General features: G+C 64.5%; 189 protein-coding genes, 1 tRNA gene, 4 pseudogenes and 1 riboswitch (1 of these 195 running past the window's edge). Of the genes and pseudogenes, 113 read left to right on the top strand and 81 right to left on the bottom strand.

Features of this window, described 5'->3' with window-relative positions; all coding sequences use genetic code 11:
• The first annotated feature begins 157 nt into the window (after window positions 1–157).
• Genes AC1ME3_RS16540 through AC1ME3_RS16515 form a run of 6 tightly spaced genes read left to right on the top strand, consistent with a single transcriptional unit; the run spans window position 158 to window position 6,016 of the window.
• Entirely contained in the window at window positions 158–2,671 is a 2,514-nt protein-coding gene (locus tag AC1ME3_RS16540) for a TonB-dependent receptor (RefSeq protein ID WP_480954046.1), read from the top strand.
• Entirely contained in the window at window positions 2,671–3,120 is a 450-nt protein-coding gene (locus AC1ME3_RS16535; RefSeq protein ID WP_353454101.1) for a MaoC family dehydratase, read from the top strand. The genes AC1ME3_RS16540 and AC1ME3_RS16535 overlap by 1 nt, the downstream gene beginning before the upstream one ends.
• Window positions 3,117–3,638 carry a MaoC family dehydratase gene (locus AC1ME3_RS16530; RefSeq protein WP_480954045.1) on the top strand — a complete coding sequence of 174 codons (522 nt, stop codon included), beginning with the start codon at window positions 3,117–3,119 and terminating at the stop codon, window positions 3,636–3,638. Before AC1ME3_RS16535 ends, AC1ME3_RS16530 begins: the two co-directional genes overlap by 4 nt.
• A 5-nt stretch (window positions 3,639–3,643) precedes the next feature.
• Window positions 3,644–4,054: a Zn-ribbon domain-containing OB-fold protein gene (locus AC1ME3_RS16525; RefSeq protein WP_480955861.1), complete on the top strand. Its 411-nt coding sequence runs from the start codon at window positions 3,644–3,646 to the stop codon at window positions 4,052–4,054.
• Window positions 4,051–5,244, top strand: coding sequence for a lipid-transfer protein (locus AC1ME3_RS16520; RefSeq protein WP_480954044.1), 1,194 nt, complete (start codon window positions 4,051–4,053; stop codon window positions 5,242–5,244). Before AC1ME3_RS16525 ends, AC1ME3_RS16520 begins: the two co-directional genes overlap by 4 nt.
• Window positions 5,245–5,254: 10 nt before the next feature.
• The gene (locus tag AC1ME3_RS16515) at window positions 5,255–6,016 is read left to right on the top strand and encodes an SDR family NAD(P)-dependent oxidoreductase (protein ID WP_333929769.1); all 762 of its coding nucleotides are present in this window, start codon (window positions 5,255–5,257) and stop codon (window positions 6,014–6,016) included.
• A 16-nt stretch (window positions 6,017–6,032) separates the two neighbouring features.
• Here AC1ME3_RS16515 and AC1ME3_RS16510 read toward each other — a convergent pair whose 3' ends face one another.
• Together AC1ME3_RS16510 and AC1ME3_RS16505 are read right to left on the bottom strand one after the other, a co-directional pair.
• A complete protein-coding gene (locus tag AC1ME3_RS16510) occupies window positions 6,033–6,962 on the bottom strand; it encodes an alpha/beta hydrolase (protein ID WP_353444269.1) in 930 nt (309 codons plus the stop codon).
• Window positions 6,955–8,571, bottom strand: coding sequence for a flavin-containing monooxygenase (locus tag AC1ME3_RS16505; RefSeq protein WP_480954043.1), 1,617 nt, complete (start codon window positions 8,569–8,571; stop codon window positions 6,955–6,957). The genes AC1ME3_RS16510 and AC1ME3_RS16505 overlap by 8 nt, the downstream gene beginning before the upstream one ends.
• A gap of 182 nt (window positions 8,572–8,753) precedes the next feature.
• On the opposite strand from AC1ME3_RS16505, the gene AC1ME3_RS16500 reads away from it, so the two are divergent.
• The 4 genes from AC1ME3_RS16500 to AC1ME3_RS16485 all read left to right on the top strand — a co-directional run bounded on the left by AC1ME3_RS16500 (window position 8,754) and on the right by AC1ME3_RS16485 (window position 13,381).
• Entirely contained in the window at window positions 8,754–10,511 is a 1,758-nt protein-coding gene (locus tag AC1ME3_RS16500) for a class I adenylate-forming enzyme family protein (RefSeq protein WP_480954042.1), read from the top strand.
• Complete coding sequence (locus AC1ME3_RS16495) at window positions 10,508–11,281, top strand: SDR family oxidoreductase (protein WP_480954041.1); 774 nt, start codon at window positions 10,508–10,510, stop codon at window positions 11,279–11,281. The genes AC1ME3_RS16500 and AC1ME3_RS16495 overlap by 4 nt, the downstream gene beginning before the upstream one ends.
• Window positions 11,282–11,348: 67 nt before the next feature.
• Window positions 11,349–12,002 carry a TetR/AcrR family transcriptional regulator gene (locus AC1ME3_RS16490; protein WP_353444265.1) on the top strand — a complete coding sequence of 218 codons (654 nt, stop codon included), beginning with the start codon at window positions 11,349–11,351 and terminating at the stop codon, window positions 12,000–12,002.
• A 311-nt stretch (window positions 12,003–12,313) separates the two neighbouring features.
• Window positions 12,314–13,381, top strand: a complete 1,068-nt coding sequence (locus AC1ME3_RS16485; RefSeq protein WP_480954040.1) for a serine hydrolase domain-containing protein — start codon at window positions 12,314–12,316, stop codon at window positions 13,379–13,381.
• A gap of 133 nt (window positions 13,382–13,514) precedes the next feature.
• Here AC1ME3_RS16485 and AC1ME3_RS16480 read toward each other — a convergent pair whose 3' ends face one another.
• A complete protein-coding gene (locus tag AC1ME3_RS16480) occupies window positions 13,515–14,672 on the bottom strand; it encodes a S41 family peptidase (RefSeq protein ID WP_480954039.1) in 1,158 nt (385 codons plus the stop codon).
• A gap of 208 nt (window positions 14,673–14,880) precedes the next feature.
• Between AC1ME3_RS16480 and tnpA the strand changes: the two genes are divergently transcribed.
• The 3 genes from tnpA to tnpC all read left to right on the top strand — a co-directional run bounded on the left by tnpA (window position 14,881) and on the right by tnpC (window position 17,238).
• Window positions 14,881–15,279 (top strand): IS66-like element accessory protein TnpA, encoded by a 399-nt coding sequence (gene tnpA / locus AC1ME3_RS16475; RefSeq protein WP_480954038.1) that lies wholly within the window; start codon window positions 14,881–14,883, stop codon window positions 15,277–15,279.
• Window positions 15,276–15,623 carry an IS66 family insertion sequence element accessory protein TnpB gene (gene tnpB / locus AC1ME3_RS16470; protein WP_031439429.1) on the top strand — a complete coding sequence of 116 codons (348 nt, stop codon included), beginning with the start codon at window positions 15,276–15,278 and terminating at the stop codon, window positions 15,621–15,623. The genes tnpA and tnpB overlap by 4 nt, the downstream gene beginning before the upstream one ends.
• Window positions 15,624–15,684: 61 nt before the next feature.
• A complete protein-coding gene (gene tnpC / locus AC1ME3_RS16465) occupies window positions 15,685–17,238 on the top strand; it encodes an IS66 family transposase (protein ID WP_480954037.1) in 1,554 nt (517 codons plus the stop codon).
• A gap of 130 nt (window positions 17,239–17,368) precedes the next feature.
• Here tnpC and AC1ME3_RS16460 read toward each other — a convergent pair whose 3' ends face one another.
• The 5 genes from AC1ME3_RS16460 to AC1ME3_RS16440 all read right to left on the bottom strand — a co-directional run bounded on the left by AC1ME3_RS16460 (window position 17,369) and on the right by AC1ME3_RS16440 (window position 22,294).
• Window positions 17,369–18,178 (bottom strand): AraC family transcriptional regulator, encoded by an 810-nt coding sequence (locus AC1ME3_RS16460; protein WP_480954036.1) that lies wholly within the window; start codon window positions 18,176–18,178, stop codon window positions 17,369–17,371.
• Window positions 18,179–18,230: 52 nt separating this feature from the next.
• Window positions 18,231–19,055 carry a retropepsin-like aspartic protease gene (locus AC1ME3_RS16455; protein ID WP_480955860.1) on the bottom strand — a complete coding sequence of 275 codons (825 nt, stop codon included), beginning with the start codon at window positions 19,053–19,055 and terminating at the stop codon, window positions 18,231–18,233.
• A gap of 16 nt (window positions 19,056–19,071) precedes the next feature.
• Complete coding sequence (locus AC1ME3_RS16450; protein WP_480954035.1) at window positions 19,072–19,857, bottom strand: pepsin/retropepsin-like aspartic protease family protein; 786 nt, start codon at window positions 19,855–19,857, stop codon at window positions 19,072–19,074.
• Between the two features lie 158 nt (window positions 19,858–20,015).
• A complete protein-coding gene (locus AC1ME3_RS16445) occupies window positions 20,016–21,461 on the bottom strand; it encodes a hypothetical protein (protein ID WP_480954034.1) in 1,446 nt (481 codons plus the stop codon).
• Window positions 21,458–22,294, bottom strand: a complete 837-nt coding sequence (locus AC1ME3_RS16440) for a DUF5694 domain-containing protein (RefSeq protein ID WP_480954033.1) — start codon at window positions 22,292–22,294, stop codon at window positions 21,458–21,460. The genes AC1ME3_RS16445 and AC1ME3_RS16440 overlap by 4 nt, the downstream gene beginning before the upstream one ends.
• A 207-nt stretch (window positions 22,295–22,501) precedes the next feature.
• Here AC1ME3_RS16440 and AC1ME3_RS16435 point away from each other — a divergent pair, with 207 nt between their 5' ends.
• Window positions 22,502–23,566, top strand: a complete 1,065-nt coding sequence (locus tag AC1ME3_RS16435) for a serine hydrolase domain-containing protein (RefSeq protein WP_480954032.1) — start codon at window positions 22,502–22,504, stop codon at window positions 23,564–23,566.
• Window positions 23,567–23,747: 181 nt separating this feature from the next.
• Here the strand turns inward: AC1ME3_RS16435 and AC1ME3_RS16430 are convergent, their stop codons facing one another.
• Together AC1ME3_RS16430 and AC1ME3_RS16425 are read right to left on the bottom strand one after the other, a co-directional pair.
• On the bottom strand, window positions 23,748–26,720 hold the full coding sequence (locus tag AC1ME3_RS16430; protein ID WP_480954031.1) for a VIT domain-containing protein: 2,973 nt from the start codon (window positions 26,718–26,720) through the stop codon (window positions 23,748–23,750).
• 202 nt (window positions 26,721–26,922) lie between these two features.
• Window positions 26,923–29,256, bottom strand: coding sequence for a TonB-dependent receptor (locus tag AC1ME3_RS16425; RefSeq protein WP_480954030.1), 2,334 nt, complete (start codon window positions 29,254–29,256; stop codon window positions 26,923–26,925).
• Between the two features lie 270 nt (window positions 29,257–29,526).
• Between AC1ME3_RS16425 and def the strand changes: the two genes are divergently transcribed.
• From def to AC1ME3_RS16410, 3 genes are read left to right on the top strand one after another with little or no spacing between them, the layout of a single operon-like run.
• Window positions 29,527–30,069, top strand: coding sequence for a peptide deformylase (def, locus tag AC1ME3_RS16420; RefSeq protein WP_480954029.1), 543 nt, complete (start codon window positions 29,527–29,529; stop codon window positions 30,067–30,069).
• The gene (locus AC1ME3_RS16415; RefSeq protein ID WP_480954028.1) at window positions 30,069–31,361 is read left to right on the top strand and encodes an APC family permease; all 1,293 of its coding nucleotides are present in this window, start codon (window positions 30,069–30,071) and stop codon (window positions 31,359–31,361) included. The genes def and AC1ME3_RS16415 overlap by 1 nt, the downstream gene beginning before the upstream one ends.
• Window positions 31,358–32,212, top strand: coding sequence for a TauD/TfdA dioxygenase family protein (locus tag AC1ME3_RS16410; RefSeq protein ID WP_480954027.1), 855 nt, complete (start codon window positions 31,358–31,360; stop codon window positions 32,210–32,212). Before AC1ME3_RS16415 ends, AC1ME3_RS16410 begins: the two co-directional genes overlap by 4 nt.
• A 105-nt stretch (window positions 32,213–32,317) precedes the next feature.
• On the opposite strand, the gene AC1ME3_RS16405 is transcribed toward AC1ME3_RS16410, so the two are convergent.
• From AC1ME3_RS16405 to AC1ME3_RS16395, 3 genes are all read right to left on the bottom strand, one after another.
• Complete coding sequence (locus tag AC1ME3_RS16405) at window positions 32,318–33,136, bottom strand: phosphate/phosphite/phosphonate ABC transporter substrate-binding protein (RefSeq protein ID WP_480954026.1); 819 nt, start codon at window positions 33,134–33,136, stop codon at window positions 32,318–32,320.
• Window positions 33,133–34,023 carry a fatty acid desaturase gene (locus AC1ME3_RS16400; RefSeq protein WP_480954025.1) on the bottom strand — a complete coding sequence of 297 codons (891 nt, stop codon included), beginning with the start codon at window positions 34,021–34,023 and terminating at the stop codon, window positions 33,133–33,135. The genes AC1ME3_RS16405 and AC1ME3_RS16400 overlap by 4 nt, the downstream gene beginning before the upstream one ends.
• 194 nt (window positions 34,024–34,217) lie before the next feature.
• The gene (locus AC1ME3_RS16395; protein ID WP_480955859.1) at window positions 34,218–34,670 is read right to left on the bottom strand and encodes an alpha/beta hydrolase; all 453 of its coding nucleotides are present in this window, start codon (window positions 34,668–34,670) and stop codon (window positions 34,218–34,220) included.
• Window positions 34,671–34,760: 90 nt separating this feature from the next.
• On the opposite strand from AC1ME3_RS16395, the gene AC1ME3_RS16390 reads away from it, so the two are divergent.
• The 4 genes from AC1ME3_RS16390 to AC1ME3_RS16375 are packed head-to-tail and all read left to right on the top strand — an operon-like array spanning window position 34,761 to window position 40,268.
• Entirely contained in the window at window positions 34,761–36,002 is a 1,242-nt protein-coding gene (locus tag AC1ME3_RS16390; protein ID WP_480955894.1) for a flavin-containing monooxygenase, read from the top strand.
• A gap of 29 nt (window positions 36,003–36,031) precedes the next feature.
• Window positions 36,032–38,188, top strand: coding sequence for a PQQ-dependent dehydrogenase, methanol/ethanol family (locus tag AC1ME3_RS16385; RefSeq protein WP_480954024.1), 2,157 nt, complete (start codon window positions 36,032–36,034; stop codon window positions 38,186–38,188).
• Complete coding sequence (locus AC1ME3_RS16380; RefSeq protein ID WP_480954023.1) at window positions 38,185–39,312, top strand: CaiB/BaiF CoA transferase family protein; 1,128 nt, start codon at window positions 38,185–38,187, stop codon at window positions 39,310–39,312. The genes AC1ME3_RS16385 and AC1ME3_RS16380 overlap by 4 nt, the downstream gene beginning before the upstream one ends.
• Window positions 39,313–39,350: 38 nt before the next feature.
• Window positions 39,351–40,268 carry an alpha/beta hydrolase gene (locus AC1ME3_RS16375; RefSeq protein ID WP_480954022.1) on the top strand — a complete coding sequence of 306 codons (918 nt, stop codon included), beginning with the start codon at window positions 39,351–39,353 and terminating at the stop codon, window positions 40,266–40,268.
• A gap of 357 nt (window positions 40,269–40,625) precedes the next feature.
• Here AC1ME3_RS16375 and AC1ME3_RS16370 read toward each other — a convergent pair whose 3' ends face one another.
• Window positions 40,626–41,315 carry a DUF4238 domain-containing protein gene (locus AC1ME3_RS16370; RefSeq protein WP_480954021.1) on the bottom strand — a complete coding sequence of 230 codons (690 nt, stop codon included), beginning with the start codon at window positions 41,313–41,315 and terminating at the stop codon, window positions 40,626–40,628.
• A 147-nt stretch (window positions 41,316–41,462) separates the two neighbouring features.
• Here AC1ME3_RS16370 and AC1ME3_RS16365 point away from each other — a divergent pair, with 147 nt between their 5' ends.
• The 5 genes from AC1ME3_RS16365 to AC1ME3_RS16345 all read left to right on the top strand — a co-directional run bounded on the left by AC1ME3_RS16365 (window position 41,463) and on the right by AC1ME3_RS16345 (window position 46,596).
• Window positions 41,463–41,693 carry a hypothetical protein gene (locus tag AC1ME3_RS16365; RefSeq protein ID WP_480954020.1) on the top strand — a complete coding sequence of 77 codons (231 nt, stop codon included), beginning with the start codon at window positions 41,463–41,465 and terminating at the stop codon, window positions 41,691–41,693.
• Between the two features lie 10 nt (window positions 41,694–41,703).
• Window positions 41,704–42,477 carry a protein kinase domain-containing protein gene (locus tag AC1ME3_RS16360; RefSeq protein ID WP_480954019.1) on the top strand — a complete coding sequence of 258 codons (774 nt, stop codon included), beginning with the start codon at window positions 41,704–41,706 and terminating at the stop codon, window positions 42,475–42,477.
• Window positions 42,474–43,091 (top strand): hypothetical protein, encoded by a 618-nt coding sequence (locus AC1ME3_RS16355; RefSeq protein WP_480954018.1) that lies wholly within the window; start codon window positions 42,474–42,476, stop codon window positions 43,089–43,091. Before AC1ME3_RS16360 ends, AC1ME3_RS16355 begins: the two co-directional genes overlap by 4 nt.
• 1,228 nt (window positions 43,092–44,319) lie before the next feature.
• Entirely contained in the window at window positions 44,320–45,321 is a 1,002-nt protein-coding gene (locus tag AC1ME3_RS16350; RefSeq protein WP_480954017.1) for a M48 family metalloprotease, read from the top strand.
• Between the two features lie 132 nt (window positions 45,322–45,453).
• Window positions 45,454–46,596, top strand: a complete 1,143-nt coding sequence (locus AC1ME3_RS16345; protein WP_480954016.1) for a hypothetical protein — start codon at window positions 45,454–45,456, stop codon at window positions 46,594–46,596.
• Between the two features lie 462 nt (window positions 46,597–47,058).
• On the opposite strand, the gene AC1ME3_RS16340 is transcribed toward AC1ME3_RS16345, so the two are convergent.
• Both AC1ME3_RS16340 and AC1ME3_RS16335 read right to left on the bottom strand, forming a co-directional pair.
• The gene (locus AC1ME3_RS16340) at window positions 47,059–47,676 is read right to left on the bottom strand and encodes an NAD(P)H-dependent oxidoreductase (RefSeq protein ID WP_480954015.1); all 618 of its coding nucleotides are present in this window, start codon (window positions 47,674–47,676) and stop codon (window positions 47,059–47,061) included.
• A complete protein-coding gene (locus AC1ME3_RS16335) occupies window positions 47,673–48,680 on the bottom strand; it encodes an NAD(P)-dependent oxidoreductase (RefSeq protein WP_480954014.1) in 1,008 nt (335 codons plus the stop codon). The genes AC1ME3_RS16340 and AC1ME3_RS16335 overlap by 4 nt, the downstream gene beginning before the upstream one ends.
• A gap of 85 nt (window positions 48,681–48,765) precedes the next feature.
• On the opposite strand from AC1ME3_RS16335, the gene AC1ME3_RS16330 reads away from it, so the two are divergent.
• Window positions 48,766–49,371 carry a TetR/AcrR family transcriptional regulator gene (locus tag AC1ME3_RS16330; RefSeq protein WP_480954013.1) on the top strand — a complete coding sequence of 202 codons (606 nt, stop codon included), beginning with the start codon at window positions 48,766–48,768 and terminating at the stop codon, window positions 49,369–49,371.
• A gap of 701 nt (window positions 49,372–50,072) precedes the next feature.
• Window positions 50,073–50,564: a hypothetical protein gene (locus AC1ME3_RS16325; protein WP_480954012.1), complete on the top strand. Its 492-nt coding sequence runs from the start codon at window positions 50,073–50,075 to the stop codon at window positions 50,562–50,564.
• Between the two features lie 139 nt (window positions 50,565–50,703).
• Here the strand turns inward: AC1ME3_RS16325 and AC1ME3_RS16320 are convergent, their stop codons facing one another.
• Window positions 50,704–51,615: an alpha/beta fold hydrolase gene (locus AC1ME3_RS16320; RefSeq protein ID WP_480954011.1), complete on the bottom strand. Its 912-nt coding sequence runs from the start codon at window positions 51,613–51,615 to the stop codon at window positions 50,704–50,706.
• A 195-nt stretch (window positions 51,616–51,810) separates the two neighbouring features.
• On the opposite strand from AC1ME3_RS16320, the gene AC1ME3_RS16315 reads away from it, so the two are divergent.
• On the top strand, window positions 51,811–52,722 hold the full coding sequence (locus AC1ME3_RS16315; RefSeq protein WP_480954010.1) for a LysR family transcriptional regulator: 912 nt from the start codon (window positions 51,811–51,813) through the stop codon (window positions 52,720–52,722).
• Window positions 52,723–53,168: 446 nt separating this feature from the next.
• Here AC1ME3_RS16315 and AC1ME3_RS16310 read toward each other — a convergent pair whose 3' ends face one another.
• Window positions 53,169–53,474: a hypothetical protein gene (locus AC1ME3_RS16310; protein ID WP_480954009.1), complete on the bottom strand. Its 306-nt coding sequence runs from the start codon at window positions 53,472–53,474 to the stop codon at window positions 53,169–53,171.
• A gap of 120 nt (window positions 53,475–53,594) precedes the next feature.
• On the opposite strand from AC1ME3_RS16310, the gene AC1ME3_RS16305 reads away from it, so the two are divergent.
• On the top strand, window positions 53,595–54,407 hold the full coding sequence (locus AC1ME3_RS16305; RefSeq protein WP_480954008.1) for an SDR family NAD(P)-dependent oxidoreductase: 813 nt from the start codon (window positions 53,595–53,597) through the stop codon (window positions 54,405–54,407).
• A gap of 73 nt (window positions 54,408–54,480) precedes the next feature.
• Here the strand turns inward: AC1ME3_RS16305 and AC1ME3_RS16300 are convergent, their stop codons facing one another.
• Window positions 54,481–56,571: an epoxide hydrolase family protein gene (locus AC1ME3_RS16300; protein ID WP_480954007.1), complete on the bottom strand. Its 2,091-nt coding sequence runs from the start codon at window positions 56,569–56,571 to the stop codon at window positions 54,481–54,483.
• 316 nt (window positions 56,572–56,887) lie between these two features.
• On the opposite strand from AC1ME3_RS16300, the gene AC1ME3_RS16295 reads away from it, so the two are divergent.
• The gene (locus AC1ME3_RS16295) at window positions 56,888–57,658 is read left to right on the top strand and encodes an alpha/beta fold hydrolase (RefSeq protein WP_480954006.1); all 771 of its coding nucleotides are present in this window, start codon (window positions 56,888–56,890) and stop codon (window positions 57,656–57,658) included.
• Between the two features lie 179 nt (window positions 57,659–57,837).
• Here AC1ME3_RS16295 and AC1ME3_RS16290 read toward each other — a convergent pair.
• Window positions 57,838–59,069: pseudogene (locus AC1ME3_RS16290) on the bottom strand (IS3 family transposase).
• 167 nt (window positions 59,070–59,236) lie between these two features.
• Between AC1ME3_RS16290 and AC1ME3_RS16285 the strand changes: the two are divergent.
• Window positions 59,237–60,043, top strand: coding sequence for a hypothetical protein (locus AC1ME3_RS16285; protein WP_480954005.1), 807 nt, complete (start codon window positions 59,237–59,239; stop codon window positions 60,041–60,043).
• Between the two features lie 299 nt (window positions 60,044–60,342).
• Window positions 60,343–60,555, top strand: coding sequence for a hypothetical protein (locus AC1ME3_RS16280; RefSeq protein ID WP_480954004.1), 213 nt, complete (start codon window positions 60,343–60,345; stop codon window positions 60,553–60,555).
• A gap of 58 nt (window positions 60,556–60,613) precedes the next feature.
• Here AC1ME3_RS16280 and AC1ME3_RS16275 read toward each other — a convergent pair whose 3' ends face one another.
• The 4 genes from AC1ME3_RS16275 to AC1ME3_RS16260 all read right to left on the bottom strand — a co-directional run bounded on the left by AC1ME3_RS16275 (window position 60,614) and on the right by AC1ME3_RS16260 (window position 63,079).
• On the bottom strand, window positions 60,614–61,447 hold the full coding sequence (locus AC1ME3_RS16275) for an SDR family NAD(P)-dependent oxidoreductase (RefSeq protein ID WP_480954003.1): 834 nt from the start codon (window positions 61,445–61,447) through the stop codon (window positions 60,614–60,616).
• Window positions 61,444–62,430, bottom strand: a complete 987-nt coding sequence (locus AC1ME3_RS16270) for an aldo/keto reductase (RefSeq protein ID WP_480954002.1) — start codon at window positions 62,428–62,430, stop codon at window positions 61,444–61,446. Before AC1ME3_RS16270 ends, AC1ME3_RS16275 begins: the two co-directional genes overlap by 4 nt.
• Before the next feature lie 70 nt (window positions 62,431–62,500).
• Complete coding sequence (locus tag AC1ME3_RS16265; protein WP_480954001.1) at window positions 62,501–62,791, bottom strand: DUF1488 family protein; 291 nt, start codon at window positions 62,789–62,791, stop codon at window positions 62,501–62,503.
• 3 nt (window positions 62,792–62,794) lie between these two features.
• Window positions 62,795–63,079 (bottom strand): hypothetical protein, encoded by a 285-nt coding sequence (locus AC1ME3_RS16260; protein WP_480954000.1) that lies wholly within the window; start codon window positions 63,077–63,079, stop codon window positions 62,795–62,797.
• 348 nt (window positions 63,080–63,427) lie between these two features.
• Here AC1ME3_RS16260 and yghU point away from each other — a divergent pair, with 348 nt between their 5' ends.
• A complete protein-coding gene (gene yghU, locus AC1ME3_RS16255; RefSeq protein ID WP_480953999.1) occupies window positions 63,428–64,321 on the top strand; it encodes a glutathione-dependent disulfide-bond oxidoreductase in 894 nt (297 codons plus the stop codon).
• A gap of 140 nt (window positions 64,322–64,461) precedes the next feature.
• Window positions 64,462–64,629 carry a hypothetical protein gene (locus tag AC1ME3_RS16250; protein WP_480953998.1) on the top strand — a complete coding sequence of 56 codons (168 nt, stop codon included), beginning with the start codon at window positions 64,462–64,464 and terminating at the stop codon, window positions 64,627–64,629.
• Here the strand turns inward: AC1ME3_RS16250 and AC1ME3_RS16245 are convergent.
• The 9 genes and pseudogenes from AC1ME3_RS16245 to AC1ME3_RS16205 all read right to left on the bottom strand — a co-directional run bounded on the left by AC1ME3_RS16245 (window position 64,626) and on the right by AC1ME3_RS16205 (window position 74,661).
• A complete protein-coding gene (locus AC1ME3_RS16245; RefSeq protein ID WP_480953997.1) occupies window positions 64,626–65,000 on the bottom strand; it encodes a hypothetical protein in 375 nt (124 codons plus the stop codon). The genes AC1ME3_RS16250 and AC1ME3_RS16245 overlap by 4 nt on opposite strands.
• Window positions 65,001–65,057: 57 nt before the next feature.
• Window positions 65,058–65,239, bottom strand: a pseudogene (locus AC1ME3_RS16240) (hypothetical protein); the annotation flags it as partial.
• 82 nt (window positions 65,240–65,321) lie between these two features.
• Window positions 65,322–66,488: an acyl-CoA dehydrogenase family protein gene (locus tag AC1ME3_RS16235; protein WP_480953996.1), complete on the bottom strand. Its 1,167-nt coding sequence runs from the start codon at window positions 66,486–66,488 to the stop codon at window positions 65,322–65,324.
• Window positions 66,485–67,246, bottom strand: a complete 762-nt coding sequence (locus AC1ME3_RS16230) for an SDR family NAD(P)-dependent oxidoreductase (protein WP_480953995.1) — start codon at window positions 67,244–67,246, stop codon at window positions 66,485–66,487. The genes AC1ME3_RS16235 and AC1ME3_RS16230 overlap by 4 nt, the downstream gene beginning before the upstream one ends.
• Window positions 67,243–67,710 carry an SDR family oxidoreductase gene (locus tag AC1ME3_RS16225; RefSeq protein WP_480953994.1) on the bottom strand — a complete coding sequence of 156 codons (468 nt, stop codon included), beginning with the start codon at window positions 67,708–67,710 and terminating at the stop codon, window positions 67,243–67,245. Before AC1ME3_RS16225 ends, AC1ME3_RS16230 begins: the two co-directional genes overlap by 4 nt.
• Window positions 67,711–68,290: 580 nt before the next feature.
• On the bottom strand, window positions 68,291–69,715 hold the full coding sequence (locus tag AC1ME3_RS16220) for an esterase-like activity of phytase family protein (RefSeq protein WP_480953993.1): 1,425 nt from the start codon (window positions 69,713–69,715) through the stop codon (window positions 68,291–68,293).
• A 25-nt stretch (window positions 69,716–69,740) separates the two neighbouring features.
• The gene (locus AC1ME3_RS16215) at window positions 69,741–72,122 is read right to left on the bottom strand and encodes a TonB-dependent receptor (RefSeq protein ID WP_480953992.1); all 2,382 of its coding nucleotides are present in this window, start codon (window positions 72,120–72,122) and stop codon (window positions 69,741–69,743) included.
• A gap of 464 nt (window positions 72,123–72,586) precedes the next feature.
• Window positions 72,587–73,918 (bottom strand): sensor histidine kinase, encoded by a 1,332-nt coding sequence (locus AC1ME3_RS16210; RefSeq protein ID WP_480953991.1) that lies wholly within the window; start codon window positions 73,916–73,918, stop codon window positions 72,587–72,589.
• Between the two features lie 20 nt (window positions 73,919–73,938).
• Window positions 73,939–74,661: a response regulator gene (locus tag AC1ME3_RS16205; protein ID WP_480953990.1), complete on the bottom strand. Its 723-nt coding sequence runs from the start codon at window positions 74,659–74,661 to the stop codon at window positions 73,939–73,941.
• 119 nt (window positions 74,662–74,780) lie between these two features.
• Between AC1ME3_RS16205 and AC1ME3_RS16200 the strand changes: the two genes are divergently transcribed.
• Window positions 74,781–77,216 (top strand): TonB-dependent receptor, encoded by a 2,436-nt coding sequence (locus AC1ME3_RS16200; protein WP_480953989.1) that lies wholly within the window; start codon window positions 74,781–74,783, stop codon window positions 77,214–77,216.
• Window positions 77,217–77,330: 114 nt separating this feature from the next.
• Here the strand turns inward: AC1ME3_RS16200 and AC1ME3_RS16195 are convergent, their stop codons facing one another.
• Window positions 77,331–78,365 (bottom strand): LacI family DNA-binding transcriptional regulator, encoded by a 1,035-nt coding sequence (locus AC1ME3_RS16195; protein WP_480953988.1) that lies wholly within the window; start codon window positions 78,363–78,365, stop codon window positions 77,331–77,333.
• A 4-nt stretch (window positions 78,366–78,369) separates the two neighbouring features.
• Window positions 78,370–79,611 carry an MFS transporter gene (locus tag AC1ME3_RS16190; RefSeq protein ID WP_480953987.1) on the bottom strand — a complete coding sequence of 414 codons (1,242 nt, stop codon included), beginning with the start codon at window positions 79,609–79,611 and terminating at the stop codon, window positions 78,370–78,372.
• Window positions 79,612–79,744: 133 nt separating this feature from the next.
• On the opposite strand from AC1ME3_RS16190, the gene AC1ME3_RS16185 reads away from it, so the two are divergent.
• From AC1ME3_RS16185 to AC1ME3_RS16165, 5 genes are all read left to right on the top strand, one after another.
• Window positions 79,745–82,066 carry a beta-glucosidase family protein gene (locus tag AC1ME3_RS16185; RefSeq protein WP_480953986.1) on the top strand — a complete coding sequence of 774 codons (2,322 nt, stop codon included), beginning with the start codon at window positions 79,745–79,747 and terminating at the stop codon, window positions 82,064–82,066.
• 138 nt (window positions 82,067–82,204) lie between these two features.
• Window positions 82,205–85,477 (top strand): TonB-dependent receptor, encoded by a 3,273-nt coding sequence (locus tag AC1ME3_RS16180; protein WP_480953985.1) that lies wholly within the window; start codon window positions 82,205–82,207, stop codon window positions 85,475–85,477.
• Between the two features lie 55 nt (window positions 85,478–85,532).
• Window positions 85,533–86,237: a SapC family protein gene (locus tag AC1ME3_RS16175; RefSeq protein ID WP_480953984.1), complete on the top strand. Its 705-nt coding sequence runs from the start codon at window positions 85,533–85,535 to the stop codon at window positions 86,235–86,237.
• A complete protein-coding gene (locus AC1ME3_RS16170; RefSeq protein ID WP_480953983.1) occupies window positions 86,230–87,264 on the top strand; it encodes a cupin-like domain-containing protein in 1,035 nt (344 codons plus the stop codon). The genes AC1ME3_RS16175 and AC1ME3_RS16170 overlap by 8 nt, the downstream gene beginning before the upstream one ends.
• Window positions 87,261–88,754, top strand: coding sequence for a tryptophan halogenase family protein (locus AC1ME3_RS16165; RefSeq protein WP_480953982.1), 1,494 nt, complete (start codon window positions 87,261–87,263; stop codon window positions 88,752–88,754). The genes AC1ME3_RS16170 and AC1ME3_RS16165 overlap by 4 nt, the downstream gene beginning before the upstream one ends.
• 345 nt (window positions 88,755–89,099) lie before the next feature.
• Here the strand turns inward: AC1ME3_RS16165 and AC1ME3_RS16160 are convergent, their stop codons facing one another.
• From AC1ME3_RS16160 to AC1ME3_RS16150, 3 genes are all read right to left on the bottom strand, one after another.
• On the bottom strand, window positions 89,100–90,344 hold the full coding sequence (locus AC1ME3_RS16160; protein WP_480953981.1) for a DUF2254 domain-containing protein: 1,245 nt from the start codon (window positions 90,342–90,344) through the stop codon (window positions 89,100–89,102).
• 34 nt (window positions 90,345–90,378) lie between these two features.
• Window positions 90,379–90,534 (bottom strand): hypothetical protein, encoded by a 156-nt coding sequence (locus AC1ME3_RS16155; RefSeq protein WP_480953980.1) that lies wholly within the window; start codon window positions 90,532–90,534, stop codon window positions 90,379–90,381.
• A gap of 175 nt (window positions 90,535–90,709) precedes the next feature.
• Complete coding sequence (locus AC1ME3_RS16150) at window positions 90,710–91,513, bottom strand: AraC family transcriptional regulator (protein ID WP_480953979.1); 804 nt, start codon at window positions 91,511–91,513, stop codon at window positions 90,710–90,712.
• Window positions 91,514–91,659: 146 nt separating this feature from the next.
• Here AC1ME3_RS16150 and AC1ME3_RS16145 point away from each other — a divergent pair, with 146 nt between their 5' ends.
• Both AC1ME3_RS16145 and AC1ME3_RS16140 read left to right on the top strand, forming a co-directional pair.
• Window positions 91,660–92,352 carry an O-methyltransferase gene (locus AC1ME3_RS16145; protein ID WP_480953978.1) on the top strand — a complete coding sequence of 231 codons (693 nt, stop codon included), beginning with the start codon at window positions 91,660–91,662 and terminating at the stop codon, window positions 92,350–92,352.
• Complete coding sequence (locus AC1ME3_RS16140) at window positions 92,352–93,089, top strand: siderophore-interacting protein (RefSeq protein ID WP_480953977.1); 738 nt, start codon at window positions 92,352–92,354, stop codon at window positions 93,087–93,089. The genes AC1ME3_RS16145 and AC1ME3_RS16140 overlap by 1 nt, the downstream gene beginning before the upstream one ends.
• Window positions 93,090–93,300: 211 nt before the next feature.
• On the opposite strand, the gene AC1ME3_RS16135 is transcribed toward AC1ME3_RS16140, so the two are convergent.
• Window positions 93,301–94,035 carry an SDR family oxidoreductase gene (locus AC1ME3_RS16135; RefSeq protein WP_480953976.1) on the bottom strand — a complete coding sequence of 245 codons (735 nt, stop codon included), beginning with the start codon at window positions 94,033–94,035 and terminating at the stop codon, window positions 93,301–93,303.
• A 149-nt stretch (window positions 94,036–94,184) separates the two neighbouring features.
• Between AC1ME3_RS16135 and AC1ME3_RS16130 the strand changes: the two genes are divergently transcribed.
• On the top strand, window positions 94,185–94,496 hold the full coding sequence (locus tag AC1ME3_RS16130) for an ArsR/SmtB family transcription factor (RefSeq protein WP_480953975.1): 312 nt from the start codon (window positions 94,185–94,187) through the stop codon (window positions 94,494–94,496).
• Window positions 94,497–95,128: 632 nt separating this feature from the next.
• Here AC1ME3_RS16130 and AC1ME3_RS16125 read toward each other — a convergent pair.
• Window positions 95,129–96,472, bottom strand: coding sequence for a sensor histidine kinase (locus AC1ME3_RS16125; RefSeq protein ID WP_480953974.1), 1,344 nt, complete (start codon window positions 96,470–96,472; stop codon window positions 95,129–95,131).
• A complete protein-coding gene (locus AC1ME3_RS16120; RefSeq protein WP_480953973.1) occupies window positions 96,462–97,820 on the bottom strand; it encodes a sigma-54-dependent transcriptional regulator in 1,359 nt (452 codons plus the stop codon). The genes AC1ME3_RS16125 and AC1ME3_RS16120 overlap by 11 nt, the downstream gene beginning before the upstream one ends.
• Before the next feature lie 209 nt (window positions 97,821–98,029).
• Here AC1ME3_RS16120 and AC1ME3_RS16115 point away from each other — a divergent pair, with 209 nt between their 5' ends.
• Window positions 98,030–98,347, top strand: a complete 318-nt coding sequence (locus AC1ME3_RS16115) for a UrcA family protein (protein ID WP_480953972.1) — start codon at window positions 98,030–98,032, stop codon at window positions 98,345–98,347.
• A gap of 176 nt (window positions 98,348–98,523) precedes the next feature.
• Window positions 98,524–98,769, top strand: a pseudogene (locus tag AC1ME3_RS16110) (type I secretion protein TolC); the annotation flags it as partial.
• A 354-nt stretch (window positions 98,770–99,123) separates the two neighbouring features.
• Here the strand turns inward: AC1ME3_RS16110 and AC1ME3_RS16105 are convergent.
• Window positions 99,124–100,449, bottom strand: coding sequence for a sensor histidine kinase (locus AC1ME3_RS16105; protein WP_480953971.1), 1,326 nt, complete (start codon window positions 100,447–100,449; stop codon window positions 99,124–99,126).
• A complete protein-coding gene (locus tag AC1ME3_RS16100; protein WP_480953970.1) occupies window positions 100,437–101,111 on the bottom strand; it encodes a response regulator in 675 nt (224 codons plus the stop codon). Before AC1ME3_RS16100 ends, AC1ME3_RS16105 begins: the two co-directional genes overlap by 13 nt.
• A 95-nt stretch (window positions 101,112–101,206) precedes the next feature.
• Between AC1ME3_RS16100 and AC1ME3_RS16095 the strand changes: the two genes are divergently transcribed.
• From AC1ME3_RS16095 to AC1ME3_RS16080, 4 genes are read left to right on the top strand one after another with little or no spacing between them, the layout of a single operon-like run.
• The gene (locus AC1ME3_RS16095; RefSeq protein WP_480953969.1) at window positions 101,207–102,469 is read left to right on the top strand and encodes an efflux RND transporter periplasmic adaptor subunit; all 1,263 of its coding nucleotides are present in this window, start codon (window positions 101,207–101,209) and stop codon (window positions 102,467–102,469) included.
• Complete coding sequence (locus tag AC1ME3_RS16090) at window positions 102,466–105,654, top strand: efflux RND transporter permease subunit (protein WP_480953968.1); 3,189 nt, start codon at window positions 102,466–102,468, stop codon at window positions 105,652–105,654. Before AC1ME3_RS16095 ends, AC1ME3_RS16090 begins: the two co-directional genes overlap by 4 nt.
• Window positions 105,651–107,072, top strand: coding sequence for an efflux transporter outer membrane subunit (locus tag AC1ME3_RS16085; protein ID WP_480953967.1), 1,422 nt, complete (start codon window positions 105,651–105,653; stop codon window positions 107,070–107,072). Before AC1ME3_RS16090 ends, AC1ME3_RS16085 begins: the two co-directional genes overlap by 4 nt.
• Entirely contained in the window at window positions 107,072–107,704 is a 633-nt protein-coding gene (locus AC1ME3_RS16080) for a hypothetical protein (protein WP_480953966.1), read from the top strand. Before AC1ME3_RS16085 ends, AC1ME3_RS16080 begins: the two co-directional genes overlap by 1 nt.
• A gap of 251 nt (window positions 107,705–107,955) precedes the next feature.
• Here AC1ME3_RS16080 and AC1ME3_RS16075 read toward each other — a convergent pair whose 3' ends face one another.
• Window positions 107,956–108,618: a substrate-binding domain-containing protein gene (locus AC1ME3_RS16075; protein WP_480955858.1), complete on the bottom strand. Its 663-nt coding sequence runs from the start codon at window positions 108,616–108,618 to the stop codon at window positions 107,956–107,958.
• Between AC1ME3_RS16075 and AC1ME3_RS16070 the strand changes: the two genes are divergently transcribed.
• Both AC1ME3_RS16070 and AC1ME3_RS16065 read left to right on the top strand, forming a co-directional pair.
• Entirely contained in the window at window positions 108,586–108,975 is a 390-nt protein-coding gene (locus AC1ME3_RS16070) for a hypothetical protein (RefSeq protein ID WP_480955893.1), read from the top strand. The two genes, AC1ME3_RS16075 and AC1ME3_RS16070, sit on opposite strands and share 33 nt — an antisense overlap.
• A 29-nt stretch (window positions 108,976–109,004) precedes the next feature.
• A complete protein-coding gene (locus AC1ME3_RS16065; protein WP_480953965.1) occupies window positions 109,005–109,343 on the top strand; it encodes a carbohydrate porin in 339 nt (112 codons plus the stop codon).
• Window positions 109,344–109,526: 183 nt separating this feature from the next.
• Here AC1ME3_RS16065 and AC1ME3_RS16060 read toward each other — a convergent pair whose 3' ends face one another.
• Window positions 109,527–110,090: a DNA-3-methyladenine glycosylase I gene (locus AC1ME3_RS16060; protein ID WP_480955857.1), complete on the bottom strand. Its 564-nt coding sequence runs from the start codon at window positions 110,088–110,090 to the stop codon at window positions 109,527–109,529.
• 220 nt (window positions 110,091–110,310) lie between these two features.
• On the bottom strand, window positions 110,311–111,240 hold the full coding sequence (locus tag AC1ME3_RS16055) for a LysR family transcriptional regulator (protein ID WP_480953964.1): 930 nt from the start codon (window positions 111,238–111,240) through the stop codon (window positions 110,311–110,313).
• Window positions 111,241–111,334: 94 nt separating this feature from the next.
• On the opposite strand from AC1ME3_RS16055, the gene paoA reads away from it, so the two are divergent.
• The 5 genes from paoA (at window position 111,335) to AC1ME3_RS16030 (ending at window position 116,432) form a co-directional block, all read left to right on the top strand.
• Window positions 111,335–111,967 carry an aldehyde dehydrogenase iron-sulfur subunit PaoA gene (gene paoA / locus AC1ME3_RS16050; RefSeq protein WP_480955856.1) on the top strand — a complete coding sequence of 211 codons (633 nt, stop codon included), beginning with the start codon at window positions 111,335–111,337 and terminating at the stop codon, window positions 111,965–111,967.
• Window positions 111,964–112,914 carry an FAD binding domain-containing protein gene (locus tag AC1ME3_RS16045; protein ID WP_480953963.1) on the top strand — a complete coding sequence of 317 codons (951 nt, stop codon included), beginning with the start codon at window positions 111,964–111,966 and terminating at the stop codon, window positions 112,912–112,914. Before paoA ends, AC1ME3_RS16045 begins: the two co-directional genes overlap by 4 nt.
• The gene (gene paoC, locus AC1ME3_RS16040) at window positions 112,911–115,121 is read left to right on the top strand and encodes an aldehyde oxidoreductase molybdenum-binding subunit PaoC (protein WP_480953962.1); all 2,211 of its coding nucleotides are present in this window, start codon (window positions 112,911–112,913) and stop codon (window positions 115,119–115,121) included. Before AC1ME3_RS16045 ends, paoC begins: the two co-directional genes overlap by 4 nt.
• Before the next feature lie 104 nt (window positions 115,122–115,225).
• Window positions 115,226–115,636 carry a (R)-mandelonitrile lyase gene (locus tag AC1ME3_RS16035; RefSeq protein ID WP_480953961.1) on the top strand — a complete coding sequence of 137 codons (411 nt, stop codon included), beginning with the start codon at window positions 115,226–115,228 and terminating at the stop codon, window positions 115,634–115,636.
• 40 nt (window positions 115,637–115,676) lie between these two features.
• Window positions 115,677–116,432, top strand: coding sequence for an SDR family NAD(P)-dependent oxidoreductase (locus AC1ME3_RS16030; protein WP_480953960.1), 756 nt, complete (start codon window positions 115,677–115,679; stop codon window positions 116,430–116,432).
• 574 nt (window positions 116,433–117,006) lie between these two features.
• On the opposite strand, the gene AC1ME3_RS16025 is transcribed toward AC1ME3_RS16030, so the two are convergent.
• A complete protein-coding gene (locus tag AC1ME3_RS16025) occupies window positions 117,007–119,454 on the bottom strand; it encodes a S9 family peptidase (protein ID WP_480953959.1) in 2,448 nt (815 codons plus the stop codon).
• A gap of 304 nt (window positions 119,455–119,758) precedes the next feature.
• Between AC1ME3_RS16025 and AC1ME3_RS16020 the strand changes: the two genes are divergently transcribed.
• Complete coding sequence (locus AC1ME3_RS16020) at window positions 119,759–120,094, top strand: DMT family transporter (protein WP_480953958.1); 336 nt, start codon at window positions 119,759–119,761, stop codon at window positions 120,092–120,094.
• A 152-nt stretch (window positions 120,095–120,246) separates the two neighbouring features.
• Here AC1ME3_RS16020 and AC1ME3_RS16015 read toward each other — a convergent pair whose 3' ends face one another.
• From AC1ME3_RS16015 to AC1ME3_RS16000, 4 genes are all read right to left on the bottom strand, one after another.
• On the bottom strand, window positions 120,247–121,707 hold the full coding sequence (locus AC1ME3_RS16015) for an aminotransferase class I/II-fold pyridoxal phosphate-dependent enzyme (protein ID WP_480953957.1): 1,461 nt from the start codon (window positions 121,705–121,707) through the stop codon (window positions 120,247–120,249).
• A 142-nt stretch (window positions 121,708–121,849) separates the two neighbouring features.
• Window positions 121,850–124,099, bottom strand: a complete 2,250-nt coding sequence (locus AC1ME3_RS16010; protein WP_480953956.1) for a TonB-dependent siderophore receptor — start codon at window positions 124,097–124,099, stop codon at window positions 121,850–121,852.
• Between the two features lie 180 nt (window positions 124,100–124,279).
• Window positions 124,280–125,467 (bottom strand): MFS transporter, encoded by a 1,188-nt coding sequence (locus AC1ME3_RS16005; RefSeq protein WP_480953955.1) that lies wholly within the window; start codon window positions 125,465–125,467, stop codon window positions 124,280–124,282.
• An 11-nt stretch (window positions 125,468–125,478) separates the two neighbouring features.
• Window positions 125,479–126,513, bottom strand: a complete 1,035-nt coding sequence (locus tag AC1ME3_RS16000; protein ID WP_480953954.1) for an aldo/keto reductase — start codon at window positions 126,511–126,513, stop codon at window positions 125,479–125,481.
• Between the two features lie 87 nt (window positions 126,514–126,600).
• Here AC1ME3_RS16000 and AC1ME3_RS15995 point away from each other — a divergent pair, with 87 nt between their 5' ends.
• Window positions 126,601–127,509: a LysR family transcriptional regulator gene (locus AC1ME3_RS15995; protein ID WP_480953953.1), complete on the top strand. Its 909-nt coding sequence runs from the start codon at window positions 126,601–126,603 to the stop codon at window positions 127,507–127,509.
• A gap of 137 nt (window positions 127,510–127,646) precedes the next feature.
• Here AC1ME3_RS15995 and AC1ME3_RS15990 read toward each other — a convergent pair whose 3' ends face one another.
• Entirely contained in the window at window positions 127,647–128,570 is a 924-nt protein-coding gene (locus AC1ME3_RS15990; RefSeq protein WP_480953952.1) for a hypothetical protein, read from the bottom strand.
• Between AC1ME3_RS15990 and AC1ME3_RS15985 the strand changes: the two genes are divergently transcribed.
• On the top strand, window positions 128,538–129,554 hold the full coding sequence (locus tag AC1ME3_RS15985; RefSeq protein WP_480953951.1) for an LLM class flavin-dependent oxidoreductase: 1,017 nt from the start codon (window positions 128,538–128,540) through the stop codon (window positions 129,552–129,554). The two genes, AC1ME3_RS15990 and AC1ME3_RS15985, sit on opposite strands and share 33 nt — an antisense overlap.
• 363 nt (window positions 129,555–129,917) lie before the next feature.
• Window positions 129,918–131,744 carry a BCCT family transporter gene (locus tag AC1ME3_RS15980; protein WP_480953950.1) on the top strand — a complete coding sequence of 609 codons (1,827 nt, stop codon included), beginning with the start codon at window positions 129,918–129,920 and terminating at the stop codon, window positions 131,742–131,744.
• A 779-nt stretch (window positions 131,745–132,523) separates the two neighbouring features.
• Here the strand turns inward: AC1ME3_RS15980 and AC1ME3_RS15975 are convergent.
• The 4 genes from AC1ME3_RS15975 to AC1ME3_RS15960 form a co-directional block, all read right to left on the bottom strand.
• Window positions 132,524–132,850, bottom strand: coding sequence for a hypothetical protein (locus AC1ME3_RS15975; protein WP_133031297.1), 327 nt, complete (start codon window positions 132,848–132,850; stop codon window positions 132,524–132,526).
• Window positions 132,851–132,939: 89 nt separating this feature from the next.
• The gene (locus tag AC1ME3_RS15970) at window positions 132,940–134,118 is read right to left on the bottom strand and encodes a vWA domain-containing protein (RefSeq protein WP_480953949.1); all 1,179 of its coding nucleotides are present in this window, start codon (window positions 134,116–134,118) and stop codon (window positions 132,940–132,942) included.
• A gap of 12 nt (window positions 134,119–134,130) precedes the next feature.
• The gene (locus AC1ME3_RS15965) at window positions 134,131–136,044 is read right to left on the bottom strand and encodes a CocE/NonD family hydrolase (protein WP_480953948.1); all 1,914 of its coding nucleotides are present in this window, start codon (window positions 136,042–136,044) and stop codon (window positions 134,131–134,133) included.
• A 186-nt stretch (window positions 136,045–136,230) separates the two neighbouring features.
• Window positions 136,231–136,797: a CHAP domain-containing protein gene (locus tag AC1ME3_RS15960; protein ID WP_056482168.1), complete on the bottom strand. Its 567-nt coding sequence runs from the start codon at window positions 136,795–136,797 to the stop codon at window positions 136,231–136,233.
• A gap of 377 nt (window positions 136,798–137,174) precedes the next feature.
• Here AC1ME3_RS15960 and AC1ME3_RS15955 point away from each other — a divergent pair, with 377 nt between their 5' ends.
• The gene (locus AC1ME3_RS15955; RefSeq protein WP_480953947.1) at window positions 137,175–137,603 is read left to right on the top strand and encodes a hypothetical protein; all 429 of its coding nucleotides are present in this window, start codon (window positions 137,175–137,177) and stop codon (window positions 137,601–137,603) included.
• A gap of 54 nt (window positions 137,604–137,657) precedes the next feature.
• Here AC1ME3_RS15955 and AC1ME3_RS15950 read toward each other — a convergent pair whose 3' ends face one another.
• Both AC1ME3_RS15950 and AC1ME3_RS15945 read right to left on the bottom strand, forming a co-directional pair.
• The gene (locus AC1ME3_RS15950; protein WP_060525606.1) at window positions 137,658–138,512 is read right to left on the bottom strand and encodes an AAA family ATPase; all 855 of its coding nucleotides are present in this window, start codon (window positions 138,510–138,512) and stop codon (window positions 137,658–137,660) included.
• A 66-nt stretch (window positions 138,513–138,578) separates the two neighbouring features.
• Window positions 138,579–139,313 (bottom strand): DUF6975 family protein, encoded by a 735-nt coding sequence (locus tag AC1ME3_RS15945; RefSeq protein WP_480953946.1) that lies wholly within the window; start codon window positions 139,311–139,313, stop codon window positions 138,579–138,581.
• A gap of 208 nt (window positions 139,314–139,521) precedes the next feature.
• On the opposite strand from AC1ME3_RS15945, the gene AC1ME3_RS15940 reads away from it, so the two are divergent.
• The 5 genes from AC1ME3_RS15940 to AC1ME3_RS15920 all read left to right on the top strand — a co-directional run bounded on the left by AC1ME3_RS15940 (window position 139,522) and on the right by AC1ME3_RS15920 (window position 150,049).
• On the top strand, window positions 139,522–141,834 hold the full coding sequence (locus tag AC1ME3_RS15940) for a S9 family peptidase (protein WP_480953945.1): 2,313 nt from the start codon (window positions 139,522–139,524) through the stop codon (window positions 141,832–141,834).
• 6 nt (window positions 141,835–141,840) lie between these two features.
• A complete protein-coding gene (locus tag AC1ME3_RS15935; protein ID WP_136190373.1) occupies window positions 141,841–142,557 on the top strand; it encodes an MgtC/SapB family protein in 717 nt (238 codons plus the stop codon).
• Window positions 142,558–142,927: 370 nt separating this feature from the next.
• On the top strand, window positions 142,928–143,953 hold the full coding sequence (locus AC1ME3_RS15930; RefSeq protein ID WP_480953944.1) for an aspartate-semialdehyde dehydrogenase: 1,026 nt from the start codon (window positions 142,928–142,930) through the stop codon (window positions 143,951–143,953).
• A gap of 456 nt (window positions 143,954–144,409) precedes the next feature.
• Window positions 144,410–149,119: a YadA-like family protein gene (locus tag AC1ME3_RS15925; protein ID WP_480953943.1), complete on the top strand. Its 4,710-nt coding sequence runs from the start codon at window positions 144,410–144,412 to the stop codon at window positions 149,117–149,119.
• 141 nt (window positions 149,120–149,260) lie between these two features.
• Window positions 149,261–150,049: an alpha/beta fold hydrolase gene (locus tag AC1ME3_RS15920; RefSeq protein WP_480953942.1), complete on the top strand. Its 789-nt coding sequence runs from the start codon at window positions 149,261–149,263 to the stop codon at window positions 150,047–150,049.
• A 166-nt stretch (window positions 150,050–150,215) separates the two neighbouring features.
• Here AC1ME3_RS15920 and AC1ME3_RS15915 read toward each other — a convergent pair whose 3' ends face one another.
• From AC1ME3_RS15915 to AC1ME3_RS15905, 3 genes are all read right to left on the bottom strand, one after another.
• Entirely contained in the window at window positions 150,216–150,701 is a 486-nt protein-coding gene (locus AC1ME3_RS15915; protein ID WP_480953941.1) for a hypothetical protein, read from the bottom strand.
• A 64-nt stretch (window positions 150,702–150,765) separates the two neighbouring features.
• Complete coding sequence (locus AC1ME3_RS15910) at window positions 150,766–152,217, bottom strand: AMP nucleosidase (RefSeq protein WP_480953940.1); 1,452 nt, start codon at window positions 152,215–152,217, stop codon at window positions 150,766–150,768.
• 187 nt (window positions 152,218–152,404) lie between these two features.
• Window positions 152,405–152,884 carry a peroxiredoxin gene (locus AC1ME3_RS15905; RefSeq protein WP_398456802.1) on the bottom strand — a complete coding sequence of 160 codons (480 nt, stop codon included), beginning with the start codon at window positions 152,882–152,884 and terminating at the stop codon, window positions 152,405–152,407.
• Between the two features lie 109 nt (window positions 152,885–152,993).
• Between AC1ME3_RS15905 and AC1ME3_RS15900 the strand changes: the two genes are divergently transcribed.
• The 11 genes from AC1ME3_RS15900 (at window position 152,994) to AC1ME3_RS15850 (ending at window position 170,550) form a co-directional block, all read left to right on the top strand.
• Window positions 152,994–153,554, top strand: a complete 561-nt coding sequence (locus tag AC1ME3_RS15900) for a YqgE/AlgH family protein (RefSeq protein ID WP_480953939.1) — start codon at window positions 152,994–152,996, stop codon at window positions 153,552–153,554.
• A 278-nt stretch (window positions 153,555–153,832) separates the two neighbouring features.
• On the top strand, window positions 153,833–155,266 hold the full coding sequence (gene ahcY, locus AC1ME3_RS15895; protein ID WP_107954828.1) for an adenosylhomocysteinase: 1,434 nt from the start codon (window positions 153,833–153,835) through the stop codon (window positions 155,264–155,266).
• Window positions 155,267–155,450: 184 nt separating this feature from the next.
• Window positions 155,451–158,546 (top strand): TonB-dependent receptor domain-containing protein, encoded by a 3,096-nt coding sequence (locus tag AC1ME3_RS15890; protein WP_480953938.1) that lies wholly within the window; start codon window positions 155,451–155,453, stop codon window positions 158,544–158,546.
• 123 nt (window positions 158,547–158,669) lie between these two features.
• Window positions 158,670–161,045 (top strand): sensor histidine kinase, encoded by a 2,376-nt coding sequence (locus AC1ME3_RS15885; RefSeq protein WP_480953937.1) that lies wholly within the window; start codon window positions 158,670–158,672, stop codon window positions 161,043–161,045.
• Between the two features lie 127 nt (window positions 161,046–161,172).
• The gene (gene tsaE / locus AC1ME3_RS15880) at window positions 161,173–161,613 is read left to right on the top strand and encodes a tRNA (adenosine(37)-N6)-threonylcarbamoyltransferase complex ATPase subunit type 1 TsaE (protein ID WP_480955855.1); all 441 of its coding nucleotides are present in this window, start codon (window positions 161,173–161,175) and stop codon (window positions 161,611–161,613) included.
• Window positions 161,610–162,578, top strand: coding sequence for an aminoglycoside phosphotransferase family protein (locus tag AC1ME3_RS15875; RefSeq protein WP_480955854.1), 969 nt, complete (start codon window positions 161,610–161,612; stop codon window positions 162,576–162,578). Before tsaE ends, AC1ME3_RS15875 begins: the two co-directional genes overlap by 4 nt.
• Before the next feature lie 53 nt (window positions 162,579–162,631).
• Window positions 162,632–163,330, top strand: a complete 699-nt coding sequence (locus tag AC1ME3_RS15870) for a nucleotidyltransferase family protein (RefSeq protein ID WP_480955853.1) — start codon at window positions 162,632–162,634, stop codon at window positions 163,328–163,330.
• Entirely contained in the window at window positions 163,323–166,283 is a 2,961-nt protein-coding gene (gene addB / locus AC1ME3_RS15865) for a double-strand break repair protein AddB (protein WP_480953936.1), read from the top strand. The genes AC1ME3_RS15870 and addB overlap by 8 nt, the downstream gene beginning before the upstream one ends.
• A complete protein-coding gene (addA, locus tag AC1ME3_RS15860; RefSeq protein ID WP_480953935.1) occupies window positions 166,267–169,698 on the top strand; it encodes a double-strand break repair helicase AddA in 3,432 nt (1,143 codons plus the stop codon). The genes addB and addA overlap by 17 nt, the downstream gene beginning before the upstream one ends.
• A gap of 64 nt (window positions 169,699–169,762) precedes the next feature.
• Window positions 169,763–170,086, top strand: a complete 324-nt coding sequence (gene trxA / locus AC1ME3_RS15855; RefSeq protein WP_480953934.1) for a thioredoxin TrxA — start codon at window positions 169,763–169,765, stop codon at window positions 170,084–170,086.
• A complete protein-coding gene (locus AC1ME3_RS15850; protein WP_480953933.1) occupies window positions 170,086–170,550 on the top strand; it encodes a hypothetical protein in 465 nt (154 codons plus the stop codon). The genes trxA and AC1ME3_RS15850 overlap by 1 nt, the downstream gene beginning before the upstream one ends.
• Window positions 170,551–170,563: 13 nt before the next feature.
• Here the strand turns inward: AC1ME3_RS15850 and argJ are convergent, their stop codons facing one another.
• Window positions 170,564–171,784, bottom strand: coding sequence for a bifunctional glutamate N-acetyltransferase/amino-acid acetyltransferase ArgJ (gene argJ, locus AC1ME3_RS15845; protein ID WP_480953932.1), 1,221 nt, complete (start codon window positions 171,782–171,784; stop codon window positions 170,564–170,566).
• Window positions 171,785–171,870: 86 nt separating this feature from the next.
• Here argJ and AC1ME3_RS15840 point away from each other — a divergent pair.
• The 5 genes and pseudogenes from AC1ME3_RS15840 to AC1ME3_RS15820 form a co-directional block, all read left to right on the top strand.
• Window positions 171,871–172,089, top strand: a pseudogene (locus AC1ME3_RS15840) (TonB family protein); the annotation flags it as partial.
• 47 nt (window positions 172,090–172,136) lie between these two features.
• The gene (locus tag AC1ME3_RS15835) at window positions 172,137–172,388 is read left to right on the top strand and encodes a hypothetical protein (protein ID WP_480953931.1); all 252 of its coding nucleotides are present in this window, start codon (window positions 172,137–172,139) and stop codon (window positions 172,386–172,388) included.
• Window positions 172,389–172,487: 99 nt separating this feature from the next.
• Window positions 172,488–175,226 (top strand): preprotein translocase subunit SecA, encoded by a 2,739-nt coding sequence (gene secA, locus AC1ME3_RS15830; RefSeq protein ID WP_480953930.1) that lies wholly within the window; start codon window positions 172,488–172,490, stop codon window positions 175,224–175,226.
• Between the two features lie 318 nt (window positions 175,227–175,544).
• Entirely contained in the window at window positions 175,545–175,961 is a 417-nt protein-coding gene (locus AC1ME3_RS15825) for a secondary thiamine-phosphate synthase enzyme YjbQ (RefSeq protein WP_480953929.1), read from the top strand.
• Between the two features lie 127 nt (window positions 175,962–176,088).
• Window positions 176,089–176,709, top strand: a complete 621-nt coding sequence (locus AC1ME3_RS15820; protein WP_056059563.1) for a CC0125/CC1285 family lipoprotein — start codon at window positions 176,089–176,091, stop codon at window positions 176,707–176,709.
• 168 nt (window positions 176,710–176,877) lie between these two features.
• On the opposite strand, the gene mfd is transcribed toward AC1ME3_RS15820, so the two are convergent.
• Together mfd and AC1ME3_RS15810 are read right to left on the bottom strand one after the other, a co-directional pair.
• On the bottom strand, window positions 176,878–180,348 hold the full coding sequence (gene mfd, locus AC1ME3_RS15815) for a transcription-repair coupling factor (protein WP_480953928.1): 3,471 nt from the start codon (window positions 180,346–180,348) through the stop codon (window positions 176,878–176,880).
• A gap of 117 nt (window positions 180,349–180,465) precedes the next feature.
• Complete coding sequence (locus AC1ME3_RS15810; protein ID WP_056048683.1) at window positions 180,466–180,732, bottom strand: FAD assembly factor SdhE; 267 nt, start codon at window positions 180,730–180,732, stop codon at window positions 180,466–180,468.
• Between the two features lie 72 nt (window positions 180,733–180,804).
• Here AC1ME3_RS15810 and recG point away from each other — a divergent pair, with 72 nt between their 5' ends.
• The gene (recG, locus tag AC1ME3_RS15805; RefSeq protein ID WP_480953927.1) at window positions 180,805–182,856 is read left to right on the top strand and encodes an ATP-dependent DNA helicase RecG; all 2,052 of its coding nucleotides are present in this window, start codon (window positions 180,805–180,807) and stop codon (window positions 182,854–182,856) included.
• Window positions 182,857–182,860: 4 nt separating this feature from the next.
• Here the strand turns inward: recG and AC1ME3_RS15800 are convergent, their stop codons facing one another.
• The 5 genes from AC1ME3_RS15800 to serS form a co-directional block, all read right to left on the bottom strand.
• Window positions 182,861–183,178: a PilZ domain-containing protein gene (locus tag AC1ME3_RS15800; protein WP_056058490.1), complete on the bottom strand. Its 318-nt coding sequence runs from the start codon at window positions 183,176–183,178 to the stop codon at window positions 182,861–182,863.
• Window positions 183,179–183,285: 107 nt separating this feature from the next.
• The gene (gene tyrS / locus AC1ME3_RS15795) at window positions 183,286–184,524 is read right to left on the bottom strand and encodes a tyrosine--tRNA ligase (RefSeq protein ID WP_480953926.1); all 1,239 of its coding nucleotides are present in this window, start codon (window positions 184,522–184,524) and stop codon (window positions 183,286–183,288) included.
• Between the two features lie 99 nt (window positions 184,525–184,623).
• A complete protein-coding gene (locus tag AC1ME3_RS15790; protein ID WP_480953925.1) occupies window positions 184,624–185,772 on the bottom strand; it encodes a peptidoglycan DD-metalloendopeptidase family protein in 1,149 nt (382 codons plus the stop codon).
• Entirely contained in the window at window positions 185,772–186,536 is a 765-nt protein-coding gene (gene surE, locus AC1ME3_RS15785) for a 5'/3'-nucleotidase SurE (RefSeq protein ID WP_480953924.1), read from the bottom strand. Before surE ends, AC1ME3_RS15790 begins: the two co-directional genes overlap by 1 nt.
• Window positions 186,536–187,813: a serine--tRNA ligase gene (gene serS, locus AC1ME3_RS15780; protein ID WP_480953923.1), complete on the bottom strand. Its 1,278-nt coding sequence runs from the start codon at window positions 187,811–187,813 to the stop codon at window positions 186,536–186,538. Before serS ends, surE begins: the two co-directional genes overlap by 1 nt.
• 103 nt (window positions 187,814–187,916) lie before the next feature.
• Between serS and AC1ME3_RS15775 the strand changes: the two genes are divergently transcribed.
• The 5 genes from AC1ME3_RS15775 (at window position 187,917) to AC1ME3_RS15755 (ending at window position 190,806) form a co-directional block, all read left to right on the top strand.
• On the top strand, window positions 187,917–188,357 hold the full coding sequence (locus tag AC1ME3_RS15775; RefSeq protein WP_480953922.1) for a host attachment family protein: 441 nt from the start codon (window positions 187,917–187,919) through the stop codon (window positions 188,355–188,357).
• A 103-nt stretch (window positions 188,358–188,460) separates the two neighbouring features.
• Entirely contained in the window at window positions 188,461–188,736 is a 276-nt protein-coding gene (locus tag AC1ME3_RS15770) for a hypothetical protein (RefSeq protein WP_480953921.1), read from the top strand.
• Between the two features lie 147 nt (window positions 188,737–188,883).
• Window positions 188,884–189,213, top strand: coding sequence for a hypothetical protein (locus AC1ME3_RS15765; RefSeq protein ID WP_480953920.1), 330 nt, complete (start codon window positions 188,884–188,886; stop codon window positions 189,211–189,213).
• 673 nt (window positions 189,214–189,886) lie between these two features.
• Window positions 189,887–190,357 (top strand): RNA polymerase-binding protein DksA, encoded by a 471-nt coding sequence (dksA, locus tag AC1ME3_RS15760; RefSeq protein WP_480953919.1) that lies wholly within the window; start codon window positions 189,887–189,889, stop codon window positions 190,355–190,357.
• A gap of 59 nt (window positions 190,358–190,416) precedes the next feature.
• On the top strand, window positions 190,417–190,806 hold the full coding sequence (locus AC1ME3_RS15755; RefSeq protein ID WP_480953918.1) for a PilZ domain-containing protein: 390 nt from the start codon (window positions 190,417–190,419) through the stop codon (window positions 190,804–190,806).
• A gap of 50 nt (window positions 190,807–190,856) precedes the next feature.
• On the opposite strand, the gene AC1ME3_RS15750 is transcribed toward AC1ME3_RS15755, so the two are convergent.
• Window positions 190,857–191,012: a YdcH family protein gene (locus AC1ME3_RS15750; RefSeq protein WP_082441033.1), complete on the bottom strand. Its 156-nt coding sequence runs from the start codon at window positions 191,010–191,012 to the stop codon at window positions 190,857–190,859.
• A 252-nt stretch (window positions 191,013–191,264) separates the two neighbouring features.
• Between AC1ME3_RS15750 and AC1ME3_RS15745 the strand changes: the two genes are divergently transcribed.
• Both AC1ME3_RS15745 and AC1ME3_RS15740 read left to right on the top strand, forming a co-directional pair.
• A complete protein-coding gene (locus tag AC1ME3_RS15745) occupies window positions 191,265–191,462 on the top strand; it encodes a DUF465 domain-containing protein (protein WP_056058507.1) in 198 nt (65 codons plus the stop codon).
• 115 nt (window positions 191,463–191,577) lie between these two features.
• Window positions 191,578–192,039, top strand: coding sequence for a DUF1465 family protein (locus AC1ME3_RS15740; protein WP_480953917.1), 462 nt, complete (start codon window positions 191,578–191,580; stop codon window positions 192,037–192,039).
• A 110-nt stretch (window positions 192,040–192,149) separates the two neighbouring features.
• On the opposite strand, the gene AC1ME3_RS15735 is transcribed toward AC1ME3_RS15740, so the two are convergent.
• Window positions 192,150–192,226 (bottom strand) — tRNA-Pro (locus tag AC1ME3_RS15735).
• Window positions 192,227–192,334: 108 nt separating this feature from the next.
• On the opposite strand from AC1ME3_RS15735, the gene lepA reads away from it, so the two are divergent.
• A complete protein-coding gene (gene lepA / locus AC1ME3_RS15730) occupies window positions 192,335–194,155 on the top strand; it encodes a translation elongation factor 4 (RefSeq protein WP_056049136.1) in 1,821 nt (606 codons plus the stop codon).
• 318 nt (window positions 194,156–194,473) lie between these two features.
• On the opposite strand, the gene AC1ME3_RS15725 is transcribed toward lepA, so the two are convergent.
• Window positions 194,474–194,692, bottom strand: coding sequence for a hypothetical protein (locus AC1ME3_RS15725; protein ID WP_480953916.1), 219 nt, complete (start codon window positions 194,690–194,692; stop codon window positions 194,474–194,476).
• Window positions 194,693–194,998: 306 nt separating this feature from the next.
• Here AC1ME3_RS15725 and AC1ME3_RS15720 point away from each other — a divergent pair, with 306 nt between their 5' ends.
• The 5 genes from AC1ME3_RS15720 (at window position 194,999) to AC1ME3_RS15700 (ending at window position 203,132) form a co-directional block, all read left to right on the top strand.
• Entirely contained in the window at window positions 194,999–197,332 is a 2,334-nt protein-coding gene (locus tag AC1ME3_RS15720) for a TonB-dependent receptor (RefSeq protein WP_480955852.1), read from the top strand.
• 303 nt (window positions 197,333–197,635) lie between these two features.
• The gene (locus AC1ME3_RS15715) at window positions 197,636–201,004 is read left to right on the top strand and encodes a polysaccharide deacetylase family protein (protein ID WP_480953915.1); all 3,369 of its coding nucleotides are present in this window, start codon (window positions 197,636–197,638) and stop codon (window positions 201,002–201,004) included.
• A gap of 79 nt (window positions 201,005–201,083) precedes the next feature.
• Complete coding sequence (gene modA, locus AC1ME3_RS15710; RefSeq protein ID WP_480953914.1) at window positions 201,084–201,842, top strand: molybdate ABC transporter substrate-binding protein; 759 nt, start codon at window positions 201,084–201,086, stop codon at window positions 201,840–201,842.
• The gene (gene modB / locus AC1ME3_RS15705; protein ID WP_480953913.1) at window positions 201,842–202,531 is read left to right on the top strand and encodes a molybdate ABC transporter permease subunit; all 690 of its coding nucleotides are present in this window, start codon (window positions 201,842–201,844) and stop codon (window positions 202,529–202,531) included. The genes modA and modB overlap by 1 nt, the downstream gene beginning before the upstream one ends.
• Entirely contained in the window at window positions 202,521–203,132 is a 612-nt protein-coding gene (locus AC1ME3_RS15700) for an ATP-binding cassette domain-containing protein (protein WP_480953912.1), read from the top strand. Before modB ends, AC1ME3_RS15700 begins: the two co-directional genes overlap by 11 nt.
• Window positions 203,133–203,176: 44 nt before the next feature.
• Here the strand turns inward: AC1ME3_RS15700 and htpG are convergent, their stop codons facing one another.
• Window positions 203,177–205,081, bottom strand: a complete 1,905-nt coding sequence (gene htpG, locus AC1ME3_RS15695; RefSeq protein ID WP_480953911.1) for a molecular chaperone HtpG — start codon at window positions 205,079–205,081, stop codon at window positions 203,177–203,179.
• Window positions 205,082–205,627: 546 nt separating this feature from the next.
• Here htpG and AC1ME3_RS15690 point away from each other — a divergent pair.
• From AC1ME3_RS15690 to AC1ME3_RS15670, 5 genes are all read left to right on the top strand, one after another.
• On the top strand, window positions 205,628–206,107 hold the full coding sequence (locus AC1ME3_RS15690) for a DUF4126 domain-containing protein (RefSeq protein WP_480953910.1): 480 nt from the start codon (window positions 205,628–205,630) through the stop codon (window positions 206,105–206,107).
• The gene (locus AC1ME3_RS15685) at window positions 206,104–207,486 is read left to right on the top strand and encodes an FAD-containing oxidoreductase (protein ID WP_480955851.1); all 1,383 of its coding nucleotides are present in this window, start codon (window positions 206,104–206,106) and stop codon (window positions 207,484–207,486) included. Before AC1ME3_RS15690 ends, AC1ME3_RS15685 begins: the two co-directional genes overlap by 4 nt.
• Complete coding sequence (locus AC1ME3_RS15680; RefSeq protein ID WP_480953909.1) at window positions 207,483–209,141, top strand: FAD-dependent oxidoreductase; 1,659 nt, start codon at window positions 207,483–207,485, stop codon at window positions 209,139–209,141. The genes AC1ME3_RS15685 and AC1ME3_RS15680 overlap by 4 nt, the downstream gene beginning before the upstream one ends.
• Window positions 209,138–209,443: a UBP-type zinc finger domain-containing protein gene (locus AC1ME3_RS15675; RefSeq protein ID WP_480953908.1), complete on the top strand. Its 306-nt coding sequence runs from the start codon at window positions 209,138–209,140 to the stop codon at window positions 209,441–209,443. Before AC1ME3_RS15680 ends, AC1ME3_RS15675 begins: the two co-directional genes overlap by 4 nt.
• Before the next feature lie 374 nt (window positions 209,444–209,817).
• Window positions 209,818–210,507, top strand: a complete 690-nt coding sequence (locus AC1ME3_RS15670) for a peptidylprolyl isomerase (RefSeq protein ID WP_480953907.1) — start codon at window positions 209,818–209,820, stop codon at window positions 210,505–210,507.
• Window positions 210,508–210,860: 353 nt separating this feature from the next.
• Here AC1ME3_RS15670 and AC1ME3_RS15665 read toward each other — a convergent pair whose 3' ends face one another.
• On the bottom strand, window positions 210,861–212,477 hold the full coding sequence (locus AC1ME3_RS15665; protein ID WP_480953906.1) for an NAD(P)/FAD-dependent oxidoreductase: 1,617 nt from the start codon (window positions 212,475–212,477) through the stop codon (window positions 210,861–210,863).
• 54 nt (window positions 212,478–212,531) lie between these two features.
• On the opposite strand from AC1ME3_RS15665, the gene cobO reads away from it, so the two are divergent.
• The 5 genes from cobO (at window position 212,532) to cobS (ending at window position 216,379) form a co-directional block, all read left to right on the top strand.
• Window positions 212,532–213,137, top strand: a complete 606-nt coding sequence (gene cobO, locus AC1ME3_RS15660; RefSeq protein WP_480953905.1) for a cob(I)yrinic acid a,c-diamide adenosyltransferase — start codon at window positions 212,532–212,534, stop codon at window positions 213,135–213,137.
• A 161-nt stretch (window positions 213,138–213,298) separates the two neighbouring features.
• Window positions 213,299–213,492: riboswitch (cobalamin riboswitch) on the top strand.
• Between the two features lie 172 nt (window positions 213,493–213,664).
• Window positions 213,665–214,072, top strand: a complete 408-nt coding sequence (locus AC1ME3_RS15655) for a DUF1636 domain-containing protein (RefSeq protein ID WP_480953904.1) — start codon at window positions 213,665–213,667, stop codon at window positions 214,070–214,072.
• On the top strand, window positions 214,069–215,082 hold the full coding sequence (cobT, locus tag AC1ME3_RS15650; protein WP_480953903.1) for a nicotinate-nucleotide--dimethylbenzimidazole phosphoribosyltransferase: 1,014 nt from the start codon (window positions 214,069–214,071) through the stop codon (window positions 215,080–215,082). The genes AC1ME3_RS15655 and cobT overlap by 4 nt, the downstream gene beginning before the upstream one ends.
• 11 nt (window positions 215,083–215,093) lie before the next feature.
• Window positions 215,094–215,651, top strand: coding sequence for a histidine phosphatase family protein (locus tag AC1ME3_RS15645; protein WP_480955850.1), 558 nt, complete (start codon window positions 215,094–215,096; stop codon window positions 215,649–215,651).
• Window positions 215,648–216,379, top strand: coding sequence for an adenosylcobinamide-GDP ribazoletransferase (gene cobS / locus AC1ME3_RS15640; protein WP_480953902.1), 732 nt, complete (start codon window positions 215,648–215,650; stop codon window positions 216,377–216,379). Before AC1ME3_RS15645 ends, cobS begins: the two co-directional genes overlap by 4 nt.
• Here cobS and AC1ME3_RS15635 read toward each other — a convergent pair.
• The 3 genes from AC1ME3_RS15635 to AC1ME3_RS15625 are packed head-to-tail and all read right to left on the bottom strand — an operon-like array spanning window position 216,359 to window position 219,706.
• The gene (locus AC1ME3_RS15635; protein ID WP_480953901.1) at window positions 216,359–217,813 is read right to left on the bottom strand and encodes a cobyric acid synthase; all 1,455 of its coding nucleotides are present in this window, start codon (window positions 217,811–217,813) and stop codon (window positions 216,359–216,361) included. The two genes, cobS and AC1ME3_RS15635, sit on opposite strands and share 21 nt — an antisense overlap.
• A complete protein-coding gene (gene cbiB, locus AC1ME3_RS15630) occupies window positions 217,801–218,739 on the bottom strand; it encodes an adenosylcobinamide-phosphate synthase CbiB (RefSeq protein ID WP_480953900.1) in 939 nt (312 codons plus the stop codon). The genes AC1ME3_RS15635 and cbiB overlap by 13 nt, the downstream gene beginning before the upstream one ends.
• The gene (locus AC1ME3_RS15625) at window positions 218,732–219,706 is read right to left on the bottom strand and encodes a threonine-phosphate decarboxylase (RefSeq protein WP_480953899.1); all 975 of its coding nucleotides are present in this window, start codon (window positions 219,704–219,706) and stop codon (window positions 218,732–218,734) included. The genes cbiB and AC1ME3_RS15625 overlap by 8 nt, the downstream gene beginning before the upstream one ends.
• 94 nt (window positions 219,707–219,800) lie before the next feature.
• Here AC1ME3_RS15625 and cobU point away from each other — a divergent pair, with 94 nt between their 5' ends.
• Window positions 219,801–220,376: a bifunctional adenosylcobinamide kinase/adenosylcobinamide-phosphate guanylyltransferase gene (cobU, locus tag AC1ME3_RS15620; RefSeq protein WP_480953898.1), complete on the top strand. Its 576-nt coding sequence runs from the start codon at window positions 219,801–219,803 to the stop codon at window positions 220,374–220,376.
• Window positions 220,377–220,682: 306 nt separating this feature from the next.
• Window positions 220,683–221,420 carry a Crp/Fnr family transcriptional regulator gene (locus tag AC1ME3_RS15615; protein ID WP_480953897.1) on the top strand — a complete coding sequence of 246 codons (738 nt, stop codon included), beginning with the start codon at window positions 220,683–220,685 and terminating at the stop codon, window positions 221,418–221,420.
• Here AC1ME3_RS15615 and AC1ME3_RS15610 read toward each other — a convergent pair.
• Entirely contained in the window at window positions 221,417–221,644 is a 228-nt protein-coding gene (locus AC1ME3_RS15610; RefSeq protein ID WP_480953896.1) for a hypothetical protein, read from the bottom strand. The genes AC1ME3_RS15615 and AC1ME3_RS15610 overlap by 4 nt on opposite strands.
• A gap of 351 nt (window positions 221,645–221,995) precedes the next feature.
• Between AC1ME3_RS15610 and AC1ME3_RS15605 the strand changes: the two genes are divergently transcribed.
• A complete protein-coding gene (locus tag AC1ME3_RS15605) occupies window positions 221,996–223,126 on the top strand; it encodes an ABC transporter ATP-binding protein (RefSeq protein ID WP_480953895.1) in 1,131 nt (376 codons plus the stop codon).
• Here AC1ME3_RS15605 and AC1ME3_RS15600 read toward each other — a convergent pair.
• The 3 genes from AC1ME3_RS15600 to AC1ME3_RS15590 are packed head-to-tail and all read right to left on the bottom strand — an operon-like array spanning window position 223,087 to window position 226,084.
• On the bottom strand, window positions 223,087–223,938 hold the full coding sequence (locus AC1ME3_RS15600; RefSeq protein WP_480953894.1) for a carbohydrate ABC transporter permease: 852 nt from the start codon (window positions 223,936–223,938) through the stop codon (window positions 223,087–223,089). The two genes, AC1ME3_RS15605 and AC1ME3_RS15600, sit on opposite strands and share 40 nt — an antisense overlap.
• Entirely contained in the window at window positions 223,929–224,810 is an 882-nt protein-coding gene (locus AC1ME3_RS15595; RefSeq protein WP_480953893.1) for a carbohydrate ABC transporter permease, read from the bottom strand. Before AC1ME3_RS15595 ends, AC1ME3_RS15600 begins: the two co-directional genes overlap by 10 nt.
• Window positions 224,807–226,084 (bottom strand): extracellular solute-binding protein, encoded by a 1,278-nt coding sequence (locus AC1ME3_RS15590; protein WP_480953892.1) that lies wholly within the window; start codon window positions 226,082–226,084, stop codon window positions 224,807–224,809. Before AC1ME3_RS15590 ends, AC1ME3_RS15595 begins: the two co-directional genes overlap by 4 nt.
• A gap of 175 nt (window positions 226,085–226,259) precedes the next feature.
• On the opposite strand from AC1ME3_RS15590, the gene AC1ME3_RS15585 reads away from it, so the two are divergent.
• The 3 genes from AC1ME3_RS15585 to AC1ME3_RS15575 all read left to right on the top strand — a co-directional run.
• On the top strand, window positions 226,260–229,142 hold the full coding sequence (locus AC1ME3_RS15585) for a TonB-dependent receptor plug domain-containing protein (protein WP_480953891.1): 2,883 nt from the start codon (window positions 226,260–226,262) through the stop codon (window positions 229,140–229,142).
• 130 nt (window positions 229,143–229,272) lie between these two features.
• Window positions 229,273–229,707, top strand: a complete 435-nt coding sequence (locus AC1ME3_RS15580; RefSeq protein WP_480953890.1) for an acyltransferase — start codon at window positions 229,273–229,275, stop codon at window positions 229,705–229,707.
• 160 nt (window positions 229,708–229,867) lie between these two features.
• Window positions 229,868–230,686: the beginning of a TonB-dependent receptor gene (locus AC1ME3_RS15575; protein ID WP_480953889.1), read on the top strand. Its footprint extends 2,190 nt past the window's final position; the window shows 819 of its 3,009 coding nt (coding positions 1–819); its start codon is at window positions 229,868–229,870; its stop codon lies beyond the right edge, outside the window.

Genomic DNA, 230,686 nt, shown 5'->3' with positions numbered 1-230,686 from the left:
ACACTTGCGGTCGGAATGATCCCCTGCATCGCACGATGACCGGACTTGTGCAATTCGTCAACGCATGCATTGACAACCGTCAAGGCCTGCGTCAGTTTTACCGTAGCGACTGCCCCAGCGAGGGCGGCGTGGCGAGGATGCAAACAGGAGGCTGACGATGCGCGGCACGATGAAGCGGGCCCCGATGAGCAGGGCGAAGCTGGCGGGTGGGATCTCGGTACTGGCGCTGCTCGCGCTGCCTGCGACGGCACAGACGGCGCCGGATACGCCCGCGGGGCCGGAAGCGACGGCTGCGCAGACCGAAGCGCGGACCGAACCAGCTTCGACAGGCGATATCGTCGTTACGGCCAGGCGGCGCAGCGAGACGCTGAACACCGTTCCCGTGGTCGTCTCGGTCATCGGCCAGGCGCAGATCGCCAACAACAACGCGACCGACCTCAGCAAGATCGGCGAACTGACGCCGACCGTCATCATCGGCGCGTACAAGTCGAACGGTGGTGGATCGATCGCGATCCGTGGGATCAGCTCGCCCGCCAACCAGGCCGGGTTCGAGCAGGCGGTGTCGGTCGCGATCGACGGCGTGCAGACCAGCGACGGCCGCATCGCACAGCTCGGCATCTTCGACGTCCAACAGGTCGAAGTGCTGAAGGGGCCGCAGGCGTTGCTGTTCGGCAAGAACAACACGGCCGGCGTTATCTCGATCGCGACCGCCGATCCGACGGACCGGTTGGAGATCAGCGGGCGCACGGCGTATGAATTCGTCGGCGACGAGAGCACGACGGATGTCGCGATCTCCGGGCCGCTTTCCGAGACGTTCGGGGCGCGTCTGGCAGTGCGCTATCGCAATCTCGACGGCTGGCTGCGCAATACCGCACAGCCGATCGCGAACCCCTTCTACCGCGCCGCCACCGGCGCCCCGGCGGGGGCGGCACAATTGCCCGGCACCACGGACACGCGGCCGGGCGACAAGGAAATCCTGGCGCGCCTGACGCTGAAAGGCGAGCCTTCGGACAATTTCACGTTCCGGGCCAAATCCTTCTTTGCACGAAACAAGGATGCCGGCCCTGGCACCGCAACGCAGAATATCGGCCCCTGCACGGGCGCGACGCCGCGCATGTACGGTATCGCCGATCCGGCGGCCGACTGCGTGGTCGACAACCGGACGACGATCGGAAACTTGCCCGCCGCGATCTCCACGACGATGCGTGGAGGCAGTGCGGATGGTTCGCCCTACGGCAAACTCACCGTGCTGACGCAAGCGATCGATCTGGGCTGGAAGCTAGGGGCCGTGTCGATCGATACCACGACCGGGTACAACTACACGAAATACCGGTTTTTCTCCGGGCTGGACCAGACGAGCTATTCTCAGCTGGCGTTTTTCAACGAACAGCGTGCCGAGCAATTCTCGCAGGAGCTTCGCGTCACCAGCGACCTGCAAGGCCCTTTTAATTTCATGGCCGGCGGATTTTACCAGACGTCGCGATTGCACGACAACAACGACACCAAGCTGAACGACGGCAACTACAACGCCGCCGCCAACCGCTTCTCGACGTACGAGGATTTCAGCCTCCAGACCGGGAATACGCTGTCGGGGTTCGCGCAGGTTCTGGTTAAGCCGATCCAGACGATCGAGATCGCCGGCGGCGCGCGCTACACGCGGGAGCGCAAGCGGTTCAGCAAGCAGAACCTGTATGGCATCGGCACGTTCAACACGCTGAACACCGTCTATCCAGGATCGAGCCGGGTCGGCTATCTGGAGGGGAGGTTCGAGGACAGCAACGTTTCGCCCGAAGCGACTGTCACATGGCGGCCCGACAGCAGCAAGACGCTATTTATCGCCTACAAGACCGGGTTCAAATCGGGTGGGTTCGGCCTGACCAGTCCGCTCCAGACGGGGACGCGGATCGGCGATACCGACTTCGATTCCGAAAAGGCGCGCGGGTTCGAGGCTGGCGCGAAGGGGCTGTTCCTCAACGGGCGACTGCGCGTCAACGTCGCGGCATTCGCGTACAAGTTCACCGATCTGCAGGTGAACACCTACGACCCCGCCCGCGTCGCCTACACGATCAACAATGCCGGCGAAGTGCGTCAGCGCGGCGGTGAGGCGGAGGTGAACTACTCGCCGTTCCAGGCGCTCACGCTGCACGGTGCGATCGCCTACACGCACAACCGGTTCCGCAATTTCGTCGGGCAATGCTATGGCTACGCCTTCCCGACGGGTACGGTACGCGCGACCGCCACGGCCCCGGCGAACTGTTCGTTCGTCAACGCGACCGCGCTGACCCTGCAGCAGGATTTCAATGGCCGCGCCCCCGCCCGGTCGCCTGATTGGGCCGGAAATGGCGGTGCGGAAGTCACGATTCCGCTCGGCGCCTACAAGCTGGCCGTGACGGGCGACGCTTTCTACAGCGGCAGCTACTTCGCGGCCGAAACGATGGCTCCGTCGACGCTGCAGCGCTCGCTCTGGCGCTTCAACGCGAGCGCGCGCGTCGCCGAGATCGACGATCGCTGGTCGGTGTCGGTGATCGGCCGCAACCTGACCAACAAATATTATTTGCTCTACGCAGCGGACCGCACCGGGGGCGCGAGCGTTCCGGGAGCGATCAGCGAACAGCGTGGTGTCATCGCGCGCGGACGGGAAGTCGCGTTGCAGCTTTCGGGGAAATTCTGATGGATGTGAAGGATCTGCTGATCACGCGCGACACCCCGGTCGGGTACGAACTGCAACCGCTCAAGAAGAAGGCGGCGATCCAGCTGATGGGATCGCGGCTATGGGGACGGTTCAATCCGAACCACTGGGACCCGGTCTATGCCGGCGCAACCGGGCTGAAGGCACCGATCCAGACCGGTGAAATGTCGTCCGCCTATATCGCGGAGATGTGCGTCAACCACTTCGGCGCAGCGATGTTCACCGGTGCGCGCGTCGTGTGCAAATACATCGCCTCGACGCTCGCGAACGAGGTCATCACGACGCACGGCGTGGTCCGCGAAAAGATCGCCAAGGGCGATGGCTTCCGGTTCGTCGTCGATGTCTGGGCGGACAACGAGGAGGGTGAGAAGAAGACGGTCGGCTTCGTCGAAGTCGATGTCGATGTCGACGTGAAGGGAGATCGCGCATGAGCACCGACCAGTTGCGGCCGATGTCCCCGGTCCAGATCGCGCAAACGCGGGACTTTATCGACGGGCTCGAGGCTGGTGCAGCGACCTATTGGGACATGGTCGAGGTCGGCGACGAACTGTCGCGTGAACTGACGATCAGCCCCGAACTCGTGATCCTGTATGCGGACGGCGTGGAGGATTTCAATCCGTGGTACGAAGGCTGGCGGATGAACAGCTGGACGATACCCGGCGAATCTCCGTTCGGCGGTGCGATCGTGCCGCCGTTGCTGGTCTCGCATTTCGTGCTGTCGGTGCAGTTCGATCACACCAGGCCGTTTGCGATCGGATCGATCCACACCAATCACGATTCCGAGATCGTGGCGCCGATCCCGGTCGGCGCGACGGTACGGATCACGACGCGCGCCACCGAAAAATACGTGAAGCGGGAGCGGCGGTATGTACGGCATTCGGTGACGGTCGAGGACGTCGCGAACGGCACGCTCTATTTCCGCGAGACGCGGGATATCCTGTCGCTGTGAGCGCGATGGTCGCAGACGGGCTGTTCGAGCTTCACGGCGACGAACCGCGGTTGATCGGTACGCGGTGTGCTGCGTGCGGCACGGTGTATTTCCCGCAGGCGCCGAGTTGTCGAAACCCCGACTGCCGGGAAAAGACCGTCGAGCGCGCGGTCCTGCCGACCCGCGGTGTCCTTGTGAGCTACACCGTGCAGCGTTACCAGCCGCCGGCGCTGTTCCGGATCGACGATTGGCAGCCTTACGCGATCGGGCTGGTTGACCTCGGCGACGGGCTGGAGGTGATGGGCATGCTTTCGGGATTTGCGCTCGACGGGATCGCGATCGGAACGCGTGTGCGGCTGGTCGCCGAGTCGCTATATGCAGATGCGGAGCGGGGCCCCATGCTGACCTACAAGTTCGCGCGGGAGATCGACGCATGACCCAGTCCGTCTACGTGCTGGGTGCCGGCGCGCATCCGTGGGGCAAATGGCCGGACAAGCCGCAATTGCAGCTAGCGCTGGAGGCGATCGATCTCGCGCTGGCCGATGCGGGGCTAGGTTGGCCCGACGTGCAGGGTCTCGTCGCAGCGAGTTCGCGGTTCGAGGGCGGCATGGGGTGGGGGCTGCATGCCAACGAGATCGTCCAGGCGGTGGCCGAACAGGGCATCCCGTCCGTCAACGTCGGAGGCGCCTGCGCGGCCGGGGCGATCGCGTTCCACACCGCGCACGCGATGATCGCCAGCGGCGAGCATGAAGTCGTGTGCGTGATCGGTGCCGAGCGGATGCCAAAGGGTTTCATCCCGCGCCCGCCCGGCAGCCAGGACGATATCACGGACAGCGACTACCTGCGCTGGGTGGCAATGGGCGCGACCAATCCCGCGTATTGGGCGATCGAGGCACGGCGGCGGATGCATGAGCTCGGCACCAGTGAAGAGACTCTTGCGCGTGCCGCGGTGCTGATGCGGCGGAATGCTACGGGGAATCGCTTAGCTCGGTTCCGCAAGGAAACGACTGTCGACGAAGTTCTCGCATCTCCGATGGTCGCCGATCCGCTTCATCTGCTTCAGATATGCCCGGTCAGCGACGGTGCAGCGGCCATCATCCTTGGCAGCGAGGCGTGGATGAAGCGGACCGGACGCCTTGCCGTAAAGGTCGCGGGGTGCGCGATCGCAACGGGCAGTTTCGGCGATCCCGGCCGTCGCATTCCAACGATCGCCTCGAGCGTGCGTGCGGGCGTCACGCATACCAGCGAAGTCGGCAACGCGGTCGCGCGGGCCTGTGCGATGGCGGGGATCGGGCCCGAAGACGTCGACATGCTCGAAATGGCCGACAACACCGCATGGCACATCCTCGCCTGGCCAGAGCAATTCGGATTCTATGAGGCGGGCAAGGGCGACTGGATGCTCGAGAACGGTGAACTCGACATCGGCGGGACATTGCCGATCAACCCGAGTGGCGGGTTCCTGTCGTTCGGCGAGGCGACCACCGCGCAGGCCGTGCTGCAGATCTGCGAACTGACATGGCAGTTGCGAGGCCAAGCCGAAGGGCATCAGGTTCCCGGTGCGCGCATCGGCATGTCCGCGGTACTGGGGCTCGGCGCGAACGGCGGCTCGGTCATCCTGAAGGCGTGAGGACAAGACTATGCGAATGACGGACATTGCCGCGATCGTGACGGGTGGCGCGTCGGGACTCGGCGAGGCGACGGCGGCCATGCTGGCAACAGCGGGCGCGCGCGTGACAATCTTCGATCTGAACGCCGAGATCGTTGAGGCGACCGCCACGAGGATCGGCGGACGGTTCGCGCGTGTCGACGTCACCGACGATCAGGGCGTGGCGGATGCGCTGGCCGAGGCGGAACAGGCGCACGGCGTCGCGCGCGTTCTGATCAATTGCGCAGGCATCGCGCCGGCGGTGAAGACGGTCGGCAAGGACGGGACGCCGCATCCGCTCGACCTGTTCCGCAAGACGGTCGAGATCAATCTCGTCGGCAGCTTCAACATGATCTCGAAATTCGCCGCGCGTCTGGCGGCGGCCGAACCGATCGGCGAGGAGCGCGGGGTGATCGTCAACACCGCATCGGTCGCGGCGTACGACGGGCAGGTCGGGCAGGTGGCCTATGCTGCATCGAAGGGTGGCATCGTCGGGCTGACATTGCCCGTGGCGCGCGACCTAGCGCAGCACCGGATTCGCGTGATGACGATCGCGCCGGGCATCTTCCTAACGCCGATGCTGATGGGATTGCCGCAAGCCGCGCAGGATTCGCTCGGGACTCAAGTGCCGCATCCGTCGCGGCTCGGGCGTCCGGAGGAATATGCGCAGCTGGTGGCGTCGATCATCGCCAATCCGATGCTTAACGGCGACGTTATCCGCCTCGACGGTGCGATCCGGATGGCCCCACGCTGATCTAGGAGGCGCTGATCTAGGGGCCGCCGATCTGGGACGCGGCGATCCGTGCGGCAGCAAACGCGATCGCTTCGTTGGCAACGGGTGTCAGTTGCGGCAGACCGGCAAAACCATGGATCATACCCGGATACCTACGCAGCGCGACGTCGACCTCCGCGTCACCCAATCGCCGAGCGAGCGCTTCGCCCTCGTCGCGTAGCGGGTCGAACTGTGCGGTGACGATCGTTGTCGCCGGCAGCCGCTGCAAATCGGCGCGCGTCAGATCGAATGACGGATCCGCCCCGCCGTCGCCGCGATACGCGTCCCACGCCCATTCGAGGAACGAGGCCGTCAGCATATAGCCTTGCGCGAACTGCACCGCCGAAGCGCTGTCGCTCGCAGGATCGAGCAACGGGTAGATCAGGCCGATATGGTCGAGCGGGACACCCTCATCGCGGCAGCGCAGCGCGAGGCCGAGTGCGATATGGCCGCCCGCACTGTCGCCAGCAACGGCGATGCGATCGGAATAGAGGTCGAGCAGCCGAGCCTCTGCTCGAAGCCATTCGAGTGCTGCCTGCGCGTCGTCGAGTGCAGCGGGGAAGTGGTGTTCGGGGGCCAGCCGATAATCGACCGCGACGACCGTCCGGCCGCTCGCATAGGCGAGTGTCCGGCACATTGCATCGTGCGTGTCGAGGTTGCCAAGGATGAAGCCGCCGCCGTGGCAGAACAGGATTGCTGCGGTTCGATCGAGCGTCGGGCGATAGACCCGCACCGGGATCGGTCCACCCGGCCCGGGGACGACGTGATCAACCGTCGACGCTATGAAGGGCTTCGGAGCGCGCGCCTGGAACGCGTTCGCGGCCCGGCGTAGATCGGTGAGGGACACATGCGGCGGTGGCCGGCGCAACGCCATTCGCGGGTCCGCGAGTAGTGTGTCGAATGCCGGATCGGGGGCGTCGTCAGGCATCGGCGTGCTGGCCGACCGTGCGCAGCGTCAGCCCTTCATACCCCTTGGCCGCGGTCTTCTCCAGGATGCGGCGATACCCGCGGACGCCCCCGGAATACGGCATGAAGACGCGCGGCTTCCCCGGCATTTCGGCGCCCAGATAATAGGACGGCGTCTTCGGGTAGAGGGTTTCCTGCGCCCGCTTGTTCACATGCGCGACCCAGTCGCGTTCGGCCTGCTCGGTCGCCTCGATCTCGTTTATTCCGTCACGCCGGCAATGGTCGAACAACGCGACTAGCCAGTCGACCTGCTCCTCGGTCGACAGCAATACGTTGCTCAGCAATGACGGGCTGCCCGGTCCGACGATCACGAACATGTTGGGGAAGCCGTGCACCCCGATCCCGAGAAAGCTGACCGGCCCCGCCGACCATTTCTCACGCAACGTGCACCCGCCGCGACCGACGATCTCCGGCTTCAGCAGCGATCCGGTAAATGCGTCGAACCCGGTCGCGTAGATGACGATGTCGAACGGATATTCGGCATCTCTGGTCCGGATGCCGTGCTCGGTAAAGCGCTCGATCGGGGTTTCGCTGATGTCGACGAGCGAAACATTGGGCCGGTTGAACGCCGTGAAATATCCGCTGTCGACCGAAGGGCGGCGCGTTCCGAACGGGAAGTCGCCTGGCGTGAGCTTTGCGCGCAAGTCTGGATCATGGACCTGTTCGGCGATCTTGCCGCGGATGAACGCCGACGCGGTATCGTTCGATTGCTGGTCGAGCAGGATATCCTTGAACGTCAGTGCAAAGCCGAAGCCTAGCCGGTTCCACGCGGTCTCGAACGCGGCGTTACGCTCCGCTTCCGGCACGTCGATCGCCGCGCGGTTGTCGGGCACGAAGCCGAGACCGCTCGGCGAATTGCGCGCCGCCTCGCGTCGTGCGGGATAGCCAGCCTTCACCGCCTGGTCCTCGGCATCGGTGACCGGTGCATTGGCGGCGGGGATCGAGTAATTCGCAGTGCGCTGGAAGACGGTGAGATGTGCTGCGTCGCTGGCGATCACCGGCGTCATCTGAACGCCCGATGATCCCGTGCCGATGATCGCGACGCGCTTGCCGGCGAAATCGACCTTGTCCTTCGGCCAGCGCGCGCTGGAGATGACGCGCCCGGTAAAGTCGTCCTGACCAGGATATCGCGTATCCTTGGGCGTCGACAATTGTCCCACCGCGAGGATCAGCTTTTCGGCATTCCAGCGTCGCCCGTCGCTCGCCTCGACGATCCAGCGTGCGGTCGCTTCGTCGAACGTTGCGCGTTCCATTCTGGTGCGGAGTTCGATATCGCGACGCAGGTCGAAGCGATCGGCGACGTGGTTGATGTATCGCAGGATCTCGGGCTGCGTCGCGTAGCGTTCGCTCCAGCGCCATTCCTGTTCGAGTTCGGGCGAAAAGCGGTAGGAGTAATCGTAGCTTTCGACGTCGCAGCGCGCGCCGGGATATTGATTGAACTGCCAGACTCCGCCGATATCGTCGCCCGCTTCGAGGACGGCGACCGAGAACCCCTGGGAGCGCAGCGTATGCAACGTGCGCAATCCGCCGAACCCGGCACCGACCACCAATGCGTCAACGAACGTCGTCATGGACCTCTCCTGTGCGCCGGTAATCCCTCATTTCTGCATGCTCGTCAACGGTTGTGTGGAATATTATAGCCATTTGGTTCCATCGCATTCGTCCCGCGAACCTGAGCGATTTTCCACGACTACATTGACGATCGCGTTTGCGCGGGATTAGATTGTGGTCGTCGGCTCGGGTCGACCAAGGATTGACCTCCGGCCGGTATGGCGTCGCGCCGTATCCGGACCGGCAATGGCGAGGTACGCAGGAGATGATGGGTTCGGTCGCCGATCGGCAGCGGGCGTTGCGGGCCGCGATGCCCGTCTGGAAGCCCCGGACGCTGCACGCGGTGCTCGACGATGCGGTTCGCGCGACGCCGGATCGCCCGTTCGTGATCACCGACGACCAAAGCTGGACCTATGCCGAGATGGCCGCTTGGTCGAAGCGGCTCGCGGCCGGGCTGGTCGCGCTCGGCGTTACGCCCGGCGAGAAGGTCGCGCTGGTACTCGCCAATTATCCCGAGTTCGTCGCGATCAGATATGCGGTGTCGCGGATCGGCGCGGTCTGCGTGCCGATCAACATCCTCAATCGCCGCGACGAACTCCGCTATCTGCTCGATCAATCGAATGCGGTGCTGCTCGTCACGATGGACCAGTTTCGCGGCGTCGATTACCTCGACATGCTCGACCAGATCGCGCCGGGATGGGAGAACGCGGGCGGAGGCGATGGTTTGCCGAACCTACGCCACGTCGTGGTGCTGCCGACCGGGGAGGCGCCGGATCGTAAATCCGCACGGACGTTCTCGTCGCTTGAGACCAACGACGCCTGGGCGGATATACCGGTCGATCCGCTCGCCGTTTGCGACATCATCTACACCTCGGGCACGACCGGACCGCCAAAGGGCGTGCTGCTGACACACGACATGCTGATGCGTACCGCGTATGGCAGCGCCTATGCGCGTGCGTTCGAGGATGACCGCCGCATCCTGTTCTCGCTGCCGATGTATCATGTGTTCGGCTACGTCGAAGGACTGCTCGCCGTGCCGTTCGTCGGTGGCGCGATCGTGCCGCAGTTGCGCTTCGACGCCGCGGCGACGCTGGAGGCGATCGCCCGGCATCATGCCAGCGATGCCTTGTTGATCCCGGCAATGTCGCTCGCGGTGCTCGATGCGGCGGGGGCAGGGACGTACGACCTGTCGCGATGGCATTCGGTGCTGGCATCGGGCGGACGCGCACCCGAACGCGTCTGGCAGGGGATCCGCGAGGTGCTGGGGGTGGACGAGATCACCACCGGCTACGGCATGACCGAGACGACCGCGTCGACCACGGTCACCCGTCCCGACGATCCGGTCGAGCGGTTGCTGACCACCAACGGCCGCCAGCGTGACGTCGGCGTCGCCGGCGATCCGAAGGACGGCGGGCGGCTCGTCACCTACCGCGTCGTCGATCCCGGCACGGGTACGTTCCTGGACAATGGCGAGACCGGCGAACTCGTCGCCAAGGGCTACGGCGTGACGCCCGGCTATTACAACAATTCCAAGGCGACGGCGGCGGCCTTCGATGCCGAGGGCTGGTTGCGCACCGGCGATCTGGGCCGGATCGACGACGACGGCTACATCACGCTGCTGGGCCGCACCAAAGAGTCCTACCGCTGCGGCGGCGAACAGGTGCTGCCGACCGAGATCGAGGATCTGCTGACGACGCATGTCGACGTGGCGCAGGCGCATGTCGTGCCGATCCCTGACGAACGGATGGGCGAAGTCGGCGTGGCGTTCGTCGTCGCGCGGCCGGGCGCGACGCTCGATCGATCCGAGTTGCAGCGCCTGATCGCCGACCGTCTCGCGCGCTACAAGGTACCGCGACACATCCTGCTCGTCGATGCGGCAGCCATACCGATCACTGCGTCCGGCCGGGCGCGCAAATTCCTGCTGACCGAACAGGCCCTGCATATCCTGGAGCTGCCATGACGACGATCTTCACTGCCCCCGACCGTAAGATCGCGATCGTCACCGGCGGCGCGCGGGGCATCGGGGCGGCGATTGCCACGCGGCTTGCGGCAGAGGGCCACGACGTTGCGGTGTTCGATCTGGACGCCGACGCCTGCGCCGAGACGGTCGGCCGGATCGAGGCGACCGGACACCGCGCGCTGGCGGTCGCCGTCGACGTATCGAACGAGGATGCGGTCGTCGCTGGAGTTGCGCGCGTCGTCGAGAAACTCGGTGCGCCCACAATCCTCGTCAACAATGCCGGCATCCTCCGCGATCGGACGCTGGCGAAGATGACGCTGGACGATTGGGAGGTCGTGATGGCGGTAAACCTCCGCTCGGTCTTCTTGATGTGCCGCGCGGTGCAGCCGCATATGCGCGCCGCGCGCTGGGGTCGGATCGTCAATCTGTCGAGCATCGCCGCGCTCGGCGTGGTCGGCGAGGCGAACTATGCGGCCGCAAAGGCCGGGGTTCAGGGCATCACGCGGACATTGGCGATCGAACTCGGCCGTCACGGCATCACCGCCAACGCGGTCGCCCCCGGTTTCGTCGTTACCGACATGACGCGTGCGGTTGCCGCACGCATGAACATGCCGTTCGAGGATATGGTGACCGAGATGATGACCGGGATCCATGTCGGGCGCCCCGGCGTGCCCGACGACATCGCGCAGGCGGTCGCGTTCTTCGTCGACGAACGGTCCGGCTTCGTGACGGGGCAGGTGCTCTACGTCGCCGGCGCGCCAAGGGGGTGACGCCGCCCGCCCTCGCCAAGCGCGACGCGAGCCCTTAGTCCGGCATCTCGTATCAAAAGGCATCAGAGTGGCAAAGCAACCATCGTTGATCGGCAAGCGACGGTCCGCCGCGGGTAAGGAGCCGCGCGAGTCCTATCAAAACCGCCGCCAGGAAATCTCCGAGGCGGCGATCCGCGTCTTCCACCGGCTCGGCTACAGCGCCGCGAGCGTCAGCGCGGTCGCGGCCGAACTCGGCGTCGATCGCGCAACGCTGTATTATTATTTCTCGTCCAAGGAGCAGATGTTCGACGAGATCGTCCGCACGGTCCTGGAAAGCAACGACGAACTGGCGCGCCGCATCGCCGACAGTCCGATCAGTCCGGCGCGCAAGCTGCGCGAGCTGATCACCGCGTTGATGAACTCCTACGGCTCCAATTATCCGCTTCTGTATATTTATATCCGCGAGGACCTGACGCATGTCAGCGACACCCGATCGAGCTGGTCCGAACACATGCGGCAGCTCAATCGCAACATCGAGCAGTCGGTGATCGACATCGTCGAGCAGGGCTATGCCGACAAGAGCTTTCGCCGGGTCGGGGTGCCGCGGATCGTCGCGTACGGGATCCTCGGCATGCTCAACTGGTCGCACCGCTGGTACAAGCCGGATCGTGGCGCATCCGCGGACGAGATCGGCAAGGTGTTTGCCGAGATGATCCTGAGCGGGCTCGAATCGCCCTATTGACTGCGCCACGCCAGGCGGAGTCGTGAAAATCGTACATCTATGATGAAATTAACATACTCAACGTGCGTTGTTTGAAAGAACGAATGGACGAATGACCGAACTTGGCAAGCGATATACGCGTGGCGAATGTCCGGGTGTGGGTCGTCGCTGACGCGGATCGATCGACGATTTCCCGCGGCGGTGGTCTCAGCTAGCCTAGTCGCGCCGAACCTGTATGCCAGTAAGTAGGTCGCTGACGGGAGTTGATAATGAATTTGGTGTCCAGGCGGACGATGCTCGCTGCCCCGTGCTTCGGGACGCTCGCCCTAGCCATGGCGGCAGATGCAAAAACCGCGACGACACCCGGCATGCTTGCCAACATGTCCACCTGGATGGGCCTGGCGTCCGTACCGGGCGCGAGCTGGGCAATGCTGGACCGCTCCGGCGCCATCTCGTCTGGTGCGGTCGGCTACGCAAAGGCTAATGCGGTGCCCGCGACACCTGATACATTGTTCGAAGCAGCATCGCTGTCGAAGGTGGTTCTGGCGGTCGCGGTTCATGACATGGTGCGGGAGGGCTTGATCGACCTCGACCGTCCGGTGGCGGAGCATGTCGCGTTCACGGATGATGCTGCAACGCGATCGATTACGCCTCGCCACCTGCTCTCCCACTCTAGTGGCTTGCCTAATTGGCGTGACGAAGCGGGCGAGCCGTTAACAGCCGCGTTCCCTTCCGGCACGCGATTTCGCTACTCTGGCGAGGGCTTCGTCCTGCTTGGCCGGTTGGTCGAGGCAGTTACAGGACAGACCGCCGCGCAGGTGGTTAAAACGCGGGTCCTGCGACCGGCGGGAATGAGCCGAAGCACCTATGGATGGGCAAGGGGCACCGAGCCGGCAGTCGCGTGGGCGCACGACGGAGGTGGAGGTGTACTCATCGACAAAGGCCCGGCAGGCTATGCGATGCGTCGCGATGCTGGCCCGCCGAAACCAGTCGACCGGTGGACGCTAGGCGAACGGGAGAAAGCGGCCGTCGCACTTGGCAAACCGGCAATGCCAATATTCATGATGCCCAACATGGCGGCCGGATTGTGGACCACCGCCAGCGACTACGCGCGGTTCCTGGCTTTCGCACAGCGCTATCCGGGGCTCTCGACGAAGACCACTCGAGTGAAGGGAACACTCGACTGGGGGCTAGGCTGGGGAATGGAGAGTGACGGTGGGCGGCGTTTCGCTTGGCACTGGGGCACCAACGACGGCGTCGCGAACCTATTCGTGGTGGACCTCGTGTCGGGCCTGGCGATCGTGGTCCTTACCAATGGCGATGCTGGGCGTAAGGTATACGAGCGTGCTGCCCGCACTGTCTTCGCACGCGAGTTCGATGCGTTCGCCTGGCTGAAGTGACCTCTGCCGGCCCATTCGGCTCTACTTGCGGTATGGAGAGGGCCAGCCGCTTTAAAGTCGCAACCCTGTCGCCACGCGCATCTTAGTCGGCTTCTGGAGTATGAAAGAGACGCTCTCAATGGCCGGGGATGGGTCACGCTGATCGCAGATAGCGTATTGCAGCCTCCAAAATGTCGTCGCCCATGAGGACAGGTACATCGGGTTCCAGTTCCCATCTGGGTTTATCCTGGACGTCGTAAACTGGCTCTGCTGAGTATTGCAGCGCCAGACCAGTGCGGTCGAGCCGTAACGGAAAGACCGCGGCACCTACCCGCATCATTGGCGTTCCTACGATAGCCGCACGCCCGAGACCACGCATGCCCATGGGAAAGCCTTCCGCCATGCTGGCGCTCCACCGCGTTGTGAGGACAGCGACCCTACCGGTGTAGGTAAAGGGGCCCTGCGGCTCGACGGTCTCTGTCCAGGCAGCACTCAGTCGGTTGCCGTCGCGCCTGCGCATGCGGGCATAGGGCATCGTCTCGGTGATAAATCGCCCCATGATCGGGCGGGCGACCGCGGTGTCGCCGCCGCCATTCTGACGAACATCGATGATGAGTCCGGGGGCATTCCGGAAACTTGCCAGCGCCGCGTCGAAGGCCTTCACAACCGCATCGTCAGCAAAGCTGCGAACGACGATGCAACCAATGCCATGAGCTAACATCCGGCTCTCGACATTGGGGAGCGTAACAGGTTGCTTCACGCGAACGGGAACGACGTGTTCCGAACCTGGGGTCGACCGCACCGTTAACGTCCTTGGCATGCCGCGCCGCCCCGATACCGCCACGTTAAGCGCAAACGCCGTTGCCGCTGGATCTGGACGGCTAAGACACCGCGGTATTATGTCCGAGGCGATCTGCCCAATCGGCCGGCCGTCGATCGCCAATACGCTGTGCCCTGGCGTAATGCCCGCATCCGCTGCGGGCGATCCATCGCGAACGCTTGTGACAAACGCCGTACCATCGCGGTTGGGTTCGACCCACAGATCAAAATATGGCCCGCGCGCCGCATCCGGTGCCGGATCATTCAAGTGGGTGTGCGCGTCGTACAGTTCGCCGATCACCCGGCCAACAACGCCGGCGAACGCTTCGGACGATTGGGCGGCAGCGGCGAGCGGGCGATACATTCGCCTTACTGCTCTCCAGTCGGTGCGTTTCTCCCCGAAATAGCAGTAGCGCTCGTCCAGTGTCCGCCAGAGCTCGTCGAAGTCCTCGACATAGGTCACGTCATGAGCCGGCTCTCCCGCCTGGGCCATACCCGGCGGGAATGCCGCAGCCGTACCCAGGGCGATACCAGCCTGAAGCAGCGAGCGACGGGTCATGGGGTGGGTAAGCGCGGTCTGAGGGCCGCCTTGTAGGCGGAGCGTTCAACGGGTTGATGGCAGCTCTTTGAACGGGGCCGTGATGTCGGACGAGACTATCGAACCAGCTGCAGATGTAGCGAGTAGTCATACGACCGGTCGTATGAGTGGTCGTATCGAGATTGTCGGGCGGGTGTCGGGCCGGCGCCGCTGGACGGTCGAGGAGAAGCTGGCGATCCTGCGCGATGCGTTTGGGCCGGATGGGTCGGTCCGGGCGGCGGTCGAGCGTCACGAGGTCGGCAGCGGCGCGATCTACACCTGGCGGCGCCAGGCGATGTCGGGTGCACTGAGCGGAGTGCCGGTCCGGCCTCAGACCGCATTTGCCGAAGTCCAAATCAGCGAGCCGCCCATGATGCTGCCGGCGCCGCCCGTCGAGGCGCCAGCGGACGCCCGGACCGCGGGACAGATCGGCATAGAGCTGCCTTCGGGTGTGCGACTGACCGTCGACGGCACGGTCGACGCCGAGGCGCTGTCGCGCGTGATCGGCGTGCTGACCCGATGATCCCGCAGCCGACATCGACGCGGATATTCCTGGCGTGCGGCGTCACCGACATGCGCAAGGGCTTCGATGGCCTGGCGGTATTGGTGCAGCAGGTGCTCCGGGAGAAACCACATTCCGGTGCGCTGTTCGCGTTCCGTGGCAAGCGCGGCGACCTGATCAAATTGCTGTGGTTCGACGGTCAGGGACTCTGCTTGTTTTCGAAGCGGATGGACCGGGGGCGTTTCGTCTGGCCGGTGACCGCGACAGGCACAGTGGCGCTGACATCGGCGCAGGTGTCGATGCTTCTGGAGGGCATCGACTGGCGCCGCCCAGAGCGGACATGGGCACCAACATTGGCCGGCTGAAAACATAGCTTTTCCGCCATTTTTGCTCGTGTGAGAGTGCGCGAACTGCTATGAAAATGAGGTGTCGCAAGCATCTCTTGCCCCATCTGATGCCGAGGCGCGGATCGCCGTGCTGGAGGCCTCGCTCGCCCGAGCCAATGCAGCACTTGCCGCCCGCGACCTGCTCATCGAGACACTGCGTGGACAGATCGCTCGGCTGCGGCGGATGCAGTTTGGCGCATCCTCCGAGAAGTTGACGCGCGAGATCGCCCAGCTCGAACTCGCACTTGAGGAACTGGAAACCGAGAGCGCAGTCCCGGAGACCGGCGCGGTCTTGTCAGACACGCCCGTGCGGCCGGCACCAGTCCGTGCGTTGCCCGACCACCTGCCACGCGCGGAGGTCGTCCACGAACCCGCCTCCGGCGCCTGCACATGCCCGGACTGTGGCGGTGCGCTACGCCGTCTCGGGCAGGACGCCCATGAGATGCTCGATGTCCTGCCGGTGCACTGGCGCGTGGTGCGGAACGTCCGACCGAAATACAGCTGCCGGACGTGTGAGAAGATCGTCCAGGCGGCTGCCCCGGTGAAGGCAGTCGCACGCGGAAAGGCGACATTCGCAACGCTGGCCCATGTCGTCGTCTCGAAGTTCGAACATCACCTGCCGCTTTATCGGCAGTCCGAGATGATGGCGGCCCAAGGCTTGGACATCGACCGCTCGACGCTGGCGGGCTGGGTCGGTCATGCAGCCGCGCTGCTTGACCCCATCGTCAGTCGCATCCGCGAGGAAGTGCTGAAAGGCGACAAGATCCACGCGGACGACACGCCAGTCCCGGTGCTCGACCCAGGCCGCGGACGCACCGCGACCGGGCAACTATGGGTCTATGCAGTCGATGACCGCGCCTCCGGTAACACGGCTCCGCCAGCGACATGGTATCGCTTCACGACCGACCGTACCGGTGCACATCCGCAAGCCCATCTCGCCGGATTTCGAGGCTTCCTCCAGGCCGACGCCTATGCCGGTTACGACGGGCTCTATCGAAACGGCGCCACCGAAGTCGCATGCTGGGCCCATTTCAGGCGCAAGGTGTTCGATCTGCACGAGCGGGTTGCCACGCCGCTGACCACCGACATTCTTGAACGCATTGGTACCTTGTACGGCATAGAAGCCGAGGTCCGCGGCAGGCCGCCTGACGTGCGGCTGGCGGCGCGGCAGAACCGGACGAAGCCGCTAGTCGATGCGCTGCGCGAGGCACTGGACGCAGCACTGCGCCGCCTGTCGTCAAAGTCCGACATGGCCAAGGCTATCGCCTATGGCACGAAGCGATGGCTCGCACTGTGTCGCTTCCTCGATGACGGGCGCCTGGAGATCGACAACAACATCGCCGAACGCGCGTTGCGCGGCGTTGCCGTCGGACGGCGAAACTGGCTGTTCGCTGGTTCGAAAACGGGCGGCGAGCGCGCCGCGGCGATCTACACCGTCATCCAGACCTGCAAGGCCAACGGCGTCGACCCGCAGGCCTACATCGCCGACGTCACTGGGAAGATCGCAGCGGATTGGCCGGCCGCGCGATGGGACGAACTTATGCCCTGGAACTGGTCCGCGCAAACCGCAGAGCGAGTGGCGCAAGCCGCGTAATCTGCGGCCTGCCGGCCACGCTTACTGGGGTGGTGCATGTGATAGGCTTTCGCTGGTGGTCTTCCATGCGGTTAGCTGAAGGAAATCTCGCCGCCTTGAACGATATTGCTGTCGCGCGAACGGTGCGAGCTTACCTGTTTGCGTAGCGTGCCGGCGATACACCGACGATACGCTGGAATTGCCGTGTGAGATGGCTTTGATCGGCAAAGCCGACATTAAGCGCAACCTCCGCGATTGGCTGACCTGCCAACAGCAGGCGTCGTGCTGCGACGATGCGGCACTGATTGCGGTACGCAAGGGGGGTGATCCCGACTGCCTTGCGGAAACTACGCGCAAGATGGAAGACGCTGATCCCGGATACGGTCGAGAGCGTGCCCAGCCCAAAGCCGTCGGCGAAGTGGGCGTCGATGTAGCTTCGAGCGCGCGCAACGGCATCGCTGGATACGCGGGTGTCATCCGACGATTGTTTCACCTGGTCGGCGAACAGGACCCCAGCCAAATCGGCGAGCGCGCTTTCCTGTTCCAATCGCCCCGCGTCGTCGCGACACAATAAAGTGTGCGCATCAGCAACGATGGAGTGAGACCGATCGCCAGCCAACACGGGGGAGTCAAACCGCGGCGCGTTCAGGCGCGCGGCGATGTAGGGACGTATCGCTTCGTCGGGGATGTACGCGACGCGATAGCGTAAGGTCTCACCTCCCGTCGTTCGGTTGGCATGCGGCTGGTCGGGATGAAGACGCAGTACCTGACCTGCCTCGACGTTGTAGGTTCTGCCGCCAACAGCGAGGGCCTCACAGCCTGCCATGACCGCGCCGACTACCCATTCCGCATGGCTGTGCTCGGGAAACGCTCGCTCGTTATACTCGACGGATACGAGTTCGACGCCTGGTAGGTAGGAGGGGCGGGAGAAGTGGGCATCATTTCTTACTGGCTCACTCATGTTAACGCGCCGCCTACCCAGAGCCGAACGCCGACCAGTCCAAGCAAGTATGTCATTGCGCCTTACCGATCCACCCGCGGCCAGATCCCAAATCGAGCGTCAGGTCGCGCCTGCCCATCAGTTGCATGCCGATATTGCCGTCCATGATCATATTCGGAAATACGCGTGCTTGCCCGGTAAATACTACGTCGCGCGTGATCGTCGCGCTAACCGGCTGAGCCGTCCGAATGTCCGTGCGTAAGCCCAGGAGCGGCGCGATCTGCGGCGACACGAAAGTGGTTGGCCCTGCGTTGGCAGAGTCCAGTTCCATCCAGGCACGACCCCGGGGAGTGTTCACCCCGATGTTGACGTCGAGGGCGGCACCTTCTGCTCCCCGCACCAGCCGAACCGGCACTTCGAGACCGGACTTCATACGCGCCGCGAGGGAGCCCGGTGTTTCGATCACGATCTGGCGACGAGCGAAGCGAATAGTGATGATACGGCCAGCGAAGAGGTCTAGTCCGATCGAGCCGTCCAGCCTGGCAGTGTCGGCATCGAGCTTGCCGAGATCGTAGACGATCGTTGTCGGTGCTGTGTAGGCATGGTTGCCCATTTTAAAAGCAACGTCATCGCAGCGTGGTAGGTCCAGTCGCTCTCCTGTCATACGAAACGCCGTGACGTTGCCCCAAGGTTCGCAGCCAAGATCGCGGGCCAGGGCTGGCGTAATCATTGTCACCCCCTCGCCGGTGTCAAACAAGAAGGTCCGCTCGCGGCCGCCAACCGATGCCTGAACAGTGAACTGCTTACCTTGAAAAAGCTCGAGGCTTATCGTTTGTGGGCCGCGGTCTTGCGATGGTCCGGCGGGAAGGGCGGCGAGCAACGCGCCCATCATCAACATTTTCACTAGCATCCCCTTACCCCGCAGGCTTCACTGGCGGCGGGGTCCCCATGCCGGCGGGTGCTGCAACGGCACTGCGCTTGAGCCAAACCCGTCCTTGAGCGAGATCCATGGTGACCACCCAATCTTTAAGAAACGGCATGCCAAGGTTTCCATCGATCACGATGTCGGGGCTGAAGATCATCCCGGACGCTTCGACACTGGGAGCGATCTGAAAGCGGCCTTGTTGCGGCCCCTCGCCGGTAACCTTCTTCAAGCCAAGTAGAGGAAGAAGTTTTGGTGCAACTAGGATCGTGCCGCCATTGCCACTGTCCAGCTCAAGGCGCGCCGGTCCACGTTCGGTGGGGACGTCAACGAACACAGAAAGCGCCAGGCCGCCAATCTCACGAGCCAAATGAGCAGGAAGCTCTACCGCGTTCGCTTTGCGCCCAGCCTCGCTTTCACGTGTTTCCAACGTGAGCTCGCGACCTGCGAAATCGATGGTTACAGTGCGTCCGGCGAATGCGTCGAGGGCAAGCAGACCATCGATCGGTGTGTCGGGAGACCCCACGTCCATGACGATTGCAACAGGGCTCAGTAGGGTTTGGTTCTTCCAATGGATTGCAACATTGTCGCATCGTGGGGCGGTGATCTTCGTGCCGGTCATGTGAAACCCGGTGATTGATCCCCAAGGTTGGCAGTCTATCTCCTTTGCCAGCGCTGGTGAGATCACCGTCAGTCCGCCTGCAGTGTCGAGTTGAAAAAGTCGCTCCCGTCCGGCCACCTTCACTCGTGCCGCTACGCCTTTGCGGTAGCTTTCCAACGGTAGCCGAACCGGACTCGTTGGGGCAGCATTCGCTCCAGACGCCACACTAATGAGCAACGCAGCCGATAATAGCGTTTTCAAAAGAATGCCCCTTTTACCGTGGGATGCCCGACCATCGAAGTAATCGAATAGACGATGCATTTTACTATTTAAGGCTAAAGAGCGGTGATCCAGCGCTCGAGCTGATCGGTATTGCGCATGTCGCCGGTGTAAGCATGTACCGGCCTGGCCGGGACGTTCGAACCGCGTTTTCTGCCGCGATACACCTTCATCGGAATGACGGCCCGGGCAAACCCGCTAGGTAAAGCGACTTGCCGTACGTCCATATAGAGCGAGTCGGCGCTCGTCTCCTGCCCGACATGAACGCCACCTAACGCGGTCCATAGGTCGACCGCATCAAGGCATGCCGAGCCGCATCCCCAGTCCGTCAGCACGAACACACGCGCTTTCAGCACGGGAGCAGCGCCGGTCGCCGCTGCTTTTGCTTCGTCGGCATCGATTTCACGCCAGAGCGCCTGCCCGAGCGCGCGGGCAGATGTCATGCCCTTTGTTGTACGAGCGGCCCAGTCTTTCGCCGCCTGCGAGACATCCGTGGAATTCTGCCAGGCGGTACGATAGCCTTCGAGCGTGGCGATGTTTCCAGCCGAAGCGCGCCAGTCAACGCCTTCCGATCCTGATGGAAGCGCATTCACCGCAGCCTGGCCCCAGAGGATAGCTGCAATCTGATACGACCAGTCGGACGATCCACCGCCATTGCCTCGAAGGTCGAGCACGATGCGCGGTGCCGCTGCGACCGCGAGGGCGTCCTTCCTCATCGATTTGATGATTGGCGTTAGGGACTTGGTATCAGCGCTGTCGGGGTCTCCGTTGAAGCCGGGGAGCGAGAACCAGCGCGTGCCGTCAGCAAACGTTCGAGCCGCGAACTCCGGACGCGCCCGCGGTGCAGTAGCGGCAAAACGTGCGTCGAAGTCTGCATCAGGCAGATCGCGCCAACTGAGCGTCACGTCCTTTAGTTTGCCATCAACCTTGAAGCGGCAGCGGACTGGACGCTTGATGTAAGGGTTGGCGGCGTCAAGGAACAACCGACCACCATTGGTCGCTCGTTGGCTGATCAGTTCCCACCTGCCTCTAAAGGCGCCGACGTTGCGGGCAGCCAAGTGTTCGGCATCAATGCCATCGCAGCTTACGAGTACTGCTCCGAGCGGTAGGGGAGCGTCATTCGCTCGGGTCATCACGACCTGACGTCCGGTGCCTTCAAAGCCGGTCAGGAAGCCGGGCCAGCGGATCGGCAGGGCGGCTGGCTGGTCAAGGTCTAGGGCGACATGTCCATCGTTGAAGCTCGCCACGTAACCGCGCATCGCCCACAGATATCCCGGGTAGTCTCCAACGGTTGCAGCCCGACGCAGGGCCAACGCCAGACTGGCATCATTGCGACGCGCAAAGCCGGGGTCGAGTTTGTTGTAGGGACCAGGGTGATTGTCGGCGATCTGGTCGTGATAAGCCTGGGCGTCTGCCCGCAAGGTCGCTGCCCAGTCGCGGGGCACGTTGGTCGCACCGATCAGCAGAACCGCCGCTGGTATGGCAAGGAGCGACAGGTTCATCTCGGCGCGGCCAGTTTGCTCGCTGCCTTCTCAAGATAGGGCCTGACATCAACCGAACTGCAGCCCGGCGTTGTTGAGGCGAAGTGTCGCAGCCAGTACCCGTGACCAGACCCATACACGACGAGGATGCGATCGCCTGGTTTGGCCACGTTGATAAGCTTTGCGAAGATCTTCGCATTGCGCAGATACCACATGGCATTCAGATCTGCGCCAGGTTGCTCGTTACCGTCGCCAAGGCGGAGCAGGGAGTAGTATAAATCCTGTCCACCCATTGGCGTAGAGGGGTCGTTATAGCGGATCAGCATCCGCGGTATGCTGGTGGTTGCCTGCTCAGCCTCAAACTTCTTGGCAGACGCCTGGACCGTCGCAAAGGCGGCGTCGAGATAGACCTGCTGCCCGTGAGCTTTTGCATAAGCTTCGACCCGGCCGATCGGGAAATAGTCCGGTTCACCCTTGTCGGGTTGCTCGTCGATACCTTGAACGGACCGAAGGCCGGCGCGAGCAGCGATGCGGTAGCCGATCTGGGTTGTCTCGTCCCGGTCGGTCTTGAGCATTTTTGGGGAAAACGTTGCGAAGTCCGTCACATCGTAGGTCGGGCCCGGGCGTTGCGCCTCGACCATGACCCGCGTCGGTTCAAACTCAGCGATGGCATCAGCCAGTGCTTCCAGTTCGCGCTGGCGCTGCGGCGTGGTGACATCGTCGACATGGGCATTCACCTTGTCACGACCAGGGTTGCCGAAATGATAGCTACCCAGCACCATCACTTGGACAGGTTGCTGTTGTGCAGCGGTCACAGCAGGCGTTGCTGCCGCAGCGAGTATGGGTAGCAGCATGCAGGAGGCCTCCTTGGTGTGGTGCTCAAACAATACACGTCGAACGGCAGCTGTCTATCTGGATTTGCTGCATTGGACGCTACTGTAGATGAGGTTGGTCCGACAGCTGGCAACGACACCAGTCCCGGAGTCGTTACGTTTGTGAGCAGGCCGAGTTAATTATATCCCCTGTTGATCTCATGCCCTAACAATCCGCCAAGTCAGATTATGATGGGGCGAGGGCAGTTGAGAAGACGTAGCTTCCTCATGGGTGCAGCGGGGGCCGCTTTATCAGGCGCTGTGCGTGGAGCGAACGTCATACCCAATGGAGCGGTGGGCCTCACATGTTCGAAGGCGGGCGTATCGGGAATCATCTCGCAGGGCGAAGATGGCGCAATTCTCGATCCGTCGTTCCGTTGGCACATCGGTTCCAATACCAAGGCGATGACAGCCGCCCTATACGCTCGCTTGGTCGATCGCGGACGGTGCCGATGGGGCGCAAGCGTACCTAGTCTCTTCCCCGCAATCGCATCGCATCCTGCTTGGGTCGACATACGTGTCGAGGAACTATTAAGTCATTCAGCAGGCCTAACCGATACCTTCGTTGACCCTCGGTGGTTGGACGCGAGGCGCGCCGATCCAAAATCTGCCAATGAACAACGGCGCGATCTGGTTGAGCGCGTTCTTAGCAGTGCTCCGCCGGAAAGGCGGGGTGTCTATCGCTACGGCAATCTGAACTACGTGATGGTGGGCGCAGCTATTGAAGAGGCGGTCAACGTTACGTGGGAGGAGGCGCTGCGGGGCGAAGTTTTCAGAGCTTTGCATATTGCCGAAGCGGGGTTTGGGGCACCTCCCCGAACGGGGCCGTGGGGGCGGGAAGCTAATGGTGGCATATTGAAACCCATTGACCCGGCCCTTGGTGAGGCTGACAATCCGGCGGTACTATGGCCATCCGGCGGCGTACACATCAGCGCCTCGGGTTACGCGCAATTCCTGGCCAGTTATTTGGGCGGCGGGCCACCTTTTCTTCGTACAACGACGCTAAAGCACTTGCTTACCCCAGCCCAGCCGGATTTGGGCTATGCCGGGGGCTGGAGCCTTGACGGACCATCCGACTCTCCGGCCAGCAGACTAACGCACGATGGGTCGAACACCCTATGGTTTGCGAGTGCGATTATCGACCGCAAGTCCGGTCATGGGTACGGGGCGCTTACCAACTGCGGCGGCGAACGTGGGGTCGCAATTACATCGCAGATCCTCGAACGCATCTCCCTCAGATCACCAAGCACCTAGCCAGATCAAAGGGCGGGCCGATGAATGAGTGTCCGAAGATGGGAACCGTCTTAGTACCGTTGAATGGCGGCTTGTGAGTCAATGCGCCGACATTCGTCAGGCCTTCGCGAATCCCTCCTCGGCCACATGCGATCTACAGGTCGTTTTGCCCGCGCTGGAGAGCTCGTCTCGCCAACGCGGGTTATCTTCCGACCCGCAGGGTCGCCACTGGCTTCGTGTCATCTTCGTTGTCCCGATCCCGCCCGTTCTGGAACGATAGGTCGAGATCGACCAGTTCCTGCGCCTCGCTAGCGCGCGCGAAGTTGCGTTGCAGGCGGATCAGCACGTGACCGGGGCCGTTCGGATTGAGCCGGTCGGCGTCGTAGCCATTGATGCGCACCCGGTACGGACCGGCCGGGGCGCGGCGGATGGCGTATTCCTCCGGCCCATAGCCGTCGGTCATGTCGTTGGATATCTGCCCGCCGGCGCTGCTTCGCTTGTTCGAATACATGACGCGCTCGCCATTGGGCTCGTCGATCCAAAGGTCGATGTCGGCGTCGTCGGCGGTCCATTCGATCACGATGCGCGCATCGGTGTCGGTCAGGCCGACGAGGCGCTTATCGAGCGTCCAGCGCCCGCCTGCTGCCTTGATCGGCACGACAAGCGCGTTCGCCTCCATCAAAGCGATCACCTCTATTCCGTCGAAGTCGCCCGACGCGGGGTTCAGGGCGGTGTCGACCAAAAGCTGGAATGCGCGCTCCAGGTCGCCTCGTCCCGCTCGGCCGGCAGCCCTGCCACGGGCCGCGAGCGCCAGCGCGAGGTCGCGGTCCGGCTGGGGCCGGAACTCCGCATTGGCTGCGGCGAGCTGCTCCGTGAGCTCGACGGCGCGATCGAAGGCACGGTCGCGCTCGAGGCGGAAGGCAACGATCTGACGCGTCTCGTCGTCGCTGCTTGGCAGTTCCAGGGCGGACAGCAGCAGCAACGCGGCGGTGGCCGCATCGCCCTTCAGCCGGAACCACTCTGCCGTATCGAGGTAGAAAGTCGGCACGGAACCGTACTGACGTTCCTGCTCGAGGAGCACGGCAAATCGCTCGGCGGGGGCGCCATTGTCGAGCGCAGCGATATAGGGGCGCCTAGCAATCAGGTCCGCCATGTCGAGCTTTATCGCAACGGGAGGCGGCTCCTGCGCGGTCGAAAGCAGATCCTGGCGGACGGCGCTGGTGACGACGATGTCGCCTGATCCGCTCTTCTCGGCGACAGGCGGGGCGGGTGCCGCGATCATGCGCGGCGGCGTCATGACAGCCGGCTGGCCCGGTTCGGACGTGGGCGAAGGAGGCGACGGTGCCGGCGGCGGAGGCGGAGGGGGCGGAGGAGGGGCCATATCGCCTACCTCGTCGCGGCGCATGCGTTTCGCCTGATCGCGGGAGGCCGGCACGAAGCGTGTGTTCCACCATGCGCGTCGGTCGCGCCACTGGCTGAGTACGAAGTCGAGCCGCGCTTGCCGGGCATCGCGACGCGCGTTGTCCCGACCCCGCTTGGCCTCACCATATTGCGCCAGCCATTCCTTGCTGAAGCCGTCCGGCGGGGTCAGGTCGGCGCGCAGATACTGGTCGGGGCGCTCCAGCACCAGAAACGACATGCCGGGGCCGGCGACCTGATAACGGCGTGCAGTGTTCGCCATTGCGGCGTGTTGTGCAGGGTCGTCCGCGAGCTCTGCGACACGCGCCGCGGCCCAGAGCGCCGCGGGTCCCTCGGCGGCGATCGATGCAGCCCCGACACTGTAACGCCGCTCGCCACCGCCGCTGAGCCGCACCACCACGTCCCCCGCAGCCGGCATTGGCCCCACGAGAAGCCATTGGCCCGGACTGGTCGGCATGGCGCGTGCGTCGATCCGCCGTCCAGCCGCGTCGCGGACAGAGACGGGAGTCGCTTCGCCCGCGCTGAGGCTGGCCAGGGCCTTGTCCTCGCCGCCGGCTGCCAGGCGGACGACGGCGCCGCCCGTGCGCTGTGTTAGCCGCCCGAGCCGTGCGCCGTTTGCGCTTGGTGCGGCGGTAAGGGCTGCGAGCCGACAATCGGGCACAAAGGTGGCGCCGCGATCGATCGTGACCTCTCCGTCGGACACCAGCACGCATTGCGTTGCCGCGGGCAGCGCCAGCGCATCGAGCCCGGCGAGCGAGGTGCCACCGCGATAGGTGACGTGGCCAAGCGCCGTCCGCAGTGCAGCAGCGTTCGCGACCGTCGCGACCTGTGGCCGGTCGCTCGCGAAAGTGATGAGGTCGATGGCAGCGGGCGCGGTCCGTTCGGCAAGGCGCACCAGCACGTCTACCTCCAGATCGGTCCGGGCCGCGCGGTGGGAGAGCGAGCGGTCCCAATAGACGCGCAGCCGTCCGCCACGCGCCGACGGCTTAGGCTCGCCCGTTGCGCGGTCGGCGATCGCGAAAAAAGCCTGCCCGCCCGGATGGTGCGTGACAACCATCGGTGCGGTAACCGCGCCGCCGGTAATCGTCAGCCCCTCACGCACCACCGCACGGCCGAGCATAGCTTCCCCCCGCCAGCTCTCACCGCTCCGCGTCAGGCCGAGTGGCTGGCCGGCGAAGCGGACGGAGGGCGCAGTGGCATAACGGTCGGCATTGACCGCCACCGTTACCCGCCCGATCGCCGTGTCGCGCGCGAACGGCAACACCAGCCCCACGGCCGGGTCGAACGCCGCGACGAAGGTCAGTCGGAAGCGGCGGGAATGCGCAGCGTCCACGGGAAAGATGCGCGTGGTGAATCGGTTGCCGACGACCTCCGCCAGCCCGGGATCAATGCCCGCACGCACCTCGTCCTCATAGACGTTGCGTGCCTTCGGCGCCTCGAGCAACTGGCCGGGGATCATCCTGCCGCCGACGTCGAGCGCATAGCCGGTAACGACAGCATCGGCGGGAAGCGTCAGTGCGAGGTTCGCCTCATGCCCGTCCGCGTCGTCCGAGCCGATTAGCATCTCGACCGAAACGTCGGCGATGCGGCCGACGAGGTGCGTGCGCACGTCGAGTGCGTCAATGCGCAGGTGGACCGCCGGTCCATCGTCGCGCCGGATACCGCGCTCCGCCTCGCTCAGCGTCGGATTGCTCTGTGCCCAGGATGCGGAGGACAGGGTGGCGATGCCGAACGCCAGCATCATGAAACGAGACACGGTGCTGCTCTCCCTCAACCTAACAGCGAGACTGGCAAGCTTTGCACCTAGGAGCAACCAGGTGAGCAGTTAAACTGAACGGCTGGACATGAACGAGTGTCTGAAGCTGGGAACGCTGCAGCCGTTGCCGAACGACCGCTTCTGGGTCATGGAACATCGCGGTTACTTGGCGAGCTCGGTCCGGGCTCGTCGATATCCCCCCTTAAAACCGCAACGAACTTTCGACACCGAACTCCTGCGGCCGACCGGGTGTGTAGCGATCGATGCCAAAGCCGCCGAAATACCCCGTACGGGCCTGCTGCGTCACCTTGTCCAAGACGTTGGTCCCGTAAACGCCGATCCGCCAGCGCCCGTCAGCGTCAGGCGAATAGTCGAGCCGGAATCCAACCAAGGCATAAGCCGGCAAGCGGCAAACATAGTCGGCCCCTGACTGGCACGCGGGCTTCTTGCCAATACCGCGGACGTCGACACTGGGTGTCACAAGCCCACCTCCAACATGCAGATCATAGGCTACGGCCGCGCTGTAGGTGTATTTCGGTGCGGAATTGACCGGCGTATCGAGCGTTAGCGTTACGGCGTTCGGGCGAATGCTGTCATAGCCCTGCGTCAGATACGAGACGTTGCCCCGTACCGTCAGATCCCGCACCGGCCGCAGCACGAATTCGCCTTCGAACCCTGCCTCGTGAGCAGACGCCGCGCTCTGAACCTGGCGCGTAGAGACGTTGCCGACCAAGACGTTCACGCTCGCCTGGATGTCGGTGTATTTCTGATAAAAGCCGGAGAGGTTGATCACCGCCCGCCGGTCGAGAAGGTCGAGCTTCACGCCGGCTTCGTACGACCACAGCTTTTCGGGGTCGTAGGAAGACGGGAAGCGTCCATCGGCTGAAGGGCCGCCCAATTGCTGGTTGAAGCCGCCGGAATTGTAGCCGTGTGCGGCAGTTAGATAGGTGAAGACCGTGTCGGACCAGCGATAGGAAAGCTGAAGCTTCGGATCGAAGCCGTCCCAGTGATCGGTATCGCGCGCTGTGAATGGGGTACCACCGCAGTTGGCGATCCCTCCGAGAAAGTCCCCGTTGAAATAGCCGCACTGCGTCGGCACGCCGTTGTAGAGGAACGTGTTCTCCCGGCCGGCGAAGAAGACGTAGCTCGAGCCCGTCTTGCGATCATAGGTGTAACGCCCGCCGAGAGTCGCCTCCAGTTTCGGCGTGATCTTGTACGACGCCTGCGCGAAGACTGCGTAGCTGCGATACTTGAGCGAGGCGTCGTAGACGTAGCCAAGCGGATCGATCCAGTCGGGTCCGGTATCCTGTAGGAAGTCCGTCTTCTGCTGGAAATAGAAGGCGCCTGCGAGAAACGTCAGGCGGTCGTCCAGAATGGTGCCCCCGATCGTAAGCTCCTGCGTGAACTGCGTGCTGCGAGTGTCGTCATACTCTGCGTAGATGTCATTCGGAGCGTCGTTCACTGGCGTGTAGAACTGGGCGTGCGAGCGGCGATACGCGGTAATCGAATGCAGGGCGATGCCGCCGCCCAGATCATAGCCAAGACGGCCGTTTAGTGTCGTTGCGTCGGTGTCGTTGAAGGGGCCACGGCCCGCATAACGAGAGATACCGCCTGCATCGCCACCGCGCGCGATGTCTGTCGCGGCCGCGCTCGTAGGCGCAAGGAGAGTAGCGCCGCCATAGACGGTGTAGTCCTTCCCCAACACGGGATAGGCCGTGCAATAGGGGACGGCGTGCAGGGCATCGTAGTTTTGGATGTATCCCGCCGTGGAAAGGCAGCCGACGGGTATGGTCACGCCGCCATCGGTCTTCGACCGGTTATACTCACCGAGCAGATCGATCGTGAGGGGCCCGCCCTTGTCAACACGCAGCTGAAGGCGGCCCGACTGACTGTTGACGTTCCCGCTGCGGTCGTCGTCCAGAACGTGCTTGATATAGCCGCGTACGCTCTGCGTGCGAAAGCTCGCCCGGGCATAGACGCCATCGGTCAGCGGCACGTTGACCGCACCCTCGGTATCGATCCTCCTGAAGCTGCCAGCGCGGACCTGCGCATAGCCTTCGAACCGATCGGTCGGACGCTGCGTCGTGAGCAACACCGCGCCTGCCGTCGTGTTCTTGCCAAACAGCGTTCCCTGCGGGCCCTTCAGAACCTGCAGCGACGCGACGTCGTAGAAGTAGAGATCGTTGCCTTCCTGCCGGCTGACGTACATCTCGTCGACGTAAAAGCCGGCCTTTGTGTCCGAATTCACCTGATTGAAGGTCTGCCCGATTCCCCGAATGGTAAAGCTGGTGCCGCCCGACAGCAGGGGTACCAGTTCGAGATTGGATACGGCGCCGCGCAGATCCTGGAAGTTGCGAATGTTCTGCTGGATCAAGTTCCTGCCTGATAGGACCGTCGCGGAAACCGGCGTGGTCAACAGACTCTCTTCCCGGCGGCGTGCGGTGACCGTGATCTCGCCGACGTCGTCCGTAGGGGCGGCTTTAGCCGCGTTAGGCGACTGCGCGATCGACTGCGCGGTAACTGGCGAAGCTGCCATGCCTGCAATCAATGCAAGCGCCGAGAGCGCGCGCGTCGTCGATGACGGATGTGCTGCCATGATACCCCTTTATGTCAGCGTTTGCCGCTGCTTGCCCTGTATGACGATATCCCTATGCTGACAGTGGGGATTGTGGACAGAGCTTTTGTTTTGCGCTGCATCGCTCGGCTTTCGGTGCCTTGCATGGCATGATTTTCACCCTGCAGATCAGGTTGCAGGCAATCGAGTGGGTGAGGGCTGAGAGATGGTCACCAAGCTGGTGGTGTTGCTGTGATCAGGCCGATCTTGAAGATGGGGGATCCGCTCCTTCTCCGCATTGCGCGGCCGGTGGTCGACCTCGCCGACCCGAAGTTAAGAAAGCTTATTGCTGACATGCACGATACGATGGCTGCGGCAAACGGCGTCGGCCTGGCAGCGCCGCAGATCGGGGTTGAGCTGCGCGTCATGGTCTTCGGCTTCGACGACAACCCGCGCTATCCAAACGAACCGCCGGTGCCCATGACCACGCTGATCAACCCGCAGGTCGACACCCTGACCGACGAGACCGAAGACGGGTGGGAAGGATGCCTGTCGATCCCGGGTCTGCGAGGTTCGGTGCCCCGCTCGACGCACATTCGTTACCGTGGCATCGGCGAGGACGGTCGCGAGCTCGTACGAGAGGCCCGGGGTTTTCACGCACGGGTCGTCCAGCACGAGCTCGATCACCTGAACGGCGTGCTGTATCCGCAGCGGATTGCCGACATGACGAAATTCGGGTTCACCGACGCTTTGTTCCCCGACAGCGGCCTGGCCGCGCTCGAGACGGATCGGTGATGAGATCGGGTTCGAAAGACGCGAATGAGGTCGTCAGTCCAGACCGGGTCAGTCTTGTTCGCTCGCTCGGGCGGTGGGGGCTGACGGCACTTACAATTAATTGCGTCGTCGGCGCAGGGATCCTCGGACTGCCAGGCAAGGTCTATGCGCTCGCCGGCGCCTCCACCGGTTGGGTCGTAGCCGGTGCCGCCATCCTCGCCTTAGCCGCAGCGCTATGCCTTGCGGAGCTTGGCAGCCGCATGGACGGAAGCGGGGGCCCTGTCGAATATTGCACGGCGGCCTTCGGTCCGGTTGCGGGGTTCGCGGCGGGCTGGCTATTGTGGGCGGCGACCGTCTTGGCTGCAGCGTCTTTGCTCAACCTCTTCGCAACGATGGTGGCACCTGACGCACACACCATGATAGTGGTCGGTACGGGACTGGGACTGACCATCCTGACCTGTGCAGGCATGGGGCGCTCGGCAATCGCGAGCGGTGCGTTGACCGTCCTCAAGCTCGGTTTGCTGGCGGGGGTGGCCATCGCTGGCCTTACCGCGTCGGCGGCTCCCGCTACCTTACCTACTACAGCTGCACAGCCCGTAACGGCGCTGATCCTGATGTTCTTCGCATTCGTCGGGTTCGAACGGCCAACCGCGGTCGCGGGTGAGGTGGTAGACGCGCGCCGCGCAGTTCCGTTCGCGCTGCTTGCCGGTATGGCGGTGGTCACCGCGCTGTATGCAGGCGTGATCGCCGCATGCTGGCGCGGCGTGCCGAGCCTCGCGCTGAGCGAGCGTCCCGTCGGAGATCTGCTCGCCCGCTTGTTCGGGAACGAGGTTGCGCGTGGCGCCGAGCTCGCCGCAGCGGTGATCGTGCTCGGTACGCTCGTCAGCCAATGGATCACGGCGCCGCGCCTTATGCTTGCGCTGTCAGAAAGCCGCCAATTGCCGGCGATATTCGGCCGCATCGCGTCAGGCAGGGGGACGCCGGACGTGGCTATCGTAACGACCGGCATCGTCGCCGTTTTTCTGGCGCTCGGAGGCGATTTCGTCACGGGCATCGCTGCGTCAAGCGCATCGCGGTTGCTGATCTTCATGGGGTGCGCTGCGGCGCTGCTCCGTCTTCGTCGCCAGCGCGGCATTCCGGAAGCGCGCTTTCACTTGCCGCTTGGAGCGGCAGTCGCCACCTGCGTGATCCTGGTGTGTGGGGTGCTGCTCGTTGTGGCATCGGCCGAGCTTGCGCGGCTGGGTGTTCTGATCGTCGTTGGAGGATTGCTTTGGCTGATATCGAACGGGAAACGCCGGTTCCAGCGGGTGTGACCGACACTACGGGCCTATCGGTTGCGCCATCCGGTCCGGTCCTGGGTGCGGAGATCTCCGGCTTGGGCATCGACGGATCGATCGATGCCCAAGTGGCGGCGACTCTTCGTAATCTGCTGCTGCACTACAAAGTCCTGTTCTTTCGAGATCTCGATCTCACCCACGAGCAGCATCTAACGCTGGCCAGGGTGTGGGGTGACCTCGAAGGGCATCCGGTCATCAAGCATGTGCCGGGATATCCCGAGATCCTCGACATTCGCGGTTCGGAGGGACGCGTCGAGGACAACGCCGGCAACCAACGCTTCCAGACGCTCGACAAGTGGCATGCCGACGTAACCTTCCGCGCCGCACCCTCGATGGGGGCGGTGCTGCGGGCACGCGAAATCCCTAAGATCGGTGGGGACACGTTATGGGCCGATGCCGCCGCGGTTTATGCGGGGCTTCCCGACGAGGTGAAAGCGCGGATCGCAGGGCGGACCGCGACGCATGACCTGCTCTTCGATTTCGGCGATCGGATCGCGCTCGAGCGACGGGCGGCGTTCGCTCAAGAGTTTCCGCCACAGCACCATCCGATCGTCCGCGTGCACCCTGAGACGGGGGAGAAGGTCCTGTTCGTCAACGCGAGCTTCACCAGTCAGATCGACGGGATGGATGAGGCCGAGAGTGGAGAGTTGCTCGGGTATCTGCTCGATCGGTTCAAGGTGCCCGAATATCAGGTTCGCTTCAGATGGTCGCCGAACGCGGTCGTCATCTGGGACAATCGAGCGACGCAGCATTATCCCGTCGCAGACTATTGGCCTGCGCGCCGCAAGATGGAACGCGTAACGATACGCGGTGACATTCCGGTCTAAACGCTTCTTCGCTTCCAGCATCGATGTGCTGCAAAGCAGGGCGGGCGCCGCACAGGCTCACAATGACGCAACCGAGATTAGCCGCCTGATGATCGGGCGGGGTGGTCATCGTAGGTTCGGGTAGCCGAAGCGGATCGCCGTTTGTTGCAGCGCGTGGATCGGGGCCAGCGCATCGAGGTTCGCGATGACGATCCCCGCCAGCCCGATGCTGGCACGAGCCTCCGGCAGGCATGGGTCCGTCAAGATTTCTTGCAAGGCTAGTCGCAGCGCTGCGATGGTCTCGACGCTCGTCGTAGCGGATGTTACGAACGGCAGCGTCGGAGAGGCCGGGCTACGGGCGACGATCTTGAGGGGGGCGGTCAGATCTGGTTCGTGACGCACCAGCGTCGCATAGGTGACGGTGTCGATCGCCACGATATCCGCGTTCCCTGCGACGATCGCCGCAACGCTGCCGCGATGCGATCCGGTCTGCACAACGCGAGCGAAGAAGGCACTAGTCTCGGCTATCGGCGCTAACGTCGCGCGGAACAGGTTCATTCCTGTGTTCGACTGCGGATCGTTGATTGCGGCGCGGGTGTCGCGGTAGTCGACCAGCGACCTCCGTCCATCGTTCGCGCGCGCCACCAGTACGCTGGCATGTGTCGCGTCGCTACTTGTGAACCCCGGCATATCGTAGATCGGTAAGGCGATCACTTGAAGAGCAAGGCTATCGTCGGCGATCAGCGGGTAGCCGCACGCTTGCCCGAACAGCAGGTTCGGGTCCCGCCAGAGATCATGGACGTGGCGCGCCCGGTCGAGGACGTCGGGCACACCGTCGACCCCCCGTTTGCGCAGGATGCGGACGATCGCGGACCAGATCCGGTCGTTGGCGGACTGCTGCGCCGGATGATCGTACATTCCAAGCGATGCGACCAGGCGGCTCATGCGGTATGTTGCCGGGCACCAGGATGGAGCATGTCGTCATGCGATCGAAACGCGAAACGCCGGACGATCTCACCATAGCCGCGATATACCGGCGCGCCTTGCGCCACGAACCGGTCACGGTGGCTGCTGTGATAGGACGGGAGGCGATACCAGGGGAGCCCCGGACGTTCGTGATGCGCGGCATGGAGATTGTTGTTGAGGTACAGCAGCGCGAACAGGCCGCCGCGCTCGACGATGGCGGCGCGTCCGGGACTCGTGAGGTCGGCGCGATGCTCGGCATAGGAGCGCAGCATCGTCAGCGCGGTGCCCGGATAGACGAATGCCAGCACATACTTGGCGAGGCTCAGTCCGACATGATCCAGCCACCACAAGATCGCAGCTACGCCGAACAGATGCGGCACCCAGTCCCGCGCGACAGCAACGGGGTTGCGAACGGCGCGGCGCGCCTCGCTGAATAGGAAACGTCCGATCGACAATGCCGGGTCGAAGATCATCTGGCCAACCAAGGTCGATTGTAGCGAGGCGATCAGGGCGTCGTGTCGGGATAGGTGGTAGCGCGATTCAGGATCGTGTCGGGGATCGGTGATCACCTCGGCACCGTGATGCGCAATATGGCTTCGGCGATACAGCCGATACGGCAGCCAGAGCGACAAGGGGGCAAATCCGATCGCGCTGTCGATCCGGCCAATCCCGGTCGGATGGCCATGGATCGTCTCGTGCTGCAGCGATCCCTGCCAGGCGACCAGCCATCCGCCAAGGACGATCAGTACGGGCAGCGGAACTTGCGTATGAACCGCGGTAAGCGCGATCCAGCCGGCGTAGATCAGCACCGCGACCGTGAGCGTGGGCCACTCGATGACGGGCATCCTCGCGAAGAGATTACGCATATCCAACTCCTTGGCTGATGCTAACATCCCCCAGACCGATGGGAATTGACAGCAAGCAAAGGTGCGCAGCTGAGATAGGTTTGCTTCGTCACGAAGATACGCGAGCGCGCCGACCCCAAACACGAAGTATGATCTCCGCAGGGCGCTCACATTGTCCGACGTTCGGCCGATCTCGCTTACCGGCCGGCGTCCAGCTAGGCGTCCCCGATCGCTTGGATAATGCGATAGGCGGCAACAACGTCACGCTCGACGACAGCCAAGGTGAAGCGTTCGATGATGGCGCGCAGGCGATTGGTCGGCGCCGTCGCAGCATTCAGGAGCGGGCCATCGATTAGGCGACTGCCCCATTCCACACCCAGGCGCTGCGCTTCGTCATCGGCGCCGACGACGATCGATGGGAAGGGCAAGCCGATTTTTGGCGCCGCGAAGTTACGGTGGTCCAAGCTCGTGCCTTCAGGGGCGACCAACAAGGCGCCGGCAACGTTCGCGGTATAGGCTTTCGGTGACAGTCGCGCCCACCATGCGGCGGCCGCGCAGGCGCTGCCCTGCGCCAGGAGCATGACGGCACGATCAGACGCCGATACGGCGGCATCGATCCGCGCCGCCAGCGCCGTTCGCTCAGAAGCGGTACGGCTGCGAACAGCGATATGCTGCGGATCGCCAAACCGGGGAAACTCCTGAAAACGCCCGAATATAGGGTCGGCCTTTTCGGGAACGAGCGCGATGAGCGTCAGCCGATGGCTATCAGCGCGGGCGAATGGTCCGCGCGGTACCTGATCCTCGCGACGGGCAGCCTGTCGGCCGCGAAGGCGCCGGATATCGCCGGGCTCGGCGATTTTGCGGGCCAGACGGTCTCGACCGCCAACTGGCCCGAGGACGGCGTCGATTTCGCGAACAAGCGGGTCGGCGTGATCGGCACCGGATCGTCGGGCATCCAGGCGATCCCCCTGATCGCGGCGCAGGCGGAGCATCTCACGGTCTTTCAGCGCACGCCTTCGTTCACCGTACCCGCGCGCAATGCACCGCTTGCGCCAGACCAGATCGCGACGCGCAAGGCGGCGTACCGCGATCACCGCGCGACCGTCAGGCAGACTGCGCCGGGCGTGATATTCCGCATGACCGGAAAGTCCGCGCACGAGCTCGCGGACGCCGATCGCACGGCCGCCTATGAAGACGCGTGGACGCACGGCGGCGCAGGCTTCGCGCAGGTGTTCAGCGATCTGATCCTCGACCAGACAGCCAACGCGACCGCGGCAAACTTCGTGCGCGCAAAAATCCGGGACACGGTTGCCGATCCCGAAACCGCCGCGAGCCTGACGCCGGGCGACTATCCGATCGGGTCGAAACGGATCGCGGTCGATACCGATTATTATGCGACGTTTAACCGACCCAACGTCACGCTGAAAGACCTGCGCAAGGATCCGCTTCGGCGTATCGTCGCACAGGGCGTGGAAACGGCCGAGGGTACGACGCCGCTCGACGTTCTCGTGCTAGCGACCGGCTTCGATGCGATGACCGGCTCGTTCCTGCGGATAGCGATCACCGGCACCGACGACACGCTGGCGGAGAAATGGAGCGCGGGCCCGCGGACGTATCTGGGGCTGATGTCGGCGGGGTTCCCGAATCTGTTCCTGATCGCCGGGCCGGGCAGTCCGTCGGTGCTGACCAACATGGTCTTGTCGATCGAGCAACACGTCGAATGGGTGCGCGATTGCCTCATAGCTTTGCGCGACCGCGGTGAAACCCGGATCGAGCCGACGCGCGAGGCCGAGGACCAGTGGGTCGACCGCGGCAATGCGATGGCCGCCCGGACGCTCTTCATGTCCGGCAACTCCTGGTATCTCGGCGCGAACGTGCCCGGCAAACCGCGCGTGTTCATGCCGTTCATCGGCGGTGTCGCGGTGTACCGGGGGATCTGCGAAAAGGTGGTCGCGAACGGCTATGCCGGGTTCGAACGGCGTGCCACAATCGAGGCCTGATCCGCATAAGCGGACGGAGAGGAGACGGGATGCGGATTCGGTGGGAAGCGCTCGGGCTGGTGTTGCTGGCCGGCTGTACGGTATCGCAGGACAAGGCAACGACCCCGGCGGCAAGCGGGGTCGGCAAGATCGACGGGGCGTTCCTGACGACCGGCGGCAATGGCAGCGACTGGGCGGCGACCGGGTATAACTACCAGGAGCAGCGCTTCAGCCCGCTGACGCAGATCAACGCATCGAACGTCGGCAAACTCGGTCTCGCCTGGTCCGCCGACCTACCCGATGCGCGCGGGCAGGAGGCCACGCCGATCGTCATCGACGGCAAGCTGTTCGTGACCGGGCCGTGGTCGAAGGTGTTCGCCTATGACGCGGTGACCGGCAAGGCGCTGTGGACCTACGATCCCGGCGTGGACAAGGCGAAGGCCGTCGACGCGTGCTGCGACGTCGTCAATCGCGGCGTCGCGGCGTGGAAGGGCAAGCTGTATTTGGGCACGCTCGACGGCCGGCTGATCGCGCTCGACGCCGATACCGGAAAACCGGCCTGGTCCGTCCAGACCACCGATAACGCGAAGCCGTACACGATCACCGGCGCGCCGCGCGTCGTGAAGGACATGGTGCTGATCGGCAACGGCGGCGCGGAGTTCGGCGTGCGCGGCTACGTGACCGCCTACGACGCAGCGACCGGCGCGAAGAAATGGCGGTTCTACACCGTCCCGAACGCAACCGGCGCAGCGGACGGCGAGGCGTCCGACGCGGTGCTGAAGGCGAAGGCGGGACCGACCTGGTCGGCGGGCGGGCAGTGGAAGCAGTCGGGCGGCGGCGGCACGGTGTGGGACGCGATCGTCTACGATGCCGAACTCGACCAACTCTATATCGGCGTCGGCAATGGCAACCCGTGGAACCACGGTTTGCGCAGCGAGGGCAAGGGCGACAATCTGTTCCTGTCCTCGGTTGTCGCACTGAAGCCGGAGACCGGCGCGTATCTGTGGCATTATCAGGAGACGCCGGCGGAAAGCTGGGACTTCACCGCGACGCAGCCGATCATCCTCGCGACGATCCCGATCGGCGGGGTTCAGCGGAAAGTGCTGATGCAGGCACCCAAGAACGGCTTCTTCTTCGTCGTCGACCGGACCAACGGCAAGCCGATCGCCGCGAACAAATTCATCAAGTCGGTGAACTGGGCGGACCGCTATGGTCCCGATGGACGGCCGGTCGAGACGGCGGCCGCGCGCTATTACCGCACGCAGAAGCCCTTCATCGGCGTGCCGTCGGCGCTTGCCGCGCATAATTGGCAGCCGATGAGCTTCAGTCCGAAGACCGGGCTCGTCTATATCCCCGCGCAGGAGGTCGGGCTGGCGTATATTCCGCCGCTGACGCCGCAGGATGCCGCGCGCCAGCCGCTCGGGTTCAACGTCGGGCTGAATTTTTCCGAAGGCATGTTGCCGCATGATCCAAAGGTGATTGCGGGGGCGACCAAGGCGACGGTCGGCGCGCTGGTGGCGTTCGATCCGGTCGCGGGGAAGGAACGCTGGCGGGTCGATTACCCGGTGCCGTGGAACGGCGGCACGATGTCGACCGCGGGCAATCTGGTGTTCCAGGGCACTGCGCTGGGCGAGTTCCGCGCCTATGCCGCCGACACCGGCAAGCAGGTGTTCGCCTATCCGGTGCAGTCGGGGATCATGGCGGGCGCGAGCAGCTTTGCGGTCAACGGCGTGCAATATGTCGCGGTGACCACGGGGCGGGGCGGGTCGTTCCCGCTGGCCGCGGGCTATGCGGCCGGTGCCGCGCGAACCATCCCGAACATCCCGCGCGTGCTGGTGTTCAAGCTCGGCGGCACGGCCAGGCTGCCGGCGCTACCCGCGACCACGCCCGGCGATTTCTCACCGCCACCGCCTGCCGGAACACCGCAGCAGATCGCCGAGGGCAAGGCGCTGTTCGGTCGCAATTGCCAGGTCTGTCACGGCGGCAACGCCGCGGGGGGCGGCGTGACGCCCGACCTGCAACGCTCGGTGGCGCTGGCGAATGCAGAGGCGTGGAAATCAGTGCTGATCGACGGCGTGCTGAAGGACCAGGGCATGGTCAGCTTCGCGCGCGTGATGACGCCGGAACAGGCGCAGTCGGTCCGCTACTACGTCATCGGCGAGGCGAACTGGGCTAAGGCCAATCTTCCTGCTGAGGCAAAGAAGTGACCGGCGGGCCGCTTGCAGGCGTCCGGGTCGTGGAGTTCGACGCGATCGGCCCGGTACCGCTGGCGGCGATGATCCTCGCGGATTTCGGCTGCGAGATCGTCCGGATCGGGCGGGCAGGGCGGCCGCCCAGTCCGAGTGCGGACGGTCCGATCCTGGGACGCGGCCGTCGTTGCATCGCCCTCGACCTGAAGAATGCAGCGGATCGCGACACCGCGCTGGCGATCGTCGCGTGCGCCGACGTGGTGATCGAGGGCAACCGGCCGGGGGTGATGGAGCGGCTCGGGCTCGGTCCCGATGCGTGTCTCGCCGCCAATCCGAAGCTCGTCTACGGCCGGATGACGGGGTGGGGCCAGACCGGGCCACTCGCGCAGACCGCCGGACATGACATCAACTACATCGCACTCACCGGCGCGCTGCACGCGATCGGCGGCGCCGACCGTCCCGTGCCGCCGCTGAACCTCGTGGGCGACTATGGCGGCGGGTCGATGCTGCTCGCGCTCGGCGTGACCGCAGCGCTGGTTTCGGCGCGGACGACGGGGACGGGGCAGGTGGTCGACGCGGCGATGACCGATGGCAGCGCCCTGCTGATGACCATGTTCTACGCGATGCACGCTGCCGGCTATTGGCGCGATGCACGCGAAGCGAACCTGCTCGACGGCGGCGCGCCCTTCTATCGGACCTACGCCTGTGCCGATGGCGGGCACGTCGCGGTCGGTGCGATCGAGCCGGCATTCTTCGCCGCGCTGCTGGCTGGTTTGGAGTTGGATGCCACCGGGATCGATCAGGGCGACCGAGCGGCATGGCCGGTCCTCGCGAGCCGCTTCGCCGCGCGCTTTGCGGAACGACCGCGCGACGACTGGGCGGAGGTCTTTGCGGGTACGGACGCTTGCGTGACGCCGGTCCTGTCGTTGGCCGAGGCGCCACACCATCCCCACAACCACGCCCGCGCCACCTTCGCCGCGCCATCCGGCCCGATGCAGCCGATGCCCGCACCGCGTTTCTCCGCGACTCCGGCGACGACCGCGCCAACCGAAAACACCGACAGCGCTGCGATCTTGAAGGTGTGGTCAGCCGCATCCAGCGCCGATCGCGTGCGCTTTGTGACGTTGAAAGGGTGCCAATGACTCCGTCAGCGCATCTCGTCGATCCCGAGCTTCGGCCTTTGCTTGGCCTGCTTCCGGTAATTCCCCACGATGCGGCATCGCTGGCCCTTGCCCGTGCCCAGTCCTATCTGATGCCGCCGCCGGGCGATGACGGGGTCGTACTTGAGCGGCGCTGGATACCGGGTCCAGCAGGCGCACCCGACATCCTGGTCCACATCTATCGCCCGGCGCGCATCGACGGCGCGATCGGCTGCATTCTCCATATGCACGGCGGCGGCTTCGTGATGGGCAAGGCGGCGAACCAGGAATTCGTCCATCGCCGCTTCGTCGCGGACCTCGGTTGCGCGCTCGTGTCGGTCGACTATCGACTCGCACCCGAGACGGTGTTTCCCGGCGCGATCGAGGATTGCTACGCGGCGCTCGGCTGGGCGTTCAATAACTGCGATGCACTGACCATCGACCCAACGCGGATCGGGGTGATGGGGGAGAGCGCGGGCGGCGGCCTGGCGGCGGCACTCGCGCTGCTGGCACGCGACCGCGGCGAATTTTCGTTGGCGTTTCAGCACCTGATGTATCCGATGCTCGACGATCGGACATGTGTGCGGGACAATCCATCGCCCTATGCCGGCGAGTTCGTCTGGACGCCTCAGAACAACCTGTTCGGCTGGACGTCGCTCTTGGGCAGCGCACCGGGTGGCGCTGGCATATCCTGCTACGCGGCACCGGCGCGCGCCGAAAATCTTGAAGGCCTGCCCCCGACATTTATTGCCACCGGCGCCTTGGATCTGTTCGTCGAAGAGGAATTCGACTACGCACGCCGCCTGCTGCGGGCCGGCATCCCCGTCGAGTTGCACGTCTATCCCGGCGCGTTCCACGCCTTCGACCTGCTGCCACGCGGCTGGTTGACGGAAACCACATATCTTGACCGGATACGGTCCTTGCATCGTAGCATGGCGCCGACCTGTTCTCGGGTTTGATTGACTGCGACGTTACCGAGTGAGTCACGCCAGTTAATCTTGGTGGAAGCACGAACCCGCTGCGCGGGAGGGTCGTGCGGGGCGCGGTTGAATTGATATCGCGGGTGTAGCGCATCGATTGAGCGCTACGGGAAGCAGGCAGAGCCTCGGGGTTCCACGAAAGGAGCCCTGCCATGACTATCCTCATACCCGTTGTTGCCGTCAGCCCGTTACGCCAACGTCTCATCCACATGGGCATACGCCGCTTCGGTCCTGAGACGCGTCGGAACTACATTCGCGACGTCGGGCGGTTCGCGACGTTCCTCGGGCGCTCGGCGGCGATGAGAGCCAGCAGGTCGACGCGCGTGGTCCGCGCCGTCAGGCCCTCGCCGGCCTCGCCGGCCTCGTCGATCTCGGCGATGGGCAGGAAGACCATGATGCCGTGCGATTCGAGACCGCGGTCGCCGTATGGGAAGGCATTGCGGATGGTGACGGGGTCGTCGGAGATGATGAAGCGCTGGCCGGCACCGGCCTCGAAGAGCGCAGGGACAAGCCGGACCATCGTTTTGCCACCCTGTCGCGCTTCAAGAAGGACTTGACCGCCCCAATCCTGATCGCCGCCTCCGTCGGCGTGGCCAGGTTCAGGTCGGCGTCGGGATCGACGCCGATGTCGCGCATCATCTCCCACATCTGCAGCGCCATGCTGTGCGGCGTCGACCTGGCGAGCTTGGTGCGCAGCATCTGGGTCGCGAACAGGTCGACCATCGCGGCTTGATCCTCCGGCTTGATCCAGGCCAGCGCGCGCCGAGACACGATCTCGCTGACGAGCCTGGCCGATCGGCCGTCGACATCCTGGAACAGGTCCTCGAAGTTCCACTTGCCCGCGGTCAGCTCGACGGTGTTGAAGTCGTTCGCCGAGCCGGCGTTGAGCAGCGAGCTGATCCAGGACCTGTCCAGGCCCTTGTCGTATACCCAGATCGACCGGCGGTCAGCGTCCGACGCGAAGTGGCGCAGCTGCGCCTGCGGCTTGTAGTGGTGCTTCCTGGACGGCTTGGCCTGCTTAGACATTCCCTGGATATAGGTGGTGAACGGTCCTGACCCAAGGCGACGCCGGGCCGTGTATCCGGCGCGGCGATGCGCTACTCGGGTCGGATGTCAGACGAGAACGCATAGACCTGGATCGACGCGGCGCGGTGGCGCGACCGCTGGTCGGTCGTGGAGAACCTCGTCGGCGGCGGCCAGGACGACGCCTTCCGCGCCAGGCGCACCGCCGACGGCTGGGACGGCTTTCTGAAGGTCCTCAAGGCGAGGACGGTGCCGGAGCGCCGGTCGCGCTTCTTCCGCGAGGCGAGCGCCTACGACAGCTTCGCGGTCGACGGCATCCCGCGCCTGATCGAGAGCAACGCGCACCGGCACGGCGACCTGGCCTTCGCCCCTACATCGTGACCGAGTTCGTGTGGGCCCCACGCTGACGGCCTGGCGGGCGTCGGCCGCACCTTCGCTGGAGGACGCCGTCGCGGTCACCTGCCGCATCCTGGGGATCCTGCGCGACTGCCACGGCCAGGGGTACGTGCACCGCGACGTCAAGCCGGACAACGTCATCCTGCAGGACGGGGATCCGGCACGAGCCTGCCTGCTCGATTTCGGCCTGAGCTACCACGAGGCCGCGGATCCCGATTTCCGGACTGAGGACGGACAGGAGGTCGGCAACCGCTTCCTGCGGCTGCCCGAGCTCTCGGCGGGAAGCGTGCTCAAGCAGGATCCTCGTTCCGACCTCTCGTTCGCCAGCGGCATCCTGTTCTTCCTGATCGTGGGGAGCCACCCCGACGTCCTGCAGGACGCCGAGGGGCGGCTGCCGCACCAGCGCGGCCCGGCCCTGGCCGCGCTCCAGACCGCGGCGGGACCGAGGCTCGCGCGGCTCGTCGCGTTCTTCGACAACGCGTTCGAGCCCGTGCTCGCGGCGAGGTTCTCGAACGCCGGGGCGATGCTCAACGCGCTCGACCGGCTGATGGAAGGCGCCGAATGCCATCGGGTCGCCCGACGAAGACCTCGCCGCGATCCGCGGCGTGATCGACACCGCGGCCGAACGCCCGCACATAGCCTCGATCAAGACCTTCGGCGACGCCATCGGGCACTTCGGCCCGGTCAGCCAGGCGATACGCGACGAGCTGGGTGCTGGATCTCTCGCTGGGCCAGACCGCGCAGCGCATCGACGCCGGCGTCGGCATGATCACCTACATCTGGAGCCGCACCGGTTCCGACCCGTTCCTGTCGACGAACTGCGAGGCTACGCAGGCCGGCGACGAGGTCGTCGTGCGCCTGTCCGGCGAGGCCGTCCACCGCACTCCCATCGCCTTCTCCGACTTCGGTGGCCAGATGGCCTCGACGATCAGGGCGTGGGTGCTGGCGAGGATCAGGCGCGCGCTGGTCGATCCCGGCCACCTGCCCGTCGAGGCGGAGTTCTTCCGCGAGACCGCGCCGCACGGGCGGTTGGCGGCAGCGGCACATGCGGCGCGTTCGGCCGGCCGGCGGGTGCTCGCGTTCGTCTACGACCCGTCGCAGTCGGACCGCGGGCAGCTCGCCCACGGCCTCCGCTACTTCCTGGAGAACCGGCGCACGCGCGACACGATGAACGCGGCGTTCGTCACGGCGCTGGTCCCGCTGGCCCAGATCGCCGAGGTCTCCGACGTGCTCGACGGCCAGTCGATGGAGCGGTCGCGGTGGGTCGTCCTAGACGCCGACCTGCATCCGCTCGAGCAGCAGGTCATCCACGCGAACGGCGAAGGGGGCGAGAGCACGATACTCGCGCTGGCCGACCGCTACCCGCCGGGAACGGCGTCCTAGCCGCGGCGGCGGGCGGACATCCGACGCGGCTGCGCCCGGCGTCAGCGCGGCAGCGTGTTCGCCTCCGCCAGCGGGTCGAAGAACGCGCCTTTTGCGTGAGGCGGCTCGCAACGACGCCTTCAGCGCCGCATCCGGTCTGAAGGACCGTAGAGGTGGGATGAACGAGCGGCGGAAAGTGGGAAGCGGCCCTTTGCCCACTGAACGACCGTTCCTGGGTCTGGCGGAAGCCGTAAGTAGGGCGTGTTCGTCCAAACCTGGACGTTCATGCTGGCGATCCGGGCTCTCGATACAGCCATTCGTTCATTTGGATCGGTAAATGGGTCAAACCTTATCCATCGGTACGATCCTCGAGGGAAGGTTTCAGCAATCACTATGAGGTAGGTGGCGTTCATGAACGCCGAAAACCGTGCCGTAACGCTCAAGGCAAGCAGGCTGAAGCTTCTGCCGCAAGCTATTGTGCTCAGCATTTCTGCTTCCCTTTGCGCTCCTGGCTATAAGTTATGGCTATGCGCTGGTCAGAAAAGATCGCGTAGAACTAGCCGATCTTGCTATTCTCGCAATTTTTACACCTATCGCACTTCTCTTCGTATGGCTCCAAGTGCGCACGCTTCGTCGTTTAGCCCGTCCTGATTTGCTAAGTGTGACCACTGGTGGCGTAGAACTGACTTTCCAGGGCACGAGGCTTTACCATTCTTGGTCGGCTTTGGGGGAGCCCGTATTGGCGTTTAAATGGTAAAAGCGCTGCGCGTTCGATAGTCATGTCCCAACGCAGCGGCGGCAAGCTAGTCATAGCGGCCGAGGACTATGCGCATGAGCCCGATGATATATTGGTAATTCTCAAACAGGCTAAGGCCGGTTTTGTAACAGAACCGGCCCAAAAGCCCTCGAACGCACTATATGCGTTTCTGGCAATTCCGGCTTCGTGCATCACGCTTGGCATTTCAATTATCGGCCTAGTGTGGATTGTTTTTAGATAACCGATCAACCCGGATCTAGTTGTCCAATCCATGGTGCCGGAAGCCCCCGGTCCGCTTTTCACCCATTCGGGTCTCTGACCGTCGGTCTTCCTCCCCCGCAACTTCGGGCCCTCGTCCAGAAACCACAGCGATACTCCCCCGCTTAGCAGCAACTGGCGGGACGATCGGTAGATCAGTGCAGAGCGGTATCGATGCTAATCCGGAACAACGGTGTATGGGTCGCTTTATACCGTCGTAACCGGGAGAGCTTCATGATCCGCCGTCACATTGCCGTACTGCTAGCCAGCGCATTCGTGCTTGCGCCCGTTGCCCCTCTCACTGCCCAGAACACGGTCCGCTCAATTTCGCCGACTGACAAGGCGCAGGGCACTCAGGCTCATCCACAACTGCTCGAGCAGTTCGGCGGTGCGTACAAGGGGCCGCAGACGACATTCGTCGAACGCGTCGGCAAGCATGTCGCGGTCCAGTCTGGCCTGTCGAATGCGGGCAGTGACTTTACCGTTACCCTGCTCGACTCCCCGGTCGAGAACGCCTTCGCCATCCCGGGCGGGTACATCTACGTCACCCGTCAGCTGCTCGCACTGATGACCTCGGAGGCAGAACTCGCCTCCGTGATGGGCCATGAGGTAGGCCATGTCGCCGCTCGCCACGCCGCCTCGCGCAATACGCGTGCGACGATCGGTGGCCTGCTTGCTCGTGGCGTCAGCCTGGCTACGAAAAGCGATCTCGCGACCCGGATCGCCGGCACGGGCGCGCAGCTGTACACGCTGAAATACGGACGCGATCAGGAATATCAGGCCGATGCGCTCGGCGTCCGCTACATTACTGCTGCAGGCTACTCGCCCTATGCCTCGGCCGACATCCTGGCGGCCCTCGATGAATCGACCGGGCTGACGGCGCAGGCCAGCGGCACCGCACGTTCTGCGCCGACATGGGCATCGACGCATCCGAATGGAGCCGATCGTGTGCAGCGCGCAGAGGCACTGGCGAAGGCCACCGGCAAGCCGGAGCTTGCGACCACCCAGGATACGGCGTTCCTCCGCATGCTCGATGGCCTGCCATATGGCGACGGCAAGGAGGGTCGCAAGGTCATCCGGATCGTCACCGTTGGCGCAAGGGACACGATTGATACGTTGAGCCAGCGCATGGCGGTCGCCGACGGCAAGCGCGAACGCTTCATCGTCATCAACGGCGTTCCGGCTGACGAGCCGCTGAAGCCCGGGACGCTCGTCAAGCTGGTGGTCGCCGCATAACCGCGGATATGAGGATCGGCGAAGCTGCGATCGTGGATGACGTGCGACCTATGGGCCTGTCAGGGACGCCGGTCTTCGGATCGTCACCAATGAAAAGGGTCATGTCGTGACGGTGATCCCGGGGCGACAGCGATGAGCGTTGCGGGCGCTGCAATCCTGTCGGAAATGGAGTCCGCCCTACGCCGTTTCACCCCCGATGAGGCAGCCGTCACGACCGAACTGCTGCTCCGCCTGAGGGACGCCCTGGAGCCGGGCGACGAGCAATGGTTCGATCAATTCGACAGCCATGTCATGACGCTCGACGGCGCCAGTACCTATCAGCCGCAAGGCAACACGGAGCGACTTGCTTTTGACCACGCCCTACAAGCTGCGTTGCTCGCGCTGCACGAGCTTGTTCGCCGACGGCGCGAGGGTCAGGTGACGAAGCCGCCTTCGAATACCGACGAAGGCAATTGTACCGACGTTGCCGGGCGGGGGCCGTCCGAACGTGACCGGCTCCTCCACGCTGTGCAGGACACCCTGTTCATACTTACCCGGACGGCTCGCGCACCCGCCCGTTTACTCAACGACGTCGAGGATCGTTCGGACTGGAAAAATTTGGTTCTATGGTTCGTCGAGGCGCTTATCGGGGAAGGTCTCGCGACGATCGTGGGTGGAGATCGTACGTCGACATCCCACCTCAAGCATCTTCGCGACCCTCTATACGATAGGGGGGGCGATGATCAGGCGTGGGAAACGCTGCTCGTGTCGCTCACCGGACTCGGTGTCCTGTTTACCGCCGAGATGGGGATCGTCACTCTGGGCCAGCCGCTCAGTACCTCATTTACCGCGAAAGCGGAGGGGTGGGGTATCGGTGAGTCGACGGCGCCGGCGCACCATGTCGATGCCGCGCCGTCCCACGGCACGTCGTCGGACGTTGCGGCTGCGATCGCGGATGGGCGGTGGACCATCAACGCCCGAGTACTTCTCGATGACGGTGGACAGTTGGTAGTCTTTCTGTCGGACAATGCGAACGACCCGACGGTATCGGCGATTGTCGGACGCGAGGTATTCCGCTGCGACGTACGTGGCGCGCCCATGTGGCAGATCGCAGCTGAGGCCGGGACGACCGATTCCAGAACGCATCCTTTCGATCACGCGACCGTGACCAGCGAGCCTTTCGTCAGCGTGTTCGAGGCGGACGGGAACTATTACGCCAGCCGCTGGAACGGCGACACATTCGTGATTGATATGTCTAGCGGAAAGGCATCGTACTCGGGTTGGGCTCGGACGTGATGACGGTCGCGGTAGATCTGGTGTGACTTTATAGTCCGGCTTCTTGGCGCGCTGATCGCGGCCGCGTCTCAAGAATACCTAAGCGACGTTGCCGCAACTGACGATTGTCGGCCCTTGGTCGCGACAGATGCGCTAAATTGGACGTTAACACGCTAAATTTCGGCGCGAACCAGAAAGCGCATGCCATCTTTTTGATGATACGGAACAGACCACGCCGCCTTGATTTGAAGTCTGGTTGCGCGTTGCGACATTCCCTGATCGGACTCCCCGTTTTCTCACCCGAATCCGCCAAAAAGATTGTCCAGCGTACTGAGTGCGGCCGTACGAACGAAATGACCGAATGGCCGAAGTTGGAAACATGAAAAGTGGTCGCTAATGGCCGAAACTGGGTCATTAGCGACTTGAGCTCAGTGGCACATAGCACTTGGCTGGCCGCTTTCAGCCTCCATTTGGCTAACGTCCCTAATCGGTTGATTCATAGTGTCCGATCAAGGTGCTTGCGATTTCTCGTGCCGCGGACGGATGCGCCAACCGCTCTGGTGTTATCAATATCGAGCCGACGACAGGCGCGCCACAGAAGTCGAAGATGCCATCCTCAATCTGCGCTTTCATCGCCCTACGATAGCCACGCTTGACGTAGGTCGCCTCGCTGGCAGCGGCCATCGCAACCAAACTGACCTTCAGTCGGCCTAGCCGCTTCGTGATGCGCCCCTTGGCGTCCTCATCAAAAGCCCAGCCTGCTACGAATACGCGGTCGATCCAGCCCTTCAGCAAGGCCGGCATCGCCCACCAGTAAACCGGGTAGACCAAGATTAGGTGATCCGCGCGATCGATGCGCTTTTGCTCCGCGCGCACATCGCCGGGCAGGGGGCCTTTGCCGTTGAAGGCCGCGTGGTCCGCCAGCCCAAATACGGGATCGAACCCCTCAGCCGCCAGGTCGACCGTCTCGGCACCATGACCACGAGCCTGTGACGCCGCGACGATCGCCGTCGCGACCGCGCGGGTAAGCGAAGACCCCGCAGGATGTGCCATGACCACCAGTGCCTTCCGAGTCTCGGCTTCCGGAGACATCCGTGTCATGCGAGTGGGAGCGACATCATTCGGCCGCCGTCCTGCGTCAGACGTGCCAGATACTCGTTGTGGTCGAGGATCTGGAAGGGGAAGAACAATCCGGCCGCCGCTGCCGGCCTGCCGTCCAGCCCGACAAGGCGTTCCAGCAGCATGCTGATACCCAGCCCGGTCAGCGGAGCGGCCCCGGCGGGATGGAAAACGGCGTGGCGGCTGCGTAGCGGTGCGCCTGCTTCGTCGGCACCGGACAACTCAATGATGATCTCCGTCGACTTCGCGCCTCCTGCACGTCTGCTCGAACTGACGCCCGTGCCAATGCCGAACTCGATGTTCCTCGCACCCGTCACCGCTGCAAGGCCAGTAATGTCGATCGACGAGAAGCCGGAAGCCGTTAGCTCCGTGCCGTCGATCGCCCGGAATGCAAAGCTGGCGTCATTGCCCTTCCGCCAGACGAAAGCGCCGTTCTGTCGTGCCAGAACGAAGGAGATGACGGAGGCAAAGCGCTCGAAATCCTCGGTGACGGCTGGGCCTCCCCAGTCTTCCTCATCGACCAGCGCGCCGATCCTGATCCCGTCGACCCGCGCATAGCCCCTGGCTGCGGTGAGCGTTGCGATCGTGGTGGCCCCGACCAGCCACTCATAGCCAAGGACTATGGCCGCTGCATCGGGTCGCTGCATGTGGATCGCGATCTCGGGTGCGATTTCATAAAGCCCGGTCGAAATACCTAAATGTGGAATACCGCGGGCATGAGCGTAGCGCAGGCTCGCCTGCCGTTCGTCGGTATAGAGGACGGCAACCGCTGCGATCGAGCGTTCGCCGAGGCCAAGATCGTCCGCGTGGGGATCGATCACGACCCCTTCGACGTGGGCCAGTGCACTTTCTACCTGCTCGGCCTTCTGACGGTTTCTGGTGCCGATGAGCAAAGGGAAATCCGGATGCCGCTTGCGCAGAGCCTGAACGGTGAAATGGCCGATCTGGCCAGTGCCGCCCAAAAGCAGAATGGGTGAGTTGGACATTGCAGCCTTTCTGTGGAAGGAGTGAAGCTACGATCTGTAGGTTTCGTATAAGCTACCATTAGTAGATTAGACAAGCGGATTTATCATGACGGTAGATACGAGCGTGGCGACCCCGCAGCGAGGGCGCCGTCTTTCCAAGGCTGATCGGCGCCAGCAGCTTCTCGCGACAGCGCTCGGCGTGATCCGTGAGGAGGGTGCCGACAGCCTGACCCTTGGTCATTTGGCGGCGCGGGCGGGCGTGTCCAAGCCGATCGTGTATGACCATTTCGGCACGCGATCCGGCTTGCTGATCGAGCTTTATCGCTGGATCGACACCGAGCGCGTCGAGGCGTTCCGCCAGGCGATGGCGGCTGCCCAAAACGATCGCGACGAGACGATCGCATCGCTCGCCGACGCCTACATCCGCTGTGCGGCAGACCTCACCGGCGAGTTCTACGTCGTCGGCGCCGCGCTTGCTGGAAGCGCAGAGAAGGCAGAAGTCTATGCGGAGCTTCTCGACCAATCCGTCGCGATGTTCGTGTCCGTCCTTCGCCCGTTCAGTCGACTGAACGGACCAGCGGCAACCCGGTTGTGCGTTGGCCTGGTTGGAGCGGGAGAGGGCCTGTCGGCCGCGATCGTTCGCGGCAAGCTCACCGAGGCTGATGCCATAGCGACGTTCAATGAGATCATCAGCGCCGCTGTGCCTGATTAGCTAGCACGCTACCTACCAAAAGAGCCGAGAATGCATCAGATCATGATGTGCCTCGTTCACCGCCGCTCATCGGCATTGAGCAGACACATGAACGGATGTCGGAAGTTGGGAAGCGCGTAACGACGACTGAATGTCGTCTTGTGGGTCTACCAGGAAGCCGTAGGGCAAGGCGCGTTCGCCCAATAGCAGACCTGCGCTTATTGAGTTACCTATCGCCTACGAGGCGCTTTATTCTTCCTGTTTTTATTGGCCTGCCGATCATAATTGCGGCGCAATCGAGCGAGGATTGGTCGCGAAAAATGCCCTCGCGACCGACAGCCTTGGCGGAACGCAAGCGGGCCCTGACAATAACAGCGTCCACAGAGGCACTGTTTAAAGCGTTGGAAAATCTCTCATCTCGCCCTCACTCGTGGAAGATTATTCCGATCAGACGGGACGACGCGACTGCAAGCGTCCGCCTCCGCTGGCCACAACAGCCCAGCTATCGAGACCTCGGCGCGATTTTATACGTGGCGCAGCAAAACGGCTTACGCATTTCTGATGCTGGAGCGCAGCGAGTCCACTCTAAATGACGGGTTCTGGGTCGTCCGGCGGCCAGTTGCCTGTGCAATTAGGGCAGCACGGCTGGTTTGGCGGGGCCTCCGTATCGACGGAGCAAATGGCTGGCGCGAGCAGCTGATCTATCGCATTGCTCGGTTGATATGACAGGTTACGCTACATCGGGCATCGCGCCACTGCTCGCGTTGGCGACAGCGGCGCTGGCTGCGCCGCCCGCGGTCCATACGCCTGCTCCCGGAAGCCCGGAACGCATCGCGATCGTCAAAACGCTCCACGCGGGCGACGATAGCGCGCAATCGCGTTTCACCTTCCGCGCGTTTCGCGTCTTTTCGGCGGGCACGGGTGCGATTGCCTATGTCCGCGGTGCAGGGCCGGTCGGCACCTTCCAGGCCATCCTAAAGCGCGACGGCCAGGCTGCATGGCGCAAAATATGGGGCGATGGCGATGGCGGCAGCAACAGCTGCGAAGTCGGCGCGCGCCATTATGCCTGGGCGTTGCAACTTCTCCGCACCTATACGGCCAACCCCGATACGATCTTTCCGGGCATCGTCGCGCGGACCGGGGACCTGCGACGCATGGCGAAAGCGCAGCCCGACGTGCAATGCGTTGGTGATTTGGACGGCGGCCCCAGTTGATCGCGGGCCATTGGCGCCCACTTGGCGTTATCGATCGGGCGCCGCGCTCGATGTCGCCTCCAGCCGCCCAAGCTGCATGCGCTCATCGATCATATGCGGGAGTGGCGCCATCGTTGACTGACATTGCCATTCCCGAACCTCAGGCTGAAATGTGTCGTCCTAGAAAGTCGCGCATCAGCGTCGCGATCTCAGCGTGGTGCGTCTCTAGCGCAAAGTGCCCAGCGTCGAGCAGGTGGACTTCGGCATTGGGGAGATCGCTCTGATAGGCCATCGCGCCCGCAGGTACGAACGCTGGATCGTGGCGCCCCCAAACGGCAAGCAGCGGCGGGCGATGTTCGCGGAAATAAGCTTGGAAGGCCGGGTAGAGCCCAACGTTACTGCGATAGTCGAAGATTAAATCGAGCTGGATGTCCTCAGCGCCGGGCCGTGCCATATAGGCGATGTCGAGTTCGTAGCCGTCGGGCGACAGGAGGCTCGGGTCCGCGCCGGTGCCATATTGCCAATTCTTGATCGTGTCAGGCGCAAGCGAAGGACGGCAGGCGTCGCGGTTTTTGGCGCTCGCCTCACGCCAGTAGGCTTCCCACGGACCCCATTGGTCGCTGAAGCCTTCGACATAAGCGTTGCCGTTCTGTGACACGATCGCGGATACGCGCTGGGGGTGGCGCATCGCCAGGCGCAGGCCGACCGGCGCACCATAATCGAAGATGTAGAGCGCATAACGGTTCAGGCCGAGCGCCTCGACAAAACCACCGATGACCTCGGCGAGCGCATCGAAGGTGTAATCGAAGTGGCCGCGCGGCGGCGCCTTCGTCTGGCCGAAACCAGGCAAGTCGGGCGCGATAACGCGGTAGCTGTTTGCCAGTTCGGGGAGCAGATCGCGAAACATGTGGCTCGACGTCGGGAAGCCGTGGAGCAGCAGCAGGACCGGCGCGTCAACTGGCCCGGCCTCGCGGTAGAAGATGTCTACCTCGCCTACGCGTTGCGAGCAGTATCGAACGGTTGTCATTTCCTTGTCCTTCAGCGGAGTTTGCGTGCGGCGCGCCTTGGCCATGCCCGGCATAGCTAAGGCGGCGGATCCAGCTGCCAGGCCGGTTAGAACGCCGCGGCGCGATGAAAGGGATAATCCGGAGTGCATGATGTCTTCCTTCTCGGAAGCCGGGAGATAAGCCTTGCCAATACCGGGTAGAATAGTCGCATTCTGGTAGGCTGGATTGCAGAAAGGGAAACGATGGATCGGCTGGAGGCGATGGCGCTGTTCGTAACGGCAGTAGACGAAGGATCGCTTGCAGCGGCGGCCCGGCATCATGGTCGATCTCCCGCGACCCTCACGCGCGCCGTGACGCTGCTGGAAAACAATGCCGGCGAAACGCTGTTGCTGCGATCGACGCGCCGATTGAGCCTGACGCCGGCCGGGGAACGGCACATGGCGACCTGGCGCGACGTGATGACCCAACTTGGCGCAATCGCGCCCTCAGGGGCGGCCGGCCAGCTTCGCGGCAGCATCGCCCTGACGGCACCCGAACTCTTCGGCCGGCTGAAGCTGATGCCCGTCCTTGAACCCTTCCTCCGCGCACATCCGTTGGTGTCGGCCCGCGTGCTGCTGGTCAACCGACTCGTTGATATGATCGGCGAGGGTGTGGACGTGGCCGTTCGGCTGGCACCGCTGCCGGATTCTATGCTGACGGCGATCCGGCTGGGAGAGGTACGGGTACTCGTCTGCGCTTCGCCCGATTATCTTGCGCGCGTCAGGGCGCCGAGCGATCCGCAGGACCTCGGACGTCACGACTGTATCGGGCTGAACGCAGAGGGGGACGGTGAGCTCTGGCGGTTCGGCGCGAAAGAAACGGGTGCGCGAGTGCGATCGGTGCGCGTTCCGACGCGGCTTAGCCTCAACGACGTGGGCGCCGCGATCGATGCTGCCCGGCGAGGGTACGGACTCGTGCGGACGCGCGCGTATCAAGTGGCCGACGACCTAGCAGCTGGTCGCCTCGTACAGGTTCTGGCATCGTTCGAACCGCCGCCGGCGCCGGCGCATCTCGTCTTTCATCCCGACCGCGGGATGCGCGCGCCGGTTCGCTCGTTTATCGATCATGTCGTGCCCGCATTGCGGGGGGAACTGCGCCGTATCACGTCGCTGCTGGAGGAATCAGTCGAATAGTGTGCCGCCGATCCCACGCGATGCCGTTTTTGCAGATATGCCTACGTGAACAAATGGCCGAAGTTGGGATGCATGTGGAGCGGTTCGAACGTCCAATTGCGGGTCGAATCGCCTCATCCATATACTGAGAGATGGGGTACTAACTAAATTAGCTACGTATCATGTTCACGGGCGCAATCGACTTTCTAATCGATCAGCTACTGAGCACCTGACAGCTTCTCCAGATGTTATCTTCCGGAATGTATTATAGCTAATACCGAAACTCGACATTAGGACCGCGTCCGTTTGACCGGGCAGGTTTTCGAGCATTTTGCGAACTGTGTCAGGCGCAACCTGACGTAGGGCTATTGCGCGTGGCTGCTGAACATAACCGTCGTTGATCATGTGTATGAACCTTCCGTTTGTCATACTCCGCAGATTGCGTTGTCGAGCGCCGCATGTCGTTTCTATCTGGCGGTGCTCGCTATCGTCACGTCCGACTTAGCCTGCCGTCCAACGTACAAGATCGCCAACGCACTTAGGACGGTGAGTCCAGCCAACGGCATCAGTGCCAGGACGTAGCTGTGCGTGGCGTCATGGATCTGGCCATAGACGTTGACCATCAGGCCTCCGCCGATGAGATTCGATATGGCGTTGATCCCCGCGATCCAAGCCGCGGCGTTGCCAGCTGATAGCCAGCCCGATGCCATGCTCCAGAACGGTCCCTTGAAGCAGTAGGCACCAATCAGCACGAGGCTGAGCAGGAACACCATCGGGACAGTCCACTGACGATGAACGTGCCGACCGCGCCGACGGCGATTAGGAGCAGCGGCAATGCAGTGTGCCAGCGGCGCTCGTTGGTCGCGTCCGAATGACGGCCCCAAAGGATCATCATGCAGGCGGCGATGCCGTACGGGATGGCGTTGACCAGTCCGGTCTGGAAGTTCGTCAGTCCGAACGACTTCAACAGCTGCGGCTGCCACACCCCCAGGACGCTTCCGGCCGACGACGCGCCCGAGCACGTCACCGGTGCCTCGCAAGGTTTGGGTGAGGGGATTGCAGACGCGTATCACGCGCGCGGCTGGCGTGTCGTTGCCGTGTCGCGATCGATCGCACCTTCGCAGGCTGACGATTGGATCAACGTTGCGGGCGACGTCGTCAATCCCGAAACCGCGAGGCGCGCCGTGATGGCCGCGCGCGACCGGTTCGGGCGTGTCGATACGCTCGTCAACAATGCCGGCGTCTTCATCGGTGAGCGTTTCACCGACTATACGGCGGAGCAGTATCGCCAGATCACGCAGACGAACCTCGATGGCTTCTTCCACATGACGCAGGCGGCGCTGCCGCTAATGGTCGAGCAAGGCAGTGGCCATATCCTGCAGATCGTCACGACGTTGGCGGAGCACGCCAATGTCGAATTCCCGTCGGTGCTCGCGTCCCTGACGAAGGGCGGGCTCGCCGCGGCGACGCGCAGCCTGGCGATCGAATACGCCGACCGCGGCGTCCGCGCTAACGCGGTGTCACCCGGCATCACCGAAACGCCGATGCATCCCCCCGAGACACGCGCCGGCCTCGGAGCGTTTCACCCGCTCGGCCGGATGGGCACGGTCGCGGACGTGGTCGGCGCGGTGCTGTACCTTGAGGATGCCAATTTCGTGACCGGCGAGATACTCCACGTCGACGGTGGGCAGGTCGCCGGTCACTGACGGATAAGGCAGGTACGCGCCATTATATCTCTGAGTGGGTCAGCGGGCGGCGAGCTCCCTGACCCCTTTGGCACTATCGCAAGACGTGTTCGGCGCATCGGCGGACGAACGCGGCGCTTGCCTGCGGATGCGCGACCGGGAGCATATGGCCTCCGTCGGTCATGTCCAGCGTCGCGCCTGGAATTGCCGCTACTGCCCGGTCGCCATCGATCAAGGGGGCGATCACCTGGTCGTCACGACCGTATAGCAGCGTCACCGGTATCGTCAGTTCAGGATAGCGGCTGACAATTGCGGCAAGGTCGACATCGGCGCTGGCCAGTTCGACCAGCGCAGCATTTACCGAAACCGGGCGATCGCCAAGCGCGCCGCCGCCGCGCGTGGCGAAATCGGCCGGGACCGGATCGGGCGCGAAGATCTTGCCCCAGCGCAAGCCATACGCCGCACGGCTGATCGGCGTGCCCAGCAGGTTGGCAAAGAGCGCCCGCCCGCCGGGGTTGCCCTCGATCGCGTTCGCTACCGAGGCGGGCATCGATCTAGGCGGTTGCGTCATCGGCGCCAGCAGCGCGAGTCCCGCAACCGAACCGGGATGGTGCGTCGCCACGCCGAGCGCGACCGCACCGCCTAGCGAATGACCGACGAGCAGCGGCGGACGATCGAGCGCGAGCTTGTCGATGAGGCTTGCGATGATCGCCGACTGGCCCAGGATACCGCGCTGTTCGCCGGTCGGCACCGAATAGCCCGAGCCGGGCCGGTCGACCAGGATGACACGGTACCCGTCGTCCAGCGCATCGGCGACGCCGTAGGAGAAGTTGCGCAGTTGCGCGCCCAGCCCGTGGATCAGGACGATCGGCGGTCCCGCACCGCGATCGACATAGTGGATCCGTGCACCCGCAACGGTGACGAAACGGCCGTCCGCGGGCACGTCCTGCTCGATCCGCTTGGTCGCCACGCGAGTGTAGACCGCGGCCGCTGCCAGCGTCGCAGCGACGATCCCAGCCGAGCGAAGTGCAATCGAGCGCCTCAGGGCGTCATCGGAAACCGATCTGGACGCAAAAAAGCGACGCATGTCGGCGAGCAGCAACTCGGGTTGCTCCAGCGCGGCGAAGTGGCCGCCCGCGGGCATCTCGGTCCACTGGACGATGTCGTAGGTCTTTTGCGCCTGCGAGCGCGGCGGCGGCGGGAAGACCGGGTCTGGAAACACTGCGACACCGGTGGGTACGGTGATCCGCGCTCCCGCAGGAAAAGTGCCCGAATCCTCCAGGACACGGCCGCGGTACATCCAGGTCGACGTCACGAACGACCCCTCGACCAGATACAGCATGATGTTGGTGAGGAGCAGGTCCTCGTCGAACGCCTGCCACAGATCGGGGCGGCCGAGCGCGTCGCGCGGCACGTCGGCCCATCCGCCGAACTTCTCGAGGATCCACGCAACAACGCCGACCGGGCTATCCGACATCGCCACGCCGAGCGTCTGTGGGCGCGTGCCCTGCTCCTGCGAATAGCCGGTTTCTTCCTTGGCGAGCTCGGCGCGCTTCGCGGCCCAGGCGACCTCGTCGGGCTTTTTCGGCACCGCATCCTTGGCCTGGAGCAGCACCATGTTCAGATGGAGTCCGGCGATCGCATCGGGATGCGCGTGCGCCATCCAGCCACCGATCGCAGAACCCCAGTCGCCACCCTGCACGAGATAGCGTTGCGTGCCGAACAGCTCGACCATCAGGCCGTGCATGAGTTCTGCGGTCTGCTTCGGTCCGATCGGAGACACGGGGCGGCCCGAAAACGCGTAGCCGGGGAGCGAGGGAACAACGACGTCGTGACCATCGGCGACGAGCGGCGCGATCAGCGCCTCGAATTCGAGGAACGACCCCGGCCAGCCGTGTAGCAGGAGCAGCGGGGGACTTGAGCCATCGCCGCGCGCATGAATGAAATGGAGGCTCTGCCCCTGAACGTCTGCCGTAAACTGCGGCAGCATATTGAGCCGCCGCTCCTGCGCGCGCCAGTCGTAGTCCGCCAGCCAATAGTCGACGAGCCGCTTGAGATCGGCGAGGCCGACGCCTGACTGCCAGCCCCCCGCGTCCGGCATGATGCTCCAGTCGAACGCCTCGACCTTGGCGCGAATGGCGGCGAGCCGGTCGTCGGGTACCGCTATGATGAAGGGTTCTGCCATGTGTCGATCCTGCCGAAGGGGGTAAATCCTGCTTCCCCGATTGAAAGCCTAACGTCGAACGCGCGAAAGCCGCCGAAAGTCGCCGAAAGGCGCTTCGAAGCGGGATGAACGGACGGCTGCTTTTGGGAAGCGGGTACGGCGGTTTGGACGTCTGGAATTGGGTCGATCTACAACAGGACGCTCACATGCCCGACGCACGGTTGGTCTTACGTAACGGCGGTCATGCACCTAGGCGTCTCCGATCGCCTGGGATGCCGCCCCCGGTACCGAATTCCCAACTAAGTTCACAAAGTCCTCATTTAAGGATCAGCATTCCATGAATCGCAGATTGTTCGGGCGGACAGTGCTTGCCAGCATGGGCGCCGCAGCATTCGCGCCTCGGGTGTTTGCCCAGGCCCGCTCCAATGTACCCAGAGCTAAGAATATTGTGCTAGTCCATGGCTTGTTCGCGGATGGGTCAAGCTGGTCAGAGGTGATCGCCTTTTTGCAGGCTAGATGCCTCAATGTCACCTCCGTTCAGAACCCGCTCACCACGCTGGATGAAGCGGTCGCCTCGACGCGGCGGGTGCTCGACCAGCAAGACGGCCCCACCGTTCTTGCGGGGCACTCCTTTTCAGGCATGATCGTAACGGAAGCCGGCCTTCATCCAAAAGTGTCGGCACTTGCTTATGTCGCCGCCCGCGCGCCAGATGCGGGCGAGGATTATGCCGCCCTAGCCAAGCGTTTTCCAACGTCACCTGCGTCGGCCGGGATAGTTTTTGACGGAGACGAAGGGCGATTGTCTGAGCAGGCGTTCCTCCACGATTTCGCCGGTGACGTGCCTGCTGCCAAGGCGCGGGTGCTCTACGCCGTGCAGCAACCTTTCCATAGAGCTCTGCTGACGGGGCGCACGACGATCGCTGCATGGCGGTCCAAACCGAGTTTTTACGCCATTTCAACCGAGGACCGGACGATCGATCCCAACCTGCAGCATTTCATGGCCACGCGTATGAAAGCCAAAATGATCGAACTGCGATCAAGTCACGTTTCGCTGATCTCACACCCGCGAGAAGTTGCGGGGTTGATCTTGGAAGCCAGCGGTCGATAGAACTAGCTTGTTTGTAAATTGATCGCAAAGTCTGTCTGGGGGGCGCAGACAATACGCTGCTGATCGATCTCGCGCGGTCTGTGACCGGTTAGCCAGAGGTTACAACGTCAACGTCGGCTCTACGGATGTCGCGCGTTCGCCTAGACGAACCTGATGTTAGAGTAGGCGCATTGTCTGGATCAAAGCTCCGATCGGTCTGTTGTTACCCCCCTCAAGGCTGACAGAGCCTCGCAGGTTTGCGCGATGAACTCGCGGGGTAATCGATAGCGCAAAGCGCGGTGCGGATGCAGGTCGTTATAATGGGCGACCCAGCCAGGCAGTTGGTCGATGACACTCTGCGCATCTGGCCTGGGGTTCACACGGACATAATCGCGCTTGAGGGTGCGAACGAACGCCTCCGCCATGCCGTCTGATTGAGGACTGCTGACTAAGGTCTGGCGCGGGATCAGCCCGATGCCCCGGGCAAACGCCCGTGTGTTGCCAGCGGTGTAGCAGCTGCCGTTATCGGTCAGCCACTCGATCGGCTCGGGCACGCGGTTCACCTGTCCGTAGCGATGCTCGACCGTGGCAACCATCACGTCCTGGACGTCCTCGGCGGTGATGCCGCCCGTCGTTGCCACATGTCCCATCGCCTCGCGGTCGCAGCAGGCGAGCGCGAAGGCGACACGCACCTTCTCGCCATTGTGGCCAAGTGATCTCCAACCCGTCGGAACACCAGCGGGTGTTGCGGAGGTCGACGGCGACCTGGCCGTCGTGACGCCGTTCCTCGCGGCGTTCGCCGCCTCGCTGTAGCAGCAGCCCGTGCACCTTCATGACGCGGTAGACGCGTTTCGATTGGGCGCGTCGCGCCCGGTCTTCTCGGCTTCCCGGCGCAGCAGAGCATGAACGCGGCGATAGCCATAGAGCCTGCCCCGGCGAAGGCCGGGGTTGGTAGATCGGCGACGAGCGCGCGGATGTCGTGGACCAGCTCAGCATCCGGCAGTGGTGGTCGTCCGCGTGGTCGGGACGCTGGGCGATGGCGCATGGCGGACAGGTGTGGGCGAGTGATGCCGATCGCCTCTGCGACCGCGCTCACCGTCCATCCCGCGGCAACGAGGTCGAGCGCAACAGCAGTTTTTTTTGGGCCTGCGGCCGGGGACACGGTCTCGCGGAGCAGCTCGTTCTCCATGGCCTTCTTGCCGAGCAGCCGGTGTAGTTCGCGCACCTGCGCCTCGAGCGCACGGTACTCGGACGCCGGCACCACTTTCTCGCCCGCTGTCGCGGCGGTCAGCGCACCCTGCGCCTCCAGGCGCCGCCAGGTGAAGATCTGATTGCCACCGATGCCGTGCCGGCGGGCGACGAGCGACACGCTCATCCCCGGTAGATACGTCTCCTCGACAAGGCAGCCGCCCCGTTTATGGGTTACGGGCAGGTTGGCGAACGACCTTTTGCGTGCAACATCCTTCGTCGCAAATTGCCTACCGATGTAACCAAAAGCTAGAGTGGCCCGCACGTCTCGCGTGATATCGTGCCAATATGACATGGTCCAGCAAATCTACGGAAGGCGACACCCGTCGGACTTCGCCTCCCCGCGTCGGGATGAACCTGACGGCACCGATCTGGCAACCGACGGAAACGACCGCCGACCCTGCCTTTCAGTCACGACAAGTCCGTAGCAAGGTCGTTCTCAGCTTTGCTATGAAGGGAGGCGGCGACATGTTCGTTCGCTGGCTTCACAACAAATTGATGGAGCGTTGCGCGCTCTCCAAGAAGTCCGTTTACGCAGACCACATACTCGCGCCGTATCTCGCCCTGGAGGATGTACCGTTCGCGGAACGAGAGGTCGTTGGGCCGCTTCAACGCGCTATCGAGGCAGATTTATATCCCGGACTACCCTCCGGAATTTACGGCCAGACAATCAAATCCCTACCAGTACGGAAACCCAAGAAATCCGAAGTGCCTGACTTGCGCGCTGCGATGATGCGACCGGATGGCAGTTTTCCCCCTTCTGGGATCAGACGGGAAGATTGGGAGGTGTTGTTTCAGTCTGCCGTCCGTTCGTCCCAAGTGGCGGTGCTTGTTCTGAATGATCAATATACGAATAGCGACTACTGCCAAGCTGAAGTGCGCATGATTCGAGATGAGAACGAGTTGCGTGTTCAAGAAGACAGATCTCCGCTGAGGGTCGTCGCGTTGCGCGTGAACAAAGGCGTGAGCAACGATGCGACAAATATGAACGTGATCGATCAGATGATCCGCAGTGCAATGGATAATCCGACGGTTTTATCCGTCACGCCGGAGATGCCCTCAGCGGATACGCCAAATGCCCGACAGATCAATTGGACCATATCGGATGGCGATCTAGACCGAATTGTTCAAGCGATAGGTAATCTTTCGGCTACATGAACTAATATGAATTTTCAGATTATGTTAATGCAATAGCATAGCCGTTGTCGATAAAGTCAGAGCTAGTTCTGACTTTATGAAGTTTGGCAGTTTTTACGTCATGCCTTTCTCACTTTTGACTAACGGCTCGGATGTTTCGTCTGAACCGTTATTAGAATCTTTAAATATAACAGCCAACCTTAAACCCTCCTCCAACATGAATAACGGCAATGCGGGACGATCCGCGTCGCGATCAAGTAGAGCATGAACCTGCCGATCGATACGGTCGGCGGGGTCGGTCTCTCAAAGGTGTCCCGTTCGTGCGAGGCACCCCTTCGCTACCGCAGCAGTTACGTGCGGCAGCGAAGGCGGCGGGGATCGCGGGGCACATAGGCTTCACCTTGAACGCCGCGCGACAGGGGCAGGGGCAAGGGCAGGGGTGCGCCTTGTACCCGCAAGGCTCGACCTCGATCTCCACGGCGATCGATCCTGCCCCACAGAAGCGCGTCGCGACGCTGATGATAGGCGAATAGTATGCCGAGACAGCCGTGCGTTAGATCGGCGACGGCGTGATCACGAACTCCAGGGCGATCAGTTTTGCATGAAACGAGCGAAGGCGTCGTGCCATTCGGGGTGCCAGCGTGATAATGCCGGCCGGTTTTCGATCAGGTCTTCCGCTGCCCACGCCATGCGCTTTGCATCCTGTTTGGACGTAGTCTCGTTATCCGGACATAGGATGTAGAAGTCGCCTTCGGCCACCCGGTTCATCATTAGCGCGACGACCTGTTCAGGAGTCCACGCGCCGGGCGGTTTCTCGGTCAGTCCGCCAGCCGTCATCCCGGTCCAGGTGAAGCCAGGCACCAGCAGATGGGCGCTGACACGACTTCCTGTTCGTTCCCGCAAGCTATGGGCTAAGCCTTCGCTCAGCGCCTTCACCCCCGCCTTGCTGACGTTGTACGCGGTGTTGCCAGGCGGTTGCGTGATGCCCTGTTTGGAGCCGGTATTGATGACGAGGGCAGGGGCTTCGCCTTCGACCATAGCCGGGACGAAGGCCTGAACGCCGTGGATCACGCCCATCAGGTTGACGCCGAGCACCTCGTCCCACTTCGCGGGGTCGGCAAAGACGTCACCGCCCCCGCCGATGCCGGCGTTGTTCATCAGTACCGATACAGGACCGTGACGGACGACCACCTCCTTCGCCAGCGCGGCCATCGCGGCGCGATCCGCAACGTCGGCGGACAGCGCAATTGCGCCGTCCATCGACGCCGCGGCCTGCTCAAGCGCTTCACCGGGACGGTCGACCAGAACCACCCGCATGCCCGCGTCGGCAAAGGCGCGAGCAGCGGCCAGTCCAATGCCGCCAGCCGCGCCCGTGACGACTGCTAGCTTGCCCGGCGCGATAGCCGCAAAAGACGGGACGCTCACGCGTCGATGCTCGCCATCGAGGCGTCTGGATAGCGTGTCCCCTGCGCCGCGCCGGGCGGAAGAATGTCATCGATACGGGCGAGATCGGCATCGCTCAGCTCCACGTCGAGCGCACCCAGATTGTCCTCGAGATACTTGCGGCGCTTGGTACCCGGGATCGGCACGATATCCTCGCCTTGGCGCAGTACCCAGGCGAGCGCCAGTTGGGCCGTTGTGCAGCCCATGTCTGCCGCCATCGTGCCAATCGCGGTTACGAGGTCGAGGTTCTTCTGAAATGCCTCGCCTTGGAAGCGGGGATGGTTGCGGCGCGTGTCGCCTGCGTCGAGATCGTCGGGTTGCTTGAACTGGCCCGTGAGAAAACCGCGGCCAAGCGGGCTGTACGGCACGAAGCCGATTCCCAGTTCGCGTACCGTCGGAAGGATCTGGTCCTCGACGTCACGGCTCCATAGCGAATATTCGGTCTGCAACGCGGTAATCGGATGCACGGCATGCGCTCGGCGGATCGTCGCGGGGGCGGCCTCGGACAGGCCCAGATACTTGACCTTACCCGCGCGGACGAGATCTGCCATCGCGCCGACGGTTTCCTCGATCGGCACGTCGGGGTCGACGCGGTGCTGGTAGTAGAGATCGATAAAATCGAGCCCGGTCCGCTTCAAGCTCGCGTCGCAAGCCGACCGTACATAGTCGGGGCGACCGTTGATGCCCTTGAAGCTGCCATCCGACCCGCGGACGTTGCCGAACTTGGTCGCGACCACGATCCACTCCCGTCGCTCGCGTACGACGCGGCCGACTAGTTCTTCGTTGGCACCCACGCCGTACATGTCGGCGGTGTCGAGGAACGTCACGCCGAGGTCGAGAGCACGGTTGATCGTGGCAACCGACTCCGTTTCGTCGCGACCACCGTAGAAGTCGGACATGCCCATACAGCCTAGGCCCAGCGCGGAGACTTCGAGGCCTTGCTGGCCCAGTTTGCGAGTTTCCATCAGATAAGTCCTTGTTGGCTGCCAATATGATTGGCGCTTGTGACGTTACCCGCTGCGGGATCGCGAAGGTTCATGCCCAAACGTCGGCGGCCGTGAGCAGGACAGGGGGCTCCCCGCCCAGCCGGCTGACGAACTCTCGTCTCGCGATGCGGTGTATGTCGGGCTCGAAGTCTTCATACGTCTCGATCGCGGTATCGCTGTCGATACCGTCGAGGTCCGGGTCGATGAACTCTGCCAGCGCCTCGCTCGTAATCAGGAACTCGACCATGCCGAGGTCCGTGTGGCCGAGAAACAGGACGCCGTTCCGCTCGGCCAGCCATTCATACTCGCCCTGTTCGAAGCGAACGCTTGCAGACGCCATGCCTCAGCCCTCGTCATTCGCGCTGGGCAGCCGCTCGGCCAACGCGGCGATACCGCCACCGACCAGCGTCGCGTGGGCCTCACCATCGATTTGCAAGGAACGCTCCGGGGTCAGCACGGCAGCATCGCGGTGCTCGTGGTCCAGCATCATCCACGCACGGACCGCGTTCTCCAAGCTCGTTACCTCGGCGAGGTCTTCGTCCCCACGCGGCACGTTCTCCAGAGCCGCACTCATCCGCCAGTCTATGTCCGGCGTCATTGCATCGTCGCCCCAAGTTGCTTCTGTCATGCTCAACCTCAAAAATGGCCGGACGTGCCGGCTCCTGACGGGTAAAGCGCTCGCCCTCGAAGGCTGGTTCCGTTTGATTGCTCGTGGTGGCAGGACGGAGGTGAGCGAAGGCCTAAATAGGGAGGCGGGGGGAGGGCGCGGGAATGACCCTGTGTGGACGCCCCGCTAGATACAAAGGACGGCCCGAACGGACGCGACCGGGTCGTCATGTCAGCCCCGATAAGGCGGAATACAAACTGTCACGAAGGCGCGATTATCCCACCCGGCCTTACCAGACCTATTCGGCGCTTGCGTCAGATGCTGGAAAGTCTCAATTCGTCGGCAAGCAATATCTTAGCGGAGCCCCAAATGACCGAGACCGCCGAATACACGCCGCCTAAGGTCTGGACTTGGAACAAGGAGAGCGGGGGCCGGTTCGCGAGCATCAACCGCCCGATCGCTGGCGCCACGCACGACAAGGAACTGCCGGTCGGTCAGCACCCCCTCCAGCTGTATTCGCTGGCGACGCCCAACGGGGTGAAGGTGACGGTGATGCTCGAAGAGCTGCTAGCTGCTGGGTACACCGGTGCCGAATACGATGCCTGGCTGATTAAGATCATGGACGGCGACCAGTTTGGCAGCGGCTTCGTCGAAGCCAATCCAAACTCCAAAATCCCGGCGCTGGTCGATCACAGCGGCGCAAGTCCGATCCGGGTGTTCGAGTCCGGCTCGATCCTGGTCTATCTCGCCGAGAAGTTCGGCGCATTCCTACCGACCGATGCTGCCAAGCGCGCCGAGGTGCTGTCGTGGCTGTTTTGGCAGATGGGGGCGGGGCCAATACTCGGCGGCGGCTTCGGGCATTTCTACGCCTATGCGCCGGTAAAGATTGAATATGCGATCGACCGCTTCGCGATGGAGGTGAAGCGGCAACTCGATGTTCTCGACCGGCGCTTGGGTCAAAGCGAGTATCTCGGCGGCGACGAGTATTCGATCGCCGACATGGCTGTGTGGCCCTGGTACGGTGCCCTAGTACAGGGCTTGGTATATGATGCCGCCGAGTTCCTTCAGGTCCAGGACTACAAGAACGTCCAGCGCTGGATAGACATGATCGCCGCACGCCCTGCGGTGGCGCGTGGGCGTATGGTCAATCGCGTGATGGGCGATCCTTCCAGTCAGCTCCCCGAACGCCACGACGCCGGCGACTTCGACACGCGGACGCAAGACAAGCTCGACGCTGCAGCGTCCGACGCCGCAACGGGGTGACGCTTTACCAGAGGCATTGAGCGTTCGTTTCACGGTCAGCGAGTGGGGGGGGCGTTGGATCGGGTCGATACCTGCCCTGGCACTGGGTTCGATAGTTTCGATCGCTCTACTTAGCCATCTCCCATCGCCTGGATAATGCGATGCGCGGTACCGACGTCGCGCTCGACCACGGCAGCGGTGAAACGTTCAATGATGGTACGCAGACGACCGGTCGGTGCGGTTGCAGCGGTAAGAAGCGGACCATCGACCAGTCGGCTTCCCCATTCCACGCCGAGCCGCTGCGTTTCGTCATTCGCGCCGACGACTAACGAAGGGAAGGGTAAACCATCTTCGGAGACATGAAGCCACGATGATGGAGCCCCGCCTCTTCGGGCGCTACCAACAAGGCGCCTAAGACGTTTGCCGTGTATGATTTTGGCGACAATCTCGCCCACCATGCAGCCGCCGAGCACGCGTTTCCCTGCGCCAAGAGCATGACTGCACGACCGGAAACCGAAACCGCCTCATCGATACGCGCTGCCAATGCGGTTCGCTCCGCGGTGGTGCGGCCTCGAACCGCAATCTCTTGGGTTTCACCAAACCACGGAAATTCGCGGAACCGGTCGAATATGGATACGGCATTTGCAGGGACGAGCGCGACGAGCTTCAGCGGTTGGCGATCCAAAACAGCAACAGGCATAATTCGATCTCCCGTTCTCAAGCGCGTATGCTGCCTATTTTAGGCCACCTGCGCAATGCCGTCGCAGCGGATGACCATCGCTGTGATGCTTTCGTCGGCCACGCCTTTCTTGATCGCGGCTTCGAGTCCCGCCGGACCGCGGCGCCGAGCGCGGTGACCGGCGGGTTGTTCGAGATGATGACGAGCACGTCGTCATGGCGTTCGGTGCGGATCGGGCCGGTGTTCGTCGACGGGGTCATACAGTTTCCGTAATTCCCTTCGTCCGATGCGCTGTCGGCAGGACAAAAAGAGGGCGTCCAACGCGCGCGAACGACAGGCCTGTCATGGTTGAACCGGACCTTGGGCATCGCGCCAGTCACGCTTGATCTTCTTGGCGAGGCTCCACTTGTGAACCTCGGTGGGACCGTCGTAGATCCGAAAGGCGCGTACCTCGCGAAACACTTGGGCGACGATCGTGTCGTCGGTCACGCCGGTGCCGCCCATGACCTGCACGCAGCGATCGGCGATCCGCATCAACGCCTCGCTGACCGCTACCTTTGCCATCGAGCTTTCCACGGTACCAAGCGCGCCCGTATCGAGCACGTCGGCGCACCAATCGATCATCAGTTCGGCCTGTTTCAGATCGATCATATTCTCGGCCAGCATGAAGCCGACCCCTTCGTGATCGACCAGCGGCTTGCCGAACGCGTGGCGGCGGCAGGCATAGTCGGTCGCGATCTCGTTCGCACGATCGCAGGCACCCAGCCACCGCATGCAATGGGTAAGCCGCGCGGGCGCCAGCCGAACTTGCGCAAGCTTGAAGCCATCGCCCGGATTGCCAAGCATCTGGTCGGCCGGAATGCGCAGGTTGGTGATAGCGACGACCGAATGACCGCCCGGCATGGAACTGTCGATCGTATCGAGCACGCGTTCGATCGTGATCGCAGGATCGGGCAGGTCGACCAGGAACATCGTCGCACCTTCGTCGGCTTTCGCCATCACGATGCCGACCTTGGCACCGTCGGCGCCTGTGATGAACGCCTTGCGACCATTGACGACCCAGTGGTTTCCGTCGCGAGCGGCGGTCGTGAGCATCATCGACGGATCCGAGCCAGCGCCACCATCGGCCGCTGGCTCCGTCATGAAGAAGGCGGATCGCGCCGCGCCGTCCACCAGCGGCGAGAGGAAACGCGCCTTCTGCTCGATGCTGGCGACCTTGCCGAGCAGATACATGTTGCCCTCGTCGGGTGCCATGACGTTGACCGCCAATGGCCCGAGTGGCGACAACCCGGCAGCGCGCAGCACCTTGGCCGTATCTCTGTGCGACAGGTGGCTACCGTCGGAAAGGATATGCGGGGTCAGGACACCGGCCGCGCGCGCCAGATCGCGCAACTCCTGGACGAGTTCGTCCGAAGGACCGTGCGCGCTACGCCGGGGATCGTGTTCGTACGGCACCACCTGGTCGCGAACGAAGCCTGCCACGGCTGCAGCAATGGTGGCGCCGCTCATCGGGGTGCCATCCGGATCGCACCATCAAGGCGGATCACGTCGCCGTTGAGCATGGGATTGGTCAGGATCGCTTCGACCAGCGCGGCATATTCGTCTGGTTTCCCGAGCCTGCTAGGGTGTGGCACCTGCGTTCCCAGCGAATCCTGCGCCGCTTGTGGCAGGCCCATGAGCATCGGCGTCAGGAAGATCCCGGGGGCGATCGTCATCACCCGGATGCGATGCTGCGAAAGGTCGCGAGCGATGGGGAGCGTCATGCCGACGACGCCGCCTTTCGAGGCGGCATAGGCTGCCTGGCCTACCTGCCCGTCATAGGCGGCCACTGAGGCGGTGTTGACGATCACGCCGCGTTCCTCTCCGATCGGCTCGGCCGCGACCAGTCTCGCCGAGAAGCGGGCAATCATCGCGAAGGTGCCTATCAGGTTGATCTCGACGGCGCGGCGGAAGGCATCGAGCGGATGCGGAACGTTTTCCTTGCCGACGGTCTTGATCGCGGGCGCTACGCCGGCACAATTGATCAATATTCGGGCGACGCCGTGGGCCTGTTCCGCCTCCGCGAGTGCAGCTTCGATGGCGGCATCGTCCGTGACGTCGACGATCGCGGCGCGCCCGCCGATCGCAGTGGCGTGAGCCTCTGCGGCCTCACGATCCCGATCTACGATCGTCACCCTGGCCCCTCTGGCCGCGAGCATCGCAGCGGTGGCCCCGCCCAGTTTGGATGCGCCACCCGTGACGATGGCGGCTATGTCGTTGATCTTCAAGACTGTCTCCTATTATGCGGTGGTCCACCATCGACGACCAGTTCGGCGCCCGTCATGTAGCGCGATCCGTCTCCAGCCAAGAAAACAATGGCATCGGCTATCCCGTCCGGCGAGGCCTTGTGCCCGATCTGCGTGTCCGCCAGCAGCGCTAGCTGTCCTTCCTCCGACGCGTGCGCTCCCGCTGTCAGGGGCGTGGCGACGTGTCCGGGGTGGATGGAGTTGGCGCGTACCCCGTTGCCCAAGGCCGCGCATTCGAGTGCAGTAGCCTTGGTGAACATGCGAAAGCCGCCCTTTGCTGCGAACCATCTGGCAGCAGCGGTCAATTGCCAAGAATAGTTCTCGAGGACCACTTTCCGCCCAGGAATTTTACAACTACTGTTCGCCCACCAGCGCTGCGACGGCCAGACCAGCGCTGGCACGTCCGATGCGGTGCGCAAAACCGCGCCGCTGACACTGCTGTCCATACCGCAGGCATTCCCAAGGTCGATGCCACCGGGGATATCATCGCTACCGGTTCCGACGTGCGAAGCTTCGCCGCGGCGACCGTGATCAAGCGGCAGGCAGAGTGCGGCGTAAACGCGATAGATGCGACCGACATCGGCGAGTTTCCGGCGCAGAACGTGGCGGAAGTACCCCAGCTCATTCTACGCGCACAATCACGCGCTCCCGCGGCGAGGGGCTGTACGTCAGCGTCCGTGGTATCGGGCCGCAGTTCCGGAGCACGTTGCTCGACGGACGCCCGGTCGCGATCAACGATCTGCCGTTGCGGGGCGTGACAATGGCTCCTGGTCCCGCTCCCATGGGACTCCGGGATTTGTCTGAAATCGCGGACCTTTCAGCCGGAGAACCGCGTGCCGAGGACATCGAGATGATCAGCCCCGTGAGACAATGTCGTGATGACTTTCGTCAGCTGTCAAAGCGGAGAATCGCGTGAGTCGTTGCGCCGATAGAGAAAATCGTCGGAGTCGGAACATGCGCCATCAAAACCCGCTACAGTCGCGCTAATCGATGTTCCTGGCACGGCCGCCGAGCGCCGCTCCGTGGTCACATTATAGTTGGCAGCGCCACGCGGTAGACTAGTATTCGGTTATCATTGTCGAGCTTGGAATCGCAGGATAGGCCTGACATCTTGCAATGCTGTGCAATGAAGTCGTTGTCGTTGCCGACAAGCAGGAAATAGTCGTGCGGATGGTCCTGTTCCAGCACGGGCACGAGGTCCATCGCCTCCCATTTTTCAGACAGGTCCGCGACGGTCAGTCCGACGCGTGCCAACTGGACCGGGTTGAGCATGTTGATGAACTCCACCCGATCGGCCGGGACGATACCGGTTTTCAACATCGTGCCGGCCGGGCTCCGCAACACCGACGCTGTGCCGGTCTCGTATGGCGTACCTGCAAGATTGGTCGCGCCGGTGGTGTCGACGAGTAGAATGCTTTTGTAGACGATGGGCGTCGTCTTTTCCGCGCCGCGACCGGCAGCATCGCGTGCGAGCATCAGGAACCTATGATCGTCGAGCGCGAAGATCTCGCTTTGCGCCGCGGTGCGATTGGGCGAGCTGCCATCACCGTGGTCGGAATAGGCGGGCAATTGCACCACGTGATGCGCGATCGGGTGCGCCGGCGTAGGCGTGCGGCTGAGGTCATACACAAGGACCCGCGTGTTGATCCGGCCGGCAGCGTTGCCGTTGGCGCTGTCTTGGATCAGCGCGCTTTGCAACGCCACGAACAGCGTGCGACCATCGGGCGACAGTGACATGCCTTCCGGCCCCTGGTTGTTGCGCCGACCGGTGTCGGGTGCTTCCAACGATCCGAAATAGCTTCGTCCGGCGCGTTGTGGCGCGATCGCGGTGGGGGGACGGATCACGCCGCGCAAGCTACCTTGTCGGTCGAAATAATAGACATTCGCGGTGTATTCGTCGCCGATGTAGAAGCCGCCGTCGCGCGTGAATTGCAGCGACTCCGCGTCGAACGACACCTTGCCGGCGCCTGCGCCATTGGCCGGTGCGGGAAGAACGATGCCGCGCTCGATAAGTGTGCCCGGCCCCGGATCGGCGCCGGTGAAGGGTTGGCCGCGAAAGTCCCGCAGTTCCAGGCCGCCATCGGGTATGAGATCGAGCGTGCCGCTGGCCGGCGTGAAGCGGACGCGGAAGCGGTTCAGCCGTGCGGGATAATCGAAGAAGAGCTTGGCGGCGGGATCGTTCCGACCCCGATCTGGCAAGGTCCAGAGCACGCCTTCATAGTGATCGCCGACCCGCTTCCAGCTATCGCGCGCGATCTTCAGCGAGGAGAAGGAACCGAGCGTATCGCCGAGAAAATCGACCGTTTCCGCCGACAGCATTCCAGCCCCGACCAAGCCCTGGTTGACATAGGTCCGGCCGTGGAGCGAGACGCTGCGTGCGCCGGCGGTCCGATTGAGATGGGGTCGGGTGATGGCCTCCTCGCCGCCAGTGAAGGCGGTGAGGAGACCCATCAGGATCAGCAGGGCAGGCAGGCCTCTAGAACGCAACGCCGAGGGTTCCGAAGACCTGCCGTGGTGCCGACGAGTGGAATACCAGGATCGATCCCGTGGGGTCGCTCGGCGCGAATACGCTGCTGTCGAAATTGGAGGCATAGCGCTTGTCCGTCAGGTTGGTCACGTTGAACGACAGCTTCGTGTTCTTCAACGGGCCGAAGTCGTCGAAGCTGTAGCTGAGACCGAGATCGACCGTAGCATACCCGCCGAACCCCTGATCGTTGGTATAGGTATAATAACGTTTGCCCGTATACTTACCCAGCACCGACGCGGAGAAGCCGCCCTGCGTCAGCGTGAGCATGCTCGAGAATAGCTGCTTCGGGGTATCTACTTGCTGCTTGCCTTCGGTGGCATAGAGCACGCAGGTGGTGGTGCAGAAGTTCAGATCCTGATCATAGGTCGTCTTGTTCAGTGACGCCGCATTATACCACGTAATCCACGGTGCGGGCTTCAGCAGCACGCCCAGCTCGACTCCGCGCGCGGTGACGCTGCCGGCATTGTGGAAGGAGTTGCCGCAGCCCGGGTTCTGCTGCTGGTTCGTCGGGCACGGATTGTACTGCAGCAAGCGGTCGTCGAACTTCACCCAATAGCCGGTCAGTGAGACTTGCAGCATCCGGCTGACATACCGATAGCCGCCCTCGACGCTGCGCGACGTTTCCGGCTTCAGCGTCGATCCCTGCACGTTCCAGATGGCCTGCGTCACCGATTGCGGCCCAAGCTTGAAGCCGCCCTGGTACATCGCGATGTTCTCGGCATAGCTCGCGAACAGTTCGTGCCCGTGCGCGACTTCCCAGCGCACGCCTGCCTCTGGAAGGAAGTAATCCTTCGCCACCAGCGTCCCCGTTGCGAACTGTGTGGATGCGGGCGGCGCGGCCTTGGCGACCCCAGGCACAGCGCGCGCGTCGGAGCGCGAATAGGTGCCCTTGAACCCAAAATCGAAACTCAGCGCATCGTCGAGCAGCGAGACCGTATCCTGCAGATAGAATTGCCGCGTCGTCCAGTCGGTCTCCTGGACCCATTGCGCCGTCGCCGGCTGGCCACCGAGGAACTGTCCCAGGTCGAACGGCCCCTTCACATCGTTGCGGATATAGCGCGCCGCGCTGCTGGTGTTGCCCTCCGTCCAGACGCCCGCTTCGAAATGGTTGAAGCCGATCCGCCAGCTCAGGCTGCCGAGGATGCCGTCGCGGTCGATGGTGTAGCGCGTGTCGCGGATCTGCACCGGCAGGTCGTCCGCGATGGTTGCCGTGCCCTGCGTCGAAAGCCCTGATATGAAGTTGTTGCCGGCACCCTTGTCGGTGTGGCGATAGCCCTGGACACGCGCGCTCAGGCCCTTGGCGATCTCGATGTCCGCCGCAAGATAGAAGAGTTCGTCGTTCCGCAGGATCTGGCCATTGGTGTAGGTGACGTCGCCGCTCTTCTCCGGCAGCACCGAGGGCGCACACTTGATCGGCGTCGTCGTCACGGCACAGGCGTTGCGGCTGAGATAGGTCTGCCAGTCGGGTGCGTAACCGCCGAGATCCCAGCCGCGGCGTCCCAGCGTCTCCTTGGACAGATAGGCATCGTCGGCCTGGTTGGTGCGCGAGATGTCCGCAAAGGCGGTAAGGCGGAAGCCGTCGGTCTTGTACATGATCTTGGCGTTGATCTGCTTGCTGGTCGATCGGGTATACGCATCTTGATCGACGAACAGGTCCTGCCGGGCATATTGGCCCGAGACATAGGCCGACAGGCCTTCATACTCGCCGGTGTCAAGGCGAACGAAGGTGCGCAGGGCCTTCTCGCTGCCGACGGTCTGGCTGATCTTGAGACCGAGATCCTTGCTCGGGTTGCTGCTGGTATACATCACCGCGCCGCCGAGGTTGCTGGTCGAGGCGATACCGAGACCGGCGATCCCCGTTGCGAGATCGGCACGACCCAAATTCTCCGAAATCAACGCGCGGCTTATCGTGAGCCCGTTGTAGTTGTTATAGGCGCCGTCGCCGAGCGGCATCCCGTCGAGCGTGTAGCCGAGATGCGTCGTGCTGAAACCGCGAACCTGCAGCGACATCGACTGTTCGTTGAGGCCCAGGGCATCGATCGACTGCGCGCTGACACCGGGCAGCATGTTCAGCGCCTTTTGAATGCTGGTGCCGGGCGGCAGCGCGTCGAGGTTCGCTGGCAACAATGTCGATACCGAGCGGGTCTCTCCAGCGCCGACCACGACAATGTCGGCTGCGGTGTCGGCATCTGCGGTAGTCTCGGCAGTCTGGAACTGGGGGACGGCGGACTGGGCATGCGCGCCGGGTGCGAAAGCAATCAGTGCAGCGGACGCCATCAGAACGGCGTAGCCGTGACCGTTCCGCAGTCCGCGGCGCGAAAAATATGTCATCGTGATTCCCTGTCGCAGCAGCCGAACAGCCGCCCCCGTCTTCGCGGCTAGACGTGGAGTGGGTCATTTCGGTTACGAAACGGCGTCTTCTAGGTGACACCTCGGGTCGTCGTCTCAAGCTCACGATGGTGCCGCCGAGCAATTGAAATCGAGTTCTACAGCGGCCCAATCTCGTCCCCGCAACCAACTTCCTGCGACAAGCGCCACCCGTACGGGCGACGTCGGGGTTTTTCGCCCAAACGCGACGAGGGCGGCACCTCGCCGCGTAGGCCCGGATCGTCTGGTCGTCGAGCGACGTACGGAGCGCGATGACCTTGGGTTCGGAGACGCTCCATTCAACTCGGAGGAGCGCCGCTCTCCCAATTAAGGGAGTCGGCGCAGGTGATTGACGATCCATCGCTTGGCGGGCGATCGTCGCCATCATTCGGGTCCTCGATCGAGAAGCTTGCTTCTTCAAGGCGGAGCTATGCGGTGGGCAAATCGAGAACGGCCAGAGTACCGCCCCCCGGGGCGTCATTCAGCGTAAATTGACCTTGGTGGCGCGCAGCGAAGTCGCGGACGATGCTCAGGCCCAGGCCCGCGCCTCCCGTATTGCGATTGCGCGAGGCTTCGCCCCGCTCGAAGGGGCGGAGCAACCGCTCCCGATCGGCGGCCGGGATACCCGGACCTGAATCGGAGATGCTGATACGCACCGAGGTCGCGACGCGCTCGACGGATACTGTGCCGCCACCTGCATACTCCACCGCATTCTGAAGCAGATTCTCGATGGCGCGGTGAAAGGCGGGGGCAGGGGCCAAAACCTGCGCGTCGTCGCCGTCCAACAGAAACAGCGCAGACCCGTGTCCACTCATCTCATGGACGATCTCGGCCATGAGAAGTCGTACATCAATGAGGTCGGTCGGCATTGCGGCGTCTCTCGCGAAAGTCAGCACCTCACCGATCATCGCCTGCATGCGTTCGACATCGGCGACCATGCGGCTGCGCTGAGGTTCGGGCGCAGCCTCGATGCGCAACCGGAGCCCGGTCAGCGGCGTCCGCAGGTCGTGCGCGATCGCCGTCAGCATGCGAGCACGTTCCCCTGCCTCGCTCGCAAGCCGGTTACGCATCGCATCGATCGCGGCGGCCGCCTCCCGAAGTTCCCTCGGCCCTTCTTGCCGGAGGGCCTGGCCACGTTCGCCAAGAGCGCCGGCGAGCACGCGAAAAGGCTGGGTTAGACGGCGTGCGAAGATCCAGGCCAGCGGCAAGAGCATCAGCAGCGTAAGACCAAGCGAAATCAGAATGTTGCGCTGCCAAACGCCGAGCAAAGGTCGTTGGGGTGCAGCGGTCAGCCATTGGCCATCGTCCTGCCTGACGCTGAGCGCGAAGGCAGGGCGGGCGAGTTCGATCAACCTCTTTTTAGAGCCGGAACCGGTGTCGGAGCTAACCTTCTCGAAAAGATTTGGTCCCCGCTGTTCGAAGACGATTGCCTCGCCAGCGAATAACGCCGGGCCCGGGTGTTTTCCCTTGAAGGTATCTGCGGCGGATGCGTCTACGTCTTCCGACCAGGTAACTCTAACGGACGCCGGCACGCTGTGTAGTTCCGAGGCGATGAGTGCCTCCAGGCTGGGGATACGCATGCCCGTTGGGGGACCGGCCATGACACTGCGGTCAAACCCCGGCACGGGATCGCGCAGCGCCGTGATCGCGTCGGCTGCACTCATGCGAACTGCTGGTGGTGACGGCGACAGGATGACGATCGTCGCGGTTGTGGCGACGCTGAGCATGGCGACGGCCACGCCGAAGCCGCCGATCAACATCAGGGCGCTCGGCGCACGTCTCATGCCGGGCGAACCGTCGGGATGAAGCGATAGCCGACACCGCGTACCGTCTCGAACAGCGGGGCGGGGTCGGCCTCGGCAAGTTTCCGGCGTAGTCGGCTGATCGCAATGTCGATCGCCCGATCATAGGCTGCCGCGTCCATCCCCCGCGCCAGGTCGAGCAGCGCGTCGCGCGTCAGGATCCGTCCAGGTCGACGGACAAAGGCCGCAAGCAGTGCGTGCTCACCCTCGCTGAGTGGGATCAGGCGTCCGGCCGGATCGCGCAAACGACGCTCTTCGACGTTCAGCCGCCACCCGGCGAACGTCACTTCGCCGCTCGCTTGACCGTTGTTCGACCTGTCTGCCGCGGGTCGGCGCAGCAGCGCGCGAATCCGCGCCAACAGTTCGCGCGGCTCGAACGGCTTGGTCAGATAGTCCCAGGCGCCGACTTCCAGCCCGACGATTCGATCGGTGACATCGTCCAGCGCACTCAGCATCAGGATGGGAATGCCGGCCGGGGCAAGCCGGCGGCAGAGCGACACACCGTCTTCGCCGGGCATCATCACGTCGAGCACGATCAAATCGGCCGGCGTGTGTGCCAGCTCGCGCTCGCAGGCTGCCGCATCGCTGGCAGTGCGGACAGCGAAGCCGTGGCTGCCGAGAAACTCCGCGATCGCATCACGGATGCTGACGTCGTCGTCAACGACGAGGATTGTGCTGCCGACGATGACTCGCTGTTCCATGGCCAGGGCTTACCAACCTTATGTAGCATTTGCGTATCGCCGATCGCTACCATCCGGCCATCAGGACGTTACCGGACTCCGCTTGAAGATGCCCGAGACATTGGTTTCGGGAATGCAACATGACGATGAAGGCGGAATGGATCGCAGGGCTGTTGGCGGCAACGTGCGGCACTGCGCTAGAGGCACGGCAAGTGACGGCGCCAACCGGGCCGCGACCGGTGTCGATACCGCGCGCTGAAGGAGCCACCGTGCGTGCCGACGTCCGCTCTCCAGCGGGCAAGCCTCCCCGCCGTACCGAAGGCGCGTCGTCGGCGAAGGCAGACGGGGACGACATCGTCGTGGCGGGCAGGCGGCCGCGTGGATCGGTGGTCGGCGACATCCGGCCTGAACGGACGTTCTCGCCAAACGACATACGGGCGGTCGGCGCGGACAACATCGAAGATCTCTTGGGCGCCGTCGGGCCACAGGTCGCTAGCGCGCGCGGGCAGGGCGATGGAGCGCCCGTGACTCTGTTGAACGGTCGGCGTGTCTCGAGCTTCTCCGAAATCGCGCGTATCCCGACCGAGGCCATCGAGCGCATGGAGATCCTGCCCGAAGAGGTGGCACTCAAATATGGCTACCGCGCGGACCAGAAGGTCGTGAACGTCGTGACCTTTCAACGCTATCGGTCCGGCATCGGTCAGATCGGCGTCGCCGGACCAACCGACGGAGGAAGGACGACGGGTAATACCGACGCCGATTTCCTGCTGATCCGCAACAACACGCGCTACGGGTTAGGCGCTACCTACGCCCGTTCCACGGACGTGCTGGAGAGCGATCGTGACGTCCGACAAATCGCAGGCGCGCCGACGGCGGGACGCGCCCGGACACTTCTCCCGTCGACCGAGCAGCTTACCCTGAACGGCGTGATCAGCGGGCCGGTGCTAGGCGATGCGACCGGGACGCTGAACGGACGGTTCGAGGAGAACCGAAGCGAGAGCCTGCTGGGCCTTGGCGCGACAGGACCATTGCGGCGCAACAGCGACGGCGATGTCGCCCATCTAGGAGCAACGCTGGGGGGGCGGATCGGCCAGTGGCAATGGACGGCGCTTGGCAATTACGACCGCGCCACCTCCAGGACGTTAACCGACCTGAGCGATCCGACCGCGCCGCGCGACGATGCGCGTTCGATCAGCTCGATTGGCAATACCGACCTCGTGCTGTCGGGCCCGGTCGCTCAGCTACCCGCTGGGCCGCTATCGGCAACCGTGCGGGGCGGCGTTGAGGTTCGCGACCTCGACAGCCGATCGAGCCGTGGCACGTCGTCGCAGCGATCGAACCTTGGGCGCGATACAGCCGGATTTCAACTCAACCTCGACTTGCCACTGCTGGGATCAGTTGATGGAGGCGCGTCGAGGCTCGGCCGGCTTTCCGCCAACGGCAACATCGCGTTGGCAAGCTTGTCCGAGGCCGGACGCCTGCGCACGTTCGGCTATGGCTTGAACTGGGCTCCGGCCAAGACGATCAGCCTTATAGTGTCGGGCTCCAGCGAGCAGGAGGCACCGACACTCGACCAACTGGGCGGGCCCTTGCTCGTCACGCCCAACGTCCGCACCTTCGACCTTGCCCGAGGCGAGGTGGTCGACATCACGCAAGTTTCCGGGGGGAACCCGCGTCTGCGCAACGACGATCGGCACGCGTTCCGGCTCGGGCTCAACATCCGTCCGCTCGCTCGCACCGATCTGACGTTCAATCTCAGCTATGTCGCGACCAGCGTCGATGATTCCATCATCGCATTCCCTATCGTAACGCCGGCGCTCGAAGCGGCGTTTCCCGACCGTTTCGTCCGCGACCAGGAAGGCCGGCTGCGTCAGATCGACACGAGGCCTGTCAACGTCGCCGAGACGCGGCAAAAGCAGTTGCGATGGGGCTTCAACCTTACCAAGCCGCTCGGACCGGTACCAGCGGATATGCAAGACGGCATCATTCGAATACCGGACAGCATGGTTTCGCAGATGAAGCCAGGTCCGGACGGAAGCTTCACCTTCACGCCCGAGCCCGGCAGCGCCTTCGCGCGCAATATAGCCAACGCCGCAAGCCGATTATATGTAAGCGTGTATCATAGCTGGTATTTCGAGGACTCGCTGCGGCTGCGCGGTGGACTGCCCTCGCTCGATCTGCTCGATGGCGGGGCGATCGACTCCCTTGGCGGTCGTCGTCGCCACAAGGTCGACCTCGTGGCCGGGGCCGCGAAGCGCGGTCTGGGGGGACGGCTCTCCGCGACCTGGCGCAGCGGGACCGACATTGGCGGGGCGGACGGCGCAAGCGATCGGCTGCATTTCGGGAGCCTCGCTACCGTCGACTTCAACCTCTTCGTCAATCTTGGGGAGCGCGTTCGAGGCGGTCCAGCATCCGCCTGGTTGAAGGGGACGCGACTAACGCTCGGCGTCACGAACATTTTCAATGCCCGCCCGAACGTGCGCGACCGACTGGGCGAGACACCGTTGAGTTATCAACCCGCCTATCTCGACCCGTCGGGCCGCGCCATGAGCCTGCGGTTGCGGAAGGTGTTCTAGCCTTGGTGCGAACGGGGTTGACCGATACGCCGGCCGAATTCGGCAACGGGGACGCCGCCTCCGATCGGCCGATCCTGCGACGCTGGAGATCACGGTCAGATCGAGCGCATTCGTTTAGCCTGTTTGTACGTCAAGCGGTCCCGAACTTGAACGGCCGATAAAGGTATACGGTACCTGAACTGATCGCGCGGGCCGGTCGCCCGCCTGTTGGTACGAGTGATCGGCCAGGATATCGATGGCAACGCTTGCGAGAACGGCATTGGGTTGGCGAATGGTCGTCAGTTGCGGCCACGCCATGCGAGAAACGGGCGCATCGTCGAAGCCGACGACGGACAGGGCCGCGGGTACGGCAATGTTCCTGCGCGCGGCGCTGACCAGAACCCCTAAAGCCATCTCGTCATTGGCGGCGAACACAGCGCTCGGTCGGTCATCGGTCGACAGAATCGCGTCGCCGGCCGCCATGCCGGATCGGAAGCTGAAATCACCGGACTGAACCCAGGCATCTCTAATGCCAATCCCTGCGCAGCGCATCGCATCGCTAAATCCCGCCAGTCTTTTGCCGGCCGCATCGTGTGAAACTATCCCCTGAACGAAGGCAATGTCGCGGTGCCCCAAGGCGATGAGGTGATCGGTCATATCGCGCGCGGCTTGATAGTCGTCGATATGGATCACCGCGGCCGATGAACCCGTTCGTGATGAATTTAGTTTCACGAACGGGATGCCGCGGTCATCGAGCAAGTCGGTGAGATCGGACCAGTCGCAGATCGGAGGGGTGAGTATGACCCCGGCGAGCTGCAAGGCCTGCAACGTTCTCGATACCTCGTCGAGCGCCCCAGGCCCGCCGCGGTCGATCCGTTCGACGACGAGATGATAGCCGTGATGGCGGCAGCGGGCCATCGCACCGACTTGGACCTCTGCGGCGTAGCCCGATGCCGGATCGTCAAAGAACAATGCAATAAGGTAGGATCGCGAACTCGACAGGCTGCGGGCGTGAGCGTTCGGGCGATAGTCCAGTTCCGCGACGACGCGCAGGACATGATCCCGCACCGCTGGCCGAACATGCGCCTCCGCATTCATCACCCGCGAAACGGTCTTGGGTGACACGCCTGCAGCGCGCGCGACATCCTTGATGGTGACCGGCGGCATCATCGTGTTATAGTGTCCATGTTCGATGCCGCCACCACGCGAACGCCGCGATGACGATATAGCAGGCGCCTGGGAGCGTGAATGACAGCGTTAAGCCTACCACGTCCGCGACAACGCCGGTCAGCAACGGGATGATGGCACCGCCGACGACGACCATGCACAACAGCATTGAGGCGTACGTCGCGGTGGAATGATCGTCGGGTAGCGAAAGCGCGAAGATCGTCGGATACATGATAGCGTTGCACAGCCCGACGGCGAGCAGTGCCGCGGCGGCAACCGGCCCTTGCAAGCCCATCGCCAGCGCCACGAGCGCGGCGGCGGCGATCGCGCAGCCGAACAGCATCGTCGGCGCACCATAGCGGGTGAGGTAGCGGGCGCCTACCAGTCGGCCGACCAGCGCACCGGTCCAGTACAGACCTACGAGTTGCCCCGCCGCGACCGGCGAGACGTCCAGAATGTCGGGCATCGCCAGATATTCTACGAGCAGCGTCCCGATCGTGACCTCGGCACCGACATAGGCGAACATCGCGCCGCCACCCGCCAGCAAGCGCCGGTTCGACAGCACGCCGACGATGCCGGAGAGCGGCACGCGACGCGGCGTCGAGGACGCGCGCAGCAGGTCGCGTCGGCAGATGAAGGCTGCAGCCAGCGCAAGCGCGACCAGCCCCACTGCTAGGAACGGCAGAACGACTCGTAAGTGGTCTGCCAGGTCGCCGGATCGTTGCCGGCCAGTCCCCAGCAGCAGCGTGGACCCTGCCAGCGACGCGAGCACGGTACCGAGCGAGTTGAAGCCTTGCAGCAAGGTCAGTCGCGAGACGGCGCGGCGTGCCGGTTCGACCACCGGAACGACTATGTTGGCGGCGATCTGCAGGAAGGTGACGCCCCCAGCTACCGCGAGAAGCGCGAGTAGAACCGTTATGTATCCAAGCGACCCAAGCGATGCAGCCAGCAGGCCGCAACCGAGCGCAATGACGACCAGCCCCGCCGCGATGCTTCGCATGTAGCCGAACTTCACCACCAGCACGGTGATCGGCACAGCGAAGAGGAGATAGCTCGAATGGAACGCGAACTGCACCAGCAGCGAGCGGGTGTGGTTGAGTCCTTCGATCATCCGCAACCGGGGCACCAGCAATCCGACCAGCGAGTTGAGGAATCCGCCAAGAAAATAGACGCCGACACAAAGCTGGAACAGCAGTGTCGCGCGCTGTTCGCCGGTAGCGGGCGCAAGGGGTATGCTGCTTGTGTTCACCCCTCATCCTAGCAAGGCGGGGCTGCTGCGCAATCTATGACGACGGCATCGTGCTTCGCATTGACATCGATGTCGGAGTTGGCGATCACGCTGCCAAGCCGCTCGGAAAATGCGGCATGGGAGGATATTTACGATGAGCACGGGATTTCCGCGCATCGCCTGCGCGCTGCTGAGCGTCGCGCCGATGGCGCTGTCGGCGCAGACTCTGCCGGGTACGCCGCCTTCACAGACGTCGGCGTCGAAGGCGACTAGCGGAACGGGCGCACGCACGTCCGAGATCTGGCGCGATACGACGAGAACCGCAGCGGATCGGGCGGACGCTCTTGTAAAAGCGATGACCAAGGCCGAAAAGCTGCGCTACGTTCACGGCATATTTCCGCCGATGGCAAAGCCGGTAACGTCCGACATGATACCGTCTGCCGGTTACGTGCCCGGTGTCCCACGTCTGGGCATACCGACGTTGCGCGAAAGCGATGCGTCGCTGGGCGTTGCCAACCAGGTCGAGCAGCGCAAGGGCGATGTGGCCACTGCGCTTCCCGCAAGCCTTGCCACTGCCGCGAGTTTCGATCCCGCGATCGCTTATGCCGGGGGCGCGATGATCGGCAGCGAAGCGCGGGCGAAGACCTTCAACGTATTGCTTGCGGGCGGCGTGAACCTGACGCGTGATGCCTGGAACGGGCGGAACTTCGAGTATCTCGGCGAAGATCCGCTGCTGACAGGCGTCATGGGCGCGGCGTCGATCCGGGGCGTCCAGTCGAACCATATCGTTTCGACGATCAAGCATTTCGTCCTGAACAGCCAAGAGACCGGACGAGCCGTTCTCGACGCGCGGATCGATCCGGCGGCATTACGGGAAAGCGACCTGCTGGCGTTCGAGATCGCGATTGCGGATGGGAAGCCGGGTTCGGTGATGTGCGCGTATAATCGCATCGACGGTGACTATGCTTGCGAGAACAAGTTCCTGTTGACCGACGTCCTGCGCAGGGACTGGAAATATCCCGGGTTCGTCATGTCCGACTGGGGTGCCGTACACTCTACTGAGAAGGCAGCCAACGCAGGGCTCGATCAGGAGTCAGGTCAGGAATTGGATGCCAAGGTCTACTTCGGCACGCTGCTCGCGGACGCCGTCGCTGCCGGGCGCGTCTCGTCGGCACGGCTCGACGACATGGTACGCCGGATCCTGACCGGGGTCATCGCCAGCGGTCTTTACGACAATCCCACGCCTAAATCCGCACAGCCGATCGACTATGTTGCGCACGCCGACATCGCGCAGCGTACCGCCGAGGCCGGAATTGTTCTGCTCAGGAATGAGAATGGGCTTTTGCCGCTTGCCAAGACGGTGCGGTCGATCGTGGTCATCGGCGGGCATGCCGACGTCGGCGTGCTGTCCGGGGGCGGTTCGTCCCAGGTTCGCTCCGTCGGCGGCGTACCGATCGAAATTCCACTCAAGACTGGCGCGGCGGCGTCGTTCGCCCGGGTCACCTATCATTCGTCATCCCCGCTGCGCGCGATCAAGGCACTGGCGCCGAACGCGCAGGTGACGTTCGTCGACGGCACCGAACCGGTCGCTGCCGGCAAGGCGGCCCGTGCCGCCGACCTCGCCATCGTGTTTGCAACGCATTGGCAGACCGAAGCGCAAGACGCGCCATCGCTTTCGCTCCCCGATGATCAGGATGCGGTGATCGACGCGGTCGCCGCCGCCAACAGACGCACCATCGTCGTGCTGGAGACCGGCGGACCTGTACTGATGCCGTGGGCCACGCGGGTGCCGGCGATCGTCGAAGCCTGGTATCCGGGCCAGCGCGGCGGTGAAGCGATCGCGCGCGTGTTGTTCGGCGAGGTCGATGCATCGGGCCGTCTGCCGATCAGCTTCCCCCGGACGATCGAGCAACTTCCTCGTCCTCGGCCGGTCACATCGCCGACTGGCGCGACCAGCAACGATGCCTCCGCCAATGCCGGCGCCGGAGATGCCAGCCTGCTTCCGGCCTATCCCGTCACCTATCAGGAGGGGGCGAACGTCGGCTACCGATGGTATGCTGCACGCAAGGACACACCGCTGTTCCCGTTCGGCTTCGGACTGAGCTATGCCAGCACGAAGATCAGCAACCCGCGGTTTTCGGGCGGGACCAATGCCAGCGTGACGTTCACCGTCACCAATCAGACTGCACGTACGGGCACCGCCGTACCTCAACTATACGCAACGTCGCCGGGCGGCGGAGCGCCTCGGTTGGTTGGCTGGTCACGTCAGACGCTGGCGGCTGGCGAAACCAGAACCGTGACGATCACTGCCGATCCCCGCGCGTTGGCGCAGTGGGAGACCGCGGGTTGGCGCGTCAAGGGCGGTACCTATGCACTGAAAATCGCAACGGACGCGCAGACCACGGTCGCGGCAGGCACGGTCAGGCTGACTGACCGACGTCTGAAGTCGGCCCGTGCTGCTTTTGACACACCTTGAAACAAATCGGCGCATGATGGACATCGATGTCACGCGCTGATTGACATCGATGTCGGACGGCAGCACGGTTGAGCGACGCGGGGCTACACCGCCAGGATCATATACCGGTAGGGACATGCCGGTAAGGGGAGGATGAATATGAGGGGATCTATTCCGTCGGCGTTCGCGCGGACGACATCGGTATTCGCGTTGGTGGCGGGGCTGACAATACCCGCCTTGGCGAATGCGCAGGCCGCGCCAGTTCCCACACCGTCGGAACAGGCCCAACAAGGAACCCCGCAGGCCGATACGTCGCCAGGCGCTCCGCAGGTCGAGACCGGCGCGACCGCGACCAACGCGATGCCCGACCAGGCCCCAAGCGACGAGATCGTCGTAACTGGCGTTCGTGCCTCGCTCGAACGATCGATCGCGATCAAGCGCGATTCGTTCGGCGTGGTCGATGCGATCAGCGCGGAAGACATCGGCAAGTTCGCCAACACCAATCTCGCTGAATCGCTGCAGCGCATTACCGGCGTGTCGATCGATCGCCGCAACGGCGAAGGCTCTACCGTCACGGTTCGCGGCTTCGGCGCGCAGTACAATCTCGTTACGCTCAACGGCCGTCAGCTCGCGACATCGAACATCGTCGCAGTGGGCGGCGATCAGGGCGGTGACGGTGCCGGTGGCTTCGGTCGTTCGTTCGACTTCTCCAACCTCGCTTCCGAAGGCGTAAAGACGTTGGAGGTCTACAAGACCGGCCGGGCGGCGATCCCCTCGGGTGGCATCGGCGCGGCTGTGAACGTCGTCAGCCGTCGTCCGCTCGACTCCAAGGACACGGGTCTGCTGGGCTCGCTCGGCGTCAAGGGTAGCTATGACAATAGCTCGTCAGACTGTTTCGACTGCGGCGCGCGCGTAACGCCCGAAGTGTCGGGTACCGCCAGCTGGAGCGATCCCAACCAGCGCTTTGGCGTGTCGTTGTTCGGTAGCTACCAAAAGCGCAACTTCAGCTTTTCGAGCGTCGCCCCCGACAACTGGAACATCCGGTCGCTGACCGATTTCCTCAATCCCGGCAACGGCTTCGTCAACGGCCAGACGGTGATCAACAACCGTCCAAGCAACGGCAATGTCCTGGTCTCCGTACCGAACGACTCGCGCTATCACTTTTCCGAGGCGAGCCGCGAGCGCATCAACGGGTCGGGCGTCATTCAATTCCGTCCGACCGATACGCTGACCTTCACTGCAGACGGTCTCTACGCCCAGCTGCGCCAGTCCGAACGTCGCTCGACCCAGTCCAACTGGTTCAACCGCCCGTTCGGCGTGGTCACGTTCGACGACGCCAGCAACGGCATCGCGACGACGAGCTTCCTGTCCGAAACGATCAACGGCGTGAAGGATGAAGCCTTCGAGCAGGCTTATCGTGCGCAGAAGAACAAGCTTTACGATTTCGGCGGCAACATCGAATGGAAGCCTACCGAGCGCTTCTCACTGGCGATCGACGGCCACATCGGTCGGGCCGACAGTTCGCCTGACAATCCCAATGGTCAGACTTCGACAACCGTCGCCTTCAACGCACCGGTCGTCGCCGCGCATTCCCTTACGCTGGGCAAGGATGGCTTCCCGCAACAGACGATCGCGATTAACGATGGTTCGGCCAGCACGACTCCCAACGGCCAGTCCTTCATCAAGGGCAACGGCAACGGCGTGATCGATCTCGGTGATCTGTCGAGCGCCGTGCAGCGTCAGTTCGCGTCCAACCAGACGCAGCGGGTGAAGGAACTGCGCGCCGACGCGGGATGGGCATTGAACGATCAGCTCCGCCTCGACGCTGGTGCTGACTACCGCACCACGAATACGCGTCAGACGCAGTACAACACGCGTCAGGTCCTGGGTGACTGGGGCAATTCGCTGCCGCCCGACATCGCGCGTCTCGCGCCCGGTCAGGTCTTCCAGTTCTGCAACGTGTGCAAGTTCGAGCACAACGATGGGAATCCGGACGCCAACACCCTGGTGGCATTCCGCACGCAGGACGCGACGAAGCTCTACAACACGCTACACGACTATTATCTCGGCGTGACGAACGACGGCGTGAACCACGCGGACAACATCGACGCGAACGATGACAACCGCGTCCGCGAGAACATCTGGTCGGGCTACGCCCAGGCATCCTGGAACGGCAAACTGTTCGACCACAACGCGCAGCTGGTTGCCGGCGTTCGGTATGAGAACACCAAGGTGCGGGCGGTTTCGCTCCAGCCGGTGCCGACCGCCGTCGTCTGGACTGCCGACAATGACTTCTTCGTGGCGAACACCGCGGATCGGCAGACGCTGTCGTCGCGTGGCGGTTACAGCAACTGGCTGCCGTCGGTGGATGCCAAGTTCGAGGTCGTCGATAACCTCTTCGCCCGCGCATCGTACAGCAAGACGATCTCGCGTGCTGGTTACGGCGATCTGTTCGCCTCGACCAACGTCGCCGGTCCAGGCCGCCCGACGGCGATCGGTGGCATTGCCACCGGCACTGCGCACAATACCGATCTCGATCCGCTGTCGTCGGACAACATCGACGTCTCGCTCGAATGGTATCCGCGCAAGGACGTGTTTTTGTCGGCGGGTTTCTTCAACAAGAAGGTCCATAACTTCATCGGTCAGACCGTGGTCAACCGCAACCTGTTCGGTTTGCGCGATCCGACTTCGGGCACCGCCGGGACGCGCTCGGGCACCGCTCGCCAGCAGCTCGCCGGTACGTTCAACGCCGACATCACCGACGTGAACCTGTTCACCTACACGGCACTGTTGCAGCAGAATGCGGGCAATGTCGCGACGACGAACGCCCAGTTCGCGGCCAACTACAACACGCAGAGCCGCGCGTTGAACCAGGGGTTCGTCGATCAGATACTCGGCCAGTACGATATCACCGCCAATGGCCAGGATCCGCTGTTCAACTTCGCGGTGAATACGCCGATCAACAACCAGGATGCTCACATCTACGGCGTCGAACTCGCCGGGCAGTATTTCCTCGGGGATACGGGCTTCGGCCTGGCAGCCAGCTACACGCTGGTCCGCGGGAACATCGGCATCGACATCGCGGCCGATCCGAGCGTCAACACGTTCGCGCTGGTCGGTCTTTCGGATACCGCCAACGCCACGCTGATCTACGACAAGAGCGGAATCTCGGCGCGCCTGTCGTACAACTGGCGCGATAAGTTCCTCAGCGGCATCAACCGCGGCGGTGATCGCAATCCGGTGTTCACCGCGCCCTACGGCCAGCTCGACCTTTCGGTGAATTTCGACCTGACCCCGCGGTTTTCGCTCGGGTTCGAAGCCATCAACATCACCGAGGAGGGCGTGCGCTCCTATGGCCGCGACAAGAGCAACATCTGGTATCTTGCGGAAGGGTCTGCGCGGTATCTGGTCGGAGCGCGATACCGCTTCTGACCAAGCGGCAAGAAGGCCGCTGACGACAGCGGCCTTCTTCGTCTAGGATCATCTCATGGCGTCCCCGATACTTCTCAACAATGTCGACCACCGCGACCTGCGTGTCGCGGTCGGTCATCACGCACGCTACGGCGATGCGATCAACCAGACGCGCGTCTTCCCGGCCGAGTTCGAGGAACTGCAGCGCGACTATGCGATCCTGCTGCGGCGCGACGAGCACGGCGTTCTTTTCGCCACGGTTCTGCTGGGGCTCGATCCGGACGAAAACCTGTTTCTCGACGGCGAGCGATGGGACGCGCGGTACGTGCCGGCGGCACGGGCGCGCGGTCCCTTCTCGATCGGTGTGGATGCCAATGGCGAGCCGATGATCCACGTCGACCCGGACCATCCGCGCATCGTCGACAAAGGCGAGCCGGTGTTCCGTGACCTCGGTGGTAACGCGCCGTTGCTCGATCACGTCTCTGCGATGCTGCAACGGATTTATGTCGGTCTGGAGACCGAAAAGGCGATGTTCGAGGCATTTGAGGCGGCAGGCCTGCTCGAACCCGCGACGCTGCAACTCGATCTCGCCGATGGGCGGCGGTACGATATTCCTGACCGGCTTACCATTGATGCGGAGCGGCTCGCAGCGCTCGATGGCGATACCCTAGCACGGCTCCACCGCGACGACTTCTTGCGTCCGGCGTTGTGGATCGCCTCGTCGCTCGGTAACCTTCGGCACCTGATCGATCGGAAGCTGCGGAACGAGTTTCATGGCTGAGGCCTTGCGCGTATCGCGAAAGGTGCGCGAGATCGATCACTCCGGTGTCCTCGATCTGGAGGCGTTGATAGCAATCGACGAGCCGGTAATCCTGCGCGGGCTCGCCGCCGACTGGCCGTTGGTCCAGGCCGGACGCAGCTCGCCGCAAGAGGCTGCCGCATATCTGCGCCGGTTCGACGCAGGCCGTCCTGTCACCGGCTATGTCGGCGATCCCGCGATCAGGGGACGCTTCCATTATGACGAGACCGCCACCGCGATGAACTTCACCGCCAAGCGGATCGCGCTGGGCGAATTCCTCGATTCCGTGCTCGGTCATCTCGGCGACGCCGACGCACCCGCTTATTATATCGGCTCCACCGATCTCGACACCTATCTCCCTGGCTTTCGCGCCGAGAACGATCTGGTGCCGCACGGCGACGTGTTCGATCGCCATCCGCCGCTCGCCAGCATCTGGATCGGCAACCGCACGGTCGCGTCCGCGCACCACGACATGTCGAACAACGCGGCGGTCTGCGCGGTCGGGCGGCGACGCTTCACGCTGTTCCCACCGGACCAGGTCGCCAACCTCTATCCCGGTCCGCTCTCGCCGACTCCCGGAGGGCAGGTGGTGAGCATGGTGGATTTCGCCGCGCCCGATCGCGATGCCTTTCCACGCTTCGCCGCCGCTGTCGGCGCCGGATCGGTGGCCGACCTGGAGGCTGGCGACGTCCTCGTCTACCCGGCCTTGTGGTGGCACCATGTCGAGGCGCTCGACGACTTCAACGTGCTCGTGAACTATTGGTGGAATGCGGCACCCGCCTTCATGGATACGCCGATGGACACGATGCTGCATGCGCTGCTGAGCCTACGCGACCGGCCCGCGCAGGAGAAGCGCGCGTGGCGCGCGATGTTCGATCATTACGTGTTCGGCGATGCGGAGGCAGTCGCGGCGCATCTGCCGCCACCCGCACGCGGACCGCTCGCGCCGCTGGACGAGACCGGCGCACGTCAGTTGCGCGCCTATCTGTTGCACCGGCTCAACCGATGACCGATACGTCTGAACCTCCACGGACCCGCGTCGTCGTCGCGGGTGGTGGCACCGCGGGCTGGATCGCCGCTGCGGCGATTGTCCGGCAACTGGGGTCGCTCGTCGATGTGACGCTGGTCGAATCGGACGAGATCGGCACCGTCGGCGTGGGTGAGTCCACCATTCCGACCGCGCGCGGTTTCCACGCCTTTCTCGGCATCGACGAAGCTTCGTTCATGCGTGCCACCCAGGCGACGTTCAAGCTCGGCATCGCATTCGAGAACTGGCGCCAGGTCGGCGACCGCTATTTCCATCCGTTCGGCAGCGTCGGCAGGTCGGTGGCGATCGCCGACTTCCAGCATTTCTGGCTGGAGGCACGCGCACGCGGGTTCGGTGGCGCGTACGGCGACTATTCGCTCGAACAGCAGGCAGCCGGCGCCGGCCTGTTCGGTCACGACGAGCAGCATTCTCTGGCCTACGCCTATCACCTCGACGCGACCGCCTATGCGCGCTTCCTGCGCACGCTCGCCGAACCCTGGGGCGTCCGCCGCGTCGAGGGACGCATCGAGCAAGTCGAACGCGACGGCGAGGGGGGCGATATCACAGCGCTCGTCATGGCATCGGGCGAGCGGATCGCGGGCGACCTGTTCATCGATTGCACCGGCTTCCGCGCGATCCTGACCGAAGCAACGCTCGGGACCGGCTTTGAGGACTGGTCGGAATGGCTCTCGACCGACCGGGCGCTTGCCGTGCAGACCGAGACGGTCGCCCCGCCCGTGCCGTACACGCGTGCAATCGCGCACGGTGCCGGCTGGCGCTGGCAAATTCCGCTTCAGACGCGGACCGGCAACGGTCTCGTCTATTCCAGCGCGCACATGAGTGACGACGAGGCGCACGCCACGTTGATCGGTGCTCTGGATGGCCGCCCGCTGTTCGAGCCGCGACCGCTGCGTTTCCGCTCCGGGATGCGACGCCAGGCCTGGAACCGAAACTGTATTGCGCTGGGTCTGGCGGCGGGATTCATCGAGCCCCTCGAGTCGACCAGCATCCATCTGATCATGAATGCGGTGATCCGCCTGATCCAGCTGTTCCCATTCCGCGGCGACGATCACGTCGCCCTCGCGGCGCGCTTCAACGCGCAGTCCCGGCACGAGTGGGAGCATGTGCGCGACTTCATCATCCTCCATTACCACGTCACCCAACGTGACGATTCTCCGTTCTGGCGCGACTGCGCTCGTATGACGATTCCTGATAGCCTCGCTGAGCGGATCGCGCTCTTCACGAACACCGCAGGCGCCTGGCAGGGACAGGACGACCTTTTCAGGATAGATTCCTGGGTTTCGGTTATGTTGGGACAAGGCGTCGTGCCGCGCGCGCATCATCGTATCGCAAGCATTATCAAAGCGCAGGAGCTGCAAACCTCCTTCGAAGACCTGTCCAGAGGAATAGCGGGCACGGTCCGGACGCTCCCGCGACATCATGATTTCCTCGCGCAATATTGCCCTGCTTAAGGCGGCGTGTAATTCGGCACTCTGCGTCATGATCGACGTCTTCTGGTCGGACGACAGCACTTCTCGTTCTGCCCCCACTTGTCGGGTTTTCGGTTGGGTTCCTGATGCTGCACGCAGTGCCACAGGCGAAAGAGCGTCGTGTCGGTTGCGGTGCCTCACTACCGCCGCGTACCTCGTGCCACCGCGCCAATCCTCGTTGCGGCCGCAATACTGGTGAGAATCGCGGGCGGCCTGCTGCTGCGGTGGGACCCCTCTGGCGTGTGGTCGCTATTTGCCGGTATCGCCGCTGCTGGTGGCGCCGTTTTTCAACGGGTTTGTGCGGCAAACTGGAGCCATGCCCCAGCCTCAAGCACGCCAAAGCTTTCTGTAGGCCGTGTCGAATACCCTCAGGTCGTCAGGATCCGGCATCGTCGATGCCACCCGCCTTGCGTGGCGGTGCGCCCAGCTTTCGATCGCAGCCTGGGAATGAGGCAGGTTCGCGTGCAGCGCCGCCAGCGTTGCGGTCAGCCGCAGCGATACTTCGATCTCCTGAAGGCCTTCGCGCAGGATCGGACCGAACGCGTCGGCCAGCATATCGTCCATCGTCGGTCTGCCGATATGCACCGGATAGGTCTTGACCTTGTCATCGCGGCGCGATGCGCCCGGCCGTAGCGTCAGGAACACGCGAAGCAAGGCGTTGAGGACCTCGATCCCCGTGCCCGGATCGTTGGTTGCAGGGGCCAGCGCACGGCTCGCGATCTCGGACAATGCGATCAGGCCCAGCCGCGGGTCCTGGTCGAACGAGCGATGTCGCTCAATCGTGAAGGTCTTGACCAGTGTCGACCGGACGGCGTCGTTTGCCTCCCCCTCGACCTGCAGGAGCGTACGCGCGGGGTGCATCATCGCGCCGGGCAAGATAGCGACATACACCGTCAGGCTGTGACGGTCGGCGATGGTGCCGAGCGCGGCAACGTCGATATGCGTGATGTAGCCGGTCTGCGGCGCGCTAAGCGCCACGGCATCGGCGGGGATGGCGACGGGAGCCCGCCCACCGAGATACGGATGCGCGGCAAAATCCTGCATCGCCTTGGTCGCGGCCTCCTCGACACGGTCGATCACGTCGGCCATCCGTCCGAAAGCCGTGATATGGCCGATCCACCGCAGCAACGTGCCGACCACCAGCAGGATGATCAGCACCGTTGCCGCGAATAGGATGATCCGGCCGTCATGGCCGTAGGCGCTGGTGTTCAGCCCGACGATACCCACCATCGAAAAGACGAAGGCGCCGAGGAAGGTCGACAGCGCGTTCTGCGAAGTCGGATCGCTCACCATAAGCTGCGTCGCCCGCGGTGTCGCGAGCTGCGTCGCCGAGGAATAGGCGCTGACCATCGCAGTCAGGGAAAAGGTCGTGACCGCCAGCATGCTGGAGGCCATGATCTGAAGGATCGTGCCCACCGATCGCTGCCCGATATCCGCATCGAACGTGTAGGGCAGATATGGCGTGACGAGCCCGGCGACGATCGCCAGTGCGACGCTGAGCAGGCTGATGATCGCCGCGCGGAACCAGATTTGCCGGATGATCCGCTTCAGGATCCATGACCATTGCCTCATGCAGCGTCCCTCAAGCAGTCGTTGTCCACGATCACTATGACGACAACAGCGTGGCAATCCAGCGGCTGCGATCGATCTGGCCGCAAACCATCACGATCGCGGCGAGCATCGGCAACGGCACCTGCCACCAGCCGAACTGGATTAACGCGAGCCACGTCTCGCCGAAACTACGATCGTCGACAGCATCCACCGACGCAGAAGCCGCGATAGGATGCATCGGTCACGGTCAGGTCCACATTGCCCCGGCATGCCGTGCGCGATCGAGACGGAGTTCTGCGCAATCGTCCTCAAGGTCGACCACCTAAACGCTATGTAGGCGATCGGACGTTTCAGATCTCGCTGTCTCCCGGAGCGTGGTTCAATCGTCAGCCCGAGTAGCGTTCCGCCATGTATCGCCCGGGCGAGGTGCCAAGCGCTTTACGGAACATCGTCACGAAGCTGGGGACGCTTTCATATCCTAGGTCGCTCGTCACCTGCTGGATCGAGGCGCCGCCGGCCAGCCACTTCACCGCGAGCACTACCCCGAGTTGTTGGCGCCATCGACCAAAGCTCATTCCCGTCTCCCGCTTGATTAGCCGCAGCAGCGTGCGCTCGCTCAAACCGGCGCGTCGGGCCCAGATTGCTAACGTCCCTCGGTTCGCCGGGAACGCCATTAACTCGTCGACGATGCGACGTAGCCGCGGATCGGTCGGCATAGGCAGATGCAGATCTTCAACCTGCGCTGCGGCGAGTTCATCGAGCAGCACCGCCACCAGCCGCGTGTTCGCGCTGCCTTCCTCATAGTAATATGGGAGATGCGCGGCGCGTGTCAGCAGTTCGCGCAGCAAAGGAGTCACCGACACCGCACAGCAGGTCTTTGGCAAATGCGTGTCCACCGCGGCATCGACGAACGCGTTATACCCTTCGAGCGCACCGGTCGCCTTGATGGCATGCACCGCACCGCCGGGAATCCAGATGGCACTGCGCGGGGGTACGACCCACAACCCGCCCTCTACCTCACAACTCAGCGCGCCGCGCTGGACCAGCAGCAACTGACCCTTGGCGTGACTATGAGGTTCCAGTTCGAACCCCCCGACATCGGACATCTGGGCGCCGAAGGCGACGATTGGGCGCGGCACGATATCCGGATCGACCCATTCGAAATCCTGCAACGCGTTCAGGATCGGCATGGGCAGCAGTCCCAAAAAGGGGAGGTGGTGGCGAAATCGAATAACATTATGTCCGTCCTTCGTAACGACGCCAAGGCCGCGCCCGGCTATCTGATTGCTATCGCCCCGTCGAGCCATCCCGGCTTCGGGCATCCGCAGGGATCGTCATGAACACGCTGAACAGCCCCCGCCTAGCCGACCTTCTGGAAAGGTTGCACCTTGACGCCGAGACGGCGGACCACGACCACGTCGAAGCGATGCAGGCGAAGATCGCGGCACCAGGTGCCTCAATCGAAGCACTGGTGACGAGCCTGCTGGCCGATGAGCGCGCGGACTTTCGCGCGACCTACCGCGAGCGTGCCGACAATTTTCTTGCGGTCTCGTCGGAGTATGGCCGGTTCCTCTACGCGATCGCGCGCGCCTGCAAAGCGACCCGGATCGTCGAGTTCGGGACCTCGATGGGGATCTCGACGATCTACCTTGCCGCGGCGCTGCGCGACAATGGCGGCGGCCATCTGATCGGCAGCGAGATGGAGGTCGGCAAGGTCGCGCGAGCTCGTGCCAATCTGCAGGCGGCGGGTCTCGCTGACCTCGTCGATATCCGCACCGGCGATGCATTGGAGACGCTCAAGGATGTCGGAGGCGCCGTCGACCTGGTGTTGGTGGACGGCGCGTTCTCGCTGTATCTGCCGGTGCTCAAGCTGATCGAGCCGTGGCTGAAGACCGGTGCCGTGATCCTCGGGGAAAATGCGTTCGAGCCGGGATATCAGGCGTATGTCCGCGATCCTGCCAACGGTTACATGTCGCTGGCCTTGCCGGACGAAGGTCGCGGCAACGAATTTTCGGTAAAGCTGTCGTAATGGATGCGCTGGCGATATCGACCGCAAAAGGGCCAGGCCGGCTAAGCAGGGCGGTGTCGCGATTGTGGATGAAGCCCGCGACCGTTGCCGCCAATGAACGATTGGCGGATCGCTTCCATCTGATCACTCTGGAGGGCGATGCGCTCACGAACGTGACGTGGCGACCGGGACAGAAGGTACAGATCGCCATGGGCTCGGCGTTCGTAACCCGGACTTATACACCGATCGGTTGGAACGTGTCAGCCGGGCGGATGAGCATTCTGGGATATTCCCATGGCGCCGGACCGGGGAGCGCTTGGGTCCGCACGGTGGTGCCGGGTGACCCATGCGACGTCTTTGGTCCCCGCGCGTCGCTGGACATCGGTGGACTGCCTGGGACGCTCGTCATCGTTGGCGACGAGACCTCGATCGGCCTTGCTTATGCGGCGATCCATCAGGATCCAACGCGGCTAGTCACGTCCTGTCTCGAGATCGAAGACGTTGTCGGCGCTCGGCAAGTGGTGGCCAACCTGGATATCCATAGCGCCACGCTGATCGCACGGCGCACCGATGGCGCGCATATCGCGGCGCTGGAAGCATCTCTCTCTAACGCAGTTGCGATCGAAGCTTCCTTCGTGCTCACTGGAAAGGCCGCGACGATCCAAACGCTTCGACGGAGCCTGCGACAGAGGTCGGTTCCGACGACGCGGCTTATTACCAAGGCCTATTGGGCCCCCGGTAAGACCGGCTTAGACTAAGCTTAGCGCGCAATAGGAGCGAAACCTCTTGCGTCGTTCGAAGCCACCCAGTCGTTCGCGAGATATCCGATGGCCGCGAAAGTCGAAGCTGGACGAGCGGCTGGTTCCAGTGGGGGCCGAGAGCTCCCTGACGACCACTTCGGGTCTGCGCCTCGATGCACTGTCGTGCAAGCAGCCCCTCCAATCTAGCGGAGGGGCCAATCGCTAGCTTTTACGCAGCCGCGCCCCCGTCAATATTGAGTGTGGTCCCCGTGATGTAACTGGCATCTGGCCCGGCAAGGAACGCGACCGCGCCCGCAATCTCCTCGACCTTGCCGTAGCGGCCGAGCGGAATGAAACCGACCATCTGCTGCGCGAACTCCCCGTCAGCTGGGTTCATGTCGGTGTCGATCGGGCCCGGCTGTACCGTGTTGACAAGGATATTGCGGGACGCGAGGTCTTTGGCCCAGCCACGCGCCAACGCCGCTACCGCGGCCTTGGTCGCACTGTATACCGCGGTCGCCGGAAAGGCGAGTTCGCCCGAGACGCTGCCTATCAGGATGATCCGCCCGCCATCGTTCAGGTGCGACAGCGCTGCGCGGGTACCGACGTGGAGGCCCTTTACGTTGACGCCGAACTGACGATCGAAGGTCTCATCTGTATCGTCGGCGACGGCGGAGAACTCGGCCACCCCGGCATTGTGGACCAGGATATCAATCGCGCCCAGCGCTGCTGCAGCCTGCTCCACGCCAGCGCGCTGCGACGCTGGGTTGGCCGCGTCGGCCTGGAACGCAAAGGCGGTCCCGCCAGCGCGCTCGATTGCCGCCACTGTGGCGTCTGCGGCAGCCTTGTTACCGGCATAGGTGATCGCGACGGCCGCACCGTCGGCCGCTAGCCGCTTGGCGATTGCCGCGCCGATGCCGCGCGATCCACCGGTGACGAGCGCCGTCTTGCCCTGAAGTGACATGTCAATTCTCCGAAATGTGGCCCGCGATCACGCCGTCGTGCGCTGTCGGCAAAACAGAAGATAAGTCGACGATTCCACAGTTCAACATATCCGAACTATTAAATCCGTGCCGCTTTGCTTCCAGTCGGGTGCGCTCTTATATGAGGCTGATGCCCCGTTTCACGCATCCCAGGCTAGAGGACGTTCCACTCGATCTCGCGCTGCACGCGCTGGCCGATCCTAATCGATTGGCTATGGTGGCGCGACTGGCCGCGACCGAGCGGTTAAGCTGCACCGACGCCGCACCGTGCGAGTCGATCCCCAAAAGCACGCTGTCCAATCACCTGAAGCTGCTTCGCGCCGCGGGGTTGATCGAGACGACCCAAGCTGGACGCGAGATGATCAACACGCTGCGACGCGTGGATTTTGACCGGCGCTTTCCCGGCCTTCTCGATGTGGTGCTCGCGAACAGGGTTGCCTGAGCCACGCGGCACCGTACTTCGATCCGTCAGGCCGCTCCGCCTGGCTCGATCTGCGCAAGCTGTTCGCAGACGTGCGGCTCGCGGATTGCTGCAAATGGTGAGTGTTTGACGCGGCTCTAGGTTGCCGGATCGGTTCCTCCGACATTAGGGGACTGCATATTGCGGCGACGGTCCTCCCGATTGTTGGTTCTTGATCCAGACGATCACGATTTGCTGTTTCGCTTTGAGCACAAGAAGGGCGCTCTCATGGGGCAAACCTTCTAGGCGACGCGCGGAGGCGGTCTTGCCGAAGAAGAGGGCTTTGACGAGGCGGCTATCCGTGAGCGGTGTCGAACGTCAACTCGACCAAGATGGAGCATACTGTGATGGCCGTCCATCGTTGGTGGAGCCAAGCCGAACTTGAGATAACCAACGAACAGGTCTGGCCAGAAAATTTCGGCCACACGCTCGCTGAAACTAGGGAATGGACCGCGTCCCCGCGCTCGTCCGCTGGCTACGCTATCGCAGAAAGACCGGTTGCTTCGGGCCGGAGCAGACATGATCATATGACAGCAGCGGAAAATGCGAAATCTACAGCCGAACACCAGCTTCTGCGTCGCCTAAGCGACTGTGCTTGCCAGTAAATGCGATGTTTAGTCGACTACCGTTGGGAGGTCCATTTCGATCCGGCTTGGCAAGCCGCTACCGGCCTCGATCCGCCCACCGTGGAGAAGGACGATCTGCCGCGCGAAACTGAGACCTATACCACTGCCGCGCGGCTTGGTCGTGAAAAACGGCAGGAACACTTCGCGCGACAGGTGGGTTGGAATGCCTGGACCGTTATCTGTTACCGCGATCCTGATGCGACTTTGCGGCTTGAGTTCGGCGGTCAGGATAATAGTCGGTCGTGGAGTATCAGCGACCGCCTCGCCGGCGTTCTTCAGCAGGTTGAGTAGGACCTGTGTCAGCAGCGCTACGTCCCCGTCGAGCGGCGGCAAGCCGGGCATGATCTCCAGCGTCGCGGCCGCACTGACGTTTGGCGTTGCGGCGTGGATCGCTGCGGTCCGGGTCAACCAGTCGCCGATGTCGATGGGTTCGCGGCGCAGTACCGGAGCCTCGCTGAAGCCCTTGTAGGTCTCGACAAAATGTTCGAGTTCGCCAGCGCGTCGCGCCAGTGCAGCAACAGCGAGTTGCGCGTCGCCGATAGCCGGATTGTTGGTTGCGTCCAGCGCGTCGAGAAGCTGCTCTGCGGTTGCTGCGAGCGAGGTCACCGGCGTCAACGAGTTCATGATCTCGTGCGTCAGGACGCGGACGAGGTCGATCTGCGCGGCGAGTTCCGCACTGTCGAGTTCGGCCTGGATGATCTTTACCGCGACGATCCGCCGTGCGTCGCCGCTCAGTTCGATCAGCGTGGTATCGATGACGACGCGCTGCGACAGGCCGTGCACGACGATCCGGCCAAGCCGGCTTGGTCCAGGCGTTGCGCTGCGGAGCAGGTCGACGAAAGCGTCGCCGTAAATTTCCAGCGCGGCGACGTTCGTCGGCGTTCCGCGGCCGAACTGTTGTCTCGCTGCCTTGTTTCCCAGGGTTAGAGCGTTGCCAGGGCCGAGAACAAGCAACGGTATGGGGGCGCCGTCAGCGAGCGCGCTAGCAAAGGTAGCCGCGGTGGCGCCTCCAGTTCGTTCCTCGCGTAGCCGACCGATGGCGCGTTCGTACGCTGCTCCCAACCGGTCGAAGCCCGCGCCCCGGCCGCTCCAGGTGAACGACTGGCTCAGGTCGCCGCGATCGAGCGCGGCGACGAACCGAGCGAGATCGGCATTGCTCTCAGATACGAGGCGCCAGAGACCAATCGTGATGAAAAGCGCAAGGCCGACAGCAAGAAGCATTGCCGTCGGTGCGCGCTGGTAGGCGGCGAGGAGGCTTGCAACACTCAACGCGACCAGCAAAAGCAAGACGCGAGCTGCGAGGCGCACCACGAAACTGCGTTTAAAGGCCATGCTTTTCCATCCGCCGATACAGCGTGCCGCGCGACAGTCCCAGTTCCGTGGCAGCAGTCGAAATATTGAAGGCGTGTTTCTTCAAGGCCTGCTCGATCGCCTGCCGCTCGACACGGTCGAGGTTGAGGTCGTCGACGGGAGTCGCCTCGGCTACCGGTGCCGATCGGCCAAGTGGAAAATCGGTCAGTGCATAGGTGCCGCCCTCGGCGAGAATGACCGCGCGCTCAGCGGCGTGGCGCAGCGCGCGGACGTTGCCGGGCCAGTCATATGCAACAAGGGCTGCGAGGACATCGGCCGGTAATTTTCGATCGGGCTTGTCGTATCGCATGCGGAACTCGTCGAGGAACGTGTTCAGCAGCAGCGCAATGTCCTCGCGACGCTCGCGTAATGGCGGCAATTCAATCTCGACGGTGTTGAGCCGGAACAGCAGATCCTGCCGAAACAGCCGCTCGTCGCTGAGGCTCGTCACGGCCATGTTCGTTGCGGACACCACGCGGATGTCGATCGCTACCGGTCTGTTCGTACCGACCGGCGTGACGCGGCGTTGCTCCAGCGCAGTCAGCAATTTGGGCTGGAGGTGAAGCGGAAGATTGCCGATCTCGTCGAGGAACAGCGTACCGCCATCGGCCGACTGAAGCCGTCCTACACGATCCGTACGCGCGTCCGTGAACGCGCCCTTGGCATGGCCGAACAGCTCGGAATCGAACAAGGTCTCTGAAATCGCACCGAGATCGACCGTCACCAGATCACCCGCGGCCCGTCGCGACAGGCGGTGCAGTTCACGCGCGACCAGTTCCTTGCCGGTACCGTTCTCCCCCAGGATCAAGACGTTCGCATCGGTCGGCGCGGCCTTCTCAATCAGTGACTGGACGCGCGCCATTGCCGGCGACGTGCCAAGCAACGGCGAGCCGATCGCTTTGGTTGTCGTGGGACCGGTATCTGTTCGACGCATCCGGCCAAGCGAAGCAGCGTTGCGCACTGTCCCCAGCAGCCGATCGTTCTTCCAAGGCTTCGAGACGAAATCGGTCGCACCCTGCTTCATCGCGGCCACCGCCACCGTGACGCTGCCATGCGCAGTGATCATGACGATTGCGGCGGCTGGATCGGCCGCCTGCATGAGCCCGAGCCAGCGGAACCCTTCCGAGCCGTCGGTCGCACCCCGCGCAAAGTTCGCGTCGAGCAGCACTGCATCGAAATGCCCGCGTTTCATCGCTGCCACCGCTTCGTCCGGGGAGGTGGTCGTGATGACTTCGCAGAACATCGGCGCGAGCAGTAGGCGCGCGGCGAGCAGGATGTCCCCGTCATCGTCGACGACGAGGCAGCGATCGAAGGAGGGCGTGAGAGACATCGGCACAGCTTTGGTCATACCTGCCCCACAATCAAGATACGTGCCAGTGTCCAGCCGTGGACACCGAGTGTCCGATCATGACCACGAACGACATGGCTGAGATCAGCTGTGCTGAAAGCATGGTAGCTAAAATAGATACTTAGCCAGTTTGGCACGGCTCATGCTGAGGACGGTGGATCGGCAACACCGCCGATCGAAAGGATCTTGCCATGACTATGACCCAACAAATCGTCTGCTCCATCGTCAGCCTTGCCGGTAGTGCGAGCCTCGTCGCCGTCTCCAACCCTGCCAGCGCAAGCACGGTCGGGATCGACGCTCGCCGGCAAACCACGGTAAAGTATCACGATCTTGATCTGAGCAACGCCGCTGGTCGGGCCGTTTTCGACCGTCGCGTCGCTGGCGCGGCGAACCTGGTTTGCGCGCAGGATGACCGGCTGCGGTCCGCAATGGAGCAGTCCTGCCGTCGCGACGTCGTCGAACAGGCGCACCGTACCGCCGGGCTCGACGGCCATTCCGTGCGTGGTTGAGCAGCCGGGGCTGTGACTGTCCGCAGCTGGACAGTCACCGTCCGAATCTGGACACTCGCGCATGGATGACTAATCGTGACATCTGACTTTCCAGAAAGCATAGCCGGGATCAGTGGAGCCAGCATGGATCGCCGCATCGAGACGCCGCGACCCCCGCGTCGGATACTGCTTGGGCAAACGTGGTCGCTGCCAGAACGCTAGTAGATGCCAACACGCAAGCGGTCATCGCTGCCGATCGCGCGCTCGCTGGCATAAAGGCCAAATATGCGGTGGGCTTGCCCTCCACGCTCGATATCCTGATCGCCGACGAGCGTCTGCGCGGCGCGCAATTGGCGCTTGCAAGTAGCCGAAGCGACCTGCTCACCAGCGAAACAGCACTGCTTCGGGCGACGGGTACGCTGAACGTAGCAGCGTTCTACTGAAGGACAGCAGGGTGCCCAGCCGAGGACAATGATGTTCAACGCGGCACGGCCGGCACCAACGCATGTCCTCGATACGTACTGGCAAAGACAAGCGCCGTGAAACGCGCTGATCCATTCGGATCGGGCCGCAATAGCCTTCTTCGCTCGACAGCCGGGGCATCGAGGACGGACCTGATCCGCGGCGCATGACCCGTGAAACGCGACGCGGCTGGCAACGATGATCGTCAGCGCGGTCTCGCTGCCCTCGACGCGGGAGTCGATCCGCCTGTAGCATGGCGGCTCGCAGAGACTAAACGGCGGCGATCGATGCGACGTTGCTGTATCCGGCGCCCCTAGTCGAACTGCTGAGGTTTGCTACCGGTCTCTTCGTTGTATCGATCCGAATGCAATCTCGAAACACAGTCCCTTGTCACCTGGCCCGGGCGCAATGTCGAGCAGGCCATGATGCGCGCGTGCCACGCGGTCGACGATCGACAGGCCGATCCCCGAGCCTTCCGACCGTGATCCGTCGCCGCGCCAAAAACGATGCTTGAGCCGGGCGAGATGCTCGGGTGCCACCCCGACGCCGTCGTCAATCACACTGATACGGGCACCGGGGCCGACGCGCACGACGATCGCGGTGCCGGGGGCGGTATGGCGCACGGCGTTGTCGACGAGATTCTCGAGCGCGAGGAGTATGGCGCCGGGATAGCCGATGCTCCCGGTATCGGCTGACAGGTCTTCCAGCGCGATCGTTCGGCCGGCTGCAAGGATGCTGGGTGCACGACTGGCGACGACCGCTTCCGCCAAGGCAGCAAGGTCGAGTGGTTCGCCGGCATCTTCGACCGGGCGTTCGAGATCGGCGAGCGCGAGCATTTGCGCGACGACGCGGGCGGCGCGGTCCACCGATGCGAGCAGCGCGTCCTTCACGGCCGCGTCGTCGACCGCGTCGGCGCGAAGGCGGATCACCGCGAGTGGCGTGCGCAGTTCGTGCGCGATATCGGCGGCGAATGCAGCCTGCGTCCGGAACCCGTCCTCGAGCCGGTCGAGTGCTTCGTTGGTTGCAGCGGCGAGCGGCTCGACTTCGGAGGGCAACGTGCCGCGCGGCAGGCGCGTGTCGAGCGTGCGCGGGCCGATCGCGGCGGCGGTCGCCGACACCGCCTGCATCCGTCGCGTCAGCCGTCGAGTCAGTAAAGCTCCGATCAAGGGCACCAGCCCGGCGATCGGCAGGACGAGCAGCGCGAACCGCTTGAGGAAGGCGCTAACGATGTCGTCGGTGATGACTTCGGGGGCGGCGCTGTCCTGCGACGCGACGATCCAGCGACCGCCGGCTACCGGTACGCTGTACGCCTCGATCACGCCACGGCGGAAGAAATGTGCGCCGTGGTCCATCGGTATGGCGGCGACGATCCGGGGGCGAGCGGGGCCTTTCGCCATCAGGACGGCGCGGCTGCGGTCGACGATCGCGACCGCCATGCCGTCGGTCAGGACGTCGCCGGGCAGCGCGGCCAACGGGAGGGCGCTTGCGACGATGGCCGCCTGCTGCTGGAGCAACCGGCGCTGGTAATGGTCCGCTGTACTGTGGAGCAGCATTGCTACGCCAAGTGACAGCGCGAGCGTCGCGATTAGCGCGGTGACGACATGGAGTGCTACGAACTGACCCAGTAAGGATTTGGGCAGGCGCAGTCTCACGGCTTGCACACGATGATGTAGCCGACCCCGCGGACCGTCTCGATCCGCGCGCCGCTGGCGGCCTCGTCGAGTTTCTTTCGGAGGCGGTGGACGTAAACCTCGACCGCGTTCGAGCCGAGCTCCCCGCCGAGCCCGAACAGGTGATCCTCCGCGATCCGCTTGGGCACCACGTTGCCGGCTCGGCGCAGCAGCAGTTCGAGGAGCTCCGTCTCGCGTACCGACAACGCGACCGTCGCGCCGTCGACGTGCGCGACGCGGATCTCGACGTCGAACGTAAGCTGTCCGCACGTCAGCGACCTGCCAAGATATCCACCTTGGCGTCGCAGGACAGCGAGCAGTCGGGCGTGAAGTTCGTCGACGTCGAACGGCTTCACGAGATAATCGTCGGCGCCTTCGTTCAAGCCGCGGATGCGTGCGTCGATCGTGCCGCGCGCGGTGAGAATGAGGACGGGGCGGGTGTCGCCGCGTGTGCGCATCCGGTGGAGCAGCGCGAGCCCATCCTCGTCGGGCAGACCAAGATCGAGCAGGACCGCCGCGTAATCGCCGTCCTTCAGATACGCCTCGGCCTCGTAGCCGCTGCGCGCGAGATCGACCGCGAAACCACGTGGCGCCAGCGCCGCGGTTAGCGCCTGCGCCAGATCGCGGTCGTCCTCGATCAACAGCACCCGCATCCGACTTCGTCCCTAATTGCCGCGGCGCAGCATCCGTAAGCGCGCTGTAAGCCAGCGACGCTACCGGCTCCAGTCTATTCCCCAAGGGGCTGATTATGCACGCATCGACGACACCTGAAACGCTCCCTCCCGCCACCAAGCTATCGCGATCCGCGCAGATACGTTGGCTCGGGATCGCCGCCGGCGTGATCGTCGGGCTGGTGCTGATCGTCGTGCTGATCGGCAAGCTCACGCACCACGAGCCTGTCCCGGCGCCCGTCACGCCGGCGGGGACGTTCCGGCCGACCAGGGACCAGATGGCCGGGCTGACGACGATGCGCGTCGGCTATGGTGCGTCCGATGCGCGGACGCTGGCGAGCGGCGCGATCACCGTCGATGGCGATCGCAGCACGCCGGTGCTGATGCCCTATTCGGGGCAGGTTGTGCGCGTGCTCGCGGATGCGGGGCAGCGCGTGACGCAAGGCCAGCCGCTGATGCTGGTGAAGACGAGCGATTTCGTCGATGCACGCAGCGGGCTGTTCGCAGCGCGCGCCGCTGCGCAGAACGCGCAGGCGCAACTTGCCACCGCGGAGCGTACCGCGGACCGCCAGCGGCAGATCTACGAGACAGCGGGCGGCGCACTCAAGGATTATCAGCAGGCCAAGACCGATCTCGCCGCCGCGCAGGCGACCGCACGCACCGCCGCGGCCTCGCTCGGTGCCGCTCGCGACAAGCTGGCGATCCTCGGCAAGTCGCAGGGCGAGATCTCGCGCCTGGAGACTGTCGGCGAAGTCTCGGGCATCCATGACGTGACCACGCTGCATGCGCCGATCTCCGGTCTGATCGCGTCGCGCGACGTATCGGCGGGGCAATATCTGTCGCAGGGCGGCGACAAGCCGGTGATGACGATCACCGATCCGTCGCGCGTCTGGCTGATCGCGCAGCTTGCCGAGAACGATGCGACTGCGGTGCATGTCGGCGACGCGGTGACCGTGACGACGCCCGCGCTGCCGGGCCGCAGCTTCCATGCGACGATCGACCTGGTCGGCGCCGCGCTCGATCCGCAGAGCCGCCGCCTGCCGGTACGCGCGACGATCGCCAATCCCGATGGCGCGCTGAAGCCGCAGATGTTCGCGAGCTTCTCGATCCAGCGTCCGCACAGCGGCGACGCACTACGCGTGCCGGCCGCCGCCGTCATCCACGAGGGGGATGACGCGCGGGTGTGGGTCGTGCGGCCCGACGGCCTGCTGGTCGCGCGGAAAGTTACCGCGGGCGAGGAGCAGGACGGCAAGGTCACGATCACCGCGGGCCTCAAGTCCGGTGAGCGGATCGTCACCGCGGGCGCGCTCTTCGTCAACGAAGCCGGTCTCGGCGAATGAACCGGATCGTCGAATTCGCGCTGCGCCAGCGGCTGCTGATCGTCGGCATCTTCGTCGCCATGCTGGTGGCGGGGGGCGTCGGCTTCTACAATCTCAACATCGAGGCGTATCCCGACCCGGTCCCGCCGATGGTCGAGATCATCACCCAGACCCAAGGCCTGTCGGCTGAGGAGATGGAGCGCAACGTCACCATCCCGATCGAGGTCGGCATGGCGGGCATCCCGCATCTGACCGCGATCCGCGCGATTTCGCTGTTCGGGCTGTCGGACATCAAGATCCAGTTCAGCTACGACCTGACCAACGATCAGGCCAAGCAGCAGGTCATCAACCGCCTGTCGCAGCTCCCGCCGCTCCAGGGTGGCGCACAGCCGACGCTGTCCCCGACCAGCCCGGTCGGCGAGATCTTCCGCTACAAGATCACCGCGCCGAAGGGCTATTCGGTGATGGACCTCAAGACGTTGCAGGACTGGGTCCTCCAGCGCCGGTTCAAGCGAATTCCGGGCGTGATCGACGTCACCGGCTGGGGCGGCAAGCTGCGCACATACGACGTGGTGATCGACAATGATCGTCTCGCTGCGCACAACGTCACGGTGTCGCAGGTGCTGGCCGCGCTCGCCAAGAGCGACGGCAATGTCGGCGGCCAGACGATCAACTTCGGGGCGCAGGCGGCCATCGTCCGCGGCATCGGCCTGATCCAGTCGGTCGGCGGCATAGAGAACGTGCTGGTCGGGACCGGCGGCGGCCAGCCGGTATTGCTGAAGGACGTCGCGCACGTCCGGATCGGCAACGCACCGCGGCTCGGTATCGCCGGCTACAATGACCAGGACGATATCGTCCAGGGCATCGTCCTGATGCAGCGCGGCGCGCAGTCGATGCCGACGATCCTCGCCGTGCAGAAGGAAGTGTCCGACATCAACGCGTCGGGCATCCTGCCGCCGGGCGTGCATCTCGACCGGATCTACGATCGCTCCGACCTGATTCACCTGACGATCCACACCGTGCTGGAGAACATGGTGGTCGGCATCCTGCTGATCTTCGCGCTCCAGTGGATATTCCTCGGCAACCTGCGCAGCGCGATCATCGTCTCGGCGACGATTCCGTTCGCGCTCGCCTTCGCGATCCTGATCCTCGTGTTGCAGGGGGAAAGCGCAAACCTGCTCTCGGTCGGCGCGCTCGATTTCGGGCTCGTGGTCGATGCCTGCGTGATCATGGTCGAGAATATCTTCCGCCATATGGTCGAGCGATCCGGACATGTCGAAAGCGGGAAGGGGCATTACACGCTCGCCAACCGCTTCTCGGCGGTGCTCGGCGCGAGTTCGGAGGTCAGCCGCGGCATCTTCTTCGCCGCCGCGATCATCATCGCGAGCTTCCTGCCGCTGTTCACGCTCACCGGCGTCGAGGGTCATATCTTCGGGCCGATGGCGAAGACCTATGCCTATGCGATCACCGGCGGGCTGATCGCGACCTTCACGGTCGCGCCGGTGCTGGCGACGATGCTGCTGCCCGACAAATTGTCGGAGGTCGAGACGTGGATCGTCGGCAAGCTGCGCCGCGTCTACGAACCGGCCGCGGCATTCGCGCTCGGCAACCGGGTCGTCGCGATCGGCGGCGCGCTGCTGCTGATGGCGGTCGCTCTGGTCGGCGTGCGCTCGCTCGGAATCGAGTTCCTGCCGCATCTCGAAGAGGGCAACATGTACATCCGTGCGACGCTGCCCGCGTCGGTCAGCCTCGAGGCGGGGCAGCCGGTGGTCAACGGCGTCCGCCGCATCCTGACGCAATATCCCGAGGTGCAGGCAGTCCTGTCCGCGCATGGTCGCCCCGACGACGGGACCGACTCCACCGGGTTCTTCAACGCCGAGTTCTTCGTGCCACTGAAGCCGTTCGACACCTGGCCGAGCGGCGTCACCAAGGAAACGCTGACCGAGGAACTGTCGAAGCGGCTTAGCGCCAAATATCCGGGCGTCGACTTCTCGTTCTCGCAGATCATCGAGGATAACGTCGAGGAGGCGGCGTCGGGCGTGAAGGGCGCGAACTCGATCAAGCTGTTCGGCCCCGACCTGACCACGCTCGAGAAATATGCCAACCAGATCAAGGCGCAGATGGGCAAGGTCCGCGGGATCGAGGACCTTGGCGTATTCCAGTCGCTCGGCCAACCGACCGTGCGGATCGACGTCGATCGCGCGCGTGCCTCGCGCTACGGGCTGACCCCCGACGACATCAACGCGACCGTCGCCGCGGCGATCGGTGGGCAGTCGAACGTCGACCTGTACGAGAAGGGCACCGATCGCCACTTCCCGATCGTGGTGCGCCTGAAACCTGAACAGCGCGACACGATCGATGCGATCCGCCGGATCACGATCGGTGCACCGTCGCCCGATGGCGCGGGCACGATCCAGGTGCCGCTGTCCGAGGTCGCCGACGTCAAGCTGACGACGGGTGCTTCGTTCATCTACCGCGAGCATCAGGAGCGCTACATCCCGATCAAGTTCTCGGTCCGCGGCCGCGATCTCGGCGGGGCGGTCGACGAGGCTCATGCGCGGATCAGCCAGACCGTGCACCTGCCGTCGGGCTATCATCTCGAATGGGCGGGCGAGCTCGACAACCTCAACAACGCGGTCGCGCGATTGGAAGTGGTGGTGCCGATCAGCCTGCTGGTGATCCTGCTGCTGCTCTATGCGAACTTCGGCTCGATCCGCGACAGCCTGCTGGCGTTCTCGGCGATCCCGATGGCGATCATCGGCGGCGTGCTCGCGCTGGCGCTGACCGGGACCGCGTTCAGCATCTCGTCGGCGATCGGCTTCGTCGCGCTGTTCGGGATCGCGGTGATGGACGGGATCCTGGTGGTCACGACTTACAACCACGCGGTCGACGAGGGGTTCGCGCGCGAGAATGCGCTCGCAACCACGGTGCGCCACAGCCTGCGTCCGGTGGTGATGACGTGCCTGGTGGCAGCGATCGGCCTGCTCCCCGCCGCGCTGTCGAGCGGGATCGGCAGCCAGGTGCAGAAGCCGCTCGCGCTGGTCGTCGTCGGGGGCATGACGCTCGCGCCGATCCTGATCCTGCTGGTGCTGCCGGTGCTGATCGCCCGCTTCTCGAAGCGCGTGCCGCCGGAGGATCGCGGCGCGCACGGGCGCGACGTCGGGCACCATCCCAATACTGACGGCCATACGGAGGCCACGGCATGAAGCGTCTCGCTATCCTTCTGCTCGCGGGCGTCATCAGCGCCTGCACGATGGGCCCGCGCAATCTCGACGCGCATGCCAGCCTGCCACCGACTCCCGCCGCGCAGACCTTCGCACCGTCAAGCGGCGCGGCGCAGGCTACCACCCTTGCGGCAGTGCCGGCGGAGTGGTGGCGAACCTTCGGCAGCGCGCAGCTCGACACGCTTGTGAGCGAGGCGCAGGCGCATGCGACGGATATCGCCGTGGCGGAGGCGACGCTGCGCCAGTACCGCGAGCAGGGCTCCGCCACGGCGGGCTCGGCGCTGCCGCAGGCCGACGTGAACTATCAGGCGGAGCGTACGCGGATCTCGAACGCGCTGTCGCCTGCGGTCGCGGACCAGAACCAGCAGCTCTATACGCTGCATACCGCGCAGGTGACGGTGAGCTATGCGCCCGACCTGTTCGGCGGTACCCGCTCGAAGATCCGCTCCGCGCGCGCCGCGACCGAGACGCAGCGCCAGCGGCTGGCGGCGGCGAAGACGACGGTAATCGCCAATCTGGTCGAGGCAGTGATCCAGCACGTCTCGCTCGCCGATCAGATCGCTGCGGCGCAGACCGGTATCGCGGTCAATCGCGACATCCTGCAGACGCTGGTCAAGCGCCAGCAGCTCGGTGCGGTCGGTGCCGCCGACGTCTCAACGCAACAGGCGGCATTGGCGACCGCGGAGGGTGCACTGCCACCGCTCGTGCGCGCCGAAGCGCATCAGCGCGTGGTGATCGGCACGTTGATCGGACGATCGGCAGGATCGGACCTGCCACCGCTGCCGACGCTTGCCTCACTGACCTTGCCGCGCGACCTGCCGCTGGTCGTACCGTCCGATCTGGTCGCGCGTCGCCCCGACGTGCTGGCCGCACGCGCGCAACTCGAGGGGGCAGGGGCGGACGTCGGCACCGCGATCGCCGCGCGTCTGCCGGCGATCACGCTCAGCGGATCGGCGGGCGGGACGTCGGAACGGTTCGGCGACATGTTCAAAAGCGGCAACCCGTTCTGGACGCTGATCGGCGGGATTACCCAGCCGATCTTCCATGCAGGCGCACTCCGCCATCAGCAGCACGCCGCGGAAGCCGCGCTCGAAGGTGCCAAGGCGCAGTATCGCGCAGCCGTGCTGCAAGCGTTCGGCGACGTGTCGGACGCGCTGACCGGGCTGCGCACCGATGCCGATGCACTCGACTCCGCGACGCAGGCGACCGACGCGTCCGGCCGCGCGCTCGCCTTCGTCCGTCGCCAGCTTGCGCTCGGCGACGTCGGCACGCCCGCATTGCTCAATGCCACCGCAACCGATGCACAGGCGCGAGGGCAGGCGGTCCAGGCGCGTGCGGCTCGCCTGTCCGACACGGTCGCTCTGTTCCAGGCCGCGGGCGGCGGCTTTTCAGGAGGATAATGATGGGCGGAATCACGGGCGCGACGAACGGCAAGTTCGTCCTCATGGCAGCAACCCTGCTGTTCCACGGCCGGGTCGACAATGCGCGCACCACGATCGCGATCGTGGCCGGCGCGCCGCATTCGGCGATCAGCGAAACGCTCGCCAAACGGGTGAGGCAGGGCGCGCCGGTCAAGATCGGTATCCGCGCGGAATATCTCCGTGCCTCGATCACGGGGGTCGAGCGCGATCCGGGACAGGGTGCAGACGTCCGGATCGGGCAGGACATCCTCGACGCCAACCCGATCGAGATCGACTTTGCGCATCATCAATTACGACTGTTGCTGGCCGGAGATGCGAAGCGCGAGGAACGCGGTATGACGCCGATTCCCGTCACGCGTGAGACCGACGGTACGGTGACGGTCCCACTCCGGATCGATGACGCTGCGCCTACCGCCGCGCTGCTTGATCTCCTGCGTCCGACCGGTGTGGTGGCACCTGTCGCGAGTAGAAAGAGCGTCGCACTCGGACCGGTGGCGCTGAACACGGCGGAAGTCTCGGTCGGCGCCAATCCGTCGGTGGGCCTCGGCGCGTTCGCCAAGACCCGTGTGATCTTCGATCTTGGTCATGGTCGAATCTGGGTCGCGGTGTGATCGAATACTCAAGACGACGCAAACTCGCGGCCCCCCGAATGAATTATACCAGTATAGCGACATTATTTGAAACAGTCGGCATGCTAAAAGAAACAGCGGGATCACCATATCGACTAGCGTATAATTAATGCATGCGCGTGGCATTCCGCAATTCGAAATTTATTGGCCAGCCCGATACCTGATGGCATAGAACGCAATCCTGATTTTGTTAGTATCCGTGCGGTCGTATCCTCTCTGGATCGAATTGGTCGTCATTCCCGAACACCCGCGGTCGAGCGGCGCGGTATCAGTGTCGGAGCAATGAGTTGCGGGCCTGACAAGCGGCTGGAATCACGCGCCAGTAGTAGATCGAGGGCAAGGACGGCGATCTGATCGAATGCGACGCGGACGGTGGCAGGGGTGTCGGCAGGCGCCCGACGATCGGAATGCTGATATAGCCGACAAGCGAAATGTCCGCAGGTACGCGGAGGCCGAGGTTGAACAGGGCGGACCGCGGTATTGTCGTTCACCGCGAAGATGGCCGTGGGCCGATCCGGCAGCGTCATCGACGTCAAGGCGGCATCGGTGCCCGCGTCGATGCTGAACGTCGATTCGACTTTGAGGTCGGTATCGGGGGGCAGCCCGATTTCCGCGATGGCTTGATGATAGCCCTCAAGCCGCCCCCGGGAGTTGAAGGCGTATCCGGGCCCCGCGATGATCCCGATACGGCGGTGACCGAGATCGAGCAGATGGCGCATGGCGAGGTAGCCGCCCGAGCGATCATCGCCGATCGCCGACAGGCTGACCGAGCCGGTACGCAGCGCCAGGACATAGGGGACGCCGCGCTCTGCTAAAGTTTTTGGAAGATCGTCGCCATCGCGCGCGGTCGCTGGAGCGTGCCGGTGAAGACCCCGATCATTTGTGGCGCGCCGTATGTGTTCGGCGTGCTTGCCCTTCCGATGGCCGTCTCGGCTCAGACGATTCCGCCCCCGACCAAGCCAATCGAACAGTCCGAGATCGAGCAGCCGAACGTGCGCGCCAGCAGTTCGTCGAGCTCGACCAACTTTCCCAGCCTCAGGTTCAGGGGCCAGGGCAAAGTCGGGTCGCCAAGGGGCGCAACCGGCCATCGGACGGCAGTCGAACTTGGACTCGAGTCGCCGGGTGCGACCGTTCTGCATGCCTATCACTTGCGGATCGGTGCCTATGGCAACACGTCGACGTCGCCGATCCTTACCGCAACGCGCTTGGTCGCCCGCGCGTTGGACCCGGCAGTACGGGCGGCACCGCGTTAATGCACAACGGACAGAGCGGGGTGTACGTCATGGGCGATATCGTTGCGGCTCGGATGCCCAGCGATCCGAAGCGACCGATTACGATTTTCGGCGGCGTGATCAGTTCGACCAAAGAGTACGTCCCGTTCAAGGCGCAAGCGCTTGTCGGCTGGACAGACCGCGTTCTTCCAGCCGAGGGCGTTTTCGAACTGAACTACGGAATAGCCGCCTATCGTAGCGTGCGGATCAACCTGAACGTACAGTATATCGTCAGCCCGGACAATTTCCTCATCCCCCGCGCGGCGAAGCGGTCGGGCAACCTCCTGGCGTTCGGACTGCGCGCGTCGTTCGACGCGGCAGCGTTGTTCGGCATACCAACGCCGCGATAACTTCGTTCGCTGGAAAACCATGCTGCCATCGAAGACGTTGGAGCGACGTTGGTCACCGAGCCGTCAATAATGGCAAGGCTCGACGCCTGCATCGCCCCTGCGATCGTCCAGCGCGGATAGCGAACAGCGTTGGTCTGCGCGGCCCTTGCATGAGGGCCGAAGCCGGATCCCAGCGGAGCGCACTCATGGTTCGGCTCGACGGAAACAGCATGTCTCGTGGTCGTTCACGAGACCACAGGCTTGCATCCAGGCGTAGACGATGACGGGGCCGACGAACTTGAACCCGCGCTGCTTGAGCGCCGCGGATAGGGCTTCGGATGCAGTCGAGCGGGTCAGGCCCTTGGCACCGTCACCGACCACCGGCGTACCATCGACGAAACTCCAGACGAAGCCGCCGAAGTCCTCGCCGGCGTCGCGCATCGCGAGATAGGCGCGGGCATTGCCGATCGTCGCCACGATCTTGGCGCGTGAGCGGACAATACCGGCGTTATCGAGCATTGTCGCGATGTCCGGCTCGCCAAACCGGGCGACGATGTCCGGCTCGAAGCCCGCGAAAGCAGCGCGGAATGCGTCGCGTTTGCGCAGGATCGTGATCCAGGCAAGCCCGGCCTGAAACCCGTCGAGCATCAGCTTTTCCCATAGCGCGCGCGGATCGCGTTCGGGCACGCCCCATTCGGCGTCGTGATACGCCGCCAGCAACGCGTTGCCCTGCGCCCATCGGCAACGAGATAGCCCGGCGCGGGGCATGCCGGCCATCGCCGGGTCCTTGCTGTCGGTTTGCATGTTGCCCGCGACCATGCTCGCTCGATGCCGGCGTGTCGATGCCGTTGGCCATGGCCGGCGCGGAACAGGTCTTCATGATGTTCAGCAGTTGGCGTGGACACGGTCTCGCAAGTTGCCGGATCAAGCCGAAACGCGAGGTTCCGAAGCAAATATCGGACCGGAAACCTCATACGCTACGTCTGTGTCAGCCAAGCGGTTTCAGTTCGCCCGCAATCATCAGCAATGCGCGCAAACCCGCGGGCACTTGTCGCCGTCCGGAGTAATAGAGGTAGAAGCCTGGCCCCATCGTCGCCCAGTCGGTCAGCACGAGGCGGAGACGGCCATCGGCGACATGCTTGGCAAACAGGGCCTCAAGACCAAATGTCAGACCCGCACCGTTCAGTGCCATCGCCAATGTTGAGCGACTATCGTCAGCGGTCATGGCGCTTTTGATCGGCACGTCGAAGTCGCCGTCCGGCCCCTCGAACTCCCAGCGGTAGATGCTGTCGTCGCCGAGCCGAACCCCCAGGCAGCGGTGATGCTTCAGTTCCTCCGGGTGCGTTGGCGTGCCATGCTCCTCCAGATAGCCGGGAGATGCGGCAACCACCCATCTGAGGTCGGCTGAAAGACGCTGGGCGATCATGTCTTCGGGCACGGTGCCGCCATAGCGCACGCCTGCATCGAACCCTTCGCCGACGACATCGACGATACGGTTGCTGGAGACGAGATCTACTTCGATATCGGGGTGACGGCGAGCCAGTTCGGCGAGCACCGGGCCGAGGACCAACGTTACCGCATCGACCACGGCATTGATGCGAATTTTGCCGCCAGGATTGGCACGAAGCTGATCAAGATTTTCGAGTGCGGAGCCGATGTCGGCAAATGACCCGGAGACCGACTGCTCCAGCGTCTTGCCGGCCGACGTCAACGTCACGGACCGGTTGGTCCGGTTGATCAGTCGGACGCCGGCGCGCGCCTCAAAGCCCTTCAGGGCATGGCTGACCGCGGAGGCGGACACGCCAAGCTCGAGACCGGCCCGACGGAAATTCCGGTGCCGCGCGATCGCCAGGAAATAGGCGAGGTCGGTGAGGTTGGTGCGGGTGACGAGCATCACGGCATGTTGAAGCAGATTCATCGTCGCATCAACCACCGTGGCGGTAACCGTCTCAGTGCAAAAGCGTTTAATAAGCCTGCTCGGCGCCCGTTGGCGCGCCCAAGGAGGATCGCCGATGGCTAGCGAGAGTTTTCAAATGTCACGACGGGAGATGCTGATGAGCACCGCTACTACGGCAGCAGCATCCGCCATCGTGAGTGAAACGGCCGAAGCCGCGCCGCCGGTGCAAGCCCTACCGACGTACGAGGTCGCTTTGACCGTGAACGGCAAGCCCCATGCGCTGACGCTCGACCCGCGCACGACCTTGCTCGATGCGCTGCGCGAACATCTGCACCTGACCGGTACCAAGAAGGGCTGCGACCACGGGCAGTGCGGGGCCTGCACGGTCATTGTCAACGGCGAGCGGATCAACGCCTGCCTCAGTCTCGCGGTCCAGCATGACGGCGATGCCGTGACCACGATCGAAGGGCTCGGCACGCCCGACCGTCTGCATCCGATGCAGGCCGCCTTCGTGAAGCATGACGGATATCAGTGCGGTTACTGCACCCCGGGGCAGATCTGTTCCGCGGTCGCCGTGCTGGAGGAAATCCGGCGTGGCATTCCCAGTCATGCCCAGGTCGATCTGATGGCAGCGCCGCAACCGACTGGCGCGGAGATGCGCGAGCGGATGAGCGGCAACATCTGCCGCTGCGGTGCCTATTCCAACATCGTCGAGGCGATGGCCGACGTTGCAGGAGCGAGCGCATGAGAAGCTTCACCTACGAGCGGGCACCGACGCCTGCGGACGCGGCACGTATCGTCGCAAGCCATCCCGGCGCGCGATTCCTGGCCGGCGGTACCAACCTGCTCGATCTGATGAAGCTCGAGATCGAGACGCCGACTCATCTGGTCGACGTGCAGGACCTTAAGCTCGACCGGATCGAACCGACCGACGCTGGCGGGATGCGGATTGGTGCGTTCGTCAGCAACACCGCGCTGGCTAGCGACCAGCGGGTGCGGCGGGATTACGGCGTCCTCAGCCGCTCCATTGTCGCAGGTGCCTCGGGCCAGTTGCGGAACAAGGCGACGACCGCGGGCAATCTGCTCCAGCGGACGCGGTGCCCGTATTTCTACGACACCAACCAGCCCTGCAACAAGCGCAAGCCCGGCTCGGGCTGCGCCGCGATCGGTGGCTATTCGCGCCAGCTTGCCGTCATCGGATCGAGCGACGCGTGCATCGCAACCTATCCGGGCGACATGGCGGTCGCGATGCGCGTGCTCGACGCCACCGTCGAAACGATGAAGGCGGACGGTAAGACGCGATCCATCCCGATCGGCAGCTTTCATACGCTGCCGGGTATCACCCCCGAGCGGGATAATGCGCTCGATCACGGCGAACTCATCACCGCGGTCACGTTGCCCGCGCCAGTCGGTGGTACGCATGTCTACCGCAAGGTGCGCGACCGGGCGTCCTATGCGTTCGCGCTCGTCTCGGTCGCTGCCATCGTTCAGCGCGACGGCAGCGGACGCGCAGCGTTCGGTGGTGTCGCCCCTCGGCCTTGGCGCGTGGAGGCTGCGGAGGCAGCGATGCCCCGCGGCGCGGTCGAGATGGCGAAAGCGGTCTTTGCCGACGCCCGGCCGACCGACGACAACGCATTCAAGATCCCACTCGCGACGCGCACCCTCGCGGCGGTCATTGCAGAGGTGAAGCCATGATCTTCGACACGCCCGCAGGCGCCAATCCGACCGACCGGATGAAGGTGCTCGGCAAGCCACTCGATCGCTACGAAGGGCATCTGAAGACCACCGGCACCGCGACCTATGCTTATGAATGGCAGGATGTCGCGCCAGGATTTGCGTACGGCTACATCCTGGGCGCCTCGATCGCCAAGGGCCGGATCACTTCAATCGACACGCGTGATGCCGAACGTGCGTCCGGCGTGGTCGGGGTGGTCACGTACCTCAACGCCGGCAAGCCCGGGGTTGGCAAGTTCTACGTCCAGAAGATGCTCGCCGCGCCGGAGGTCGACCATTACCATCAGCCGGTCGCGGTCGTCGTTGCGGAGACCTTCGAACAGGCTCGGGCGGCAGCGGCGCTGGTGCGGGTCGACTATCAACGGACGGCGGGGCGTTTCGATCTGGCCGCGCAGAACGCCAGCGCGCCGGTCCCACCAGAGGGCGAGTTTGGCGGCCCCAACGATAAGCAGGTCGGCGATTTCGCCAAAGCGTTCGCCGCGGCCGCGGTCAAGGTCGACGAGACCTACACCGTGCCCGACCAAGCACACGCGATGATGGAGCCGCACGCCTCGATCGCCAAATGGGACGGTGATCGCTTGACGTGCTGGACGTCGATTCAGCAGATGAACTGGGGAACGCGCGACCTCGAACTGATCCTCGGTATCCCCAAGCAGAACGTCCACCTGATCTCGCCGTATATCGGTGGCGGTTTCGGCGGGAAGGGGACCGTGCAGATCGATCTTGCGCTGGCGGCGATCGCGGCACGCGTGATCAAGCGCCCGGTGAAGATCGCGCTGCAACGTCCGATCATGTTCAACACCACGATCCACCGGCCCAAGACGATCCAGCGTGTGCAGCTGGGGGCGGGACATGACGGGCGGCTGACCGCGATCGGTCATGACAGCCTGTCGGGCAACCTCGTCGGTGGGCGGACCGAGCTGACCGTCACCTCGACGCGGACGCTGTATGCGGGTGCGAACCGGCTGACCCGGATGCGGCTGGCCACGCTCGACCTCGCCGAGGGCAACGCGATGCGGGCGCCCGGCGAAGCCCCTGGCCTGATGGCACTGGAAGTCGCGATGGACGAGCTGGCGGAAAAGCTGAAGATGGATCCGATCGACCTGCGGGTCGTGAACGACACGCAGGTCGATCCCGAAAATCCGAACAAGCCTTTCTCGACCCGAGCCTTCGTCCGTTGCCTGCGGGAGGGTGCCGAACGCTTCGGCTGGGACAAGCGCCAGAGCAAGCCCGGTACCGTCCGCGACGGCCAGTGGCTGATCGGCATGGGGATGGCAGGAGCGATCCGAGGCGGCAAGATCGCCAAGGCTGGCGCGCGGGCCCGGCTCGATCGGCACGGCATGGTGACGATCGAGACCGACATGACGGATATCGGCACCGGCAGCTACACCGTCGTCCAGCAGACTGCGGCCGAGATGATGGGCGTCACGCCCGACCGGATCGTGGTCAAGCTCGGCGACTCCACCTTCCCGGAAACGCCGGGATCGGGCGGGCAGCAGGGCGCGCCTTCCGTGACGGCGGGCGTCTATGCGGCGTGTATGAAGCTTCGCGAGACCGTCGCCCAGCGGCTCGGCTTCAACACCGCAGACGTCGACTTTGCCGATGGCCAGGTGCGCAGCGGCAATCGTTCGGTGAAGCTTGCCGACGCGGCAAAAGACGGCGACCTCGTGATCGGGGACCTGATGGAGTTCGCCAAGCTCGCCGATCAGTTCCAGCAGCAGACCTTCGGAGCGCATTTCGTCGAGGTCGCGGTCGACGCCTATACCGGCGAGGTCCGGGTGCGGCGCATGCTTGCGGTCTGCGCCGCAGGACGCATCCTCAACGCCAAGACCGCGCGCAGCCAGGTGATCGGCGGCATGGTGATGGGCGTCGGTGCGGCGCTGATGGAGGAGATGGCGATCGACAAACGCTTCGGCTTCTTCGTGAACCACGATCTCGCCGGCTACGAGGTGCCGGTGCACGCCGATATCCCGCATCTCGACGCCTTCTTCATCGACGAGGTCGATCCGACGATCTCGCCGGTAAAGGCCAAGGGGGTTGGCGAGCTGGGCCTGACCGGGGTCGCTCCTGCGGTCGCCAACGCGATCTACAACGCGACCGGCGTGCGTGTGCGCGAATATCCGATCACGCTCGAAAAGCACCTCGACGCGCTGCCGGCGCTGACGTGATAGGCCGATCAACGCCAACACGTGCTGCACCTTTGCTGACGTTGGGGACGCTACTCGCATTTCTACACGCCAACCCTGCTCAAACACAAAGAGGACCTTTGGATATGACCATCGAACGCAAGTCTGACATGAAGACCGTCCCCGGACCGGAAGAGTATTTCACCGGCAAGGTCACGATCACGGGGCAGTTCCAGCGCGACGAACCGTCTCGCGTCTCTGGTGCCATAGTCCACTTCGAGCCAGGCGCCCGCACTGCCTGGCATACCCACCCCGCCGGCCAGACGCTGATCGTGACCGAGGGCGTCGGCTGGACGCAGATCGCGGATGGCCCGAAGCTGGAGTTCAATGCGGGCGACATCCTGTGGTGCCCCGCCGAGCACAAGCACTGGCATGGCGCGACGCCGCATCAAGGCATGACTCATGTCGCCATTCAGGAGTCTGTCGATGGCTCGCCCGTGACCTGGATGGAGAAGGTCACGGACGACGAATATCTCGCGCCGCTCGGAACCGAGTGATCGACCGCCGTCCGCACAACTGAAACCAGGAACTCCCTTTATGTCCAACGCTCATCGTTTTTCCGACAAGGTCGCATTCGTCACCGGCGCGGCTAGCGGCATCGGCCGCGCTACGGCTGTTGCGTTCGCAACCGAAGGCGCCCGTGTCGCGATCGTCGATCTTACCGAAGATGCGCTTGCCGAAACTGCCGATGCCGTCAGGAATGCGGGCGCCCAGGTGCTGGTGATCGCTTGCGACGTGTCGAAGCCGGAACAGGTCGAGGCGGCGATCCGTCAGGTCGTCGAGACCTTCGGTCGGCTCGACATCGCCTTCAACAATGCTGGCGTCGAGAACAAGGCCTCACCCGTCGCCGAGATCGCGCTCGACGAGTGGGACCGCATCCTGGACATCAACCTTCGGGGCACGTTCGTGTGCATGAAGCACGAACTCGCACAGATGGTCCGGCAAGGTAGCGGCGTGATCGTCAACACGTCGTCGGGCGCCGGCGTCCGGGGTGTGGCGGGCGGTGCATCCTATGCGGCCTCCAAGCACGCCATCATCGGTCTGACGAAATCGGCAGCGCTTGACTATGCCAAGCAGAATATCCGCGTGAACGCGATCCTGCCGGGCAACATCGAGACGCCGATGATGAACCGCTTCACCGACGGCGACATCCAGAAGGCCTTCGATCTCGAGCCAGTCGGTCGCCTGGGCAAGCCCGAGGAGATCGCCGACGCCGTGCTCTGGATGAGCGCAGACCTGGGCGGATTCGTCACCGGCGCCGCCATCTCCGTGGACGGCGGCTGGTCGCTCTGACGACCTGAATAATCATGCAATCACTACCATCCCCTTGCGACCGAATAAAGCGGTGTCGCGGATGGATCTATCACGAAGGTGAACGAACGTCGGAAGTCGATCTTGCAAGGTGCGAACAACTAGGCGGTAGCCCCATTTGTGGCGCTCGTCCGGCGCCGTTGGTATAAACACTTGATGCCCGCCTCTTGGAAAATCATCTCGTGAGTGTCGGGTCGGAATCGCACGGCGCGATTGCAGACTCCCCGCCAAGGCCAGCTTTTAAGGCGATCGGCGGTGCATCGATGAGGAGCAAGGGAGCGGGGCAAATCCCTGCGAAGCTCGACGGGTCGAAGTTAGCGGGCCGGCGGTGCCGCACATCCGCCAGCTTCACCACGATGGTAGCACGATACCGCCGACGTATCGATCTGGACGCTACGTTGGATTTAGGTCGCTCAGTATGGATGCCTAGCTCATCCAAGCACAGCTGGCCGAACGGCATCGCCGACGCAGTCGCGGTAGGTCGCTGCGATGGCCCAATGAACGCGTTTCCTGGCACAATGCTGAGCTTCCTCCCGGACAGTAATCGGCGCGTCGATCACTTCTTCTCGGCAACAGTCGCGACCGTCGATCCGGTCTGTTTCGGCTTGACGTAGCGGTCCAGCCAGTCGGTCATCTGCCACAACGTCTCCTCGGTCGATTCCAGCGCGCGATAGCCGTGCGGCTCGTTGGGCAGGACGACGTAGCGTACGATCGCGCCGTTGCCCTTCAGCGCCGCGTACATGCGCTCGGACTGGATCGGGAAGGTGCCGCTATTGTCGTCCGCGCCGCCATGGATCAGCAGGATCGGCGCCTTGATCCGGTCGGCATAGGTGAATGGGCTCATCTCGGTATAGGTCGGCGTCGCCTGCCAATAGGTGCGCTGTTCGGCCTGGAAGCCGAACGGTGTCAGCGTTCGGTTATAGGCGCCCGACCGCGCGATGCCGGCGCGGAACAGATCGGTATGCGCCAGCAGATTGGCGGTCATGAAGGCGCCATAGCTATGTCCGCCGACCGCCATGCGGTTGCGATCGCCGACACCCAGTTTGACCACCGCATCGACCGCTGCCTGCGCATCTTGCTGCAACTGCTTGACGTAGGTGTCGTTGGCCTCGGCGGCGCCCTCGCCAATGATCGGCATCGAAGGGTTGTCGAGGATCGCGTAGCCCTGCGTCAGCAGGAACAGGTGGCTGATGCCGCGCGGGCGGACGAACCGGTTGCCCTGATCGACCGTCTGGCCGGCGACCTTCGCGTCGGTGAACTCCGCCGGGTACGCCCACAGTAACGTTGGCAACGGCCCGTCGCGTTTCGCGTCATAGCCGGCAGGCAGATAGAGCGAGCCCGACAGCGGCAATCCGTCGGCACGGGGATAGGTGATCGTGCGCTGCGTGACGCCGGCAAAGACCGGAGCGGGATCGGCGAAGGCGGTGACGGGCTTGACGCCGCCGCCCTGTACGCTGCGGATCATGTAGTTGGGCGCTAGCTTCGCGCTTTCGCGCCGCGTCAGGATTCGCTGTCCGCGCTCGTCGAGCAAGGCGACGACCGTTTCGTAACAGGGCGCCTTGGCGGTCCACAGTCGCGTGTGTTCGCCCCCGGCCAGCGGCATCGTCGCAAGGAAGGGGAACGCGCCCGCTTTTGTCGCGCCGTCGCCGGTGACGTACACGCCATCATGCGCTGGCGTGAAGCGCATCACCGGTTTTCCAGCAGCATTCTCCTCCACCATCGGCTCGCCGGGATCACCATATTGATCCTGATAGTTGAGTGTTGATATCGTCCGCGTCTGGCCCGGCCGCGATGGCGCGACGGCCAGGCGATGCTCGGTGCGCGTACGCCATTCGCGGTCGATGACCATCGCGAAGCCATCGTCCCCCCATAACGTCGTGGCATAGCGGGCCGGGGTCTGCGCCAGTTCAATCGGTGCCGCGGCGAACGGCGCGGCCTGCATCATTACCTTGTCGTGGAACGCGATCTTGGCGCGCGGATTGCCGCCGTCCAGCGCTTCGGCCCACACCAGCGTCGCTGGCGCATCCGACCGCCAGACCGCCTCGCGCGGCCCCTTGACGGTCGCGTCGAAGTCGACCGGGAGATCGTCGGCGAGCGGGCGGTCGACCAACGTCTTTACCAGCTGTCCGTCGATCGTCGACACGGCGATCTCGGTCGGAAAGAAGCTGGCGGGCAGCAGATAGGAATATGGCCGCTTGAGCTGCTCGGTCAGCAGGTAGCGACCGTCCGGAGAGACGCTGAAATCGGTGATCAGGCCCGGCGTTCCGATCGGCTGCGCAGCGCCGGCGAGATCGATCCGGACCAGCTGCCCGGTGAAGTAATGATCGAACAGCGCCTCGTCATGCGCATCGCCAAGAAGATCCTCATAGGTCCGCGCCGCCGAAGTGCGACCGGCGCTTTCCTGGATCACCGGGCCGGTGGGGGTGCTGCTCGCTACGGGCGCGGCGCCGCGACCGGCGGGCACGGTATTGGCGACGAGCGCCTTGCTATCCGGCATCCAGGCGAAGGGCGTGCCGAACGTGCCGTTCAGCCTCCGTGCAACTGTGCGGGCGCTGCCGTCGCGCTCGGCGATCCAGAGCGACAGCCCGTCGGCCTCTTGCGCGTAGAAGGCAAGGCGCGTGCCGTCGGGCGACCAGTCGGGCGCGGCGAAGCGCAAGCCGGCGGGCAGCTTGACCGCGACGGTCCGCCCCGAGTTGACGTCCTTGAAGCTGAGCGCATTCAGCCATTGCACGCGGACCTCGGCCTGGCCGTTGGTGGCGGGGTCGATGCGGTAGCCGCCCAGCCGCAAGATCGGTTTCGACAGATAGGCGATCGACGGCAAATTCTCACGCCCCAGGATCGCGAGCGTGCGGTGATCGGGGCTGACCGCGACGCCGGGGGTGGGCGGCGTCTCCATTGCCTTGGCGATCGCATCTGGTGCTCGGTGATAGGCGCTGCCACTGGGCGTCTGAGCGAAGGCCGTAGTGGTCAGGAGCAAGGCAATCAGGCAGGCACCGGCGCGCATTCGAATTCCTTTGTCTCTATCGTCACATCGTATGGTGCGAGGGTCCATCACGCGCTGGACGTTATTAGAAAGGCCAGAGCTTACGTGAGTTTTGTGGTGGGGCAAGTTGTTGAGGGCAGCCTTGACGCTTCTTCGGTCTCGGATCGACCGGTGGCTGGTGTTGTGGAACGGCTAAAGGGGGATTGAGCGGTTTTAGCCAGGTCTGCTATCACGGCCTGCCGCGCAGGCCCGCCCTATTAAGGGCGGCTGCTCGGGGGAATAAATATCGCGAATTCGCCACATTTGGTATGCTAGCGGATTGTTCATGAACTATGTGATGCTGGCAATCGCGATTGTTTCTGAGGTTTGTGCCACGACCGCCATGAAGCAGTCGCATGGTTTTACGCGCGTGCCTTGGACGGTCGTTACCGTCGTTGGATACGGTATCGCCTTCTACTGCCTGTCGCTGACTCTTCGAACGATACCAACAGGCATCGCGTACGCAATTTGGTCAGGCGCTGGCATCGTCCTCATTTCCGCCGCTGCCTGGCTCTTTCAGGGCCAAAAGCTCGATACGGCTGCCGTTATTGGGATGGCCCTGATCATCGCTGGCGTCATTGTGATGAACGTTTTCTCGAGAGCTGCAGTCCACGCGAGTTAGAGTCAGGTCTTGTGTTGATCAAAAGAATCGGCCCCTTTCGAACGCGCGACATCGAGCAACATCTGCATCCAGTGTCCAGCGGTAGGACTCTGCCGGGTGCTTCCCCCTGATTGCCGCGGCCGCAAGAGTAAGTTGCCGAACCGGTTTCTGTGTCAGCTATGTACCACCCTGAGGGTCGCTTCGGTGGGATCGACCGGATCCATCACGAAGGCTCCTGCATCACGGTTCGCAACAAGCCACGCTACATGAGCAGGTGTGATGCGCTGGCCTGGAACCAGGCGAGGAACGCCTGGCGGCGCTGGCGCGATCATTTCTGCCGCGATCCGTCCTGCAGATGCTTCGTACGAGACCATCTCGGCGAGGCCATACAACGCTGCAGGGCCAGGCATGGCCATGTCGACGGACAGCGTACCAATTCCCGGCGGGGCAGCAATTCTGGGCAGGATAGAGGGGGCGGCAGCGAGTTGCTTCACGAGATCCTGCAGACCCCGGACCAACTTGCGCACGTCGGACCTGGTCGTGCCCAGCGATAGAACCGCGAGTATATGCCGGGAGTCAGACAGCCCCATGCTGATCCGGTGATGCTTGTAGAGCCAGTCGTCGATGGCATACCCCGATACGCCAAGCGCCGAGATGTCGATCAGCACCTTCGTGACGTCCAGATCGGCGTCTGCCGGCAAGTCATGGTGACCGAACACGCGTAACGGCGTGATACCGGCAATCGTCTTGCGGACTTTTTTTGCCAAGGCGATGACGCCGGTCCACATCTGCTCACCGTTCAGCGCGTGATCACGCCGCGTCGCGTCGAGCGTCGCAAGGATTGGCACCGAGGGGCTTGTGGTTTCGAAAAGTTCATAGGCCATCCAGAGGCGCTGGCGATCGATCAGGGTACCCTTGGCAACGATCACCGACCCTTGCGCGAGCGCCCCCATCGTCTTGTGGGCGCTGTAGACGGCGACATCCGCCCCCTTGGTAAGTGGATCATCCGGCAGCCCTTCACAGAACGCGAAGGCGCCACCCCAGGCGGCATCGACGATAAGCGGTATGCCGTGATCGTGACAGACGGCGGCAAGCGAGGCTATGTCGCTGGTGACGCCGTAGTAGGTCGGACTGACGACGATGAACGCCTTGGCGGTTGGATGTGCCGCCAAAGCGTCGCTCAGCGCCTGCGGCTCGACACCATGCTCGATGTCCCATGCGTCGTCGATCTGTACGGGAACGATAACGGCATCTAGCCCTGTTGCGAGTGCGTAGGTCCGCTCGGCCTTGTGGGCGTTCGCGGCGATCAAAATGGTATCACCCGGCCCGGCGACGGAGGCCATCACGGTGTGCAGGCTTTGCGTGGATCCGCCAGTTACAAACCGGCAGAAGTCGGCATTCCAGGCTTCCGCAGCGATCTCGTGCGCACGTTGAAGAGCCAGCTTGCCTTCGGTACGATCATCGAGACCTTTCGGCGTCAGCACGTCGGCCTCGAAAACCCGCTTGCCGAGCAATGCCTTCATCCCCCCGGGGATAGCCGATCCCTGGTTGTGGCCGGGCGCTCCGAAGCCGATGACCGGGCTCTTCTCGATTGCCGCCAGCGCATCCGCCAGCGGAGCATTCTTCTGATCCATGCCTAAACCCTCTCGATATCGAGGGGTAAACGCACGGCCGCCAGGAAGCCCCGTGTGGTTCGTTGATCTTCTTTACCAAACAGGCAGTTATGTGGCGACGGCACGCGACGGCCATCGTTCGAGCCCTCGTGCTGCCCTCGGCTCAGAAACTGACGCGGATGGTGCCGACTACCCGGCGGGGCTCACCATAGAACCCGCCGGGTCCCCCGAAGGCGAAGCGGACGTTGCGGTAATACGTCCGGTCGAACAGATTGGTGGCGTTCACGCTGAGCGTTGCCCGGTCGGTCAGCTTGTACCGTGCCAGTACGTCGACAGTAGCATATTCGCTCTGCTGCACGGTTCCTGTGACCAGTACCGGCGTGCCGTTGGCGGTGAATCGCCCCGACGGCACGGGACCGCGATCGAAAATCCGCGATTGTGCCGTGACGCCGCCACCGATCGTCAGGCGGTTGTTTAGCATCCGGTACGTCGTATAGATGCGGCCGACATGAACCGGGAAGAAGGGGTTGACCCGGACACCCAACCGGTCCTCGGTCCGGGCATAGGTATAGCTCCCGTTGACGGTCCAGCCCATGACCGGTTCGCCTGCCAGTTCCAGTTCGCCGCCCCATGTCTTGACGCCCGAGATCGAGATCGACGGCGTCAGGTTCCCCGGCAGCGAGTTCGGCACTCCGTTCGGATCCGTGATGGTCAGGTTGTCCTGTTGAATATGGAACCCGGCAGCAGACACGGTAAACCGCTCGCCGAAAGGCGTCGCTTTGACGCCCGCTTCGTAGTTCGCCCCCGTCGTCGGCGGCAGGATGTCGTTGTTCGTGTTGCGCGCCGACACCGGATTGAACACGCTGGCATAGCTCGCATACAGCGAGATGGCCGATGTCATGTCGACGACGACGCCACCGTAAGGCGCCCATTTCTTCTCGCGCTGGACGCTGTTGGGATTGTCCGGCACGAGCGCGCCGATGACGCTGTAGTCGTTTCGATCAGCGCGATAATCGGTGTAGCGCGCACCGGCGATGATCTTCAGCCAGTCTGCCGGGTTAAGCCGCACCACGCCGTAGCCGCCGATCTGCCGCAGGTCCTGCGAGAACAGCAGGGCATCGGTGCGAGCGATCGCGGGGGGAGCGAAGGTGGGTAGCCAGGGATCGATGTCGTAGCCGCCCGCGACCGGATAGCCGGGCGGGTTGATCGTGCTGAACGCGGTGCGCCCCACGGCAAAGTCGCGCTCGAAATAGTTCATGCCTCCGACCACCTCGTGCTCGCGCCCGAACAGCCTGACCTTGCCCGCGACATACCCGTCGACCGCATCCTCGTTCTGATCGACCTCGCCGTAGAAGCTGAACGGCGCTCCTAGGCCGGTGCCGTCGCGGTTGGGATAGCCGTTGGGGATATTGAACAGCGTGCTGTCATTGTCGCTGCGTCGCCCGTTATAGCTGACGCGGACCAGCCAGTTCCGGCCGATGTCCTGTTCGGCGGAGGCGAAGACCGTCGTCGTCTCGCGCAACCAACGGTTCCACGGCGCCGCGCCGGTGAACGAACGCGGAAAGTTCGTTTTGGTCCCGTCGTTGTACAGCAGCGGAATGGTTCCCCAGCCGGCACCTTGCTGGTCGGTGCGGAGATAGTCGGCGCCGACGCGCAGCCGTGTGTGCGGCGTCGCGTCCCATTCCAGCGTGCCGTACAGCAGGGGCGTGCGGTCGTGCTGGAAGTCGATGTACGATTCACGATCGCTATATGCCGCGACCACCCGTGCCCGGACCGAGCCGTCCTTGGTCACGGGGCCGCCGATATCCCCCTCGAAGCGGTAGCTGGAAAAGCTGCCGCCCTGCATCGAATAATAGCCACCGAACTCGGATGGTGCGCGCTTGCGTACGAGATTGACCGTCGCGGATGGATCACCGACACCGGTCACCAGACCTGCAGCGCCGCGGATCACCTCCACCCGGTCGTACAGCGCGATATCGCCGACGGCGGAATTTTCATACCCGCTGACCTGGTAGATCGTCGGGACGCCGTCGAACTGGAAGTTGCGTACCGCGAACCCCCGGATATTGTAGTTGGTCCGTGCGGCATCGGTGGACGAGATCGTCACGCCGGGAGTCTGCGCCAGCACCTCGGTAACGGAGGTCAGGTTGAAATCCTCGATCCGCTGCCGGTCGACCACCGTCACCGATTGCGGTGTCTCCTTCAGGGTCAGCGGCAACTTGGTCGAGGTGGTCGGCCTCATATCGTTCTGACCGATGACGACGATGTCCTGATCCTGGGGATCCGGGGTGGCATCCGATGCAACCCCGCCGCGCACATCCGACGGTAGGAGTGCAGGATCGGGAACGACGCCCGACGTCGTTGCCGCCGATAGGGCGAGCGCAAGCGACCACAGGCCAGTACTAGCCAACACGTTTTTCCCCTTAGCTCTTGATAGGGATTCGCATTAGCGACGGCAGTTAGGCGGGTAAACCCGGTTTATGAATAAAATGTCATTTTCAATGCTGGCAGCACTGCGGTTGCATGTTCAATGTGCTGATCGAATGCCGCGGATACGCCGTATGAGAAGATAAGGGGAAGGCAGGCGCGGCGCCTAAACCCCCACATGAGTTGCGGGTGCGCGAGCGAGATTGCTGCGGGAATGAACCCGTATAGCGGCAGTTACTGCGACCAATCCGACCACGGACGCGGCGGCGCCGGCCAGCGCGACTGCGGGATATCCAAGGCCTGCTGCGATCACGCCGCCACCCAGGGCCGCACCGATCGCATTACCCAGGTTGAAAGCGCCGATATTCATGGCCGAGGCGAGGTTGGGGGCATCCGCGGCCGCGTGCATGACGCGAACCTGGAGCGGTGGGACCAAGGCAAAGCTCGCGACGCCCCACAAAAAGATCAGGATCGCGGTCGGCATCTTGAATGACATCAGGCCAGCGAAGGCTAGCAGGACCAGCGTAAGCGATGCCAGCGTGACGATCAACGTCCGATCAACCGAGCGATCGGCGAAGCGTCCACCCAGCCAGTTGCCGACGGTGAGCCCGACCCCGTACACCGCCAACATCGCGGTAACGAACCCTAGCGACGCGTGTGTCGCCTCGCGAAGGATCGGGGTGATGTAGGTGAAAACCGTGAACATCGCGCTGGACCCGACGACGGTCAGGCCGAGCGCACCGAGTACGGGTCCGCGCGTGAGGACACGAAGCTCGGCCAGCGCATTGCCATCGGTCGGCGCTGGCAACGCGGGCAGCGTCAGCCTGAGTGCGGCCATGGTCGCAACGCCCAGCGCGGAGACTCCCCAGAAGGACGCACGCCAGCCGAGATGTTCGCCCGCCCAGGTCGCCAGCGGAACCCCGACCACATTCGCGATCGTCAGCCCCATGAACATCGCCGCGACCGCACCGGCCCGCCGCTCGGCCGGCACGAGGCTGGCGGCCACGATCGAGCCGACGCCGAAGAAAGCGCCGTGGTTGAACGACGTGAGGATTCGAGCGGCCAGCAGCATGCCGTAACTGTCCGACACGGCCGCCAGCACGTTGCCGGCGGTAAAGATGCCGGCCAGCAGGATCAGCAGCATCCGCCTCGGGACGCGCCCCGTCGTCAACGTCATCAGCGGGGCACCGATCACGACGCCCAGCGCATAGGCGCTGATGAGCAGTCCGGCGCTCGGGATCGATACGCCGAGGTCGCTGGCGATAACCGGCAACAGCCCCATGGGTGCGAATTCGGTAACGCCGATGCCGAACGCGCCGATCGCGAGCGCCAGCAGACCTGGATTGAGTTTCATCGTTTGCGTCCTCACACCAGCGGGGGATTCAGGCGGGCAAAGCCCTCCTGCTGGTGATACGGGGTGTGGGGATAGGGTGGCAGCACGGCGCTGGCCGCATCGAGCACCGCGACTTGATCGCGCGACAATGCCCAACCGACAGCGCCCAGATTGTCGCGCAACTGCGCCTCGTTGCGCGCACCGATGATCACCGAGGCGACGGTCGGGCGGCGCAGCAGCCAGTTGATCGCGACCTGCGGTACGCTTTTTCCCGTCTCGGCCGCGACGATCTCGAGCGCGTCGATCACGCGGTACAGGTGTTCGGCCTCGACCGGTGGCGCGAACTGCTCGGTATCGTGCAGCCGACTGCCCGCGGGGATCGGCCGGTCACGTCCGATCTTGCCTGTCAGGCGACCCCAACCGAGCGGACTCCAGGCCAGCGCGCCGACCCCCTGATCGGCACCCAGCGGCATCAGGTCGGCCTCATAGGCGCGGCCGATCAACGAATAATAGACCTGATGCGCGACGAGACGCGGCCAGCCGTTGCGATCGGCAATTCCTTGCGCCTTCATCAGCTGCCAGCCGGGATAGTTGGAGACCCCGGCATACCGCACCTTGCCAGACGCGATCAGTATGTCGAGCGTGCCCATCACTTCTTCGGCCGGCGTCGAAGCATCCAGCGCGTGGAGCTGAAGCAGATCGACATGATCCGTGCCTAGCCGGCGCAGCGACGCCTCGACCGCGCGGATCAGCCGCGCGCGCGATGTGCCCCAGTCCTGCGGTCCGTCGCCCATCGGCAATCCCGTCTTGGTCGAGATCAGCACCGCATCGCGGCGTCCCCTGATCGCGGCACCCAGCACCGTTTCGGACGCACCGTTGGAGTAGACGTCGGCGGTGTCGAACATCGTGACACCGGCATCCAGGCAGATATCGATCAACCGTCGCGCTTCGGTCTCGTCGCTCTGGCCCCAGGCGCTGAACAAGGGCCCTGTGCCACCGAAGGTTCCGGTCCCGAAGCTCAATGCCGGCACCCGCAGCCCGGATGATCCCAATTGCCGATAGTCCATGCGCGCTTCCCTAAATGACATCGTGAGGCATAGATGGTCGATCTCGCCGCGTCCGATAAGGCGGCGGTACTGCGAAGGACTTTTGACATGGATGCAAAGGTGAGTGTGGGGGGCGACCGTGCCCGGGCGCTGGAGATCTTCACAGCGGTGATGCGCGAAGGTAGCTTTTCGGCCGCCGGGCGCGTGCTTGGCCTGACCCCCTCCGCCGTCGCGCTGTCGATCGACCGGATCGAGGTGCGGCTAGGCGTACGCCTGCTGCTGCGCTCGACACGCGCGCTGGCGCCGACGGCGGAGGGGCAAGCCTATCTGCAGACCGCCCGGCGTATCCTCGCCGATCTCGACGATGCCGAGCGGCAGATCGCCGACCAGGGGGCGCCCCGGGGCCGGCTACGGATCAGCGCTGCGCTATCGCACGGGCGGCTTCGCATCGTGCCGCTACTGGGTGAATTCGTCACGCTCTACCCGAACATCCAGATCGATATCGCGCTGAGCGACGCCATCGTCGACATTGCCGCTGGACAAGCGGATGTCGCTATTCGGTTTGGCACGCTAGCGGACAGCCTGTTGACCGCGCGCAAGCTTGGCGAGAGCGGGCGCGTGATCGTCGCAGCGCCGGACTACCTCGCACGGCGTGGTACGCCTAGCGTTCCCGAGGACCTCCACGATCATAACTGCCTCAATTTCAATTTTCGCCGGGTCGAGCCGATCTGGCCTTTCCGCCGGGGTAGTGAGGATATCGTGCTATCGGTGAGAGGGAATATCGAAGCGAACAATGGCGAGACACTCGGGCAGCTCGCGATCGCCGGTATCGGCGTGGCACGCGTCGGCGCCTTCAGTGTCGTAGATGACATTGCGGCCGGGCGTCTGGTGCCGATCCTGGAAGACTATAATCCCGGTGACGTCGAGCAAATTCACGCCGTGTTCGTCGGTGGGAGCCAAACGCCCGCTCGAGTCCGCGCCTTCGTCGATTTTCTGGTCGAGCGCCTCGCCGTTTGAAGGCCGGGGATCGCCAACGCCGGCCGGTCGACGGATGGTAAGGCGATCAGCTAATAAAGCATTGTTATCGCGTCGGCGCTTACCGGACCCGGAAACGAAAACGACCTTCAACAGAGTTTTCCAATCTGAATGTGTGGCTATGTCTGGACAGAGACGAGGGCGCCGCGAATGTCAGCAGCCGGGTAGCCCCCCTCAGGATAGGTCGAAATACCTTGGCATTTATCGGGAGTGAACAGCGCGGCTACGCTTGCGTTACGATTTCGTGCGGCATGCATTGATCGCGCGCCGCGCCGAGATAACGCGATCGCCATACAGCTTTGCCAAGGATCGATGGACGGCTTTGGCACACATATCGTTTGCCAAGGCTGACGCCATTCGCTCCGCTTGTTCGCGCTTCTTGCTGTAGGCGAGATCATAATCTTGAACGGTGTGCATGGCAGGCACTCGGCACTGCGGGCGGAAGTTGATCCCAGCTTTCTATCGTCACCGCGCTCGCGGCAGGGGTGATGGCGATGCCGCAGCATACGCCGATTGGAAACGGGGAGATACGGCGTTCCCGCTGGCTGGCTCGCGCAAACCTCCATCTGGCGCGTAATACGTCGCAGGCCATCTTGGTTAGGGTTGTGGCACCTACGTCGAGATCCTGCTCCATTGAGGTGTCTCAACATGTCGCGATCGACCAGCCCCTTGTTTGTGGACGCCATGATCGATTGCATGGCCGAGGGGAGGGCGCCGACCGCTATGGAAATCTTGATCGTCGCGCAGCGCATCTGGTCCGACGGCGCCGCGTCGCGCTCCGCACTCACGTGGAACAGCTTGTCTGTATCCTCGCCCGGTCGTCTCTGTTCACTGCGGGCGGCAGGCCTTGCCTTGCACGGTTCGCGCTGACCGGGCCTCGTCGCCTGCAAGACAGAATAGCTGAGTTTCCGTTCGCTGCCGCGACGTGCCGCGGCACACACCCTATCTAAGCGGTACAGCATCAACTCGCCGCCACCAGGTTTGACGGCCGTCAACATCAGGATCGTGCCATGAAGAAGATCGGGTTCCTTTCGTTCGGCCATTGGTCATCGTCGGCCCAATCCGCGACGCGGTCCGCCTCGGACGTGTTGCTGCAATCGATCGACCTCGCCGTAGCTGCCGAGGAATTGGGGGCCGATGGCGCGTACTTCCGCGTCCACCACTTTGCCCAGCAACTCGCATCGCCCTTTCCGCTGCTCGCCGCAGTCGGCGCTAGGACCAGCCGGATCGAGATCGGCACTGGCGTGATCGACATGCGGTACGAGAATCCGTTCTACATGACGGAGGATGCGGGATCGGCCGACCTGATCAGTGGGGGGCGTCTGCAGCTTGGTATCAGCCGCGGTTCGCCCGAGCAGGTGGTGGAAGGCTGGCGTCACTTCGGTTACGCGCCCGCCCAAGGGGAGAGCGACGCCGATATGGGTCGCCAGCATGCTGAAGTGCTGCTTGAACTGCTGAAGGGCGAGGGGTTCGCACAGCCTAGCCCGAACCCGATGTTTCCCAATCCGCCGGGGTTGTTGCGGCTCGAACCGCATGCGCCGGGCCTACGACGGCGTATCTGGTGGGGTTCGTCGTCGAACGCCACTGCGGTATGGGCCGCCCGGAACGGCATGAACCTGCAAAGCTCGACGTTGAAGGCTGACGAGAGCGGCGAACCGCTCCATGTCCAGCAAGCCAAGCAGATCCGGCTCTACCGTCAGGCGTGGAAAGACGCAGGGCATGACTGGCAGCCGCGCGTGTCGGTATCGCGCTCGATCTTCGCGCTGACGAATGATCGCGACCGTGCCTATTTCGGACGTGGTGAGAGCAGCGACCAGATCGGCGTGATCGATAACATGCGTGCCGTGTTCGGCCGGTCCTACGTCGCGGAGCCCGACCAGCTGATCGAGCAACTCCGCGCCGACGAGGGCATTGCCGAAGCCGACACGGTGCTGCTCACAGTGCCGAACCAACTCGGTGTCGACTACAACGCGCATGTCCTTGAGTCCGTCCTGACCCACGTCGCGCCAGCGCTTGGGTGGCGCTGAGGGGACGAATTTCCCCGTGCATCGCCTGGTGCCGCACGCCGGGCATTCCTGTGACGCCGTGATGGAAGCTGTTAGCTAGCCTTCCCTTCAAGACGCGCCCGTTGACCGTCTTCCCCTTCGTGCAACGGCTGAAAGTGAGCGACCACACAGACGACCGAAGCTACAGAAACAGGCATTATGGGTCGACGTCATCGGTGCGACGCTGACGGCTGGTCGCAGGCCCAAAAGGGAGGCCTCCAACCTGACCTAGTCGCGACGGCCAAACAGCGGTAAGTGGGTATCATGCTTAAAAGCCAAATGAATCCCCGCGTTTTTTGGGGTGCGTCCGCTGTAATTGCGGCGCTTCTCTCTGTTACCCTCGCGATGCCGGGTACCGCCGATGCTGTTTTCAAGGCGGCGCAGGCGTGGACGATCGATACGTTCGGGTGGTTCTACATCGCGGCCGTGGCGGCGTTCCTGGTCGTTGTGCTTGCGCTCGGCTTCGGACCCGCGGGGAAGCTTCGGCTAGGGCCGGACGATGCCGAGCCGGACTTCCCGTATGTGTCGTGGTTGGCGATGCTGTTCGCCGCGGGAATGGGTATCGGGCTGATGTATTTCGCCGTTGCCGAACCGATCCAGCATTACATCTCTCCGCCCGAGGCGAAAAGCGGCACCATCCTGGCTGCTCGCGAGGCCATGGCGATTACCTTCCACCATTACGGGGTACACGCCTGGGCGATCTACGCGCTGGTTGGTCTCAGCCTCGCCTATTTCACGTACCGCAAAGGCATGCCGCTTACTCTTCGGTCTGGTCTGTCGCCGATCCTTGGTAAGCGCGTCGATGGGCCACTTGGCGATGCGATCGACATTTTCGCGATTTGTGGCACCGTGTTCGGCGTCTCGACCTCGCTCGGGTTTGGCGTTTCGCAAATGACCGCGGGGCTCGCCTATAATTACGGCGTAGCGGACACGAGCCTGACGAAGGTGATCGTCATCAGCGTTGTGATGGGAGCCGCGACTTTGTCGGTACTGAGCGGCGCAGACCGCGGCATCAGGCGGCTTTCCGAACTCAACCTCGTCCTCGCCGTACTGCTGATGCTGTTCGTGCTGGCGGTCGGACCAACGCTGTTCCTGCTGCGCGCGCTGGTGCAGAATTTCGGATTGTATCTCGATCATTTCGTCAAGCGGACCTTTACGCTCTACGCCTATGAACCGCGCGCTTGGATGGCGGACTGGACGCTCTTCTACTGGGCGTGGTGGATCGCGTGGTCGCCGTTCGTGGGCATGTTTATCGCCCGCATTTCGCGCGGTCGCACCATTCGCGAGTTCGTCATCGGCGTGTTGTTCGTGCCGACCGCGTTTACTTTCCTGTGGATGACCGTGTTTGGCAACACGGCGATCGCGCTTGATCTAGGTCCGGCGGCGGGCGGGATCGCAAAAGCGGTCCAGGGAAACCTTTCCACCGCGTTGTTCAAGTTCCTGGAATACCTGCCTGGTGCCGGATTCACGTCCATGCTTTCCATCCTGCTGGTGGGCGTATTCTTCGTCACATCGGCGGACTCGGGCGCACTGGTAATTGATACACTGGCATCAGGCGGCGAAGAGGACACGCCGCGCTGGCAGCGTGTCTATTGGTGCCTTCTGCTCGCGGTTACCTCGACCCTGCTGCTCTTGACGGGTGGGCTCGGCGCTTTGCAGGCTGCGACGCTGCTGGCAGCGCTGCCGTTCTGTTTCATCATGCTCCTACTCGCGTTTTGTCTCCTGCGACAGACGAAGGCCGACCTTGCTGGCGTGACGCTGTCGAACGACGCCGCAGCGCTTGGCGAGCGCCTGAAGCGGTTACTCGTGCCATCCAAACGTGCCGATATCGAGACCGAGATCGAGCATCACGGCAAGCCGGCACTCGAGTCCGTCTGTCAGGCTATGCAAGCCGAGGGCTGGACGGACAGCCGGGTGGACAGCACGCAAGACGGTCTTGCGCTGGTCGTCGGGGCGGGCGGTGCAAGCACGTTCACGTACAAGCTGATCCCCCGCTCCCGCACATTGGCGGCATACACGGCACGCGAGGCGAGAGAAGCGGGCCGCAGCCAGACATGGACGCTCACGGCGCAGTCCAGCATCGAGAAGGGGTATCGAAACCTGACCGGGTTCTCGCAGGATCAGATCACTGCCGATATCGTAAGGGAGTTGGAGCGCTGGCGTCTTGGTTAGTCCGAGACTTCAGGTCCTCATTACCGTTATCGGCGCGCTCTATCCAACCCGCACCCACCGTCAATCTGGGCAATGATCGATGGCCGGCTTTCGCTTTGGTCGGTGCTGGCCGAGGTTGGCGTCAGGCCCAGGTTGGCGTCAGGCCCAGGCTATGCGCATATAGGCATATGAAAACCGGACCCGGAAAGACGATCGTCCTGCTGGCATGCGCTGCGCTGTACTGGAGTTTCGTATGCTGGCTGACCGGTGCCAGAGAACCCTGGGATGCAGATGCCTATTGGAAGCTCTGGTATCCCGCGTCCCTTGGCTTGTCGGCGATAGCGGGACTGGTTTTTAAACAGCAGAGGTGGGCGGCAGGAGGGATAATCACGTTCGCTCAGTTTCCCGTCATATGGACCAACACTGGGACGCACCCACTTTTGGCAATCGGGTTGCTGATGCTGTGCCTCCTGGCAGTCCCGGCTATCGCAGTCTCAGCGCTGAGCGGCTGGTTTGCGGATCGTTCCTGGTAACGGAAAAAAGATGCGGCGATGTTGGCTGGATGCTTCCGGGCGGCGCCTGATGTCGATGAGGAAGATTGCCCTCCGCGAGAGGACAAAGAGGCGAGCAGTATCTGTTACGCTGCTGCCTCTTTGCCCTCGCATGTCTGATCTTTTAAAGCCCTCGCGCAGAGCGGGCCTTGTCGGGAAGGTTAGGGTGGTGAACTCCGATCACAATTTCCACTGTTACCCAAATGGGGGCCGGCCCCACCTGGGAAGGTGGGACAGGGTAGCATTGTATCAGTGCGGCTTTTTCGCCTTAGCTGGCTTCTTCGGCTCGGGCTTCTTAGGGGGCGCCTTCTTCTCCGTTGCATCCTTCGCGCGCAACGCAGGCGCTGCGATCGCCGCTGCGATCCCTGCAATTACCGTAGCGCCGACCGCAATCGCGGTCTTCGGGTGCGACTTCACCGCATCGGTCGCCGTCGCGAGCCCAGCCTTTGCCGCGTCGGTCGCGTCCTCGACCCAGTCGCTGGTCGCCGCGGTCTTCTTCGCGTCGGGCTTCGGCTTGTGGTCGTCGTCGTGATGGACCTTGGCGTGCGGCATGGCGGAGTTGGGGATCGACGACATAGGGCTTGTCCTTCGGTAAGGGATGATGCCCGATAAACCGATCGCGTCCGTGACGGTTCCGTTACGGTCAGCCGCTCACCGCGCCAAACTCACCGCTTGCGGGTCAGCTCGCGCATCGCATCGTCGAGCCCGGCAAGGCTCAGCGGGTACATCCGGTCGGTCATCAGCTCGCGAATGATGCGCACCGACTGCGAATAGCCCCATTGCGCCTCGGGCACCGGGTTCAGCCACGCCGCCGCCGGGTAGGTGTTGGTAACCCGCTGCATCCACACCGCGCCCGGCTCCTCGTTGAAATGCTCGACCGAGCCGCCGGGGTGGGTGATCTCGTACGGGCTCATCGACGCGTCGCCGACGAAGATCAGCTTGTAGTCGTGGCCGTATTTGTGGAGCAGGTCCCACATCGGCGTCCGCTCGGCAAAGCGCCGCGTGTTGTCCTTCCACACACCCTCGTACGGGCAATTGTGGAAGTAGAAGAATTCGAGGTTCTTGAACTCGGTCGTCGCGGCCGAGAACAGCTCCTCGCAGAGCTTGACGAATGGATCCATCGAGCCGCCGACGTCGAGGAACAGCAGTAGCTTCACCGCATTGCGGCGTTCGGCGCGCATGACGATGTCGAGATAGCCTTGGCGCGCGGTGCCGGCGATCGTGCCGTCGATGTCGAGTTCGTCGGCGGCGCCGTCGCGCGCGAAGCGGCGCAGGCGGCGGAGTGCCACCTTGATGTTGCGGGTGCCGAGTTCCTTGGTGTTGTCGAGGTTGCGGAACTCGCGCTGGTCCCAGACTTTCAGCGCGCGCTTGTGCGTGCTTTCGCCGCCGATGCGGACGCCTTCGGGGTTGTAGCCGCCGTTGCCATACGGGCTCGTGCCGCCGGTGCCGACCCATTTGCTGCCGCCTTGATGGCGTTCCTTCTGCTCCTCGAGACGTTTCTTGAGCGTCTCCATGATCTCGTCCCACGAGCCGAGCGACTTGATCGCGGCCATCTCCTCGGGGGTCAGGAATTTCTCGGCGACCGCCCTCAGCCAGTCTTCGGGGACCTCGCCGGGGACGGTGCCGTAGCTCGTGGCTAGGCCCCGAAAAACCTTGGCGAAGACCTGGTCGAACTTGTCGAGCAGCCCCTCGTCCTTCACGTACACCGCGCGGGAGAGGTAGTAGAAATCCTCGGGCGTCCGCTCGATCACCTCGGCGTCGAGCGCCTCCAGCAGGATCAGGTGCTCCTTGAGGCTAGCGGGGATGCCGGCGCTGCGAAGTTCGTCGAGGAAGTTCAGGAACATGAGATCACTCCGTCACTTCGCCGCGGCGATCGGCAGTTCGATCGCGCTGGGCTGCGCGGCCGAGTGGAAGACGCTGATCGTGGCCTTGTGGTAGTCGGCGGGTTTGGCGTCGAAGATGTTGGCGACGTAGGTCTGCGGGTTGCGGTCGTAGAGCGGGAACCAGCTCGACTGGACCTGGACCATGATGCGGTGGCCGGGGAGGAAGACGTGGCTGGCGTTGGGCAGCACGACGCGGAAATGCGTGGGCTGGCCGGCGACGATCGGGGTCGGCTTCTCGAAGCTATCGCGATAGCGGCCGCGGAGAATATCCATCGAGACGGCGAGCTGGTATCCGCCCATCTCGGGCTTGTCCGAATATTCGGCGGGGTAGACGTCGATCAGCTTCACGACGAAATCGCCGTCGGTGCCGGTGGTGCTGGCGATCAGGTCGGCGACGGGCGCGCCGGCGATTGCGACCGGGCTGGTCAGCGGTGGCGTCTGGTAGGTGAGGACGTCGGTGCGGTCGGAGGACGGGCGCTGGTCGTCGACCAGCCATTGCCGCCAGGTCGAGCCGGTCGCGTAGGTCGGGCGGATCGGGCGGAGGCGGTAGGGGATCGGCTTGGCAGGGTCGGAGATATAGTCGTCGTGGCCGTCGCTCGCCGGGGCGGTCGGCGCGAGGCCGTTGGCGGGCTGGAAATAGAGTTTCTGCGTGGCGGTCGAGTTCGGCCAGCCGGCGAGCGTTTGCCACTGGTTCGTGCCGGTCTGAAACGCGGTGACGGGGGCAAGCGCGGGCGGTGTTGCGCCGGTCTTCAGCGCGCCGTTGAGGAACGGCAGCAGGACGTTCTTGCGGAACCAGAGCGCGGTGTCCGCATCGAAACGGATCGCGCCGAGCGTCGAGCCGTCGCCGTTCGCGCCGCCGTGCGCCCATGGGCCGAGCGCGAGGTGGTTTACGTGGTTGGGGTCGACCTTCGATACGGCCTCATACGCCGCGACGGCGCCGTAGATGTCCTCCTGGTCCCATTGGCTTGCGACCCAAAGAGTCTGCACCGACTGCGGTTGCTTGGGCAGGATCGTCTCGAGCGCCTGACCTTGCCAGAATGCGTCGTAGGTCGGGTGATCGTGGAGGCGGTTGACGAACGGGAGCTGTTCGAGCCCGCGGCTTTTCACGAACGCGCTGGCGGACCCGGCGCGGAGGAAGGTGTCGTAATCATCGTACGCGTCGCGCCAGAGGTCGCCCGCTTCGCCCTTCGCCGCGTCCTGCGTATAGTAATAGTCGTAGCCGATCTGCCGGAAGGCGCCGCCGTGGAAGTCGTCGTCGCCCTTCCAGGTGTTGATCACCGGGTTCATCGGGACGGCGGCTTTCAGCGCGGGGTGCGGGTTTACGAGCGCCATTGCGGCCATCATGCCGTCGTAGCTGCCGCCGATGATGCCGACGCGGCCGTTGCTGTTCTTGAGGTTCTTCACGAGCCAGTCGATCGTGTCGTAGGCATCGGTGGAGTGATCGACCTTCGTCTTGTTCAGCGGGCCGATCAGCGGGCGTTCGTTGATATACGCGCCGTTCGAGCCGTTCTTGCCGCGGACGTCCTCGAACACGCGGATATAGCCGGCGTCGAAGAACATCGCGTCGGATGCGCGCAGGTTCATCACGCCGCTCGGGCTGGAGGATCGGCTGGCGACGCTCTCGGCGTTATAGGGCGTGCGCTGAAGCAGGATCGGTGCGTCGGTGACGCCCTTGCGCTGGACGATGACCGCGTGAAGCGTGACGCCGTCGCGCATCGGGATGTCGACCTCGCGTCGGTCGAAGTCGAAGCTGGTGTTGGCGGGGACGAACTTCGCGGGGATGTCGCCACCGGGGGGCGGGGACTTTTCCTTCTGCGCGCCGACGACCGCGGGGGCGGACGTCGCGAGTAAGGCCAGCGTTATCGTCGTAAGAGCCTTGAACCGCATCGTTATCCTCACCGTCTTTTCCGGTACGGTGGTGGCACGGTTCTAAGGGTGGCGGCAATCCCTCTCTCCTGCGTCATCCTGACGAAAGTCAGGACCCAGAGCCACGCAGGACAACGTTTGTAACCCTGGGTCCTGACTTTCGTCAGGATGACGGAGAGTAGGGGCGTCGCGATACCGGGAAGGTGTTCAGCGCGCGATCGGTTCGCCGCTGACCGGCACATACGCGTCGATCAGCGCACCGACATAATCGGGGTTCCGGCTCGTCAATTCAGCGGCCGCGTGCGCGTGGCCGTAGATGAAGCCGTACACCGGATACACGCCGCCGCCGAGCCCATCGACGTCCTTGTACCAGACCTTGACGTCGCTCCAGTCGTTGTTGCGCGAGACGTCGAACAGCGTGACATCCTGTTCGGCATGCCCGCGCTCGCCATTCTGGCGTGACCAGTTGGCGTGGGTGAGCATGACGACGCGCTTCTCGACCACACGGCTGACTACCGCGACATGGCCGAACGGCAGGCGCGGGGTCTTGGCGAAGACGATGACCGCGCCTTCCTTCGGCTTGTGCGTACGTTCGTACTTGCCGTCGGCCTGCTCCCACCAGGTCCAGGCATTGCCGTAGATCTGGATGCCCGACGCCGCGCGCGCGAAGGGGACGCACTGGCCGACATAGTCGAGCAGAGAGGCGGATGCGGGGGCGGCCATGCCGATTGCCAGCAGTGCCGGCGCCCAACGACGGAAAGCATACAATCTCATGCCGTCACCTTGCAGCATAGGTATGGCATTATTGTTGCCGCAGATGGTTAATGTGCATCAAGCATTTGGTCTAGCAGCGTCGTTGAAGGGAGGCGCGACTGATCGCTCGACGTGGTTCCCACAATTCCGATCACAATGGATCGGAATATGTGGGGTCATTGTCTTGCGATGCCCTTGATACGTAACCGTATTAATTGGCCATCCTAGCAATAATCAGTACGTCGCGTGCTTTGCGTCCAAAGTGGTCGCGTCCCCGCTAACTTGGGGTTTCTAAGTCGACTAGGCATATCACGTGGTTTTCATGTCGGTTCAGATATCGAGTCGGACGGGTGATCACAGCTTCGCTTTTTCATAAAAACATAATGAGGATTATGATAGTGACGGTCGACATCAGCGAGAAAATGGGTGCGGATACGGCGCAGGCTTTACTGGCCGGGACAATCAACTGGAAGCAATATGACGGCAGCCGGATCGCCTCGAACGCCAGTGGTGGTGCGGTATATCTTGCGATGTGGGGGCAGCTGTTCGCGATTCCCGATGGGGCAACCTTCAACACCGTTTTCAACAATTGGAACGACATCATCATCAGCGACTATCTAGTCGCCGAAATGCCGAGAGGACCTGCGCTATCCTCGGGTTCGTTCACCGCGGTCAGCGTGACGTCGCCCGCCCAGTATCTGGTGACGTTGGGCAAGAAGCTGTGGATTCCCGACCCGGCAACCGTGACGCGGTTCAACTTCCGTGGTCCGGTGACGATCCCGCACCTCGCGCTGGACTATATCCCGACCGGTGCCAACGTCGGCTGAGCGGGGTGGCGTGAACCGGCGGCGCGAACGCTTGCCGCCGGTTCGCCGAGCCGATCACCCCTGGTTCTTCTGCCGCTTTGCCATGAACGCCAGACGTTCGAACAGCATGACGTCCTGCTCGTTCTTCAGTAGCGCACCGTGCAAGGGCGGGATCGCCTTGGTCGGGTCGCGGTTCTGGAGGATGTCGAGCGGCATGTCCTCGTGGAGCAGCAGCTTGAGCCAGTCGAGCAGTTCGCTGGTGGACGGCTTCTTCTTCAGGCCGGGGACGTCGCGGACGTCGTAGAACAGGTCCATCGCCTTGCTGACCAGGATTTTCTGGATGCCGGGGAAATGCACGTCGACGATCGCCTGCATCGTCTGGCGATCGGGGAACTTGATATAGTGGAAGAAGCACCGGCGGAGGAACGCGTCGGGCAGTTCCTTCTCGTTGTTGCTGGTGATGATGACGATCGGACGCTCGACCGCGCGCACGGTTTCCTTGGTCTCGTAGACGTGGAATTCCATCCGATCGAGTTCCTGCAACAGGTCGTTGGGGAACTCGATATCGGCCTTGTCGATCTCGTCGATCAGCAGGACTGGCGGCGCAGGCTGGGTGAACGCCTCCCAGAGCTTGCCCTTGCGGATATAGTTGCCGATGTCGTGGACGCGTGCATCGCCGAGCTGGCCATCGCGCAGGCGGGCGACCGCGTCATATTCGTACAGGCCCTGTTGCGCCTTGGTCGTCGACTTGATGTTCCACTCGATCAGCGGTGCGCCGAGCGCTTTCGCGATCTCGTAGGCCAGCACGGTCTTGCCCGTGCCGGGTTCGCCCTTGATCAGCAGCGGGCGGCGCAGCGTCACGGCGGCATTGACCGCGACTTTCAAATCGTCGGTCGCGACGTAGCTCTGGGTGCCCTCGAAGCGCTTCATGCGATGTCCCGTCCGGTTCTGAATACCCGGTATGGATAGAGGGGAAGCGTTGCTCAGCGCAAGCGGTCAGAGGTCGCCGCGCGCACTCGATCGCGCTTCGAGCAGCGACCACAGGCCTCGGTGCTGCGCGAAGAGTTGCTGCGCGCCGAACAGGATCGCGCGCTGGCAACCGGGCGATGCGCCGAGTTCCGCGACGAGCGCGGCGGTATCGGTCTCGGACGGAAGCGTGAGCGCGGGGACTGCTACCCCGAACCGATCGGCGGCGACATCGAGGACGCGGCGGATCGCGCGCCAATCCTGGAGCAGCGCAGCGACGGCGCCGGTCGCGCATCCACGGCGCTCCGAGCGAGCCAGCATTTCGAGGGCATGACGTTCGCCGACCAGTGCCGACTCGCTCTCCGCCTGGCCGGGGGTCGACGGGAGCGGGCCGACGGCCGCGGTAAGCTGTGCGAGGTAGGTGCGCTCGTCCGCGAAGCCATTGGCGGCGACGGCGAGCCAATCCGATGCTTCGGGCTGGATCGCGCGGGCGAGCACGTCGACGATCAGGCCGGGATGGTCGCCGTGGACCGCGCACAGTGCGTGGACCGCATCGGAAAGGTTACGCTGGCCCGGGCCGCCGGCGATCAGGCGTGCGTGATGCGGATGCGCTGCGCTGCCGTCCGCGTCGGCAAGAGCGACGAGCGCGTCCCATGCGCTCCGCTCGCTCGGCTCCCCGTCCTGTATGCCCGCGTTCGAAACCATCATTCCCCGGCCGTGCTGCACCACGGAAAGCTCGATCCGCGACGATGTGGCCTTCCCCATAAACGAAGGACGTAAAGACGAAGTGTACGCGGCGTTCATTATGCCGTGTTTGGCGGCGCAGCTGGCGTGCGGGCTCCCCGGGTCATGACGAGCATGCGGCTGCGATGCGCCCTTTACGTAGGCGTATGCCGCCGCGATAACGCGCGACCGAAGATTTTTCGGGTCTGCCGGGCGGTATCCGGCGGGATGATCCCACGGAGACTACAGGATGCGCACATGGTTGCTCGGGCTTGCACTTGCTTCGGTCGGAACCGCCGCGATGGCCGCTGATCAGGTCACGCCGCCGGCAGCGCCTGCTGCACCCGCCCCTGCACCGATCCGCGCGGTCGAGGCCGTCAAGCCCGGCGACCTGACGATGGCGCGCGTGTTCGGCAATCCGGACCTGTCGGGATCGCAGCCGAAAGCGGTGCGGCTGTCGCCCGACGGCACGCTGCTGACGTCCCTCCGCAACCGCGACGACGAGAAGGAGCGCTTCGATCTATGGGCGGTCGATACCGCGACGGGCCAAGCGCGGATGCTGGTCGATTCGAAGACCGTCGGCAGCGGCGCCGAGCTGACCGAAGCCGAGAAGATGCAGCGCGAGCGTGCGCGGATCGGTGGCCAGAAGGGCATCGTCGCGTATGACTGGGCGCCCGATGGCAAGTCGATCCTCGTGCCGCTCGACGGCGACCTGTATCTCGCCGGGCTCGACGGCAAGGTGAAGCGCCTGACCAATACGCCCGGCGGCGAGCTGAACCCGGTCGTCAGCCCCAAGGGCAGCTTCGTCTCGTTCGTCCGCGACCAGAATGTGTTCGTACAGCCACTCGCCGGCGGCGATGCGCGCGCGGTGACGACGGGCGGCGGCGGCACGGTCCATTTCGGCGAGGCGGAGTTCGTCGCGCAGGAGGAAATGGATCGCCGCACGGGCTATTGGTGGTCGCCCGACGAGCAATATGTCGCAGTCGAGCGGTTCGACGAGGCGCCGGTCCACACCGCGACGCGTGCGTCGATCGGCGCGACCGGCACCAAGGTCTACGAGCAGCGCTATCCCGCCGCGGGCACGCCCAACGTGCTGGTCGATCTTTATATCATGAAGCCGGACGGCTCGGGGCAGGTGAAGGTCGATCTGGGCACCAACCCCGACATCTATCTCGCCCGCGTCGACTGGACGCCGGACGGCCGGATGCTGCTGGTCCAGCGCCAGAGCCGCGACCAGAAGCTGCTGGAGATGCTCCGTGTCGACCCGGCAACGGGCAAGTCGACCGTACTGTTCACCGAGAAATCGGGCGTGAAGAGCTGGCTCAACCTGTCTGACGCATATCGCGTTTTGAAGGACGGCAGCCTGATCTGGCGGTCGGAGCGGAGCGGCTACGGCCAGCTCTACCGGTTCGCGTCGGGCAAGTGGACGCAGCTTACCAAGGGCGACTGGGTCGTCACCGATCTGGTCGGCGTGGACGAAGCCAAGGGCCGCTTGTTCTTCCTCGGCAACAAGGACGACGTGCTCGAGCAGCAGCTTTATTCGGTCGACGTCGCCAAGCCGAACGTGATCACCAGACTGACCGAAGCCGGTTGGTGGAACAGCGCGACGATGGACGCGGCCGCGAGCCGGTTCATCATCTCGCGCTCGGACCCGAAGCAACCGACGCAGGTGTATCTGGCGGATGCGACCGGCAAGAGACTCTCGTGGATCAACGAGAATGCGGTGGTCGAGGGACATCCCTATTACCCGTATCTCGCCAGCCATCAGGAAACCAAGTTCGGCACGCTGAAGGCGAAGAACGGCATGACGCTCCATTACGAGATGATCACGCCGCCGCTGGAGCCGGGCAAGAAATACCCGGTGTTCTTCGAGCATTATGGCGGCCCCGGCACCGGTCAGGTCGTCACGCGCGGCTGGCAGGGTGCGCTGCCGCAATACCTCGTCGACCGCGGTTGGATCTACTTCAAGATCGACAATCGCGGCTCGTATAACCGCGGCAAGGCGTTCGAGGACCAGATCTATCACGCGATGGGGACGGTCGAGGTCGAGGACCAGCTGTCGGGTGCGAATTACCTGAAGTCGCTGCCGTTCGTCGAACCGAGCAAGATCGCGACCTATGGCTGGTCCTATGGCGGCTATATGTCGCTGAAGATGCTGGAGAAGACGCCGGGCGTGTATGCGGCGGCAGTGTCGGGGGCGCCGGTCACCGACTGGCAGTTGTACGATACGCATTATACCGAGCGGTATCTCGGCGATCCGGCGAAGGACCCGGCGAGCTATGCGACGTCGGCGGCGGTCGAGGAGGCGAACCGCATCGTCGATCCGTTGCTGCTGATCCACGGCATGGCCGACGACAATGTGTTCCTCGACAACTCGACCAAGGTGGCCGCGCGGATGCAGGCGACCGCGACGCCGTTCGAGATGATGTTCTACCCGGGTTACACGCACCGCGTTGCGGGGCCGGGGATCAGCGAGCATGTCTGGGGGACGATCCTGAACTTCCTCGACCGGACGGTGAAGGACAAGCCGGTGCCCGAGGCGGCTGCGGTTCCGGTAAAGTAAACGCCAGTGCGGTTCGTCGAGACGTTTCACCTGTGGCCGTTCCTCGACACGGTGGTGAGCTATATCGCCGCGTTCGTGTTCGGGACGCTGATCGGGGCGGAGCGGCAATATCGCCAGCGCACCGCGGGGCTCAGGACCAACACGCTGGTCGCGCTGGGGTCGGCGGCGTTCGTCGATCTCGGGCAGCGGCTGGGCGGGGACGTCGAGTCGATCCGGATCATTGCCTATGTCGTGTCGGGGATCGGCTTCCTCGGCGCGGGCGTGATCATGAAGGAGGGCATGAACGTCCGCGGCCTCAACACCGCGGCGACCTTGTGGTGCTCGGCGGCGGTAGGCTCGTGCGCGGGCAGCGACATGATCGCAGAGGCGGGGTTGCTGACGTTCGTCGTGCTGCTGGCGAACACCGCGCTGCGGCCACTGGTCGACGGGATCAACCGGATCCCGACCGAGGGGCGGACGATCGAGGCTACGTATAGCGTGATGGTGACGGTTGCGGCGGGAGACGCTGGGCCGATCGGCGATCTGGTGGTGGAGCATCTCGAGGCGGCGCAGTTGCAAGTGGCGGAGCTGGACGTGACCGAGCGCGGGGAGGACCGGGTGGAGATTGCCGCGACTCTGGTGGCGACGAACGTGCCGGCGGAGGAGCTGGATGCGATCACGGATCACCTGGCGAAGGTGCACGGGATCGAGCATGCGACGTGGCAGGCGCGGACGCACGATTGAGGCGGGGGCGGATCTAGCTGTGCACCTTCCCCAGCCACCACCCCGGCGAAGGCCGGGGCCCAGTTGGAAAGGTCGCAGTGATGGACCGCAGCGCTCAGTTGGCAACGTCCCCCAACTGGGCCCCGGCCTCCGCCGGGGTGGTGCTACTGCTGGGGCAGGTGCTGATCACTATCGCCCAGCACTAGCTTGTTCCCCCGCGAAGGCGGGGGCCGAGTCTGGGCCCCCGCCTTCGCGGGGGAACAAGGGGGCGGGCAGTACGCTGGCGTATACGCCCCCCCAAACTCCCCCTATCCGCGCAACAAGTCGAAAGCCGTTGGACCTCGCCGCGCAACGTCGGTACTGCCCGCCCAAGTCCAATCGGAGTTAAGACATGGGTTATCGGGTGGTGGTCGCGGGCGCGACCGGCAATGTCGGGCGTGAGATCCTCAACATCCTGGCGGAACGCGAGTTTCCGGCGGACGAGATCGCCTGCGTCGCGTCGTCGCGCAGCCAGGGGTTGATGGTCGATTACGGCGACACCGGCAAGCAGATCAAGTGCACGAACATCGAGCATTTCGACTGGAACGGCTGGGACATGGCGCTGTTCGCGATCGGCTCCGAGGGTTCGGCGATCTACGCGCCGATCGCCGCCGCTGCCGGCTGCGTCGTGATCGACAATTCGTCGCTCTACCGCATGGACCCCGACGTGCCGCTGATCGTGCCGGAGGTGAACCCCGAGGCGATCGACGGCTACCGGGCACGCAACATCATCGCCAACCCGAACTGCTCGACCGCGCAGATGGTCGTCGCGCTGAAGCCGTTGCACGATGCGGCGAAGATCCTGCGCGTGGTCGTCTCGACCTACCAGTCGGTGTCGGGCGCGGGCAAGGCGGGCATGGACGAGCTGTTCGAGCAGAGCCGCAACATCTTCGTCGGCGATCCGGCCGAGCCCAAGCTGTTCACCAAGCAGATCGCCTTCAACGTGATCCCGCACATCGACAGCTTCCTCGACGACGGCTCGACCAAGGAAGAGTGGAAGATGGTCGTCGAGACCAAGAAGATCCTCGACAAGAAGATCAAGGTCACCGCAACCTGCGTCCGCGTACCGGTGTTCGTCGGCCATTCGGAAGCGATCAACATCGAGTTCGAGAACGAGATCTCGGCCGACGAAGCGCAGACCATCCTCCGCGAGGCGCCCGGCATCATGCTGGTCGATAAGCGCGAGGACGGCGGCTACATCACGCCGATCGAGTGCGTCGGCGACTTCGCGACATACATCAGCCGCGTGCGCGAGGATCCGACCGTCGAGAACGGCCTGAACCTGTGGTGCGTCAGCGACAACCTTCGCAAGGGTGCCGCGCTGAACGCGGTGCAGATCGCCGAGCTGCTCGGGCGCCGGCATCTGCAGAAGGCGTAGTCCGGGGGGCATCGCGCCTTCAACACGCTCCAAACGATCGATCGAAACCGCGTCGTCACCTCGTGTGACGGCGCGGTTTTGCGATTCGCTTCGGATGACGAGCGCGAGCGGCTGAACGCACCGATCGAACCGAAATGCGGTGAATTTGCTTGGGCGGTTGGATAGTGACCAGTTTGGATGTGATCATTAACGATCAGAAATGCCGGATATAACAACAGTCTGGTCGCGAACTTCATCTATCCAACAAGAACGGTTTTATGTTTCAGTCAGTATGGATTGAAGTTGTGTAGAATAACGATGATTTGCTTTGTCTGTTCCACGTCTATGCTTATTTATTACGGTAACAGACTGTTAGTATTACAGGGATGAACATCCTTCCGTTCCGATAGTCGAATCTAGAGTTCGGCGATGCGGGAAATCAGGGCTGCTGTTGCAGTCGTCAGTGGAGGTTGTTTGATGTCCAACGCGTTTTTTCGCCCGCAAGATCGAGACGCCGTGACGCCGACTGGCGCCAAGACGTTCGCCTCGCGTCCTGCAAAGTCGCCCACCTTTACCCGCACGCTGCGCCGCCTGCGCGATGGCGCTTCGCTGATCGGGCTGGCGACCACGTCGCTGTTCGCCGCGCAGTCCGCCACCGCACAGACGACGCCCGTCCCCAACATCGTCGGCGCGTGCACGGGCGTCAGCCTACCGCGGTCGGTAGTCACGGACATCCTGCGCCCGGTAATCACCGGCATCGCCACGCCGACCGAAGACACCATCAACGGCGTACTCGGAAGCGTAAGAGTCGTCGCCGCACTCCCCCTGGTGAACCTGGGGATCACCACGCCAGACCTCAGCCTCGATGCCACGGGGCTGCTGGACAACGCCGCAGCAGGCAAGAACATCACGTTGCAGGTCTTGAATTCGAACGGGCAGATCGTCGGCCCGAACGATCGGTGCGATACGCAGGCGGACAGCTTCTCGTTGCGCAACCAGGCCGGTATCTCGATCGGCGGCAACCGCATCACCGGGCTCGGCACCAACGGGCTGGACGCGTCGGCGGGCGAGCTGACCTCGGTCGCGTTCGGCAATTCCGCGAGGACGGCGGCGACGGCGTTCGGCTCGGTCGCGTTCGGCACGCGCGCGAACGTCGGCGCGGGCGCAACCGGTGCGATGGCGTTGGGCACCGATGCGAGCGCCACTGGGGCGAACGGCGTGGCCTTGGGTGCCCGCAGTCTGGCCGCGCGCGGACCGCTGACGAACTATGCCGCCATCGGCCTCGGCACGGCGCAGAATTCGGCAGGCGAGGTCTCAGTGGGTACCGCCGGGGCCGAGCGGCAGATCACCAACGTCGCGGCCGGCTCGGCGACGACCGATGCGGTCAATGTCGGGCAGCTCGCCGGCGTCCAGGCGCAGATCGGTACGGTCGCCAGCGGCGCAGTCCAGTATGACGATGCGACCCGGGCCATCGTGACGCTAGCCGGCGTGGGCACCGGCGCGGCCCCGGTGGCGCTCCGCAACGTCGCGGCAGGCACGCTCGGCGCCACCTCGACCGATGCGGTCAACGGCAGCCAGTTGTTCGCGACCAATACCAATGTCTCGAACCTGACGACCAACATCAGCAACGGCGCGATCGGCGCGCTGCAATATTCCAACGCCGCAACGCCGACCGTTCCGAACGGCGGCGTTCCCTCCAACGACGCTGCGCTGGTCGGTGTCGCGGCGGGCCCGGTCGGGCTGCACAATGTCGCCAATGGCGTCGTTGCCGCCGGATCGACCGACGCGGTCAACGGCGGACAATTGTCGACCGTGACGGATCGGGTCGGCACGCTGGCCGGGCTCGCCGTCCAGTATGACGACGCCACGCGGACGCGGGCGACGTTAGGTGGTGTCGGGACTGGCGCGGCGCCCGTCGCGTTGACCAACGTCGCAGCTGGCACACTCGGCGCGACCTCGACCGAGGCGGTCAACGGCAGCCAGCTGTTCGCGACAAACACCAACGTCACGAACACCAACACCGCGCTGACCAACCTGACGACCAACATTAGCAATGGCGGCATCGGCGCGCTGCAATATTCGAACGCGGCGACTCCGACCGTGCCGAACGGTGGCGTTCCGACCAACGACGTCGCGCTGGTCGGTGCAACGGCAGGCCCGGTCGCTCTGCACAACGTTGCCGATGGCACTGTCGCGACCGGATCGACCGACGCGGTGAATGGCGGGCAGCTTGCCACCGTGACCGGCCAGGTCGGCAACCTCGCAGCGCTGTCGGTCCAGTATGACGACGCGACGCGCGCTCGCGTCACGCTCGGGGGTCTCGGCACGGGTGCCGCTCCGGTGGTGATCGGCAATGTCGCGGCGGGTACGCTCGGCGCGATCTCGACCGACGCGGTCAATGGCAGCCAGCTGTTCGCGACCAATACCAACGTCACCAACCTGACGACCAACATCGCCAATGGTGCGATCGGTGCGCTGCAATATTCCAGCGCAGGTGCACCGACCACGCCGAACGGTGGCGTACCGTCGAACGACGCGACGCTGGTGGGTGGTGCCGCCGGCGCGGTCGCCCTGCACAATGTCGCGGACGGCACTGTTGCGGTCGGGTCGACCGACGCGGTCAATGGCGGTCAGCTTGCCCTGGTCTCGGGGCAGGTCGGCACGCTGAACGGTTTGGCGGTGCAGTATGACGACCTCAGCCGGTCGCGCGTGACCTTCGGCGGCGCGGGTGCTGCACCCGTCGTGCTCGGCAACGTTGCGGCGGGGACGCTGGGCGCCACCTCGCTCGAGGCGGTGAACGGCAGCCAGCTGTTCGCGACCAACACCAACGTCACGAACACCAACACCGCGCTGACCAACCTCACGACCAACATCGCCAATGGCGGTATCGGCGCGGTGCAATATTCCAACGCCGCGACGCCGACCACGCCCAATGGCGGCGTGCCGAGCAACGACGTCGCGCTGGTCGGTGCGGCTGCGGGCCCGGTCGGATTGCACAATGTCGCGAATGGCAATGTCGCGGTGGGATCGACCGACGCGGTCAACGGTGGTCAGCTCGCCAGCGTCTCCGGGCAGGTCAGCGGCCTGTCGGCACTGGCAGTGCAGTATGACGATGTCGGCCGGTCGCGGATCACGCTCGGCGGCGTCGGTACGGGTGCGGCCCCCGTAGTGATCGGCAATGTCGCGGCAGGCACGCTCGGCGCGGCCTCGACCGAGGCGGTCAACGGCAGTCAGCTGTTCGCGACCAACACCAACGTCACCAACCTGACGACGAGCATCGCGAATGGGGCGATCGGTGCGCTCCAATATTCGAGCGCAGGTGCACCGACCACGCCGAACGGCGGCGTACCGTCGAACGACGTGACGCTGGTCGGGGGTGCCGCTGGTGCCGTCGCCTTGCATAACGTCGGCAATGGCCTGGTTGCGGCCGGCTCGACCGACGCGGTCAACGGCGGCCAGCTGGCGACCGTCTCCGGCCAGGTCGGTAACCTCGCCGCGCTGTCGGTGCAGTATGACGATCCGACCCGGACGCGCGTGACGTTCGGTGGGGCAGGCGCCGCGCCGGTCGTTCTCGGCAACGTCGCGGCAGGAACGCTCGCGGCAGGGTCGACCGAAGCGGTCAACGGCGGCCAGCTCGTGGGGCTCGGCACCAGCGTCGCGGCGGGCCTGGGTGGCCTGTCGAGCTACGACGCGGCGACCAACCGCGTGCTCGCCTCGATCGGGTTCGGCGGGGTCCAATATGGCAACGTCCAGTCGGTCTTCGACGCGGTCAATGGCGCGATCAACGGCGGTGCGGGCATCCGGTATTTCCGGGTCCTCTCGACCCGCGGCGACAGCGTCGTGACGGGCACCGACAGCATCGCGATCGGTCCGGAAGCGACCGCGACCGCGGACAACAGCGTCGCCATCGGCACCGGGTCCTCGGCGCTTCGCGGCGGTACGCTTGGCTATGCCGCGCTGGGTCTCGCGGGCTTGCAGAACTCCGTCGGTGAAGTGTCGGTCGGGTCGGCCGGTGGTGCTCGGCAGATCACCAACGTCGCGGCCGGCACCGCGGCGACCGATGCCGCAAACGTCGGCCAGGTCGCAGGCGTCGCGGCGCAGGTCGCGGCCCTGGGCACCACCACCGTCCAGTACGACAATGGCACGAAGAACTCGATCACGCTCGGCGGTGCCGGCGGGACGGTCATCACCAACGTTGCGGCGGGCAACGTCGCCGCCGGGTCCACCGACGCGGTCAACGGCGCGCAGCTTGCGGCGACCAACACGCAAGTGGCGAACAACACGACCGCGATCACCAACCTGGGCAACCAGATCAGCAACGGTGCGACCGGGCCGGTGCAATACTCCAACCCCGGCAGCCCGACGACGCCGAACGGTGGCACGAAGACCAACGACCTGACGCTGGTCGGTGCGGCGGCTGGCCCCGTCGGCCTGCATAACGTCGCGGGCGGATCGATCGCGGCGGGATCGACCGACGCGGTCAATGGCGGGCAGGTCTATGCCCTCGCGCTGACGGCGGCGAATGCGGTGTCGTACAACACCGACGCGAACGGCGTGCGGACCAATACCGTGACGCTGGCGGGTGGCAACGCGGCGGCGCCGGTGACGATCGCCAACGTGGCCGCTGGTACGGTCGCGGCCGGGTCTGCCGAAGCGGTGAACGGTGGCCAGCTCTACACCACCAACCAGGCGGTCGCGACCGCGCAGGGCACCGCGAACAGCGCGCTCGCGCTGGGCAGCAACTCGGTGCAATATGGTCCTTCGCGCACCAACGTGACGTTCAACGCAGGCGGCCAGGCGACCGTGCTGAGCAACGTCGCGGCGGGCGTGTCGACCACCGACGCGGTCAATGTCGGGCAGCTGAACTCGGGCATCAACTCCGCGGTGACGCAGGCGAACGCCTATACCGACGGACGGATCGCGGCGCTCGACTTCGATCTGCGGAACCTCCGCCGGGACAGCTTCGCCGGGACCTCCAACGCGCTGGCAGCAGCCGGACTCCCGCAGGCGTATGAAGCGGGCAAGGGGATGATCGCGATGGGTGGTGGCACCTATGCCGGCCAGTCGGCGGTCGCGGTCGGAATGTCGAAGGCGTTCAGCGATGGCCATACCGTCGTCAAGCTGAGCGGCACCTACGACTCGCAGGGCCGTGCCGGTGCATCGGGCGGGATCGGGTATCAGTTCTGATCCTGTCTTTCGAAGTTTGGAACGGGCGGCCTTCGGGTCGCCCGTTTTCGTTTGGGGCTAAGGCTCGCTCGACGTTTGAGCGCAGGGCACGAGGGCGCGGGTTGACTTGGGCGGCGGCGGCTACGACTTGGCGGCGAACCAATGCAGGATGTGACCGTGGCCAGCACCCCGACCGAGACCCAGTTTTTCGAGAGCTTCGACGGCACGCGGATCGCGTGGCGCGAGGTTGGCCCCGACACGAAAGACGCACGGCCGGTGGTGCTGATCCACGGCTATTTCTCCGACGCGAAGACCAACTGGATCCGCTACGGCCACGCCGCGAAGATCGCCGCCAAGGGCTTCCGGGTGATCATGCCGGACCTGCGCGCGCACGGCGAAAGCGAGAAGCCGCACGGGCTCGAGGCGTATCCGGCGGATGCGCTGACGCAGGACGGCCACGCGCTGATCGCGCATCTCGGGCTGACGGACTACGACCTTGGCGGGTATTCGCTGGGCGCGCGGACGACGTCGCGGATGCTGGCGACGGGCGCGACGCCGCGGCGCGTGATCTTCTCCGGGATGGGTCTCGAAGGGCTCACCCAGACGTCGCGTCGCGCCGGGCATTTCCGGAATATCCTGACCAAGCTGGGGCAGCATGTGCAGGGTACGCCGGAGTGGCTGGCGGAGGCGTTCCTGAAGACGACGGGCGGCGATCCGGTCGCGTTGCTCGGTATCCTCGAGACGTTCGTCGATACGCCGCTCGAGTCGGTGAAGGCTATCCAGCAGGCCGCACTGGTGGTGTGTGGCGGCGAGGACCAGGACAATGGTTCGGCACCAGACCTGGCGGCGGCCCTTCCGCACGGCGAATATGTCGAGACCCCCGGCGGCCACATGAGCGCCGTCGTGAAGCCCGAACTCGGCCAGGCAATCGCGAACTTTCTTGCCCGCTAATTATCCGCCAACTTTCAGTTCCCCCGCGAAAGCGGGGGCCCAGGGTTACGAACGCTACCGCGGCGCCGCTGAACCCCCGCCGCCTCGGGAGAACGAAGCGCGCGCGGGAACATCTTGTCCCGACCACCCCGGAAAGGCCGGAATGGCGAGGTAAGGGCGGGGCGGCTTACTCCGGTACCGTGCCAGGATCGGCGATGCCGGCGTCGAACGACTTCGACGAGTCTGCTCCATCCGCCTGATGCGCATGCGTACCCTTCGGCTTGGGCGGTATCGGACTCTTCGGCGTGCTCCCCCGCAACGTCAGTAATGCGCCGACTGCGGCTCCCGCAACCGCTACTCCGCTGAAGATTGCGGCAGCGCCCCATTTACCGCGGGACTTTTCCGGGGGCTTGGCGACCGGGATCGGCGTTGCCGTATTGCGCGCGGGGACCGGGCGCGGCGTGCTGCGCTTGGTCGAGCGAGGCTTCGGCGCAGGCTTTGCGGCCGGCTTTGGCGCCACGGGCTTGTCCGTAACCGGCGCGGGCTTGGCCGAAACCGGGTTGGCGAACGATGTCGCAGCCGGTGCCGCCTTCGGTGCGCTCGTCTTGCGCGGCGCACGACGGCGGGCGGCGGGCTTCTTTGCTTCCGTATCGGGCGTGTCGGTGTCGGCCACTTCTATCTTCCCTCAGCAATGATTCCGGAAGCGTAACGCATTCCCGTGCGATCCGCTCCGGTTTTTACCGGAACGGCGGCTCGTCGAACGCGCGGAGCTTGCGGCTGTGGAGCTTCGAGCCTTCGAGGCGGAGTTGCTCGCAGGTCTCGATGCCGATCCGCAGATGCTCGCTGATCGCGCGTTCGTAGAAGCGGTTGGCCTGGCCGGGCAGCTTCAGCTCGCCGTGGAGCGGCTTGTCGGAAACGCAGAGCAATGTGCCGTAGGGCACCCGGAAACGATAGCCCTGCGCGGCGATCGTCGCCGACTCCATGTCGATGCCGACCGCGCGCGACAGCGAGAAGCGCAGCGCGGACTTCGAGTAGCGGAGTTCCCAGTTGCGGTCGTCGGTAGTCACGATAGTGCCGGTGCGGAGGCGGCGCTTGAGTTCCTCGCCCGACTGGCCCGAGACGATCTCGGCCGCCTTGGCCATGGCGAGCTGGACTTCGGCGATCGCGGGAATCGGAATTTCGGGGGGCAGGACGTCGTCGAGGACATGGTCGTCGCGCAGATAGGCGTGCGCGAGGACATAGTCGCCGATCCGCTGGCTGGGGCGCAGGCCACCGCAATGGCCGATCATCAGCCATGCCTCGGGGCGCAGCACCGCGAGATGGTCGCAGATCGTCTTCGCGTTGGAGGGCCCGACGCCGATGTTGACGAGCGTGATGCCGGTGCGGTCGTCCGCCATCAGGTGATAGGCGGGCATCTGATGACGGCGCCAGGCGCTGTCGGAGATGATCTTGTCGATGTCGTCGCCCGACGAGATCGTGATCCCGCCCGCGCCCGACAGGCTGGTGAAGCGGCTCGGTGTTCCATCGGTTTTGGGGCCCAACTGCGTTCCGGCCCAGCGGACGAACTCGTCGACGTAGCGATGATAGTTGGTGAACAGCACGAATCGCTGCGCGTGTTCGGCGGGCGTGCCCATGTAATGGCGCAGGCGGGCGAGGCTGAAGTCGGTGCGAAGACCGTCGAACAGCGCGAGCGGGCGCGTCTCGTCCTGCGCGATCCAAAGGCCGTCGGCGATCTCGTCGCCGATATGCGCGAGTTCGGTGGCCGGGAAGTGGCGCGACAATTCGGTGGCGGACACCTCGTCAAGGCTCAGCGCGTGGCCGGGTTCGATCACGTACGGGAACGGGATTTCCTGGCGGCCTTCGACGGCTTCGACAGTGACGTCGTAATCCTCGATCAGCAGCGTCAGCTGTTCGGTCAGGTATTCGGCGAAGATCGCGGGCTTGGTGACGCTGATCTTGTACTCGCCGGGCGTGACCATGCGACCGAACGAACGGAGCGGGGTAGGGCGATCGACGCCGCCCTTATAGGTCAGCCGGATCTCGGGATAGGCGAACGAACCGTCTGTGCGGCTGGCCGGATCGGGCGTCGTGCCGTCGGCGATATAAGCGCTCATGGCGGCTTGGAGGCGCTCGACGGAGGCGCGGTAGAGGCGGTCGAGTTCGGCGACGAGGTCGGATGCGATTGTCATCGGGCAGTGTTAGGTGGCGGACGTTACGGTGGCAAGACCACCGGCTTCTTCGAATCCTCCCCCGCCAGGGGGAGGTGTCGCCGAAGGTGACGGAGGGGGAGGGCACGGAACAGATGTTGCCCTTTCCTCCCCCCTCCGTCTGGCAAGCGCCAGCCACCTCCCCCTGGCGGGGGAGGACTCTAAGAGGTCAGATTTCGCTCAGGAGGTGCTCGGCCGAACTCACCTTGAACTCGCCCGGTGCCTCGACGTTCAGCTGCTCGACCACGCCGTCGTTGACCAGCATCGAGTAACGCTGGCTGCGCGTACCCATGCCGAAGCCCGAGCCGTCCATCGTCAGCCCGATCGCCTTGGCGAAATCGCCATTGCCGTCCGCGAGCAACGTGATGTCACCAGCGCCTGCCGACTTGCCCCACGCACCCATCACGAACGCGTCGTTGACCGAGACGCAGGCGACCTCGTCGATGCCCTTGGCCTTGAGTTCGGCTTCCTTCTCGACGAAACCGGGCAAGTGCTTTGCCGAGCAGGTTGGCGTGAACGCGCCGGGCACCGCGAACAGCGCCACCTTGCGGCCCTTGAAGAAGCTGTCGGTGTCGACCTGGTCGGGGCCGTCTGCGGTCGCCTTGACGAGGGTGGTGGTGGGAAGCCGGTCGCCGACGCTGATCGTCATCTGAAATCTCCTGTCGCCGCGCATTGGTCGCGGGCGAGCCGTACCTTGGACTGGGGGACGGGTATTTCAAGCGTGGCGGGCGTTCGTCCGCGTCGCTATGTTGGAACGCATGGACAAGACGCCCTTTCTTTCCGGACAATTCCTGCTCGCGATGCCGGGGCTGAGCGACCCGCGGTTCGCTCGCGCGGTGATCGCGATGTGCAGCCATGACGAGAATGGCGCGATCGGCATCGGCATCGGCGCGACCATCGACGGGCTGGGCTTCCACGATCTGCTCGAACAGTTCGGGATCGAACCGGGCGACGCGCCGAACGCGCCGGTGCATTTCGGCGGGCCGGTCGAGCCGCGGCGCGGTTTCGTTGTTCACTCGTCCGATTGGGGCGGGCAGGATTCGGTCGACGTCGCCGGGCGGTGGAAGCTGTCGAGCACGGTCGACGTGCTGCGCGCGATCGCCGAAGGGAAGGGCCCGTCGGAGTGGGTGGTGGCGCTTGGCTATGCCGGTTGGGATGGCGGGCAACTTGAGGGCGAGCTGTCGCGGCCGGGGTGGTTCAACGTGCTTGGCGACACCGAATTGCTGTTCGATACCGCGGCGGAGGATCGGTGGACGATGGCGTTTGCGCAGGCCGGCGTGGATCCCCGGTTGCTCGTGGCGGAGACGGGGCGGGCCTAGTTTAATCCTCCCCCGCCAGGGGGAGGTGGCTGGCTCTTGCGAGACGGAGGGGGAGGCAAGCGAAACGTAGGTTCCGTGTCCTCCCCCTCCGTCACCTTCGGTGCCACCTCCCCCTGGCGGGGAAGGAAAGTTTGCGGCAGCGTTGTCATGCGGGCGGGGCTGCATCCGTCATATAAAGATATCTTTATATTTGATTTGAGCCCGCCGATCCCCTAAGTGGCACCACATCCGGCACGGGCATGAGGCTCGCCGATCACAGAATTTCCAGGAGACCCATCGTGGCCACCACCCTCGCCCCCGCGCAGTCCGGCAATGCGACCGACTACGTCGTCGCCGACATCAGCCTCGCCGATTTCGGCCGCGCCGAGATCAACATCGCCGAGACCGAGATGCCCGGCCTGATGTCGCTGCGTACCGAGTTCGGCGCCGCACAGCCTCTCAAGGGCGCGCGGATCACCGGTTCGCTGCACATGACGATCCAGACCGCGGTGCTGATCGAGACGCTGACCGCACTCGGCGCCGACGTCCGCTGGGCGACCTGCAACATCTTCTCGACGCAGGACCACGCCGCCGCCGCGATCGCCGCGACCGGCGTGCCGGTGTTCGCGATCAAGGGCGAGAGCCTCGCGGATTACTGGAACTATGTCGGCGACATCTTCTCGTGGGATCGCGACGTCGAGGGCCAGACCGCCAACATCATCCTCGACGACGGTGGCGACGCGACGATGTTCGCACTCTGGGGCGCCAAGCTCGAAGCCGGCCACACGATGCCCGAGCCCGAGAACGAGGAAGAGGTCGAGATGCAGCGTGCGCTCAAGGCGTACGTCGCGAAGAACCCCGGCTACCTGACAGAGACCGTCAAGAACCTGAAGGGCGTCTCGGAAGAGACCACCACGGGCGTCCACCGCTTGTACGAGATCGCCAAGAAGGGCGAGCTGCCGTTCCCCGCGATCAACGTCAACGACTCGGTCACCAAGTCGAAGTTCGACAACCTCTATGGCTGCAAGGAATCGCTGGTCGACGCGATCCGTCGCGCGACCGACGTCATGCTCGCCGGCAAGGTCGCCTGCGTCGCCGGCTTTGGTGACGTCGGCAAGGGTTCGGCCCAGTCGCTCCGCAATGGCGGCGCGCGCGTGATGGTTACCGAAGTCGATCCGATCTGCGCACTGCAGGCGGCGATGGAGGGCTTCGAGGTCGTGACGATGGAAGAGGCCGTGAAGCGCGCCGACATCTTCTGCACCGCGACCGGCAACGCCGACGTCATCACTGCCGATCACATGAAGGCGATGAAGCCGATGTCGATCGTCTGCAACATCGGCCACTTCGACTCGGAGATCCAGATCGCCGCGCTGTCGAACTACGACTGGACCGAAGTGAAGCCCGGCACCGACCTGGTGAAGTTCCCGGACGGCAAGCAGATCATCATCCTGGCGAAGGGTCGCCTGGTGAACCTGGGTTGCGCCACCGGTCACCCGTCGTTCGTGATGTCGGCCTCGTTCACCAACCAGACGCTCGCGCAGATCGAGCTCTGGACCAAGGGCGAGAACTACAAGAACGAAGTCTACGTCCTGCCGAAGCACCTCGACGAGAAGGTCGCGATGCTCCACCTCGAGAAGCTCGGCGTGAAGTTGTCGAAGCTTTCGGACAAGCAGGCCGGCTACATCGGCGTGCCGGTCGAAGGCCCGTTCAAGCCGGACCATTACCGCTACTGACTCTCAGGATTCCGTAGGGTTTTCGAAAGCCGCGTCCGCCATCAGGCGGGCGCGGCTTTTTCGTTGCGGATCCGTGTTGCAGCGATGCAACATGTTTGTAATGTTTCGCCGACCGGATTGAAAAAGCGTCATAAAAGGTGTCCTTCCTGCCTCAGTAAAAGCTTGGGTTCAGAGGGTTATTAGTATGAGTGGCATATCGGTCCGGAAGTCCGGATTGTTCGTAACCGCGTCCACGGTCGCGTTCGTATTGGCCTCGGCGATCCCGGCAGCAGCGCAGACCGCGACGCCGGTAGACGCGCAGACCCAGGCTCCAGGCACCGATCCAGCCGCTCCGATTGGCTCCGACACCACCACGGGCACGGTTGCGCAGACGGTGGCGCCAGATACGGGCGATATCGTCGTGACCGGTTCGCGCATCGCGCGGCCGACACTCAATTCGCCTATTCCCGTCACCACTGTGACGCAGGCCGACCTGACACGGACCGGCGCAATCGTCATCGGCGACGTGCTCAACGATCTGCCATCGCTGCGCTCGACGTACAGCCAGGCAAACTCGACCCAGTTCATCGGCACTGCGGGCATCAACCTGCTCGATCTGCGCGGCCTCGGGCCGACGCGGACGCTCGTGCTCGTCAACGGGCGTCGTCACATCACCGGATCGACCGGGGATTTCCTGGTCGATACCAACACGATCCCGACCGACCTGATCGACCGCGTCGACATCGTCACCGGCGGTAGCTCGGCAGTGTATGGTTCGGACGCCATGGCCGGTGTCGTGAACTTCGTGCTGAAGCGCAATTTCGACGGCGTTTCGCTCAACGCGCAGAACGGGATCGCTGACAACGGCAATCGTGGCACGTACCGGTTATCGGGCACGTTCGGCAAGAACTTCGCCGAGGGTCGCGGTAACATCGCGCTCGGCCTTGAGTATAACCAGGCCGACCTGCTCACCTATGCCGACCGGCCCGAACTTACCGGAATCTATTCAGGTCGGAGCCAGATCACCCGCGTCGCGCCGAATGGCGCCGGCGTTCCAGAGCGGACGTTCCTGAACGGCCTGCATAGCTTCGGTTACGACAATGGCGGCAACTTCATCCCTTACGGCGACGGCAATTTGCTGGATTGCAACAGCGTCGCTGCGGCCTGCCGAGCCAACGGCGCCCCGCGCGTGTTCGGCTTCGGAACCGACGGGACGCTGTCGGAGTATAATTACGGAAACGATCTTCGTCCGTCGGGCAACAACAACAACCAGAACGGGAGCGGTCCCACCCTGCGAGACAAGGGTACGCTGAACCCCGGCCTGAAGCGGTACGTCGCCAATCTGATCGGGCATTTCGATGTGTCCGAGGCGTTCAAGCCGTTCTTTGAGGCGAAGTTCGTGCGTGTCGACAGCTATGCGCAGGGCACGGGCACGTTCAACCAGGGCGGCTCGCAGGGCGATGGCGCCGAGGGCGAGACGTATCTGGCCAGCGGCATTCCGATCGCCTTCGACAATGCCTATCTCAACCCACAGGCGGCCGCGACCATCCGTTCGCTGTTGCCGGCGGGTTCGGACTATTTCCGGGTCAACCGCAACAACTCCGATTTGGGGACGCGTGACGAGGCGGACCGCCGCGACACGTATCGGATCGTGGTCGGTGCCGAGGGCAGGTTCAACGACGATTGGAAGTACGATTTCTCGGTGAACTACGGCGAATTCCGTACCAAGTCGAAATTCTACAACAACCAGTTCCAGTCGCGCTTCTACAACGCGATCGATGCCGTTCGTAATGGTGCCGGCCAGATCGTGTGCCGCATCAACCAGGCCAGCGTGGTCGATGCGTCGTGCGCACCGCTCAATATCCTGGGGGAGGGGCGCGCCAGCCAGGCTGCGCTGAACTACATCAACACGACCTCGACCAGCCGCGGCAAGGCGACCGAGTTCGACGTGACGGCCAATATCGTCGGCGACAGCTCGCAGTTGTTCGAACTGCCGGGCGGTCCCGTTCGGTTCGCGATCGGCGGCGAGTATCGTCGCGAAACGGCGTTCTCGGCCTATGACGACACGATCAAGGGCGGCGACACGTTCTTCAACGTCATTCCCGACTTCCGCCCGCCGGCGTTTGCCGTGAAGGAAGCCTATGGCGAGTTGGAAGTGCCTTTGCTCCAGGACATCAGCTTCGCCAAGGAGCTGACGGTCAATGCGGCGGGTCGCATCGCCGACTACAGGGGTTCGACGGGAACGGTGTACGCCTACAACTTCGGCGGGATCTACGCGCCGATCAACGATATCAAGTTCCGCGTAAATTATTCGCGGTCGGTTCGCGCACCTACGCTGAGCGATCTCTATTCGTCGAACTTCCAGAATTTCGATCAGCTTGACGATCCTTGCGATGTCAATTTCATCAACACGGGGCGGTCGACCCGTGCCGCGAATTGCGCCGCGGCAGGTGTTCCAGCCAATTTCGTGAATAACGTGGCACGGGCCGGTAGCACCGAATTCCTTTCGGGGGGCAACCCCAATCTCCAAGCCGAGAAGTCGCGGAGCTGGACCTATGGTGCGATCTTCCAGCCAAGCTTTATTCCAGGCTTCGCGCTGACGGTAGATTACTATGACATCAAGATCAGCAAGGTCATTCAGTCGGTCGATGCCCAGACCATTCTTGATGCGTGCTACGACGCGCCGACGCTCGACAACAGCTTCTGTAGCCTGATCAACCCGCGCCAGGCGAACGGGTTGTTCGCACGGCCGGCGTTGCTGCAGAGCCCCGTCAACTATGCCGGTCGCCGCGCCAAGGGTATCGATTTCGACGCGAGCTACAATCGCCACTTCGGCGCAGACACGAAGGCCACGTTCCGCGTGATTGGAAACTGGGTCCGCGACCGGACCGATTTCCCGTATCTCGACGAGCCGAGCCGGCCCGATCGGGTAAGGGGTGAGCTTGGCGATCCGATCTGGAACGTCAACGGATCGGTCGACCTGACGCACAAGAACTTCACGCTCGGGTATCAGGTGCGGTATATCGGTCGCCAGTCGATCACCGATTGGGAAGCGCAGCACGACACCAATGGCGTGCCTGCACTCAATCCGACCTACGCCGATGTCGTATATTACCCGAAGGTGATCTATCATGCGATCCGAGCATCGGTCGACGTCGACAAGCGCTTTACCTTGTACGGCGGTGTCGACAACCTGACCGACAAAAAGCCGCCCTACGGGTTGCTCGGTAACGGCGATGGCGACGCGATCTACGACAATATCGGTCGCGCCATGTACATCGGCGCTTCAGTGAAGCTGTAAGCGTTAGCAATGTTCATCTGCTAGACCGCGACGGGCGGGTCCGCATGTCGGGCTCGCCCTTTTCCTTGTGTCGTGGCTTTCCCCGGAGGGACGGATTGGCCTACATGGTCGAATGATGTCGCCATGGGCTTCCCAATAATGGTCCTCGGGACCGGTGTTGCCGTGACCGTCGGCTTGATCGTCTTTTTTGCGATCGTCGCGGGGTCGGCGCTGCTCTACATGGGTCTGCGGGCGCGATCCAACGCGGCCGAGATCATCGACGCCAACGCGCAGCTACAGACGATCCTCGATGGGTCGCCGGCGATTGTGACGGTGATCCGCTCGGGCGGGCGGATCGAGATGACGCAGCGGATGGCGGATTGGCTCGGGTTGGACGCGCCGCCGCGGTCGATCGCGGAGCTTGCTGCCGGGGGGACAGGGCTATCCGCCGACGATGCCGCGCGATTGATTGCGGATATCACGGCGGCGCAGCGGTCGGGGCGGGCGTTCGTGCGGTCGGTACGGTTGCAGGGCTCGACGCGGGCGATCACGTTTCGCGGCGCGCGCGCGCCGGGCGAGATGGGTGCGACCGGGGCGGTGCTGCTATGGGCGTTCGATGCGACCGACAGCGAGGCGGAGATCGCGCGACTGGGTTCCGAGACCGCGCGACTGGGTGAGGCATACGAGTCGCTGACCGGGCTGATCGAGGCCGCGCCGATGCCGATGTGGTACCGTGCGACCGATCTCCGGCTGGCGATGGTCAACACTGCCTATGTCGACGCGGTCGAGGGACGCGATGCCGCGGACGTCGTTGCGCGTGGACTGGAATTGGTCGAGGGATCTGGGCGTGGCGGGCCGCTCGCTGGCGCCGCGGTCGCGCGCGAGCAGGGACGGCCACACCAGCAGGTCCTGCCCGCGACGATCGACGGTGCGCGACGATCGTTGCAAATCTACGACGTGCCTTTGCCGAGCGGCGGCGTGGCCGGGTTTGCGATCGATATCGAGGAACTGGAGCAGGCGCGGTCTGGCGCCAAGCGATTTGCCGAAGCCCAGCGCGCAATGCTCGACCGCCTGTCGGCTGGCGTGGCGCAGTTCGGCGGCGATCGGTCGCTCGTATTCTGCAATCAGCCGTTTCGGCGGATGTTCGCGATGCGGAGCGAATGGCTCGCCGACCGGCCCGAGTTCGACCGGGTGCTCGAGCGGATGCGCGAGGCGAACCGGCTGCCCGAGGTACGCGACTTCCCAAGCTGGAAGGCGGAGCGGCGCGATTGGTTCATGCAGACCGGCTCTGCGCAAAGCGGTGGCGCGATGGAGGAGAACTGGCACCTCCGCGGCGGCACGCATCTCCGCGTCGTCGCGCAGCCGCTTCCCGATGGCGGCCTGTTGCTGATCTTCGAGGATCGGACCGAGCAGGTCCAGCTCGCCAGCGCACGCGATACCTTGCTGCGCGTCCGAACGGCAACGTTCGACAATCTGTTCGAGGCGCTCGGCGTGTTTGCCGCTGACGGCCGGTTGCAGTTGTGGAACAACCGGTTTCGCGCGCTATGGGGTTTGGAGGAGGAGTTTCTGGCCTCCCATCCCCGCGTTGACGCGTTTGCCGAGGCTGCGGGGGCCAAGCTCGCCACGCCCGGACGGTCGGCACTGATCCCCGATCTAGTGCGGTCGGCAACGGTCGGGCGCCAGCAGCGCGGCGGGCGCGTGGCGTTCGCCGACGGGCGGCATTTTGAGTTCGCGGGCGTGCCGCTACCCGATGGGAATGCGCTGTTCACGATGCTCGACATCACCGACAGCCGGCGCGCGGAGCAGGCTTTGCGCGACCGTGCGGACGCGCTCGAAGCGACCGACAAGGTGAAGACCGCCTTCGTCGCGAACATGAGCTACGAACTGCGCACGCCGCTGACCTCGATCAGCGGGTTCGCGGAGATGCTGCATGGCGGATATGCCGGTGCGCTGACGCCGCAGGCCGAGGGCTATGTCGGGGCGATCCTCGAATCGGTCGAGCGGCTCGGGTTGCTGGTCGACGACGTGCTCGACCTGACGCGGGCGGAGAGCGATCGGGCGGAAACCGATCGGAGTGACGTCGACCTCGCAGCTACCGTGCGCGCGGCGGCGGAGACGATCCTGCCGTCCGCCAAGCGACGTAAACTCGATTTCGCGATCGAGGTCGCGCGGTCGACTGGACGCGTGAACGGCAATCAAAAGCGGTTGAAGGAGGTCGTCGAGCATCTGCTGCGGCATGCGGTGGCGGCGACGCCCGACGGTGGGCGCGTGCTGCTGCATACCGATGGCAATGCGACGTCGGCGCGGATCGTGGTGTCGGATGATGGCGTCGGCATGGATGCGGAGGCGGTGGCGCATGCGTTCGACCGGTTCGCGGAGTCGAAGCCGATGGGGGATCGGGCTTTGGGGTTGGGATTGCCGTTGGCGAAGCAGTTCGTGGAAGCACATGGCGGGACGATCGAACTGGTGTCCGAACCGGGAGCTGGCACGCTGATCACCGTAGAATTGCCGCGGCGATGATCGTTTTGAACCTACTCCCTCTCCCCTCCGGGGAGAGGGTTGGGGTGAGGGGCCGCCAAGCAATGTACCGCTTGGAACTGCCCCTCACCCAACCCTCTCCCCGGAGGGGAGAGGGCTCGTGCGCGTGATCCATTTACCCGACCCGCAAGCTACCGAAGCGTTCGGGGCTATGCTTGCCGACCTGGTCGGACCCGGCGACGTCATCACGCTTGTGGGCACGCTCGGCGCCGGCAAGACCAGCGTCGCCCGCGGACTCCTCGCCGCACTCGGGCTCGCCGGCGAAGCGCCATCGCCCAGCTTTGCGATCGTCCAGCCCTACGAGCCGCCCGAGGTGCGCTTCCCCGTACTCCACGTCGACCTCTACCGCATCGACGACCCAGCCGAGATCGAGGAGCTCGCGCTCGACGACGCGCGCTATGATTCGCTGTTGCTGGTCGAATGGCCGGAGCGCGCAGGCCCCGATTACTGGCCGGATGCCCTTCGCCTGAGCCTGACGATCGAGCCGGACGGCACGCGTGGCTTGACTATCGGCGTGCCGGAAGCTTGGAGGTCGCGATGGCCGACATGACCCCGCCGCCCGGCGCCGCCTCTTTTCTCAACGCCCATGGCTGGGGAGGCGCGCAGATCCTCCCGGTCGCAGGTGATGCCTCGTTCCGCCGGTATTTCCGTGCGATTGAAGGAGGGCGCCAGGCCATCCTGATGGACGCACCCCCGCCGCACGAAGACCCTCGACCGTTCATCGCGGTCGCCGAGTGGCTCGTCGAACGTGACTTCGCGGCGCCAGCAATTCTGGCGTGCGACCTCGACCAGGGGCTCGTGCTGATCGAGGATTTCGGTGACGATCGGCTGCGCGAGGCGGTCGATGCTTCACCGGGGGAGGAACTGTCGCTGTATGCGCCCGCGATCGACTTGCTGGTCCGGCTGCGTGCCGAGCCGGCTGGGCCGGTCCCCCCCTATGATCGCGTCGTGCTGATGCGCGAGGCGCGGCTGTTCGTCGAATGGTATTGCCCGGCGGTCGGGATCGAGCCCGACCTGGAAGGCTGGGACGCAGCTTGGGAGTCGGTGTTTGACCACGCTATCGCCGAGACGCCGGTCACGGTTTTGCGCGATTATCACGCCGAGAACCTGATGCTCGTCGGGCCTGAGCGCTCGCTCGGCCTGCTCGATTTCCAGGACGCGCTGGCGGGACATCCGGCCTATGATCTCGTGTCGCTGTTGCAGGATGCGCGGCGGACGGTCGATCCGGCGGTCGAGGCGGCGATGCTGGAACGATACGGCGCGGCGGCGGACGCGGGGGACGACTTCATGAACGCGTATCACGTGCTCGGCACACAGCGGAATGCGAAGATCCTCGGGATCTTCACGCGGCTGTGGAAGCGCGACGGCAAGCCGCACTACGCGACGATGTGCCCCCGGGTGTGGACGTATCTGGAGCGCGACCTGGCACAGCCGGTGATGGCGCCGGTCGCGGCGTGGTTCGCGGCGAACGTGCCGCCCGCGCTGCGCGGCGATCCGCTGGCCTTGAGCGCGTGAGCCGCCAGCAGACGATCCGCCCTGTCCCGCGCGGGATCGTGCCCGAGACGGCGATGGTGATGGCGGCGGGACTGGGCAAGCGGATGCGCCCGCTGACTGCGACGCGACCCAAGCCGCTGGTGCAGGTCGCAGGGAAACCACTGATCGATCACGTCTTCGAACGCTTGCAGGCGGCAGGGATCAAGCGCGCGGTCGTCAACGTGCATTACCTCGCGGACACGCTGGAGGCGCACGTCACCGACCGGTTCGCGGGGATCGACGTGGTAATTTCCGACGAGCGGAAAATACTGATGGAGACGGGCGGTGGACTCGTCCAGGCGCGACACCTGCTCGGTGATCAACCGGTGCTGGTGGTCAACAGCGACAATCTCTGGATCGACGGACCGGTCGATGCGATCAGGCTGCTCGCATCGCGCTGGGATGACGCCGAAATGGATGCGCTTCTGCTGATGGTCCCGCTCGCGCGCGCGCATAACCATAGCGGCATGGGTGATTTCTATCTGGGCGGTGACGGGCGGATCGTTGGACGGCGCAAGCCGGGCCGGGTCGCGCCGTTTTCCTATACCGGCATTCAGATCCTCCACCCCCGCCTGATCGCGGACTGGCCGGAGGGGCCGTTCTCGACGAACCTGTTCTGGGACCGCGCAATCGCCGCCGGACGCGCCTACGGTCAGGTCCACCAGGGTCTCTGGTTCGACGTCGGCACGCCCGCCGCGATCCCGAAGACCGAGGCGATCCTCGCAGATGGCTGATCTCGTCGCGACGGATCACCCGACGCTCTACACGATCCCTGCGCACCGGGCGTTTGCGGACGCGCTGGTTGCCGGGCTGACCCGGCGGGCGGGGCGCGATCCGCTGGCGCTCGCCCGCGCGCTGGTCGTGCTGCCGAACAACCGCGCGGTGAAGGCGGTTACCGAGGCGTTCGTTCGCGCGAGCGGTGGCGGGCTCGTGCTGCCCCGGTTGGTGGCACTGGGCGATCCTGAGATGGGCGAGGCGGTCGGCGCTGCGCTCGATCCGGCGGATGACATCGATCCGCCGCTGCCCGCGGTGCCACCGTATCAGCGGCGCATGATCCTCGCGCGACTGGTGTCCGAAGAGCGGGCGCGCGAAGGCCATCCGGTCGATGTGGCCGAAGCGGTGCGCCTCGCAGGCGAACTTGCACGGACGCTCGATCAGTTGTTGGTCGAGGAAGTGCCGCCGACCAAGCTGCGCGATATCGAGCTTGGGCCCGAACTGACCGAGCATTGGCGGCGTGCGCTCGCGACGTTCGAGATTGTGCTGCAACGCTGGCCCGGCGAACTCGCGCGTCTGGAGCGGATCGACGCGGCGACGCGACGCTCGGCGTTGCTCGACCGGCTCGCCCAGCGTTGGCGAAGTGCACCGCCAGCCGGCATCGTCTGTGCCGCGGGCGTGACCGATTCCGCGCCCGCGGTGGCGCGGTTGCTTCGCTGCATCGCCGACATGCCGCGGGGCATGGTGGTGTTCGCCGGCCTCGACCTCGCGCTGCCGGACGAGGAATGGGATGCGCTTGGCCCGCATGACGCGAACCCGGTTACCGGGCTCACCCGGAGATCGATCGAGACGCATCCCCAGTTCGACGCGAAACTGATGCTCCTGCGCATGGGCGTCGCCCGAGGCGAGGTGCAGACATGGCGCGAGGGCGGCGGACACGACGCCGACCCCGCGCGCGGCCGCGCGATCGCCAACGCGCTGGCGCCCGCGGACTTCACGGGCAAATGGACGCAGATCGCCGCTGAGGATCGCCGCCTGAAGGGCGTGACCGCCGCCGAACTCGCCACCCCGGCGGAGGAGGCCCAAGCGATCGCGCTTGTCCTGCGCGAGGCGCTGGAGGTGCCCGAGCGGACCGCCGCCCTCGTCACGCCGGATCGCGCGCTCGCACGGCGCGTGGCGGCACATCTCGGACGCTGGGGCATCGGGATCGACGACAGCGCGGGGCGACCCTTGTCGATCCTGCCACCGGGTACGCTGCTGCTCGCGTTGGCTGAGGCGGCAGCGCAACGCTTCTCGCCGCTCGCGTTGCTCGCGTTGCTGAAGCACCCGCTGGTCCGCGCGGGCGAGGATCGCTTGCTATGGCTCGACGGCGCGCGTGCGCTCGACCGACGGCTCCGTGGACCGCGGCCGGCGGCGGGGCTCGACGGGATCGCCGGACATCTGGAGGAGCGTAAAGGCACGGCAGCAACATGGTGGACCGATGTCCAGCCGTTGCTGACGCCGCTGGCGAACGCGTTCGATCAGGGACCGCAGCCCTTGGCGTCGGTGCTCGCCTGCCTGCGCGAGACGGCGCAGACCTTGTGCGGCGACAATCTCTGGTCGGGCCTCGCAGGGCGTGCGGCAGCGGAGTTTCTCGCCGATCTGGAAGCGGAAGCTCCGGCCGGACCGCCGCGGATAGATCCGCGCGAACTGCCACAGCTGTTGCGGACGCTGCTCGACGAAGTCGCGGTGCGACCGGCGCCGGGCGGCCACCCACGGCTCGCGATCTACGGCCTGATCGAAGCGCGATTACAGACCGCCGACGTCATGGTGCTCGGCGGGCTGAACGAAGGTGTGTGGCCGGGTCGTCCTGCGCCTGACCCGTGGCTCGCGCCGCGCATCCGCATGGAGCTGGGTCTGCCCGGCCTGGAGCGGCGTGTCGGCACGGCGGCGCATGATTTTGCGCAGGCTTTAGGCGCACCCCGCGCGGTCGTCACTCGAGCGCGAAGAGATGCGAAGTCGCCGGCTTTGGCTTCGCGTCTCTGGTTGCGGTTGCAGGCGCTCGCGGGCGATCGGTTCGAGCGGGCATCGGCGCTGGAAGGCTGGACGCGAGCGCTAGACGATCCGGGCGAGCATCTCCCCGCCGATCGTCCGGCCCCTTCGCCGCCAGCTTTGCTACGTCCGAAAGCGATCTCCGTCACCGAAGTCGATCGCCTCAAGGCCGACCCCTACGCCTTCTACGCGCGCCGCGTGCTCGGCCTCATGCCACTCGATCCGGTCGATGCCGACCCGAGCGCGGCGTGGCGTGGGACGGCGGTGCACGACATCCTCGAGCAATGGTGGAAGCAGGACAACTGCACCGTCGATACGCTGCGGCTGCGCGCGAAGGCGATGCTCGACGACGAGCGGACGCATCCGATGATGCGCGCGCTCTGGCAACCGCGCCTGCTCGAAGCGATCGACTGGATCGCCGGCGCCATAGTCGCGCAGGGCGAGGACGGCCGCCGCGTCGCCAGCGCCGAGGGCAAGGGCAAGATCGAGATCGCCGGCGTGACCTTGTCAGGTCGCTACGACCGGATCGACAAGCTCCCCGACGGGCGCCTCGCGGTGATCGACTACAAGACCGGCAAGCCGCCTTCGCCGACCGCGGTGCGCGCCGGCTACAGCCTCCAACTCGGCCTACTCGGCCTGATCGCCGAACGCGGCGGGTTCGAGGACGTGCGCGGCATCGCAGGCGCGTTCGAATATTGGTCGCTCGGCAAGAAGCGCGACGCGTTCGGCTATATCGAGAGCCCGGTCGATCCCGAGGGCAAGCGCGACAAGATCCCGACCGCCGAGTTCACGTCAATCGCCGCGCACAATTTCACCGAAGTCGTCGGCGAATGGCTGACCGGCAGCGCCGCGTTCACCGCCAAACTCGTCCCCGAATACGCCCCCTATGCCGAGTATGACCAGCTGATGCGACGCGACGAATGGTATGGCCGTGAGCGGTGATGCGCTCGCCACGCTACCCCGGCTGAGAGGCGCGCAGGCCGATGCGAGCAACCCGGCCTCGCACGTCTGGCTGTCCGCGTCGGCGGGCACCGGCAAGACGCAGGTGCTGGCCGCCCGCGTGTTCCGGCTGCTGTTGCGCGGCGTCGATCCCGGCGCGATCCTGTGCCTGACCTTCACCAAGGCGGGCGCGGCCGAGATGGCGCAGCGGATCAACGGGCGCCTCGCGGCGTGGGTGCGGATGCCCCCGCCGGCGCTCGCGGCGGACCTGATCGCGCTCGGCGAGAGCCCGGTGCAGGCGTTGCAGGACCGCGCGCGCACCCTGTTCGCCAAGGTGCTCGACGCGCCGGGCGGGGGCCTGCGCATCCAGACGATCCACGGATTCTGCCAGGGATTGTTGGCAGCGTTCCCGGTCGAGGCCGGGCTGACGCCGGGCTTTCGACCGCTGGAGGCACGCGAAGAGGCAGGCCTCGCACGCGAGGCACTGGCAACAATGCTGTCGGACGCCGAGCGCGAGGGCCGCGAACGTCCGGTCGAGATCGTCGGTCGGCTGTCCCTGCGGATGGGCGAGGGCGGGGCTGAGGCGTTCCTGCTCGCCTGCGCCCGAGCGCTGCCCGCGTTGGAGGCCCTCCCAGTCGGCATCCAGCCGTGGCTGCGACGTGAACTCGGCCTGCCCTCCGGCGATATCGACGAGGCGATCGAAGAGTGGTGCGACGCGCTCGACCTCGATGCGATCGCGCGCATCGCCGCGGCCAATCGCGCCTGGGGGACGGCCACCGGGCAGGCCGCGGCGGCGACTGTCCAGCGCTGGCTTGACTCCGAAGATCGCGCGGCGACCTTGGACGAGCTCGCCAGCGTCGTGCTCACCGGCACGGGCACCCAGCGCAAAGCCTCGAAGAAACTGATCGATGCCGAGCCGGATTACGAAATCCTCGCGCGGGACCTGGGCGAGGCGTGCACCGACGTGCTGTCGATGGTCCAGCGCGCGACCTATTGCGACCTGCTCGCCGACGGGCTGGAGGTCGGGCGCGACTATGCGCGCGGCTATGCGCTGGCCAAGCGACGCGCAGGCGCGGTCGATTTCGACGACCTGATCGCGACGACGGTGGCGCTGCTCGACCAGCCGGGGATCGGCGAATGGGTCCGCTACAAGCTCGACCAGGCGACCGAGCACCTGCTGATTGACGAGGCGCAGGACACCAACGGCCACCAGTGGCGGATCGTCCGCGCGCTGGCGGACGAGTTCTTCGTCGGCCGCGGCATCTATGCGCCGTCGACGCGCACCCTGTTCACGGTTGGCGATTACAAGCAGGCGATCTTCGGCTTTCAGGGCACCGATCCGCTCAATTTCCAGGCGGCGGAACAGTATTTCGGCGGCCGTGCGAGCGAGGCGGAAGGCGATGACGACTGGCCCGAGGAGGAGCGCGGGCTTCCGTTGGCGCGCCTCTCCCTTCGCCACTCGTTCCGATCGACCCGAACCGTCCTTGAGTTCGTCGACGCGGCGATCGACGCGATCGGTGAGCCGGGGCTCGGGATTGCGGGCGAGGTCGAACAGCACGCCAGCGAGGTCGCCGGTCCGGGCACCGTGACCTTGTGGCCGCCGGTGTCGGCGGGCGGCAGCGAGGACGACGAAGAGGGCTGGGTCGACGACGCAGTGCGCAAACTCGCCAGCGATATCGCCCGCGCGGTGAAGGCCTGGCTCGCGCCCGAGACCGGCCTGATGCTGGAGAGCAAGGGGCGGCGGTTGCGGCCCGAGGACGTCATGATCTTGGTCAAGCGTCGCGGCGATCTCGCCTCGATGATCGTCGCGCGGCTCTATGCCGAGGGCGTGCCGGTGGCGGGCGTCGATCGCTTGCGGCTGAACGCGCCGCTCGCGGTACAGGATCTGCTGGCCACGATCCGCTTCGTGTTGCAGCCCGAGGACGATCTGAGCGTCGCCGCGCTGCTCGTGTCCCCGCTGATCGGCTGGACGCAGGACGAACTGATGGAGGCCGCACCGCGCGAGGCGGGGCCGCTCTGGCGCCACCTGCAACGCACGCAACCTGCGACGCGGCTCGCGCCATTACTGGCGATGTTGGCGCGCGCGGACATCGCCACGCCGTACCAGTTCTTGGAGGAGTTGCTCTCGGGCCCCCTCGACGGACGCCGCAAACTGATCCGCCGGCTGGGCACCGAGGCGCGCGATCCGATCGAGGAACTGCTCAACGCCGCGCTGACGTTCGAGAGCACGACGACGCCGTCGTTGCAACGCTTCCTCGATTGGTTCGATCGCGGCGATGTCGAGATCGTGCGCGATCCGTCGGCGCCGCTCGATGCGGTCCGGGTGATGACCGCGCACGGCGCGAAGGGCCTGCAGGCGCCGCTCGTGATCCTGGCGGATGCAACGGCGGACCCGTCGGCGGCACCACGCTCGATCCTGAAATGGGTGCCCGAGCCTGGGGCCGCGCCGATCCCGGTATTCCGGCCGCGGTCGAGCGAGCGTGGCGGGCCGTTGGATGCGGTCGTGTCGGCTGCCGAGCAGCGCGAGCTGGAGGAGCATTGGCGGCTGTTCTACGTCGCCGCGACGCGCGCGGAAGAGCGGCTCGTGATCGCCGGTGCGCTCGGGCCGCGTGCGAAGGGCGTGCCGCCGGAGAACAGCTGGTACGCGGCGTCCGACCGCGCGTTGACGGCGCTCGAGGTACCGGTGGGCGAGCGCGCGCGGACGTTCGCCGGGGTCGAGCCCCAGCCTGCGGTGATCGCCAAGACTTCGGCATCGATCGAGATTGCGGCTAACGCGCAGCTGCCGGCCTGGGCGCATGAACCCGCACCGCAAGAAGCACGTCCGCCTCGTCCACTGTCACCCTCGGCGCTGGGTGACGACGCCGTGTCCGATCCACCGCCGACGCCTGCGATGCGGGTCGCAGCGGAGCGAGGCCGGTTGATCCATGCGCTGTTCGAGCGGCTGCCGGCGGTTGCCGCCACCGACCGCGCGACGGCAGCGGATCGCTGGCTGGCGAAAGCAGGCGGCGTCGACGATGCCGCGGCGCGCTCCGAAATCGTGCAAAGCGTGGTCGCCGTGCTCGACGATCCACGCTTTGCCGGGCTGTTCAGCGCGGATACGTTGGCCGAAGCGCCGATCGCCGCGACCCTTGCGAACGGCATGGTCGTGTCGGGGACGGTCGATCGCCTGCTGATCGAGCCCGACCGCATCCGCGTCGTCGACTTCAAGACCGGGCGGCGCGCACCACGCGGCCTCGACGACGTGCCGGAATATCACCTGAAGCAGATGGCGGCCTATGCCGAAGCCTTGAGCGTGATCTTTCCGGGGCGGTCGGTCGAGGCAGCGTTGCTGTACACGGCCGGCCCGCGGTTGATCGTGCTGACCGACGAGACGCTGGCCGCAAACAAGCCGCACTATCGGCCCACGGAGCAAAGCTAGCGCCCCGGTGGTTGAGCGCGCACGCGAGCGACCTTAGATACGACTCAACCAAGGAGAATTCACGATGGCGACCAAGCAGATCACCGATGCCAGCTTCGATGCGGACGTACTGAACGCCGACGGCCCCGTGCTCGTCGATTTCTGGGCGGAATGGTGCGGCCCCTGCAAGATGATCGGGCCGTCGCTCGAGGAGATTTCGGAAGAACTCGGCGAGAAGGTGACGATCGCCAAGCTCAACATCGACGAGAACCCCGACGCGCCGGGCGCGTACGGCGTCCGCGGCATCCCGACGATGATCCTCTTCAAGGGCGGCGCACCGGCGGCGACCAAGGTCGGCGCCGAGCCCAAGGGCCGGCTGAAGGCGTGGCTTGAAGGCGAACTGGCCTGATGCTACTGACGGCGCTGTTGCTTCTGGCGGCGGCGCCGTCATCGTCTGACCTCTATAAGTCAGACGCGTGCGAGACAGCGCGTCAACGCCAAGACCAAGCTGCCATGACCCGAGCTTGTATTCCGATGAAGTCGACTCGGACATACGAAGGCGTTTGGTACGACACGTTCGAAGGGCAGGAATTTTTTGACCGTGCGACGACGTTGGCGGTCAATCACGCTTTGCATTCGAGTGTTTGGCTGGAGATAAACCGGAAGGATGCGCTCGTCCGCGCCAATCTGCCGGGGCGCATTGCCGAGGTTATGACACCACATGCCTATCGGGTGCGGTTCGTCGGGGCCGAAACGCTGAACATGTCTTGCAATGAGCGCGACGCGTTCGGACTGCCGTCATGCTTTGGGCACGAAGGCGCTTTTCCAGGCATGGTAGTGGTCGAGAAGATTCTTGCGATCGAGGCACTCTAGCCTGTTGTCGTGATCATGACCGATAGTCGGCGTTGATCGAGATATAGCCGTGCGTGAGGTCGCAGGTCCACACCGTGGCCTTTCCCTCGCCAAGCGCCAGATCGACGCCTATTTCAATCTCGTGTCCCTTCAGGTGCGCGGCGACCGGTGCTTCGTCATAGCCGCTAAGCGCCAATCCGCCCTCGGCAACTTGTGTATTGCCGAAGCGGATCGAGAGCGTGTCGCGGTCGGCGGGTTCGCCGGCCTTGCCCACTGCCATTACCACACGCCCCCAGTTCGCATCCTCTCCGGCAATCGCAGTCTTCACCAGCGGCGAGTTGGCGATGCTCATCGCGATGCGGTGGGCACTGCGGTCGCTATCCGCGCCGGTCACCTGGATCTCGATCAGCTTCTGCGCGCCTTCGCCGTCACGAACGACGAGCATGGCGAGTTGATGGCACAGGTCTGCCAGCGCAGCGCGGAAGGCGTCCGCTCCCAGGCTGTCATCGTCCGCCAGCGGGACATTGCCGGCCTTGCCTGTCGCGAACGCCAGCACCGTGTCGCTGGTCGAGGTGTCGCTGTCGACGGTGATGCACGAGAAGCTCGGCGCGTTCGCCTTCGACAGCGCGGCCTGCAGGAATTCCGGCTCGACCGCGGCGTCGGTGAAGATGAAGCCGAGCATCGTCGCCATGTCCGGCGCGATCATTCCCGAACCCTTGATGATCCCGACCAGCGACACGGTGCGATCGCCGATCACCGCGGTCGTCACCGCGCCCTTGGTAAAGGTGTCGGTCGTCATGATCGTCGCGGCGGCATCCTCCCAGCCGCAGGGTTCCGCGGCGAACGCGGCGTCGAGCCCAGCCTCGGCCTTGTCGATCGGCAACGGCACCCCGATCACGCCGGTCGATGACACGAAAACGTCCGAAGGCTGGCACCCGAGGTGCGCCGCCGTCCGCGCCGCGATCGCCTCGACCGCCGCGCGGCCACGCGCGCCGGTAAACGCGTTCGAATTACCCGCATTCACGACCAGCGCCCGCGCCTGGCCAAGCGTCAGCGCCGCACGGCACCACTCCACCTCGGCCGACGGGCATTTGCTGGTCGTCAGCACGCCCGCCACCACCGTCCCCGGATCAAGCGTCACGAACGTCAGGTCGCACCGGTCCCACGCCTTGTACTGCGCGCGCGCGACATGCAGCGCGACTCCGTCGATCGAAGGGGCGGCGGGGAAGGGCAAGGCGAGGGGCGAGGTCTGCATGACGCCTTCATAGTCTCTGCGGTCCGGCGGGCAAGATCGGCGGTTGCGCTTGACCCGCTGACGTTCGCCGGTGTCCCGCGCGGCAGGCCAGCAAGGAAGGTGCCGTCAAAGCAGCCTTGCTCGTTGCGGCCGACGGATCGGTAGAGGCGTGCGAAGTCCTCGTGGGGAGTGGGACCAGCGCACTCGATGAAGGAACGTGCCGCGCCGCGGTTCGCCACGGCCAGTTCACCCCCGCGCGCGACGCGAAGGGGCGTGCAATCCCCTCGCGCATCGAATTGCCGCGCGTCCGATGGGCTCTGCCCTGAGACGAACGGTAGATTTTCCGAGCCGGCTCGCATACAGCCGGTGCTGCATGAACCTGCTGCTGCTCCTCTCTGCCCTCTTGTCCGCGCTGACCGGCGCGGTACCTGGCGTACGTGGGCAGTCGGCACAGGCCGTCGCACAAGGCAGCGTTTGCTCGCAGTCGATAGCAGCAACGCCAGCCAAGGTGCTGGTAAGGCCCGTATCTGGCCTTCCCGCGCTGCTTCAGGTTGCAGTCGCTACCACGTTGCGCACCATCGCAATCGTCTCGCTTCCGCTATGGGCAGAGCGCCGCCGCGAATAGCGTCTTGGTGTGACCTTATCGTAACCTTTGGATCCGAGCGATCCGCTTCCGCGTGCGCCCACCGTGTGCCGCCGCGTCTCAAATTCAGGAAATCAGCCCATGTTCGGTGGCCTCGCCAAATCCTTGTTCGGTTCGTCCAACGACCGCTACGTCAAGTCGCTCAACCCGATCCTCGCCAAGATCGCCTCGTTCGAGCCGTCGCTCCAGGCGATGTCGGACGCGGAGCTCTCCGCGCAGACCGTCAAGTTCCGTGCCCGGCTAGCAGAGGGCGAGAAGCTCGACGACCTGCTTCCCGAGGCGTTCGCTACGGTCCGTGAAGCCGCCAAGCGCGTGCTCGGCCAGCGCCATTATGACGTACAGATGGTCGGCGGCATCGTCCTCCACCGCGGCGAGATCGCCGAGATGCGCACGGGCGAGGGGAAGACGCTCGTCGCCACGCTCGCGACCTACCTCAACGCGCTCCCTGGTGATGGCGTCCACGTCGTCACCGTCAACGACTATCTCGCGGCGCGCGATGCGGAGTGGATGGGGCAGGTCTACACCTTCCTCGGCATGACGATCGGCGTCATTATCCCGAACCTGTCGGACGAGGAACGCCGCGCCGCGTACGCCGCGGACATCACCTACGGCACGAACAACGAGTTCGGGTTCGACTATCTCCGCGACAACATGAAGTACGAGCGCAGCGCGATGACGCAGCGCGCGTTCAACTTCGCGGTGGTCGACGAGGTCGATTCGGTGCTGATCGACGAAGCCCGCACGCCGCTGATCATCTCCGGCCCGACCGACGACAAGTCCGAGCTGTACATGCAGGTCGACGCAGTCGTGAAGCAGCTCGATCCCGCCGACTACGACAAGGACGAGAAGCAGAAGACGATCATCCTTACCGAGGACGGCACCGAGAAGGTCGAGCGGATGCTCGAGGCGGCCGGGCTGCTCGAGGGGCAGAACCTGTACGACTTCGAGAACACGCAGGTCGTGCATCACCTCAACCAGGCGCTGCGCGCGATCGTGATGTTCAAGTCGGACATCGACTACATCGTCAAGGACGGCAAGGTCATCATCATCGACGAGTTCACCGGTCGCATGATGGATGGTCGGCGCTGGTCGGACGGCCTGCACCAGGCGGTCGAGGCGAAGGAGGGCGTCCAGATCGAGCCCGAGAACCAGACGATGGCCTCGATCACGTTCCAGAACTATTTCCGCATGTACCCGAAGATCGGCGGCATGACCGGCACCGCGGCGACCGAAGCGGCCGAATTCTACGACATCTACAAGATCAACGTCGTCAGCATCCCGACCAACGTCGAGGTCAAGCGCGTCGACGAGGAAGACGAGTTCTACAAGGACACCAAGGACAAGTTCGCGGCGATCGCCAAGAAGATCAAGCATCACGCGGACCTCGGTCAACCAGTGCTGGTCGGCACGGTGTCGATCGAGAAGTCGGAAATGCTGAGCGAGTTCCTGGTCGGCGAGAACGTCGATCACAAGGTGCTCAACGCGCGCTTCCACGAGATGGAGGCGCACATCGTCGCGCAGGCCGGGCGCAAGTCCGCGGTGACGATCGCGACCAACATGGCGGGCCGCGGCACCGACATCAAACTCGGCGGCAACCTCGAATTCCGCATGCTCGACGAGCATCCCGAACTGGTCGAGGGCACGCCGGAGTATGACGAGGCGGCGGCGCGGATCACGATCGAGATCGAGGCGGAGAAGCAGGCGGTGCTCGCCGCGGGCGGGCTGTTCGTGCTCGGCACCGAGCGGCACGAGAGCCGGCGTATCGACAACCAGCTGCGCGGGCGGTCGGGTCGTCAGGGCGATCCGGGCCTGTCGCGCTTCTACCTCAGCCTCGACGACGATCTGCTGCGAATCTTCGGGCCGGACACGCTGTTTGCCAAGATGATGCGCAACAATATCGAGGACGGCGAGGCGATCGGCAGCAAGTGGCTGAGCAAGGCGATCGAGACCGCGCAGAAGAAGGTCGAGGCGCGCAACTACGACATCCGCAAGCAGGTCGTCGAATATGATGACGTGATGAACGAACAGCGCAAGGTCATCTACGAGCAGCGTGCGGACATCATGGATGCCGATACGGTCGGCGATGTGGTGACCGACATGCGCGCGGAGACGGTCAACGTGATCGTCGGCGATGCGTGCCCGCCCAACTCGTATCCCGAGCAGTGGGACGTCGCGGGGATGAAGACGCGGCTTGCCGAGGTGATGAACCTCGAGCCGCAGATCGACGCGTGGTTGCTGGAGGAGTCGGTCGACCCCGAGGTGATCGAGGAGCGCGTCCGCGCAATGGCGGACGAGGCGATCGCGCAGAAGTCGGCGGATCTCGATGCGGAGACGTGGACCTCGGTCGAGAAGTCGATCCTGTTGCAGAACCTCGACCATCACTGGAAGGAGCATCTCGCGACGCTCGACGCGCTGCGTCAGGTCGTCCATCTGCGCGCCTACGCCCAGAAGACGCCGATCAACGAGTATAAGCAGGAGGCGTTCTCGCTGTTCCAGCGCATGCTCGAGACGATCCGCGAGGACGTGACCAAGACGATCGCGCACGCCCAGTTCCAGATGCAGGCGCCGGTCGGCTTGCCCGAACTGCCGGATTTCATCACGACGCATTTCGACCCGTTCACAGGCGAGGATGATTCGAACGACTTCGATGCGGGAACGCGCGGCCACATCACCTCGACGATGCCGCCGTTGCAGATCCCTCAGCCGCAGGAGGCCGATATCGGTGAGGATCCTGCGAACTGGGAGGGTGTGGTGAGTCGCAATGCGCCTTGCCCTTGTGGGTCGGGGCGTAAGTACAAGCAGTGCCACGGGGCGGTTTGATATTTGGATGAACTAACGAGACCCTCCCGATCTACTACCACCCCGGCGAAGGCCGGGGCCCAGCTGGAAAGGTCGGAGTAACGAAGCGCACCGGCCGTTAGCAACGTCCCCTAACTGGGCCCCGGCCTCCGCCGGGGTGGGGATACTCGGTCGGCGTGCATCCACTATATGACGCACCCTCCGGTTCTCCCGCGAAGGCGGGAGTCCAGGCCATTGGCGGTGGTCTATGGGACTCCTGGACTCCCGCTTTCGCGGGGGAACGGTTACTCTCGGGGAACGGGACACGGAGCAACCCTCGGAACCGATCGTTAGGACCCCATGCGCCAAGCCACCACGATCCTAACCATCGACACCACCCGCCAAGGCCTCGTCGACGTCACCGACCAGATCGCCCGCTGGACCCGCGACCAACGCATATCGGAGGGCCTGCTGACGGTGTTCTGTCGCCACACCTCCGCCTCCCTCTTGATCCAAGAAAACGCCGCGCCCGAAGTTCGGACTGACCTGGAAGCCTACTTCGCCCGCATCGCCCCGGAATCACGTGACTACGAACACGACGACGAAGGCCCGGACGACATGCCGGCCCACCTCCGCACCGCGCTTACCCAGGTCCAGCTCTCGATCCCACTGATCGACGGCCGACTCGCGTTCGGCACATGGCAGGGCATCTACCTGTTCGAGCATCGCCGCCGCCCGCATCGCCGCACATTGGCGCTGCACTTGATCGGCGTTTAGACGAAACGTGAAAAATGAGTCAGCAAGGTGGCGCATTGGAGCGAACCCGTTCATCAACCGTTCCACCACTGACGGCTATTAAGAGGCGTTTCGCCGCACTCGCCGCGAACGGAGACATACCATGTTCATGAAACCTGGTCGCAAGGTCGCATTGGCAGCGCTCGCAACGGGCGCTCTATTGCTGGCCGGTTGCGCGACCGAGACCACCTATCGGCCGGCGACGGGCCAGGGGTTCAGCCGCACCGGCTATAGCGACCGGCAGGTAGAGCCGGGCCGCTTCCTCGTCAGCTTCGCCGGCAACAGCGTCACGTCGCGCGATACGGTCGAGCGTTACCTGTTCTTCCGCGCGGCCGAGCTGACGTTGCAGAATGGCTATGACTATTACCTGATGGCCGACCGCGACACCAACCTCCAGTCGCGGACCTACTCGACGCCGGGGATCGGTGGCGGGTTCGGCTATGGCGGCTTCGGCGGCTATTGGGGTCCGTCGTGGCGCTATTACGGCCGCGGCTTCGGCTGGCGCAACTGGAGCCCTTATGGCGGCTTCGGTGGTGGTTTCGGCGGCGGCTATGGCGGGTTCGGTGGTGGCCCATGGGGCAACGACTTCGATATCCGCACGATCGATCGCTATGAGGCGACCGCGGAGATCGTGATGCGCAAGGGCCCGATCCCGCGCGACAACATCCGGGCGTTCGATGCGCGCAAGGTCGTCGATAGCATTGGCCCGAGCGTCGTGCTGCCAAAGTAAGCTAAGGCTTTCGAGACGGTAAATAGGCCGGGCTACCCCAGGGTAGTCCGGCCTTTTTGTTGCGCTGCTCCCTCTCCCCTTCGGGGAGAGGGCCGGGGTGAGGGGCTGTTGTCGGCAGCAGCGTTCGCGGCGCCCCTCACCCAAGCCTCTCGCCAGAGGGGAGAGGGCTTAAGAAGCCGCCTTCGCCAACCCTTTCGACAACTGCAACGCGCCATGCAGCCGAGCCTTCGGATCACCCCACGCGCGTTGCAGCACCAGCTTGCTGTCAGGCCGCAACCGCGCGACGCCGTTCAGCCGCTCGACATACGCCAGCAGCTTGTCGATGTTCGGCGGCTTGTCGTCATGGAACGACACCAGCACGCCCTTCGGCCCCACGTCGATCTTCGACACGCACGCGCGTTTCGCGTTCAGCTTGATCTCGATGACCTTGATCAAATTCTCGGTCGCATCCGGCAGCGGGCCGAAGCGATCGATCATCTCGGCGGCGAACGCCTCGATCTCCTGGCCCTCGTCGAGATCGTTGAGGCGACGATACAGCCCCATCCGCAGGTCGAGATCGGGGACGTAATCCTCGGGAATGAGGATCGGCGCGTCGACCGTGATCTGCGGCGAGAAATCGCGCGGCCGCGACGAGGTCATGCCGCCGGCCTTGGCGTCCATGATCGCCTCTTCCAGCATCGCCTGGTAGAGTTCGAAGCCGACCTCCTTGATATGCCCGGTCTGCTCGTCGCCGAGCATGTTGCCCGCGCCGCGGATATCCAGATCATGGCTCGCCAGCTGGAAGCCAGCCCCCAGCGAATCGAGATCGGACAGCACTTTCAGGCGCTTTTCGGCGGTCACCGTCATCTGCCGTTCGGGCGGGGTAACCAGATACGCGTATGCGCGCGTCTTCGAGCGCCCCACGCGCCCGCGCAACTGGTACAGCTGGGCGAGGCCGAAGCGGTCGGCGCGGTGGACGATCATCGTGTTGGCGGACGCGATGTCGATCCCGCTCTCGATGATCGTGGTCGAGACCAGCACCTCGAACTTCTTGTCGTAGAACGCGGACATGCGCTCCTCGACCTCGGTCGGCGACATCTGGCCGTGCGCGACGACGAAGCGGATCTCGGGCACCTGTTCGCGCAGGAAATCCTCGATCTCGGGCAGGTCCGCGACCCTTGGCGTGACGACGAAGCTCTGGCCGCCACGGTAATGCTCGCGCAGCAACGCCTCGCGCAACACGACCGGATCGAACGGCATGATGTAGGTCCGCACCGCGAGGCGATCGACCGGCGGGGTCTGGATCACCGACAGCTCGCGGATCCCCGACATCGCCATCTGGAGTGTGCGCGGAATCGGCGTCGCGGTCAGCGTCAGCATGTGGACGTCCGCCCGCAGCGCCTTGAGCCGCTCCTTGTGCGTGACGCCGAACCGCTGTTCCTCGTCGACCACCACGAGACCGAGCCGCTTGAAGTCGATGTTCTTTGCGAGCAGCGCATGCGTGCCGATGACGACGTCGATCGTGCCGTTCGCCAGCCCCTCCTTGGTCGCCTTCGCCTCGCTCGCGGTGACGAGGCGGGAGAGGCGACCCATGTTCATCGGGAACCCTTCGAAGCGGGCGACGAAGTTGTTGTAGTGCTGGCGGGCGAGCAATGTCGTCGGGCAGACGATCGCGACCTGCTTGCCGCCCATCGCCGCGACGAACGCGGCGCGCAGCGCGACCTCGGTCTTGCCGAAGCCGACATCGCCGACCACTAGACGGTCCATCGGTTTGCCCGCGGCCAAGTCACCAAGCACGTCCTCGATCGCGCGGTCCTGATCCTCGGTTTCCTCGTACGGGAAGCGGTCGACGAAGCTCGGATAGCCGCTTGCATCGGGTTCGAGCACATCGCCCGGATGCAGCGCGCGTTCGGCGGCGGTCGCGATGAGTTCGCCGGCGATTTCGCGGATCCGCTCCTTCATCTTCGACTTGCGACGCTGCCACCCTTCGCCGCCAAGCCGGTCGAGCGTCGCGCCTTCCTCGGACGAACCGTAGCGCGAGAGGACGTCGATATTCTCGACCGGCACGTACAGCTTGTCGCCGCCGGCATAGCTCAGCGCAACGCAGTCGTGCGGGCTCTGGCCGACCGGGATCGAGGTCAGGCCCTCGTAGCGGCCGATCCCGTGCTCGGTGTGGACGACCAGATCGCCGGGCGTCAGCGTCGCGAGTTCGGCGAGGAACGCGTCGGCGGATTTCTTGCGCTTCTTGCGGTGGACGAGGCGGTCGCCGAGCATGTCCTGCTCGGTGAGCACCGCGATCCCCGGCGCGGTGAAGCCGTGGTCGAGCGGCAGGACGATCAGCGCGACGCCGAAGCTCTTTGCGGTGTCGGCGACGCCGAGCGCTTCCTGCCACGTCTCGGCGTGCTTGCCGCCTTTCATGCCGTGGTCTGCGAGCAGGCTCCCCAGGCGTTCACGCGCGCCGATCGAATAGCTGGCGAGGATCGGCTTACGGCCCTGTTCCCGGAGCTTCTCGACGTGGTCGGCAACGGCTTCGTAGATGTTCGCCTGCGCGGCGCGCTCGGGGCCGAAATCGCGTGGGCCGTCGACGTCGAAGTCGAGCACGGTGTCGCTCGGCGGTTCGTGGAACGGCGATGTGATGTGCGCGGCGAACGCCTCGACCCCGCCGGACCATTCCTGCGCGTCGAGATAGAGCGCCTTGGCGGGCATCGGCCGATAGCTGCCGGGCTGGGCGGCCTCGGCGCGTTTGCGGTTCTCGTAATAGTCGGCGATCGATTCGAGCCGGCTTTCGACCGCTGCGGCGACGCCGTTGTCGCGCACCACCACGTCGTCGGCGCCGAGATGGTCGAACAGTGTCGCCATCTTCTCTTCGAACAGCGGCAGCCAATGCTCCATGCCCGCGATGCGGCGGCCTTCGGAGATCGCCTGGTACATCGGATCGCCGGTCGCAGTCGCGCCGAACGCGTCGCGGTAGCGGGTCCTGAAGCGCTTGATCGAGTCCTCGTCGAGCAGCGCCTCGGATGCGGGGAGCAGGACGAAGCCGTCGATCCGGCCGGTGGTGCGTTGGTCCGCCGCGTCGAACGTGCGGACGCTCTCGATCTCGTCGCCGAAGAAATCGAGGCGGAGCGCGTGGTCTTCGCCCGACGGATAGAGATCGACGATCCCACCGCGGACCGCATATTCGCCCTGATCGTGGACGGTGTCGGTGCGGACATAGCCGTTCGCCTGGAGCAGCATGGCGAGCTTGTCGCGGCCGATCCGCTCGCCGGGCGCGAGCCGCGCGACGAGCTGGCGGATGCGGAACGGGGTGAGGACGCGCTGCGTCGCGGCGTTGGCGGTCGTGAGAAGGAGCTGCGGCCCCTTCGGCTTACCCTGCAGGCGTTGCAGCGCCGCGACACGCTCGGCCATGATGCGCAGCGTAGGTGAGGCGCGGTCGTAGGGGAGGCAGTCCCATGCCGGGAAGCTCAGCACTTCGAGATCGGGCGCGAAATACGCCGCGGTCGAGGCGACCGCGCGCATCGCCGCATCGTCCGGCGCGATGAACACCGCGCGGGTCTTCGCAGCGCGGGCGAGGTCGGCCAGCAGCGACGGCTGGAAGCCGGACGGCACGCCCGACAGCGTCAGCGGGGTTTTCGCGGAGAGGATCGTCTTGAGGTCTGGCATCGTTTTCCTAAAGCCCTCTCCCCGTCGGGGAGAGGGTTGGGTGAGGGGCTGTTCCGGGCGCTGCGTTTGCGGCTGCCCCTCACCCCGACCCTCTCCCCGGAGGGGAGAGGGAGTGCGTTACTTCACGACCGTGACGTAATTAATGTCGCGCATCGCCTGCATCATCGGCCCGTCCCACTCGGGCGGACACACGATCGAGCCGATCGCCCAGCCCATGATGTCGACGTCCTGCTCCTCGAGCAGCGCCTCGAACCAGTCGAGCTCTTCCGGCGTCCACGTCCGGCCATAGGTCGCGAAGAAGCCGCCGATCATCATGTCGGCTTCGCGCGTGCCGCGGTGCGAGCTGCGAAAGCCGAGGCGCTTCAGGCGGGTTTCGTGATCCATCGTATCTCCAACGCCGATAGACCGGCGACCGCTGGCGGCGGGCGTCGGCTTGGCTATATGGAGCAGATAGTCATGCGACCCGAAATCCTCAATCCGCTGTTCGCCGAAACCCTCGTCCTGAAAGGGGTGGGGCCCGCGCTCGCCAAGCCACTCGACCGGCTCGGGCTCGCGCGCGTCGTTGACGTCGCCTTCCATCTGCCGACCGGTTACGTCGATCGCCTGCCGCGCACCGAGCTGATGTCGAGCGATGCGGGGCGGATCATCACGATCACGCTGACGCCGCGCGACTACAAGATCAGTGCGGGGCGGGGGCCTACGCGGGTGCAGGCTACCGACGAGCTTGGCAATTACGTCAGCCTGGTTTTCTTCGGCGGGAGTTCCGGTTGGGCGAAGAAGCTGCTGCCGATCGGTGAGGCCAAGCGGATTTCGGGCCGGCTCGACGAATACGGCCAGGAATTGCAGATCGTCCATCCCGACATCGTCGAACCCGACGAGGAGTTGCGCGAGCGCGAGCCGACCTATCCGCTGTCGGAAGGCCTCACGTCGCGGCGACTGGCGGCGCTGACCGCGCAGGCGGTCGCGCGCGCGCCGGACCTGCCCGAGTGGATCGAGCCGGGCCTGAAGGCGAAACGCGAATGGCCCGGCTGGCACGAGTCGCTCGCGCGCATCCACGCTGACCCATCGGATGCGAAGGCGCGCGAGCGGCTCGCCTATGACGAGGTGTTCGCGAACCAGTTGGCGATGACGATCGTCCGCGCGGATACCCGCAAGCGGCGAGGGCGGGCGTTGCAGGGCGACGGCCGGCTGCGCGACTTGCTGAAGCTGCCCTACACGCTGACCGGCGCGCAATCGCGGACGGTCGGCGAGATTGAGGGCGATCTCGCGCAGACCGCGCCGATGCTACGGCTGCTGCAGGGCGATGTCGGCTCGGGCAAGACGCTGGTCGCGGCGATGGCGATGCTGATCGCGGTCGAGGCCGGCGCGCAGGCGGCGATGCTCGCGCCGACCGAGATCCTCGCGCGCCAGCATTACGAGACGCTGCGGAAAACGCTCGCCGGCCTGCCGATCGAGATCGGCGTGCTGACTGGTCGCGACAAGGGCCGCGTGCGGGAGGCGACGCTGATGGCGCTGGCGAGCGGCGAGATCGACATCCTCGTCGGCACGCACGCGATCTTCCAGGACGCGGTCGGCTACAAGGATCTCGGGCTCGTGGTGGTCGACGAGCAGCACCGCTTCGGCGTCGCGCAGCGCATGACGTTGCAGGCCAAGGGGGTCGCGCCGCCGCACCTGCTGGCAATGACCGCGACGCCGATTCCGCGTACGCTGACGCTCGCGCAGTACGGGGAGATGGATGTGAGCCGCCTCGACGAGATGCCGCCGGGCCGCCAGCCGATCGAAACCCGCGTGATCTCCGAAGACCGGCTCGACGACGTGGTCAACGCGCTCGGCCGGCATCTGGCGGACGGCGGGCAGGCATACTGGGTATGCCCGCTGGTCGAGGAGAGCGAGAAGAGCGACCTCGCCGCCGCCGAGATGCGCGCGGAAACCCTGCGCGCGCGCTTCGGCGACAAGGTCGCGCTCGTCCACGGCCGCATGAAGCCAGCGGAAAAGGATGCGGTGATGGCCGAGTTCTCCGCCGCGCGAACTTCTGTGCTGGTCGCGACGACGGTGATCGAGGTCGGCGTCGACGTCCCCAACGCGACGCTAATCGTGATCGAGCACGCCGACCGCTTCGGCCTCGCCCAGCTCCACCAGCTCCGCGGACGGGTAGGGCGCGGCACCGGGCGGTCGATCTGCTTGCTGATGCGCGGGTCCTCGCTTAGCGAGACATCCCGCGCGCGCCTCGCGTTGATGCGCGAGACGAACGACGGCTTCCGGATCGCCGAGGAGGATCTGCGGTTGCGGGGCGCGGGCGAACTGCTCGGCACGAAACAGTCTGGCGAGATGGCGTTCCGTCTGGCCACGCCAGACATGATGGCCGACCTGCTGCAATGCGCGCATGACGACGCGCGTCTGCTGATCGACCGCGACGGTGGGTTGGAGGGACCGAGAGGGCAGGCAGCGCGCACCGCCCTCTATCTGTTCGACCGCGACGCCGGCGTGGCGCTGCTCCGCTCCGGCTGAACGGTCAGCTGTTGCGGATCATCACCGTGAGCATCGTGTAATATTCGGCGAGAGGGATCGTCCGTTCGAGCTCGCATCCGATCCGACCGCCGAGCGACCACCGTACGACCGCGTCGACATAGCCGAAGATCGGCAGGCGTATCCGCAGTCGATCACCCGCGGCCGGATCGCCGTCACACCGTGCCATCAGGCCATTGGCGGACATGTTGACAAGCACCAGCTTGACCATGCGGTCGTCGCCGTCGAGCGCATGCGTGCGGTGCATGACTTCGTCGCGGGGCTCGCCGCGCGCATCGCGAACGGCCATTGCGTAGCGTGGCATCGATCGCTCCCCTGGAATAACCATCCCGCTTGTGTACGGCGCGCGGCGTGAACCCGATACGAACGGTGATGCTTAACGCGACGTTCTTCGAAACGAGAATGCGTCTATTACGAGGGGGTTAGCATCCCATGTCGTTTCTTGCCGAGGCTGAGCCGGACGGGCGACGCGACGTCGATGCTGATGGTCGGCTCGCGGACGGCCTCGCCATCGACACGCACGGCGCCCTCGGCGATCTTCCGGCGGGCCTCGCCATTGGACGCCACGAAGCCCAACCCGACCAGCGCCTCGACGACACCAATCGACCCACCCGTAATGGCGTAGCTCGGTAGCGAGTCGCCCGACGCGCCCTCCTCGAACGTCTTACGTGCGGTCTCGGCGGCTTGGTCGGCAGCATCGCGACCGCGGCACATCGCGGTCGCTTCGTTGGCGAGGACGATCTTGGCGGCATTGATCTCCGCGCCTTCGAGCGCTTCGAGACGCGCGATCTCGTCGAGCGGGAGGTCGGTGAACAGCTTCAGGAAACGGCCGACGTCGCGGTCGTCGGTGTTGCGCCAGAACTGCCAGTAGTCGAAGTGCGGCAACTGGTCCTCGTGCAGCCAGACCGCGCCCGACATCGTCTTGCCCATCTTGCCGCCATCCGCGGTCGTGATCAGCGGAGTGGTGACACCGTAGACCTCGGTCGAGTCCATCCGGCGTGCGAGTTCGATGCCGTTGACGATGTTGCCCCACTGATCCGAGCCGCCCATCTGCAACCGGCAGTCGGCGCGACGCGACAATTCGAGGAAGTCGTACGCCTGGAGGATCATGTAGTTGAATTCGAGAAAGCTCAGCGACTGTTCGCGGTCGAGGCGGAGCTTGACCGAATCGAACGCGAGCATCCGGTTGACCGAGAAATGCTGGCCGACGTCGCGCAGGAACGGGATGTATTCGAGCGCGTCCAGCCACTCGGCATTGTCGAGCATCACCGCGTCGGTCGGGGCCCCCACTTCACCCTCAGGCGCGAAGGTCAGGAAGCGTTCGAAGATGCGGCGGATCGAGGCGACGTTGGCCTTGATCCCGTCCTCGCCGAGCAGCTTGCGCGCCTCGTCCTTGAAGCTCGGATCGCCGATCTTGCCGGTGCCGCCGCCCATCAGGACGATCGGTTTGTGTCCGGTCTGCTGGAGCCGACGGAGCAGCATGATCTGGACGAGGCTGCCGACGTGGAGCGACGGCGCGGTCGGATCGAAGCCGATATAGCCGGGCACCACTTGTTTGGCGGCGCGGGCATCGAGCGCGGCCGCGTCGGTCATCTGGTGGACATAGCCGCGCGAGGTCAGCGTGGTGAGCAGGTCGGACTGGTAGGTCATGGTGCGTCTCGTTCCCCTTCCGCGTGCGGAGGGGTTAGGGGAGGGGCTTCCTTGCCCCCATGCCCTCCCCCGACCCCTCCCGCAAGCGGGAGGGGAGAATCACGTTCGCGGCAATTGCGACGTTGGATCCACCGGCGTCCGCCCCTTGCGCAGTTCGAAATGCAACTCCGGCCGATCCGCGAAGCCGGTATCCCCCGACAGCGCCACCGTCTGGCCTCGCTTGACGCTCTGGCCGCGTTGCACGAGCAGCTTAGACGCGTGGCCATAGACGCTCGTCCAGCCGCCGCCGTGCTTGATGATCACCAGCCCGCCGAGCGCAGCGATGCCGTCGCCGACATAGGCGACGACGCCGTCCGCGGCCGCATGGATCGGCGTCGAGACCGGTACGGCGATCTTGATGCCGTCGTTGCGTTCGCCGCTCGCGCCGTGGCCGAAGCGTTTCACGACCTTGCCGTCGACCGGCCACAGGAACCCGCCGCTCGCGAGACGCGCCGGCGCGGTGACGACGGCATTCGACGGCAGCACGCGGCGCGGTGTCGCGATCGGCCTCGCCGGCGCCTGGTTGCTGGCGAGCGCGGGTTCGCCTCCGGTCAGGATATCGTCGATATCGAGCGTGAAGGCGCGCGCGCGTTCCGATGCGGTCGCAGTGCCGCCGCTCGGCTCGCCGGGGATCTGGATGCGCTGGTCGGCGCGCAGCACGTAGGGCTCGACGAGCGCGTTGGCAGCGACGATCCGCGACCATTCGACGCCGTACGCGCGCGCGATCGCGATCCCAGTCTCGCCGCGGCGGACCTGGTGATAGCGGCCACCAGGGATCTGCAACCGTTGGCCGGCTTGGATCGAATAGGGCGATTCGAGGTCGTTCGCGCGCGCGATCGCTTCGAGGCTCGCACCGCTGCGATCGACCACGCGGCTTAACGTATCGCCGGGGCGGACCACATAGGTCGTGTCAGGGATCGTCTTCGCATCCGCGCTGACCGGCCGCGCCTCCCAGGCGGGGCGCGGGGCGGGCAGGGTGGTGACCTCGCCCGTGTCACGTCCGGGGATGTCCTGCGGCTGCCGGTCGTCGCGCGGCGTATCCTCCCGCGGCGAATCGTCACGGGGACGCGGCGGATCGTCGCGGCGGGGCGGCGGATCGCGGTACGGACGCCGTGGCGGATTACCGTAGCCGGCGGGGTGATCGACGTGCGGAATGCACGCGGCCAGCGCGAGCGTCGCCAGCGGAACCAGGACGCCCGCACGCCGCATCAACGATAGGCCTGCGTCAGCATGTCCATCGACTCGAAATGGGTCAGGTCGAGATGCAGCGGCGTGACCGAGACGTACCCCGCCGCGGTCGCTTCAAGGTCGGTCGAGGGCGCCGGCGTCTCGACGGTTCGGCCAAGCGCGAACCAGTGATATTCGTACCCGCGCGGATCGGTGTTGCTGACGATCTGCAACCGGCCATAGTCGCGGAAACCCTGGCCGACGACGCGAATGCCCTTCACCGCATCGGCCGGGCCCGCGGGGAAGTTGATATTGACGAGCGTACGCGGTGCGAGCGGAGCATCGATCAACGGCCGCAACACGCGTTCGCCCCATGCCGCCGCCGCCTCGAACGGCACGCTGTCGCCCATGCCCTCGCGGCTGTAGATCTGGCTCAGCGCCATTGAACGGATACCGCCGAGCGCACCCTCCATCGCAGCCGAGACGGTCCCCGAATAGGTCACGTCCTCGGCCAGGTTCGCGCCCCGGTTGACGCCCGACAGGATCAGGTCGGGCGGGCAATCCTTCATGATCTTGGCGAGCGCCATCATCACCGCGTCGGTCGGGGTGCCCGCGACGGCGTAGCGCTTTTCGCCGTGTTTCCGCACCCGGATCGGCCGCGACAGCGTCAGCGAATGGCCGGCGCCCGACTGTTCCTCGGCGGGCGCGACGATCCAGACATCGTCGGACAGCGTACGTGCGATCGTCTCCAGCACCTTCAGGCCGGGCGCATGATAGCCGTCGTCATTGGTGAGCAGGATCCGCATCAGCGCTTTGGCTCCAGGACGGTGAGCCCGCCAAGATACGGCTGGAGCACGGCGGGAACTGCGACCGAGCCGTCTTCCTGCTGATAATTCTCCAGCACTGCAACGAGCGTTCGCCCGACCGCGAGCGCGGAGCCGTTGAGCGTGTGGACGAACCGCGTGCCCTTCTCGCCCTCGGGCCGGTAGCGTGCGTTCATCCGCCGCGCCTGGAAATCGGTGCAGGTCGAGACGCTGCTGATCTCACGGTAGCGCGCCTGGCCCGGCAGCCAGACTTCCAGATCGTAGGTGCGTGCCGCGGTGAAACCCATATCGCCGGTGCATAGGAGCATCCGCCTGAACGGTAGCTGCAACGCGTCGAGCACGCCCTCCGCGCACGCCGTCATGCGCTCGTGCTCGGCCTCGGACATGTCGGGGGTGACGATCGAGACCATCTCGACCTTGTCGAACTGATGCTGGCGGATGTAGCCGCGCGTATCGCGACCCGCAGCGCCCGCCTCGGAGCGGAAGCACGGCGTCAGCGCGGTGAAGCGCAGCGGCAGTTCGGCCTCGGTGAGGATCTGTTCGCGGACGATGTTGGTGAGGCTCACCTCCGCGGTCGGGATCAGCCAGCGACCGTCGGTGGTGCGGAACAGATCCTCCGCGAACTTCGGTAGCTGGCCGGTGCCGAACACGGCCTCGTCGCGGACCAGCAACGGCGGCGAGACCTGCTCGAAGCCGGCGTCGGCTACATGATCGAGCATGAACTGGCCAAGCGCGCGTTGAAGCTTGGCGGCGGGCCCGCGGACCAGCGTGAAGCGCGCCCCCGACATCGCCGCGCCGGTCTCGAAATCAAGACCGATCGCAGGACCGATCGCGTCGTGCTCGCGCGCGGTGAAGGCGAACGTCGTTGGCGTGCCCCGCGTGTGGACGAGCGCGTTGTCGTCCTCGCCGCCGCCCTCGGGCACGTCGGTTGCGGGAAGGTTGGGGATCGCGGCAAGCATGGCCTGGAGTTCGCCACCAAGCCGCGCTTCGTCGGCCTCCAGCGTGGGCAACGCCTCCTTCAGGCTTGCGACGTCGGCCATCAAAGCCTGCGCCTTGGCCTCGTCCTTCTGCGCCTTGGCCTGTCCGATCGCTTTCGAAAGTTCGTTGCGGCGGGTCTGCGCCGTCTGCGAGTCCGCTATCGTCGCGCGGCGCTGCTCGTCGAGCGTCACCAGCGAAGCGGACTGCGGTGCGACACCCCGCTTGGCGAGGGCGGCGTCGAAGGCGGCGGGATCGTCGCGGATCAGGCGTATGTCGTGCATGGTCGGGCTATGCCGACCGGCGGGGGCGTACGCAAGGCAGCGCAACCTCCCCGGCATGCGGCGCGTTCACCCCGCATACGCATAGCGAAAAGGAGAGACACGCATGCATCTTCCCCACAACTCCGTCGTGCTAGTCGCGGACGGCCGGAAAATGCTGTTCCTGCGCAACGAGGGCGACACCGAGTTCCCCAATCTCGTCGTCGAAAAGGCGCAGGAGCAGGACAACCCGGCGACGCGTGAACAGGCGACCGATTCCGCAGGCCGCGCGTCGTCGCCACAGGGCGGTGTGCAGAGTTCGGTCGAGCCGACCGATTTCCACCAGATCGAGGAAGATCGCTTCGCCGCCGACGCGGCCGACTTTCTGAAGACCGGTGCGCTGAAGAACAAGTACGACTCATTGATCGTGGTTGCACCGCCGAAGACGCTCGGCGAACTGCGCAAGCATTACCACAAGGAAGTCAGCAGCCGCCTCAAGGGCGAACTTGACAAGGACCTGACCGGGCATCCGATCAAGGACATCGAAAAGGCCCTCATGAACGCCTGATCGACCGATACGAAAAAGGCCCCGTCGGAGGATCTCCGGCGGGGCCTTTTCTGTGCAAAGTTCCAGAAGTTAAGCTGCAACCGCCTTTGTTTTGGCGAAACGCTTGCGCGCTACCAGCGCAGCGGCCGCCGCACCGAACAGCAGGACCATCGGCGGAGCAGGAACGGGTGCCGGCGGACCACCGCTCGACCCTGTGCTGCCGCTCGAACTGGCGCTGCTGGCGCTCGACGCGCTGCTGGCGCTGCTCGCGCTCGATCCGCTGGCGGACGAGCCGCTGCTGCCCGAGGACGCGGAACTGCCCGACGATCCGTTCGAGCTCCAGCCGCCTGTCGAGTTCCAGCCGCCGCTCGACCCCCAACCCTTGCTGCTCGACCCGTAACCCGAAGAACTGCCGCTGCTGGCCGACGACGCGGACGAGGCCGACGACGCCGAGGATGCACTGCTGGTCGACGACGACACGTCGCCGCTCGATCCGCCCGATGCGGACGAGACGTTACCACTCGACCCGCCCGACGCCGAGGATACATTGCCGCTCGATCCACCCGAGGCAGACGAGACGTTGCCGCTCGACCCACCCGTCGACGACGTGCTGGAGATGGTCGCGCCGCCCGTGCTGGTCGAGGAACCACCGCTGGACGTTGAAGACGCGCCGCTGCTGGTCGAGGATCCGCCGGTGGAGGTCGATCCGCCGCTCGACGTCGAGGAGATCACGATGCTCCCGCTCGATCCGCCGCTGCCGCCGAAGCCGCCGCCAAAGCCACCACCGAAACCGCCAAATCCACCGGGCGTGCCGAAGAACCCACCGCTACCGCCGACCACCACCGGGACAGGGCCCGCGCCGCCGCCACCGATATAGCCGTCGCCGACCGGAACCGGAACCGGTGCTGCGTTCGCGACCGTCACCACGGTCGGCGCGCACGTCTGGCGAGTCGTGGTGACGACCCGGCGCACGCGCGGTCGAGCCACGGCAGCGATCTGCGGGCGCGCGACTCGCTTGACCAGTACGCGCTTGGTATTGGCAGTACGCTGCGGACGCTCGGCGATATGCACCGCGCCGCCGCCGATCAAAGCGCCGCCGCACGCGCACGCGCACAATTTCGCCAGGGCCATCCTCACCGACATATCGTCACTCTTTCGTTGCCGGCACCCTCGTGTTGCCGGATCCCCGTACGCAGTATTCGGAACTGCTATCCGACTAACTGCAAAACAAAGCGTTAAGCGCAAGTGGCTTAACCACATTCGACATGGTTAAACGAGGATTTACCTGTGCGGAATACTGGATGCTATCGTTAACGTGCCGCACTGGGACACAGTCGTTGCCTGCCGTCCTGCGCGCGCATTTCAAACGTATGACAGCGACTGCGACATCCCCGATCTCGCGACCGCAATATAATGTCGGTTTCGGGGCAGAATGCGCAAGTCCTGTCGCTTGTGGTCCCCAGCACGTGAGACTATAGGCGCTTTCACCATTTGGGGGCGGTCCTTGGAAATCAGCGAGGCTGATACGACGGGGCCAGAGGGAGAGTGGTATGGCGACCGTGATGAATCGTATGGACGATACCGAGAATTCCAGTCGAGAGGCCGCCAACGACAGCGGCGAGGATGGCTATCGTCCAGACGCGGACGAGCCGTTCATGAGCTTGAAGCAGCAGGCGTATTTCCGCCGAAAGCTTCAGGAGTGGAAGGAGTCGATCCTGCGGGAGTCGCAGGAAACGCTCTCCCAGCTGCAGGTCGATTCGCTGCGTGAGGCGGATCTGACGGACCGCGCTTCGAGCGAAACCGACTGGTCGATCGAACTGCGCACGCGCGACCGTCAGCGCAAGCTGGTCTCGAAGATCGAAGCCGCGATCCGGCGTATCGACGAAGGCGAATATGGCTATTGCGAGGTCACCGGCGAGCCTATCAGTCTCGCACGGCTGGAAGCGCGGCCGATCGCGACGATGACGGTCGAGGCGCAGGAACGACACGAGCGTAACGAGAAGGTGTCGCGCGAGGATTGATCGCGCCCACCGACGGGGAAGAGAAAGCTGTGTTCGATCATGGTAAAATCGGTCGCGGCATGAGCATCGACACCGGGTCGGCCGGCGGCAACGAGAACCGCCGACAGCGCGAGCGGGACAGCTTGCTGCTGGTCGCGCAGGTGCGGGTCGGCGACGAGACGACTGCCCGCGAGGCGAGGGTTCGTAATCTGTCCGAGACGGGTTTGATGGCCGAGCTCGCCAAGGTCGTCGATGTCGGGACGCCGGTTACGGTGACATTGCGCGGGATCGGCGAAGTTGCCGGCACGGTCGCGTGGTGCACCGAGGGGCGGATGGGCATATCGCTCGACTCGTCGATCGATCCGCTGCTGGTGCGCAAATCTCCCGGTGGGGCCAAACCCTTGTCGCCGTCCTATACCGTCAAGGCGTCGGACAGTGCGTACGCCTTGCGCAATCCGAAGCCACTGTAGCTCCGGCAAGTGGCTCCCCGGATTTACCCGGGGAGCAGTATCTGCAACCGTTATACGCTGACGATCTCTTCCTTCAGTCGCAGCTTCTGCTTCTTCAGGCTCGCCAGCAGGTTCGCGTCGGGTAGCGGACGGTGCGTTTCGTCGGCGATCCGCTGCTCCAGCACGGCATGCTTGGTTTCCAGGGCTGTCTGATGAGTCGTCTGCACGGTGGGATGCCTCCTGCATTCGGGTTGGGGAACGGAGTAAACCACTCCGTCATCGAAATGTCTTCATCGGAAACGGACCAAATCGATTGGTCGAACGATTTGGCGCGACGGACCGATCGTGCGCAGAGAGGTCGCGATTCGTCGCGAAGTACGTTTTCGGTCTCGGTCTGACGGGCAGGGACGGTTTCGCACTCGCGCACTGCGCTGCGTTTGCTAAGGGCACCGGATACGACGGCAGCCATCGGGGGGCGAGTGGACGACGCGCAGACCAGAGTTCGACTTGATTCATTGCGGATCGAGCATCGCGATCTCGACGACGCGATCGCCGCCCTCGCGTTGGCGTCGACGCCCGATCAGTTGCAGATGGCGCGGCTCAAGAAGCGCAAATTACGGCTTCGGGACGAAATTGCCTCACTGGAAGACCTGCTGATCCCGGATATTATCGCGTGATTGCAACGTCCTAAACTGGAACGCGCACGTACTGGCGCATTTTGGGACAGGTGATGGTTAGCGTGTCGTTAACCTCTCTGGATGGCGTCCGGCCGGTGTGCCATTTGTCCAATCGATGACCCACGCCGGCTATGAATCGCGGATGCAGCGCCGCCTGATCGACGCTCTGTACAGCGAAGCGATGCTGCTGGCCGACGAGGCGCGGACCTATTTCGACGAAGCCGGCCGGGTCGAACGCGAGGCGCTCGATCCGCTGATCCGGGTCAGCTTCAGTTGCGAATCGCTCAAGGTGACGACGCGGCTGATGCACGTCATCGCGTGGCTGCTGACGCAGCGCGCGGTCCAGGCCGGGGAGTTGCGCCTGCGCGACGCGCTCGATCCCTCGCGGCGGCTGGGCGATGCGCCGATTACCGATGCGGCGCTGCTCGCGATGCTGCCGGCGCGGGCGCGTGAGATGATCGGGTCCAGCACCGACCTGCATCGACGCGTGGCCCTGATGGATGAGGCGCAGGATATGCCGGCGGTAATCGCGAGCCCCGTTCGGTCGATGCAGAAGCGGATCGCCAACGCGTTCTAGGGCGCTGAGTTTAACTCGGCAGCAGAGCGGCCCGCTGGGCGGTGTGTGCTTACATCATCACGGAGAGTTTGGGTTCGGGGAGGGGGCAAACTCACCCCGTAAATCGGCAATGGTCGGGGCGATAGGATTCGAACCTACGACCCCTGGACCCCGAGACCAGTGCGCTACCAGACTGCGCCACGCCCCGACAACATTGCCGGTGAACGCCCTAGCCGCGACATCCCGAACGTTCAAGACAATTATGGAGTGTGTCCGCGATCTATCGCGCACGCGGTGTCGCTGCTAGGAGCGCGCCATGACTCCGCTCGACCGCATCCGCAATTTTTCCATCATCGCCCATATCGACCATGGCAAGTCGACGCTCGCCGACCGGCTGATCCAGGAAACTGGCGGCCTCACCGCGCGCGAAATGTCCGAGCAGGTGCTCGACAACATGGACATCGAGAAGGAGCGCGGGATCACGATCAAGGCGCAGACCGTGCGCCTCGCGTATCACGCCAAGGACGGTCTCGATTACGTCCTCAACCTGATGGACACGCCGGGGCATGTCGACTTCGCCTATGAAGTGAGCCGCAGCCTGGCTGCGTGCGAAGGCGCGCTGCTGGTGGTCGATGCCGCGCAAGGCGTCGAGGCGCAGACGCTCGCCAACGTCTACCAGTCGATCGAGCACGACCACGAGATCGTGCCCGTCATCAACAAGATCGATCTGCCCGCCGCCGAGCCCGAAAAGGTGCGCAAGGAAATCGAGGACGTGATCGGCATCGATGCATCGGAGGCGGTGCTCGCGTCGGCGAAATCGGGGATCGGCATCGTCGAGATCCTCGAGGCGATCGTCACCAAGATCCCGCCACCGAGCGGCGACCCGGAGGCGCCGCTGAAGGCGATGCTGGTCGACAGCTGGTACGATCCGTATCTCGGCGTCGTGATTCTGGTGCGCGTGATCGACGGCGTCCTGAAAAAGGGCCAGCAGATCAAGTTCATGCAGACGGGGACGATGCACCTTGTCGACCGGGTCGGCTGTTTCCGTCCGAAGATCGAGCAGCTGACCGAACTCGGCACCGGCGAGATGGGCTTCATCACCGCGCAGATCAAAGAGGTCGCGCAGACGCGCGTCGGCGACACGATCACCGACGCCAAGCGGCCTGCACTCGAAGCGTTGGCGGGCTTTAAGGAAGTCCAGCCGGTCGTGTTCTGCGGGATGTTCCCGGTCGATGCCGCCGAGTTCGAGAAGCTGCGCGAGAGCATCTCGAAGCTGCGGCTGAACGATGCGAGCTTTTCGTTCGAGATGGAGACGTCGGCGGCACTGGGCTTCGGCTTCCGCTGCGGGTTCCTCGGGCTGCTGCATCTGGAGATCATCCAGGAGCGGCTGACGCGCGAATACGATCTGGACCTGATCACCACCGCGCCTTCCGTCGTCTACGAGATCGAGCTGACTCATCCCGATCCGTCCGGCACGACGCATATCGAGCTGCACAACCCCGCCGACATGCCCGAGCCGAACAAGATCGCGACGATCAGCGAACCGTGGATCGAGGCGACGATCTACGTCCCCGACGAATATCTCGGGTCGGTGCTCAAACTCTGCCAGGACCGCCGCGGTATCCAGAAGAACCTGACCTATGTCGGCGGTCGCGCGCAGGCGACCTACGAACTGCCGCTGAACGAAGTCGTGTTCGATTTCTACGATCGGCTGAAGTCGATGTCGAAGGGCTATGCGAGCTTCGATTATCACCAGATCGGCTACCGCGAGGGTGATCTCGTCAAGATGGGTATCCTGGTCAACGAGGAGCCGGTCGACGCGCTGAGCATGATCGTCCACCGCGGCACCGCCGAAGTGCGCGGCCGTGGCATGGTCGAGCGCTTGAAGGAACTGATCCCGCGCCATCTGTTCAAGATCCCGATCCAGGCGGCGATCGGCGGCAAGGTGATCGCGCGCGAGACGATCAGCGCGATGCGCAAGGACGTGACCGCGAAGTGTTACGGCGGTGACGCGAGCCGCAAGAAGAAGCTTCTGGAGAAGCAGAAGAAGGGCAAGCTGAAGATGCGCGAGTATGGCTCGGTCAGCATCCCGCAGGAGGCGTTCATCGCGGCGCTGAGGATGGGCGACGACGCCTGAGGCCAAGCTCTACTCTGATGAGGATAGGCGTATAGCCGGACGGCGACCGGCCGAGATCGTACTCGGTCGTTTCGTTCGACGACGCGGCTTTACCGCGCCGGTACTGCGACCGCATTCGAACGACACTCCGCTACTCGTTGTTCTCCCGCGAAGGCGGGAGCCCAGTCTGGGTCCCCGCCTTCGCGGGGAAACATGCTACCCTAGCCCGTGGGCATCGACGCCGAACCTGTCCGGAGTGGAGGAGCGACGTTGAAACACTCGTCAACCCAAACCCCGAATGCCTACCCCTGCTGGAACGGCGCATCACCGCGGTCGCCGTCACTCGTACGTCGCGACCCCAAACGCGATGTAGCCGATGCACAGGATAATCCGCGTTAGCCACGCCGCTTCGCCGTGCAGTACGACGCTAGCCGCGATCGCGGCGATAAACACCGCCATGATCGCCCAAGCCTGCCAGGCGAACGGGAACGGGAAGATGCCGCCGGTCGCACTGGGTTGGAACCAACCCGAACCCCGAATGGTCAGCCAAAATCGCATCACCAAGTCCATATGGTGACGCTAGCATGGCGCTTACGCTCCCTGCCATCGGCAAAAATATCGCACCGTGTCGCAAACCCGCACTCACCCCGAAACGCCGTAACCAACTGTCATCATACCAACACATTCCCGGCCTAACCGCCCAACCGGGGAGTGAGCGTCGCGAGGCGTCGTCGGGCCGTCCGGGGAGGGCGGTCGATGGCGCGTAGCGACGTTGCGTATTGGGATGTGCGGCCGGTCGTCAGGGACGCCGCTGCACTATTGGGGAATATCATCTTGAAGATTTCGGTCGTTAAGTCGGCGTTGATGCTCGGCGTCGCGTTTGGTTCGGTTGTGGGTGGATCGGCTGCGTTCGCACAGGCCGCGCCGGTCCAGGATCAGGCCCGAACTCAGGCTGGGCAGGCTGCCCCCGAGGAAGGCTTGGACGACATCGTCGTCACCGCTGAGCGTCGTTCGGAAAACCTCCAGAAGGTCCCGCTCTCGGTCGGCGTCGCGTCGGGTGACGCACTGCGCGCCTATACCGCAGGCGGCGACGATACGCTGCTCGCGCTGTCGGGCCGCGTCCCCGGCCTGTACGTCGAATCAACTACCGGCCGTATCTTCCCGCGCTTCTACATCCGCGGCCTCGGCAACATCGATTTCTACCTCGGCGCGTCGCAGCCGGTCACGATCATCCAGGACGACGTGATCCTCGAGCATGTCGTGCTAAAGTCGAACCCGGTGTTCGACGTACGCCAGGTCGAAGTCCTGCGCGGTCCGCAGGGCTCGCTGTTCGGGCGCAACACCACCGCCGGCATCATCAAGTTCGATACCAACAAGCCGACCAACGACTTCGAGAGCCGCGCATCCGCCTCGGTCGGCTCGTACAACAGCGTCAGCCTCGACGCCGGCGTCGGTGGCCCGTTGATCAAGGACCTGCTGTCGATCCGCCTGTCGACGCTGATCCAGCACCGCGAGAACTATATCGACAACCGGTTCTCAGGCTTCAGCGCGGACAGCACCGCGACGCCGCGCAAGGACGCGATGGGCGGCTTCGACGATCGCAACATCCGCGTCCAGCTTGCGCTGACCCCCGGCGAGCGCTTTACGCTGGACCTGTCCGGCCACGCACGCTGGTATGACGGCACATCGACGCTGTTCCACCGCGGTGCACTGAAGAAAGGCTCGAACGATGCGTCGGCCGAGCCGCGCAACACCGTCTCGCTCGATGAGGGGAACGACAACCCGCAGAGCTACAACACCTATGGCGGCTCGGCGCGCGCGTCCTACGACTTCGGTCCGGCCACGCTGACCTCGATTACCGCATATGAGACCACGTCCGGGTTTAGCCGCGGCGATACCGATGGTGGTGCAGCGGTTAGCTTCCCCTTCAACGGGCGAGCGAACGGTTTCGGCGAATCGCAGGGTCAAATCCGCGATCTCGATCAATGGTCGCAGGAACTGCGTATTGCCGGCACGCCCGGCGGCCGCTTCAATTGGCAGGTCGGCGGACTGTATTTCGACAACCGCGACATCACCGATTTCTATCAGCGGACCTTCTTCCTGACCGCACCGGACGTGAACGGCACGCGCCCGAACCCCAACAACTGGGTGCGGTTGCATGACGTCAACACCTCGTGGGCGGGCTTCGGCCAGATCAGCTACGAGCTGATGGACAAGCTGACGGTCACACTCGGTGGCCGTATCACTGAGGACAAGAAGCGTACTGAGCTGCTGAAGACGGTGCAGAATGCGCTGGGGGTCAACCAGTATCCGTCGGGCTTCCGTCGCGACGTCACGCTGAAGTCGACCAAGCCGAGCTGGGATGCGAGCATCCTGTACCAGGCGAACCCCGACATCAGCCTGTATTCGCGTGTTGCGCAAGGCTTCCGCGGACCGACGATCCAGGGCCGTTCGGCGGTGTTCAACTCCGATTTCTCGACCGCGAACTCGGAGACAATCCTGTCATGGGAGACGGGGATCAAGACGCGCCTGCTCGACAACACGCTGAGCCTCAACGCGACGGTGTTCGGCTACCGCGTCAACGATATCCAGCTCAACGGCAACGATGTGAACGGCAACGGCATCCTGTTCAACGGCAACAAGGCCGAGGCATACGGCATGGAAGCCGAAGCCAATTGGCGGCCGGTCCCGAACCTCACGCTGGGTGCAGGCCTGAGCCTGCTGCACAGCGCGATCCGCGACAAGACGACCGAAGTGCAGATCTGCGCGCTCAACAATATCGTGGTCTGCACGCCCTCGCGAACGCCGCGCGCGGTCGTCGGCGCGTTCGGTACGACGTACCTGGTCAAGATCGACGGCGAGCCGCTGCCGAATGCACCTGAGTATAACGTCGACCTGACCGCACGGTATGACCAGCCGCTCGGCAATGGCGGCCGCGCGTTCATCGCGGGCGACTTCAACATCCAGGGCTATACGCAGTTCGTGCTGTACAAGACCAAGGAGTTCACCGCGAACGGCAACTTCGAGGGCGGCCTGAAGATCGGCTACGCGGCGCCGGACGATGCGTATGAGTTCGCCGTGTTCGCGCGCAACATCACCGGCGAGAAGAACCTCAAGGGCGTGATCGAGAACTACATGGCGGCCGTCTTCAACGAGCCGCGGATCATTGGCGTCTCGCTCAGCGGCAAGTTCCGCTGATCGGGTAGGGCGCCGGCAATCCTCCCTCGCAAGGGGGAGGTGGCGGGCACTTGCCAGACGGAGGGGGAGGTAAGGGAAACCGCTGTTGCGTGTTCCTCCCCCTCCGTCACCTTCGGTGCCACCTCCCCCTGGCGGGGGAGGATCGTTCGAATTGCCGACTTCATGCGGGAGGGGATGCAGCGGGCTTTCGATCTCCGTCTAACGCCCGCGTGACGCATTTTTCAGCAGCGTTCGCGCCAACGGCATTGTAGCGAATCATTGCGGCGAGTTGCCGTTTTCGTTCGGCCGGTTGATACTCGCTCCATGTCGCTCAATCCCGTATTCTATGATGCAAGCGGCCGTCGTCGTCGGCGGTTCACCTTTGGCGTCGCCGCGTTCATCGCCCTGCTGCTGCTGTCGATCGTGATGTTCGCCGTCTCCATCGGTGCGGTGCCGACTGCGCCGCTGCTGCCGATCGAGCCCGAGCATCCCGCGCTCCACAAGCTGCCAGCCCCGCGCGGCGGCATCCTTCGTGAAACCCGGCGCGACCTCAATTACTACGCCAAGCAACTGTTCGGGACGAGCGCGGCCAAGCCCGGTGTCGGCAACGGCGCCAACCCGCCGCTCGCGATCGCCTTCCACGCGCCGTGGGACGAAGCCAGCACGGCAAGCCTCGCGCGGCACGTCGAACAACTCGACTGGCTGATCCCCGGCTGGGTCTCGATCACCGGCAAGGATCACCACATCACCGTGTTCCGCGACCAAGCCGGGCGCGACATCCTGAACAAGGCGGTCCACCGCCCGATGATCCTGCCGATGGTGCAGAACGCGGTCGACGGGAATTGGGACGGCGCCGGTAGTGCCGCGATGTTCGCCGATCCAAAGGCACGTGCCGCCTTCCTCGACAAGCTTGTACCGTTCCTCAGCGCGAACCATGCCGGCGGCGTGTTCTATGATTTCGAGGAGCTGCCCGCATCGGCGCAGCCCAATTACCGCGCCTTCCTCGCCGAAACGCGCGCGCGCTTTGCACCCCGTGGCTGGGTCGTCGCGATCGCCGCGCCGGTCGCGAACCCGGACTGGAACCTGCCCGCCTATGCCAAAGTGACCGACAAGGTCTTCCTGATGGCGTATGACGAGCATGAGCCGAGCGGCGCGCCCGGCCCAATCGCGTCACAGCGTTGGTTCGCGCGCATGGTCGCGGACGCAGCGCGCGGTATCCCCCCGTCGAAACTGGTCGTGGCGATCGGCTCCTACGCGTATGATTGGCACGCTGGTGCGGACAGCGGCAACGCCGATGCGCTTGACGTCGAGGAAGCTTGGCAGAACGCAGCGGACTCGGGCACGATGCCGACCTTCGACAAGACTAGCGGGAACAGCAGCTTCGCCTATTCCGAGGGCGGCGTGCAGCATCAGGTCTGGCTGCTCGACGCGGCGTCGGCGTACAACCAGATCGCGTTCCTGCAAAAGGCGGGTCTCGGCAGCGTGGCGCTCTGGCGTCTCGGCTCCGAAGATCCCGGGCTCTGGTCGATCTGGGGTCGCGATCATCGGAAACTGCCGATTCCCGATTCCATCGATAACATGCCCGCCGGCACCAACGTCGATATCGAAGGCAGCGGCGAGATCCTCAAGATCGCCGCCGAGCCCGTCACCGGTATCCGCGACGCGGTGCCGGCCAAGGACGGCACGATTGCCGACGTCAACTTTACACGGATGCCGTCGCCTTATGTCGTTGTCCGCACCGGCTATCGCCCGAAGCAGCTTGCGCTGACGTTCGATGACGGGCCCGACCCCGAATGGACGCCGCAGATCCTCGACATCCTTAAGCGCGAACACGTTCCCGCGACTTTCTTCGTCATCGGCGAGAATGCGCTAACCGAGCGGCCGCTTCTTCAACGGATGGTCGACGAAGGCCATGAGATCGGCAGCCACACCTATACGCATCCGAACCTCGCCAACGTCTCGCAGCGCCAAGTGAAGTACGAGCTCAATACCACGCAGCGTCTCTTCCAGGCGTTCACCGGGCGTTCGCTCCGCCTGTTCCGCGCACCCTATTTCGGCGATGCCGAACCGAGCACCGCGGACGAGATCCTGCCTGCTCTCGAAGCACAGCAGCGCGGCTATATTTCGGTCGGTCTCCACGTCGATCCCGACGACTGGAAGCGGCCCGGTGTGCAGGCGATCATCGATCGGACGATCGCCGGCGTCGAGGCGGGCAATCCCGAGCGCAGCGGGAACGTCATCTTGCTCCACGACGCCGGCGGCAACCGCGCCGAGACTGTCGCGGCGCTGCCGGTCATCATCGAGCGGTTGCGGGCGATGGGCTACCGCTTCGTCCCCGTTTCGACGCTCGCGGGGCTATCGCGCAACCAGTCGATGCCGGTTATCTCGTCGAGTGACCGCGTCGCCGCGGTTGCTGATCTCGCGCTGTTCAGCACACTCGGCGGCATCGTCGTAGCGCTCCGCTGGATCTTCGGCATCGCGATCACGATCGGCATTTTGCGCGCTTTGGCGCTGTCGGCGCTCGCGTTGATCCAGGGGCGGCGCGAGTTGAAGACGGTGTTCCCGGCGATCGATCCGTCGCGGTTCGTGACTGTAATGATCCCGGCGTTCAACGAGGAGCGCGTGATCGTCCGCGCCGTGGAGGGCGTGCTCGCGTCGAACGATGTCGCGATCGAGGTCATCGTGATCGACGACGGATCGAGCGACGGCACCAGCCGCGTCGTGGCCGAGGCGTTCGCCGGCGACGACCGCGTTCGCCTGCTGACGCTGGAGAACGGCGGGAAGGCGCGCGCGCTCAACCGCGGGCTCGAACTGGCGCGCGGCGAGATCGTAATCGCTCTCGACGCCGATACGCAGTTCGAGCCGATGACCATCGCCCGCCTCGCGCGCTGGTTCGACGATCCCAAGCTCGGCGCGGTTGCGGGTAACGCGAAGGTAGGCAACCGCGTCAATCTGATCACCAAATGGCAGGCGCTCGAATACATCACTGCGCAGAATCTCGAACGCCGCGCGCTCGCTCGGCTGAACGCGATGACCGTCGTGCCGGGTGCGGTTGGCGCGTGGCGGCTGGAGGCAATCCGCAGCGTCGGCGGCTATCCCGACGACACACTCGCGGAGGATCAGGACCTCACGATCGCGATCCAGCGCCATGGCTGGAAGGTGCAGTACGACCAGTTCGCGATCGCCTGGACCGAGGCGCCCGAGACGATGCGCGCGCTTGCCAAACAGCGGTTCCGCTGGGCGTTCGGGACGTTGCAGTGTCTCTACAAGCACCGGTCGGCGATTGGGAGTTCGCATCCGCGCGGGCTGGGTTGGGTAGGGTTGCCGCAGGCAATCGTGTTCCAGATCGTCCTCGCCTCGATCTCGCCGATCATCGATCTCGCGCTGCTGGTCAGCTTCGCCTCGACCTATCTTGCTGTCCAGGCGCATGGCTGGGAGCAGACCAGCCACGACGTCTATACGATGCTCGCCTATTGGCTGATATTCACCGCGATCGATTTGCTCGCCGCGACGATCGCGTTCGCCTTGGAGCGCAAGGAGCGCTGGCGGCTGCTCTGGCTGCTGATCCCGCAGCGGATCGGTTACCGTCAGGTGATGTACTACGTCGTCTTGAAGGCGATCGCGCAGGCGTTGCGCGGACCGCTGGTCGGCTGGGGCAAGCTGGCGCGGACCGGGCGGGTCACGGCGAACTGAGCACGCAACATATCGAACCGGCTGGCGTTATGGCCCGGCGCTATATATCGGTACGCGCAGAGTTCGAGAGGTAGGTGGCATGCGGTATCTGACGACGGCGCTTATGATGGCGGCAAGTCTTGGGGCGACGGGTGCGCAGGCACAACAGCGTCCTCCGTTGGTGCTTGCCGCAGCTTCGTTGCAGGAGTCGCTGACCGCGGCCGCCGATGCGTGGGCGAAGAAAGGCCACGTAAAGCCGACGATCTCGTTCGCGGCATCGTCGGCGCTCGCGCGGCAGGTCGAAGCTGGCGCGCCCGCCGATCTGTTCGTATCCGCGGACGAGGACTGGATGGACGAACTCGCGGCGAAGAACCTGATCGTCGCCAGCACCCGCGTCACGTTCCTCGGCAATCGCCTCGTCGTTGCAGCGCCGGCGGGTAGCCAGGTAAGAATCCCGGTGCGCCCGCCCGCTGCGCTCGTTCGCGTACTGACCGCCGGACCGTTGGCGATGGCGGATACCGCCGTGCCAGCCGGAAAATACGGGCAGGCATCGCTGGAAAAGCTCGGCGTCTGGGCGCAGGTGTCGCCGAAGGTAGTGCGCGCGGAAAATGTCCGCGCGACGCTGGCGCTGGTCGAGCGCGGCGCGGCACCGCTCGCGATCGTCTACGCGACGGATGTCAAGGCATCGGCCAAGGTTCGTATCGCCGGCGTCTTTCCGGAGGCGACGCACCCGGCTATCACTTATCCAATCGCACGGCTGAAGACGTCGTCGAACCCGGAGGCCGAGGGCTTCCGCCGCTTCCTCGTCTCGCCTGCGGGCAAGGCGATCTTCGTCCGCTACGGGTTCTCCGCGCGCTAGTGCTCGACGCGACCGAATGGGGAATCGTCGCGCTGTCGTTGAGGGTCGGCGGCGTCGCGATGGCGGTGACTTTGCCGATCGCGTTCGCGCTCGCTTGGCTGCTGGCACGCATCCGTTTTCCGGGGAAAGTCGTCGTCGATGCGGCGATTCATCTACCGTTGGTCGTGCCGCCGGTCGTGACCGGTTGGCTGTTGCTGCTCGCGTTCGGTCCCAATGGCCGGATCGGTGCGTGGTTGCAGGATTGGTTCGGCGTGACGGTCCTGTTCCGCTGGACCGGCGCAGCGATCGCGGCGGGCGTCATGGCGCTGCCGTTGATGGTGCGCGCAATGCGGATCTCGATCGAAGCGGTCGACAGGCGGCTTGAGAACGCCGCGCGGACGCTGGGCGCGGGGCCTTGGCGCGTGTTCTGGACGCTGACGTTGCCGCTCAGTATCCCCGGCGTGCTGGCCGGCGCGGTGCTCGGGTTCGCGCGGTCGATCGGTGAGTTCGGCGCGACGATCACCTTCGTCTCCAACGTACCCGGTGAAACACAGACCTTGCCGCTGGCCATCTATTCCGCGCTCCAGCAACCCGGTGCTGATGCGCTCGTGTGGAGATTGTCGTGCGTATCCGTCGGTTTGTCGTTGATAGCTCTGATCGCGTCGGAACTGTTGACGCGGCGCGCAGGCCGGGGTCTCAATGTCCTTTGAGATCGATATCGAGAAGCGTCTTGGGAACACACACATCGCTTTGACGCTGGAGGCAGGCGAGGGCGCTACGGTGCTGTTCGGTCCCTCGGGCATCGGCAAATCCAGCGTACTCAACATGGTCGCCGGGTTGCTCCGCCCCGACCGCGGTCGGATTGCGGTCAACGGCGAAACGCTTTTCGATGCGACTAAGGCGGGTGGTGCCGATGTACCCCCCGAACGTCGGCGCGCCGGCTATGTATTCCAGGACGCGCGCCTGTTCCCGCATATGCGCGTCCGTGCGAACCTTGTCTACGGCGCCGCGCGCGGGCAGGACGGATTTGAGGACCGGATCGCATTCCTCGGCATAAGCCACCTTCTCGATCGCTGGCCCAGCACGTTGTCGGGAGGCGAATCGCAGCGCGTCGCGATCGGTCGGGCGCTACTCAGCCGTCCCCGCTTCTTGCTGCTCGACGAACCTTTATCGTCGCTGGATCGTGCTCGACGCGAGGAAGTGCTCGTCGCGATCGAACACGTCCGCGACGTGCTAAAGCTGCCGATCCTGATGGTAACTCACGACCCCGCCGAGGCGGAACGGATCGGGACGCGCGTGGTGCAAATGTAACGGTGACCGTCCCCCAACCATCAGGAAGGGAGACGGTCAACGGCTTATCCTAGCGCGCGCGTAAACAGGCGGGCGAGGCGCGCGGAAAAGGCACGGGCGTCGACCGGGCGTTCACCGTCGGCGATCTGGGCCTCGTCGAACAGCAGATGCGCCGCGTCCTCGCGCAACGTTGCATCTGCGTCGCCAAGCGACGCCAGCTTTGCGACCAGCGGACTGGTCGGATTGATCTCCAGTACCGGCTTGGCGGCGGGGGGCGCTTGGCCGCTCATGGCGAGGATGCGTTCGAGCTGGCGATCGATGCCGCTGTCTGCCGCGACGAGACACACCGCGCTGTCGGTCAAGCGCTCCGATGCGCGCACGTCGGACACGGCATCCGCTAGAGTCGCCTTCACGAAGGCGATAAAGTCGGCAACCTCGGGCGCTGCATCGGACTTAGGCTGCTCGGCGCCATCGACCAACGGGATCAGCCCGAGATCGGCGGCACCCTGCGTGACCGACTTGAACGGCTTGCCGTCATGGTCGATGCCCGCCGTCACCCAGAACCCGTCGACAGAGTCCGGCAGCAACAGCACTTCAATCCCGCGCGCGCGGAACCCTTCGAGCTGCGGCGACGCTTCGAGGCGATCGAGATCGGTCCCCACCGCGTAATAGATCGCGGTTTGGTTGTCCTTAATCGCTTCAACGTAGTCCGCCACCGAACGCCAAGCGCCCGCGGACGTCGTGGTCTTGAACCGCGCGAGCATCAGCAAGGCCTCGCGCCGCTCGAAATCCTCGTACAGTCCTTCCTTCAGGACCGCGCCGAAATTATCCCAGATCTTCGCGTATGCCTCCGCATCGCGCGTCGCAAGCTTGTCGAGTTCGGACAGCACGCGGCCGGTCACGCCCTTACGGATCGCGGAGAGCATGGGGCTCTCCTGGATCATCTCGCGCGATACGTTCAGCGGCAGGTCGGACGAATCCACCAGCCCGCGCACAAAGCGGAGATAGCGTGGCAGTACCTCGGCATCGTCGGTGATGAAGACGCGCTTCACATACAGCTTCGTCCGGCCGTTGCGGTCGGGGTCAAACAGGTCGAACGGCTTGGTGCCCGGGACATAGGCGAGCACCGTATATTCGTGCAGCCCTTCGGCGCGGTAGTGGAGCGTCAGCGCGGGTTCGTCATACTGGCCGGACACGCTGCGGTAGAAATCGACGTAGTCCTCCGCCGAGATATCCGCCTTCGGCTTGGTCCAGAGCGCAGCACCGTCGGCAATGTCGACCGGTTCAGCATCGGGCTTTTCGCGCAGCGTGATCGGAACGGGTACGTGGCCCGACTGGTCCTTGATCAGGCGCTCGACGGTGAAGCGGTCGGCGTAGGTAGCGGCGTCGTCGAGCAGGTGCAGCACGACGCGGGTGCCGCGGGCAGGGGCGTCGGCGGTCGGCACGTCGGCGATCGTGTAGGTGCCGAGGCCGTCCGACGACCAGAGCGAGGCGATGTCCGCCCCGGCGCGCCGCGAGATCACGTCGACCTTCGATGCGACCATGAACGCGGAATAGAAGCCGACGCCGAACTGGCCGATCAGCTGCGCGCCATCCGAACCGCTCGTCGCGGCGATCCGATCCATGAACGCCTTGGTTCCCGAGCGCGCGATCGTGCCGAGCGCTTCGCCCATGTCCTGGGCGGTCATGCCGATGCCATTGTCCTCGATCGTCAGCGTCTTGGCATCGGGATCGAGCGTAATCGCGATCGCCAGCCGGGTCTCATCGCCAAGCAATTCGGGTGCACTCAACGCCTCGTAACGAAGTTTTTCGCAGGCATCCGCCGCGTTCGATATTAGCTCACGCAGGAACACGGTCTTATCCGAATAAACCGAATGCACCATCATATGGAGCAACCGCGCAACATCGGCCTCGAAGGCGTGGGTCTCGGGCGCGGCGGTATTGGAAGCGGGCGCGATTTCGATGGTCATGGATGTGGCAGGTCTCTGAAGAGAAGTATCAGTCCGGGAATTGGCCGGAGAGTGAACGGAATTCAAGACCTCAGAGATGACCGGTCGAGCGCGCATGCCGGGTAAAGGTCTAGATCTGCGTCGAGCGCGTTCACCAGACCAGAGCGATCATCACCAAGCACTACTACGTAGCGCGCGCTATCAACAGGTCGATCGCGGTCGTCGCGACCAACCCAAATGTTGGCGGCAAGATTGGCTGTGCTGGCATGATCAACGCTTTCAATAGGTATTCGGGATAGCAGAGAACCGGAACGTGGTAGCGTGACCGACCGTTCGGGTCACGGCGCTGGCCAGACTGGCATTTTTGGTAGAGATCGAAGTCACTACTGCGAATTAGAATCCACGCGAGCGCTAGTCCGTATCCGCTTTCGATTTCAGATGCTTAGTCCGGGTCGGCGGTTAGTTGACCCTCGCGAATACTGGATCGAGGCCAGATCGGATGCGTAACGAATTGACGCTCGGGGCGGTGCGTGGGACGATGTCGAACACACCGGATCGGAAACCGCCATGCTCGTCCCCCAGATCGTTCACGGACTGATCCTCGCCTTTGTCATCGGCATCGTCGCGGGGTTGCGCGCGATGCTGGCGCCTGCCGCGGTAGCCTGGGCCGCGAGCAAGGGGACGTTGCCGTTGCAGGCGACATGGCTCGCGTTCCTTGGCTACCGGTTCACGCCGTGGATCTTCACGCTGCTCGCGGCCACCGAACTTGTCACCGATCAGCTGCCATCCACGCCCAGCCGCAAGGTGCCGCCGCAGTTCGCCGCGCGCCTGCTAACGGGCGGGGTGTCGGGCGCTGCCGTGGGGTACGGCATCGGTGCGCCGTTGCCGGGGATCGTTCTCGGGATCGTCGGTGCGGTCTTCGGAATTTATGGCGGCTCGGCTTTGCGCGCGCGATTGGCGGCAACGTTCGGCAGCGATCGACCGGCCGCGCTGATCGAGGATTCCGTCGCGATCCTCTTGGCGGTGCTGGTGGTGCTGTCGATCTGATGCGGAATTTCGATGCGATCATCGTCGGTGCCGGACAGGCCGGACCACCGCTGGCGGGCCGCTTGACTGCTGCGGGCATGACGGTCGCGCTGATCGAGCGGAAGCTGGTCGGCGGGACTTGCGTCAATACCGGCTGCATGCCGACCAAGACGCTGGTGGCGAGCGCCTATGCCGCGCACCTCGCGAGGCGCGCGGCGGATTTCGGCATCGCGACCGGCGATGTCACGGTCGCCATGCCTGCCGTCGCGACGCGCGCGCGCAAGGTCGTGATGGACGCGCGATCGGGCAACGAGCGCTGGCTCGAGGGGATGGCGGGCCTCACGTTCCTGCGCGGCCACGCCCGCTTTACCGGACCGCGGACGATCGCGGTCGACGGCGAAGAGATGACCGCGCCGCGCATCTTCCTCAACGTCGGCGGGCGGGCGATCGTGCCCGACATGCCCGGTGTCGGCGACGTGCCGCATCTCGACAATACCGACATGGTCGCGCTGGAACAGATTCCCGAGCATCTCGTCGTCGTCGGCGGAAGCTATGTCGGGCTCGAGTTCGCGCAGATGTACCGAAGGTTCGGCGCCGCGGTGACGGTGGTGGAGCGCGGCGAACGGCTGATCGGGCACGAGGATGCCGACGTGTCGGAAGCCGTGCGGGGCATATTGGAGGACGAGGGGATCACGGTGCGGACGGGCGCGAACTGCATCGCGTTCGCGCGCCATGCGGACGGCGTCGCGGTCTCGGTCGATTGCCAGGCCGGCGATCCGAAGGTGATCGGCAGCCACGTGCTGCTGGCGGTCGGCCGCCGCCCGAATACCGATGATCTCGGGCTCGATCTTGCCGGGATCGCAACCGATGCGAAGGGCTATGTCACCGTCGACGACATGTTGCAGACCAACGTGCCAGGCGTATGGGCGCTGGGCGATTGCAACGGGCGCGGCGCGTTCACGCATACTGCGTATAACGACTTCGAGATCGTTGCCGCGAACCTGCTCGATCGTGGCGACCGGACGCTGAGCCAGCGGTTGGTCGGCTATGCGCTCTATACCGATCCGCCGCTCGGCCGGGTGGGGATGACGCAGGCGCAGGCGGAGAAGACCGGGCGGCCGATCCTGGTCTCGAAGCGGCCGATGACCCGCGTCGGCCGCGCGGTCGAAAAGGGCGAGACGAAGGGGTTCATGAAGATCGTGGCGGATGCGGATACACAGCGGATATTGGGAGCGGCGATCCTCGGCACCGGCGGCGACGAAGCGATCCACGGGATCCTCGACATGATGAACGCCGATCAGCCGGTGTCCGCGCTGCGCTGGGCGGTGCCGATCCATCCGACCGTGTCCGAACTGATCCCGACGCTGTTGCTCGGGCTCGAACCAGTGGCGCAGACATGAGCGATCTCGGCGCGCGCGATCACCAGATGTTCCCGGTGCTCAACGCGGAACAGCTTCAGACGGCGAAGCGCTTTGCGAGCGGTCCGGCGCGCGTGTTTGCCGCGGGCGAGCAGGTCTATGCGATCGGCGAGCACGGCGTCGCGGCCTGGCTGGTGCTCGAAGGAACGATCGACGTCGTCCGCCGCGACGGGCTCAGCCACGAGGCGCCGATCACCACGCACGGCCCGGGGCAATTGACTGGCGAGGTCAACCAGCTTGCCGGACGCCCGACGATCGCCGGAGGCACCGCTGGGCCCCAAGGCTGTACCGCGCTGCCGTTCGATCCGGCGCACCTGCGCGCGCTGATGGTCGGCTCGGCGGACGTCGGCGAGATCGTGATGCGCGCGTTGATCCTCCGCCGCGTCGGCCTAATCGAGCAGGGCAGCGGGGGGACGGTGATCGTCGGCCTGCCGGACAGTCCCGACGTCGTCCGGCTACAAGGGTTTCTCACGCGATCGGGCTATCCGAACATCGTCCTCGATGCGGCATCGGACGATGAGGGGCGTGCGCTGGTCGAGCGGACCGGTGTCGCGTCGAGCGATCTGCCGCTCGTGGTCTGTCCCAACGGTACGGTGCTCAAAAGGCCGTCTGATATCGAGGTCGCGGCCTGCCTCGGGATCACGCCGGAGCTCGATCCCGACACCGTGTACGACGTCGCGATCGTCGGTGCGGGGCCGGCGGGGCTGGCGGCGGCGGTGTATGCGGCGTCCGAGGGGTTGTCGGTGATCGTGCTCGACGAGCGTGCGATCGGCGGGCAGGCGGGGGCGTCGGCGCGGATCGAGAATTACCTGGGCTTCCCGACCGGCATTTCGGGGCAGGCCTTGGCCGGGCGCGCATTCAATCAGGCGCTGAAGTTCGGCGCGGAGATCGCAATCCCGTTGACCGTGGAACATCTCGATTGCGACGAGGATCGGCCCGCGGGTGACCCACTCGCGCTCGAACTGCCGGGCGATCGACGCGTCCAGTCGCGGACCGTTATCGTCGCGTCGGGCGCGCGCTATCGGCGGCCGGACATCCCCGATTTGGCGGAGTTCGAGGGTGCCGGCGTGTCCTATTGGGCATCGCCGATCGAGGCGCGGTTGTGCGAGGGCGAGGAGGTCGCGCTGGTCGGCGGCGGCAACTCGGCCGGGCAGGCGGTGGTGTTCCTCGCACCCCGCGTGAAGCACCTGCACCTGATCGTCCGCCGCCCGCTGGCCGCGACGATGTCGAAATATTTGATCGACCGGATCGCCGCGCTGCCCAACGTGACGATCCGCGTCGGCACCGAGATCGTCGGGCTGGAGGGCGAGCGCGCGACAGGGCTAACCGGGGCAATCTTCCGCCAACGCAGCGACGGCTTGGAGACGCGGTGCGCGATGCGACACCTGTTCCTGTTCATCGGCGCGGACCCGAATGCGGGTTGGCTGAAGGGCTGCGTCGATACCGACGAGAAGGGGTTCATCGTCACCGGCGCCGCCGCGCTGCCGTTGCAGACGAGCCGCGCGGGCGTGTTCGCGATCGGTGACGTACGGGCCGGATCGACCAAGCGCGTCGCGGCGGCGGTAGGCGAAGGCGCAGCGGTGGTTGCGCAGATCCACACGGTTTTGGCGGACATGGCGGAAAGGTATGCGGAATGAGCTACGGTTGCACGCACAGGGATACGATCCGCGAGGTAACGCCGAGCGCGAAGGGGTGCGAGGAGTGCCTTCGGATCGGCAGCGAATGGGTGCATCTGCGGCTGTGCCGCGAATGCGGTCATGTCGGCTGTTGCGACGACTCCCCGCACCGCCACGCGACCGCACACTTCCACGCGACGCGGCATCCGATCATCGAGGGGTACGACCCGCCGGAGGGCTGGGGCTGGTGCTTCGTGGACGAGACGATGGTGGACCTGCCGGACCAGACGCCGCAGGTGGGGCCGATCCCGCGCTATGTTTGAGGGCGGGGGGCGGTCGTAGCGGTGTGTTTCGGCATTACGAGCTACCCTGCGCGCAAGAAAGTTTAGGACGAACTGCCCACAGGTACACCACCCCGGCGAAGGCCGGGGCCCAGTTGGCATGGCCTGAGTGACAAAGCACAAACCTACATCACCGGCGTTTCCCAACTGGGCCCCGGCCTCCGCCGGGGAGGCGCCTACTCGGACGAATGGAACTAAGCCGAAGCGCTCGCTGGTGCATGCTGAGCGGTGCAAAACTGACGTTGGTACCGAGGGCGATCACCGGTTTACTCCACGTCACTAGATACCCCTCCACGCTTGCCTCACCACATACGGAAGGGTAGCCGACGCCATCGGTAAAGGCGTGAGTGATCGAAATGCGGCGTTTGATGATCGGCTTCGTAGCCATTGCGGCCTTGGCGACGGCAGGAACGGCGCAGCCGGCAAGGCGGCAGGCACAGCGCACCGAACCGGGACCGAAGCCCGGCTTGGTTCGCGTCCGCATCGTCACGTCGGAGGGCCCGATCCTGCTGGCACTCGATGCACGTCACGCGCCAAAGACGACCGCGAATTTCCTCGCCTATGTCGATGACGGCCGGTTCGACGGCACCGATTTCTACCGCGCGAGCCGCCAGAAATCCGCGCCGAAGCTCGGCTTCATCCAGGCGGGCATCCGCACCGATGCACGGCGGATCCTGCCGCCGTTTCCGCTCGAGACCACAGCGATGACGGGTATCAAGCATCTCGACGCGACGATCTCGATGGCGCGGGGGATGACGCCGGCATCGGCGGGCGGGAATTTCTTCATCACGGTGGGGCCGGCGCCGGCGATGGACGCGCGCGCGGGGTATCCGGGCTATGCGGCGTTCGGGCATGTCGTCGCGGGGATGGACGTGGTGAAGCGCATCCTCGCCAAGCCGACCGGCGGCGGGATGGACGCGTTCAAGGACCAGATGATCCTGAAACGGGTCGCGCTGGTGAGTGCGCGGCGGCTGGACGGGGTGGCCAAGCCGACCGGACTGCCGCGGGCGTGGTTGATCGAAACTGGGCCGCAGCGGCGGAAGTGAGGGGTGGGGGCGGCTGCGCGTCGCTTCGAACGTTTGTCAGTTTGGTTAGTGGAGTGGCGTTTCCTTCGCATGCTTCTGGCGCAAAGGTGGTCGCCATCGACTTCTGCGCCGCCCCGGCGAAGGCCGGGGTCCAACTGGAAAGGTCAAAATGATGGCTGTTTGCCTTTTAGGTCAGCAGCCTCCCCCAATTGGGCCCCGGCCTCCGCCGGGGTGGTGTTGTGGAAACTGGTCCCCGCAGACCCTTAAATCAGTTGTCACAACCCTCTGTTCTCCCGCGAAGGCGGGAGCCCAGGGTCACGACTGCCAACGTTTGTGGCTCCTGGACCCCCGCCTTCGCGGGGGAACGAAACGGCTTAGGCAGTGAGGCTAAGCGCAACCGCCTCCGCGACCTTGATGCCGTCGACCGCGGCGGAAAGGATGCCCCCGGCATAGCCAGCGCCTTCGCCCGCCGGGAACAATCCCGCGGTGTTGAGACTGACGAAATCGTCGCCGCGCGTGATCCTCACCGGCGACGAGGTGCGCGTTTCGACCCCCGTGAGCACCGCGTCGGGATGATCGTAACCCGGAATCTCACGCCCAAACAGGGGCAAAGCCTCGCGCAACGCAGTCATCGCGAACTCCGGCAGGCACTCCGACAGGTCGGTCATGTGCACGCCCGGCTTGTACGACGGTATTACCGTTCCGAGTGCAGTCGACGCGCGCCCCGCGAGCAGATCGCCGATACGTTGCGCGGGTGCTTTGTAGTTCGAGCCACCTGCGACATAGGCCCGCGATTCCCAGTGGCGTTGCAGCTCGATCCCGGCGAGCGGATGGCCGGGATAGTCGCGCTCGGGGTCAATGCCGATGACGATGCCGGAGTTCGCGTTGCGTTCGTTGCGCGAATATTGGCTCATGCCGTTGGTGGCGACGCGGCCTTCCTCCGAAGTCGCGGCGACGACGGTGCCGCCTGGGCACATGCAGAAACTATACACCGTGCGGCCGTTCTTGCAGTGGTGCGACAGGCTGTACGCCGCGGCTCCGAGGTCGGGATGGCCCGCGCAAGGGCCGAACCGCGCTTCGTCGATCCAGGACTGCGGATGTTCGATGCGGACGCCGATCGAGAACGGCTTGGCCTCGACGTGGACGCCCTTGGCGTGAAGCATCTCGAACGTGTCGCGCGCGCTGTGGCCGACCGCGAAGACGACGTGGTTGGCTTCGAGATAGTCGCCGGTGCTCAGGTGGAGCCCGCGGAGTTGGCGCGCGCCCGCCTCCTCAACGATATCGAGGCCGTCGACGCGCGTCGAGAAGCGGTATTCGCCGCCGAGCGCCTCGATCGTCGCGCGCATGCTCTCGACCATCGTGACGAGGCGGAAGGTGCCGATGTGCGGGTGCGCTTCGGTGAGGATTTCGGGCGGCGCACCGGCTTTCACGAACTCCGTCAGGACCTTCCGGCCTAGATGGCGCGGGTCCTTGATCTGGCTCCAGAGCTTGCCGTCGGAGAAGGTGCCCGCGCCGCCCTCGCCGAACTGGACGTTCGATTCGGGGTTGAGGACGCTTTTGCGCCAGAGACCCCAGGTGTCCTTGGTGCGTTCGCGGACGACTTTTCCGCGGTCGAGAATGATCGGGCGGAACCCCATCTGCGCCAGGATGAGCCCGGCGAACAACCCGCAGGGGCCTGCGCCGACCACCACAGGGCGGGGGCCGGTGTAGCTCGCGCCGCCCTTGGTGACGAAGCGGTAGCCTGTGTCGGGGGTGCGCTGGACGTGGCGATCCTTGCGGAAGCGGGTTAGGACGATGTCCTCGTTCTTCAGCGTGACGTCGACCGAATAGACGAGCTGGATGTCCATCTTGTCGCGGGCATCGTGCGCGCGACGCGCCACGGTGTAACGGATCAGGTCGCGCGGGGTGACGCGCAGGCGATCACGGATCGCGGCGGGGAGCGCTTCATCGGCGTGGTTGAGCGGGAGCTTGAGGTCGGTGATGCGGAGCATGTCGGTCGCTCTAGCGCCGCACGGCGCGATCCGCCATCGGGTGCGGGAGAGGACATGATCATGCGGACCGACGACGAGCAGAATGCCAAGAGCGCCAAGCGGAAGGAGGTCCACGATAAGATCGTCGCGAGCAAGACGATCGAGAAGGGGCTGGTCATCGTCCACACCGGCAAGGGCAAGGGCAAGTCGACCGCCGCGTTCGGCATGGCGGTGCGGATGATCGGGCATGGCCGCAAGGTCGGCGTGGTGCAGTTCGTCAAGGGCGCGATGGCGACTGGCGAGAAGGTCATCTTCGACGCGTTCCCGGAGCTTTGCGAGTTCAAGCCGATGGGGGAGGGCTTCACCTGGGACACGCAGGATCGTGCGCGCGACATCGCCGTGGCGCGGGAGGCGTGGGACGAGGTCAAGCGGATGATCGCTGATCCGTCCTATGCGATGGTGGTGGCGGATGAGCTGAACATCGTCTTGCGGTATGAGTATCTGCCGGTGGACGAGGTGCTGGCGGTACTGGCGGGCAAGCCGGAGATGACGCATGTCGTGGTGACCGGGCGGAATGCGCCGGATGCGCTGATCGAGATGGCGGACCTGGTAACCGAGATGACGCAGGTGAAGCATCCGTTCCGGTCGGGGGTGAAGGCGCAGGCGGGCGTGGAGTTCTGACTTCTTGATCCTCCCCTTGCAGGGGAGGTGGCTGGCGCTTGCCAGACGGAGGGGTGTTGCGATCTCGATGGCGGGTCACCCCTCCGTCAGCCCAAACGGGCTGCCACCTCCCCTGTCAGGGGAGGATTAGAGGCTGCTTGTCTGCGGTCGATCGTACGCCTATCGCTTCTCGCGCGACAGGTTCCCCCAACGTTCGCGCGGAGGGGGATGAAAATGGGAACGGGAAACACCCGGCTGCCCCTGCAACTGTACGCGGCGAGCCATCGTGCCTCATGCCATTGGGATACTCCCGAGAAGGCGGTGCGGACGGCGTTGACCCGCGAGCCAGGAGACCTGCCCGTCGCGGTCGTCTTTCGTCCGGCCAGGGTGCGCCGAACGGACGGGGAACACCCCGAGCGACGACATCGCTTCGCGTCGCGCGGAGGCTGGAGGCGTGCGCCTTTTGCTCTTCGTGCGGTGCGGGACCGACTGTCCGAAGGGGTTCCTATGCCAAGTTCACATCATTCTAAGATCGTTCTGGAACGGACATGCTGAAGCCGGTCGAGGACGGCGTCGCGGTGGTCGCGTGCAATACGTGCCGCCATTCCACCGATGCCCGCGACGACGAGCACGGTCAGCGCGGCGGCGCGCGGCTGGTGAGCGCGCTGAAGACAGTGCAGGCGAGCGATGCCGCCTATGCCGACGTCGCGGTGCAGGAGATGCCGTGCCTGTTCGCGTGCCAGGACTTCTGCACGATCCACCTGCGCGCACCCGCCAAGGTCGGCTATGTGCTCGGCCGGTTCGAGCCCACCGAAGACGCCGCGCGCGCGATCCTGGATTACGCACGGCTCTACGGCGAGAGCGCATTCGGGCAGGTGCCGTTCAAGCAATGGCCGCAGGGCGTGAAGGGCCATTTCATCACCCGCACGCCGCCTGCCGGGTTCGTCGTGGAATGACCTTTTTTCCGACGGCCGGGGCATTTCTATCATCCTTGAGCGCGTTGCCGCAGCCGGACGAAGCTGCTCGATTGGCGGCAGTGGCGCGGCAGGGCGAACTGACCAAGCCGCCGGGCTCGCTCGGGCGGTTGGAAGAGATTGCCGTATTCATGGCCGGCTGGCAAGGCCATGAACGCCCGCAGCTCGATCGCGGCCGGGTGGTGATCTTCGCGGGTAATCACGGCATCGTCGATCGCGGCGTCAGTGCGTTTCCGGCCTCCGTCACCGCGCAGATGGTGGCCAATTTCGAACATGGCGGCGCGGCGATCAACGCGCTGTCGCGCGCGGCGGGGCTCGATCTCAGAGTCGTCCCGCTCGACCTCGACCGGCCGACGGTCGATTTCACGGTCGCCCCGGCGATGTCGGAGGAGGAATGCCTCGCGGCGATCAACGCGGGCGCCGCCGTCGTTGCGGACGCGCCCGATCTGATCGTGCTCGGCGAAATGGGGATCGGCAACTCGACCTCCGCCGCCGCGCTGTGCCTCGCCAGCTTCGATGGATCGGCACGCGACTGGGTCGGGCCCGGTACCGGAGTCGACGACGACGGCATGGCCCGCAAGATCGCGACCGTGGAGGCCGGGCTGGCGCTGCACCGGGACGCACTGAGCACGCCGTTCGAGACGCTACGCAGGCTTGGCGGTCGTGAACTTGCGGCGATCGCAGGCGCGGTCATCGCTGCGCGTCTCGCAGGCGTACCCGTCATGCTCGATGGCTTCATATGCTGTGCCGCGGTCGCGCCGATCGCCGCTGCGTGCCCGGATATCCTCGCACATTGTCTTGCCGGCCACGTGTCGGCCGAGCCGGGTCATGCGCGCCTGTTGCGAGCATTGGGGCTCGATCCTCTGCTGTCGCTAGGCATGCGGCTCGGCGAGGGAAGCGGCGCGGCGACTGCGGCCTTGCTCGTTCGCGCGGCGCTGGCGGCGCATGACGAGATGGCGACCTTTGCCGAGGCGGGGGTCTCAGTCGCGTGACCGGTTCGCACATGCTGTACCTGATGCGGCATGGTGCTCCCGTCCGCGAAGGCCTGTTGCTGGGGCGAACGGACGAACCGGTAACGGAGGCCGGCGTTGCGGCATGCGTCCAGCGATCCGCAGGGCTGGAGGTTGCCGCGATCGTCTCGTCCGACCTGAAGCGTACACGCGATTGCGCGACGGCGATCGGCAGCGCGCGGGGCATCGTCGGCGAGGCCGATCGACGGTGGCGTGAACTCGACTTTGGAGCGTGGGACGGAATGCGTCCCGCCGATATCGATCCGGCGGCCTTCGCGCGGTTCCAAGACGATCCGGACGCCGCCCCGCCGCCGGACGGTGAGCGATGGTCGTCGTTGCTGGACCGGGTCGGCAATGCCTTGGCGGTACTTCCGCCGGTGCCGACGTTGGTCGTCACGCACGGTGGCGCAATCCGGGCGGCGCTGGCGGACCTGTGCGGGTTCGATCGTCGCCAGACATGGGCGTTCGACCTGCCTTATGCCGCGCTTGTGTCGTTGCGGATCTGGCCCGGGTTGGATCGGACGGTGCAGATCGTCGGGCTGGCGACGTGAAGCAGTTGGTCATCGCGTTCGGTTTCCTGACGCGCCTGCCGATGCCGCGCGTCGAGGCCGGGGCGAACGACTTTGCCGCGGCGATCCGGTGCTATCCGCTCGTGGGGCTGGCCCTCGGTGCGTTGGTCGCCGCGGCGGGCTGGGTAGGCGCGCTGGTCGACCCCTGGACCGGCGCGTGCGCCGCATTGCTGACGTGGATCGCCGTCACGGGCGCATTGCACCTCGACGGGCTGGCCGATCTCGCTGACGGACTGGGCGCAGCGCATGGCGATCGGACGCGGTTGCTCGCGGTGATGGCCGATCCGCATATCGGCAGCTTCGGCGTCGTCGCGATTGTCGCCCAGATGATCGCCAAGCTGGTTTTGCTGCACGCGGTCGGGCTGACGGCGTGGTGGCTGGTCATCCTGGTACCGTTTGCTGCGAGGATGGGGCCGCTGGCCTGGGCAGTGCTGTTGCCGCCGTTGCGGGCGGGCGGATTGGGCGCCGCGGTCGCCGGCGCAGTCCGATTGCGCGACCTGATCGGCTGGGCGCTCCTCCTGGCGCTAGCTGCCGTCGCGGCTCCCGCGATGTTGGCGGTTCCGCTCCTGATACTGGCCGTCGCGGCATGGTTGCGGCGTAAATTGGGAGGTATCACCGGAGACGCGCACGGGGCGGGGATCGAGCTCGTCGAGACCGGCGTCCTGCTCGCTTTTGCGATCGCCGGTGCGTCAGCCGGCGCGCTGGGCTAGGTCGAGCATCGCATCGAGGTCGAGATGACGTTCGAGCGTCGCTGCGATCGCGTCGAGCGCGGCATCAATCGAGGCCGCATGGTCAGGTCCGACCGCGTCGACGCCGAGCCGCGCCAGCCACGCCGCGCGTTGCTCGGCAAGCCCGAACAGGCCGTGGACGTAGCTCCCATGGACCAGTCCGTCGGCGCTTGTCGCACCCTCCGCGCTGCCGTCGGCACGGTGACCGACGGGGCGGTTCAGGTCGCCGCCGGTCGTCGCGCCCATGTGCATCTCATAGCCTTCGAAGCGCGCGCCCTTGGCGATCCCCTCGATCCGCTCTAGCGTCTTCGTCGCCGTTAGAACAGTGTCGATATCGAGTAGCCCCAGCCCCGCGATCGTCGTCGCCGCGCCTTCGATACCGTGGGGATCGGCGATGCTGCGACCCAGCATCTGGTAGCCGCCGCAGAGCCCCAGCACAGGTTTTCCCCGGCGGTGATGCGCCAGGATGTCGATATCCCAGCCTTGCGCGCGCAGGAAGGCGAGATCGGGGATCGTGGCTTTCGAGCCCGCAAGCACGATCATGTCCGCCTCGGAGATCGCCGTGCCGGGCGGGACCATCACGAGTGCGACGCCAGGTTCGAGGCGAAGCGGGTCAAGGTCGTCGAAATTGGCGATCCTTGGCGTAATCGGGCAGGCGATCGTTACGCGCCGTTCCGCACTGACGACGGGGCGTTCGAGGATGACGGCGTCCTCGCTGGGCAGCCGTGTGGCGTCCGCTAGCCACGGTACGACGCCGTAGCCGCGCCATCCGCTACGTGCCTCGATCGCGCGATAGCCGTCGTCGAACAGTGCGGGATCGCCGCGGAACTTGTTGACGAGGAAGCCGTGGATCATCGCCGCGTCGGCAGGGTCGATCACCGCGCGCGTGCCGACGATCGAGGCAATCACCCCGCCGCGATCGATATCGCCAACCAGGATCACGGGGACATTGGCGGCGCGGGCGAACCCCATGTTGGCGATGTCGCCTGCGCGCAGGTTGATCTCCGCTGGGCTGCCTGCGCCTTCGACGACGACGAGATCGCAGCTTGCCGACAGTCGTGTGAAACTGTCGAGCACGTCGACGAGCAATCCTTCGCGGCCCTCGCGCCAGCGCGCGGCGGCGAGCGTACCGCGGACCTGCCCGCGGACGATCAGCTGCGACGTGCGATCACCCTGCGGCTTCAGCAGAACCGGGTTCATGTCGACGCTGGGCTCGACCCGACACGCGATCGCCTGCGTCGCCTGCGCGCGGCCGATCTCGCCACCGTCGGCGGTTACGGCGGCGTTGTTCGACATGTTCTGCGGTTTGAACGGGCGGACCGACAGGCCACGGTTCGCAAATGCGCGGCACAGTCCCGCGACGAGTACCGACTTGCCGACGTCGGAGCCGGTGCCCTGGAGCATCAGAGCGGCCATGCGAGTACTCCGACGATGACGAGGAGAAGGATGCAGGCCCGACGATAGATGCCGAGCGCCGCGCGGAGGTCTGTGGCGGTTACGTCGCTGCGACCTTCGCCGATATAGGGTTTGGCAGTGATGACACCGTCATAGGCGATCGGTCCGGCAAGACGAAGGCCCAGCGCGCCGGCCATCGCCGCCTCGGGCCACCCTGCGTTGGGCGAGGCATGGTTCGCGGCATCGCGTACCATCGTCCGCCAACCGCCCCAGCCGGCAATGCAAAGCAAAACGCCGCTGATACGCGCGGGGATGAGGTTGGCGACGTCGTCGGTCCGTGCCGCCGCCCAGCCGAATGCACGCCACCGGTCCTCGCGGTGTCCGATCAGACTGTCCGCGGTGTTGATCGCCTTGTACGCCCAGAGGCCCGGCAGGCCGGCGACCAGTAGCCAGAACAGCGGCGCGACGACGCCGTCGCAGACGCTTTCCGCGAGACTCTCGATAGCGGCGCGCGCGACGCCCGTTTCGTCGAGTGTCGCGACGTCCCGGCCGACGATCATCGCGACGCGGGCGCGTGCGGCTTCGAGGTCACCGGTTTCAAGGGCGCGCGCGACCGGCACGACATGGTCGTACAGGCTGCGGATCGCGAGGCCGGGCGCCGCCATCAAGCCGATCGCGATCCAGGTCATGGGACCAAGAACGAGCCGCACGAGGGAAGTCGCAGCGAGCGCGACGCCGACCGCCACTGCGATGAGTGCAACGATCGTTACGACACCGGCGGCACGGCGGAACGTGTCCGATAGCGTAGGGCGGTTCCAGCGCGTCTCGGCCCATCCGATCATTCGCGCGAAACCGCCGACCGGATGACCGATCCGCGCATAGAGTGGCGCCGGCCAGCCGACCGCCGCGTCTATGATGATCGCCAGCACGGCGACCGGCTCAACCACCGCCAAGCGCCTCGTCGAGCCGTGCAAAGGCGTCGTCGCTGCCCGGGACGCCCATACGCAGCCAGCGGGGCGAGTGATCGAAAGTGCGGGTGAGGATGCCGACCTGTGCAAGCCGTTCGAACAGCGCGGGTGCCGTGTCGGTCTCGATCAGCCGGAACAACGCGCAATCGCCGCGGGCCTGGAGGCCATGGCGTGCCAACATCGTGTCGAGCCTCTTGGCGCGTTCAACGATCGAGACCCGCGCGGCGGCGATCCATTCGGCGTCTCGGTAGGCGGCGATGCCATAGGCCACGGCGTGCGCCGATATCGGCCAGCTGCCGAGCCGCTGGCGCATAACGGCCACGTGTTCCGGCGGCCCGATCATGAACCCGAGCCGTAGGCCGGGCAGGCCGAAGAATTTGCCGAACGACCGGAACACGATCGCGCGATCGTCGGGGCAGAGCAGGGGGATGAGGCTCGATTCGGGCGCGACGTCGGCAAACGCTTCGTCCACGATCAGGAAGGCACCGCTGCGGGCGATCGTCAGCAGGCGTTGCGGCGTGTCGCGCTGGCCGTCGGGATTGTTGGGGTTGGCCAGCAACAGCGTGCCGTCTGCGACCGTCCCGATCGCATCTCGCGGTATCGGAACGGTGCCGACGATTGCTTCGGCATGCGTGGCGTAGCTCGGCACGACGAACCGGGCGGGGGTAGGCAGGTCCAGTGCGGCCAGCATTCGCAGACCGAGTTCACTGCCGGGCAACGCGACGATCCGGTCCGCGGTTGTGCCGAATACGGCAGCAGCGGAGGCTTCCAGATCGGCGATCGCGGCGGGCGAGGGGAGGCTGTGCAGATCGACCGTCGGGACACTATCGGTAGGCCACGCGCAGGGGTTGATGCCGGTCGACAGGTCGAGCCAGGGTCGCGGCGCATCCGGATAGTGGACGGCGGCGAGGTCGGTCCGTCCACCGTGGATGCGCAGGGCGTTCATACTGTCTTTCACTCGGGCCCGCGGGCTTTCGCTTGATCTTCTGAGCGTCATCGTCATTCCGGGCCCGTCGAGCAAGCGTGAAGGAAACGGTAGGGTGCAATCGGTCGGGACGCCGTTCGGAAAAAGCCTGTTCGTGCTGGGCGGCGCGCGTTCGGGGAAAAGCCGCCACGCGCAAGGCTTGGCCGAAGCCGCGGCGACGGACCACGCGACGCGCCTCGTCTATATCGCGACCGCGCAGGCGTTCGACGGCGAGATGGAGGATCGGATCGCGCGTCACCGCGCCGACCGTGACGATCGGTGGCGGACGGTCGAGGCTCCGCTGGCGCTTGGCGAGGCGCTGAAGAGCGAAGACGGCCCGGACGTCGTGATGCTGGTCGATTGCCTGACCCTGTGGGTGTCGAACCTGCTGCTAGCCGACGAGGCTATCGCCGCGCGCGTGGACGATCTGGCCGAGACGATCGCGCGGTTGGAAGGCCGCGTCATCCTTGTGTCGAACGAAGTCGGATTGGGTATTGTCCCGGACAATGTGTTGGCCCGGCGTTTCCGGGATGCGGCAGGGTTGCTGCATCAGCGGATCGCCGCGGAGGTCGATTCCGTCGACATCGTCATGGCCGGGTTGGTTCAGCGCTGGAAGACGCCGAACGCAGATTATACATCTCAGAGTGACTAGCGATCATCTCTTTCGCGTTAAGCAAGTATTCGCGACGCCCGGAAGCGATCATTTGTGCGATAAAAAAAACTGATCTGGTTTTTAGTATCTCGAATTTCGACAATATGATCGGCAGATCGTGAAACCGATATTTTTAATTTTATTTGTGCGACCCTAAAATTAATTGGAGCAGATCGGTCCGCTCAAACATTAATTAAAACATTTCCGTTCTAGCTATGTTAAAAGAGCTTATCGCCAGCCGATTTTTGGGCCCTGACGACCGAGAGATGCATGTGCTCCCGCCCCGAATTTTGCGGGATTACTCTCATGGCTACGACGCTCAGCCCCTTGGCGCTGATGGTTCGGAAGTTGGAAACGCACGCTGTGCTGGACGACGGCGATCGCAAGGCGCTGCTCGCGCTGCCATATACCCTTCGCACGTTCGAGCCGTCCTCCTACCTCGTGCGCGAAGGCGATGCGCCGGATCAATGCGCGGTACTGTTGTCGGGGTTCGCGTATCGCCAGAAGCTGACCGGCGCCGGCATGCGACAGATCGTGTCGCTGCACATCCCCGGTGAGCCGCTCGACTTCCAGCATCTGTTCCTCGACGTCGCGGACCACAACGTTCAGACGCTGACCCGCGCGGAAGTTGCGACGATCCCGCGATCGGCGCTGCGCGAACTGGCGCGGAACCGTGCGGCGATCAGCAACGCGATCTTCGTAAATACATTGGTCGAGGGATCGATCTTTCGCGAATGGATTCTGAACATCGGTCGCCGCGATGCGCGGTCGCGGCTGGCGCATTTCCTGTGCGAATTCGCGATCCGTCTGGACATGCAGGGGCTGACCGGCGCCGATGGCTATGAATTGCCGATGAGCCAGGAGCAACTCGGCGATGCGCTCGGACTGACGGCGGTACATGTGAACCGCACGATAAAGTCGCTCGAGGCGGATGGACTGATCGGGCGCAATCGTCGCCGGATCAGCTTTCCGCAGTGGAATGCGCTACGCGAACTCGCAGACTTTTCGAGCCGCTACCTGCATCTCGCGCAACAGACCAGCTAACGGTCCGATCGTTGGTGCGCGTGATCGACCGAATCGATAATCCGCCCACCAGCCATGAAGACGGCGATCGGGCAGGCGGCGAACAGCAGCCAGCCGCCGTATCCGGGATATTGCTGGAGATAATGCATCCCGCGTTCGACCGCGCCAACGCCGAGGCCGTAGATGACGAGGAAAGCCTCGAACTTGGTCTTGATGATGAACAGGCGCGAAAAACGTTTCCACATGGAAAGATACTACGCAAAGTTCATGCCAACGCCGGCAATCCACCGTTTTCGGATAACATGATATAGTTAACTGTAAATTAACCCGACAGGATCGGTCATCTTAAACGATTTGCCGCATTGCCAGCGCCACAGTTGCCGCAAGGTCACCAGCCTAGGGCTACTAGCCGTGAGCACCTGCACGGCGTGACCATCGTCATGCAAACTTGACCAGCGACCACGTCACCGAGGCTGACTGGATGCGCCCGCTATTCCTGGTGGCGGAAGAACCAGTTTGCTCCTCTATCGGCACGTGAACAATAGGCGCAAACACAAGGGCTTTGCTCAACACATGCCGTGCAGCTACCGAGGGGCGTGGGCATCAGAGGACATGCAGTGGCGGGCGTCGAGATCAGCGGACTTTCCAAGCGCTACGGCGACGTAACGGTTCTTCAACCGACCGATCTCGTGATTGAAGGGGGCGAGTTTGTAGTCCTCGTAGGGCCATCGGGGTGCGGCAAATCGACGCTCTTACGAATGATTGCAGGACTGGAAGTACCAAGCGCGGGGCGGGTAGCGATCGGCGGCCGCGATGTGACCAATGCTGCCCCATCGGATCGCGGGCTGGCAATGGTGTTCCAGTCCTACGCGCTTTATCCACACCTCACGGTCGCCAAGAACATTGCGTTTCCGTTGAAGGTTGCGAAGGTCGCCAAGCAGGAGATTGCCGAGCGAGTTGCGGAGGTCGCGGCTATGCTCGACCTGTCCGAGTTACTCGATCGGCGGCCGCGTGCGTTGTCGGGCGGGCAACGCCAGCGCGTGTCGATCGCCCGCGCTGTGGTGCGGCGACCCAAGGTGTTGTTGCTCGACGAGCCGTTGTCGAACCTCGACGCCAATCTTCGCGCGCGCATGCGGCACGAGTTTGCGCGGCTGCATCAGCAGCTTGGCGCTACGATGATCTACGTGACGCACGATCAACTCGAGGCGATGACGCTCGCCAACCGCATCGTTGTGATGAGCGAGGGGCGTGTCGAGCAGGTCGGGCCGCCCATCGACGTGTACCGGCGACCGGCGAGCCTGGCGGTCGCCGCGGCGATTGGCTCGCCCGGGATGAACCTGCTGGCGGCGACGATCGCGTCGGTCGATGCTGACGGCACGACGGTAAGACTGGCAGGCGGTGAGACGGTGAGGACCGGCGCGATCGTCCCGGAGGATGCGGTAGGCGCGGCAGTCACGCTCGGCGTCCGGCCCGAACATCTGCGCGTAGATGACGCAGGGCCGTTCGTTGGAGCGGTCGAACTGTTTGAGCGGCTCGGGCCGTTGTCGTTCGCGCATCTCGGCGCACGCGGGGCGGCGGATACGATCGTTGCGCAGTTGCCGGGCGATCGGTCGGTGACGCTCGGCGAGACGTTGCGCGTCGGCGTCGCGGCCGAGGACGCGCATGTGTTCGGTGCCGATGGCCGCGCCTATCCCTTCAAGCTGCCGCCTAGCAGTCCAGTAAGATAATAACGCTGCATCGCGAGGAACAGCAGTAGCACCGGCATCGTCGTGATGACCGCCGCAGCCATCATCAGTTCGCCGTCCGCCGAATGCTCGCGCGCGATTGCCGCGACCGCGACTGGCAGCGTGTAGAGATGCTGGTCGGAAAGTACGATCAACGGCCAGAGGAAGTCGTTCCACGAGCCGAGGAACATGAACAGCGCCAGCGTGACGACGATGGGGGTAAGGAGCGGGAGGACGATGGTCACGAAGATCCGCGCCTCGCTCGCGCCGTCGATCCGGGCCGCGTCGATCATCTCATCGGGTATCGCGAGCGTCGCCTGCCGCACGAACAGGATCGCGAAGATACCTGCAAGGCTAGGCAGGATGACGCCCGCATAGCTGTTGACCAACCCGAGTTGTTTGAAGATCAGGAACAGCGGCAGCATCGCGACCTGCCCCGGTACAACCAGCGACGCGATCAGGATCTTGAGCAGCCGCTCGCGTCCGCGGAAGCGGAGCTTGGCGAAAGCGTAGCCGGCCGGCACCGTCAGCAGCAGTCCAAGTAGCGTCGAGATCGCAGCGATCGCGACGCTGTTTAACAATGCGGGGACGATCCGGTAGTCGAACCACGCGCCGTCGATCAGCCGCCGGACGAGGAGCTCATGGTAGTTCTCCAGCGACCAATGCGATGGCCAGAGTGGCGTCGGGAGGTTGCTCGATTCGCCGCGCGGCATGAACGACACCACCACCATGTAGAGCAGCGGCGCGATCGTCAGCGCGGTCAGCAGCGCGACGAGCGCATTTGCGAGGATCGCACGCGGTTTCATCAGAGCCATTCGTAGCGCCTCCCGATCCGCGTCTGGACCATCGTCAGCGCGAGGATCATCAGGAACAGCACGAACGCGACCGCGCTCGCCTGGCCCAGGTTCCACCATTTGAAGCCTTCGTCGAACATGAAATACAGGATCGTCGTCGTGCTCTGCGCAGGGCCACCAAGCGTCATGACATAGGGCTCGGCGAAAATCTGGAGGAAGCCCGCGACGCTCATCACTGCGGCGAGCAGCAACGTCGGGCCGATCGCGGGGAGGGTGACGTGGCGGAAGCGGCCCCAGCGGCCGGCGCCGTCGAGCCGTGCGGCCTCCATCAGGTCCTGCGACACCGCGGACAGCGCGGCGGTGAAGACGATCATGTTGTAGCCGTAGATCTTCCAGGTGACGAAGATCAGGATCGCCGGAATCGAGGTATGCGGGTTGCCCAGCCAGTCGACCGGTGCTGCCCCGACCGTCGCCAACGCACGGTTGATAAGCCCAGAGCGTTCGTTGAACAGGAACCGCCACACCACCGCGGTCGCGACAATGCTGGTGACGTAGGGCGCGAACAGCAGCACGCGCCACAGCGGCTTCCACCGCACGGTGGCATCGTTCAGCAGCAATGCGACCGCCAACGACGTACCGATCGCCATCGGCACGCCGAGCACCGCGAACACTGCGGTGTTCGCCAATGCGCGCCAGAACAGCGGCGTCGAGAACAGGTCGATGAAATTCCCCAGCCCGACGAAGCGCAAGTTCGCCCAGTCGGCGAGCGCGTAGATCGAGTAGTCGGTGACGGATAACGTCATCGCCAGTGCGGTCGGGATGACGAAGACCAGCGCGATGATCGCGAGCACCGGCGCCGAGAACAGCCAGGCGGCGCGTTCTTGTCGGGTCATGCGAGCGTCCCCGCCTCGACCAGCGCGCGGCGCTTGGCGAGCAACTGATCGACGCGCGTGTCGAGACCGGCGAGCGCCTGCGGAATCGTCTGGACGCCACGCACGACGCGCTCGGCGGCGAACTGGATCTCCAGCTTGATCCGCTCCCACTCGATTACTTTCGGCGCGGCGGCGGGAAAGCGCATCTGCTCCTTGAACGGTGCGAGTATCGGTGCGCGCAGTTGTGGGGAGGACCAGGCGCTCAGACGGGCGGGAAGATTGCCGATCATATTCTGGTAGCGGAGTTCGCTTGCCGGCGAACTGAGATGGCGGACCAGTGCCCACGCCTCGGCTGGGCGCGACGTCGAGGCGGACACGCACAGGCTGGTACTCAGCCCCGATACCGCGCTGAGCCCATGCGGACCGGCGAGCCGTGCCGTCCCCCAACGCGCGGCGGGGATCTCCGCGGCGCGGCGGTGAAGATCGAGCAACGTCGTCGGCCCGGTCGGCCAGATCGCAAAATAGCCCTGCGCGAAGGCCGCAACCGGGTCCTGGATCTCGGTCGAGAGTGCTTTCGGTGCGAGCCCCTCGGCGAAGATCCGCGCGTAATAGGCGAACGCGGCCTTTGCCTCCGTCGTCTGGAAATTGCCGCGCGTATCGTGGTCGCGGAGCATCGTCGCGCCGGTCTGGCTAAGCATCGTGATGAGCGTGTCCGGCCAGTTGAGCAGCAGCATGAACACGAAATCGTCGGGCCGTTGTCGCTTAACTGCACGACCCATGCGGAGCCAGCCGTCCCAATCCTCGGCAGGCTCCGCATAGCCTGCCCTGGCGAGGATATCCCGACGGTAGAACTGGATCTGCGGGGCGACCGACCAAGGTACGGCAAAGTCGCGGCCACGGACTCTCGTCGCGTCGAGCACCCCGGGAAACATGTCGCCGACCAGAGCGGGCGAAGGGATTGGGGCGATCGCGCCGATCGTCGCGAACTCCTGCACCCAACCGTTATACAGCATTAGCACGTCGGGCATGGCGTCGCCAGCTTGTGCGGTCAGCAACTTCTCGTGGCTCGCGGTCGCGGGCAGAGATTGCACGTCGACCGCTATCCCGGTCGCGGCGGTGAAGGCCGGCATCAGCATCGGCGAATAATCGCCCTCGTAACTCATCGCCCAGAATTTTAGCGGTTCGGGGCCGCGCGTGCCGGTACAGGCCGCCAGACCCAGCGTCGGCAGGAGCGCCAATGCACCCCTCCGCGTCCAGTCCTGCGCATGCTCCCCCATCGCAGGATCGTGGCGCATTGCGGCGTGTCACGCCACCCCCATTTCGACCCGATAATGACGAGAAAATTGCGCCAGGTTAATGCCTTGGCTGGGTTTGCGCAGCCGAGATGCTTGCTCCGCCGCCGACGTTGCGCCTAAGCCGAGCATAACGAACGCTGGCGGGGGCCAATGCCGGCGAACAGGGAGAGAAGTCATGCGCATCCTTCGCCGCCGTTATCTGCTGTCCAGCGTCGCGCTGCTTGCCGGGACGCCGGTCAACGCGCAGAACACGCCGCCGACGAACGATGCGTCCGCCGCGACGTCCGCTGCCGATCCAGCCAGCGAGATCGTCGTCACCGGATCACGCATCGCCCGGCCCGATTACGAAGCGCCGAACCCGATCGTATCGTTCAGCGCGGCCGACCTCCAGCAGTCGGGCAACACCAACGTCACGACCTTCCTTCAGCGCGTGCCGGCGCTCACCAATTCGCTCGACAGCACGCGCACCGCGGGCAGCAACCAGGCCGACGGTAGCTTCGGGCAGGTCGGCCTCAACCTGCTCGACTTGCGTGGGCTCGGTCCGAACCGCACGCTCGTCCTCGTCAACGGTCGCCGCCACGTGGCAGGCCAGCCTGATACTGCGGCGGTCGACATCAACGCGATCCCGACCGACCTGATCGAGCGAGTCGACGTCCTGACCGGCGCGACCTCCGCGGTGTACGGCGCCGACGGCGTATCGGGCGTCGTTAATTTCGTGCTGAAGCGCAATTTCGACGGCGTCGCGGCGCGCAGCCAGTTCGGCATCTCCGACCGCGGCGATGCCGCCAACCGGTTCGCATCGCTGATCGCGGGACGCAACTTCGCCGATGGCCGCGGCAATCTGACGCTGGCGTATGAATACAACGCCGACCAGCCGCTTGCGAACGACGATCGCCGCTATCTGGCGCAGGGCGAGCGCCAGTATTTCGTCAATCTCGACGGCTATGACCCCGCGCGGCCCGGCAGCTACAAGATCGGACCGGTTGGCGACCTGCGCTATCCGTACAGCTCGAACCAGGGCATCGTGTACATCGGCGACCAGGTTTTCCGCGGCGATGCTGCGCTCTACACGCCGGGCCGCTTCCTGCAGAACGACGGCTATTCGATCGGCGGCGACGATACCCCAGTGGCGGGGTATATCGGCGACATCTTCCCGCGCACCCGCCGCCACGCGGTCAATGCGCTGACGCATTACGACGCGTCGGACGCGTTCAAGATCAGCCTGGAGGGCAAGTTCGTCCAGTCGACCGTGACGAGCTTCAGCGGTTATGGTGGCAATTATCCCGCGACGATCGCGCTCGACAATCCGTTCATCCCCGCGAGCATCCTTGCAGCGGCGACCGCGGCCGGTCTCGGCTCGGTCGACGTCAACCGCAACAATTTCGACATTCCGCGGCGTGGCGAAGAGGATCGGCGCCGCACCTATCGCGGTGTCGTCGACGTCACCGGCCGCATCTCGGAGCACGCCAGCTACGACGTGTCGTACACCTACGGGCAGACCGATGTCCGTGCGACCAAGCTCAACGACCGCCTCAACGATCGCTTCCTGAACGCACTCGACGCGGTGCGAGGGCCGGGGGGAACGATCGTCTGCCGCTCGGCCCAGGCGCGTGCGGCGGGCTGTGTCCCGGTCAACACATTCGGCGGCAACACGGTGGATTTAGCCGCGTTTGGCTATTTCCTCAGCAACCCGGCGAGCGATGCGCGGATCACGCAACACGTCGCCAACGCCTCGCTGACCGGCGACTTCGGACAGGTCTTTACGCTGCCCGGCGGGCCGATCGCGTTTGCGGCAGGTGGCGAATATCGCCGTGAATCGAGTAGCTTCCGCCCCGCGCAGGCGCTTACCGACAACGCATTCTACCAATATGACGAATACATCATCCCAACCCCGTCGAGCGGTCATTTCGATGTATGGGAAGCGTTCGGCGAACTCAACGCGCCACTCCTGAAGGACGTGCCCTTCGCCAACCTGTTGTCGGTCGGCGCGGCCGGGCGCTATTCGGACTATTCGACGGTCGGCTCGACCCGCGCCTACCAGTTCAACGCGATCTACGCGCCGATCCGCGAAATTAGCTTCCGTGGTTCGTACGGTCGCTCGGTCCGCGCGCCCAACATCGGCGAGATCTTCCGCCCGCAGACCGGCACCAGCAACTTCTTCTCCGATCCGTGCTATCTGAGCAATCGCACGCTCGGCGCACCGTCCCGCGCGGCGAACTGCCAGGCGCTGATCACCGGCGTAGGCGGCGACCCGGCCACCTTCACGGCGCAGAACAATCCGAACGCAACGATCTTCATCCCCGGCACGCAACAGGGCAATCCGGACCTGCGTGCGGAGGTCGCCCGCACATGGACGGCTGGCGTCGTGCTGCGCCCGGTCTCGGGTCTGTCGATCGGTCTCGACTGGTACGACATCCGCCTGCGCGACGCGATCAACACGCCCGATGCCAACGCGATCGCCGAGCTCTGCGTCGACCAGCCGTCGCTCGACAACGCCTATTGCGGCTCGATCAGCCGCCAGCGCGGCACGGGGTTCATCGATGGCTACGTCGTCCAGCCTCAGAACGTCGCCGCATTCCGCACTGCCGGCGCCGAACTCAACATCGCGTATCGGTTCCGTACCGCACGGATCGGCGCGTTCGATATCCGCTTCGTCGGCGGTTATCTGAACAAGCTCGAGCAGATCGCCACGCCGGGTGCGGTGATCGAGAACAATGTCGACCAGATCTTCCGCCCCAAATACAATTTCAACTTCTCGCCGAGCTGGACGGCCGGCGCGCTGACACTGGGCTACAATCTGCGCTGGCAGGACGGCGTTCGCCGCTTCACCCGGATCGACAGCGACGCCAACCCTAGCCTCGTCGACCCGCGATACTTCCGCTTCAAGGAACTCTGGCAGCACGACATCCAGGCGAACATCGCGGTCAACGAGCGTTTCTCGTTCTACGGCGGAGTCAACAACCTCGCCGACCAGAAGCCGGACATCGGCTTCCAGACCAACGTGCCGATTTCACCGGTCGGCCGCTATCTCTATGCAGGCGCCAAGCTGCGCTATTGACGTGGTTTTGGTCACGACCGGCGGGCATTGAACAAGCGTGCCGCAATACGCCTACCCGAGTTTTTCCTCGACGGTGTACCCGCAACGCCCGATAGATAGGGGTGCGTTGCCTACTTGAGAAAAGAAGCCTTTGCTGACCGACCACATGATGAGCCTGATCACAAGGGAGGAAGGATCCTTTATAGATCCCAGTTGCACCGTGATCGATCCCCATCTCCTGACGCTGCGCAAGGGATCGTTTGTCGGTCCCGGAGGACTGATCGACGCGGGCGGGACGGTCGAGATCGGCGAGGCGGTCCGTATCAGCTACCGGTGCACCATCATTTCTCTCACGCACCACATCACCCGCTCCGTCTGGCGGCGTGGCGTAGACGGTGACCGATATCGTCCAGTCATCATCGAACGAGGGTGCTGGATCGGCGCCAACGTCACGATCTATCCCGGCGTTACGGTACGCGAAGGTTGCGTCATCAACGCTGGCTCAGTGCTTGCCATATCCACCGATCCCAACGGGCTTTACTGTCCCCCTTATGCTGCCCGCATTAAAGATCTCGAGATCGATTGAGGACCAACTGACCTGGCGATTGAACAGGCGGTTCGTCAGAAACTCTCCAATATCAGGAATCGTGAATAATCTGTGGAATTGTCACAGAAGATCCACATCGCCCACCTAAGGGATTTGCAGCAACGCGGAAGCGCGCGCTGTGATTTCAAAAGGGGTTTCGATGCTTCGTTCCATGCGACTCTCGTCGCGCGCGGCTTTGCGCGCGTTGTTGATGCTCGGCTCCACCGCTTCTGCCGTGATGGCGGTAACGGTTTCCGCTCAGGCCCAGGATTATACCAACATCGCCGCCTCCGGGCGCGTCACAACTCAGGACGGAACCGCAATCGCCGGCGCGGAGGTGAAGATCACGTCCTCGGATCGTGGCGTCAGCCGTGTGGGCATGACGGATACGACGGGCGCCTACACGATCCCGCAGCTTCCGCCTGGCGCCTATGACGTTGCCATCGCAGCGGCGGGTTTCGCGACTTACAGCGAACGCGGGATCGCGTTAACCCGTGAAACGGGCGGTGCCAACAGCTTTCGCCTGGTTCCGGCCGAGCAGAGCGGCGACATCGTCGTCGTCGGCACGCGTCAGCGCACGGCCGACTTCCAGGACACCACGGTCGGCAGCACGATAAATCTCGGCTCGCTGACGACGCGCGTGCCGATCGGGCGCACCTTGCGCGACGTGATGTTGCTGACTCCCGGCGCGGTCCAGGGCTCGTCGCCGTCGAATGGCGGCTTCTCCAACCAGGTGTCGATCGGCGGCGCAGCGTTCACCGAAAACGCGTTCTACATCAACGGCCTGAACGTGACCGATTTCGTGTCGGGCGGGCAGCCGGCCGAAGTGCCGTTCGACTTCTACCAGACGGTCGAAGTGAAGACCGGCGGCGCCCCCGCGGAATTCGGTCGCGCGACCGGCGGCTATGTGGTCGCCACCACCAAGTCCGGCACCAACGATTATCACGCGAGCGTCACCGGCATCTGGGAGCCCGACGAT

It is taken from the genome of Sphingomonas sp. BL2 (genome assembly GCF_056680015.1).
The sequence above is the reverse complement of the archived record's forward strand: the minus strand, read 5'-3'. Positions and strand labels throughout refer to the sequence as shown.

Bases quoted from the DNA above. Each gene is read 5' to 3' on its own strand.
- AC1ME3_RS16540 (WP_480954046.1), top strand. From the start codon at position 158: ATGCGCGGCACGATGAAGCGGGCCCCGATGAGCAGGGCGAAGCTGGCG.
- AC1ME3_RS16535 (WP_353454101.1), top strand. From the start codon at position 2,671: ATGGATGTGAAGGATCTGCTGATCACGCGCGACACCCCGGTCGGGTAC.
- AC1ME3_RS16530 (WP_480954045.1), top strand. From the start codon at position 3,117: ATGAGCACCGACCAGTTGCGGCCGATGTCCCCGGTCCAGATCGCGCAA.
- AC1ME3_RS16525 (WP_480955861.1), top strand. From the start codon at position 3,644: ATGGTCGCAGACGGGCTGTTCGAGCTTCACGGCGACGAACCGCGGTTG.
- AC1ME3_RS16520 (WP_480954044.1), top strand. From the start codon at position 4,051: ATGACCCAGTCCGTCTACGTGCTGGGTGCCGGCGCGCATCCGTGGGGC.
- AC1ME3_RS16515 (WP_333929769.1), top strand. From the start codon at position 5,255: ATGCGAATGACGGACATTGCCGCGATCGTGACGGGTGGCGCGTCGGGA.
- AC1ME3_RS16510 (WP_353444269.1), bottom strand. From the start codon at position 6,962: ATGCCTGACGACGCCCCCGATCCGGCATTCGACACACTACTCGCGGAC.
- AC1ME3_RS16505 (WP_480954043.1), bottom strand. From the start codon at position 8,571: ATGACGACGTTCGTTGACGCATTGGTGGTCGGTGCCGGGTTCGGCGGA.
- AC1ME3_RS16495 (WP_480954041.1), top strand. From the start codon at position 10,508: ATGACGACGATCTTCACTGCCCCCGACCGTAAGATCGCGATCGTCACC.
- AC1ME3_RS16485 (WP_480954040.1), top strand. From the start codon at position 12,314: ATGGCGGCAGATGCAAAAACCGCGACGACACCCGGCATGCTTGCCAAC.
- AC1ME3_RS16480 (WP_480954039.1), bottom strand. From the start codon at position 14,672: ATGGCCCAGGCGGGAGAGCCGGCTCATGACGTGACCTATGTCGAGGAC.
- tnpA (WP_480954038.1), top strand. From the start codon at position 14,881: ATGAGTGGTCGTATCGAGATTGTCGGGCGGGTGTCGGGCCGGCGCCGC.
- tnpB (WP_031439429.1), top strand. From the start codon at position 15,276: ATGATCCCGCAGCCGACATCGACGCGGATATTCCTGGCGTGCGGCGTC.
- AC1ME3_RS16460 (WP_480954036.1), bottom strand. From the start codon at position 18,178: ATGAGTGAGCCAGTAAGAAATGATGCCCACTTCTCCCGCCCCTCCTAC.
- AC1ME3_RS16455 (WP_480955860.1), bottom strand. From the start codon at position 19,055: ATGTTGATGATGGGCGCGTTGCTCGCCGCCCTTCCCGCCGGACCATCG.
- AC1ME3_RS16445 (WP_480954034.1), bottom strand. From the start codon at position 21,461: ATGAACCTGTCGCTCCTTGCCATACCAGCGGCGGTTCTGCTGATCGGT.
- AC1ME3_RS16440 (WP_480954033.1), bottom strand. From the start codon at position 22,294: ATGCTGCTACCCATACTCGCTGCGGCAGCAACGCCTGCTGTGACCGCT.
- AC1ME3_RS16435 (WP_480954032.1), top strand. From the start codon at position 22,502: ATGATGGGGCGAGGGCAGTTGAGAAGACGTAGCTTCCTCATGGGTGCA.
- AC1ME3_RS16425 (WP_480954030.1), bottom strand. From the start codon at position 29,256: ATGGCAGCTTCGCCAGTTACCGCGCAGTCGATCGCGCAGTCGCCTAAC.
- AC1ME3_RS16415 (WP_480954028.1), top strand. From the start codon at position 30,069: ATGAGATCGGGTTCGAAAGACGCGAATGAGGTCGTCAGTCCAGACCGG.
- AC1ME3_RS16405 (WP_480954026.1), bottom strand. From the start codon at position 33,136: ATGAGCCGCCTGGTCGCATCGCTTGGAATGTACGATCATCCGGCGCAG.
- AC1ME3_RS16400 (WP_480954025.1), bottom strand. From the start codon at position 34,023: ATGCGTAATCTCTTCGCGAGGATGCCCGTCATCGAGTGGCCCACGCTC.
- AC1ME3_RS16390 (WP_480955894.1), top strand. From the start codon at position 34,761: ATGGCTATCAGCGCGGGCGAATGGTCCGCGCGGTACCTGATCCTCGCG.
- AC1ME3_RS16385 (WP_480954024.1), top strand. From the start codon at position 36,032: ATGCGGATTCGGTGGGAAGCGCTCGGGCTGGTGTTGCTGGCCGGCTGT.
- AC1ME3_RS16370 (WP_480954021.1), bottom strand. From the start codon at position 41,315: ATGTCTAAGCAGGCCAAGCCGTCCAGGAAGCACCACTACAAGCCGCAG.
- AC1ME3_RS16355 (WP_480954018.1), top strand. From the start codon at position 42,474: ATGATCACCTACATCTGGAGCCGCACCGGTTCCGACCCGTTCCTGTCG.
- AC1ME3_RS16350 (WP_480954017.1), top strand. From the start codon at position 44,320: ATGATCCGCCGTCACATTGCCGTACTGCTAGCCAGCGCATTCGTGCTT.
- AC1ME3_RS16345 (WP_480954016.1), top strand. From the start codon at position 45,454: ATGAGCGTTGCGGGCGCTGCAATCCTGTCGGAAATGGAGTCCGCCCTA.
- AC1ME3_RS16340 (WP_480954015.1), bottom strand. From the start codon at position 47,676: ATGACACGGATGTCTCCGGAAGCCGAGACTCGGAAGGCACTGGTGGTC.
- AC1ME3_RS16335 (WP_480954014.1), bottom strand. From the start codon at position 48,680: ATGTCCAACTCACCCATTCTGCTTTTGGGCGGCACTGGCCAGATCGGC.
- AC1ME3_RS16330 (WP_480954013.1), top strand. From the start codon at position 48,766: ATGACGGTAGATACGAGCGTGGCGACCCCGCAGCGAGGGCGCCGTCTT.
- AC1ME3_RS16325 (WP_480954012.1), top strand. From the start codon at position 50,073: ATGACAGGTTACGCTACATCGGGCATCGCGCCACTGCTCGCGTTGGCG.
- AC1ME3_RS16320 (WP_480954011.1), bottom strand. From the start codon at position 51,615: ATGGCCAAGGCGCGCCGCACGCAAACTCCGCTGAAGGACAAGGAAATG.
- AC1ME3_RS16315 (WP_480954010.1), top strand. From the start codon at position 51,811: ATGGCGCTGTTCGTAACGGCAGTAGACGAAGGATCGCTTGCAGCGGCG.
- AC1ME3_RS16310 (WP_480954009.1), bottom strand. From the start codon at position 53,474: ATGGTGTTCCTGCTCAGCCTCGTGCTGATTGGTGCCTACTGCTTCAAG.
- AC1ME3_RS16305 (WP_480954008.1), top strand. From the start codon at position 53,595: ATGCAGGCGGCGATGCCGTACGGGATGGCGTTGACCAGTCCGGTCTGG.
- AC1ME3_RS16300 (WP_480954007.1), bottom strand. From the start codon at position 56,571: ATGGCAGAACCCTTCATCATAGCGGTACCCGACGACCGGCTCGCCGCC.
- AC1ME3_RS16295 (WP_480954006.1), top strand. From the start codon at position 56,888: ATGAATCGCAGATTGTTCGGGCGGACAGTGCTTGCCAGCATGGGCGCC.
- AC1ME3_RS16285 (WP_480954005.1), top strand. From the start codon at position 59,237: ATGAACCTGACGGCACCGATCTGGCAACCGACGGAAACGACCGCCGAC.
- AC1ME3_RS16270 (WP_480954002.1), bottom strand. From the start codon at position 62,430: ATGGAAACTCGCAAACTGGGCCAGCAAGGCCTCGAAGTCTCCGCGCTG.
- AC1ME3_RS16265 (WP_480954001.1), bottom strand. From the start codon at position 62,791: ATGGCGTCTGCAAGCGTTCGCTTCGAACAGGGCGAGTATGAATGGCTG.
- AC1ME3_RS16260 (WP_480954000.1), bottom strand. From the start codon at position 63,079: ATGACAGAAGCAACTTGGGGCGACGATGCAATGACGCCGGACATAGAC.
- yghU (WP_480953999.1), top strand. From the start codon at position 63,428: ATGACCGAGACCGCCGAATACACGCCGCCTAAGGTCTGGACTTGGAAC.
- AC1ME3_RS16250 (WP_480953998.1), top strand. From the start codon at position 64,462: ATGCGCGGTACCGACGTCGCGCTCGACCACGGCAGCGGTGAAACGTTC.
- AC1ME3_RS16245 (WP_480953997.1), bottom strand. From the start codon at position 65,000: ATGCCTGTTGCTGTTTTGGATCGCCAACCGCTGAAGCTCGTCGCGCTC.
- AC1ME3_RS16235 (WP_480953996.1), bottom strand. From the start codon at position 66,488: ATGAGCGGCGCCACCATTGCTGCAGCCGTGGCAGGCTTCGTTCGCGAC.
- AC1ME3_RS16225 (WP_480953994.1), bottom strand. From the start codon at position 67,710: ATGGACAGCAGTGTCAGCGGCGCGGTTTTGCGCACCGCATCGGACGTG.
- AC1ME3_RS16220 (WP_480953993.1), bottom strand. From the start codon at position 69,715: ATGGGTCTCCTCACCGCCTTCACTGGCGGCGAGGAGGCCATCACCCGA.
- AC1ME3_RS16215 (WP_480953992.1), bottom strand. From the start codon at position 72,122: ATGACATATTTTTCGCGCCGCGGACTGCGGAACGGTCACGGCTACGCC.
- AC1ME3_RS16210 (WP_480953991.1), bottom strand. From the start codon at position 73,918: ATGTTGATCGGCGGCTTCGGCGTGGCCGTCGCCATGCTCAGCGTCGCC.
- AC1ME3_RS16205 (WP_480953990.1), bottom strand. From the start codon at position 74,661: ATGGAACAGCGAGTCATCGTCGGCAGCACAATCCTCGTCGTTGACGAC.
- AC1ME3_RS16200 (WP_480953989.1), top strand. From the start codon at position 74,781: ATGACGATGAAGGCGGAATGGATCGCAGGGCTGTTGGCGGCAACGTGC.
- AC1ME3_RS16195 (WP_480953988.1), bottom strand. From the start codon at position 78,365: ATGATGCCGCCGGTCACCATCAAGGATGTCGCGCGCGCTGCAGGCGTG.
- AC1ME3_RS16185 (WP_480953986.1), top strand. From the start codon at position 79,745: ATGAGCACGGGATTTCCGCGCATCGCCTGCGCGCTGCTGAGCGTCGCG.
- AC1ME3_RS16180 (WP_480953985.1), top strand. From the start codon at position 82,205: ATGAGGGGATCTATTCCGTCGGCGTTCGCGCGGACGACATCGGTATTC.
- AC1ME3_RS16175 (WP_480953984.1), top strand. From the start codon at position 85,533: ATGGCGTCCCCGATACTTCTCAACAATGTCGACCACCGCGACCTGCGT.
- AC1ME3_RS16170 (WP_480953983.1), top strand. From the start codon at position 86,230: ATGGCTGAGGCCTTGCGCGTATCGCGAAAGGTGCGCGAGATCGATCAC.
- AC1ME3_RS16165 (WP_480953982.1), top strand. From the start codon at position 87,261: ATGACCGATACGTCTGAACCTCCACGGACCCGCGTCGTCGTCGCGGGT.
- AC1ME3_RS16160 (WP_480953981.1), bottom strand. From the start codon at position 90,344: ATGAGGCAATGGTCATGGATCCTGAAGCGGATCATCCGGCAAATCTGG.
- AC1ME3_RS16150 (WP_480953979.1), bottom strand. From the start codon at position 91,513: ATGCCGATCCTGAACGCGTTGCAGGATTTCGAATGGGTCGATCCGGAT.
- AC1ME3_RS16145 (WP_480953978.1), top strand. From the start codon at position 91,660: ATGAACACGCTGAACAGCCCCCGCCTAGCCGACCTTCTGGAAAGGTTG.
- AC1ME3_RS16140 (WP_480953977.1), top strand. From the start codon at position 92,352: ATGGATGCGCTGGCGATATCGACCGCAAAAGGGCCAGGCCGGCTAAGC.
- AC1ME3_RS16135 (WP_480953976.1), bottom strand. From the start codon at position 94,035: ATGTCACTTCAGGGCAAGACGGCGCTCGTCACCGGTGGATCGCGCGGC.
- AC1ME3_RS16130 (WP_480953975.1), top strand. From the start codon at position 94,185: ATGCCCCGTTTCACGCATCCCAGGCTAGAGGACGTTCCACTCGATCTC.
- AC1ME3_RS16125 (WP_480953974.1), bottom strand. From the start codon at position 96,472: ATGGCCTTTAAACGCAGTTTCGTGGTGCGCCTCGCAGCTCGCGTCTTG.
- AC1ME3_RS16120 (WP_480953973.1), bottom strand. From the start codon at position 97,820: ATGTCTCTCACGCCCTCCTTCGATCGCTGCCTCGTCGTCGACGATGAC.
- AC1ME3_RS16115 (WP_480953972.1), top strand. From the start codon at position 98,030: ATGACTATGACCCAACAAATCGTCTGCTCCATCGTCAGCCTTGCCGGT.
- AC1ME3_RS16100 (WP_480953970.1), bottom strand. From the start codon at position 101,111: ATGCGGGTGCTGTTGATCGAGGACGACCGCGATCTGGCGCAGGCGCTA.
- AC1ME3_RS16095 (WP_480953969.1), top strand. From the start codon at position 101,207: ATGCACGCATCGACGACACCTGAAACGCTCCCTCCCGCCACCAAGCTA.
- AC1ME3_RS16090 (WP_480953968.1), top strand. From the start codon at position 102,466: ATGAACCGGATCGTCGAATTCGCGCTGCGCCAGCGGCTGCTGATCGTC.
- AC1ME3_RS16085 (WP_480953967.1), top strand. From the start codon at position 105,651: ATGAAGCGTCTCGCTATCCTTCTGCTCGCGGGCGTCATCAGCGCCTGC.
- AC1ME3_RS16080 (WP_480953966.1), top strand. From the start codon at position 107,072: ATGATGGGCGGAATCACGGGCGCGACGAACGGCAAGTTCGTCCTCATG.
- AC1ME3_RS16065 (WP_480953965.1), top strand. From the start codon at position 109,005: ATGGGCGATATCGTTGCGGCTCGGATGCCCAGCGATCCGAAGCGACCG.
- AC1ME3_RS16060 (WP_480955857.1), bottom strand. From the start codon at position 110,090: ATGCCCCGCGCCGGGCTATCTCGTTGCCGATGGGCGCAGGGCAACGCG.
- AC1ME3_RS16055 (WP_480953964.1), bottom strand. From the start codon at position 111,240: ATGAATCTGCTTCAACATGCCGTGATGCTCGTCACCCGCACCAACCTC.
- paoA (WP_480955856.1), top strand. From the start codon at position 111,335: ATGGCTAGCGAGAGTTTTCAAATGTCACGACGGGAGATGCTGATGAGC.
- AC1ME3_RS16045 (WP_480953963.1), top strand. From the start codon at position 111,964: ATGAGAAGCTTCACCTACGAGCGGGCACCGACGCCTGCGGACGCGGCA.
- paoC (WP_480953962.1), top strand. From the start codon at position 112,911: ATGATCTTCGACACGCCCGCAGGCGCCAATCCGACCGACCGGATGAAG.
- AC1ME3_RS16035 (WP_480953961.1), top strand. From the start codon at position 115,226: ATGACCATCGAACGCAAGTCTGACATGAAGACCGTCCCCGGACCGGAA.
- AC1ME3_RS16030 (WP_480953960.1), top strand. From the start codon at position 115,677: ATGTCCAACGCTCATCGTTTTTCCGACAAGGTCGCATTCGTCACCGGC.
- AC1ME3_RS16025 (WP_480953959.1), bottom strand. From the start codon at position 119,454: ATGCGCGCCGGTGCCTGCCTGATTGCCTTGCTCCTGACCACTACGGCC.
- AC1ME3_RS16020 (WP_480953958.1), top strand. From the start codon at position 119,759: ATGAACTATGTGATGCTGGCAATCGCGATTGTTTCTGAGGTTTGTGCC.
- AC1ME3_RS16015 (WP_480953957.1), bottom strand. From the start codon at position 121,707: ATGGATCAGAAGAATGCTCCGCTGGCGGATGCGCTGGCGGCAATCGAG.
- AC1ME3_RS16005 (WP_480953955.1), bottom strand. From the start codon at position 125,467: ATGAAACTCAATCCAGGTCTGCTGGCGCTCGCGATCGGCGCGTTCGGC.
- AC1ME3_RS16000 (WP_480953954.1), bottom strand. From the start codon at position 126,513: ATGGACTATCGGCAATTGGGATCATCCGGGCTGCGGGTGCCGGCATTG.
- AC1ME3_RS15995 (WP_480953953.1), top strand. From the start codon at position 126,601: ATGGATGCAAAGGTGAGTGTGGGGGGCGACCGTGCCCGGGCGCTGGAG.
- AC1ME3_RS15985 (WP_480953951.1), top strand. From the start codon at position 128,538: ATGAAGAAGATCGGGTTCCTTTCGTTCGGCCATTGGTCATCGTCGGCC.
- AC1ME3_RS15990 (WP_480953952.1), bottom strand. From the start codon at position 128,570: ATGGCCGAACGAAAGGAACCCGATCTTCTTCATGGCACGATCCTGATG.
- AC1ME3_RS15980 (WP_480953950.1), top strand. From the start codon at position 129,918: ATGCCGGGTACCGCCGATGCTGTTTTCAAGGCGGCGCAGGCGTGGACG.
- AC1ME3_RS15975 (WP_133031297.1), bottom strand. From the start codon at position 132,850: ATGTCGTCGATCCCCAACTCCGCCATGCCGCACGCCAAGGTCCATCAC.
- AC1ME3_RS15970 (WP_480953949.1), bottom strand. From the start codon at position 134,118: ATGTTCCTGAACTTCCTCGACGAACTTCGCAGCGCCGGCATCCCCGCT.
- AC1ME3_RS15965 (WP_480953948.1), bottom strand. From the start codon at position 136,044: ATGCGGTTCAAGGCTCTTACGACGATAACGCTGGCCTTACTCGCGACG.
- AC1ME3_RS15960 (WP_056482168.1), bottom strand. From the start codon at position 136,797: ATGAGATTGTATGCTTTCCGTCGTTGGGCGCCGGCACTGCTGGCAATC.
- AC1ME3_RS15950 (WP_060525606.1), bottom strand. From the start codon at position 138,512: ATGAAGCGCTTCGAGGGCACCCAGAGCTACGTCGCGACCGACGATTTG.
- AC1ME3_RS15945 (WP_480953946.1), bottom strand. From the start codon at position 139,313: ATGGGGAAGGCCACATCGTCGCGGATCGAGCTTTCCGTGGTGCAGCAC.
- AC1ME3_RS15940 (WP_480953945.1), top strand. From the start codon at position 139,522: ATGCGCACATGGTTGCTCGGGCTTGCACTTGCTTCGGTCGGAACCGCC.
- AC1ME3_RS15930 (WP_480953944.1), top strand. From the start codon at position 142,928: ATGGGTTATCGGGTGGTGGTCGCGGGCGCGACCGGCAATGTCGGGCGT.
- AC1ME3_RS15925 (WP_480953943.1), top strand. From the start codon at position 144,410: ATGTCCAACGCGTTTTTTCGCCCGCAAGATCGAGACGCCGTGACGCCG.
- AC1ME3_RS15920 (WP_480953942.1), top strand. From the start codon at position 149,261: ATGCAGGATGTGACCGTGGCCAGCACCCCGACCGAGACCCAGTTTTTC.
- AC1ME3_RS15910 (WP_480953940.1), bottom strand. From the start codon at position 152,217: ATGACAATCGCATCCGACCTCGTCGCCGAACTCGACCGCCTCTACCGC.
- AC1ME3_RS15905 (WP_398456802.1), bottom strand. From the start codon at position 152,884: ATGACGATCAGCGTCGGCGACCGGCTTCCCACCACCACCCTCGTCAAG.
- AC1ME3_RS15900 (WP_480953939.1), top strand. From the start codon at position 152,994: ATGGACAAGACGCCCTTTCTTTCCGGACAATTCCTGCTCGCGATGCCG.
- AC1ME3_RS15890 (WP_480953938.1), top strand. From the start codon at position 155,451: ATGAGTGGCATATCGGTCCGGAAGTCCGGATTGTTCGTAACCGCGTCC.
- AC1ME3_RS15885 (WP_480953937.1), top strand. From the start codon at position 158,670: ATGGGCTTCCCAATAATGGTCCTCGGGACCGGTGTTGCCGTGACCGTC.
- AC1ME3_RS15875 (WP_480955854.1), top strand. From the start codon at position 161,610: ATGACCCCGCCGCCCGGCGCCGCCTCTTTTCTCAACGCCCATGGCTGG.
- AC1ME3_RS15870 (WP_480955853.1), top strand. From the start codon at position 162,632: ATGGTGATGGCGGCGGGACTGGGCAAGCGGATGCGCCCGCTGACTGCG.
- addB (WP_480953936.1), top strand. From the start codon at position 163,323: ATGGCTGATCTCGTCGCGACGGATCACCCGACGCTCTACACGATCCCT.
- addA (WP_480953935.1), top strand. From the start codon at position 166,267: ATGGCCGTGAGCGGTGATGCGCTCGCCACGCTACCCCGGCTGAGAGGC.
- trxA (WP_480953934.1), top strand. From the start codon at position 169,763: ATGGCGACCAAGCAGATCACCGATGCCAGCTTCGATGCGGACGTACTG.
- AC1ME3_RS15850 (WP_480953933.1), top strand. From the start codon at position 170,086: ATGCTACTGACGGCGCTGTTGCTTCTGGCGGCGGCGCCGTCATCGTCT.
- argJ (WP_480953932.1), bottom strand. From the start codon at position 171,784: ATGCAGACCTCGCCCCTCGCCTTGCCCTTCCCCGCCGCCCCTTCGATC.
- AC1ME3_RS15835 (WP_480953931.1), top strand. From the start codon at position 172,137: ATGAACCTGCTGCTGCTCCTCTCTGCCCTCTTGTCCGCGCTGACCGGC.
- secA (WP_480953930.1), top strand. From the start codon at position 172,488: ATGTTCGGTGGCCTCGCCAAATCCTTGTTCGGTTCGTCCAACGACCGC.
- AC1ME3_RS15825 (WP_480953929.1), top strand. From the start codon at position 175,545: ATGCGCCAAGCCACCACGATCCTAACCATCGACACCACCCGCCAAGGC.
- AC1ME3_RS15820 (WP_056059563.1), top strand. From the start codon at position 176,089: ATGAAACCTGGTCGCAAGGTCGCATTGGCAGCGCTCGCAACGGGCGCT.
- mfd (WP_480953928.1), bottom strand. From the start codon at position 180,348: ATGCCAGACCTCAAGACGATCCTCTCCGCGAAAACCCCGCTGACGCTG.
- AC1ME3_RS15810 (WP_056048683.1), bottom strand. From the start codon at position 180,732: ATGGATCACGAAACCCGCCTGAAGCGCCTCGGCTTTCGCAGCTCGCAC.
- recG (WP_480953927.1), top strand. From the start codon at position 180,805: ATGCGACCCGAAATCCTCAATCCGCTGTTCGCCGAAACCCTCGTCCTG.
- AC1ME3_RS15800 (WP_056058490.1), bottom strand. From the start codon at position 183,178: ATGCCACGCTACGCAATGGCCGTTCGCGATGCGCGCGGCGAGCCCCGC.
- tyrS (WP_480953926.1), bottom strand. From the start codon at position 184,524: ATGACCTACCAGTCCGACCTGCTCACCACGCTGACCTCGCGCGGCTAT.
- AC1ME3_RS15790 (WP_480953925.1), bottom strand. From the start codon at position 185,772: ATGCGGCGTGCGGGCGTCCTGGTTCCGCTGGCGACGCTCGCGCTGGCC.
- surE (WP_480953924.1), bottom strand. From the start codon at position 186,536: ATGCGGATCCTGCTCACCAATGACGACGGCTATCATGCGCCCGGCCTG.
- serS (WP_480953923.1), bottom strand. From the start codon at position 187,813: ATGCACGACATACGCCTGATCCGCGACGATCCCGCCGCCTTCGACGCC.
- AC1ME3_RS15775 (WP_480953922.1), top strand. From the start codon at position 187,917: ATGCATCTTCCCCACAACTCCGTCGTGCTAGTCGCGGACGGCCGGAAA.
- dksA (WP_480953919.1), top strand. From the start codon at position 189,887: ATGGCGACCGTGATGAATCGTATGGACGATACCGAGAATTCCAGTCGA.
- AC1ME3_RS15755 (WP_480953918.1), top strand. From the start codon at position 190,417: ATGAGCATCGACACCGGGTCGGCCGGCGGCAACGAGAACCGCCGACAG.
- AC1ME3_RS15740 (WP_480953917.1), top strand. From the start codon at position 191,578: ATGACCCACGCCGGCTATGAATCGCGGATGCAGCGCCGCCTGATCGAC.
- lepA (WP_056049136.1), top strand. From the start codon at position 192,335: ATGACTCCGCTCGACCGCATCCGCAATTTTTCCATCATCGCCCATATC.
- AC1ME3_RS15725 (WP_480953916.1), bottom strand. From the start codon at position 194,692: ATGCGATTTTGGCTGACCATTCGGGGTTCGGGTTGGTTCCAACCCAGT.
- AC1ME3_RS15720 (WP_480955852.1), top strand. From the start codon at position 194,999: ATGCTCGGCGTCGCGTTTGGTTCGGTTGTGGGTGGATCGGCTGCGTTC.
- AC1ME3_RS15715 (WP_480953915.1), top strand. From the start codon at position 197,636: ATGTCGCTCAATCCCGTATTCTATGATGCAAGCGGCCGTCGTCGTCGG.
- modA (WP_480953914.1), top strand. From the start codon at position 201,084: ATGCGGTATCTGACGACGGCGCTTATGATGGCGGCAAGTCTTGGGGCG.
- AC1ME3_RS15700 (WP_480953912.1), top strand. From the start codon at position 202,521: ATGTCCTTTGAGATCGATATCGAGAAGCGTCTTGGGAACACACACATC.
- htpG (WP_480953911.1), bottom strand. From the start codon at position 205,081: ATGACCATCGAAATCGCGCCCGCTTCCAATACCGCCGCGCCCGAGACC.
- AC1ME3_RS15690 (WP_480953910.1), top strand. From the start codon at position 205,628: ATGCTCGTCCCCCAGATCGTTCACGGACTGATCCTCGCCTTTGTCATC.
- AC1ME3_RS15680 (WP_480953909.1), top strand. From the start codon at position 207,483: ATGAGCGATCTCGGCGCGCGCGATCACCAGATGTTCCCGGTGCTCAAC.
- AC1ME3_RS15675 (WP_480953908.1), top strand. From the start codon at position 209,138: ATGAGCTACGGTTGCACGCACAGGGATACGATCCGCGAGGTAACGCCG.
- AC1ME3_RS15670 (WP_480953907.1), top strand. From the start codon at position 209,818: ATGCGGCGTTTGATGATCGGCTTCGTAGCCATTGCGGCCTTGGCGACG.
- AC1ME3_RS15665 (WP_480953906.1), bottom strand. From the start codon at position 212,477: ATGCTCCGCATCACCGACCTCAAGCTCCCGCTCAACCACGCCGATGAA.
- cobO (WP_480953905.1), top strand. From the start codon at position 212,532: ATGATCATGCGGACCGACGACGAGCAGAATGCCAAGAGCGCCAAGCGG.
- AC1ME3_RS15655 (WP_480953904.1), top strand. From the start codon at position 213,665: ATGCTGAAGCCGGTCGAGGACGGCGTCGCGGTGGTCGCGTGCAATACG.
- cobT (WP_480953903.1), top strand. From the start codon at position 214,069: ATGACCTTTTTTCCGACGGCCGGGGCATTTCTATCATCCTTGAGCGCG.
- AC1ME3_RS15645 (WP_480955850.1), top strand. From the start codon at position 215,094: ATGCTGTACCTGATGCGGCATGGTGCTCCCGTCCGCGAAGGCCTGTTG.
- AC1ME3_RS15635 (WP_480953901.1), bottom strand. From the start codon at position 217,813: ATGGCCGCTCTGATGCTCCAGGGCACCGGCTCCGACGTCGGCAAGTCG.
- AC1ME3_RS15625 (WP_480953899.1), bottom strand. From the start codon at position 219,706: ATGAACGCCCTGCGCATCCACGGTGGACGGACCGACCTCGCCGCCGTC.
- AC1ME3_RS15615 (WP_480953897.1), top strand. From the start codon at position 220,683: ATGGCTACGACGCTCAGCCCCTTGGCGCTGATGGTTCGGAAGTTGGAA.
- AC1ME3_RS15610 (WP_480953896.1), bottom strand. From the start codon at position 221,644: ATGTGGAAACGTTTTTCGCGCCTGTTCATCATCAAGACCAAGTTCGAG.
- AC1ME3_RS15600 (WP_480953894.1), bottom strand. From the start codon at position 223,938: ATGGCTCTGATGAAACCGCGTGCGATCCTCGCAAATGCGCTCGTCGCG.
- AC1ME3_RS15595 (WP_480953893.1), bottom strand. From the start codon at position 224,810: ATGACCCGACAAGAACGCGCCGCCTGGCTGTTCTCGGCGCCGGTGCTC.
- AC1ME3_RS15590 (WP_480953892.1), bottom strand. From the start codon at position 226,084: ATGCGCCACGATCCTGCGATGGGGGAGCATGCGCAGGACTGGACGCGG.
- AC1ME3_RS15585 (WP_480953891.1), top strand. From the start codon at position 226,260: ATGCGCATCCTTCGCCGCCGTTATCTGCTGTCCAGCGTCGCGCTGCTT.